The following is a 223129-nucleotide window of genomic DNA, read 5'->3' as shown; positions in this document are numbered from 1 at the left end:
GCCCGCCCGCGCCCATTTCGAAGACGTGGACCTGGCCCTCGCCATCAGGCGAGGCATAGTCGCGGACCTTGCGCATGTTCATCACCCCGGCCAGCACCGCCTCGGTGTTGGTGATGTCGGGAACACTGATAACGATCGGCCCCAGTCCGCGGATCTGATGCTCGGCCGGAACCGGGCTTTGCGCCCAGGGATGGCTGCCGCCCTTGCCGCCATCGCTGACGAGCCGCAGGCGCTGGCCTTCGGGGTCCTCGAAATCCAGTGACTTGTAGCCGCCGATATCGGCAATCTCTCCTGTCACGATGCCCTCGCTGGCAAGGTGCTGCTTCCACCAGCCAAGGCTCTCCTGGCTGCCGACCCTGAGGCTGGTCCGCGCGATGCTGTGTGTGCCGCGCCGTTCGCGGCCGATCGGCCAGTCGAAGAAGGTGAGGTCGGTACCCGGCGTTGCCTCGCCGTCGGCATAAAAGAGGTGGTAGGCCGAGGTATCGTCCTGGTTCACTGTCTTCTTGACCAGCCGCAGCCCCAGCACCTTCGTGTAGAAGTGAAGATTGCCGGGCGCATTGGCGGTGATGGCGGTCAGGTGGTGAATTCCTATCAGTTGCAAGCTCATGGTGGTCTCCCTGTTTTTGGGGAAGAATTTTCTCCTTTCATATCAGAACTCCGGTCACTTCGCTGAAGGCCGCCTATCCCGACAGTCCGTCGCCAAGCTATGAACAATACTGCCTCGATTAGCCCTGCCTTAGTGAACAATCCGCGCTCGCGTGACCCGTCACGACAAGAACGGAACAGTCGCCACACGACCTGCCATCCTCCTGACAGACTGCTGTCAGGAGGGGTGTGCGATAGTGTCTCCGGTTAGAGAGAGGAGATTGGTCATGAACGGTTTTACCATTCTGCGCGGCATGCAGCATTATGTCGGCAAGATCCGCACGATGCGCAACGAGATCCGGACCCAGCGGTTCATGAACGCGCTGCCCGCAGACATTCGCAAGGATATCGGCTGGCCGGACATGTATGCCGAGCGTCGCCATCACGGCAATTGAGACGAAATTTTCAACGCAGCGGTTGGATGCTCACGCGTCAGCACCCAGATATCAAGTCCGGCGCGCGAGGGATGGAGCGAGCTCATGCCCGATCAGAAGACAATCGGCTTTCTGCTCATCGAAGGTTTTGCCGACTGGGAATATGGGCTGCTGGCGGCCTCGGCGGTCGAATGGTTCGGCGCTCGCGCCGTGTCGCTGACGCCCGACGGCAAGCCGGTGACCGGAATCAGCGGTTTTAAGCTGATGCCAGACCGCTCGGCCAGCATCAATGAGAATACCGATCTCGATGCCGTGGCGGTCATCGGTTCCGACCACTGGGCGGACAAGGCGCCGCCGGATGCTGCCGAACTGCTGATGGCTGTCGCATCGCGCGGCGGTATCGTTGGTGGCATCTGTGCGGGAACGCTGGCGCTGGCCCGAGCCGGCATGTTCGAGAACGCGAGGCATACCAGCAATGGCCGTGACTGGATTAGCCGTCACGAGTCCGGCTATGCCGGCGATGGCAATTATCAGGATGTGCCACATGCCGTGGCCGACGGCAAAATCGTGTCCGCGCCAGGTTCGGCGCCCGGCACTTTCGCCCTTGCCTTCCTGCAGACGCTCTACCCGGAAAAAGGCAGCGAACTCGCGCAGATGCGGACGCTGTTCGCCAAGGAGTATGCTGAAGCCTCCTGACAGCATGCTGTCAGGAGGTGCGTGCGATGGTGGGACAATGCGCATGGCCGGCCAAGGACGATCGATGAAACACTGGAACGACAGGCTGAACGCGCCTGGCATCAACGGCGTGAAGCCAACGCCGCGCACGGTAGGGGACGTTATCGAAGGCCAGCCCATGCTGGTGCCGACCGCGCGCCAGGTCGACGATTTCATCCGCTCCATCCCCGAAGGCGTCGATATGGACGTTCGCGCGCTGCGCACGGCCCTTGCCATCGAGCATGGCGCCGAAGTGACATGCCCGGTCACCATGGGCTATCATCCGCGTACGGTCGCCGAGGCTGCCAAGGAGGATCTCGAGCGCGGCATGACGCTCAGCGACGTCGCTCCCTTCTGGCGCGTTCTCGATGCGAAGACGCCGACAACGAGGAAACTGTCCTTCGGCGCGGAATTCGTCGCCGCGCAGCGCAAGCGCGAAGGGCTGAAGCCGTAATGCATGTCATGTGGAAGTGGATCCGGTCAGGGAGCCACGGCATGCATGGGAAAAACACTGGGGAAGCAAACGATGCGCCGCGCCGACAGGCTCTTTCAAATCGTGCAGCATCTGCGTGGCGGCCGCCTGGTCACCGCCCAGAAGCTCGGCACATGGCTCGAGGTTTCCGAGCGAACGATTTACCGCGACATAGCCGACCTGCAGTCGACCGGGGTGCCGATCGACGGCGAGGCTGGCGTTGGCTACATGATGAGGGAGGGTTTCGACCTTCCGCCGCTGATGTTCACGCGTGACGAGATCGTGGCGCTGGTGGCCGGCGCCCGCATGGTGCGCGCCTTTGGCGGCGCAGCCATGGCGCGGGCCGCCGACGAGGCACTGGTCAAGATCGGTGCCGTGCTGCCCGATGCCGAGAAGGACCGCATCGCCCGCACCGAGATCCACACGCCGATGTGGGTGGTCAGCGATGCCGCCCGCGAGGCGATCGACCTGATCGAGCGCGCGGTCGAAAAGCGCCAGGTGCTGACCATCGACTACTCGGACGAAGCCGGCCGCGGCACCGCGCGCGATATCAGGCCGCTAGGCCTGTGGTTCTGGGGCAAGGTGTGGACACTGGTCGCCTGGTGCGAGATGCGCGATGATTTCCGCGCCTTCCGCATCGACCGCATTGCCTCCGTGGTCATCGCCGGCCGAATCTTCAAGCCGGAGCGCGGCAAGCAGCTTGCCGATTTCTACCGGGCGGTGGAGCGCAGCGAGGACTACGGCATGGCGCCCGACCGCGCGGCGCGAAGCTGAGACTTGCCGGCCGCACAAAATAGCCCGCTCGAAGCGGGCTATTTTGTTCCGTTCGCGAAAAGCCTATTCCTCGTCGTCCGTATTGGTGTCCTTCGACTTCAGCGCCGACAGCTTGGCGAAGACGGCGTTTGCATCGAGCTCCGCGTCCTCGTCCTTCGGCTTCTCCGGTGCAGGCACCAACCGCTCGGTCAATGCCGCCGGCAGCAGCGTGTCGCCGACCGGCTGCGCCTGCTCGCGGCCGCGCGAGGCGCGGTTGACTTCCATGTCGAGGTCGATCTGCGAGGCGAGACCCAGCGTCACCGGGTCCATCGGCTGCAGATTGGCCGAATTCCAGTGCTTGCGTTCGCGGATCTGCTCGATCGTTGACTTGGTGGTGCCGACGAGGCGCGAAATCTGCGCGTCCTTCAGCTCTGGATGATTGCGCACCAGCCACAGGATGGCGTTCGGCCGGTCCTGACGTTTCGACAGCGGCGTATAGCGCGGACCCTTGCGCTTGGATTCGGGTACCCGCACCTTGGGGTCGGAAAGCTTCAGGCGCTGGTTCGGATCCTTCTCGGCGCGCGCGATCTCGTCGCGGGTCAGCTGGCCGGTCATGATCGGATCCATGCCCTTGATGCCTTGCGCCGATTCTCCGTCGGCGATCGCCTTGACCTCAAGCGGATGCAGCCCGCAGAACTGCGCGATCTGCTCAAAGGAAAGCGCGGTGTTGTCGACCAGCCAGACGGCGGTCGCCTTGGGCATAAGCAGCGTATTGGCCATGTGCAAATCCTTCTCGTTCGCCCGCGTTCCCGCGCGGGCGGTGGTTTAGAGCCACCAAAATGGGAAATTCGCGGCCTGTATAACTGCTCTCAGGTCGTTTCGCAACGTTTTTGGAAGAGCTGGGAACGACGTGGCCAACCAAGGCACGCGGTGACGGCTAACGTTTGCCACGGCGGTCCAAACCCTGCCGCCGCATTTGCCGCGGATCGCCATGGCATATCACGCCGAAGCCGAGATGAATCCAATCCCCCCAAAAGACAAAACCCGCCGGACAGGGTCCAGCGGGTTTGGAACCGGCGACGACAAGCGTCTGCGGCGGCTCTGCATTGCGACCCTGCCTTGCGGCGGGTCGCGCTTGCGATCAGATCGCCTGACGGGCGATCCGCTCGATGTCGCCGCGGTTGATGCCGAGGTCGCTGAGCTGACGTGCGTTGAGGCGGTTCAGTTCGCGAACGGTCTCGTTGTACATGCGCCAGTTACGGAAAGCACGGATCGGGTTCATGGTAGTCCTCCTGAATTGGGTTCGTTTCGGTGATGCTCAAATAGTGATCATCGAGCGGGACTTGAACAGCCGATTTTGCATAGCAATGATGCAAATGCTGCATTGCACCATTAAGCTTCTGTTCATCTTGTAGGCAGGGGCCAAGGGCGCTGGCCAGACCGTGTCGAGATCCGGTCGGGCCGAGCCGAAAATGCTGGCGTCCTAGCCGACGTCGAGCACGATCTTGCCGATATGCTCCCCCTCCTCCATCCGCTCATGCGCGCGCCATGCGTCGGTAAGCGGGTAGATCATGTCCATCACCGGTGCCACCTTGCGCGTGCCCAGCAGAGGCCACACCTGTGCCTCCAGCGCCGCCGCGATCGCCGCCTTGAATTCGACTGTGCGCGGCCTGAGCGTCGAGCCCGTATGGGTCAGCCGCTTGACCATGACCTTGGAAAAATCGGCACTGGCGACAGCACCTGCCTGAACCGCGATCTGCACGATCCGGCCCTCAACAGCGGCAGCCTCGTAGTTTCGCTGGACATAGTCGCCGCCGACCATGTCGAGGATGACGTTGGCGCCTCGGCCTTCGGTCGCCTCCTTGACCGCGGTGACGAAATCCTGCTCGCGGTAATTGATCGCACGGTCGGCACTGATCTTCAGGCAGGCGTCGCATTTCTCCTGGGATCCGGCGGTGGTGATCACATAAGCGCCGAAGGCCGAGGCGAGCTGGATCGCCGTGGTGCCGATGCCGGACGAGCCGCCATGGACGAGCAGCGTCTCACCCTTCTTCAGGCCGCCGCGTTCGAACACATTGTGCCAGACGGTGAAATAGTTTTCCGGCACCGCCGCCGCTTCCGTGTGGGTGAAGCCCGCCGGCAGTGGCAGAACGCTGCCTGCATGAACCCTGACATATTCGGCATAGCCGCCGCCGGGCGTGAGCGCGCAGACCCTGTCCCCGATGCGCCAGCGCGATATCTGGTCGCCAAGAGCGGCCACTTCTCCCGACACCTCGAGGCCCGGCAGGTCCGATGCACCGGGCGGAGGCGGGTAGGCCCCCTTGCGCTGCTGCACGTCCGGCCGGTTGACGCCGGCGGCATGCACCTTGATCAGGATTTCGCCGGGGCCGGGCTGCGGTACGTCGCGCGTTTCCGGTTTCAGCACCCTTGGGCCACCCGGCTCCGAGATAGCGATCGCCGTCATTCGTGCCGGAATTTTCTGTCCGCTCGCCATGAAGTTTTCCGTCTTTCCTCGCCGCACTCTTACCGGCTGTTTGCATCGACGCCCTTGCCCTATGTATGCTCATTGCCAAATCAGGCAAATGGCCAATCTGGTCTGGCGGAGGAGGAGCAGCCATGGCGATCTTCGACGACGAACCCAAGAAGAAGGCACGTCCGCACGAGATCGGGCAAGACCTGTCGCTGCTTTCCGTCGGTGAACTGTCAGAGCGCATCGGTATCCTGCGCGACGAGATCGCCCGGCTGGAGGCCGAACTCAAGACCAAGGACACCACCAAATCGGCTGCCGAGGCGCTGTTCCGCCGCGGATAAATCGCTGGGGCAATCGCCCGCCGCCGAAAAGCCCGAATGCGACTGTCTTCAAACCCGCGTCCCCGCCCAGTCCCCCAGTCGGATCAAAAAATGCTCGCAGCCTACAGACCGATCCTTTCCCTGCTTCGCGGCACCGCCTTTCTTCTGGCGGCATCGGGATTGCACGGGCTGCTGCTGCCCTTGCGCGGCCAGGTGGAAGGGTTCTCGACCGCTTCGCTCGGCCTGATGGGGACGGCTTGGGCCGGCGGCTTCGTCACCGGCTGTTTCTTTGCGCCGCGCATCGTGCGCCGCGCCGGACATGTGCGCGCCTTCGGCGCCTTTGCCGCGTCCGGCGCGATCGTGGCACTGCTCACCGGCCTGATCATCGACGAGTATGTCTGGATCCTGCTGCGTGCCTTTACCGGCTTCACCATGGCCGGCGCCTTCATGGTCATCGAGAGCTGGCTCAACGAAAAGGCCACCAACGAGAACCGCGGCACCGTCTTCGGCCTTTACATGATGGTCACCTATGCCTCGATCATGGGCGGCCAGATGATCGTCGCCGGCGGCGACGTGAAATCGGCGTCGTTGTTCATGATCACCGGCATCCTGTTTTGCCTGTCACTGATCCCGACCGCGGTTTCGACCGCCTCGCATCCCAAGCCGCTGCAGGACGTCAAGCTCGACGTCAACGGACTCTACGCCAACTCGCCGGTGTCGGCGATCGCTTGCCTTTTGATCGGCATCGCCAACGGCGCCTGGGGCACGCTCGGCGCCGTCTACGGCGCCCGCATCGGAATCTCCACCGCCGAGATCGCCTTGATGATGAGCCTGGTGGTCGTCGCCGGCGCCGCCATGCAACTTCCGGCCGGGCGCCTCTCCGACAAGACCGACCGGCGTTTCGTGCTGGCCGGTGCCGCCTTCGGCGCGGCGCTGTTTGCGCTGCTCATCTTCCTGTTCGAGCCGCGCTCGGCGGTCTTCGTCCTCGTCTTCACCGCCGCCTACGGCGCTTTCGCCTACACGCTCTATTCGATCGCCGTGGCGCATGCCAACGACCACGCCAGTGCCGAGGATTTCGTCAAGGTCTCGGGCGGCCTGCTGCTGCTCTATGGCTTCGGCACCATGATCGGCCCCTTGCTGGCGGCAGCGCTGATGGGCTGGATGCGCCCGGAGGGCCTGTTCCTGGCGACAGCCTTCGCGCATCTGTCGCTGGCCGGCTACACGCTGCTGCGCATCAGCCGCCGCGCGCCGGTGCCGATCGGAGATCGCGATGCCTTCAAGACGCAGCCGGCCGACCGTTCGGTGACCCCCGAAGCATTGCGGCTCGATCCGAGAAGAAAAGCAGAAGCAAACAGTTGAGATTTGAAAAACTTTGCCTCACAAATGAGGCATGATGTTTTCCGACGCCTTCATGGCGATCGCCGATCCCAATCGGCGCCATCTTCTGGAAGAACTTCGACGCGGTCCGAAGACCGTCAACGAATTGGCGGCCGGGCTGCCAGTCTCCCGCCCGGCGGTATCACAGCATCTGAAAGTGTTGCTCGACGCCGGACTGGTCAATGCCAAGGCTGAAGGGACGCGGCGTGTCTATACGGTGAGCAATGCCGGCTTCCTCAGACTCAACATCTGGCTCGATCAATTCTGGGAAGCCTGATCCTCTTCGGTCAGCAGCCACAACGATCAGGTTTCCATCCGCAAAAACTTGCCGAGAAGATCGAGCAACACCCCGGTCCCATGCTCGCGTGTGCCGGACGTGTCATGGCCATCCAGGAAAGCGCCCTGCTCGGTCAGCACCAGGCGCGTGCTCTTGTCTTCGGCAAAAAGTTCGATCGTGGCCAGCGACACCGAAATTCTGATATCGCCAAACAGCATGTCGTAGCTGTAGACGATGCGCTGGTCGGGCACGATATCCCAGTAAGTGGCGGTGTAGACGTGGATCGGCCCATCCTTCGGCCCTCCGGCATTGATCTCCTTGCCGCCGACGCGAAAGTCCAGTTCGTATCGGCTGGGCATCGGGTTGCCCGGATCGGTGAACCAGTGCCGCTTGGCGTCCGGATTGCTGAGCGCGAAAAAGACCTTCGATGGCGCCGCCGGATAGAGGCGCTCGATAACGAAGGTGGAGTGGACGACGGAACGTTCGGTCATGGCTTGGGTCCTCGCTGGTCAACTCGATTGGTTCGGCGGAATGAAGACACCGTTGCGATAGGCAGCACCGAAATAGACCTCGACACTACGCAGCCGGCCGCCGCGAAACACGTGTAGCTCGGTGTTGCGGAAGGATTTTCCGTCCACCGTTTCGCAGCCATACAGAACGAAGGCGGCAGCCCCGTCTTCGCAAATCCGCTCGATCGTCATCGACCGGAACAGCTTGCCATTCGGCCAGCAGCGCTCGAAATAGGTCGTGCGATCGATGGCGTCGTCATAGGGGCTGGTGAAGGTGAAATCGTCGGCAAGGGTCGCCTCCATGACGGCGCGGTCGCCGGCCTGAAAGGCCGCGAAATAGCCGCGGACCAGATCGGATTTTCTCTTTGACATGGCATGCTCCTCTTCAGTTCTCCGCAAGAAAATCGCCGAGCCGATCCAGCCGGCGTTCCCATGAGAGGCGCCGCTCATTGATCCAGTGTTCGGCCGCGCGCAGCGCCTTCGGCTCGATCTGACAGGTGCGCACCCGTCCGACCTTTTGCGTGCGCACGAGGCCGCTCGCCTCCAGGAGATTGAGGTGCTGGACGACCGCCGACAGCGACATCGCCAGCGGCTCGGCCAACTGGCTCACCGACGCCGGGCCGCGTGATAGCCGGTCGACCATCTGCCGCCGCGCCGGATCGGCGAGCGCCTGGAACATCAGGTCGAGTTGGGCGGGATCGTGCAGCATCGCGATCAGCCGTTGTTGTAGGGAAAGAACTTGAAGTAAGGCTGCGCCTCCTCGATCACCCTGGTGAAGGCGGCGCGCTGCAGCAGGCGGTCGTGATAGCGCTTCACGGCGGGATAGCTGTCGCCGAACGGCTCGACCTTGTTGGCATAGAAGAGCGCCGGAGACGCCGCGCAATCGGCCATGGTGAAGATATCGCCCACAGCCCATTCCCTCGACAGCATCTCTCGTTCGATGATGGCGTAGGAATTGCGCAGCTGGCCCCGTGCCTGCTCGACACCGAATGGATCGGTCTTGTCCTGGGGCCGCAACCTGTCGCCGACGATCTTCTGCATCGGCTCCTGCACATAGAAATCATAGAAGCGGTCGGCCTGGCGGACCGCCAGCGCCAAATCGATGTCGGCTGGAATGAGTTCGGCCGGTCCCGGATAGTGCGCGGCCAGATATTCCACGACGATGGTCGATTCCAGCACCGTCCGGTCACGCGCGTCGTCGCGCAGCGCCGGCATCTTGCCGGTCGTCGAAACCTTCAGAAAGGCCGCGCGCGATTGCTCATCGCCTAGGTCGACGATGACGGGCGCAAAAGGCGTGGCGTTCTCGTAGAGCGCGATCAGCGGCTTCCAGCAAAAGGAGGCCAGCGGATGGAAATGCAGCGTCAGGGACATTCTTGTGCTCATCTGTTCTGTGGAAACACTGAAGCATTTACTTAACTATTGCGGCAGACCTCGCTCGTCAAGGCTCGCCCACGAAGTCTCAGCTGGATCGGACATGCTCGACAATGGCGGCTTCTATATCAGGCCAGTCATCCGGATGCAGTTCGTGACCGCCGCCTTCGACACGAAGGAGTTTCGCGCCGGTAACTGCTTGGGCCAAGGCCTCGCCATGCTCGACCGGAAAAATCGGATCCGACGTGCCGTGGATGACCAGAAGCGGCACCGCCAGTTCGTGCAGGCGACCCTTCCATTGGTCATTGCCCTTGAGCATGAAATGATTGGTGGCGCTGAGCAAGCCGCCGGACCTGGTATAATCCCGCTCGATGAACGCCCTCATCCCGGCCTCGTCGAACCGATGCGCGGTGCTGGCGATCGCGCGTGCATCGCTGACCATGAAGTCGATGACCTGGCGGCGGTCCGCCCAGTCGACTTTGGCCCCATCGGCCGAATGCTCCATATAGGCATCGGTCGTTTGCGGCAGATGCGACGTGTCGGTCCCCACGGGCGAACTGCTGATCACGGTCAGCGAAGCGACGCGCAAAGGGTGCCGGAGCGCGACGAACTGCGCGATCATGCCGCCCATCGACATGCCCGCGACATGCGCCTTGCCGATGCCGTAACTGTCGAGAACGGCTATCGCGTCGTCAGCCATGTCGTCGAAAGTGTAGGGCGGCTGTCCCACCAGATATTTGGTCGACCGGCCGGTATCGCGATTGTCGTAGCGGATCACGTAAAGGCCGGCGTCCGCGAGCTTCCGGCAAAACGCCTCCGGCCACCACAGCATCGAGGCCATCGCGCCCATGATCAGCAGCAGCGTCGGATCCGCCGGATCGCCAAACGCTTCCGATATGATCTCGGGACGGTCTTTGCTCGTCATTTCATGGCCTCCTCATCTGCTTGCATTTTGCAATTGGTTGCACGATAATAAAACCGATACGATAATGCAACCGGTTTTGCGGAGAAAATGGAATGACCCTCGATCGCCGGTCCGGCTGCCCGATCAACCTTTCGCTCGAGGTGTTCGGCGACCGCTGGAGCCTGATCATCCTGCGCGACATGATTTTCGGCGGCAGGCGCCATTTTCGCGAGCTGCTCAACGGCTCGATGGAGGGTATCGCCTCCAACATCCTCGCCGACCGTTTGAAGCGGCTGATGGAGCTCGGCATGCTGACCAAGGCGGACGACCCCAGTCATAAGCAGAAGGCGATCTACAGCCTGACCGAGATGGCCATCACGCTGGTGCCCATCCTGGCCCATCTCGGCGCCTGGGGCCGCGTCTGGCTGCCGACAAGCGAGGAACTCTCGATCCGCGCCGAACTCCTGGAAAAGGGCGGACCTCCAATGTGGGAGAAATTCATGGACGAATTGCGCCATGAGCATCTCGGCACCCCCCTCGACACAGCGCCCGGCTCCTCTGTCCGCGCGACGCTGCAGGCCGCCTATGAAGCGGTGGTTGCTGAAAAGCCCCGCAACGCCAGCCCGGCCGTCTGACCAACTATTTTCCCCGTTGAAAGGCCGGCTCTGCTACAAAGGACGGAAATCACACTTCACGGGATTGGATACGCTCTTGGTTGAGAACTCTAGGGACACTGCCCGCGCGCGTGCCGATCTGCGCTTCAAGAAGCAGGAAGAGGCGGCGACGGTCCGGCAGAAAGCCATGGCCGAATACGTCGCCGAGAGCGATGCCCGCAAGGCCAAGACCGACAAGCTGCGGGCGCTGCGGCTGGCCAAGGAAGCCGAAGATCTAGCCAACGCGCCTGCCGCACCTGCCAAGAAGCCGGCCCGCGCCAAGAAAAAATAGCCCCCGTCTCTCCGCCAATGCCTCGCCCTGGATCGAGCGGTCGTAACGCATCCGACAGGCACGCCTTCATCCCGCTGCTTCGCGGGAAGCAATTTCAACCGAAAGCGGGATTGCCTGGTCCGGCTGGCCGGCGATGATTGGGCTGTTCAACAGGAGATTGCCATGACCGCGCTGTCGCTCGAAAAAGCCGTAGAGATCATCAATGCCGCCTTCGCCAGGGGCGCCGATCTCAAGCTCAAGCCGCTCGGCGTCTCGGTGCTCGACGCCGGCGGGCACCTGGTCGCCTTCCAGCGCCAGGACGGCGCCTCGTTCCTGCGCCCGCAAATGTCGGCCGGCAAGGCTTATGGCGCGCTGGCGATCGGCATGGGCTCGCGCAGGGTCGAGGCCTTCGCCAAGGAGCGCCCGCATCTGGTTGCCGGCATTTCCGACGTGTCGGGTGGACGCGTGCTGCCGGTCGTTGGCGGCGTGCTGATCCGCGACAAGGCAGGCAGTGTCATCGGCGCTGTCGGCATTTCCGGCGACACGTCTGACAATGACGAGGCGGCCGCGATTGCCGGCATCGAAGCCGCCGGCTTCGCCGCCGATCCGGGCTGAGGTTCCGGTCTAATTCAAATTGATGTCGCGGCTGGCCGACCGCATCGACACCGCGAACCCGGCCAGCACGTCGAACAGCGCGATGATCATCAGCGTGAAGAAGATGGAGTGCGCGGCACCCTTCACCAGCAGGAACTCGACCAGGAACGCAACGAAGACAAGCGTCGACAACAGATGGTCCATGATCGAGGCGGTGGTGGTGCGCGCCGACTTCACCATTTCAAGGAACAGAAAAATCAGCCCGATCAGCACGATCAGGTCGCCGAGCGTCATCGAGAACACCCCGCCCGACATCATGCGGAACGAGAACATCTCGCTCGCCCACGGATCGTCGCCGCCGCCGAATATACCGAGCAGGCCGAGATTGTAGAGCACGAAAGGCACGATCAAAAGCGGGACGGCACCGAACATCTGGCGTCTCCATATGGGGGCACCTTCTGTAGAATGCTCCACAGGCACGGCGTCAAGATTTTTCGTGCGCGGCCGCAAACACGGTCGAATACCGGATGCAACAACCATGTCAGCCGGTTGCCCGGCCGACATGAAAATCGAGAGACGAAAGCTCAGCGCTTGAAGTAGCCGGCGCGCACGGCAAGGCCAAACGCAAAAAAGACCGGCCAGAAGCCGGTCTTTTGTAACTCGGTTGCTTGGGAAAAGCTGGTCTCAGCTTTCCTTGGGCGTCAGCACCTGGCGACCGCGATACATGCCGGTCTTCAGGTCGATGTGGTGCGGGCGGCGCATTTCGCCGGAGTTCTTGTCCTCGACATAGGTCGGGGCCTTGAGGGCGTCGGCCGAGCGGCGCATGCCGCGCTTGGACGGAGAGGTTTTGCGTTTCGGAACGGCCATGGATATGCTCCACTACATGGTCAAAAGCCCCGCCCGCCCTCGTGAAAGGGCCATGTCGGGGCCTAAATCTGAGAAAGTCGGGTGCCTATACACGCCTGACACCGTTTTGGCCAGCACCGCAGTGAATCTTTTTTATACCGGCTAGTCCAGGCAACCGACATAGCCGCCGGAGCGGCCGGCGCGCCGCTCGATCAGATTGGCGAGCCTTCTCAAGCCCGGCCCTGGTTTTGCCGGATTGCGGGCGATCGGATTGGGCAGCGTGACGGCGAGAAGGGCCGCCTGCCGTCTGGACAGCTGCTTTGCCGAAATGCCGAAATGGTGCCGCGCCGCAGCCTCGATGCCGTAGATGCCGGGCCCCCACTCGGCGATGTTGAGATAGATCTCCATAATGCGCCGCTTCGACATCACCGCGTCGAAATAGACGGCCAGCGGCAGTTCGACGACCTTGCGCACCGAGCCCAGCGGCCGCGACCACAGGAAGAGGTTCTTCACCGTCTGCATGGTGATGGTCGAGGCGCCGCGCGTCGCCTCGCCGGCCAGCGCATCATCGACGACCCCCCTGAGCTCGCCGAGATCGACGCCGCGATGAAAGCAGAACTGCCCGTCCTCCGACATGATAACCGAATGGGCGAGCACCGGCGCGACATCATCGATCGACACCCAGCGCCGGTCGTAGCCGGAAAAGGTCGCAAGGTCCTTCAGCATCAGCGTCGACACTGGGTGCACGAAGGACGGTAGGTAGAGAAAGGTCAGCACCACCGGGATGAGCGCCAGCACGGCGGCCACGACGATGCCGCGCCGGACCCAGCGCCTGAGACTGCTGCGGCTCACGCCTCGCGATCTCGTCGCCATGTCCAGCTTTTCGGTCTCATGATCGACGATCGGTTCCGCCAAGCCGCCCAACCCATGCCAGAGAACTCGCTTTGAAACTGGCTCCCGTGAGTCATGTGAGGGTGTTTTCGAGAACCGGAGCGGAGCGTACATTCGAGTACGTGAACACCGGAAGCGCGGAAAACGCCTTCAGATGACCGCAGGAGATGAGTTTCCAAACGGGCTCTTACCGCCCCGGCATAATGGCGCTTGCCTTCTTGCGCAACGTCTGAGTGTCGGCTACCGGTCCCGGCCATGACGAATGACGACGAAATGGCGTTCGAAATGGCGCTCATCAGGCGCGCGGCCGCCGTCGAGGTGATGCTGCGTCGCTTGCTCGACGATCGCCCGCTTTCGGGTGAGATCGCTCGGCCCGATCGTCTGATGGCGGCGATGCGCCATGGCGTGTTGAACGGCGGCAAGCGCCTGCGCCCCTTCCTGGTCATGGAAAGTGCCGCCCTGTTTTCCGCCGATGGCGAAGCGGCGTTGCGCGTCGCGGCGGCGCTCGAATGCGTGCATTGCTATTCGCTGATCCACGATGACCTGCCGGCGATGGACAACGATGACCTGCGCCGCGGCCAGCCGACCGTGCACAAGGCCTTTGACGAAGCCACCGCCATCCTGGCGGGCGACGCCTTGCTGACTCTGGCCTTCGACATCATCGCCGGCGAAGCGACGGCGCTGCCGGCCGAACGGCGCGCAGCCCTGGTGCTGGCGCTCGCCCGCGCCGCCGGGGCCGGTGGGATGGTCGGCGGCCAGAAGCTAGACCTCGAAGCCGAGCAAGTGCGACCGGACGAGGCCGGCATCATAACACTGCAGGCGATGAAGACTGGCGCGCTGATCCGCTTCGCCTGCGAGGCGGGTGCGATCCTGGCCGGCGCACAGTCGGATGACCTGGAAAGGCTTGCCGAGTTCGGTTCGGCGATCGGCTTGGCCTTCCAGCTCGCCGACGACCTGCTGGATCTGACGGCCGACGCCGAGCAGATGGGCAAGGCGACCGGCAAGGATGCCGCCGCGGGCAAGGGTACGCTGGTGGCCCTGCACGGCGCGGATTGGGCACGCAAGCAGCTCGACGGCCTCGTCGGCCAGGCGCACGCGCTGCTCGAGCCCTATGGCGAAAAGGCTGCCCTGCTGAAGGCCGCAGCGATCTTCGTCGCAACCCGTAACAGCTGACGGCAGGCTCATGTAGGTTGCGCGGTGCACCTGCGGTCCACCAACGAAATCTTAATGTAAATGAAGCGTAATCCCAATCCTTAGAATGATGCGTATGTGTTGGGGTTGCGCATGCCGGAATATTCTTCCTTTATCCGGTCCGTCCGGATACGTTATCTTTCAGGATTGTTGGTTTTCGCGCTGGCTTCAGCCGCCATCATGGTTGCGCTCAATCGCGTCAATTCCTTGCGCCATGAAATCGATGCGCTGAGCAGCAATCTCGTCATTTTCACCCGCGATCTGCGCAACGCCACCAGCTTCGCCGAGACAACCAGTTCCGCCTGGCGGATCGAGACGCGCGATTCGCTGACGGCTTCGGCGCGCGACCATTCCGAGCGGCTGACCGGCGAGATCGAGACACTGACCGCCCAGCTCGCCGCGATCCGCCCGCGCCTGTCGGCCAAGACCGTCAGCGAGCTCGCGGCCGCTTCGGTCAATGGCGACCTGTTCTGGTCGCCGCGTGACATGGTTCGCAACTTCAACCTGATGTCGGTGGCGCAAAAGACTGATGAATGGAGCACTCGCGAGATCCGCAACCAGAACGACCTGTTCGTTCAGCCCATGCTGGTGCGTGTCCGCACCGCGATGGACGACGAACGCCATCAGGCGGATGCCTCCAGCGACCGGCTGCTTTTGTGGGCAAGCGGCCTGTTGTTTGCCGTCCTTGGCATCGTCGCTTTCTGGATCTTCCGCCCGATGGAACAGGCGATCCGTCGCGCCTTTGCCCAGTCGGCCGAATCCTTGTTCAAGGCAGAGGCCGCCGACCGCGCCAAGTCGGAATTCCTGGCCAATATGAGCCACGAGATCCGCACACCGATGAACGGCGTGCTCGGCATGGCCGAATTGCTGGCCAAGACCGAGCTCAACCCGCGCCAGAAGACGTTCACCGACGTTATCGTCAAGTCGGGCAACGCGCTGCTCACCATCATCAACGACATCCTCGACTTCTCGAAGATCAATGCCGGGCAGTTGACGCTCGACCCCGCCCCCTTCCGCCTCTCGGAAGCGGTGGAGGACGTGGCGACACTTGTCTCGGCGCGCGTCGCCGAGAAGAACCTGGAACTTATCGTGCGCGTCGACCCCAGGCTGCCGGCCTATGTCGTCGGCGACGCCGGCCGCTTCCGGCAGATCGTCACCAACCTGGTCGGCAATGCGGTGAAATTCACCGAGAAGGGCCATGTGCTGATCGATGTCGGCGGCGAAACCGTCAACGACGTCGTCCAGCTCAAGTTGCGCGTCGAGGACACCGGCATCGGCATCCCGGCCGAGAAATTGCAGAACGTGTTCGAGAAGTTCGCTCAGGTCGATGGCTCCTCGACCCGCCGTCACGAAGGTACCGGCCTTGGGCTCGCCATCGCCGCCCGCCTCGTCGACCTGATGGCCGGCAAGATCGGCGTCGAGAGCGAGATCGGCCGCGGCTCCGTCTTCTGGTTCGCCGTGCCGCTGCCGGTCCACCGTGCCGAGGCGCGCGACGCCATCGTGCCGGTCGACGTCACCGGCGCGCGTGTGCTGGTCATCGACGACAATCCGGTCAACCGCGAGATCCTGCTCGAACAGCTCAGAAGCTGGAGCTTCGACTGCGCCGCCGCCGAAAGCGGCGCGGTTGGCCTCGCCTTCCTCGATCGCGCCTGCCAGCTCGGCGCCAGCGTCGACTGCATCATCCTCGATTATCAAATGCCCGGCATGAACGGCGCCGATGTCGCCCGGGCCATCGCCGCCGACAGCCGGCTGTCCACCATCCCGGTCGTTATCCTGACCTCGGTCGACCAGGTCGATTTCGGCAAGATGATCATCGACTTCGGTATATCGGCGCATCTGACCAAGCCGGCGCGCTCGGCGGTTCTGCTCGGCACCGTCATCTCGGTCATCCAGAAGGCGCGCTCGCAGGTCGGCAAGGCGCACTTCATTCGCGAACCGATCCAACCGATGCCTCAGCCGGCTCCGCCGGCCTTCACGGTTATCCGCGGCCCCGCCATGCCGATCGCGGCAGTGCCGGAATCGAATGCCGCGCCGAACAGCCCGATCGACATCCTCATCGCCGAGGACAATGACGTGAACCAGATGGTGTTCGGCCAGATCCTCAATGGGCTGGGCTTGAGCTACCGCATCGCAGGCAATGGCCGCACCGCGGTCGAGATGTACCGGTCGCTGCATCCGAGGTTGGTTCTGATGGACGTCTCGATGCCGGAAATGAACGGCTACGAGGCGACACGCGCCATTCGGGCGATCGAGGCGTCGTCGGGTGGCCACATCCCGATCATCGGCGTCACCGCGCATGCGCTGAAGGGCGACCGCGACAAGTGCATCGAGGCCGGCATGGACGACTATCTGCCCAAGCCCGTTTCGCCCGATCGCCTCGGTGCCAAGATCGGCACCTGGCTCAGCGAAACGGTGGTGGCCAAGACGGCCTGAACTCCGTCCGGCGTCAGACGGTTGCGTCCAGATGGTAGCGGCGCATCCAGTCGAGGCTTGTCGCGTCGGCGAGCTTCGCGACACCCGGTTTCACATCCCCGGTGTTCGGCGACTGTACGCCCAAGGCCTGACAGATGGAAATCAGCGTTGCCGCCGGGCTGCTTGAAAGCCGCTCGTAGCCAATCCGCAGCGGCGTTATGTCTTGCTCGGCGAACCATGTGTTCCACGCTGAGTCATAGGCTTCGAGCTCGGCGACTTCGTCCCTGATACGCTGGAAGTCGTACCGCGGTTCTCCTGGCGATCCGACCCTTTCGATCTCCGTTCCATCGGGAGCGACGTGCCAAAGGCCGGTCTGCTCCGCCTTGACCAGGGAGACAGCCTGCGCAAGCTTGTTCTCACGCGACAGATGCACGTAGAGAACGCGACCGAAAGCCCTTTCGAAACGCGCTTTGCCCGACGCAAGCCCCGGAAAAATCCGGTCGAGGATCGCTGAAAGCTCGTCCAGGTTTTCCCGCATCAGGCGCAGACCGAAGATTTCCGTACCACCCTTGCCGGCATCGATCGCCGCATTGAGATAGGCAAGCTGGAATTCAAGCTCGCCCATCGTGTCGCGAGGCGGCAGGTTCCATTCTTCGGCCCACTCCGACACATCCTGCCGCCGATAGAATGAGTGTGGATCGCCGGTCGTTCCAGTGGCCGCCAGCAATTTGCACAGCAAGGTGCTGCCGGTTCTGGGCGTGCCGCAGATAATGTACGCGTCGAACATCGCTGTCCCAGTAGCTGTCGAAGGGGGGCCAGCCCACCGGCCCGGCGCCGCTATAGCTGAAATCGTTGCTGGATACGATGGGCACACTCCAACGGCGTGTGCCCCGTGCAGCCCAACCCTCCTCGGCTACCGGTTGCGCACCACCACGCAGGCGCCACCGATGCTTTGCAGTTTCTGGCAGATGACATTGGCGGCGGCGCGGTCGTCGATGCCGATCCGGACCGCGTAGATGCCGCGCCGGCCGATCGGCGTACGCACTCGGCTGACCACCGGATCATGCCCGGCAAGCAGGGCCGGAAAACGGCCCCGCACCCTGAGCCATTGGCTGATCGCGGCGCTGCGGCGGAAATTGCCCGCCACCTGGATGCCCCATGGCTTGATGTTGATCGAGGCCATCGCGACGGTTCTGGACATGATCACCGGCAGCTTGCGGCAGGCGACCGCGAAACCCAGCTTGGCATCGAGTGGCTCGACTTTGCCGGCATAGGCCCGGTCGGTGAACTTGTCGACCGGCTCGCCCATCACGTCGAAGACATAGCTTTCCGTCTCCATCGGCAGGAAGCCACCGGAATTCAGCCAGCGCGACACCCGGCTCTCGCCGGCATTGTAGGCAGCGGCCGCCAGACCGAGATTGCCATAGCCGGCCTTCATTTCGGCGAGATATCTGGCCGACGCCGGAATTGCCTGGTTGATGTCGAAGGAATTTTCCAGCCCCCGCATCTTGGCTGTGCCCGGCATGAACTGGGCAATACCTTCGGCGCCGACAGGACTCACGGCGTTGGGATCGAACCGGCTTTCCTTCCAGATCAGGCGGGCGAAGAAATCCCGGGGCAGGCCGTTCTGGTCGGCATGCGCCTGGATCAGGTTACAGACCTTGTCGATCAGCCGCTGCTTGGCCGATTGCGGTGGATCCGCCCGGGCAAGCGTCGACCAGGCCATACCACACAGGAGTATCAGCGCCACCCACAGGAAACGCCGCATCTGGCTTACTCTGCCGCGGCCTTGCCGCCCCGACCGAAGCGCTGGTCAATATAGTCGGCGACCATTTTCTCGAAATCCGCCGCGATCGACGGCCCGCGCAGCGTCGCCGCCTTCTTGCCGTCGACGAAGACCGGCGCGGTCGGCGTTTCTCCGGTGCCGGGCAGCGAAATGCCGATATCGGCATGCTTGGATTCACCGGGACCGTTGACGATGCAGCCCATCACCGCGACCTTGAGGTTCTCGACGCCCGGGTATTTCTCCCGCCACACCGGCATGTTCTTGCGCAGGTCCGCCTGGATGTTCTGCGCCAGTTCCTGGAACACGGTGGAGGTGGTGCGGCCGCAGCCCGGGCAAGCCGCGACGATCGGCACGAACTGCCGGAAACCCATGGTCTGCAGCAGTTCCTGCGACACCTGCACCTCGCGGGTGCGATCGCCATTGGGCTCCGGCGTCAGCGAGATGCGGATGGTATCGCCAATGCCTTGCTGCAAGAGGATGCCCATGGCCGCGGAAGACGCGACGATGCCTTTGGAGCCCATGCCGGCCTCGGTGAGGCCGAGATGCAGCGCATGGTTGGAACGGGTCGCAAGCTCGGTGTAGACGGCGATCAGGTCCTGCACGCCGCTGACCTTGGCCGACAGGATGATTTTTTCGCGGCCAAGACCAATTTCCTCGGCCATCTCGGCCGACAGGATCGCCGACTGCACGATTGCCTCGCGCGTCACTTCCTGCGCCGTCAGCGGGAAACCCTTGTCCTGGTTGTCGTCCATCAGCCGCGTCAGAAGCTCCTGGTCAAGCGAGCCCCAGTTGACGCCGATGCGCACCGGTTTGTCATGTTTGATCGCCATCTCGACGATCGCCGCGAACTGCCGGTCCTTCTTATCCTTGAAGCCGACATTGCCGGGATTGATGCGGTACTTGGCCAGCGCCTCGGCGCAAGCCGGATGATCGGCCAGGAGCTTATGTCCGATATAGTGGAAATCGCCGACCAGCGGCACGTTGATCCCAAGCCGCTGCAGCCGCTCATGAATGCGCGGCACGGCGGCGGCACTTTCATCGCGGTCGACGGTGATGCGCACGATCTCGGAGCCGGCGCGGTGCAGCGCCGCGACCTGCGCGACTGTCTGGTCGATATCGGCCGTGTCGGTGTTGGTCATCGACTGAACGACCACCGGCGCGCCGCCGCCGACGACCACGCCGCCGACATCGACGCCGACCGAGGTGCGGCGGGGGAAGGGAGAAGAAAAATATCCGGTCATGCCGGCAGCCTTTTGTCTCTGGAGCGCTATGCGTCTCTCTGAAGCGCGTGCGTCCACCTGGACGCACAAGCCGGGGCCGATGCGTTGAAGTCCGGCATGAGGTGGAGGAGCAAAGATGGCTTGTCAATGGCGACAGGTCGCCACTGGCAGCAATTGGTCCCGGCCGGGACCTGAAACAGCACACGAGCTGGCAGCGGCCAAGCGGGCAAGATGGGTCCGAAGGATATTAGTTTCCGCTTATGGTGCAGCGCTGAAAATCGCAATCACTGCACCGGCGGCTGGCGCCGCCGGCAAGGAAGACCGCCAGTGGTGAGCGGCTATGTCAGGTGAGGATCAATGCGTGGTTGGTTGCGCCCTCAGTTTCTCAATCGCATCCTTGAGTGCCAGCTTGCGTCGCTTGAGATTCCCGATTTCGAGGTCATCAACCGACGGGTGATTCATCGCGTCATCGATTTCGCGTTCGATGTCGCCGTGTTTCCGCTGCAACTCATCAAGATGGGATGCAAGAGACATGATTGGTTCTCCCTTTCATGGTTTCCTCGATTGCAGCCGCCAAGGCACGTCCACCGCAGGTCGTATCTGTGACGGCACAATGACAGTGTGCCACCATCGAGCAGCGATGTCGAATGCTGCGTGGTAGCATTCCACGACAACGTGAAATGTGATATGGGCTGCGCGCCGGTGGCAGAAATTGCCGCCCCCGCCCAACCAGGCCCAGTTTTGGGCGCCGCAGACGTGCAGACGGTAGAGAATGTCCGATCAGGAACAGGCCGATACTCGCCTCGAATTTTCCCGGCTGAAGCAGGAACACGCCGATTTCGATGCCGCGATCAACGCGATGATCGCCATGAATTGCGACCCGCTGCAGATCCAGCGCATGAAAAAGAAGAAGCTGTTCCTCAAGGACCGGCTGATGAAGCTGGAAGACAGGATCATTCCAGACATCATCGCCTGAGACGGAATCGCGCCGCCGGCACTTTCCGCCTATGCGCCGATCGAGAGCCCGGCGGCGCGGCCGCGCAGCAGGCCGATGAGATCGGCGGTCCGCTCCTCCGACGTATCGATCGGAACCACCAGGCACATCGTCGCCTCGACCTTGCCTGGCGCTGAAAAGACCGGCACGGCAAGGCATTTCGTGTAAGCGTCGACCAGGCCCGAGGTGACGCAGTAGCCGGTCACCCCTGCCTTTGCGATGTCCGCGATGAAATCGTCGAGCCGCAGCTTGCGCCCGTCAGGCAGCACGAGATCGTCATCAGACACCATGGCTTCGATCGCGGCTCTATCCAGCCCCGCAAGCAATAGCCGTCCAGACGCGGTCCAGGGCAGCGGTATCTGCAGGCCGGTGGCCGAACTGATGCGGAACGGCCTGCTACCAGGGCTGGAATGGACGATCGTGTAGCGGCCGCTCTGCAGCATGCACAATTCCGAGGTCTCGCCCGTCTCGCGCGACAGATGGTCGACCTCCTGTCGCCCGCGCCGCAACAGGTCGTTGCCGCGCACATAGTCCATCCCGTAGAGGTAGAGCTTCTTGCCGAAATAGACGCGATTGCCGTCGCCGGCCATTTCCAGAAGGCCGGCGTCGACCAGCGACCGCACCAGCGTGTAGGTGGTCGAACGCGGCGCATTGACGCCCTTGGCGAGATCGCCAATCCCGATCGCACGCTGCGTCATGTGAAGGAACTCCAGGATCTCCAGGACCCGGTTGAGGCCCTTTTCACGGGACCCCGGCGCCTTCTCGTCGGCCGAAGCAGCCAAAACACTACCATCTTGCATTGTCGATTCCCGGTGCTAGTATCTGTCTTGTACAGGATACATGCGTCTCTTGTAAGAGACAATCTTTGACAATCACTGCCGCGTGTATGGGCTGTGCATAGGGGAACACAACACGAAAGGAGGTCGCCGTGAACGACACATCCGGAAGACGTGATTTTCTGAAATTGGGAATGGCGGGACTTGCCACGGCCGGCGTGCTGGCAGCCGTCGATGCGCAGAAGGCCGCCGCACAGGCCGCATCCGACAGCCTGCTGCGCACCGTGCTCGACAGAGGCAAGCTGATTGTCGGGACCGGCAGCACCAACGCGCCCTGGCATTTCGAGAACGATGCCGGCGAACTGGTCGGCATGGATATCACCATGGGCCGCATTCTCGCCAAGGGCCTTTTCGACGACCCGACCAAGGTCGAGTTCGTCATGCAGGATCCGGCCCAGCGCATTCCCAACGTGACCACCAACAAGGTCGACATCACCATTCAGTTCATGACCATGACGGCGCAGCGCTCGCAACTGATCAATTTCTCCCGGCCCTACTATGTCGAAGGCGTTGCCTTGCTGACCCTGCCGACCGCCGAGAACAAGACCTTCGACAAGCTGCTGGCCGGTGGTTCGGCGACACGCATTTCCATCCTGCAGAATGTCGACGCCGAAAGTTCCGTCCACTACGCTCTGCCGCAGGCCCAGGTGTTGCAGATCGACACCCAGGCGAACGTGCTGCAGGCGTTGGAGTCCAAGCGCGCCGACGCCGCCGCGGTCGACCTGTCCACCGTGCGCTGGCTCGCCTCGCGCAATCCCGACAAGTATTTCGATGCCGGCAAGAGCTGGTATTCGATGCTTTACGGCGCCGCGCTCCGGCAAGGCGATTTGGACTGGCTGACCTTCGTCAACCAGACTTTCACCATCGCCATGTTCGGCCATGAATCGGCACTCTATGACGCCGCCTTCAAGGACTATTTCGGCCAGGAGCCGCCGGCGCGTCACCCCGGCTTCCCCGTCATCTGATCCCGGATTACGGAAGGGTGGCGTTGTCGCCCTTCCGTAATCGACTCTACGTCCTTCACACAGAGGCGGATGCATGGGCTATGCCCTTAATTTCAACCTGATCTGGCGGCATTTCGACAAGCTCTGGGGCGGCCTGCTGCTCAGCCTCGAGCTTGCCGTGATCTCGATCGCCATCGGCGTTGTCATCGGGCTGGTGCTCGCGGTCTGGTACGTCTCGGCCGGACGCGTCGTGCGGGCGGTGATCGCCGCCTATGTCGAATTCATCCGCAATGTGCCGCTGATCCTGCTGGTCTATCTCGTTTTCTATGGCCTGCCCACCGTGGTCGACCTGGCCTACAGCGCACCAACCTCGTTTGTATTGACCCTGTCGGTCTATAGCGGCGCCTATCTGGTCGAGGTGTTTCGCTCCGGGCTCGAGGCTGTCCCGCGCGGCCAGCTCGACGCCGGCAAGGCGATCGGCCTGACCCCGTGGCAGAGGCTGTTGCACGTGCGCCTGCCTACCATGCTGCGCATCACGCTGCCGGCGCTCTCCAACACCTTCATCTCGCTGTTCAAGGACACCTCGATCGCCTCGGTCATCTCGGTGCCCGAACTCACCTTCGGCGCCCAGTGGATCAACTTCAACACCTTCCGCATCGTCGAGGTCTACCTAGTCACGACGGCGATGTATCTGGTAACCGGCTATGCGCTGCTTTTCGGGCTGCGGGTCGTCGAGCGCCGGTTCAGGGCGGCGCGCTGACATGCTGAGCCAGATCCTCTACGCACTGCCCTTCCTTGCCCAGGGCTTCGCCGTGACCTTGTGGGTGTCGCTGCTGGTCGTGGTGCTGTCGCTCATCGCCGGCGTCCTGCTGGGCGTCGGCCTGGTCTATGGTCCCGCCCCTTTGCGCTGGGCGGTGCGCATCTTCTCGGATACCATTCGCGGTATTCCGATCCTGGTGCTGATGTTCTTCGTCTATTACGGCCTGCCTGCAATCGGGCTGCATCTGCCATCGTTCTGGGCCGCGGTGTCCGCGCTCACCCTGTTCAAGACGGCGCAGGTCATCGAGTATCTCAGGGGCGCGGTCGGCTCGATCCCGAAGGGACAGTCCGAAGCCGCGATGGCGATCGGGCTGACCTTTCGCCAGAGGCTCACCTACGTCATCTTTCCGCAGGCCTTCAGGCGCTTCCTGCCGCCCTGGATCAATGGCGTCACCGACGCGGTCAAGGGCAGCGCGCTGGTGTCGCTGCTCGGCATCACCGATTTGATGCAGGCTATCAACCAGGTCATCGGCCGCACCTATGAAGCGATGCCGCTCTATATACTGGGCGCGCTCCTCTATTTCGCGGTCAACTACGCACTCTCGCTCGCCAGCCGGCGGCTCGAGCGGCGTTTCTCCTTCATCCGGGAATAGCAACGATGTCCGAAGCCCCAAACGCCAGTCCCGCGCTGCTCGACGTGCGCGATGTCTCCAAGGCCTTCGGCGCCGTCGAGGTGCTGCGCTCCGTCAGCCTTCAGGTGAAGCGTGGCGAAGTGGTGACTGTCATCGGCCCTTCCGGCAGCGGCAAGACCACGCTGCTGCGCTGCGTCAACTTCCTGGAGAGCTACGACAGCGGCTCGATCCGCATCGACGGCAAGGAGGTCGGTTTTCGCGAAGCCGGAACGCGTCAGCGCCGTAGCGAACGCGATCTTGCCGCCATGCGCGCCGAGACCGGCATGGTGTTCCAGAGCTTCAACCTCTTCCCTCACCTGACGGCGGCCGGCAACATCATGCTGGGTCTGACCAAGGTGAGGGGAAAGAACGAAGCCGAGGCGCGATCGATTGCCGAACACTGGCTCGGGCGCGTCGGCCTTGGCCACAAGGCCGACAGCCTGCCGGCCGAACTCTCCGGCGGCCAGCAGCAGCGCGTCGGCATAGCCCGCGCCGTGGCCATGGAACCGAAGATCCTGCTGCTCGACGAGATCACCTCCGCGCTCGATCCCGAACTCGTCGGCGAGGTGCTGGCCGTGGTGCGCAGCCTCGCCGAGGATGGCATGACCATGCTGATGGTAACCCACGAAATGGCCTTTGCCCGCGACGCTTCTAGCCGCATCGTCTTCATGGCCGATGGCGGCGTCAGCGCCGTCGGGCCGCCGAAGGAGATCCTCGCGGCGGAGACCAGCAACGAACGCCTCCGCACTTTCCTGGCGCGCTTCCGAGCCTCGCATTTCTAAACTCAGGCGGCCAAAGCCGCCCAAGGAGCCTTCATCCATGACGCCTTATATCAGGCTCGCCGAACTCGGCCTGACGCTGCCCGAGCCGCCGACGCCGATCGCCAACTTCGTCACCCATGCCGAGAGCGGGCGGCTGATCTTCCTCTCCGGCCAGGGGCCCCTGCGCGCCGACGGCACGCTCTGCACCGGCAAGGTGGGCGAGGACGTGACGGTCGAGCAGGCCTATCAGCATGCCCGGCTGACCGGGCTCAACCTGCTTGCCGTCATGCATGCCGCCGCCGGCGATCTCGGCCGTATCGTACGCGTCGTCAAGCTGCTCGGCTTCGTCAACGCGACGCCGACCTTCAGCGACCACCCGAAAGTGGTCAATGGCTGCTCGGACCTGTTCGCCGATGTCTTCGACAAGATCGGCGGCCATGCCCGCTCGGCGATCGGCGTCGGCTCGCTGCCTGGAAACATCACCGTCGAAATCGAAGCGGTCGTCGAGATCGCCGCCTGACCTGCCACCCACGGGATTAGCTCACATGAAAACCTCTTCCGACACCGGCTCCAACACCACCATCCGCGAACGGCTGGGATTGCGGCCGATCATCAACGTCTCGGGCACCATGACCGCGCTCGGCGCCTCGATCATCGTCCCGGAAGCGATCTCCGCCATGGCTGAAATGGCCTCGCAATGGGTGGAAATGGACGATCTGCAGCGCGCCGCGAGCACGGTCGTCGCACGCCTCACCGGCGGCGAGGCCGGCTTCATCACCGCCTGCTGCGCCAGCGGCATCACCATGGCGATCGCCGGTGCGATGACCGGAACCAGCCTGCTCGCCATCGAGCGCCTGCCCGACGACACTGGCGACCTCAAGTCGGAGGTCGTCATCCAGCTCGGCCACATCGTCAATTACGGCGCCCCGATCGACCAGTCGGTCCGCGTCGCCGGCGCCAGGGTGGTGCCCGCCGGCACGGTCAGCGTGACCCAGGACTATCATGTAAGCGAGGCGATCAACGAGCGCACGGCCGCAAGCCTCTACGTCGTGGCCCACCACACGGTGCAATACGGCATGCTGTCGCTGGAGGAATTCTGCGATATCTGCCACGCCAAGGGCGTGCCGGTGATCGTCGACGCCGCGTCCGAGTATGATCTGCGCGGTTTTCTGGCGCGCGGCGCCGATGTCGTCATCTACAGCGGCCATAAATTCCTGAGCGGGCCGACCAGCGGCATCGTCACCGGCCGCAAGGATCTGGTGCGGGCCGCCTATCTGCAGAACCGCGGCGTCGCGCGCGCCATGAAGGTCGGCAAGGAAAGCATCGCCGGCACCATGGCGGCGCTCGAAGCCTGGGAGAAGCGCGACCATGCCGGAATCCGCCGGCGCGAGGAAGCAGCGCTGAACCTGTGGAAGGACGCGCTGCGGGGACTGCCCGGCATCGTCGCCATCATCATTCCCGACCCCACCGCCAATCCACTCGACCGGCTGCAGATATTCGTCTCCCCAGAGAGCCGCTTCACCGCCGCCGGTCTTGCCTCGGCCCTTGCCGCCGGCTCGCCGCCGATCATCGTGCGCAACCACGAGGTCGAGCGCGGCCATTTTTTCCTCGACCCCTGCAACCTTCACCCCGGCGAGGCGGAGATCGTCGCCGAACGTCTGCGCGCCGTGCTGACGGCGAAGGAGCGCCCGGCCGACGCGATGAAGGTCGCCCGCAAGGATTCGTCAGGCGTCTTGCGCTGGCCGGATTGATCGCTAACCGAGCATGCCGACGGCATCGGCTGATCACGCGACTGTGAACAGCCGGATTTTGCCCAGGCGGGAATAAATCGTCTCTTCAACAAGTCTCCTCGACATACGCCACGGCTGGCGTTGAGGAGACTGGCATGCCCCATCATCGCGAGCACAGCGAACACGGCTGCGGCGTCAGCCGCCGTCATGCGCTGCCGAGCATGATCGTCATCAGTCCCTTCTCCATGGCGCCCCTCCTTTTCATAGCGCCCCTCCTTTCATAGCGCTTGACACTGGTGACGCAGATGAATTCACTTTCAGCAAGGCAGACGACTTTGCCTGTTTCCGGGGGCTTTGCTCCTGCAAGCCAGGCAAAATCGCTGTCGCATCTTGAGGCGGCACGGCCTGTCCGCTCCGGAGGGGATCATGGTGCTGCTTTGAGCGACAAGGCCCTGGCAGAGCGTTTCAACGACGTGGTGCTGCCGCATCTCGGCGATGCGCTGGCGCTTGCCCGCTGGCTGACCGGCAATGCCGCCGACGCTGAGGATGTCGTTCAGGACGCCTGCATCAAGGCGCATGCCGGCATATCAGGCTACGCCGGCGGCAATGCCCGTGCCTGGCTGCTGACCATCGTGCGCAACACCTCCTACACCTGGATGGCGCGCAACCGGCCGCGCGGCATGATGGCCGTCGGCGACCTCGGCGATCTCGACGACATGGCGGCCGCCCATGGCACCAGCCTGCCGGACGAGGACGGTCCGGAAGCGAGCCTGATCGCCAGGGCCGACACGGCGGCACTGGAGGCTGCGATCGCTGCCCTGCCGCAGCCGTTTCGCGAAACGCTGGTGCTGCGCGACATTAACGGCCTCAGCTATCGCGAGATAGCGGCCATGCTCGACGTGCCGATGGGTACGGTGATGTCCAGGCTGGCCCGCGCCCGCGGCCTGCTGGCGTCCGAACTGGGGAGAGCGCCATGACCGGCCATGACGATGGACTGCCCAATGATCCCGAAGGTGTCAGACTGATGATCCACGCCCTTGTTGATGGCGAGCTTGATGCGGCGGCGGCCCTTGCGGTGGAGCGTCGCATCGCCGCCGATCCCCGGCTTGCCGCCGAACATGCCCGCATCCTTGCCTTGCGAGGCGCGGTCAGCCGCCTGCCGCGCCCCGACGTGAGCGACGCCTTTCGGGCCCGCATCGCGGCGATCGGCATGGCCAGCACCGAGCAGCCGGCGACAGCCGAGGCAGCAGAGCCGCAGCGCGGCACGCCGTCGGCGCTGCCGGGCTTGATTGCCGGCGCTGGCGTCGGCCAGCGGCGTGAAGCCGGGACGCGTCCTTCGCTGGCGCGGAGATCGCCGAGGGCAAGCCGCTTCGGGTTCGACTGGCGCGCCATGGCGGCATCGATCATGATCAGCGCGGTGCTGGCCAGCGGCGCGACGCAATGGGTAATGTTCAACGGCGCCGAAGACGGCTTGGCCGCAGCCGTCGCCAGCGGCCATCGCCGCAGCCTGCTCGCCGCGAGCCCGATCGACATCGTCTCCTCCGACCGCCATACGGTCAAACCGTGGCTCGACGCCCGCATCGGCGTCTCGCCGCCGGCGCCGGACCTTGCCCAGGAGGGCTTTGCCCTCATCGGCGGCCGGGTCGAGGTGATATCAGGCCGGCCGGTACCGGCACTGGTCTACCGCCACCGCGAGCACCTGATCACGTTGGTCGCCGAACCGCAGCAGGGCGGCAAGACCACCCAGCCGGACGATCTTTCCTCCGGCGGCTTTTCGATGGTGCACTGGAGCGACGGCGCCTTCTCCTATTGGGCGATCTCCGACATGGAGCGCCCCGAGCTCGACGACTTCGTTGCTCGCTTCCGCAAGGCGGCGGTATGAGCCGGAATGTGGCCGTCGGCATCTCTCCGATGGCCTGAAATCCTTGCGGCCCCGCACGAATTCCGCTAAGGCGCGCCTTTGTCGCCGGGGAGCAGAAGCTTGGACGATCAACGCGCCGACGTCGCCATCATCATGGGCAGCCAATCCGACTGGGCGACGATGCGTCAGGCAGCGGAGACGCTGGAGGCGCTTGGTGTGCCCCACAAACGGCTGATCATTTCGGCGCACCGCACGCCCGACCGGCTCTATGAGTTCGCCAAGGGCGCCAAGGCCGCCGGCTACAAGGTCATCATCGCCGGCGCCGGCGGCGCCGCGCATCTGCCCGGCATGACGGCGGCGATGACACCACTGCCGGTGTTCGGCGTGCCGGTGGAATCGAAGGCGCTGTCGGGCCAGGATTCGCTGCTGTCGATCGTCCAGATGCCGGCCGGCATTCCTGTGGGAACGCTGGCCATCGGCAAGGCTGGTGCGGCCAACGCCGCCCTGCTGGCCGCCGCCGTGCTGGCGCTCAACGACGACAAGCTTGCCCAGCGCCTCGATGCGTGGCGCGCCTCGCAGACCGCCAAGGTCGCGGCCGAACCGACGGACACGCCGTGAGCCTGCCCGCCGGATCGACCATCGGCATCATTGGCGGCGGCCAGCTTGGCCGCATGCTGGCAATGGCCGCCGCCCGGCTCGGCTACCGCACCATCGTGCTGGAGCCTCAACCGGATTGCCCGGCGGCACAGGTCGCCAACCGGCAGATTACGGCCGCCTATGACGATCCGGCAGCGCTTGCCGAACTGGCGGCGGCAAGCGCCGTCGTCACCTACGAGTTCGAGAACGTGCCGGTGGCCGCCGCAACCGCGCTTGCCGCCAAAGTGCCGGTCTATCCGCCGCCGCGCGCGCTTGACGTTGCACAGGACCGGGTGAGCGAAAAGACATTCCTCAACGGCATCGGCATCGCCACCGCCGCTTTCCATCAAGTCGGCACCGACGACGAGCTGGCGGCGGCGCTGAAGGCCTTCGGCGGCAGCGGCATCCTCAAGACGCGGCGCATGGGCTACGATGGCAAGGGCCAGCGCGTCTTCCGTAACATGGAAGCCGGCGGTTTCGCCGGCACCTGCGAGGCGATGGGCAATGTGCCGCTGATCCTGGAAAGCTTCGTGCAGTTCGAGCGCGAGATTTCCGTCATCGCCGCGCGAGGGCTGGACGGCACTGTCGCCGCCTACGATCCAGCCTGGAATGTGCACCGCGACGGTATTCTGCACACATCGACCTTGCCGGCCGGCGTTGCGCCGGCGACCGCGCGGGCCGCGAAAGACGCGGCGACGAAAATCCTGTCGGCGCTCGACTATGTCGGCGTCATCGGTGTCGAGTTCTTCGTACTGGCCGACGGCTCCCTGCTGGCCAACGAGATCGCGCCCCGCGTCCACAATTCCGGCCATTGGACCGAAGCCGCCTGCATCGTTTCGCAGTTCGAGCAACATATCCGCGCCATTGCCGGCCTGCCATTGGGAAGCTCGAACCGTCATTCCGATTGCGTGATGGAGAACCTGATCGGCGACGACGTGCTGCGTGTTCCCGCCTTGCTCGCCGAGCCCGACCTGATGCTGCACCTCTACGGCAAGGCCGAGGCCCGGCCCGGTCGCAAGATGGGTCATTTCACCCGCATCAGCCGCCGCGGCTGATACCAGACACGCCTATTGCACCTCGTCGCTGTCCGCGTCGGGGCTGGCGCAACTTGCGTCGCCTTCCTCGCAATTGGCGGAGGCGGCGAGCTGCTTGATGCGATCATTGGTCAGCCTGGTCAGGCATTGCGAGACCTCCATCGCATGGATGGACCCGCCCTGGCTGGCGGCGGTGTTATGCGCGCATTCGGCATCCCGGAAGCTGATCCAGGCGCGTTGTGCCACCTGAAGCAATCTCTTGCCGTCGGCATCATCGGAGCCAATCAGCGCCTGATAGGCCGCATTGAGCCTGGCGTCGGCCGCCTGATAGTCCTCGCCGGCACAGATATTCATCATCTGCTGGCTGTCGTCGGAGCGGTCGCATTCTTGCCCTCGGGCAGCCGAGCTCGCCGCCAGGATGACGAGGCAGGAGGAGAGGAATATTCGGCGCATGGTCGTTCCCAAATCGCTTGCGATGGACGACATCATCCCAGCCGGCTCATGGCCGCGCAATGCCACGGGGCCGACATGGCGGATATTTGATGATATCGGGACGCGGAGCGCGCTTGCGGTTGACTTACGGTTGACATGGGCAAGTCTCCTCGTTTATGAGCCACCCACCGTTCAAAAGGCGCGTCTTCTAGCGCGCCTTAAAAATTCGACCCCGAACCGGGTCCAGACCGACAGGCAAGACCATGAAGATCAAGAATTCGCTCAAGGCGTTGAAGGCGCGTCACCGCGACAACCAGCTGGTTCGCCGCAAGGGCCGCGTTTACATCATCAACAAGACCGCCCCGCGCTACAAGGCGCGCCAGGGTTGAGTTTTCGGCCGGAGGCTTTTTCGTCTCCGCCCACTGATGCTTGTCGGCCAGCCGACCTTCCCACGCTAAAATCACTTTGATGTTCCGCCGCCCGGGATTAAACTCGGGCGATGCGGATTCTTTTTGTATTCTTGACGACTTTGCTGGTTTCCGGCGTCATCCCCCTGCCGGCCCAAGCCGGTGATCGGCCGATCGCGGTGGCGGCCGCGGATGGTCAGCCGGCGCCCGCCGATGCCCAGCCAGCGGCTCCGGACACTCCGGCCACGCCGATGACGAAACAGGCCCGGCTCGACAAGTTGTTCTCCGACCTGAAGCGCGAGCGCAACGAAAAGGCCGCCGAGCGCATCGCCGGCAGCATCTGGAACGAATGGTTCCAGTCCGGCAGCGCCTCGATCGACCTGATGATGCAGTGGTCGCAAAAAGCGATGAATGATCAGAAATTCGACGTCGCGCTCGATTTCCTGGACCAGGTGGTGACCTTGCAGCCTAGCTACGCCGAAGGCTGGAACCGTCGCGCCACCGTGCATTTCATGATGAAGAACTACGGCAAGTCGATGGCCGACATCGACCGCACGCTGCAGCTCGAGCCACGCCATTTTGGCGCGCTGTCGGGCCTGGCCCAGATCATGGCCGAGACCGGCCACAAGCAATCGGCGCTCGAGGCCTGGCAGAAGGTGCTGGCCATCTACCCGATGATGCGCAGCGCCCAGAACCAGGTCGCGACCCTGTCGGAAGAGCTTGCCGGCGAAGGCATTTGATAGATCAGGAAATAGCCATTAGGCGCTGGCGCTGGAGCCAGCCCTACTGCCCTACCCCACAACTTATCCCCCTCCATCCCCGTATATCCCAGCATGAACCTGATCTATGCCGCGCTCGCCTTCCTGATGGCGCTTGTCCTTGCCCTGGTCGGCGTCACCCGCGCCGGCTCGTGGCTGATCGAGCGCCGCGGTCCTTCGGTCGGGGCGTTCGCCGACATCGACGGTGCCCGCATCCACTACGTCCACCTCCCCGCCCCAGCCAGTGCGGATCTGCCGCCGATCGTCTTCATCCATGGCGCCAGCGCCAATTTGAAAGACCAGATGCTGCCACTCAGGCCGCTGCTTGAAGGCCGCGCCGAAATGCTGTTCTTCGACCGGCCTGGTTTTGGCTGGTCCGGCCGCGGTCCAGGCAACAATGAGGACCCATCGGCGCAAGCCGCAACCATCGCCGCCCTGATGGACCGTCTCGGCATCAAGAAGGCAATCATCGTCGGCCATTCCTTCGGCGGCGTGGTGACGGCGGCTTTCGGCCGCGAGCATGCGGACAAGACGCTCGGGCTGGTCTTCCTGGCGCCGGCGACCCATCCCTGGCCGGGCGGCGCGACGTCCTGGTACTACGACCTGACCACCATTCCGGTGATCGGCCGGCTGTTTTCCGAGACGCTGACCTATCCTGCCGGGACGCTGTGGATGGCGGACGCCACGACCTGCGTCTTCTCACCCAACAAGGTGCCCGACAATTATCTCGCCGCAACTTCGATCCCGCTGGTGCTGCGGCCGTCGGCCTTTCGCGCCAACGCCACCAACGTTGCCGGCCTCTATCGCTATGCGCTCGCCGCCGCACCGCACTACAAAGAGATCACGGCCCCGACCGTGGTCATCTCCGGCGACCGCGACAAGGTCGTCTATGCCCGGATCCACTCCGTCGGCCTGGTGCGCGACATCCCGGGTGCCGAGCTCGTCTGGGTGCATAATCTCGGTCATAAGCCGGACTGGATCGCTTCCGACCTCGTCGTCGGCGCCATCGAGAAAGTCGGCGGCAAGGATATCGATCTGGAAGCAATCGCCAGGACGGTGGAGGCACGGATTGCCGGCGACACGTATGGCACGGGCAAATGCGCCGACATCAAAGAACCTGAAGCGGAGCTCGCGCCGACCTGATGCGTGCCATCCGAAAACGGCCACCGCAGCCCGCCATTGGGATCAGAGCGGCATGTACGTCCTGAAACACGGCATAAAGAGAAATCCGGAAAAGCGATGGGCGCTGCCGGATCGCATCTTCTTCGGTCACGGCGCATGCGCCATTCTCGCCGGCACCTTCCTCAAGCATCCGCCTTTGGAGGGATTTTACGGCGAACGGATCATTCCTGACGAAGGCTTTTCAGGAAACCATATCTATGTGACGAACGGCCTGATCGCTTTCGACTATCATGGCTATTGCGCCCGAGAGCGGTTGCTCGAACACCATGAAAGAAGCTGGGCTTCGCGCAACGCCGGATGGCGTTGCACGATTGCGAAAGTGGATTTCGATCTGCTCGATAAGACCGAACTCAACCGGCGAAAGATGCTCGGCCCGGATCAGTATCTGCATGACCCCATTCCTCGCGCGCGACGGTTCCTCCAGCGAAAAAACCACGCGGAAGCCGCGGTAAGAGCGCTCAGGACTGCAACGACGCTGGGGGCCGACTACCGGCCGGCTGTTTCCGATCCGACATAGGCGATGCGCAGCATGTTGGTCGATCCCGGAGTCCGCAGCGGCACGCCTGCGGTGATGATGACCCGGTCGCCCGGCTTGCCGAAGTCTTCTTCCAGCGCGATGCGGCAGGCGCGGTTGACCATGTCGTCGAGATCGGTGGCATCGGGCGAGACGACGCAATGCGTGCCCCACAAAAGCGACAGCCGTCGCGCCGTGTTGAGGATCGGCGACAGCGCGATGATCGGCACCTGCGGACGCTCGCGCGCGGCGCGCAGGCCGGTGGTGCCCGATGCCGTGTAGGTGATGATCGCCGACAGTTTCAGCGTCTCGGCGATCTCGCGGGCGGCCAGCGAAATGGCATCGGCGCCGGTCGCTTCCGGCTCCGAACGCTGTGCGTTGATGATGCCGGCATAGGTCGGATCGGTTTCGACCTTGGCGGCGATGCGGTTCATCATCGCCACCGCCTCGACCGGATAGGCGCCCGCTGCCGATTCCGCCGACAGCATGATCGCGTCGGCGCCTTCGAAGACGGCAATCGAAACGTCGGACACTTCGGCGCGGGTCGGCACAGGGGCGGTGATCATCGATTCCAGCATCTGCGTGGCGACCACCACCGGCTTGCCGGCACGGCGCGCGGCGCGCGTGATCTGCTTCTGGATGCCGGGCACCGCCTCCAACGGCATTTCGACGCCGAGATCGCCGCGGGCGACCATCAGGGCGTCGGACAATTCGATGATCTCGGCCAGCCGGGCCACGGCCTGCGGCTTTTCGATCTTGGCCATGATCAGCGCCCGGCCGCGGGCGATCTTGCGCGCCTCGGCCAGATCTTCCGGCCGCTGCACGAAGGATAGCGCGACCCAGTCGACGCCCGTGGCGAGCACCGCGTCGAGATCCTTGCGATCCTTCTCGGTCAGCGCGCCGACCGGCAGGTCGGTATCGGGCAGGCTGACGCCCTTCTTGTCGGAAATGGTAGTGCCGGCAATGACGGTGCAGACGATCGACTTGCCGTCGCTCTTTACCGCCTTCAGTTCGAGCTTGCCGTCGTCGATCAGGAGGCGATGGCCAGCCTCGACCGAGCTCAGGATTTCAGGATGCGGCAGGTAGACCCTTGTCGAGGTGCCGGGCTCGGGATTGTCGTCGAGGGTGAATGTCTGGCCCAGCGTCAAGACTTCCTTGCCATTGGCGAACTTGCCGACGCGCAGCTTCGGGCCCTGCAGGTCGGCCAGGATGCCGATCGGCCTGCCAACTCTTTCCTCGACCGCGCGGATGCGGGCGACCAGCGTGCGCATCAGCTCATGATCGGTATGGCTCATATTGATGCGGAACACATCGGCGCCGGCTTCGAACAGCTTTTTCAGCATCTCCTCGGAGGAAGATGCCGGACCGATTGTGGCTAGGATCTTGACCTTGCGGCTACGTCTCATTGACTGTTCGTTCCCGGGGCGGCTGGAGCGCCTCCCGTTGCGGGCTCGTCGGTGAGCTGGACCATCCAGCTTGCCTGCTCGCCCGTGTCATATTCCTGGAATCCGGCGCGCTGAAAGCCCCTGGCGACGCAGTCGCTTACGCCGGCAATCTTGAACTCTTTTTCAGCCACGCACATGTTGATCGGGCCGTCCCAGCGTCCACCGCGCTCGGCGTCTTCTGCATAAAGATAGTAAAACCTTGATGACAGCGGTCCTTCGATCAACGTCTTGCAACTCGATCCCTCGATGTGCCACCATCCCTCGGTGATCCAGCCGGCCTTGGCCCGATAGCCGATACCGACGCCGACCAGGTTCTGCGTGGCGTTGCAGACGCGAAAGTCGGCGCGCGCCGGTGAAGCTGTGACCATCGCTGACAGTCCCACGGCGAGCGTCAGGAGCGGCATGGCTAAGGCAAAGCGCGCGCGCTGCCCGCCGTCGGAACCCATCCTAAAACCCCTCAAGAACCACATCAGCATCTCTCTGCGCCCCTTTTCGGAAAAGTCCGGGCGCATGTCAACGCGCCGTTTTGACCAATTCCAATCGATTTAGGAAGGCTCCCGGCGCACGACCGTCGCCCCGTGCCAGATTTCCCGGGAAACCTTGGCTAAACAACGGCATTGCGCACAGGTCGTCTTCGTGGAATGACGATAGCATCCTCCCCGAAGGCCAGCGAACGACCATTTTCCGCCAATGACCCGATCCACAGTTTTCGCGCCCTTCGACATTGTCGAGGGCGACCGCAAGCGAGGCATCGTGCTTCTGGCCGATCACGCCCGCCGCGACCTGCCGGAAGAATACGGCAGCCTGGGGCTGCCGGCGGCCGAATTCGACCGCCATATCGCCTATGACATTGGCGTCGAAGCGGTGACGCGCGAACTGGCGGCCCTGCTCGATGCGCCGGCGGTGCTCGCCAATTTCTCGCGGCTGCTGATCGATCCCAACCGAGGCGATGACGATCCAACACTCATTCGCCAGCTTTACGACGGCACCATCATTCCCGGAAATTATCCCCTGGCGCAGGAGGAACGCGAAAGGCGGCTCGATCGCTTCTACCGCCCTTATCACGACGCGGTCGGCGCCATGATTGCGTCGGTCGCGCAGGCTTCCGGGCAAGCGCCTTTCATCTTCTCGGTGCATTCCTTCACCCCCGCCATGCAGGGCAAGCAACGTCCGTGGCATGTCGGTATCCTGTGGGACAAGGACGACCGGGTGGCGCGACCGCTGATCGATATGCTGGCTGAGGACAAACAACTCGTGGTTGGCGACAACGAACCGTATGATGGCGCGTTGCGCGGCGACACCATGTTCAGGCACGCCATCGTCAATGGCTATGCCCACGCGCTGATCGAAATCCGCCAGGATCTGATAGCGGACCAGAAGGGCATTGTCGCCTGGGCCGGGCGGCTCGCACCGATCGTTGACGCGATCGACCGCCGTCCCGATATACATGCGGTAAAGATGTTCGGCTCGCGCACCGGGCCGCTATGACGGAGGTTTCGATGACCGAACTCAGCAACGAACAGAAGCGCGACTTCGAGGCCGCCGCCTTTCGGCGACTGGTCGAGCATTTGCGTGAACGGGGCGACGTGCAGAACATCGATCTGATGAACCTCGCCGGCTTCTGCCGCAACTGCCTGTCGAACTGGTACCGCGAAGCAGCCAATGCCGAAGGCGTCGAGCTCGGCAAAGAGCAATCGCGCGAGATCGTCTACGGCATGCCCTATGCGCAATGGCAGGCGCTCAACCAGATAGAGGCTTCGGACGCCAAGAAGGCGGAATTCGAAGCACGGCGCCCCAAGGATCACTGAGCCCGTTTAGCCCAAATGCTTTCCCACAACAGCGCTTGACTGAAAATTGAATCGATCTAATTTGCCGCGCAAAGCCATTTTCTGACCGGATTCGTGCCATGAACGCTTCGAACGCCATGCAGACTGCCATTCGCGGGCGATGGGCCGTGGCGGCCATTTTCCTCGCCAATGGTTTCCTGACCGGCAGCTGGGCGCCGCAGATTCCTGTCTTCCTGACCCGGCTGGACATCTCGAAATTCACGCTCGGCCTGCTGATCCTTTTGTTCGGCGCCGGCGCGGTCACCGCCATGACATGGTGCGGCCACCTGATCTCCAAACACGGCTCGCGCACCGTGCTGCGCTGGTTCGGCCTGTGCGGCAGCCTCGGCCTGCTGGTCGTGGCGCTGGCACCCGACGTGCCGCTGGCGGCCATCGCCATGTTCATATTCGGCGGCTCCATCGGCGGCATGGATGTCGCCATGAATGCGAATGCGGTGGTGGTGGAACGGCGGCTGGGGCGCGCCATCATGTCCTCCTCGCACGGCTTCTGGAGCCTCGGCGGTTTCGCCGGCGGCGCCCTTGGGGGCTTCGCCATCCAGACTTATGGCCACCTCGCCCATGCCGCGGTGGTGACCGCGCTTGCCTTCGCGGCAATCGCGGCGGCGGTGCCCCACATCGTGGCCGAAAACAAACCGCAGGCGGTCGAGCATCATAAATTCGCTCTGCCGGCAAACCCATTGGTCTACCTCATCGGCCTGATGGCCCTGTTGACGATGATTTCAGAGGGCGCGGTGCTCGATTGGGCGGCGCTGTATCTACGGCAGGAACTCGGCGCCGACCTCGCCGTCGCCGGTCTTGCCTATGCCGCCTTCTCCGGCGTCATGGCGATCATGCGCTTTTTCGGCGATGGCGTCCGCAACCGCTTCGGCGCGGTGATGACACTGCGCGGCTCGGCCATCGTCGCGGCCGCCGGCATGCTGATCGCCGGCCTGTCACCTTCGCCTTGGCTCGCCATATCAGCCTTTGCGCTTTGCGGCTTCGGCATCGCCAACATGGTGCCGATCATCTTTTCCGCCGGCGGCAACCAGGAGGGCATGTCCTCGGGCACCGGCATGAGCGTCGTCACCACCATGGGCTATTCCGGCATTCTGGTGGCGCCGTCGGCGATCGGCTTCGTCGCCGAGCATTCCAGCTTCGGCCCGATCTTCATCGCCATGTCGGCTCTGCTGATCGTCGTCTTGCTGATGGCCGGTTTGGCTCACCGCGCCGAATTCGCTCCGGATGCCGCGCCTGCCGAATAACGTTTCAATTCCTCATGGAGAAAATCAGCCACGCGGCGGATGCGCACGCTGGTGCGCACGTCGCGATGCATGGCCAGCCATACCGGCAGGGCAGGCAAGGGCAGGCCGGGCAACACCTTTTCCACCAGCGGATCGCGGTCTGCCAGCGGCTCCTGGCCAAGACCAATGCCGTTTCCCGCCCGCACCGCTTCCCAAAGCACGATCTGATTGTCGGCCCTGAAACGAAAGCTGTTTCGGGTGACCGGGATGCCATGCTGGGAAAAGGCTCGGATCATCTCGTCGCTGCGATCGAAGCCGATCAGGGCGTGATTGACGAGGTCGGCCGACCCCAGCGGGCGCCCGCGCCTGTCGAGATAGGATACGGCCGCGCAGGCGCAGAGTGCGATATCGCAGACCTTGCGCGCCACCAGTTCGTTCTGCGCCGGCTTGACCATGCGGATGGCGATGTCGGCATCCCGGCGTAGCAGGTTCTCGACCTGGTTCGAGGCAACGATCTCGACCACGATGCCGGGCTCCTCGATGCCGAGCCGCGCCATCATGTCGGGCAGCACATAGGCCGCTACCACCTCACTGGCCGCGATGCGCACCGTGCCTTCGATCGCCTCGACCGAACCCAGTGCGAGCCGTGAAAAGGCGCTTGCCTGCTCGCTCACCGTCTTGCCGCGCTCGAACAGCGTGGCTCCCGCTTCGGTCAGCGCATAGCCGCTTCGACCGCGCCGGAAAAGTGTGACTCCGAGCGCCTGTTCCAACTCCCCGATGTGACGGCCAAGCGTCGGCTGGCTCGCCGACAGCTTTCGCGCCGCGGCCGACAGGCTGCCGGTTTCCGCCACGGTGACAAAGCTCTTGATCAGGTTCCAGTCAATCTCATCCATTCAATAATGAATATCAAAACTGCATTTGTAGTCAATTTCAATTCATCGATGAAGCAATCATATTCACCCTGCAAACACCGATACGGACTGCAACAACCAACCAGGAGTAATGCAATGACCAAGATCGCACTCGCAACCGCCGCCCTCCTCATCGCCGCCAACACGGCTTTTGCCGGCAGCGACAAGTTTGGCTCGGACAATGCCAGCCAGACCGTCGCCACCACCGACAATGTGACCACCACGTCGATCAGCAAATCCGAGGCGACCAATCAGAAGCCTGTCGTCCAGGGCAGCAACCGCGACCTCTTCGGCAGCCGCTGAACGGTGGTCCTCGAAAATCCAGAAGCGGCGGGCTCGTCCCGTCGCTTCTAGGCAAACCCCGCACTTGAAAACAAATAAGGAGACGAAGAATGACCAAAATCGCAATTCTCGGCGCCAATGGCCGGCTCGGTCGCGTGGTTGCCAAGGCCTTCATCGACGCCGGCTTCGACGTCCGCGCCGTCACCCGTACCGGCATGGTGCCGGCCGAGCTTGAGGGCGCCACGGCGGTTGCCGGCGATGCGCTGGACCGTCAATCGCTGATCCAGGCCACCGAAGGCGTCGACATCACCTTCAACGGCCTCAACCCGATCTACACCGACTGGGGCAAATGCCTGCCAATGGCCGAAAATGTCATGGCCGCCTGCCATGCCAACGGTGCGCAGCATCTCTTCCCCGGCACGGTCTACAATTACGGCTCGCCCATGCCGGCGGTGATCACGGAAGACACGCCGTTCCACCCGACGACCGAGAAGGGCCGCATCCGCTGTGCCATGGAGGATCTGTTCCGCCGTGAGGCCGAGGCCGGACGGGTGCGCACCATTGTTCTGCGGGCCGGCGATTTCTTCGGCGGCACCGGCAGCGGCTCGTGGTTCGACCTGGTCGTCGCCGCCAAGATCAACAAGGGCATCTACACCGCGCCCGGTCCGGCCGACCTCGTGCATGAATGGGCCTATTTGCCGGATTTCGCCGTCGGTTTCGTCGCGCTGGCCCGCAATCTCGACAAGCTCGGCTTCTATGAGGCGCTGAACTTTCCGGGCCATGCCGTCACCGATCTCGAGATCAAGGTGGCCGCCGAGAACGCCGTCGGCCATCAACTCAAGATGACTTCCATGCCTTGGTGGGTGCTGCGCGCCGGCAGCCCGTTCGTGGCGATGTGGCGCGAGATCGTCTCGATGTCATACCTGCGCTTCGAGCCGCACCGGCTGATCTCGACGCGGCTGGCAGGCATCATCGGCGAAATCCCGCATACGCCGCTCGATCAGGCGGTGAACAAAGCCTTGCAGGATATCGGCATCGCCGTCGCGCCCGCCCGTCGCCAGGCCGCCTGATCGAGCTTGCTGGCAGGTGAGAACAGCTGCGCCCAGTAAGGGTCCGGCGGCGGATCGTTGCCGGTCAGATCCTGCCCAGCACAAGCAGGATCAGCACCACGACCAGTATGACGCCGACAATGCCCGATGGTCCGTAGCCCCAGGAGCGCGAATGCGGCCATGCCGGCACAGCGCCGATCAGGATCAGGATCAGGATGATAACGAGAAGTGTGCTGATCGTCATTTTGAGCCCTCGCCGTCTGGTTGCATTCGAGGGAACAATGCAAAAGGCCGCCCGGTTGTTCCCGGACGGCCTTTGTTGCTTGGCCTGCGAAATGCTCTATTCCGCCGCCTTCGGAAAGCTGACTGCCGGCTCGGCGCCGACATCTGCCAGAGGCCCTTGGGACGATATCTCGCCCTGGCCGCGCCGGAAGAGACGGCTGATTAAGCCGCGTCGCGCGCCGGGCTTGACCTTGGCGCGGGTGAACACCATCAGCATCGACGGCGTCACAACCAGCGTGAGAATGGTGGCGAAGGACAGGCCGAAGACGATCGCGGAGGACAGCGAAATCCACCATTGCGTCGACGGCGCATTGATCGTCGTCTCGTGATGGAAGATTTCGAGCCCAAGGCCGAAGGCGATCGGCAGCACGCCGAGAATCGCCGACACCGCCGTCAGCACAACCGGTCGCGCACGCTCGCGGCAGGTCTGCAGCACCGCGTCCATCTTGTCCCAGCCCTCCTCACGCAACCGGTCGTAGGTGTCGATCAACACGATGTTGTTGTTCACCACCACGCCGGCCAGCGCGATGACGCCAATGCCCGACATGACGATGCCGAACGTCTCGCCCGTGATCAGCAGTCCAAGGAACACGCCGATTGTCGCCATGACCACGCAGGACAGCACCAGCCATACGCTGGTGAACTTGTTGAACTGCGCCAGCAGCACCAAGAAGATCAGGAAGATCGCCGCGCCGAAGGCCTTGCTGAGGAAGGCGCTGGCTTCCGCGCTGTCCTCGTTCGATCCGGCGAGCTTCCAGCGTATTCCGCTGCCCAGATTCATATCGGTGACGGCCTGAGTGACCTGCTGCTGGACTGCCGCGACCTGTTGGCCGGCGGCAACATTGGCCTGCACCACCACGGTTCGGGCACCGTCGATGCGGTTGAGGATGCCGACCGTCGGCTCGGGTTTGCGCACGACGAAGTTTGAGATCGGCACCGACCCTTGCGAGGTCTGCACCCTGAGCTCGTCCAGCGTCGACAGCGTGCGCCGGTCTTCCGGAAGACGCAGGCGGATGTCGACGGCGTCATCGGCACCAGCAGGCCGGTATTCGGAGAGCTTCAGTCCGTTCGTCACCAGCTGCACCACGGTGCCGACCGAAGTCGGGCTGATGCCGTATTGCGCGGCCTTGGCGCGGTCGACCTCGAGAGCCCAGTCGACGCCGGGCGGCGGCAGGCCATCGGAAATATCGATGACGCCCGGCACCTTGGCGATACGCGCCGCGACGGCGCGCGCCTTGTCGTCGAGGCCGGCTGGATCGACGGCCGATAGCCTGATCTGGATCGGTTTGCCGGTCGGCGGACCGGCTTCCGGCACGCGCACCTCCACGTCGACCCCGGGAATGCCGGCCATCACGCCGCGCAGATCGCTTAGGATCTGGTTGGCGGACTTGCGTTCGCGCCAGTCGATGAATTCGTACTGGATGACGCCGACGACGTCCTCGGGCACGTCCTGGCCGCCGCCCTGCGTCTTGCCGACGCGGGTGTAGACCGACTTCACGCCAGGCCACCCGAGCAACCGGCTCTCGGCGATCTTGGTCGCCGTATCCATTTCGGCCAGCGAAAGGTTGCCGCGGGCATGCACGTAAAGCAGGCCGTAGTCAGGTTCGACGCTCGGGAAAAACTCGACGCCGGCACCGTACTTTGAATAGCCAACGAAAATACCGGTCAGCAAGACGACGGTGAGCACCATCACGGTGATGGGAAAGCGCACCGCCTGCTTGACGACAGCCATGTACCAGCCGTCGCGATTGCCATCCTCGTGATGCTGCGGCGCCTTGGCGAATATAGCGCCCAGCGTCGGCGCGAAGACCAGCGCATAGAGCATCGAGGCCGACAGCGTGACGATCAGCGTGATCGGCATGTACTTCATGAAATCGCCGATGATGCCGGGCCAGAACAACAGCGGCGAGAAGGCGGCGATACGCGTCATCGTCGCGGCGATGACCGGGCCGGCCATGCGCTTGGCGGCAAGCGCGAAGGCTTCCTGCTTCGGCATGCCTTCGCTCATCCTTCGTTCGGCGAACTCGGTGACGATGATGGCGTCGTCGACCAGCATGCCGACCGCCAGGATGAGGCTGAACAGCACGATCATGTTGATCGTGTAGCCCATCATGGCAAGCAGCAGGATACCGATTAGGAAGGACGACGGAATGGCCAGGCCAATCAGCAGCGAGGCACGGCCGGACAGCGCGTAGAGGATGACGATGAACACCAGGATGACGGCGATCATCACATGGTTCTGCAAGTCCCCCAGCAGCTGGTTGACGAAGACCGACTTGTCCTGCGTGTAGGTGACGTGCATGCCCTCGGGCATGGTCTTGACGAAGGCATCCGACACCTCCCTGACCTTGGTCAGCGTATCGATCAGATTGGCGCCGATGCGCTTTTTGACTTCGATGGCGATGGCCGGCTTGCCGTTGAGGCGCGTGATTGTCGTCGCGTCGGCGAAGGTCGAGCGTATCGTCGCGATGTCCTTGGCCTGCACCACGGCATTGGGCCCGGCGACCACGGGAAGTGCCGCCACATCCTCGGGTGTCTCGATCAGCGACGGCACCTTGACGGCATATTTGCCTTCCGAGCCCTCGATGTTGCCGGCGGCGACCAGGCTGTTGGAAGCACCGACCGCGCCGATCAGCTGGTCGAGCTGCAGGCCATAGGACGACAGCTTCATCGGATCGATGACGACCTCGACCAGATCGTCGCGCGAGCCCTGCAACGAGCCTTCGAGCACGCCGGGCACTTCCTCGATGCGATCACGCAGTTCGCGCGCCGCGGCAGCCAGCACGCGTTCGGGCAATTCGCCGGACAGCGTGACGACGAGCACCGGAAATTCGGAAATGTTGACCTCCGTGACGACAGGCTCCTCGGCCGCCTGCGGCAGGTCGGCCTTGCCGTCCTGCACCTTGGAGCGTGTGTCCTGCAGTGCCGTCGCCAGGTTCGTCTGCGGCTGGAACTCGACCAGAACGTAGCCGCCGCCCTGGAAGGCGGCCGAGCGCATCTCCTTGAGGCCCTTCAGGCTTTTCAACTTGCTTTCCATCGGCCGCAGCAGAAGACGCTCGGAATCCTCCGGCGAAATGCCTTGATAGATCAGGCTGACATACATCATCGGAATCGGAACGTCGGGTTCCGCTTCCTTCGGTGTCGATTGATAGGCGACCCAGCCTGCAATCAGCAGGAAGACCAGGACCGAGATGGTCAGGCGGGCATTGTTGATTGCGAGTCTGACGATATCCATGACTTATGCCTGCTGTTGCTTTCGGGAGTGGCGAACGGACATGCTGTCGCCGGACAAGGCCCGGCGCCGGCGCCCATGCGCTACTGCGTCCCGGCGGTGGCTTCGCCGATCAGTTTTTTGATGGTCGCCTGATCGGCCTCGACCGGATGGACCTCGTCGCCTTCCTTCACCAGTTCCTGGCCGGCAACGATGATGCGCGCATCGGCCGGGATGCCGCCAAGCACGAGACCGGTCGGCGTATCGTCGACCAGATCGATCGGGAAGAACGCCACCTTGTTGTCCTTTCCGACGGCGCGGATGCCGAGGTCGCCCTTGTCGCCGAGCGTCACCACCGAGCGCGGCAAAAGCACCGCGTCGGTCGGCAGCGCGCTGAGCCGGATTTCGGCCGTCATGCCGGCCGGCACCGAGCCATCGGCATTGGGGATGGCAATCTCGACTCGGAAGGTGCGGGTCGCCGACGAGGCGTCGCGGCTGATATAGCGCACGGTGCCTTCGACGGTCTGGCCGCTGACCAGCCGAACGCTGGCCTTGTCGCCGATCTTGAGATAGCCGAGGTCGCGCTCGCTGATTTCGCCGCGCGCGATCACCGGATCGAGCTTGAGGATCGTCGCCACCTCGCCGCCCTGCATGACGGAGCTGCCGAGTTCCACCGGCATCCGGTCGATGACGCCGTCGAACGGCGCCTTCACTTCGTTGCGGTCGAGCTCGGCCTGTGCGGTGTCCAGCTGCGATTGCGCCTGGGTCAGGTTGGAGCGGGCGGTGTCGAGCTGCAGCTTCGGCAAATTGCCTGTCTTGGCCAGACGCTCGGCGGCGTCGAGTTCGGCCTTGCGCTGCGCCACAAGCTGCTTGGCGTTGTCGACCATCGAGATCTTTTCCTCGGCGGCGAGCATCAGCACCAGGTCGCCGGTCTTGACGTGGTCGCCCTGCTTGACCGGCAGCTTGTCGATGACGCCGGCGACGCGGGTTGCCAGCACCGCGCGCTTGTCGGCTTCGGTCAGCCCGGAAATGCGGATGGCGCGCGCATAGGTCTTTCGCGGCGGCGTCACCACAGCGACGGTACGCAACGGGGCCTTCGGTTCGGCTTCCGCCGTCTTCGGCTTGCTCGCGTCCGGCGTCTTGCCCTGCTCGACTTCGGCTGCCTTGGCCTTGTTCGCCGCTACGCTGCCGACCGACGAGAACTCGCCTGTCCCCATCCACGCCGCGAAACCGATGAGCACAACAATGGCTGCAAGCTTGTGAAACCTGATTTTAGGCATCGTCATTTTTCCACTGCGGGTTCGGCCAGCACCGCGTCTGATGACGCGGGCGCGTCGCCGATATGGGTGCGCGCTTGACCATGTTCAAATTGCCGTGATCGGCGAGCGCGCTTCTACATCAAAGTTGCATCGCAATATAGTCCCAAAGTTGCAGCAGCATTGCGTAGCCGAACAAGGTGTGGCCGCCATGAAACGGTACTTCGTCACTTGCCAGGCTACTTGGTGAAGCCGGCCGCCGGCTCACAATCCGGCTCTGAAACATCGTCCACCGGAGACCAGCGCGGCTCGCCACAGGCCCGTCCGGCCGTCTCCGAAATATAGCCGCGATCCGCATTGCGTCGCCGATCGAAGTGCAGGCACAAACCGACGATCCGCGTCAGTGTGATCGGCGAGAGGCAATGGTCGAGACACCATAACACTCGACTAAAGGGCTGGAATTGTTCGAAAAAAGGCACGGCAACCTTTCAGGTCAGGTTTGCCGCCGCCAAGGCCCGAGGTCGAACCTGATGCTGAAAAACTCAACGCGCCCGCATTCTTACGCCTTGGACCATCGCGTCGCGATACGCGCGACATAGGGCTCGGCACGAGACAGGTGCGGGAACACCGGGTGTGTTTCGTCCCATTCGCAATTCGGGTCGAGCATTGCGCCCGATCCCTTCGGACGTCTTCCGCCCGGCGTCATCTGACCGTTGGTGGCAACAGGCGTCAGCATGATGACGGCTCTTCCGCACGCCAAGGTTGCTGTCACGCCAGCAGCGCTGGACTACGCGCTGCTGCGGAGACCCCGCCATGCCGCCGGCGGGCTCAGGCCCGACGGCGCTCTGCCTCCGGATTCTTGCGAACGGCGAGAAACTCCTTCACGCGACGGCCCGGTGCTGGACCGCGGACCGGCTTGAAACCGTCGTCGAGTTCGCCCGAGAGATCGAGCGTGGCATGCTTGCCGACGGCAGCGTAATTCTCTTCAAGCCAGTCGCTGGCGGCGGTGCGGCCGAGGTCGCGCAGATAGGTCAGGAAGGCCCATTCGGCATTGACCTTCGAGGATGCCGACAGGCCCTTGAACGCCTCGTCGGCATCGATGCGGTGCATGCGGATGTCCCGGTATTCGCCATGCGGCAGACGCCCGGCGGCGATCAGTTCCTTGACGAAGGCGATCGAGCGGAATTCGCGCAGCAGCCCGGCATTGAAGGTGATCTCGTCGATGCGGTTCTGGATCTCGTTGGCGCTTCTCGGTGTTCCCTCGCGCACCACCGGGTTGATCTGCACCAGAAGCACGTCCTCGGTCGCCGCCGTCTTGAAGAATGGATAGAGCGCCGGATTGCCGCCATAGCCACCATCCCAATAGGGCACGCCCTTGATCTCGACAGCACGGAACAATTGCGGCAGGCAGGCCGAGGCCATCACTGTGTCGAGATCGATCTCGCCATCGGAAAACACTCGCAACTGCCCTGTCTCGACATTGGTGGCGGAGATGAACAGTTCCATCGGCTTGCAGGCATGGACATTCCCGAAATCGATCTCCCGCGCGACGACGTCGCGCAGCGGATTGAGGCCGAGCGGGTTGGCGACATAGGGCGAGAATACCCGCGACATGGTGTCGAAGAAGACATAGCCCGGCGTGTTCTCGATCGACCAATTGCCCCAGGCGACATCCCACGGCATGCGTTGCACCGGGCTGAACCGTCCCTTCGCCGCCACCGCGCGCCAGAAATCGTCCAGCTTCTTGCGCGCGCCCTCGACCCCGCCTCTGACAAAACCGTCAGCCAGCGCCACCGCGTTCATCGCGCCGGCACTGGTACCGGACACCGCCGATATCTCCAGCCTGCCATCCTCCAGCAGCCGGTCGAGCACGCCCCAGGAAAAGGCGCCATGCGAGCCGCCACCCTGGAGAGCGATGTTGATCTTCTTCTTTTCCTCCGCCTTGCCGTTCTTCGTCATGGCGTTCCTGTCATCCTGATACGCCAGCCCGCCCCCCACGTCATTCGAAGGAAGCAGCTATCGCCAGCTTATGTTGCAGTGCAGCATATAAGGATGGGCCAAGGCAAGAACACGAACACGCTCGCGTGATCACATGAAATTTCGGTCATGCGAAAGCCAATCGCTGCATGCGGAGAGACCGCGGCTTTCGAAACAGACATGAAGCCAGGCAAATGGGAGCTAGGCGACGAGGTCCGGCACAGGCCCGATATAGCGTGACTGCGGACGGATCAGCCGTCCGGTGGTCTGCTGCTCGCGCGCGTGCGCGACCCACCCGGCGACGCGTCCGGCTGCGAAGACATTGCTGAACGCCTCGGGCGGAAACCCTGCCGCTTCCAGCACCAGTGCGGTGTAGAATTCGACATTGGTCTGCAGCGAACGCTGCGGCTTGGCGACCCGGAGCACGTCGAGCGCGGTTTGCTCGACCGTCTCGGCGAAAGCCAGCCGCCTGCCGGTGTCGCCCTCACCGCCAAGCTTGCGCACCACCGCTTTCAGGACATCGGCACGCGGATCGCGCACGCGGTAGATGCGGTGACCGAAGCCCATGATGCGTTCGCCATGCGCGATCTCGTCGCGCAGCCAGGTGGCCGCATCGCCATGCGCGGCGATGGCGTCGAGCATCTCGATGACCGGGCCGGGCGCGCCGCCATGCAGCGGCCCCTTGAGCGCTCCAAGCCCGGCTAGCACCGACGATGTCAGGCCCGCCAGGGTCGAAGCGACGACGCGGGTGGCGAAGGTCGAGGCATTGAGGCCATGATCGCAAACGGTCACCAGATACGTGTCGAGCGCGTTTGCCAATGCCGGCGACGGGACCGATCCCCTGAGCATCCGCAACATGTCGGTGGCATGATCCGCCTTGCCGTCGGGTGCGATCGGCTGCTCGCCGCGCCGCAGGCGCAGCAAGGCCGGTGTCAGCACCGCCGGCGCAGCGATCAGCCGCAAGGCGTCCGCCAGCGTTTCGCCATCCGGCAGCAAGGCCATGCCGGCGCGCATGGCGCTGTAGATTTCGAGCGGCGCCAGCAGGCGCAGCGAAGGCGCGAGCCGGTCGAAGACCTCGGTGCGTGCCCCGCCTAACCTTGCCGCCAGTTCGGCGTCACCGGGCAGATCGTCGAAGAAGCCGTCCAGCAGCAGGCGGACGACCCGGGCGTAACTCCATCGTCCAGCCAAGTCCCCAAGCGAATGGCCTCGGATCGTCAGGCGGCCGCCCAGGCCATCCACGTCGGACAGCACGGTTTCGGCCGCCACCACCTCATCGAGCCCGTTCGCCATGGCCTTGTCTCCTTGAAGCTTTTCCTGGTGGGAGATAAGGATGGGCGCCATAAGCATCAATCTTGATCAATAGAATCAATATCCGAGCTCGATATGTCCGAATGGTTGTCGCGGGAAGAGGCGCTGGAAAGGCTCCGGGTGAGGCCGCAGACGCTCTATGCCTATGTCAGCCGCGGCCGCATCGGCATGCGCCCGGATCGGGCCGATCCGCGCCGCAGCCAGTACCGCGCCGACGACATCGCGGCGCTGGCAACGCGAAGGGCGCGCGGGCGCAGCCCCTCGGCCATTGCCGAAAGCGCGATCGCCTGGGGCGAGCCGTCGCTCGTCACCGCGATCTCGACCGTCTGGCACGGCAACCTCATCTATCGGGGCCGGGATGCCGTTGCGCTGTCCGACCATGCCACGCTGGAAGAAACCGCTGGACTGCTCTGGGCTCTGTCCGGCCCGGTCCATTTCGAAGCATCGCCACCAGATGCGCCGCGCCCGACCGGCCGCGCCCAGGCGTTCGTGCAACTCGCTTTGCTTGCCGGCCTGGCGCGGTCTTCGCTTGGACGAAATGCTGCCTCGCTGTGCACTGATGCCGCACGCGCGATCGGTGTGCTGGCCAGCGCCCTCGGTGCCGAGGCGGGGCCGGAACCGGTGCACCAGCGATTGGCGCGGGGCTGGTCGGTGGACGATGAAGGCGCGGATGCGATCCGGCGTGCGCTTGTGCTGCTTGCCGATCACGAACTCAACGCGTCGACCTTCGCGGCCCGCGTCGCCGCCTCGACCGGAGCCTCGCCCGCCGCTTGTCTGCTGGCCGGCCTGACGACACTGTCAGGTCCCCGCCACGGCGGCGCCGGCGAAGCCGTGATGCAACTCGCCGAAGACGCGGGACGGCATGGTGCCGATGCCGCGATCCGGCACTGGCTTGGCCACGACCGGCCACTGCCGGGATTCGGCCACCAGCTCTATCCCGAGGGCGATCCCCGGGCCACGGCGCTTCTGGCGGCCTTCGACAACACCGATGAAACATTGCGGTCGCTGGAAACCGCCGCCATGGCGGCGACCGGCGCCCAACCGAATATCGATTTTGCCCTGGCCGTGCTGGCGCGCAGCCTTGGCTTGCCGCGCGATGCACCGTTCCACCTCTTCGCGCTTGGACGCAGCGTCGGCTGGGCGGCACATCTGGTCGAACAGATCGTGACCGGCAGCATCATCCGGCCGCGCGGCCGCTATGAGGGATTGCTGCCGTAAATCGCGTGAGCGCTATGCGCTCACGACATCGTATCGAGCTTGCGCTGCATGGCCGCGATCTGGTCCTTCAACTGCTGCAGATCGTCGGACTTCTCCGGCGCTTCCTTCCTGGCCGGCTCGGCGGGGGCCGCTGCCGGTGCCGAGCCGGCGGGCGGAAAAGGCGTGAACAGCCGCATCGCGTTCTGGAACATTTCCATGTTTCGGCGCGTCTGTTCTTCCAGCGCCTTGATCGGCGTCGCCATCTTCATCACGTCCAGTGGCGACTTGCCGATGGCGCCCTTCATCTGCTCGCGGAACCGCTCTTGTTCCTTGGAGAAGGCGATCATCGATTGCTCGAGGAAACTCGGCACGATCATCTGCATCTGGTCGCCGTAGAAGGCGATCAGCTGGCGCAGGAACGGGATCGGCAGCATGTTCTGCCCGTCCTTGTTCTCCAGCTCGAAGATGATCTGGGTCAGCACCGGATGCGTGATGTCGTCGCCGGTCTTGGCGTCCTGGACGGTGAACTCCTCGCCCTTCTTGACCATCTCGGCCAGATCCTCGAGCGTCACATACGTACTCGTCCCCGTATTATAGAGGCGGCGATTGGCGTATTTCTTGATAATGATAGGGTCGTCTTTTGCGGCCATCTGCATCCTCCCCGGATCCCGGCACGCCTGAGTAAGCAGCCGGTAACGATTGCGCCCTTTTTGAGGATATGCGCAAAAGCCCTACAATTCCAAGCAGTTTGTGCACTGCGGGATCATATAATGCTGCATAGCAGGCAAAATATGCTGCGCGGCAGCGACCGGACCGCCGACACCACGATGCGCGGCCCGCTTGCGGCGCATCGGCGCCATGCCGATTTCCGGTTTGACTTGGGGGTGGGAAAGGGCAAAAAAGTCCTCAACGGCACAACAACACCCTTGAAGTCTGGAGAAGAAAATGTCCGCTTCCATTGTCATTGCCAGCGCGGCGCGCACGGCTGTAGGCTCCTTCAACGGCGCCTTCGCCGCCACGCCCGCGCATGAGCTCGGCGCCGTCGTCGTGCAGGAACTTTTGGCGCGTGCCGGGGTCGAACCGGCCGAGATCGACGAGGTCATCCTCGGCCAGGTGCTGACCGCAGCGCAAGGCCAGAACCCGGCCCGCCAGGCCTCGATCCTTGCCGGACTGCCCAAGGAGACCACCGCCTGGGGCCTCAACCAGGTTTGCGGTTCGGGCCTGCGCGCCATCGCGCTCGGCATGCAGCAGATCGCCACCGGCGACGCCAAGGTGATCATTGCCGGCGGCCAGGAATCGATGTCGCTGTCGCCGCACGCCGAGCACCTGCGCGCCGGCGTCAAGATGGGCGACTACAAGATGATCGACACCATGATCAAGGACGGGCTGTGGGACGCCTTCAATGGCTACCACATGGGCAACACCGCCGAGAACGTCGCCCGCCAGTTCCAGATCACCCGCGACGACCAGGACCAGTTCGCACTGGCCTCGCAGAACAAGGCCGAGGCCGCGCAGAAGGCGGGCAAGTTCAAGGACGAGATCGTCGCCTTCACCATCAAGGGCAAGAAGGGCGACACGGTTGTCGATCAGGACGAATACATCCGCCACGGCGCCACGATCGATGCCATGACCAAGCTGAAGCCGGCCTTCGACAAGGATGGCACGGTGACCGCCGCCAATGCCTCCGGCATCAATGACGGTGCCGCCGGCGCGCTGCTGATGAGCGAAGCGGAAGCCGCAAGGCGTGGCATCACCCCGCTGGCGCGCATCGCCTCCTGGGCGACCGCCGGCGTCGATCCGGCGATCATGGGCACCGGACCCATTCCCGCTTCACGCAAGGCCTTGGAACGGGCCGGCTGGTCGGCAGGGGATCTCGACCTTGTCGAGGCCAATGAGGCGTTCGCCGCACAGGCCTGCGCCGTCAACAAGGACATGGGCTGGGATCCCTCGATCGTCAACGTCAATGGCGGCGCCATCGCCATCGGCCACCCGATCGGCGCCTCGGGCGCCCGCATCTTCAACACGCTGGTCTTCGAAATGCGCCGACGCGGCGCCAAGAAGGGGCTGGCCACCCTATGCATCGGCGGCGGCATGGGCGTCGCCATGTGCGTGGAGGCCTTCTGATAGGACGGGCGGCGCAAGCCGCCCGTTTCACATGTGGTTCCTGTCGTAAATCCAGTGCCTGCCAAGCCCGACAACAGGGCGATTTCAAAAAGGGGAAATGCATGACCAAGGTTGCAATCGTCACGGGTGGATCGCGTGGCATCGGCGCGGCGATCTCGATCGCTTTGAAGAACGCCGGCTATTCGGTTGCCGCGAACTACGCCGGCAACGACGAGGCGGCGGCGAAGTTCAAGGCGCAGACCGGCATTCCGGTCTACAAATGGTCGGTCGCCGACTATGACGCTTGCGCGGCCGGTATCAAACAAGTCGAGGCCGACCTCGGCCCTGTCTCGGTGCTGGTCAACAATGCCGGCATCACCCGCGACGCCATGTTCCACAAGATCACCCGCGAGCAGTGGAAAGAGGTGATCGATACCAATCTGTCCGGTGTCTTCAATATGACCCATCCGCTGTGGGGAGGCATGCGCGACCGCAAGTTCGGCCGCATCATCACCATCTCCTCGATCAACGGCCAGAAGGGCCAGGCCGGTCAGGTCAATTACTCCGCCGCCAAGGCCGGCGACATCGGCTTCTCGAAGGCGCTCGCCCAGGAAGGCGCCCGCGCGGGCATCACCGTCAACGTCATCTGCCCTGGCTACATCGCCACCGAGATGGTCAAGGCAATCGACGAAAAGGTGCTCAACGAGCGCATCATCCCGCAAATCCCGGTCGGCCGCCTTGGCGAACCGGAAGAGATCGCGCGCTGCGTGGTCTTCCTCGCTTCGCAAGATGCCGGCTTCATCACCGGCTCGACCCTCACCGCCAATGGCGGCCAGTACTTCGTCTGAGACGTCTGCTCGCGCAGTCCAACGCTGCGGATCCATGCGTGCCCTGCGATAAGCGGACCGGAAAATCGGTCCGCTTCCAAATGGCGCCTGACTCTTGGAAGACGCCGCTGTGACGCAATGCCCCAATCCGGCACGCAAAGGTTAATGCCGGTAGGCGCGTCTGCGCGAACCCTGTGATTAAGCCTGTGGATTCTCGGTGGATAAGCTGTTCACAAGACAAGATATTGAGGGAACAAAAAGAGAAAATATGGCCGGCGCTGCTTTGTCGCCGATTCGTTCCGGCTTTGAGCCCAATGTTAAGATTAATGGCCGCGATAAGCTGCTATTCTTTAACGTCGAGTTTAGAAAGATTAACAGTTTCATAAGTTTAACAGGGCGCACACCGAATCGCCCTCATCGTTCCCGGCGAGAGTTAACGGCAGGACCCGCCTAGCATAAAACGGGCCAGTTCGGTGATTCAGCATGTGGTGAAACTCGTGGTCACGAAATCCATATCTAGCCGTGAACAAAAGCTGAATCTGACGGAGTCGCCGATTCGTCGCTGATTCGTTCCAGACTCGTTCCAACTGTTAAGCAGGGGCTGATTTGCGGAGTGAGGCGGGCGTCTCCGGAACCCTGCCGGAACATTCTGCTTTCGCTTCGCGCCCGAAATCCCTATGTGTCGGCTGTCATACGCGCCGTCCTGGCACGCTCCCGACCACGAGAGGCCAGAAAGCCTAATTTCCGAGCCGATGAACATCCAGCCGAAACACACCGAGCCGCTGATCCTGTCGGGCCGCGACGTGACCGCCGTGCTTGGGCCGACCAATACTGGCAAGACCCATCTCGCCATCGAGCGGATGGTGGCGCACGAAACCGGTGTCATCGGCCTGCCGCTGAGGCTGCTGGCCCGCGAGGTCTACACGCGCGTCTGCGAAAAGGTCGGTGCCAACAAAGTGGCGCTGATCACCGGCGAGGAGAAGATCCAGCCGCCGGGCGCCAGATATTCGGTCTGCACCGTCGAAGCCATGCCGCGTGAAACCGACGCCGCCTTTGTTGCCATCGACGAGGTGCAACTGGCCGGCGACCTCGAACGCGGCCATATCTTCACCGATCGCATCCTGCATCTGCGCGGCCGTCAGGAGACGCTGCTGCTTGGTGCCGCCACCATGCACGGTATCCTGCAGCGCTTGCTGAAGGGCGTCTCGGTAGTGACGCGGCCGCGGCTGTCGCATCTGGCCTATGCCGGCTCCAAGAAACTGACCCGCCTGCCACGGCGCACCGCGATCGTCGCCTTCTCCGCCGACGAGGTCTATGCCATCGCCGAACTCATCCGCCGCCAGCAGGGTGGTGCGGCCGTCGTGCTCGGGGCGCTGTCGCCCCGCACCCGCAATGCTCAGGTGGCGCTGTTCCAGTCGGGCGATGTCGACTATCTCATTGCCACCGATGCGATCGGCATGGGCCTCAACCTCGACCTCGACCATGTCGCCTTCGCCCAGAACCGCAAGTTCGACGGCTACCAGTACCGCAATCTGACGGCGGCCGAACTCGGCCAGATCGCCGGCCGCGCCGGCCGGCATCTGCGCGACGGGACGTTCGGCGTCACCGGCCAGGTCGATCCGCTGGACGAGGACCTCGTCCAGAAGATCGAGGGCCATGACTTCGACCCGGTGAAGGTGCTGCAGTGGCGCACCGCCCAATTCGATTTCGCCAGCCTCGATGCGCTGAAGCGCTCGATCGAGACCAACGCCCCGGTCGAGGGCCTGACACGCGCGCTGCCGGCCGTCGATGCGCAAGCGCTCGAACATCTCTCCCGCGACGAAGACATCCGCGCGCTCGCCACCAACGCCAAGCGCGTGGCGCTGCTGTGGGAAGCCTGCGCCCTGCCCGACTATCGCAAGATCGCGCCTGCCCAGCATGCCGACCTCATCGCCTCGATCTACATGGATCTCGCCCGGCAGGGCCATGTCGACGAGAACTACATGGCCGAACAGGTGCGCCGCGCCGACACCACCGAGGGCGACATCGACACGCTGTCGCACCGCATCGCCCAGATCCGCACCTGGACATTCGTGTCGAACCGGCCCGGCTGGCTGGCCGATCAGGCACACTGGCAGGAAAAGACGCGCGAAATCGAAGACAGATTGTCGGATGCGCTGCATGAGCGGTTGACGAAACGCTTCGTAGACCGCAGGACTTCCGTCCTCATGCGGCGCCTTAGAGAAAATACCATGCCTGAAGCCGAAATCAGTCCTACCGGAACCGTCCTTGTCGAAGGCCATCATGTCGGCGAGTTGCAAGGGTTCCGCTTCACCGCCGACCAGACCGCCGGCGGCGAAGACGCCAAGGCCGTGCGCACTGCCGCGCAAAAAGCGCTTGCCGCCGAGTTCGAGGCACGCGCGGAGCGCTTCGGCGCCTGCGCCAATGGCGATCTCGCGCTCGGTTCGGACGGCACGCTGCGCTGGATCGGCGCGCCGATAGGCACGCTGGTCTCGGGCGAAGACGCGCTGAAGCCGCGCCTGGTGTTGCTGGCTGACGAACAGCTGACGGGTCCGGCGCGCGACAAGGTCGCGGCGCGAGCCGAACGCTTCGTCAATTTCCAGATCGAGTCGTTGTTGAAGCCGCTGGTCGATCTGAAAAATGCCGAGCAGATTTCCGGCATCGGCCGTGGCATCGCTTTCCAGCTGGTCGAGAATTTCGGCCTCATCAACCGTCGTGACATCGCCGAAGAGATGAAATCCTTGGACCAGGAAGGCCGCGCGGCGCTGCGCCGGCTTGGCGTCCGCTTCGGCGCCTACCACGTGTTCGTGCCGGCGCTGATCAAGCCGGCACCCGCCGGGCTGGTGACGCTGCTGTGGGCGTTGAAGAACGACGGCAAGGACAAGCCAGGCTTCGGCGACGTCGTCCACGCGCTGGCGTCGGGCCGCACCTCTGTTGTCATCGACCCGGCCTTCGACAAGGCCTTCTACAAGCTCGCTGGCTACCGCAATCTCGGCCGCCGCGCCGTGCGCATCGACATTCTGGAGCGGCTGGCCGACCTGATCCGCCCGGCGACCAACTGGAAGCCCGGCCTTGGCCAGCGTCCGGACGGCGCCTATGACGGCCAGTCCTTCATGGTGACGCCGCCGATGATGTCGATCCTTGGCGCCACCGCCGACGACATGGAAGAGATCCTCAAGGGGCTTGGCTATCGCGCCGAGCCGAAGCCGGCCGCGGAAGTCAAGGCACGGCTGGAAGCGCAGGACAATGCCGCGCGGGAAGCCGCCGCGGCCAGGCAGGCAGCCGAAGAAGCAGCCCGCGCGGAACAAGCCAAGGCGGCGGAAGAGTCGGCCGCCGAGGGAGCCGAACTGGTGCCGGATGCGGCAACCGACGTGGAGACGGAGGTTCCAGCCGAAGTCGCCGCCGACGCGCCGGTGGAAGCTGTCGCGCAAGAGCAGGCGGAAGCCACCGCTGAAGTTGCGGAGGAACCTGTAGCCGAAGCCGCTGTTGAAGCCGCCGAGCCGGCGCCAGTTGAGCAGCGGGCCGAACCTGAAACTGCCGAGCCCACCGAGGAAACCGCAGCGGCGGAGCCCGCCGTCGAAGCCTCCGCGTCGACGGAAGCCGCCGAACCGGCTGCAGTGGCGGAAGCCGCCGGCGAACCCGTGCCGGAAGCCGAAGCGCCAAAGCCGATCCTGCTGTGGCGCCAAGGTCGCTTCGACCAGCGTCCGCGTCATCGCGACGGCCGCAACAACCGGCCGCAAAACGGACAGGCGCGCGGCCGAAGCAACGCGCCGGCCGGCGGCGAACAGGCAGCAGCCGCGCCCGCGGACCGTCCCGCGCACGAAGGGCGCCGCGACGGCGCCGGAAAGCCGCGCTTCGACCGCTCGAAGTTCAAGCCCAAGCCGCAAGCTGAGGGCGCTGAGCGCCGCGACGGCCGCCCGCAGGGCGAGCGTCCCGAGCGCCGAGAAGGCCGGCCAGACTGGAAGGGCGGCAGGCCGGAAGGCAAGGGTGCCGATCGCGGCGGAAAGCCCGCTTTCCAGCCCAAGCCCCGCGAGGAGCGCCCGGTGCGTTTCGATCCGGACTCGCCCTTCGCCAAGCTCGCCGCCTTGCGCGACCAATTGAAGAAGTAAACTCGCTTCGATGGTTGCTGAAGGCCGTCAGCGCATCGACAAATGGCTGTTCTTCTCGCGCGCGGTGAAATCGCGCTCGCTGGCGGCCAAATTGGTGGTCGCCGGCCGCGTGCGCATCAATCGCGACAAAGCAGCGCAGGCCTCCGATCTGGTCAAGCCAGGCGACGTGCTGACCATCACGCTCGACCGGCGTATTTTCGTCTGGAAGGTGCTCGGCGCTGGCGCGCGGCGCGGCCCGTCCGAGGAAGCCCGCACTCTTTATCAAGACATGTCGCCTCCGCCCGCACCGAAGGGCGACGCCCCGCCCGATGCTATCCCGGCGCTGCGCCAGGCAGGCAGCGGCCGACCCACCAAAAAAGAGCGTCGCCAGACCGACCGATTGCGCGACGAAGATTGAGCCTGCCGATCAATGCGGATGTGCTCTTCCGCGGCAACGGCAACCAAAACAGATTTTGCACCGGCAAACCAACGTCGGTAAGGGATGTGGGACCGTCCTGGCACCGCCGATCTGAAATTCAATTTCCCAAACTCTGGCGCCGCCGGGAATGGCTACCCTTGCAAGCAGCCCATAAAGGCGTTACCTCACGGAAAAAGCCAACAAAAACGGGACGTCCCGGAGCCGACCGATGACCTATGTCGTGACCGACAACTGCATCAAATGCAAATATATGGACTGCATCGAGGTCTGTCCGGTCGACTGTTTCTACGAAGGCGAGAACATGCTCGTCATCCATCCCGACGAGTGCATCGACTGCGGCGTCTGCGAGCCGGAATGCCCGGCCGACGCGATCAAGCCCGACACCGAGTCCGGCCTCGACAAATGGCTGCAGATCAACACCGAATATGCCGATAAATGGCCCAACATCACCGCCAAGAAGGAGCCGCCGGCCGACGCCAAGAGCTTCGACGGCGAGGCCGGCAAATTCGAGAAATACTTCTCCGCCGAGCCCGGCGAAGGCGATTGACAACACCGCTGTAAAGGCTTGTATGACGCAGCGTAACAGGCACGCCGGATTAACCGCCTTGACAGGCGGCGATTGGTTGTGGCCTTCGCTTACGCAGCAAAACCTTGATTCTTCCGACTTTTTGTGTTACATCAGCGAAACATGCCGGTGACACAACGTCGATTTATGGCGCAGACGCCCCAAATCACTGAAAGGTGAAAATCCCATTCCGGACCAGAGCGATCTGGGCCAGGCGGTCGCAATTCTTGCGGTTTGCCGGTCCCGGCTTTTCCGGTGGGTCATCTGTTGTGCGGCTAATGATCGGTGACCCCGATCACGTGAGTTCAGCCGGCACCGCCGCCGGCCCACAACAAGGAGTTCAGGGCGTAATGGCAACGATCACCCCGCAGAAGAAGTCCACAGCTGCACGTCACGGTTTCAAGACCGGCGAGTTTATCGTCTATCCGGCGCATGGCGTCGGCCAGATCGTCTCGATCGACGAGCAGGAAGTGGCCGGCCACAAGCTGGAACTGTTCGTCATCGACTTCCAGAAGGACAAGATGCGCCTGAAAGTGCCGGTCGCCAAGGCGACCTCTATCGGCATGCGCAAGCTGTCGGAAGAGGATTATGTCGAGCGCGCGCTGAAGGTCGTGCAGGGCCGCGCCCGCGTCAAGCGCACCATGTGGTCGCGCCGCGCCCAGGAATATGATGCCAAGATCAATTCGGGCGACCTGATCTCGATCTCGGAAGTCGTGCGCGACCTCTATCGCGCCGACAACCAGCCGGAGCAGTCCTATTCCGAACGCCAGCTCTACGAGGCGGCACTCGACCGCATGGCCCGCGAGATCGCGGCCGTCAACCGCATGTCGGAAACCGAAGCCGTGCGCCTGATCGAGGTCAACCTCAACAAAGGCCCCAAGCGTGGCGCCAAGGCCGACAATGAGGAAGCCGAGCAGGAAGAAGCTGCCTGAGCTTTTTCGCATTCAAGTTGACGAAAACCCGGCCTCGCGCCGGGTTTTTGTTTTTGGGGAAGGCCGCGATTGTCGCGCCTATGCGCCTCCCTCTTCCTCCGCCGCCTCCTGCTTCAGCGTGGCGATAAACCGCTTGGTGCGTTCGCGCTCCGGATTGCCGAACAGCTTGGCGGATGCCCCCTGCTCGACGATGACGCCGGCGTCGAGGAACACCGCCTCCTGGGCGATCTTGGAGGCCAGGCGCAAATCATGCGTCGCCATCACCATGGTCGTTCCCTCGCTGGCGAGCTGACCCAGCACATCGACCACCTCCTGCGCCAGCTCCGGGTCGAGCGCCGAAGTCGGTTCGTCGCACAGCAGCACCTTCGGCGACGGCGCCAGCGCACGGGCGATCGCCACGCGCTGCTGCTGGCCGCCCGACAGCGTCGCCGGCCAGGCATCGGCCTTATGCACCATGCCGACCTTCTCCAGCAGCGCGAGTGCCCGCTCATGTGCCTTCTGCGGCGACCATTTGAGCACCGTAACCAAGCCTTCCATGACATTTTCGATGGCGGTGCGATGCGGAAACAACTGGAAATTCTGGAACACCATGCCGGTCTGCAGGCGCAGACGCCTTATGTCCGCCGCCGGCACCTTCCCGCCCGGGCGGAACTCAAGCGTCTCGTCGCCGATCCGCACCGTGCCCGAAGTTGGGATCTCCAGCAGGTTGATGCAGCGCAGCAGCGTGCTTTTCCCCCCGCCGGAAGGGCCGACAAGCGCGGTGACGCTGCCTTCGGCGATGGCGACAGTCACCCCCTTCAGCACGAGATTGTCGCCGAAACGCTTTTCGATGTTGGTGAGGCTGATCATGAGCGTGCCTCCAGGAAGCCGCCATAGCGGTTGAGCCGCTCCTCCAGTCGCGTCTGCAAGGCCGACAGTACCGAACTCATCGCCAGATAGAGGATCGCCGCCTCGACATAGAGGATGAGCGGCTCATAGGTGGTGGCGACGATGCGTTGCGCCGCCTGGAACATTTCCGGCACGGTGATGGCGGCGGCCAGCGACGTGTCCTTGACCAGCGAGATGAAGGTGTTGGAGAGCGGCGGCACCGCCACCCGTCCGGCTTGCGGCAGAATGGTGCGCCGCATCGCCTGGCTCCAGGTCATCCCGATCGAATAGGCGGCCTCCCACTGGCCCTTGGGCACCGAGCCGATGGCCGCCCGGATGATTTCCGACGTGTAGGCCCCGATGTTGAGCGTGAAGCCGATCAGCGCCGCGGTGAAGGCGTCAAGCAGGATGCCGACCGACGGCAGGCCGTAGAAGATCAGGAAGAGCTGCACCAGGAGCGGCGTGCCGCGGAATATCCAGACATAGAAGCGCACGAGCGCCACCAGAGGCTTCGGGCCGAACAGCCTGCCGAGCGCCGCGCCCAGCCCTACCGTCAGGCCGAGCACGAAGGACAGCAACGTCAGCGGCACGGTAAAGATCAACGCTGCCCACAGCAGCGAGGGCAGCGAGTCCAGCATCAGTTGCAGCCAGTGCGGCACGAAAGATCCTCCGGAATGGACGGGGAACGTCATCGAAGCGCGAATGCGCCAGCCATATCACGACAAAAGCGGCGAGCCGTCAAAAACGACTCGCCGCTGGATACGTCACAGGGCGACAGCCGGCCCCGCCTGGTGAATTACTTCGAGACGTCCTGGCCGAAATAGGTGTTGGCGATCTTCTGGTAGGTGCCGTCCGCCTTGATGTCGGCCAGCGCCTTGTTGATGGCCGCGACCAGCTCCGGATCGCCCTTGCGCACGATGACGCCGGAGTAATCGGCATTCTCTTCCTGGGCGGCGATCTTCACATTGGCGTCGGGCTTGTGCTTCTTGAAGTCGAGGAACGACAGGCTGTCATTGATGGTAGCGTCCGCACGGCCGGTCAAAAGCAGCTGGATCGACTGGTCGAAGCCGTCGGTGCCGACCAGTTCGGCGCCATTGGACTCGGCCAGCTTGCCGAAATTGGATGTCAGCGACTGCGCCGACTTCTTGCCCTTGAGGTCGGCGAAGGTCTTGATGTCGGTGTTGTCGCCGCGCACGATCAGCACTGCCTTGGAGGCGATATAGGGATCGGAAAAGTCGTACTTGGCCTTGCGGGCGTCGGTGATGCCGACTTCGTTGATGACGGCATCATAACGGTTGACGTCGAGGCCGGCGATCAGCCCGTCCCACTTGCCTTCGAGGAACTCAGCCTTGACGCCGAGCTTATCGGCGATCGCCTTGGCGATCTCGACATCGAAGCCAACCAGCGCGCCGGAAGCGTCATGGTAGGTGAAGGGAGCGTAGGTGCCCTCCGTACCGACCTTGATGATTCCGGCCTGCTTGATCTGGTCGAGATTGGCGCCGGCGTGGCCCGATGCGACGGCCAGGGCCTGCAACGTTCCGGCGATGATGAGTGACTTGAGCCATTTCATTTTTCTGTGATCCCGTCCTTGGCCGGTAACCCGGCATGTTGTGAGGGCTGGAAAATGACAGATGCAGGTCGAAAAAATAAGGAATGAAATTTCAAAGAGAGCGTCTTCTAGAAATCAAATTCTCCGGAAGGAATTCATTCGCAGGCTCGGAAGTTGCAGGCAGCTGCGCGGACGCTAGCGCTCGCCCTGCCCGCACCGGCGGAACCTTTCTCGCGCATGACAGTTTTGGCTGTTGTAGGGCACGCCGCCGTCATTTCAAGCCGGTGTCTGCCATTTGCCTCGCCGAGCCACGGAGCGCCTTATGATGGAAGACACGGCAGGACGGATCATGGTCCGCGCGGCAATGAAGGCACCCTATCTCGAGCGCGAGGAGGAGCATCGGCTGGCATTGCTCTGGAAGGAAGACAACGACCAGAACGCGCTGCACAGCATCACCGTCGCCCACATGCGGTTGGTCATTTCCATGGCCTCGAAATTCCGCCATTACGGACTGCCGCTCGGCGATCTGGTTCAAGAGGGCCATGTCGGACTGCTCGAGGCCGCCGCCCGTTTCGAACCGGAGCGCGAGGTGCGGTTCTCGACCTACGCGACGTGGTGGATCCGCGCCTCGATGCAGGACTACATCCTGCGCAACTGGTCGATTGTGCGTGGTGGCACCAGTTCGGCGCAAAAGGCCCTGTTCTTCAATCTCAGACGCTTGCGTGCGCGTCTCGCGAACGGCGCCGAGCCGCTCTCCAACACAAATCTCTACCGCGAGGTTTCGGTTGCGCTTGGTGTATCCGAGGCTGATGTGGCGATGATGGATTCACGGCTGTCGGCTCCGGATTCTTCGCTGAACGTGCCGCTGGCCGACGATGCGGGCGGCACCGAGCGGATGGATTTCCTGGTCTCGGACGATCCCTTGCCGGACGAAATTGTCGGCGACAAGATCGATGTCGCGCGCCGCTCGCTCTGGCTGAAGGAAGCGCTTCACGCGCTCAACGCGCGTGAACTCAGGATCATCGAGGAACGCCGGCTGAATGACGAGGGGGCCACGCTCGAGGCGCTCGGCGAGACGCTCGGCATCTCAAAGGAACGTGTCCGCCAGATCGAGGCGCGCGCCATGGAAAAGCTCAAGGTCGCGCTGGTGAAGCAGAATCCGGAATTCATGGCGACCGCCGCCTGATCTCCCGCTCGGGCTTTTATTTGTCGGTGACGATCTTGACCTTGTCGCCGGCCGAAACCGCGGCCCCCGGCGACAGCGCATTGAGCACGCGGAACAGGTCGAGCTTGCGGTCGACGCCAACCATCTGCGCGGCAAGCGATCCCATGGTCTGTCCCGGCTGCACGGTGAGCACACGAATATGCAGTGGCTTCAGTGCCGCCTTCTCGGCGGGGCTGAGGATACGGAAGGAGCCGCTGACCGAGCGCGCCACCGTTTCAAGCGAGGTGCTGGCCGAGGGGGCCGCGGTCAGCAATCGGTAAACCTGGCCGCCGGCGCGGATCACAGCGATATCGAACTGCCAGCCTTCGGCGCCTGCATGGGCGGTCGCCGCCTCATTGCCGTTGATGGTTTCCTGCTTGACGGTGCTGTCGTCGAGCCCGGCCACCCAGCCGCTTCTGATATAGTCGGTCAGGGCGCGGTTCTTGTCGATCGAAACGCCGTCGAAGCGGATCGCTATGTCGCCGGGACCGGTCGCCGTCACCGCCGCCGCCGAATTGTCGATGATGAAACCGTCCGGCACCGTGAACGACACGCCCAAGCCTGGATGCAGGAAGGTTTCGCCGCGCACATAGCCTTCTTCCGGCGTGTCGCCGTAAAGCAGGCCGTCTATGCCGGCGAGGAAGGAATCGCGGTCGCGTGTACCGAAGCCTGGCGCACCGAACTGGCGGGCGTGCCGCTGTGCCAAATCGATGCGTTGCGGCGTGTTGGGGTGCGTCGCCAGGAAGTCAAGGCTGGCGTCGGTGGCGCCGCTGATCGAGCGGAAATCGGTATAGGCCGACATCGATTGCAGGAAGCGGCCGGCGGCATAGGGATCGTAGCCGGCTTCGCCGATCGACTTGATGCCGATGGCGTCAGCCTCAAGCTCCTGGTTGCGCGAGAACTGCGCCAGCCTGAGCTTGCCGCGGATAAGTGCAGCCTTGGCGGTCGGGCTGTCGCCAAGCACATCGGAAACGACCTTGGTCGCCAGACCTTCCTCGGCCTCCAGCTGCTGGCGCTGCAACCCATGATTGGCGGTGACGTGGCCCATCTCATGCGCGATGACGGCGGCGAGCTCGGACGAATCATTGGCCAGCGCCAAGAGGCCGCGCGTTATGTAGAGATAGCCGCCCGGCAGCGCGAAGGCGTTGACGTTGGGCGAATTGAGGATGGTGATGCGATAGGTCTGGGTTGGGTTCGCCGACACCACGGTCAGATTGCCGACCACCTTGGCGACCATGCGTTCGAGCTTGGGATCGGAATATTCGCCGCCATAGGTCGCCAGGATGCGCGGATGCTGCGCCTTGGCGAGTTCCGCGAGCTTGTTGTTAGCGGCGACATTGTCGACCGTGATCGGCTTGTCGGATGGCTGGAAGCCTGATTCCTGGACTTCCGGAGGCGTGAACATCTGGCAGCTTGCCAGCGCCACGGCAAAGCCGGCCAGCGCCAGAAAGCGCGCCAGCGGGTTCATTCGTAGCCTGTCAACGCCGATCGCCAGAACGGCTTCCTTTCAGGTCCCTGCACATGACCACATGCGCAAAACAAACTGCTACAGTATCCGTCACGCGCCCCTCGGAGCATGCGGCGGAAGCTGTAGGCAAATCACGGCCTGTGCCGGACCGGTATCGAGCGGACCTAGCCACACTACTCCAGTCATGGCAAGCAAGCGCCACATCGCATCGGGCCGGTTTGAGCGTAAATTATGTCCGCTTCCGGGCAATATCTCGTGATAAGGAATCCCCGGCCCCGGCTCCGATATAGCGCCGGAATGCCTCCGGACCAGCCCCGGCAAAGAAATCATCCGCCGTGCCGATAGCGGCGACCGCGCCGTTCTCGAGAAACACCACCCTCTGACCCATGCGGCGGGCATCTTGCGGCTGATGCGTGACGAACAGCACCGTCATGCCACGCTCGGCATGCAGGCCGGCAACCAGGTCGAGCATATCGTCTCGCAAGGCGGGCCCAAGCGAAGCGAAGGGCTCGTCGAGCAGCAGCACCGGGCGGTCACGCACCAGCACGCGAGCCAGGGCGACGCGCTGGCGCTCGCCGCCGGAAAGTTCGCGCGGCAGCCGCTTCTCCTTGCCGGCAAGGCCGGTGCGCGCAAGCGCATCGGCGATCGCAGCGCGATCGGCTTCGGCCAGCCGCAACGATGGCGAACGGCCGAGCCCGACATTCTGCTCGACGGAAAGATGCGCGAAAAGGTTGTTTTCCTGAAAAACCATCGACACTGGCCGCGTCGCCGGTGGCGCGGTGCTGACATCGGCCCCGCCGATCAGCACGCGACCGGATCGCGGCGGCTCGAACCCGGCCACCAGATTGAGCAGCGTCGACTTTCCGGAGCCGCTCGGTCCCATGATCGCGGTGATTTGCCCCGCCGTGAACTCGGCATCGAAGGTGAACAACGTCTCGCCATAGCTGAACGAAACCTTGTCCAGCCGCACCGAAACCCCTTTGCCGCCAGCCGCCCCGTCAGACATTGCGGGCCGTCTCCTTTCCCAGCCGGTCCGCTGCCAGCACCAGTGCCAGGCAGACAAGGCCGAGCAGCAGCGCCAAGCCGGCGGCGTCCTCGGTTCGGTAGCTGCCCATGCGCGCCAGGAGAAGGTAGGGCAAGGTCTGCACGGAATCACTGCCGAACAGGGCGATGACGCCGAGATCGCCGAGCGACAGTGCCATGGCGAAGGCAAAAGCGGTGGCCAGCGGGCGCCGCAACGTCGGCCAGTCGACCAGCCACAGTCTTGACCAGCCGGAAATTCCGAGCTGCGCGCAAAGCCGCTCGTGACGCTCGCTTGCCGCATCATAGGCGGGACGGATGGCGCGCAGCGCGAAAGGCATCGCCATGACAGCGTTGACGGTGACGACCATGAGCGGCGCGATGGCAAAGATATCGCCGACATGGCGCAGCAACAGGAACCAGCCGGCGCCGACGACGATCGGCGGCACGACCAGGACAAACCCGGCGCCGGTATCGGTGGCATGTTCGAGCAGTGTCCTTGCCCCGAAGCGGCGGTTCGACGCCAGCGCCCTGCGCGCCATGGTCAATGCCAGCGAAAGCATCACCGAAAGCAAGGCCGAAAGGAAAGCGAGCACAGCACTGGTCAGCGTCGCCTGACGGACAGTGGCCTCGCCGGCAAGCCGGCCGAGGTCGGCGCCAAGTCCGGCCGCCACGGTCGCCACCATCGGCCCGGCAACGAAGAGCAAGGCCAACACGATGAGCGTGGCATTCAGCCAGGCTTCGGTCCTGTTGACGGAGAGATAGCGGCGCGGCGCGACCGGCAGGTTGATGTCGGCGACGACGTCGGCTCCGAGTCGGGTCAACGCCAGCACCACGATGAAGGTCAAGGCGATCTGCAGCATTGTCAGCGCGACAGCCCTCGCGGGATCGAAATCGAAGCGCAATGCCTGATAGATGCCGACTTCGAGCGTCGTCGCGGCCGGCCCGCCGCCGAGCGTCAGCACGATGGTGAAGGATGTGATGCACAGCATGAAGACAAGTCCGGCGACACCGGGCAGCGCGGCACGCAGCGTCGGCCACTCGATCAGCCGGAATGCCGGCGCCGCCCCCATGCCGAGCTGGCTCGCCAGCCGCCACTGGTCGGAGGGAATGGTCTGCAGCGCCTCGAGGAACAGGCGGGTGGCCAGCGGCAGGTTGAAGAAGACATGGGCGACGAGAATGCCGGACAGGCCATAGATGCCCGGCCAACCCTGGCCGCCGACGGCGCTGAGAAAGCCGGAGAAATAGCCGGCGCGGCCATAGAGCGCCAGGATGCCGAGCGACGCGACGATCGCCGGCAGCGCCAGCGGCACGGCGAAGAGCTGCAGGATGAAGGCACGGCCGAAAAACCGTGGATGCCGCGACAGCGCCCGCGCCACGAACAGGGCCGGCCCGACCGAGAGCAGCGTCGACAGGGCCGCCTGCCAGAGCGTGAAGCGCACGACCCGGAACAGGTAGGGATCGAACGCAGCCCAAGCGCCGGAAAAATCGCGAGCGCCTTCGACAAGCAGCCCCGCAAACGCGCCGCCGATCAAAATGGCGATGGCAGCGAGCCCTATCACGCCGGCTGTGATGCGGGGATCAGAGCGGGTTTGCACGCCGCACCGTCAACGATTGGGTGAAGCTTGTGGAGCGTCGCCGTAGAGCGTTCATCTCACGAGATTAGCCCACAAAACCTACTTGCTCATCACCGCCAGCCATTCATCGACCCAGGCCTTGCGGTTGGCCGCCACCTCCTCCGGGCTGAACAGCAAGGTCTTGGTCGGCTTGACCAGTTTGTCGAAGGCGGGGTTGAGCGGCTTGTTGGTCTTGCCGGCCGGGAACATCCAGTTGGTCTCGGGGATCGCGTCCTGGAATTTCGGCCCGGTCATGAAGGCCATGAACTTTTCCGCCAGCGGATTCTTGGCGCCGGCCGTGGTGATGCCCGCGACCTCGATCTGCAGGTATTCACCTTCCTCGAACGACGCCGCCTGATAGCGCTCGGTGTTCTCGGCGACCATGTGGTAGGCCGGCGAGGTGGTGTAGGACAGCACCATCGGCGCCTCGCCCTTGGTGAACAGGCCATAGGCCTCGCTCCAGCCCGGCGTCACGGTCAGCACCTTGGTCTTGAGCTTGGCCCAGGCCTCCGGCGCCTTGTCGCCATAGACCGACTTCACCCACAACAGCAGGCCAAGACCGGGCGTCGATGTGCGCGGGTCCTGGATGACGATCTTGTCGTCGGCGCTGCCCTCGACCAAATCCTTCAAGCTCTTGGGCGGGCTCTTCAGCTTTTCAGTGTCGTAGACGACGGCGAAGTAGCCGTAATCGAACGGGACAAAAGTGTCATCGGTCCAGCCGCCCGGCACCTTGACGTCCGTTATTGCGCCATGTGGCGCGAACAGGCCCGAGGCCTTGGCATCGGCGGTGAGATTGGTGTCGAGACCGAGCACGATGTCGGCCTTGGTCGAAGCGCCTTCCAGCTTGACGCGGTTGAGCAGCGCCACGCCATCGGCGACCGAGACGAACTCGAGATCGCAGCCGCATTCTGCCTCGAATTCCTTCTTCACCACGGGACCTGGACCCCAGTCGGCGGTGAAGCTCTCATAGGTGTAGACGGTCAGCTTGTCCTTGGCCAAGGCCGGCCCGGACAGGGTCACTGCCGTGGCGGCGACCAGAGAATATAAAAACGCGCGCATCGGCGCCTCCTTCGTTTGCGTTGAAAGGAATTGAGGCGTCGGAGTGTCCGAAACGTCTAATCCCTCCGCCGGTACAAACCGGATCAGGTTCAGCGGGTTGGCGAGACTGCCTCTCAGCCGGCCCGCGAAATTCGCGTCCGGCACCCCGTTAGAGCGTTTCGACACATAGGCCGGGCCGATCACCCGCGCAAGTGGGACTTTGCCGCCTTCCGTTTCCCGTGCCGGGCTGGTAAGGCGACGGGATATGAGCACATTCACCATCCTGCTTGGCGGCGACCTCATCCGCACGCCTCGGCTCGACCGCCAGGTCGAAGGCTCGCGCGTCATCGCCGCCGACGCCGGCATCGGCCATGCGCGGATGCTGGGCCTCGTGCCGGAACTGTGGGTGGGTGATTTCGACTCGGTCCCGGCTGATCTGCCCGCCGACCTCGCCGCCGTGCCGCGGCAAACCTTCCCGGCGGAAAAGGACAGGACCGACGGAGAACTGGCGATCGCGGCCGCACTGGAGCGCGGGGCGACCCGCCTTGTGCTGGCGGGCGCCTTCGGCGGCAAGCGCGCCGATCACGCCTTCCTGCATCTGGCGCTTGGCCTGCGGCTGGCCGAGGCCGGAATGGATGTGCTTCTGACCAGCGGCGCCCAGGAAGGTGTTCCCTTGCCGCCCGGCAGGGCCGGCTTCGATTATGCCGACGGCACGCTGTTCTCGATTCTCGGCTTCTCCGAACTCTCCGGCCTGACCGTCGCCGGCGCCAAATGGCCGCTCGACAAGGTCGAGGTGGCATTCGGTTCGTCACTGACCATTTCCAACGAGGTCAAGTTCGGCAAGACCGGGGGCCGCCTCGACATAGCGCTCGGCCATGGCCGCGCGCTGCTGCTCGCCCATCCCTATCCATTGCCCGAAAGCTGACATGGCCCCGCCTCTTCTCAATCTCGACGGGATAAGACTGACCTTCGGCGGCGCGCCGCTGCTCGACGGCGCCGCCTTGACCGCTTCGGCCGGCGACAAGATCGCGCTGGTCGGCCGCAACGGGTCCGGCAAGTCGACGCTGCTCAAGATCGCCGCCGGCCTGATCGAACCACAGGACGGCGAGGTGTTCCGCCAGCCTTCGGCGACGGTGCGTTATCTGCCGCAAATGCCCGACATGGACGGCTTTGCAACCGTGCGCGCCTATGTCGAGGCCGGGCTCGGGCCCGCCGACGATCCCTACCGCGCCAGCTATCTGATGGAGCATCTCGGTCTGTCGGGCGAAGAACGGCCTGGCGACCTGTCCGGCGGAGAGGCCAGGCGCGCCGCGCTTGCCCGCGTCATGGCGCCGGAGCCTGACATCCTGCTTCTTGATGAGCCGACTAACCATCTTGATTTATCTGTCATCGAATGGCTGGAAGAAGAGCTCGTCCGGACCTCCTCGGCACTCATCGTCATCTCGCATGACCGCCGCTTCCTCGAGCGCGTGTCGCGCGCCACAGTCTGGCTCGATCGCGGCCAGACGCGCAGGCTGGACAAGGGCTTTGGCCATTTCGAGGAATGGCGCGACCTGGTGCTGGAAGAGGAAGAGCGCGAGCAGCACAAGCTCGGCCGCCAACTCGTGCGCGAGGAGCACTGGCTGCGCTACGGGGTGACGGCGCGGCGCAAGCGCAATATGCGACGTCTGGGCGAATTGCAGACCATGCGTCAGCGTTTTCGCGGCCATCGCGGCGCCGAAGGCACCGCGATAATGGCGGCAAGCGACGCCGCCGAATCCGGCAAGCTGGTGATCGAGGCCAAGAACATCGAGAAGAGCTTTGGCGACCTCACCGTCGTCAAGGGGTTCTCGACCCGCATCCAGCGCGGCGACCGCGTCGGCCTTGTCGGGCCGAACGGCGCCGGCAAGACGACACTTCTGAAGATGCTGACCGGCGAATTGGCGCCGGACGCGGGTTCGATACGGCTTGGCACCAATCTGGAGATCGCCACGCTCGACCAGAAGCGCGAGGCGGTCGACCCGCAAGAGACGCTGGCGCAATATCTGACCGACGGGCGCGGCGAGAACCTCGTCATCAATGGCGAGCAGCGCCATGTCGTGTCCTATATGAAGGATTTCCTGTTCAAGCCGGAACAGGCCCGCACACCGGTGCGCGAGCTGTCCGGCGGCGAACGGGCGCGGCTGATCCTGGCGCGCGTGCTGGCACGGCCAGCAAACCTCCTGGTTCTCGATGAGCCGACCAATGATCTCGACATGGAGACGCTGGAACTGCTGCAGGAACTGGTCGCCGGTTTTGCCGGCACCGTCATCCTGGTCAGCCACGACCGCGATTTCCTCGACCGCACAGTCACCAGCATCATCGCGCCGGACGGCGGCGGCCGCTGGGTCGAATATGCCGGCGGCTATTCCGACATGCTGGCGCAGCGCGGCGGCACCAGGCTTGACGACCGCAAGGCGCGCGCCAAGGCGGAAGCCGGCGATGCGCCGGCACCGGGCAAGAGCGATCCGGCGGCGCCAAAAGGGCCGGCGAAGAAATTGTCGTTCAAGCAGAAGTTCGCGCTGGAGTCCCTACCCAAGAAGATCGAGGCAGTGACCGCGTCGATCTCGCGGCTGGAGAACAACATCGCCGACCCGGCCTATTACGAACGCGACCCGGCCTCGTTCCAGAAGACGATCGCCGCCCTCGACAAGGAGCGTGCGACGTTGGCCACGCTCGAGGAAGAATGGCTGGAACTGGAGATGCTGCGCGAGGAGATGGAAGGGTGAAGAGCGGTCGCCCTTGGGCGGATCGATCGACAACGATTTGTCGATTGAAGCGACGGAGCGCCTGAGCCATAGCGGGGCGGTCCGTCTGCTGCGCCTGAGCATTGCCTCCACATCGCAATGCGCATACATTATGCGCATGTTGCGGAGGCCATTATGCGTAAGATTGCCTTGAATGCGATCCGTCAGCCAGCAAATCTGTCGATCGACTCGAACCTCATGCGGGAAGCCAAGGGGCTTGACGTGAATGTCTCGCGCGCTGCGGAAGCCGGCATCGCGGAGGCGGTGGCAGCTGAAAAGGCGCGGCTGTGGAAGCTTGAGAACCGTACCACGATGGATGCGTGGAACGACTACATCGACAAGAACGGTATCCCATTGGAAGAGTATCGGCAGTTCTGATGCCCCGCTATGATGTCTTCGCCGGTCGCGTTGAAGACAACTATTTGCTCGACGTCCAATCCGACCTGCTCGACAATTTCAAGACGCGGGTTGTCGTTCCGCTTCTGCCGGTCGCAACGGTGCCGCCGCCAATGCGAAAGCTTCATCCGATCTTCGAGATCAATGGACGGAAGCTGGTCATGGCGACACACCTGATCGCCACCGTTCCCGCAAGCGAATTGGTTGAAAGTCGGCTGAACCTGGCGAAGCATCACGATGACATCGTTGCCGCGCTCGACATGCTGTTGCAAGGATTCTGAACGGAGGCGACCGTCACGCCGCCCGTCTCAACCCGCCGTCTCAGCCCGCCGTCTTGGCCTGCCAGGCCTTGATCGCCTCGTCGAACACCTTCTCGCCGGGAATGCCCTTTTCCATGGTCAGCAGTGCCCGCCGTCCGGTCTTGTAGACGACCGGCACGTCGATCCAGTCCTGGCCGCGCAACAGGGTCATGTTGGCGTCTTCGTCGGCCTTGGTGTCGTTGAGCGCGACGAGGAAGAAGCCGTCGGCGATCTTGGCCGGGATGCCGATCAGCGGGCTGCCGGCGTCCTGTTCCGAACTCTTCATGGCAACGCGCAATATATTGTCGACGCCGCCGCCCTCGAACCCGTCTGGGGTCAGGAAGATCATCTCGATGATATGGCTGGCCGGCAGGGTCTGGTCGGTGTTGCGACGGATGGTCATGCGCAACTGGATGTCCTTGCCGGGAATGGTCGCCTCGGCACGGATCGCCGGCTCGGGCGGCAGGTCGCCGCCGGGCGATTCCTGCACCAGCGACCAGACGATGCTGCCGGGCTCGGCTGAACCCTGCGCGGTGCTGGTGCGCTCCTCATAGAAGATCGCCTTCTGGCCGACCGGAACCGAGGTTGGCGCCACGGCCGGAGCCGGTGCCGCCGGCGGCGTTGCGGCTGCCGGTGCGGGCGGCGGCGTGGCGGCGGCATCGGCCGGGGCCGCGGGCACGGTTCCGTTGGTGGGCGGTGTCGCGGGCGGGGTGCCCGCCGCGGGCGTGGTCGCGGCTGGCGCGCCTGCCGCGGGCGTACCGGCAGCAGGCGTATTGGCAGCCGGCGTATTGGCAGCCGGCGCGGGAACCGCCGGCGCTGCCGTAGCCGGCGCATTCGTTGCCGTTGGCGGTGTCGTCAGCGCGGCGACGGATTCGCCCTCGCCTACGCCGCTTTGCCCACCGGCTGGGCCGGGGTCGGTTTCGCCGCCTTCAGGCGTCAGCCGCTGCGTGAATTTCGTGCCTTCCGCGCCGGTCGCGAGCGCCGGCGGCGTGGCCGTGGTATCGGTCGCCGGCTTGGCCGGCGTCGTTTTCACCGGTTCGGTCTTGGCAACAACCTTGCTGCTCTCCAGGCCCAGCATCTTGCCGAAGGCATCCTTGTTCAGCCAGATGCCGTAGCCGCCGCCGGCAACGACCAGCAGTGCGACGACGGCGGCGATCAGCCCGCCATAGCTGCGCTTGCGTTCGGCCGGGCGCAAACGCTCGAAAGTGTCGGTGGCGGCAGGCGCTTCGTCATCGGCAAAGACGTCGTCCTGGTCGTCGTCCCGATCCGCGTCCATCCCCGGCAAGGTCTTCTCGGAAAAGTCCGGAGCGGGCTGCACCGGCGCCGGCCTTTGCCAGCCTGGCTCGACCTTGGCGGCTGGAGCGGGCCGGTAGGGTTCGGGGTTCGCCGCCGGCTGTGCCGGCTTGTACGGCTCCGGCCTGACCGTGGCCGGGGCGGGCCGATACGGAGACGGAGCAGGAATTGCGGCAGCCTCCGCCTTGGCCGGCTGCTTGACGTGGTTCGACTGGTTCTTATTGCGGTCGATGGAGGAAAAGATGTGTTCCAGTTCCGCGAGCGGATCCGGCTCGGGCACACTCTTGACATAGTCCCGCTCGACGCCGGCAATGGCGTCGTCCAGCGCGCGTTTCTGTTTGTCTATGGCCTCGGAAGCCAGCGGCGGCGAATATTCCGCCAGCTTCTTGGCCAGCATGGCGCGCACGCTGTTATAGATGCGCGTACGCTTCTCGGGCGTCTCGTCGCCGTGCTTCTCGAACGCGTTTTTCAGAACAGCAACGAAATCTGCCATGCTTCAGTCGACCTGTATTTTTTGCCTCCGCGCCGGCCCCCGCAAATCAGCCGCGATGCCCGGAAAGGCTTCAGAAACTAGTCTTGAAACGGATCAGTCACAAGTATCGTGTCGTCCCGTTCCGGGCTGGTGGAGAGGAGCGCGACCGGCGCGCCGATCAACTCCTCTATGTATCGGACATATTTGACGGCCTGGGCCGGAAGGTCGTTCCAGCTGCGTGCGCCGGCGGTGGTGCCTTTCCAACCCTCCAACGTCTCGTAGATGGGTTCCACGCGAGCCTGGGCGCCCTGGCTTGCCGGCAGATAGTCGATCGTCTCGCCGTCCAGCCTGTAGCCGGTGCAGACCTTGATCTCATCCAACCCGTCGAGCACGTCGAGCTTGGTCAGCGCGATGCCTTTGATGCCGTTGACGGCAACCGCCTGGCGCACCAGCACCGCATCGAACCACCCGCAGCGGCGCTTGCGCCCGGTGACGACACCGAATTCATGGCCGCGCGTGCCGAGGAATTCGCCGATCTCGTTCTTCTGCTCGGTCGGGAACGGACCTTCGCCGACACGCGTCGTGTAGGCCTTTGTGATGCCGAGAACATAGCCGATGGCGCCCGGGCCGACGCCGGAGCCGGCGGCGGCCTGGCCGGCGACCGTGTTGGACGAGGTGACGAACGGATAGGTGCCGTGGTCGATGTCGAGCAGCGTGCCTTGCGCGCCCTCGAACAGGATGCGCTCGCCGGCGCGGCGCTTGTCGTCGAGCACCTTCCAGACGCGGTCCATGTAGGGCAGGATGTCGTTCGCGACCGAGGTCAATTCCTGCATGATCGCATCATGCGTGACTTCGTCATGGCCGAGCCCGCGACGCAGCGCATTGTGGTGCGTCAGCAGCCTGTCGACCTTCAGGGGCAAAGTTTCCAAATCCGCCAGATCCATCACCCGCACCGCGCGCCGGCCCACCTTGTCCTCGTAGGCGGGGCCGATCCCGCGTCGGGTCGTGCCAATCTTTGTTCCGGAATTCGAAGCGGCATCCTCGCGAAACCCGTCCAGCTCCCGGTGTACGGACAGGATAAGCGCCGTGTTTTCGGCTATTTTCAGGCGATCCGGCGTCACGTCCACGCCCTGGCCTTTCAGTTTCTGCACCTCGGCGACGAAAGCATGCGGATCGAAGACCACGCCATTGCCGATGATGGACAGCTTGCCTTCCCGCACGACGCCCGAAGGCAGCAGCGACAGCTTGTAGACCTTGCCGTCGACGACCAGCGTGTGGCCGGCATTGTGGCCGCCCTGGAAACGCACCACGACATCGGCGCGCTCCGACAGCCAGTCGACGATCTTGCCCTTGCCTTCGTCGCCCCACTGCGAGCCGACGACCACCACATTGGCCATGTTTCTTTTCCCTTGAGACGCCGCCGCGCGGCTTGGATATGGTTCGAAACGACAGGCCTCTATAGCGTCAAGACCTCGCGAGTGCGACCTTTCTTTGCCGCCGAAAATGCCCTGAGGCACAACAATTTTCGGCTTTGACATCATTTACTTGGGCTGACCGGGGCAATAGGCCGGCAAACACCGCGGCCCATCCCGCGGCCGGAAGCCCGCGATGCATCGAAACGCCTACATGTTCCTGCTGCTCACCACCTTGCTGTGGGGCGGCAATTCGGTGGCCGGCAAGCTGGCGGTCGGCCACGTCTCGCCGATGACGCTGGTCTTCCTGCGCTGGATGCTGGCCGTGGCGATCCTGCTGCCGATCGGCTGGCGCACGATCCAGGAGGATTGGCCCGTCGTGCGCCGGCGCTGGCTCGTGCTGGCAGCGCTTGGCGCCAGCGGCTTCACCCTGTTCAACACCATCTTCTACACCGCCCTCAACTACACCACGGCGATCAATGTCTCGATCGAACAGGCGGCGATGCCGATCCTGATCATGACAGCCAATTTCGTTTTCTTCCGCCTGCGCGTGAACTGGGCGCAGATCGCCGGCGTGGTGCTGACCGTCTTCGGCGTCATCCTGACCGCCTGCCATGGCGATCCGCGCCGGCTGCTGACGCTGGAGCTCAATTTCGGCGACGCCATCATGCTCGTCGCGGTCGTTCTCTACAGCAGCTATTCGGTCGGGTTAAGGCTGAAACCGGCGATGCACTGGCAAAGCCTGATGCTGGCCATGTCGTTCGCCGCGCTCATCACCTCACTGCCCTTCTTCCTGTGGGAAGCCGCCGCCAGCAAGGTGATCGTGCCCGACGCCTGCGGCTGGGCGGTCATCGTCTATACGGCGATCGGCGCTTCGGTCATCTCGCAGATAACCTATATCAGGGGCAACGAACTGATCGGCGCCAACCGCGCCGGCTTGTTCATCAATCTGGTGCCGATCTTCGGCACGCTGCTTTCGGTGCTGATCGTCGGCGAGACCTTCCAGCTCTATCAGGCGCTGGCGCTGGTCCTCGTTCTGGGCGGCATCGGGCTCGCCGAGTACAGCGGGCGCAAGATGGCGTCCGGCTTCTGAGGTCGCCCCCGGATTACTTCACCAATTCCTTGCGCACCGCCGCGATATCGTCCGACGAGACCGCCGGAGCGGAATTGCCCCAGCTGCCGCGCACATAGGTCAGCACGTCGGCGATTTCCTGGTCCTTCAGCCGCCATGCCAATGAGGGCATCGAAGGCGTCGTCGGCGCGCCGGCCGTGTGCACGGCCTGGCTTCCGGCGAGAACGATGCGGGCCAGGGTCTCGGGATTGCCCTGCGCGACGATCGAGTTGCCGACAAGCGCCGGGAAAAGCGCTCCGGCCCCGGCGCCATCGCCGCCATGGCAGGCCGAACAATTGTCATGATAGATCGCCGCGCCCGCCACCATCCGCGCCTCGTCGGGCTTGGTCGCCTGCGCATTGCCGGTGTCCGGCCCCAGGCTCTTGAGATAGACGGCCACGGCCTTGAGGTCGGGATCCGTCATTTTGGAAGTCGAGTTCTCGATCGCCTCGGCCATCGGACCGGATGCGATCGAATGCGCGTTGACGCCGGTCTTGAGGTAGGCGACCACATCCTCTTGCGACCATTGGCCCAGGCCGGATTGAGCATTGTTGGTGATGTCGGGGGCGAACCAGCCTTGCAGCGAGGCGCCTTGCAGGAAGCCGCTGTCTTGGTCCGCTCCAAGGAACGATTTGGGCGTGTGGCAGGTGCCGCAGTGCCCGGCGCCCTGGACGATATAGGCGCCGCGGTTCCATTCCGCCGATTTGGAGGGGTCGGCCTGGAAGCTTGCCTCGCTGAAGTTGAGGAGGTTCCAGCCCCACATCGCCAGCCGGATGTTCAGCGGGAACGGCAGCTGGTTGGCTTCGACCTTGTTCGAGACCGGGTCGACCGTGGTCATGTAGGCCCACAGGTCGGAAATGTCCTGCTCGTTCATCCTGGTATAGGCGGGGTAAGGCATGGCGGGATAGAGCCGCACGCCATTGTGGCCGACGCCGGTCTTCATCATGTTGCGGAAATCGCCCTCGGACCAATTGCCGATGCCCGTCTCGTCGTCGGGTGTGATGTTGGGCGGCACCAGTGCGCCGAAAGGCGTTTCGAGCGGCAGGCCGCCGGCCAGCGGCTTGCCGCCCGGCCTGGTATGACAGCCCGCGCAATCGCCGAGCACGGCCTGATATTGGCCACGGATGATCTGGTCGGCCTGGTCGGCGGCGAGCGCCGGCGTGATCGCCAGCACGGCGGCGCCAGCGGCGGCGGCGGCGAGCGTCCTCACGCCTGCACCAAGGGGGTGCCGGGATTGCGCAAATAGTGATTGCGGATGCCGTCAGCGGCGCGGTAGGCGAGCGCGCCGACCGTTCCCGTCGGATTCTTGCCGGCATTCTGCGGAAAGGCCGAGGCGCCGATGACGAAGACGTTGGGTACATCCCAGCTTTGCAGGAAGCTGTTGACCGCACTCTTCCTAGGGTCCGTTCCCATGATGGCGCCGCCCGTATTATGGGTACTTTGATAAGGGACGCTGTCCCAGCCCTTCTTGCGGCGGCCGACATTGTACTGCTTGCCCCCAAGCGTCTTGGCGATCTCCTCCATCCGGTCGCAGAGATAATTCGACATCCGGATATCATTGTCGGGAAAATCAAAGGTCATGCGCATGAGCGGCCGGCCGAAGCGGTCCTTGTAGGTCGGATCGAGGTCGAGGTAGTTGGTGCGCGTCGCATAGCTGCTGCCCTGCGAGGAGAAGCCAAGCGTGCTTTTGTAGCCCGCGACGGTCGCCTTCTTCCAGGCGCTACCCCATTTCGGCGTGCCGGGCAGCGTCGGCCTCGTCCCGATCGGACGTCCATTGGTGGGAATGCAGTTGATGCCCGCGCCGCCGACGAAATCGAGGCCGCCATGGTCGAAAGCGTCGCCATTATAGTCGTCGATCGTCTGTCCGAGCGCGCCCGCGGCAATGAACGGATTGAAGTTCTTATCGTCGAAGAACACCTGCACGCCGGCATTGGTCTGGTAGCAATAATTGCGCCCGACGGTGCCCTCGCCGGTAGCGGGATCGTAGATCTTGCCGATGCCCGACAGCATCATCAGCCGGGCATTGTGCAGGCCGTAGGCGCACAGAAGCACGAGATCGGCCGGCTGGAAGAATTCCTGCCCCGACGTATCGACGTAAGTGACACCTCGCGCGGACTTGCCGCCGGCGGCGAGATCGACATGCAGCACCTCGCTGTCGGTGCGCACCTCGAAATTGGCCTTCTTCATCAGCACGGGAAGGATGGTGGTCTGGGCGCTGGATTTGGAATAGTTGGCGCAGCCGAACCGCTCGCAGAATCCGCAGTAGGTGCACTGCCCCATGGTGATGCCGAGCGGATTGACATAGGGCCGCGACATGTTGGCGGACGGTGTCGGGAACGGGTGCAGTCCCATGGACCTGCCGGCATTGGCGAACAGGGTCGGCGCGTAGGTCATCTCCATTGGCGGATTTGGGTAATCCCGGGACCTCGGATCCTCGAACGGGTTGCCGCCTTCCTGTATCTGCCCCTGGATATTGCCGGCCTTGCCCGAGATTCCCGCCAGATATTCGAACTGGTCGTAATACGGCTCCATCTCGGCGCCGGTCACGCCCCAGTCCTCGACCTGGAGATCGGCGATCCGCGCCGCGCCATACTTCTTGGTCAGGTTGGTCTTGATCTGGAAGTCGGAGTCCCAGAACCGCCAGGTGTGGCCGTTCCAATGGACGCCTGCGCCGCCGACGCCGTTGCCGGGCAGGAACGAGCCGAAATCGCGCATCGGCAGCGCCGTCTGCGAAGGGTCGTTGCGCATCGTCATGGTTTCGACGGCTGGCTGCAGGAACAGGTCGCGCCGCACGCTGTAGCGCAACTCGTCCTGCGCATAGCCGATGTTGAAATCGGTCGCCGTGTCGCGCCAGGGACCACGCTCGATGGCCAGCACGTCCAGGCCTTGATCGGTCAGTTCATGCGCAAGGATGGACCCCGTCCAGCCGAGGCCGACGATCACGACGTCCTTGCGGGGCAGTATCGTCGTCATGGTCAGCTCCTTTTCACGAGCCATTCCGGGCTGCCCTCGATCGAGACGGGCGGCCGCGGATAGGGCTGATTATGCTTGCTGACGTGATCCCGGTAGTCATAGCGCGCGCCGGGGAAACCAAGCATGCGCCACGACACCATGTCCTTGTTGCCTCCATAGACCGGATCGGCAAAGAACCCTTCCATCGTGTTCTGCAGCAGAAGTCCGAAGAAGCCGGCAGCCTTGACTCCATTGGGCAAGTCGACCTTTCCAGCTTCCATCGCGGCCAGGAACGTATCCTGATCGGCCGGCTGGAGTTCGGCGAATGTCTTGCCATCGCGCTGCTTCAGGAAAGCGTCGATGGCGGCGAGGCCGGAGCGGTAGCGCTGGCCGGGGTTTGCCTCGCCCTGGTAGCCCTGCGTGGGCAATCCCGGCAGAAACGGTCCTTTTGTGTAGAGCCGGCTCGACGTTCCGAACGCGCCCGTCAACTGACGGTCTATATAGACGGCGCAGCCGGCCTCCTTGCCGCCCATCGACAGATCGTCGGCGGGGATGATGCGGTCGACGATAGCCTCGACCAGCGCGGCCTCCTGCGGCGTGAAGAACTGCCAGCCGCCGGACACCACCTGCATCGGAGGATCGGAAGACAGCGGCGCCCAGGGCAGCGAGCCGGACAAGGATCGGGCAAAACCTGCCGATGTTGCCGTCACTGTAAACATCGCAGCCGAAGACAGAAAAAGACGCCGGCTCAGTCGGACAGTATTGCGATGATCCATCGAAGGCACCTCGACAGCAACAGAGGCGCGCCGGATATTGCGCGCAAAATCATGACCAACTCAGTTAAGTTTAGATCATATCCGTCAATTGACCGCAGCGTGCGAAAAGAAACCGGGATCGTCAAGCAGATCACAAAATCGTTAGATTGGGCCAGACCTTATGCTTATCTACATCCGCTAATGTACTGACGGCTAAAAAGGATATCTTGCAGCAGCTTGACGCAAGGATGCGGCGCCCGCAACGCCGCAAACCGTCGGGCGGCGCCAGCGGTCGTGGAAACGCCCCGCATGCATGCCGGCAAACGGGGCGTCTGATGTACGGCTTGTCACCTCAGAGGGTGTGGAGAGCTAGATCCCGCCCACATCGAACCGCAGCCGCTTTGCCGAATCGATCGACTTGTGGTCGCGCACCTGCTCCAGCACTTTCTCCGGGAACGGGGCGTCGAGATAGAGCAGTGCGATAGCGTCACCGCCCGGCCGGTTGCGGCCGAGCTGGAAGTTGGCGATGTTGACGTCGTTCTCGCCGCAGACAGTGCCGAGCAGGCCGATAATGCCGGGCGCATCGGCATTGGTCGTATACAGCATGTGTTGGCCGACCTCGGCGTCGAGATTGATGCCCTTGATCTGAATGAAGCGCGGCTTGCCGTCCGAAAAGCAGGTACCGGCGATCGAGCGCGTCATGTGCTCGGTCTTGACGGTCAGCTTGATGTAACCGTCGAAGACGCCAGATTTGTCGCGCTTGACTTCGGCGACGATGATGCCGCGCTCCTTCACCATGATCGGCGCCGACACCATGTTGACGTCGGCGACCTGCGGCCGGATCAGTCCGGCCAGGGCGGCACTGATCAGCGCCCGCGTGTTCATCGTCGCGGTCGAGCCGTCGAACAGGATCTCGACCTCGCTGATCGGATCCTCGGTGACCTGGCCGACAAAGGCGCCCAGCACTTCGGCGAGCTTGACGAAAGGCTTCAGCCGCGGCGCCTCTTCCGCCGTGATCGAGGGCATGTTGATGGCGTTGGAGACCGCGCCCTTGATCAGGTAGTCGGCCATCTGCTCGGCGACCTGCAGCGCGACATTCTCCTGCGCTTCCGCCGTCGAGGCGCCAAGGTGTGGTGTCGCCACCACGTTCTCCATGCCGAACAGCGCATTCTGCTCCGCCGGTTCGACCTCGAACACATCGATGCCGGCGCCTGCCACCTTGCCGCTCTTCAGCGCCGCGACCAGGTCGGCCTCGACCACCAGCCCGCCACGCGCGCAGTTGATGATACGCACGCCATTCTTCATCTTGGCGATCGCCGCCGCATCGATGATGTTGCGGGTCTTATCGGTCAACGGCGTGTGCAGCGTGATGAAGTCGGCGCGGGCGAAGAGTTCGTCCAGTTCCACCTTGTCGACGCCGAGCTCCTCGGCGCGCTTGTCCGACAGGAACGGATCAAAGGCGACGACGTGCATCTTCAGCCCGACGCCGCGTGTGGCGACGATCGAACCGATATTGCCGCAGCCGATGACGCCCAGCGTCTTGCCGGTGATCTCGACGCCCATGAAGCGGTTCTTCTCCCATTTGCCGGCATGGGTCGAAGCGTTGGCTTCCGGGATCTGGCGGGCGAGCGCGAAGATCATCGCCACGGCGTGTTCGGCCGTCGTGATCGAATTGCCGAAGGGCGTGTTCATCACGATGATACCCTTGCGGCTTGCCGCCGGGATATCGACATTGTCGACGCCGATGCCGGCGCGGCCGACGACCTTGAGATTGGTGGCCGCGTTGATCAGCTTCTCGGTGACCTTGGTCGCCGAACGGATGGCGAGGCCGTCATACTTGCCGATCACTTCGAGCAGCTTTTCCTTGTCCTTGCCGAGGTCGGGCAGATAGTCGACCTCGACGCCGCGATCCTTGAAGATCTGCACGGCGGTGGGAGAGAGTTTGTCAGAGACGAGAACGCGGGGCGCCATGGCGGCCTCCTTGAAAATGAAATTGATCCGGGAACGGACGGCCCTCGGGGCCGCCACGGAAACTCTCAGGCGGCCGCTTTGAGCGACGCCTTCTGGCTGGCAAAGGCCCAGTCGAGCCAAGGCAGCAGCGCTTCGAGATCGGAGGTCTCGACGGTTGCGCCGCACCAGATGCGCAATCCCGGCGGGGCATCGCGATAAGAACCGATGTCGTAGGCGACGCCTTCCTTGTCGAGCGTCGAGACCAGACCCTTGGCAAACGCCGCCTGTCCATCAGCGTCGAGCGCCGCGATATTGGGGTCGGTGAAGGACAGACAGACCGACGTGTTCGAGCGTGTCGCCGGGGCCACCGCAAGATGGCCGAGCCAGGATGATCTTTCCACGAACCGGTCGAGCACGGCGGCATTGGCATCCGCCCTGGCAATCAGCGCATCGAGGCCGCCGACCGACTTAGCCCAGTTCAACGCGTCGAGATAATCCTCGACGCAAAGCATCGACGGCGTGTTGATGGTTTCGCCCTTGAAAATGCCCTCGATCAGCTTGCCGCCCGAGGTCAGGCGGAAGATTTTCGGCAGCGGCCATGAAGGCTTGTAGCTCTCCAGCCGCGCTACGGCACGCGGCGACAGGATCAGCATGCCATGCGCACCCTCGCCGCCCAGCACCTTCTGCCAGGAGAAGGTCACGACATCGAGCTTCTCGAAGTCGAGCCTTTGCGCGAAGGCCGCTGAAGTAGCGTCGCAAATGGTCAGGCCCTTGCGATCGGCGGGAATGAAGTCACCGTCCGGCACGCGCACGCCCGAGGTCGTGCCGTTCCAAGTGAAGACCACGTCGCGATCGAAATCGATCTTGGTCAGATCAGGCAGCGCGCCATAACCGGCCTCGATCTTTCTGATATCGGCGAGTTTCAGCTGCTTGACCACGTCGGTGACCCAGCCGGAGCCGAAGCTTTCCCAGGCGACCATGTCGACGCCGCGTTCGCCGAGAAGAGACCACAGCGCCATCTCGACGGCACCTGTGTCGGAAGCCGGCACGATGCCGATGCGGTAATCGGCAGGAACCTGGAGGATTTCGCGGGTCAGCGCGATCGCCTGTTCGAGCTTGGTCTTGCCGATCTTGGCGCGGTGGGAACGGCCGAGCGCGGCAGCTTCCAGCGCCTCGACCGACCAGCCGGGACGTTTTGCGCAGGGACCAGAGGAAAAATTGGGATTTGCCGGACGGAGTCCGGGCTTCGTAAGCGTCGTCATCGTGGTCTATCCTTCCAGATAGTGGCCCCTCGTTGGGGAGGGGTGGCCCACGGACGGCGATATGCGTTCAGGCTTCGGGCGTCAAGAGGAAAGTTTTTGTCGCTGCCGGGATACCGGATGCATGTCGCCGAAAAGTGCGCGGCGGTTTTGGGGCTACGACATGCATCAAACAGGAGGCTCCGCGATCAGGATCGCGTGACTTCAAACGCAAACGGCGGACCACAGGGATCCGCCGTCAAGAGCTGGTGTGCCCAAGTCTACCAGAGATCGTAGCGCAGCCCGAGCTTGATCTGGTGATTGCTGATCCCTTTCTCGACCGGAAAGGAAGTCAGGCTCGCGGCGGTCGCGTATTCGACGCTAGGCGCGGAAAAATACTGATAGCCGAGATCGACGGAAACATTCTTGGACACTTGATACGCAAGACCGGCATTCAGCGTATAGGCGAGGGAATACTGCGTCTTGCTGTCATCAAGCGTGAAATCGTTGGCGGGGGTGGCCTCGTCGGCATAGCTGGCGGAGAGGCTGCGTTTGCTCACGACGACGCCGACACCCGCACCGACATACGGTGTGATTCCAACATAGGTGCCAAGGTCAACATAGCCATTGAGTATGCCTGAGAACGCATAGTTCTTCAGGTTTCCCGATCCCACGATCGACGTTCCAGCCGGTGCGGTAGCAGTATCGTCATAGCCGAAGCTTGCCTTGTTACCCGGCAAATAGCCGAAGTTGAGATCGGCGCGGAGGTAATCGTTGAAATGATATCCGAAGCCGACGCTCGCAAAAATTGCATCTTCGCTCTCGCTAAAGTTTTCGTTGTTGATCGCCGACGGGAAGGTGAAATCCCCATTCTTGAAGCTCTTCTGCGCCAGATAGGAAACATCGCCGCGCAGGTACCAGCCGGAGCCGACCTCGACCGGCACATAATCCGGCGCCTGGTCGACATAGATCGGCGGATCGTAGTCGGCGGCGATTGCAGGCGTCAGCGGCAACAGCAGTGCGGCAAGCGCCAGCGCCATACGCGATATTGATATCATGGTCCCCGGCTCCCGAATTCGGCGCCGTCAAACAAGCAACGGCGGCCAACGTTTCATGAGCCATTGTTAACCATAGTGGTTAAGTGCCGGTTAAGGCTAACAGAGGGTTAGCGAATTGATTTCGAACGGGCTGACCTCGGCTCATCTCAAACGAAAACCGCCCGGCTGATGCCGGGCGGTCGACGAATTCCTGGAAACTTCGAAGCGATTACTTGGTGTAGATCGGCTCGGGCTCCGGCTGATAGGCCACCACCGGCGCGGCGCAACCGTTGTTGCCGCCGAACTGGTAACGCAGACCGCCGCGCACCTCGTGGGTGTTGAAGCCGTGATCGAAGCCCGGCCCGGCGCCCGGCGTGGCGCCGGCTGGACCATACTCGAACATGCGACCGCCTTGAATATGGGAGAAACGGTAACCAGCATCGAGGATGACTTTGTCGGTCAAGCAGTAGGAGGCGCCGGCCATTACCGCGTACGCGAAGCGCCAGCTGGATGTTCCGGGGTTGGACTCGGTTGCGCCCGGGGTCGGGTCGTAGACAGTATCCCATTTGACGCGCGCTCCGCCGATACCGGCGCCGACATAGGGCGTGATGCCGTGCCAGGTGCCGATATCGACATAGGCATTTGCCAGAAGCAGCAAGGCGCTCATCTTCGACGACTCGACCGAGACCGTGGTGAGATCCGAGGTGCCGCCGTTGAAGTTCGACTTGAACCAGTAGTCGGCGGTCAGGTCGGTGCGGAAGTGTTCATTGATCTTGTAGCCGACGCCGCCGCCAAGCGAGAAGCCGCCCTTGAGCTTGCCATAGTCGAAGGACTTGCTCCCGGCGACCCCGACAGGAGGCCCGCACGGGCAAGGCGCGGCGCCGTAGGTGATGTAGTCGATGTCACCGACCTTCGACTTGTGATAGTCGAGGTCGCCACGGATATACCAGCCGCCGACATCGACCGGTTGCTCATAAACCGGCGGCGGCGCTTCTTCGACCTGCGGCTCGGGCAGGTCAGCTGCGAACACCGGCCAGGCCAAGCCCGCGAACAGCAGCGCGAACAGGGCCTTTCTTGCTGTATTGAACATGCTTGTCACCCCTAGAAACCTCGGAACGGCGATCGCGTCCGAATAAGATTGGCTTTCAGGCGTGGATAATGAATTGCAAAAGTTAAAAGGCGTTTAACCCTGTCGATTAACCACGAATCTCCAGAATCCCGGAGATCTGGCAAGGATTTCGACAGAAAGAGACCGATCCTTTGCCAACAAAAAAGCCCGCCGGAGGGGCGGGCTTCGATGCAATGAAGGCGGCGGCGTGACGCCTTCGAGGCTGGCGGGGATCAGGCGGCGCTGCTGCGGGTTTCCGAGATGACCCCGACGATGTCGTTGACGACGGCCTCGACCAGTTGCGGATCGTCGCCCTCGGCCATCACACGGATCAGCGGCTCGGTGCCGGATGGACGGATGACCAGCCGCCCGGCCTTGCCGAGACGATGGCGGGCGTCCTCGATCGCGGCCTTGACCGGGGCTTCCTCCAACGGTTTTCCGCCGGCGATGCGAACGTTCTTCAGCAGTTGCGGCACCGGCTCGAACTTCTTCGACAGTTCGCTGACCGGGCGGCCTTGCCGCTTGATGCAGGCCAGCACCTGCAGTGCCGAGACCAGCCCGTCGCCGGTGGTCGAGAAGTCGGACAGCACGATGTGGCCCGACTGCTCACCACCGACATTGAGCCCATGCGCGCGCATATGCTCCACGACATAGCGGTCACCGACCTTGGTGCGATGCAATTGCAGCTTCATGTCGCCGAGAAAGCGCTCGAGGCCGAGATTGGACATGACCGTCGAAACGACGCCACCGCCAGCCAGCCGCCCGCTCTGGTGCCAGGACTCGGCAATCAGCGCCATGATCTGGTCGCCGTCGACGATGGCGCCGTTCTCGTCGACGATGACGACCCGGTCCGCATCGCCATCAAGCGCGATGCCGATGTCGGCGCGCACTTCGTGCACCTTTTTCTGCAGATCGGCGGGATGGGTCGAGCCGCATTCCTTGTTGATGTTGAAGCCATTGGGTTCGACATTGATGGCCACGACTTCGGCGCCCAGTTCCCACAGCGCCTCGGGCGCCACCTTGTAGGCCGCGCCATTGGCACAGTCGACGACGATCCGCAGACCCGAAAGCGACATCGAGCGCGGCAAGGTGCGCTTGGCGAATTCGATGTAACGGTCATGCACGCCGTCGACGCGCTTGGCGCGGCCAAGCCCGTCGGAATCGGCGAGCGCCAGTTCGATATCCTTGTCGAGCATGCTCTCGATGCGCTCTTCGATCTCGTCGGACAGCTTGTAGCCGTCTGGGCCGAACAGCTTGATGCCGTTGTCGTAGTAGGGATTGTGAGAGGCCGAGATCATGACGCCAATGTCGGCGCGCAGCGAGCGCACCAGCATGGCAACCGCCGGGGTCGGGATCGGGCCGAGCAGAAACACGTCCATGCCGGCGGCGCAAAGGCCGGCCACCATCGCGTTTTCGATCATATAGCCGGACAGCCTGGTGTCCTTGCCGAGCACGACACGATGGCGATGGCTGCCGCGCTGGAACGAAAGGCCGGCGGCCATGCCGACCCGCATGGCGATTTCCGCGGTCATCGGAAACTTGTTGGCGCGCCCGCGAATGCCGTCCGTGCCGAAGTAATTCCCTGCCATGCCAGTCAGTTTCCTTGGTTGTCCTTAGCCGACACGTCATGCCACAATTGGCCGTCGCGCCTCGATCACATTGTGTGATTATATGTTACCAATCCTTAGAAAATCATTGTTGTGCGTTGCACACAACATGGCCGCAGCCTAGCACGGAGACGCTGTGGCGTCACATATACCAGTTTTGCCAGCCATTCGGCGCGGATACATCCCGAGAATTCTTGCCTCGGCGGCAGTCAGGCCGAATGATTTCATCACCTTGTCGTTAGAAAGCGATTTCGGCGATATATAAGCCGCCTGGCATCTGGCGCAACCGACCGTTGAGCGTTATTGATTCGCTGGGACGTATAATGGGCTGCAGCCACGGAGAAACGCTATGCTCATCCACCGAATTGCTACTCTGACCGGCCTTGCGGTCGCGACGTTGTTCCTGGCCGCGCCAGCCAACGCGCTGACGATGGCCGAGTGCAGCACGAAGTACAACGCCGCCAAGGACGCTGGGACACTTGCCGGGGCGACCTGGAACCAGTTCCGCAAGGCACAGTGCGGCACTGACGCCGCCGCCACCACCGACACCAAGGCGGCCACGACCAAGGCTGCTGAAACCAAGCCGGCCGAAGCCAAGCCGGCCAAGACCACCAAGGCCGCCGCAGCGGCCAGCGACAGCACGGCCAAGGGCCTGACCGCCAAGGAATGCAGCACCAAGTACCAGGCGGCCAAGGCCGCCGGCACATTGAACGGCATGAAGTGGAACGACTTCCGCAAGGCCGAATGCGCCGCTGGCGCATCCGCCGCCGCCGACACCGTCAAGCCGGCGACCACCAAGGCTGCGACCACGACGGCCGCAGCTTCCGGCAAGGGCCTGAGCATGGCCGAATGCAGCACCAAGTACCAGGCTGCCAAGACGGCGAACACGCTGAAGGGCATGAAGTGGAACGACTTCCGCAAGGCCGAATGCGGCGCCAGTGCCTCGGATGACGACAGCGTGCCCGCTCCAAGCGAGGCGAGCTACACCAAGGAACCCGCAAAGCCGACGACGGTTGCCCCCAAGGGCGTCACCTTCCCGTCCGCGATCTCGGCGAAATATGCCAGCGAGACCCCCGGAAAAGGCCGCATGCATACCTGCCTTGACCAGTACTATGTCCTCAAGGACGCCAACGCACTCGGCGGTCTGAAGTGGATCCAGAAGGGCGGCGGCTTCTACAGCCTCTGCAATGCCAAGCTGAAGGGCTGAGCCGCGCATAGCATCCCCCCGGGATCGATGGGGCATGACGGTGAATTGAATTAGATGAAATCTGGCAAGGCCAGGCAAAGGCCCGCGATGCATCTGCTTCGCGGGCCTTTTGTTGCGCACGAAGACGCCAGGGTCTTGCTCGCGTCTGCATATCGCGGAAGCTGCCTGCATCATCAATTCGCTTACACTCTCGCCGCGAGGCTGATTGGTAACTCATGAAAATTCTGATTGAACATATAAGGAACAAACAGTATACAAAAGACGTCTGAACTTGTCATCAACCAGGAGGATCTTATGCCCAGTTTAAAATTGGCGGTATTGGCTGTGACGGCATTGGTTGCTTGCGGCGTCGCCCCTGCAAGCGCATTGACGATGAAGGAATGTGGCGAGACCTATCGGACAGCCAAGGAGAGCGGCACTCTGAATGGCATGGACTGGGCCGCTTTCCGCAAGGAGAAATGCGCGACGTCGGCTGCGGAGAGTGTCAGCGCGGATAAGGTCGAAACCGCACCGCAGCCGAAAAAGGAAACCAGCGCGGCACTTGCCCCCACCGTAGCGCCAGCGGGCGTAACATTCCCGACCACCCTCGCCGCCGAGTTCGAGACCGAAAAGCCCGCGAAGGCACGGATGAAGACCTGCCTGCAGGGTTACCATGGCAACAAGGAGGCAGGTACGTTGAACGGCCTTCGCTGGATCCAGAAGGGCGGTGGTTATTACAGCCTGTGCAATGCGCGGCTGAAAGCTGAATCATAAAAAGCGATAACGGCGGAAAGCGGTTCACCGTTTTTCCCGCAGACGTGGCCGTTATCCTCAGGCTGTCCCGAGGATCTGCTGTCGGGCGACATCTGGACCTCGGGCTAGCCCGAGGTTGACGTTCCAAATGTACGTCCGGCCAGCCTCCTGATGCGATGTCGCCCAAAGGTGGTTTGGGGGCGACGACATACTTAGAAGCAAAGACTTAAAGCGCGTCGGGGATAGCGTCAAAGAACAGAGCGGTTCTGCGTTCCGTGAAACGGTGAACCGCTCTGGTCTAGCTTGACGGCTGTGGCTCCATGCCGCCTTCGGGCTCGGGACCCTTCTTGCGGCGGCCGCCGGACTTCGGCACGGCCGAGCCACGGCTCGGCGGCGTGTCGTCGCCGAGGTCGCGCGAGGGCTTGTTGCCCGCGATCAGCTGCTTGATCTCCTCGCCCGACAGCGTCTCGTATTCGAGCAGGCCCTGCGCCAGCGCGATCCATTCCTTCTTCTTCTTGGTCAGCACCGACTTCGCCGTCGAATAGGCCTCGTCGATCAGGCGGCGCACTTCGCCGTCGATGATCTGCGCGGTCTCTTCCGAGATGTTCTGCGTGCGCGCCACCGAATGGCCGAGGAACACTTCCTCCTGGTTGTCGCCATAGGCGACATGGCCGAGCTTGTCGGAGAAGCCCCAGCGCGTGACCATGGCGCGCGCCAGCTTGGTCGCCTGCTCGATGTCGGAGGAAGCACCGGACGTGATGTTCTCCTTGCCGAACTTGAACTCCTCGGCAACGCGGCCGCCCATCATGATGGCGAGGCGCGAGACCATGTATTTGTAGCTCATGGAATAGCGGTCGCCTTCCGGCAACTGCATGACCATGCCGAGCGCGCGGCCGCGCGGGATGATGGTCGCCTTGTGCAGCGGATCAGCCGACGGCACGTTGAGCGCCAGGATGGCGTGTCCGGCCTCGTGATAGGCGGTCAGTTCCTTCTCGGCCTGGGTCATGGCCGACGAGCGGCGCTCGGCGCCCATCATGATCTTGTCCTTGGCGTCCTCGAACTCGGCCATGGTGACGAGGCGCTTGTTGCGCCGCGCCGCCATCAGCGCGGATTCGTTGACCAGGTTCATCAGGTCGGCGCCGGAGAAGCCGGGCGTACCACGGGCGACGACCTTGAGGTCGACATTGGGCGCCAGCGGCACGTTGCGCACATGCACCTTGAGGATCTTCTCGCGGCCGACGATGTCTGGGTTCGGCACCACCACCTGGCGGTCGAAACGGCCTGGACGCAGCAACGCCGGATCGAGCACGTCGGGCCGGTTGGTGGCGGCGATCAGGATGATGCTTTCGTTGGACTCGAAGCCGTCCATCTCGACGAGCAGCTGGTTCAGCGTCTGCTCGCGCTCGTCATTGCCACCGCCGAGGCCGGCACCGCGATGGCGGCCGACGGCGTCGATTTCGTCGATGAAGATGATGCAGGGCGCATTCTTCTTGGCCTGGTCGAACATGTCGCGGACACGGGATGCGCCGACGCCGACGAACATCTCGACGAAATCCGAACCCGAAATGGTAAAGAACGGCACGTTGGCTTCACCGGCGACCGAACGGGCAAGCAGCGTCTTGCCGGTGCCGGGAGGGCCGACCAGCAGCACGCCGCGCGGAATCTTGCCGCCGAGGCGCTGGAACTTCTGCGGATCGCGCAGGAATTCGACGATCTCTTCGAGGTCTTCCTTGGCCTCGTCGACGCCGGCGACGTCCTGGAAGGTGACGCGGCCATGCGCCTCGGTAAGCAGCTTGGCCTTCGACTTGCCGAAGCCCATGGCGCGCCCGGAGCCGGACTGCATCTGGCGCATGAAGAATATCCACACGCCGAGGATCAGGATCATCGGCAGCCACGAGATCAGATAGCCGAACAGCGAATTGGAGCCGTCGGTCTCGGGCCGCGCATTGATGGTGACGTTCTTGTCCTGCAGCCGCGAGACCAGCTGGGGATCGCCGGGCGAATAGGTCTGGAAGCCGCTGGAATTGTCGGTGTAGTTGCCGGTGATGCGGGCGCCCGCGATGGTCACCGTCTTGACCCGGCCGGCCGCGACATCCTGCAGGAACTGCGAATAAGGCACATCGCTCGAAGCCCCGCGCGTCTGCGGCGTCTGGAACAGATTGAAGAGGGCGATGAGCAGGACCGCTATGATCGCCCAGAGCGCGAGGTTGCGATAGTTCGGATTCATCAATTGTCCCGTTGGCGTCCGCGAGCGGACAGCATCATGAGAGGAAACTTGGGCCTAACATAGGGAGAGCGTACCCCCTTGCCAAGCAGAACAGCATGTCTGGGTTAAGCTTTCGCCCAGCATCAACCGGCACTAGGGCCACGCAATGGCAGGGCGGGAAGCGGCGCCGCGCCGATCAACCCGGCGACGGCGCGCGCCGGGGCCAGGTCGAAGGACGGCAGGAAGCGGGCAAAGGGAGCAACGACCGGCGAGGCCGCGAACCCTTGAGATGCCGGCCAATCAGGCTCCGGACCCACCTTCTCGGCGGCTTGCAGCCAGCCTGGTTCCGTCGCCAATGCCGCACGCAGCAGGCTTGGCGGGGTTTCGTCCCGGCCTACAGCCAGCCGCTTCGCCGCCATTGCCCCGAATGGCGCGATCAACAATGCGCCGCCGGCGTCGTTCAATGTGATTTGGCGGCGCCCATCCCAGATGGCGCCGTCGATCGTTGCCGCCGCCGCCGGCAAATCGCGCATCTCCCGACGCAGGAAGATGCCGGCGCGCCGGAAGTCGACCACTGTCCGCGACAATGTGGCGCAAAGAAATCCGGCTTTCAGCCGGGCGAACAACGCCTCGCCGCGGGCCTGGTCCGGCAGGAAGGCAATCCCGCCTGACGTCGCCAGGAGAACGCGCAGTGCGTATATCGCCGCCCGATCGGCGCCGGCGCCGAGCAGGGCCGGATCGAGCCGGATGAGGCCCGCCGCCGGCTGGCTGGCAAAGCGCTCGATCAGACGGGCGGCCTCACCGCCAAGCCGCGTCCGGTCGCCGGCCTGCCGCGCGGCCAACGCCAGCGCGTCGTTCACGCGCTGCGCGCCGGCCTCCCCGGCAAGGGCTGCGCGCATGCGCGGCCGCTCGAAGGCTTCATCGGCATTGGTCGGGTCCTCGGCCCAGCCGACCTGTTGGCGCCCCAGGAAATCGCGCAGCGCATGGCGCCGCACGCCGAGAAGCGGTCGCACGATCCAGTCGCGCCAGTCATGCAGGGTGGCGGGCGCCATGCCGGCGAGGCCCCGCCCCTCGTCGCGGATCGCATCGTTGCGATCGCGCCGCATCAGCACCGTCTCGGCCTGGTCGTCCGCTGTATGTCCGGTCACGATCAGGCCGATGCCTTCCGCCCGGGCGGCGCTGGCCAGCAGCTGGTAGCGCGCCTCGCGCGCCGCCGCCGGCAGGCCGGTCGACGGCTTGGCGCCGGACCAGGCCAGAATGCGGTGCGCCATGCCGCGATCCGCGCAAAGCTTCGCCACGGTCCGCGCCTCATCGGCCGAACCTTGCCGCAAGCCGTGGTCGATTGTGACCGCGAGCAGCTTCGCGGACGGTGCGGTTTTGTCGAGATGCTGTTTGAGAAGGAGAAGGAGCGCAGTCGAGTCGCTGCCCCCGGATACGGCCGCTACGGCGCCGTTGGAAAAATCGATATGCGAAAAGAGTCCGGTCGAAAGATCAGGCCCGGTATCGAGCATCAATCCATGTCGCCAAAAAGCGGTCCCGGTTTTGGGACTGCGAGACCCCCAGAAAAAATCAGCACGCAGCCAGGGCCTTCTCCTGCTTGACGCGTTCCTTGAGTGTGCTGGAAATATCGGGATAGCGCTTGCCGACCTCGCTGAAGGTGGCGCAGGCAACATCGTGCTGCTTGAGACCGACCAGCGACACGCCCAGCTTCAACAGCATGTCGGGCGCCTTCTTGGCTTTGGGATAATCCTTGCTGGCGGCGAGGAACACTTCCGCCGCATCGCGGTATTTCTGCTGGCCAAGCAGCGATTCCCCCAGCCAGTAATGCGCGTCCGCCGCCTTCGCGTCCTTGGGGAAGCGCGAGATATGATCGCGGAAACCCTGTTCGGCGGTGCCGTAGTCACCCGACAGGATGAACTGGTAGGAGTTGCGATAGAGCTCTTCGGGATTGTTGGTCGCGGGCAGCGCCGCGACCACCGTGCCGCCGGACTTGCCGGCTTTGGCCGGCGCGCTGGCGGCTGGTGCCGTGTCCTGTGCCGGCGCGGTTGCCTGCGTGCTGCCGCCGGCATCGATCACATTGCCGTTCTTGTCGACAGTGATGGACCCAAAGGTCTTTTCGGGCGCTCCCTTGCCGGGGATCACCTTGCCGGGGTCACCGTCGGGTGACTCGACGATGACGTCCTCGACCGTCTTGCCGCCTGTGGATTGATCGCCGCCGGGCGCGGCCCCGGCATCGGCCGGCGCCTGGGTTGCCGGGGCCGAGGCCACGTCGGTGTTGGTCCCGGTGGTGGCATCTGATTTCTTCTGCGCCGGCGGTTGTCCACCTTGCGAGCCGCCTTCAAGCTGCTGGAAGCGGAACTCGTTGTCTTCCTGCTGTTTGCGGATCTGCTCCTGCATCTGCAGGATCTGGAAATTGAGTTCCTCGACCTTGCCGGTCAGTTGCCGCATTTGGTCCTCGAGCCCGGTCACGCCGGCGCCGCTCGACTGAGCGAGTTGGACCTGATCTTGCTTTTTCTTCTCGCCGAAAAGGCTGGGCAACTCGAGTGTCGGCAGATGGAAGGAAAAGCCGGTCTCGGCTGATTGCCCTGTACCGCTCGCCGAAGCGGTTACGCCTGATAGGAGCAGCAGCGCCAGCGTGCCGCTCAGAACCGATCTCAAATGCATGTGTCTCTCGCCGTCCAATCGTTAGCTTGTTCGCGCCTTCCAATCGATGTGAGACCAGCCAAGCGCCCTCGGCTCATAGCAGGGCGCGAGACTTCGGCCAAATTTTGTTTCGGGTGTCAGGATATGAAAAAGGCGGCCCGAGGACCGCCTTTCGCAAAGATGTGTTGTATTTTTGCCATCTGTGCCGTGCGCGCCTTTCGGCGCGCGACGCCTCAGGAACCAGCGCCGCTGAGCGTGGTGACGGCGCGGCGGTTCTGCGACCAACAGGAGATGTCGTCGCATACGGCGACCGGACGTTCCTTGCCGTAGGAAATCGTCTTGAGACGGCTCGCCGAAACGCCCTTGGAAACCAGGAAGTCGCGCGTGGCGGCGGCACGGCGGGCACCGAGCGCCAGATTGTATTCGCGCGTGCCGCGTTCGTCGGCATGGCCTTCGACGACGATGGCATACTGCTTGTACTGGTTCAGCCACTGTGCCTGGCGCGACAGCGTCGTCTGTGCGTCGGCACGGATCGAGGTCGAGTCCGTATCGAAGAAGATACGGTCGCCGATGTTGACGGTGAAGTCCTGTGCCGAGCCGGGTGTTGCGGCACCCGCGCCATTGAGGCCAAGGTCAGCGGCGCTGTTCGGCGTCTTCTTCGAAGCGCAACCGGTGATGGCGAGCATCGCCACCAGCGCGATCATGGCCGGGTTTCTGGTCAGTGCTGCGATACGGCCCATGCCGCCTCTCCTTCGTATTCGAGTGATCATGTTTCGAGTGATTTCGTTGATCACCCAGTAACCACGTTTGGGTTAACCGGCATTCAAGAAACACGGTTAAAATTTGGTTTAGGCTGCCCGTCCGCAGCTGTTTTGTCATAGGCCACAGTTGGCGCGGACCCTAGGCGGAAATGCGGCCAAAACGCGACGAAGGCATGGAAAAGGGGAATGTAAGGGGGAATTGAAGAGTTGGAGAACTGAAGAATTGAAGAAGGATGTTCACCCTAGCTTCACTCTGAGGTTCACCAGCATTCCGTACACCTGGCCATACGATTGTAGCCACTCGTCCCGTTGCGCCTGCGAGATGTATTCGAGATCGAACGCGTATGAAATCCACGTCTCCACTTCACTGCACGATCCTATGGCCATCGAAATGAACCGGGCAAATTCAGCTTTGGAGTGGGTCTGTTTGGCAAATCCCTCGGCCAGATTGGCGCAAATCCCTTTGCTGGAACGCCGCAACTGATCGGCCAGCGCGTATTGCTCTATCTTGGGAAAAGCGAGGGTGGCCTTGTGAACCGCCAGAGAGACCACGCAAGCGCGCTTGTAGACCTCTAGATCCTTTGCTCGCTTAACGTAGCCCTCTGCTTTCACCATCTCTTCAATTCTTCAGTTCGCCAATTCCCGTTCTATTCCAGCAGCGGCGACCAGGCCGGATCCGAAGCAAAGTTCGTCGTCGGGATCGGCTGCTCGTTGCGGCCGGTGAGATCGACGGAAACCAGTTTCGGGCCGCCATTGGCGTCGCGGAAGAACATCAGCACGCGGCCGTTCGGCGCCCAGGTCGGGCCTTCCTGCTGGAAGCCGGACGACAGTATGCGCTCGCCCGAGCCGTCGGTCTTCATGACGCCGATCTGGAATTCGCCGCCGCTCTGCTTGGTGAAGGCGATGAGGTCGCCGCGCGGCGACCACACCGGCGTCGAATAGACGCCGTCGCCGAACGAGATGCGGGTCTGGCCCGATCCGTCGGCGCCCATGACGTAGATCTGCGCGCGACCGCCACGGTCGGAGGTGAACACCACCTTGCTGCCGTCGGGCGAGTAGGAAGGCGAGGTGTCGATGGCGGTCGAGTTGGTCAGCCGCGTCGTCGAACGGCTGCGCAGGTCCATGGCGAAGATGTTGGAATTGCCGTCGTCGCGCAGCAGGCTCATGATCACCTTCTGGCCGTCGGGCGAGAAGCGCGGTGCAAAGGTCATGCCTGGAAAATTGCCGACCAGCTCACGCTGCCCGGTCTCGATCTGCAGGAGATAGACCCTGGGCTGGCCGCTCTCATAGGACATGTAGGTGATTTCCTGCCGGTTCGGCGAGAAGCGCGGCGTCAGCACGATCGACCTGCCGTCCGAAAGGTAGCGGACGTTGGCGCCGTCCTGGTCCATGATGGCGAGGCGCTTCTTGCGCGCGTTCTTGGCGCCGGACTCGTCGATGAACACGACACGCGTGTCGAAATAGCCCTTCTCGCCGGTCAGCCGTTCATAGATGGCGTCGGCGATGATGTGGGCGACGCGGCGCTGATTGGCGTCGTTGGCGAAGAACTGCTCGCCGGCCATCTGCTGCCCCGCGAATGTGTCCCACAGCCGGTACTGGGCGCGGATGCGGCCGTCTGCTTCCTTGCTGACGCTGCCGGTGACCAGAGCCTGCGCATTGATCACCTTCCAGTCGTCGAAGCGGGGGGTTGCGTCCGGATTGGCGATCTTCTCGATGAAGGCGCTCTTGTCGATCGGCGCGAACAGGCCGGAGCGCTTCAAGTCGGCGGTGACGATCTGGGAAATCTGCGCGCCAAGTGCGTCGCCGCCCTGGAAATCGGTGATGGCGATCGGCAACGGCTCGACATTGCCCTTGTTGACGTTGAGTTCGACCAGCGCCCAGGCAGGCATCGGAACGATGGCCGTCATGCCCAGCGCCATGGCTGCAATCGTCAGGAGCGGCTTGAGGATTGATTTCATGTCTTCTCGCTTCTCATACTGATCTTCGGATATCAGGGCCTAGAGGCCGAGCATCTCCCTTGGGTCGAATGTGACCCGGATGTCGTTCCAGATGTCCTGCTTGCCGGCGGGAACTTGCAGGCCGGCCATGTCGCATTTCTGAACCGCGCGCACCGCGCTCTCGTCGAACTGCCTGTTGCCGCTCGACGTTTCAACGGAAGGACGGCCGTCGAGCTTGCCGGAGTTGTTCAGGTTGAAACGGACGACGACGACGAAATTCTCCGAACCTTCAAGCCCGGCCGGCAAGGTCCAGCAACCGCCGAGCTGGCTTTCCAGGGCGCCCTGCTCCGACTTCGACAGCTTCTGGCCCTGATCCTTGTCGCCGCCGAGCGACGCTTGCTGCGTCGAGCGCTTGGCGCCGCCGCCGGACGGCTTCTGCTTGTCGAGCAGCGCCGAAATCTCGTTGGCGTTGAACTGCTTGTCGTCCGACTTTGGCTTGGACGAGGCTTCCTTGACCGGCTTGTCGGCATCCTTGCGTTCAGGCGCCTTGGCGCTTTCGGCCTGTGCCGGCTGCGGCTTCGGCCGGGCCTCCGGCGCGGGCGCCGAATTCGGCAACTGCGTCTCCTCGGTGGGCGGGTCCTTGGCTATGGCCTCGGCGACGGCGTCGGGCTTGACCTCGGGCGTCGGATCGATGGCGGCGGTCTTGTCCTGCGGCGGCGGTGTCGGCGCGGGCTTTGCCGGAGTGGGCTTCGGCTCGGTCTGCTTGACCGGCTCAGGCTTGACCTCTTCCTTGGGCGTCGGCGCTGGCGCCACTTCCGTCGCCGGAATGGGCTTGGGCTTTTCCTGCGGCTTCGGCACGTCCTCGGTCTTCGGGATTTCCTTCGGGGTCGGCGCGGGCGCCGGAGCCGAGGTCGTGTCGACGGGTTTCGGCTTGGCTTCAGGCGTTATCGGCTTGTCGGTGTCGACGCTGTTTTCGCCGACCTTCTGTGCATTCGGCACGATATCGGGACGCTGCGTCGGCAACGGCGCCGGCTTTTCATGCATCACGGCCTTCTTGTCGCCCTGCAGGGTCTGCGCAATGGCTTCCATCGGCACGATATCGACCGCGACGGACTCGACATCGGCGGACGGAAGCGCGGCCGGCGCCGACAGCGTGAACAGGCCGAAGGCCAGCACCGCCGTGTGCAAGATCACCGATGTGGTGAGGCCGGTCCTCATCGTGCGTCTATTGATCCTGTTCCTGCATTGAAACCAGGCCGATGTTCTTGTAGCCAGCGGCCGAAATGCGGGCCATCACCTTCATCGCCGTGCCGTAGTCGGTCGACTTGTCGCCCCGGATGAAGATGCGCTCTTCATAGCCGGTCTTCGAGATCGCCTGCAGCTTGGCCACCAGCTCCTCGATCGGAATCTCGGTTTCCTGCAGGAAGATCTTGCCGGTCGCATCGATCGACACGGTGATCGGCTGGGTGTCGGCATTCATCGCCTTGGCCTGCGTGTCGGGCAGGTCGATCGGCACGCCGACCGTCAGCATCGGTGCGGCGACCATGAAGATGATCAGCAGCACCAGCATCACGTCGACCATCGGCGTGACGTTGATCTCCGACATCAATGCATGGTGACGGCCGCGCCGTCGATGACCCCTGCCGCCACGTCCACCACCTGCGCCTACAGACATTCCCATGATCGTCCCTCAGGCCTTCGGCGCGACTTTTTCATCGATTTGGCGCGAGAGTATGGCGGAGAACTCGTCGGAGAACCCCTCCATCCGCACGGCGATCTTGCTCGCATCTGATGACAGCTTGTTATAGGCGATGACCGCCGGAATGGCGGCGAGCAGGCCGATGGCCGTCGCCAGCAGCGCCTCGGCGATGCCGGGCGCGACCACCGCGAGACTGGTGTTCTTTGAGCCGGCGATGGCCTGGAACGAGGTCATGATGCCGATGACGGTGCCGAACAGGCCGATGAAAGGTGCCGCCGAGCCGGTGGTGGCGAGAAAGCCGAGGCGGCCCTCCAGCTTTTCCATCTCACGGGTCAGCGCCAGGTCCATGGCCTTGTCGATGCGGGTCTGCAGGCCGAGCGGCGACTTGGCGCCTTTCTCGAAACTCTTCTTCCATTCGCGCATGGCGGCGACGAAGATGGCGCCCATGCCTGTCGTCTTGCGGTCGGCAAGGGTGCGATAGAGCTCCTCCAGCGACTGCCCGGACCAGAAAACCTGCTCGAAGCGGTTCAGCGCCAGGCGCATGCGGCCATAGGCAACCAGCTTGTCGACGATGATCGCCCAGGTCCACACCGAGGCGCAGAGCAGCCCGATCATGACCAGCTTGACCACCCAGCTGGCCTGCATGAACAAGGCCCAAATCGACAATTGCGCGCCCGGTTCGGCGAGTGCGATATTTTCCATCGTTACGTCCTTAAGATTTTCCGGGCGAAGCTGGCGGCTGGCCCATGGCATCCCTTGTGGTCGGTTCGCAAGAAGCTACCGGACACCCCAAACCGTGCCGTTAGCGGCCTTTTCGGGGCAAATATTGGTGAAAGGAAGGCGCTGGATAACGCCAATCTTCACCAATCTCTTCATGAACCGTTATGGTTAAGGATGGGTTAGTCTAGAAGGCGCGGCGCATTGCCGCGCCCCAGCGGCGGCGCTGGCGAAGTCGGCACGCGATCCGTCCAATCAGTCCTGGGGAACGACCTTGGGCATGAACGCCGCCACCCATTCCCTGGGAAAACGCCTCGGCCGGCCGTTCTCGCCGATGATCGCCGCCTCGACCTTGGCCTCCACCAGCACCTCTTCGCCGCGCTTGAGCTGCTGCGCCATGAAGATACGCGCGCCGGAAATGGTCTCGGTGCGGGTGTCGACGGTCAGGATGTCATCGATACGGGCGGGGATGCGGAAGTCGATCTCCATGCGGCGCACCACCCACACGATCTTCTCGCCGTGCTTGCCGTCGGCGAGTTCGGTGTGATGCACGCCGGTGAGCCTGAGATAGTCGGAGCGGCCGCGCTCGAGGAATTCCAGATAGCGCGCGTGATAGACGACACCCGAGAAATCGGTATCGGCATAATAGACCCGCGCCATCAGCCGGTGGCCGAACGCGGTCAGCGCACCGGAAAGCCCTGCCAGCAATGCCGCGGATTCACCATGATCGCCCATTGCGCTTCCCTTTTGGATGCCGACGCGGCAGGTATTTTTGGCGCATGAACCCGATGGCACTGTTAACGACGATGATCAAGACCTTGATGGCGGTCGTGCTGGCGCTGGCCGCTTCTACACTGTCGGGTGAGGCGGCGACCTTCACGATGAAGCGCGGTCTCAATCTCGACCAGTGGGTCACCTGGCCCGGCGAGGACCAGTGGGGTGATGCCAAGGCCATCCTGCCCTACCCGGAATGGCGCAAATTCCTCAACGAGGACGACCTCAAGGCGCTGAAGGATGCCGGCTTCGATTTCCTGCGCATGCCGGTCGATCCGTGGCCTTTTCTCTCGGACAAGACAACGGACCTTCGTGACCAACTCTATGCCAGCGTGCTGGACTCGGCGCGCATGATCAATCGCGCCGGACTGAAGGTCATCGTCGACATGCACCTGATCCCGGCCGGCGGCGGCCGCAAGATCGGCATGGGCGAAGTGATGGACGACCCCGCGACCTTCGACCGCTATGTCGAGGTGGTTCGCGGCATGGCGCGCACGCTGGCCGCCGAAGATCCCGAGAAGGTCGCTTTCGAACCGATGAACGAGCCGATCGTCGATTGCGACAGCGACGGCACCAGCCTGTGGCCCGACCGCCAGCGCAAGCTGTTCGCGGCGGCGCGCGCCTCGGCGACGAAACTGACGCTGATCCTGACCGGAGCTTGCTATTCCGCTGCTTCGTCTCTGGAAAAGATCGACCCGAAGACGATCCCCGACGACAACGTCATCTGGACCTTCCACTCCTACGACCCGTTCCTGCTCACCCATCAGGGCGCGACCTGGGCCGGCGACTTCATTCCCTATGTGACCGGCCTGCCCTATCCTTTGACCGCGGTGCCGAAGGCGCAGCTTGATGTGACGCTGGACACCATCCGCGCCCGGATCAAGGCCGAGGCGCCGTGGACACGGCAGAATGGCCTGCTTGCCTACCTCGACGAGCAGGTCGCCAGCATGGACAGCGCCGACAAGCTGCTTGGCCTGATGGATGCGCCGTTCAAGGCTGTCGAGGCTTGGGCGAAGGCCAACGGCATCAAGCCGGAAGACATCACGCTGGGCGAGTTCGGCATGATCCGCCAGGAGTATGGCAATGCCTACGTGATGCCGGCCGAATATCGGGCCGCCTATGTCAGGGACATGATCGCTCGGGCCGAAGCGCATGGCTTCTCATGGTCGGTGTGGAGCTATGGCGGGGCTTTCGGCATCGTCGACGCATTCAATGGCGACAAGGCCGAGCCTGACGTGCTGGACGCAATCCGAAGCCTGCCATGACCCGAAGCCTGCCATGACGCGCCGGTCAGCCGAGGTCTATCTGCAGGATTTCCGGGCGCATTCCGAAACGGATCGGCAAATTGCTGAAGCCAAGCCCGCCCGAGACGATGAGGTTGCGGTCGTTCTCGACGACATGGCCATAGGCGTAGCGATTGCCGAACTGGGATGGCACGATCGGCGAATAGCCGAACAGCCGCACCTGCCCGCCATGGGTGTGTCCCGATAGCGTCAGCGACACACGCCACGGCACTTTTGGAAAAATGTCCGGTTCGTGCGCCAGCAGGATGACGGGCGCGGCGTCGCTGATTTTGGCCAGCGTGCCGTCGAGATCGTCCAATCCCCTGGGAGGCTCGTGCTTCTTTTTCGGCAACAGCGCCAACTGATCGGCGAGGCCCGCGATCCAGACGCCATGTCCGTCCTTTTCCAGACGCACGGCGTCGTTCTCCAGCACCGGGATGCCGGCTTTCTCCAGAGCCTTGCGCGCGATCGTCGGGCCGACTTCGGCACGCTGCGCAAAGCCGTCGGCCCACCAGTCGTGATTGCCGAGGATCGACACCACGCCGAGCGGCGCCTTGAGGCCCGACAGGGCGCCAGCCCATTCCGGCGGCGTCACCCTTTGCGACACCAGGCGCATGCCGGCTATGTAGTCGCCGAGCAGCACGATCAGGTCCGGCTGCAAGGCATTCGCCTCTTCGGCAAGCGAAGCGATCCGCTCCGGCGTCATCCATGGCCGGCAGGCATGGATGTCGGCGAGCGCGACGACGCGCAGCTTCAATCCGGCCGGCCAATGCGGTGGCGTCAGCGCATAGCGCTTCACATGCGTCAGCAGCATCGGCTCGATACCGACGGCGTAGGCGCTGAAGGAGGCGACCGACAGGAACGACCCGCCGATAAAGCGCAGGAACCCGCGTCTGGTTATCATCAAGTGGCTCCGGCACCTCATTTCGGCATGCGCTGCTACATGTCGCCCAAAAGCGATCTCGGTTTTGGTTGGACGACATGCATGGATGCAGCGAACTCGATAAAATCCAGCAATACGCCGGTAAGCCGGCGAAGATGAGGAGAATTTGCGCAGGCCCGTTCACTGATGCTTGATCGCTAGTCCGCGAAAGCCGCGCCTGATCGCTTGCGTGGCTATTCTTCCTGGAACAGATTGATCTGCTGTTGCGCCAAATCCTTCGGCGCATCGAGGCCGAGATGGCGCCAGGCATTGGCGGTCAGCATGCGTCCGCGTGGTGTGCGCTGGATGAACCCCTGCTGGATCAGATAGGGCTCGATGATGTCCTCGATGGCATCGCGCGGCTCGGACAGGCCGGCGGCGATGGTCTCGATGCCGACCGGACCGCCGCCGAAATTACGGGCGATCATGCTGAGATAGCGGCGGTCGAGGGCGTCGAGGCCAAGCGCGTCGACTTCGAGCCGGGTCAAGGCCTCGTCGGCGATCAGGCGGTCGACATGGCCGTCGCCGGCCACCGAGGCGAAATCGCGCACGCGCCGCAGCAGCCGTCCGGCAATGCGTGGCGTGCCGCGCGCGCGCCGCGCGATTTCCAGCGCACCGTCGTCGCCGAGTGGCATCTGCAGGATGCGCGCGCCGCGCCGCACGATCTGCTCCAACTCCTCGACGGTGTAGAAGTTGAGCCGCACCGGGATGCCGAAGCGGTCGCGCAGCGGATTGGTGAGCAGGCCGAGCCGCGTGGTGGCGGCGACCAGCGTGAAGTGCGCTAGGTCGATCTTCACCGAACGCGCCGCCGGACCCTCGCCGATGATCAGGTCGAGCTGGAAATCCTCCATCGCCGGATAAAGGATTTCCTCCACCGCCGGGTTGAGCCTGTGGATCTCGTCGATGAACAGCACGTCGCCTTCTTCGAGATTGGTAAGCAATGCCGCGAGATCGCCGGCCTTGGCGATGACCGGCCCGGAGGTCGAGCGGAAATTGACACCGAGTTCGCGCGCCATGATCTGCGCCAGCGTCGTCTTGCCCAGCCCCGGCGGTCCGACGAACAGCACATGGTCGAGCGCTTCCTTGCGGCCCTTGGCGGCCTCTATGAAGACCTTGAGATTGGCCCGCACCGCCGCTTGGCCGACGAAATCGTCAAGCGTTTGCGGCCGCAGGGTCTGCTCGGCATCCTCGCCGCGCTTTTCCGGTGCAATGAGGCGGGGGGAAAGGCTCATGGGACCTTCCTTGCACAGGGCAGCGCCCCGGACAAGCGATGGCTCACCGTGCCAGTTCCTTCAACCCAAAACGGATCAGTTTGGACGCATCAGCGCCCTCGCCCGCCGTCTTCAGCGCTGCTGACACGGCGTTGGCGGCGGTGTCGCGGGAATAGCCGAGATTGACCAGCGCCGAGACGGCGTCGGTGATCGGCGCCGGCGCTACGCCTTCGCCGAGTTCCTGCTTGAGCCCAATGGTGCCGGTGGCGGTGCCCGCATAGGCCGGCGCCTTGGCCTTCAATTCGGTGACGATGCGCTCGGCCACCTTCTTGCCGACGCCGGGCGCGCGGGAAACCATGGCGATGTCGCGCAGTGCAATGGCATTGGCAAGGTCAGCCGGCGCCAGCGTCGACAGGATGGCCAGCGCCACCTTGGCGCCGACACCCGGCACATTGTTCATCAGCAGCCGAAACCATTCGCGCTCGAGCTGCGACTGGAAACCATAGAGCCGGATCATGTCCTCTCGCACATAGGTCTCGATGAACAGCACCACCGCTTCGCCAGGCGAAGGCAGCGCGGCAAGCGTGCGGGTCGAGCAGTACGCGACGTAGCCGACGCCGTGGATATCGACGAGACAATGGTCTTCGTCGACCTCGTCGAGCGTACCCTTGAGCTTGCCTATCATGCCAGATCTTTCATGGGAGATAAGCCCCTCATGGGTGCGTTTCCGGAGAGATGATATCGAGATCGGGGAAATAACTGCGATAGCGCGCGGCGTCGCGGGTCAAAAGACGATGTCCGGCAACAGCCGCATGAGCACCAATAAAGAAATCAGGCAAGGTGCGTTCCCGAACGCCACCGGCCCGGCGATAGCGGGAATGCGTGACGCCCGCAAGGAATGCCGCGTCCCAAGGTACAAGTTCGCGATCCATTTCGAGCATGTCGACGGCTCTTCGAAGCGCCGTCTCCGTCGGGATCAGCGGCGCGAGCTCAGACCAGACGATTGTATTGACGACCAATGCGCCGTCGCTACGGCATGAAACGATTGCAGACGCTGACCATTCCGTCAGCGGCCCGGTTGGCCCCCAAACGTCGATGAGGACATTGGTGTCAATCAACGTCGAGATCTTCACGCGGGCCTCTCAACCACTCCATGTAAGCGTCGGCGGTCATGCCTCCCAGATCCAGTGTGCCCGCCATGCCGTGGAGAATATTCCTGAACCTGCGCGCGACTTCTTCATCGGACAGGTTTTCATTGACGGCAACGAGCCGAGCCCCTTCCTCGGTGGCCACGAACTCAACCTCGGAGCCCGGTCCGATGCCCAGATGGTCCCTTATCGGCTTGGGGATTGTGACTTGGCCCTTGGTGGTCACGCGCATGGTAATACCTCTAGGGTATTACTACGCGCGCAGCGTGAACAAGTCAAGAACATTGCTATTCGGCAAGCGCCATCCGGTAAGCGGCACTTTGCCGGTGATGCGCGTGACAAATCGCGATGGCCAGCGCGTCGGCGGCATGTTCGGTGTCGAAGATCGCTTTCGGCAACAGCACCTTCACCATCATGTGGATCTGCTTCTTGTCGCCATGACCGACGCCGATCACCGCTTTCTTCACCGCGTTCGGCGCATATTCGGCGACGACGAGGCCGGCGCGCGCCGGCACCAGCATGGCGATGCCGCGCGCCTGGCCGAGCTTCAGCGTCGCCACGGCATCCTTGTTGACGAAGGTCTGTTCGACCGCGGCTTCATGCGGCATGGCCCGGTGCAGGATGTCGGCGAGCCCGTCATGCAGCTGGCAGAGCCGCGTCGCCAGCGCCGCCTTGTCCTCCGAGCGGACGGTGCCCGCAGCAACAAAGCGCAAGGAATTGCCGAGGCTCTCGACGATGCCCCAGCCGGTGCGCCTGAGCCCCGGATCGATCCCGATGATGCGAATCGCGTCCCCCATGCCGTGAGTGTACCTCCGGCGGACAGCGATGCCAGCGAAAAGTGAACAAACCGGAAACGTTCAGCCAACCGGGAGGCCTCGACGTTTCTCAGTTGCGGGCGAAAGCCGTGTTGAGCAGGCTGATCTGGTCCGACACCGGATTGGGCCGGCGGGCCACGGGCTGCATGTCGACCACGGCGCCTGCGCCATAGATCTCTTCGTCCATGCGGCGCACCAATGCCTGCAGGCGCAACGACCGGTTGACGAGATCGAGGAAATCGGTCGGCAGTTCGGCCCAGCCGGCCGCCTCGTCATGGGCGGAAGCGGTGTCGAGACGCACCTTGGATTTTTCCGAAGCGACCTGATCGCGCGTCATCTCGCCGGAATTCGCCGCACGCTGCAAAAGCAGCCACGAGGCAACTTGCATCAGCCTGGTGGTCAGCCGCATCGATTCGGCCGCGTAGAGCGTGGCCGCCAGCCGCGACAGTTTCTTGGCCTCTGCCCGGCCCTTGCCGTCGAGATACTCCGCCGCCTGTTCGACCAGGCCCATGCCTTCCTGGTAAAGCGGTTTGAAGGAGTGCGAAAACACCCGGCGTTCCGCCAGCTTGACGGTTTTCGCAATGCCCTTCGAAGGCTCGTTCATTGATACGCCCCTGCACTTGCGACCGGCCGATTCGGCTCTCTGCCGATACACCCGTGACCCTATAAAACTGAAGCTTGAAAATGCGCTTCGTCCGGGGTGAAGGCAAGCACATGTTTAACAGAAGGTTAACGGCGTTCGGCCGTGCGGAATGCCGCCTGGGTGCGGACAAAAAAAGAGCCGCGGATAAGGCGGCTCTCAGGAGTTTAACAGGGAGGCGTCAAACAAAGTGGCTCCAACCACTCGGTAAGAATCCAGATCACTGGATGGACATAGTAAACGCCTGTAAAGCTTAATGAACCCTTAACGGCTCTGATGTTTTTTTACCCAACACCGTGCTCCTGTGCCGTAACAACACAGCCGCACCGGCTGGGTTTCAGCCTTCACTCAGGCTTTTTTTCCACACCACCGGCAAGGCGATGAAGGCAAACAGCAGCATGCCTGCGTAGAAGCCGATCGAAGATATCCCCAGCAACGGCTCGATCCCCGGATTTCCGGCAAGCAGTATATAAAGGCCGATCATCAGCCCGATGCCGCTGATTGCCGTCAGCCAGAAATGGACAAGGGCCAGCGTCTTTTGCCCGGCAGCCGGAAACAGGTGGTAAAAGAACGCGAAAACCGCCGACATCAGCCAACCGGCCACCATCGTGTGGGCGTGGGTCGGCATCTGGCCGTGGTCTTCGCTGATCGCCATGTGGATGCCGAGCGCCATGCCGCACAACGCGTAGATGATCGCCAGCGTGAAGAAATTCCGTGCTACCCCTTGCATATTAGTCCCCCGAATTGCCTTTTTCCCAAGCTGGGAATGGGTTGATCGTCAGGCGAGCGCTGTCGCCGCCGGACTTCCGGCGTCGGCACTAGCATCGGCAGTGTTTCCGGACGATGTCGCTCCCCGACGCTGCCGACGATAGCAGAAAACCGGGCGGTGGGTTCATCATATTAGTCTCTCCTTTCGTTAGCCGGCAGCCTGAAACACAGCCGGTTTTTCCACGACATCGTCCTGAAACAGCCGCGGCGCTAAACGCTGCGGCATCGAAGCGGCGGGCGGGCAATGGCGCGGCCTCGCCAGCAACCATTGGACATCGGGGAAAAAGCCATGGATTGGTATTCCATCATCAAATTGCTGCACATCCTTTCGGCGATGCTTTGGGTCGGCGGCGGCTTCACGCTGATGGTGCTGGCGACGCTGGCGGATCGCGCCGGCAACATCCAGGGAACGCTGCAGGCGATGCGCGCCACTGGCGAACTGGGCAACCGCTTCTTCGCTCCGATGTCGATGCTGACATTGGTCTTCGGATTGATCATGTGCTCGTTCTGGGTCGGCTTCTCCGATCTCTGGGTCCTGATCGGGCTTGCCGGCTACGCCACGACCTTCTGCATTGGCATGTTCGTCTTCAAGCCGACCGCCGACCGCATGGGCGCGATGATCGCCAGGGATGGCGTGACGCCTGCGGCACTTGGCTATGGACAGCGCATCCTGCGGGCGGCGCGCTTCGACTATGCGGTCATGCTCATCATCATCACCGACATGGTTCTGAAGCCTACCCTGCACGACGTCGGGATTCTCGCCGGCATGGTGGTGGTCCTTGCCGCCGGTGCCACAATGGCGCTCAGCCGGCCAAGACGCATGGTGCCCAGCGCCGCCTGACGCGGCTGGAGCGCTACATGATGCCGGCGATCCCGTCCCACAGAAGCTTCACTGCCACGACCGCCACGGTCGCATAGGTGAAGGGATAAAAAATTTCTGGCCGCATCCGCCGCACCAGCCAGGCACCGGCGATGGTCGACAGTGGCGCCAGCGGCATCAGCACGGCGGACGCCGTCAGATTGGCGGTGTCGAACTGGCCGAGCGCGAAATAGGGGATGAGTTTCAGCGCGTTGGTAGCGGCGAAGAAGATCGCTGCCGTGCCCGACAACACCTTGGGGTCGAGCCGGATCGGCAAGGCATAGACCTGGAAGGGCGGGCCGCCGACATGGGCGACGAAGCTGGTGAAGCCTGCGACCGTGCCCCATATGGCCGCGGCCACGCGATTAGGTGCGGCCGCATGGTCGGAACCATGACGAAATTGCAGGTAAAGCCAGCGCAGCACGAAGATGATGGCAACGGCGCCGACGATGAGCCGCACCGCTTCCTCGGTGACCAGTGCCGCCGTCAGCCAGCCAAGCCCGATGCCCACGATGGCGCCCGGCATCATGTCGACCAGCATCTTGCGGTCGTACACGCCCCACCATGTCCACACCGAGACGATGTCCATCAGGCACAGGATGGGCAGCAGGATGGCGGCCGCTTGAACCGGCGGCATGGTCAGCGCCATCAGCGGCACGCCGACGAAACCAACCGCGCCGCCGAAGCCGCCCTTGGACAGGCCGACCAGGATGACCGCCGGAATGGCGGCCGCGTAGAACCACGGATCGAGAAGCAGGCCTGACATGAGGAGGAACTGATCTGGAGGGAAAGCGCGTCGACGCCTGAATAGCCCACAATCTTGAGTCGAGCGACAGCAAAAGCAACCCGCGCGCCTCGCCATGCCCCTATTCTATCGGCACGCCGAAACCAGCAGGAACATCGGCCGCTCGAGTTCTTCCGCCAGGTCCGGTCTGGCCGCGATCTGCGCGTCCGTCGGACGGAATTCCTCGACATGCTCGATCGTGAAACCCGCGCGGATCAGGGCGTTGAGCGTGGTGCCGATGGTGCGGTGATGTTTCACCACCCCCTTGGTCAGCCAGTTGGTCTTGCGCGGCCCTTCCACCAGATATTGGTCGACAGGCCAGGTCCTTTTCCCCTCCCCATCGATCGACCAGCCCGGATTGGTCGGCGCCATGTAGATCGGATGCTCGGTCGAGAAGACGAAATGCCCGCCGGGCAACAGGGCTTCGTGCACGGCCCCGAACAGGCGCTCAATGTCTTCGACGTAATGCAAGGCGAGCGAACTGTAGGCGAGGTCGAAGCCGCCTTGCGGCAGGCTGAGCTGGTCGAGGTCGGCTCTCTCGTAGGTGATGCCGGTGTCCGGGCCGGCCGCTCTCGCACGGGCCAGCATCTTCTCCGACAGGTCCAGCCCAAGGACTTCCCTCGCTCCATTTTCATGTGCCCAGCGGCAGAACCAGCCAAAGCCGCAGCCGAGGTCGACGACCCTCAGGCCACCGACATCGGGCAGCATCGCGCGCAACGCCGGCCACTCGGCGGCACCATCCAGGCCTTCGACGGAGCGGCCAAGCTGGCTGTAGCCCGCAAAGAAATCGGGTTGATCATAAATGTTCTGCGCCATCTTTTTTGGCTCCTCGGACGGTCATCCGGCGGAAGACTGACAGATGGTGGACTGGCCGCGCCTTTCCACCACTGCCATGCCGTGTCAAGCCTACGAGGCCGCCGGCAACCCCAGTGGCGGCGGTCGCCGCCGGATCGGCTGTGCCTTGATAATGGCGGTGCTGGTCTCGGCCTTGTCGGCGATGCGATCGAGAATGCCGTCGAGGTCGCCGATCGAGCGCACGAACAGCCGGGCGACGAAGCAGTCGTCGCCGGTCACCTTGTCGCATTCGCCAAACGCCTCAATCTCCTCGATCAATTTCTGAACGATGTGCAGCTTGCCCGGCAGAGGCTTGATCCGCACGATCGCCTGCAGCGTATAGCCGAGCGCCAGCGGATCGATCTCGACGGTGAACGCCCGGATGACGCCGCGCTCCTCGAGGCGCCGCAGCCGCTCCGAAACGCTCGGCGACGATAGCCCGACCTGGGCCGCCAAATCCTTCAGCGAGGTTCGCGCATCCCTGACCAGGATTTCCAGCAGATTTCGGTCCAAATCATCCAGCATTTTCTATTTCTCGTTGATTTCGAGCGGATGCCTAATTTAATTAGGCACTATCATTATATTGCCTTTCCTAGGAGATGGATAGCCCAGACCTCACATGAGATTATGCCGCCTCAACGGGTTCAGAGGCTTATTATGAACGATACGGTACGAGGCACGGTCGAAATGTCGGCCGCAATGGCGATCCTGGGAACGATCGGCTGGTTCGTCATCATGTCCGGTCAGCCGATCATGGATGTCGTGTTCTGGCGCTGCGCGTTCGGCGCGCTGACGCTGCTCTTCATCTGCGCTTCGCTTGGATTACTGCGCAACAGGCTGTCGTTGCGCGTCATCGGCCTTGCCGCGCTTGGGGGTGCGGCGATCGTCATCAACTGGCTGCTCTTGTTCAGCGCCTTCTCGCGCGCGTCGATCTCGATCGCCACCGCCGTCTACAACACGCAGCCTTTCATGCTGGTCGGCTTCGGCGCGCTCTTGTTCGCCGAGCGGCTGACATTGACCAAGCTGACATGGCTGGCAATCGCCTTCGCCGGCATGCTGCTGATCGTCGCCGCTGCTCCCGATGCCGCTGATGTCGGCACGAACTATTTCGCCGGGATCCTGATGGCCCTGGCCGCCGCCTTTTTCTGGGCCGTCGCGGCAATCGTCACCAAGAAGCTCAAGGGCACGCCGCCGCATCTGATCGCGCTGATTCAGGTCTGCGTCGGCGTCGTCATGCTCGCGCCCTTCGCCAATCTCGCGCATCTCCCCGGCGATCCATGGAGCTGGGCCATGCTGGCAACGCTCGGCATCGTCCACACCGGCCTGATGTACATCCTTATGTACGGCGCCATCCAGAAGCTGCCGACGCATCTGCAGGGGTCGCTATCCTTCATTTATCCGGTCGTTGCCATCCTGGTCGATGTCACCGCCTTCGGCCACCGGCTGCACCTCAGTCAGGTCGCCGGCGCCGCCGCCATCCTGATCGCGGCCGCCAGCATGAACCTCGGCTGGACATTGTGGAAACCGAGACCGGCCGCCGCGAGCCCCGAGCCGATCAAGTAAGGCGACGCGCCGGCTGTCCGGCGGATCAAAAATCGCGATCCCGGCTGCCCGCCTGTTCAAAGCGGGCAGTTTGCTCTATGCCGCAATCCAACCATCTTCGCCCGGCATAGGCGAAACCCGGGATCGAAGAACCATGAATGACGCAACGCCCCCCAACCGCTGCCGCATCGTGCTGATCGCGCCGTCCGGCGTACCGGCGGATCGGATCACGGCCGCTTTCGACGGCGGCGATGTTGCCTCGCTGATCCTGCCCGAGAACGGCATGGACGAGGCCTCCTTCCAGGCCTTCGCCGAGCGTATCGTGCCGGTCGCGCAGGCCGCCGGAGTGGCCGTCATTATCGCTGGCGACACCCGCATCGCGGGCCGCGTCCAGGCCGACGGCATCCATGTCGAGGTCTCCAAGGCCGAACTCGCCGAGACGATCGAACATTTCCAGGCGAAAATGACGGTCGGCGCCGGCGGCGCCAAGACGCGTGACGACGCGCTCGAACTCGGCGAAGCCCGGCCCGACTACATTTTCTTCGGCCGGTTCGGCTACGACAACAAGCCCGAGCCGCATCCGCGCAACCTGTCATTGGGGCAATGGTGGGCGCAGATGATCCAGATCCCCTGCATCGTCGAGGCCGGTTCCGATCTTGCCTCTGTCGAAACCGTGGCCGCCACCGGCGCCGAATTCGTCGCGCTGTCGAGCGCCGTGTTCGCCGACGGCATCGATCCGAAGGCGGCGATCGCCCGGGCCAATGCGCTGCTCGACGAAACAGCGCCGCGCCTCGAGGACTGACGTGTTCCTGGCAAGGCTTTCCCTTCAGGCCATGCTCGCGGCGGTGATGATCCAGGCCGCCGCCGCCGAAACCATACCCTTGCCGCAGCCCAAGCCTGAAACCGGCGTGCACACCGACAAGCCGATCGAAAAGCAGCTGCCGCAGCCCGCCACTACATCCGAGCCCGCGCCGTTGCCATCGGCCGACAGCGTCAATCCCGACCGCTTTGGCGCCAAGCCGGCGGACGCTGCCTATGGTGCCTTCCAGCGTGGTCTTTACAAGACCGCCTATAATCTGGCGCTGGTCCGCGCGCAGAATGGCGATCCGGCGGCGCAGACGCTGGTGGCCGAGATCCTGTCGCGTGGGTTGGGCGTGCCGTTGAACGCGGCCGAAGCCGCGAAATGGTATGCGCTTGCCGCCGAGCAGGGTGTGCCGGAATCGCAGTTTCAATATGCGCTGATGCTGCTCGACGGCCGCTACGTCAAGAAGGACGCGAAGGAAGCCTATGCCCTGATGCAGGCCGCCGCCGAAGCCGGCAATCAGCTTGCGCAGTTCAATTTCGCGCAGATGCTGGTCCAGCAGGATCCCGGCAACGCCGGCCTGGCCAAGGCGGTTTCCTACTATGAGCGCGCCGCCGCGACCGGTCTTGCCGACGCGCAGTACGCCATGTCGCAGATCTATGCCAACGGCGTCGGCGGCAAGCCGCGCGACGATGCACAGGCACGGCGGCTGCTGGCGCAGGCCGCCCGTCAGAACTACGACACCGCGCAGATCGATCTCGCCGCCTGGATGATCGAGGGCCGCGGCGGCGCGCGCGACCTGAAATCGGCCTTCGGCTGGACGAAGCAGGCCGCCGAAGGCGGCAATGTCGCGGCCCAGAACCGGCTGGCAAAACTCTATATGCAAGGCATCGGCACCGATCCCGACCTCGTGCTCGCCGGCGCCTGGTACATCGTCGCCCGCCGCGCCGGCCTCATCGATCAGCAGATGGACGATTTCCTGCAAGGGCTGAGCGATGACCAGACCAAGCAGGCCCTGCAGAAGGCCAACCGCCTGCCCTGATGGCGGTAGGCGGAACCGGCCGGTGCCCGCCCCCGTTGCTCAGCCGCAACCCGCCCTCCCTTGCCTCTCCGGGCGATTTGTGGTCTTGGAGCCTAAAATCGCCTGTCACGGCGAACATCCCATCCCAATGGCCCGGCCGTTGGCAGCATCCCGGATCCCATCATCATGGCCAAGATCAATGGCAACGAAATCCGCCCCGGCTACGTCATCGAACACGATGGCGGCCTCTGGGTGGCGGTCAGGACCAACACCGTCAAGCCCGGCAAGGGCGGCGCCTACAACCAGGTTGAGCTGAAGAACCTCATCAACGGCACCAAGCTCAACGAGCGCTTCCGTTCGGCCGAGACGGTCGAGCAGATCCGGCTAGACCTGAAGGACTTTTCCTTCCTCTACGAGCAGGACGACGCGCTGGTGTTCATGGACACCCAAAGCTATGAGCAGCTCGAACTGAACAAGGATTTCGTCGGCGACCGTGCCGCGTTCCTGCAGGACGGCATGATGGTGACGGTTCAGCTCTACGAGGAGCGGCCGATCGGCATTTCGCTGCCCGATTACGTGACGCTGACCATCACCGAGGCGGATCCCGTGGTGAGGGGCCAGACGGCGGCATCCTCCTACAAGCCGGCGGTGCTGGAAAATGGCATTCGCGTGCTGGTGCCACCCTTCATCGGCGCCGGCGAACGCATCATCGTCGACACCAACGAAATCACTTACGTGCGCCGCGCCGACTGATGCATGCATGTCGCCCGTGGCCCCGGTTTGGGTCACCGGCATGCATCGAGACAGAATTTAAAGCGCCGCACCAGGAAGAAGCACTATGGCACGCTCAGCCCTCCTCAACGTCATGGTTCAGGCCGCAATGAAGGCCGGCCGCTCGCTGTCGCGCGACTTCGGCGAGGTCCAGAACCTGCAAGTCTCGATGAAGGGCCCCGGCGACTATGTCAGCCAGGCCGACCGCAAGGCCGAGGACATCGTTTTCGCCGAACTGTCGAAGGCACGTCCTGGCTACGGCTTCCTGATGGAAGAGCGCGGCGCCATCGCCGGCGATGACAGCCAGCACCGCTGGATCGTCGACCCGCTCGACGGCACCACCAATTTCCTGCACGGCATCCCGCTGTTCGCCGTCTCGATCGCGCTCGAGCGCCAGGGCCAGATCGTGGCTGGCGTGGTCTACAATCCCGCCATGGACGAGCTCTACACCACCGAGCGCGGCGGCGGCGCCTTCATGAATGATCGCCGCCTGCGCGTTGCCGGCCGTACCAAGCTTGTCGACACGGTGATCGGCTGCGGCGTGCCGCATCTCGGCCGGGGCCATCACGGCAATTTCCTGGTCGAACTGCGCAACGTCATGGCCGAGGTCTCCGGCGTCCGCCGCATGGGGTCCGCCTCGCTCGATCTTGCCTATGTCGCCGCCGGCCGCATGGACGGCTTCTGGGAAGTGGGCCTGTCGGCTTGGGACATGGCCGCCGGCCTGCTCTTGATCCGCGAAGCGGGCGGCTTCGCCTCCGACATGGATGGCGGACAGGACATGCTGGACACCGGCACGGTCGTCGCCGGCAACGAGATCATCCAGCGCGCATTGCTGAAGACGGTGAAAAAGCCGCTCCCGCCGCGCTGAAGCAATTCCGGGAAAAATGTTCGCGGTTTTGCATCTGGCATTGCGTCAAGGCAAAGCGCGCAGTCGTAAAACCGCAAACAAAGCTTGAAATACTGTCCGTCGGTTGCCCAGATATGGGGTGATGCAGGACGATAGATGACCAGTACCCCGCCACAGATCGAGATCCCCTTCATCGGACGCTGGCACTATTCGCGCGCCGAGATGATCGCCGACGGGATCGTCCATGCTGTCGGGATCGTGCTGGCGATCGCGGCCGGTTCGGCACTGCTGGCGCTCGCTGCCTTCCGGGTCGGGCCTGGCGAATATATCGCCGCCGCCTTCTATGTCGTGTCGCTGCTCACCGTGCTCTCGGTATCGCTGACCTACAATCTGTGGCCGGTGACCTCGCCCGCGAAATGGATCCTGCGGCGCTTCGATCATGCCGCTATCTATCTCTTGATCGCCGCCACCTACACACCCTTTCTCGCCCAGTTGGGAAACTCTGCGCTGGCGCGCTGGATGATCGTCCTGGTCTGGGCCGCGGCCGCAACGGGCATTGCCATCAAGGTGTTTTTCCCCGGCCGTTTCGACAGGCTGGCGATCGTCTTCTATCTTGCCATCGGCTGGAGCGGCATCGTTCTCGTCAAGCCGCTCGTCGAGACGCTGCCGACCACGTCGATCGTGCTCATCGTCGCCGGGGGCGTCGTCTATTCCTGCGGCGTGATTTTCTTCGCCTGGAAGGCGCTGCGCTTCCACAACGCACTGTGGCACGGCTTCGTCGTCACCGGCGCCGGCCTGCATTTGGCGGCCATGGTCGACTGCCTCGTCATCAACCGCCTCTGATGCGCCGGCTCCAAAGGCCGCCTGTGGCAATATTGCCAAGCACCATTCAATTTGGTCATAATTCCGTTTAGAGTTGCCAACTACGTGATCGGCGGCAGCGGCATCGGAAACGGGGCACGGATGGCTTTTCTCAGATCCTTCGGCATGGGCAGGCGCTCCGACGTGCTGATCTACGACCCGCATAAACTGTCCAGTCCGCAGGTCTTCCTGCTGACCATGGTCATCTTCCTGGCCATCGTCGCTTTCATCGCCGCCATCCTGACCCGCCAGGTCACCACCGCTTTCGTCACCAACCCCGGCCTTAACGGCCTGATCGTCGGCGTGCTCGTCGTCGGTATCCTGCTGGCCTTCACGCAGGTCGGGCGGCTGTTTCGCGAGGTCCGCTGGGTCAACTCTTTCCGAGCCGGCTCCGAAACCACCGAACCGGTGCTGCTGGCGCCGATGAAGGCGATGATCGGCCGTTCCTCGTCCATGGCCTTTTCGACCTCATCGATGCGCACAATGCTCGATTCCATCGCCACCCGCCTCGACGAAAGCCGCGACACCTCGCGCTACCTTGTGGGCCTTTTGGTGTTCCTCGGCCTGCTTGGCACTTTCTGGGGCCTGCTGAATACGATCGGCTCGATCCGCGAGACCATCGAATCGCTCGATCCCGGCACGGGTGACGCCGCCGCGGTGCTCGATTCGCTGAAACAGGGCCTGTCGGCGCCGCTGGCCGGCATGGGCACAGCCTTCTCATCCTCGCTGTTCGGCCTGTCCGGCTCGCTCGTGCTCGGCTTCCTCGACTTGCAGGCCGGCCGCGCCCAGACGCGCTTCTACACCGAGCTCGAGAACTGGCTATCCTCGGTTACGGATCTGTCGTCCGACATCGTCGTTTCCGACCCGGCCAAGGCCGACTCTTCCGACGAGATCCGCGTCCTGTCGGAGCGGCTGCGCAGCATGCAGGAGAATGGCGGCGGCTCCAACCCGCGCGTCGCCACCGCCATGGCCAATCTCGCCGACGGCATTTCCGGCTTGGTCAAGAACATGCGCTCCGAACAGCAGATCATGCGCGACTGGGTCGAAGCCCAGTCGGACGAACAAAAGGCGATGCGCAACACGCTGGAAAAGATCGCCGACGCGCTGAAGAAGCCCGGGGTGCACTAGCATGGCGCTTGCCAGGGGCCGGCGTACCGATCGCCGCATCGACTATTGGCCGGGCTTCGTCGACGCGCTTTCGACGCTGTTGCTCGCCATCATGTTCCTGCTCACCGTCTTCGTGTTGGCGCAGTTCCTGCTCGGGCGCGAAATCTCCGGCAAGGACACGGCGCTGTCGCGCCTCAATTCGCAGATCAACGAACTGACCCAGCTTCTGGCGCTGGAGCGCTCGACGGCGCAGGACAAGGACGATTCGCTGGCCAACCTGCAGGCGTCGCTGTCGGCGGCGGAGGCGGAGAAGAGCCGGCTCGAACAGTTGCTGGCGCAAGGTGCGGGTGCCGGCGACGCCGCCAACCAGCGAGCCGCGGCGCTGGGCGGCGAACTGGACAACCAGCGCCAGATCAGCCAGCAGGCGCTGAGCCAGGTCGAGATCCTCAACCAGCAGATCGCGGCATTGCGCAAGCAGATCGGCGCGCTCGAGGATGCCCTCAACGTCTCCGAAACGCGCGACCGCGATTCCAACACCAAGATCGCCGATCTCGGCCGTCGCCTGAACGTGGCGCTGGCGCAGCGTGTGCAGGAACTGAACCGCTACCGTTCCGATTTCTTCGGACGTCTGCGCGAAATCCTGGCCGATCGCGAGAACATCCGCATCGTCGGCGACCGCTTCGTGTTCCAGTCGGAGGTTCTGTTCCCGACCGGATCCGAAGTGATCAACGATGCCGGCAAGGTCGAGATGAAGAAGCTCGCCGACGCCATCATCGAACTGCAGAAAGAGATCCCGCCGGAGATCAACTGGGTGCTGCGCGTGGACGGCCACACCGACAACAAGCCGCTGTCCGGCACCGGCCGTTATCGCGACAATTGGGAACTGTCGACGGCGCGCTCGACCTCGGTGGTCAAGTTCCTGATCGAGAATGGCGTGCCGGCCAACCGGCTCGTCGCCGCCGGCTTCGGGGAATTCCAGCCGCTCGATCCCGCCGACACGGAAGAGGCGCGCAACAAGAACCGCCGCATTGAACTGAAGCTCACCGAACGTTGATCCATGATCACGCGAACTCACGCGAAATTGTTCGCCGGCTCAACTCTAGGGCGCAGGAATCGGCCGGCAAGGCCTGAAAAGATTATCTTTTTTTAATTACACTTCGCGCCGAAGCGCTCCTAGCTTGCTGCGCAGGGCCGAGAACCGCCGGCGATGCCTCCCATCGCGACGCGACGGGACTGGACGACCCAAAATGGTCGGGAGGCGAGGCGGCGCGGCCGCTCTCCCTTCCCAGCAGGAGGAAGCGCATCATGCGCCCATCAGCATCTCTCAAGACTGCAACGCTTGCCGCAATTCTCATTGCCGTCCCGCTTGCCGGCGCCTATGCCGCTGGCCACCACAAGGGCGCTCTCGATGCGACCGCCCCCACCGACATGGCAGGCCCCCGTGTCGAGGCGCTCGTTCAGCAGGTCCAGGGTGTTCATCAGGGCATCGTCGACGCCAGGCAAGCCAACCACATCACTCCGGCCGTCGCGGAGCGCCTGGAAATGCGCACCGCCCGTATCAGTCAGGTCGCCGAGAGGATAGCCGCGTCGGATCACGGCAGGATCCCGGCCGCGCAATACCATGACCTGCTGCGCCGGCTCGACAATGTGGATCAACGCCTGATGATCGACACCGGCAGCGGTTTCCTGATGGGTGATGGCGCCGACGGCGGAAACTATCCGAACGGCTGAGGCTATTCCGGCCTGGAAACCTCCTCGGGGAAGGGACCCATTGACGCCTTCGGGACCCCAATCCCGCTGGCGTCCTTTTTTCCTTACCAGCCCATCCTGCCTACCAACCGAGCCAGGCCGCGACCAGGGCGACCACCGCCGGCATGGTCTGGATGTACAGGATCTTGCGGCCGACCGTCGCCGCGCCATAGAGACCGGCAATGGCCACGCACAACAGGAAGAAGACCTTGACCTGGAAACCGGCGGCGCCGAGGTAAAGCCCCCAGATCAGGCCGGCGGCGAGAAAGCCGTTATAGAGACCCTGATTGGCGGCGAGCACTTTGGAGGCGCCGGCGAATTCCGGGGTCAGGCGGAATGTCTTGTGCCCGCGCGGCGTGTCCCAAAGCACCATCTCGAGATAGACGATGTAGACATGGATCAAGGCCACCAGCCCGACCAGGATGTTGCCGATCATTCTGCTCCCCCTTCATCCATCGCCGGCAGCATTTCATGCCCAACCTCGCTTGCGCAAGCTGCATCTGCCGGATGGTATCCGAGGGTTGCCAATGCTTTTGCGTTGGTGTCTTTTCGCCCCGTCCCCAACCACGGAAGCCGCCATGTCCTTTCACAAACTCGACGATCTCGGCCGCAAGCTCGAAGCGCTTGAGCACGCGCTGGCCATCCTCGGCGCCGATGAGGCGACCCACATGGCCGTCGGCGGTGGCGAGAAGCGCGCCGAGGCGATGGCGGCCCTTGCCGGCATGTATCACACCAGGGCGACCGCGCCGGAAATATCGGACTGGATCGCCGCGGCCGAAGGCGAGGAATTGGACGATGAGCAGCGGGCGGCTCTCGCCGAGCTGCGGCGGCAATACACCAACCTGACCTGCCTGCCGGTCGAATTCGTCGAGCGCCAGACGACGGCGCGCATGCGCTGCGAGCAATTGTGGCGCGCCCTGCGCGCCAAGAACGATTGGGCGGGTTTTCAGCCGGCGCTTGAAGGCGTGGTGGCGCTGGTGCGCGACGAGGCCGCCCTGCGCTCCGACGTGCTCGGCCTTGCCCCCTATGACGCGCTGATGGAACAATACGATCCCGGCAATCGCACGGCCGACATCACGCCCGTCTTCGCCGACCTCAAGGCCTTCCTCAAGGGCTTCGTGCCGGAGGCGCTGGCGATCCAGGAAGCGCGGCTGCGCAAGCATCCGCTGAAGCCGCTTTCGGGTACCTATGCCATCGACCGGCAGCGCGAACTCGGCCTTGCCATGATGGCGGCGGTCGGCTTCGACCTGACGCACGGCTCACTGTCGGTATCGCACCATCCGTTCTGCGGCGGCGTGCCCAGCGACGTGCGCATCACCACGCGCTACAAGACCTCGGATTTCCTGTCGGCGCTGATGGGCGTGCTGCACGAGACCGGTCATGCGCTCTACGAACAGAACTTACCCAAGGCGTGGGCGCACTGGCCGCTCGGCAAGGCCCGCGGCATGGCCGTGCATGAGAGCCAGAGCCTGTTCGTCGAAAAGCAGATCGGGCGCAATCCTGCCTTCTGGCGCTGGGCGCTGCCGGTGGTGGAGAAGCATCTCGGCGAAGCCTGGTCGCTCGACGATATCCTGCCGCATGTGCATCGTGTCGAACGCGGCCTAATCCGCGTCGACGCCGACGAGGTGACCTATCCCTTGCATGTCATCCTGCGCTACGAACTGGAGCAGGAGCTTGTTTCGGGCAGCCTCGAAGTGGCTGACCTGCCCGAAGCCTGGGATGCCAGGATGCGCGACTATCTTGGTCTCTCGACCATCGACAACCCCGCCGACGGGCCGATGCAGGACGTCCATTGGCCGGGTGCCGCCTTCGGTTATTTCCCGTCCTATACGCTGGGCGCGATGATGGCGGCGCAGCAATGGGCCGCGCTGACGCGCGAGCATCCTTCAGCCGACGAAGATCTTGCAAAGGGGAATTTCGAGGCGATCAACGGTTGGCGCCGCGAGAAAATCTGGTCGCAGGGGTCGCGCTGGTCGACGCCGGACCTGCTTGAGCGCACCACCGGCGAAAAGCTCAACGCCAAGCATTTCGTCAACCATTTGAGGCAGCGCTACGGGGGCTGAGATGCCGCCTGGGACGACAATTTTCGTTACGCCGAGGCGAACTGAACCTGCTACTCCGCCGCGCCCCTGAAGGCGCTGGCGCCGGTCTCGAACTGCAGCTTGGCGAGCCTGGCATAGATGCCACCCTTGGCGACCAGGCTCTGATGCGTGCCTTCCTCGACGATGCGGCCGCCATCCATGACCAGGATCCTGTTGGCCTTCAGCACCGTCGCCAGCCGGTGGGCGATGACGATGGTGGTGCGCCCCCGCATCAGCCGCTCGAGCGCGGTCTGCACCAGCGTCTCGCTTTCGGCGTCGAGGGCCGAGGTGGCCTCGTCGAGCAGCAGGATCGGCGCGTCGCGCAGGATGGCACGTGCAATCGCCACACGCTGGCGCTGGCCGCCGGACAGCGTCACGCCACGCTCGCCGACCTGGCTGTCATAGCCGTTCTCGAGCCTGAGGATAAACTCGTCGGCCAGTGCGTCCTTGGCCGCGGCCTCGATCTCGGCCTCGCTGGCGCCTGGCCGGCCGAAGCCGATATTGTCGCGCGCGCTCGCCGCGAAGATGGTGACGTCCTGCGGCACGATGGCGATGCGCTGCCTGACCACGACGGGATCGGCCTCGCGCACATCGACGCCGTCGATCAGGATCTTGCCGGTTTCCGGATCGTAGAAGCGCAGGATCAGCGAGAACACCGTGCTCTTGCCGGCACCCGAGGGACCGACGATGGCCACCGTCTCACCGGGCATGACTTGAAAACTCAGGTCGTGGACGGCGGCACGATCGGGCCTCGCCGGATAGGAGAAGGACACATTCTCGAAGACGATCGCGCCCTTGGCAACCGCCGGCAGCGGCTTCGGATCGGCCGGCGCCTGGATTGCCGGCGTCTCGGCCAGGATCTCGGTCAGCCGTTCGGCGGCGCCGGCGGCTTGCGCGAGTTCGCCCCAGACTTCCGACAGCGCGCCGAGCGCGCCGGCGGCGAACACCGAATAAAGGAGGAATTGGCCAAGCGTGCCAGGCGATATCGTGCCGTCGAGCACGTCGCGCGAGCCGAACCACAGCACCGCCACGACCGAGGAGAAAATGGTGAAGATGGCAAAAAAGGTGAGGAAGGAGCGCGCGAAGATCGAAGCGCGCGCTGCCTCGAAGGCCGCTTCCACCGCGCCCGAGAATCGTCCGGTGACCAGTCTCTCATTGGTGAAGGCCTGCAGCGTGCGCACCGCGCCGATCTGCTCGCTGGCATAGGCCGTCGCGTCGGCAAGCGTGTCCTGGGCCTGCCTTGACTTGCGCCGCACCGAGCGGCCGAAGGCGACCAGCGGCAGCACGATCACGGGGATCGCCCCGATGACCAGGCCGGAGAGTTTCGGGCTGGTGACGACCATCATGCCCACCGCGCCGAGGCCGAGGATGACGTTGCGCAGCGCCACCGAAGCCGTGGCGCCTACCGCCGACTTGACCTGCGTGGTGTCGGCGGCCAGCCGTGACACGATTTCCCCCGACTGGGCGGTGTCGAAGAAGGCAGGCGACAGCGTCGTCACATGGGCAAAGACATCGCGCCTGATGTCGGCGACGACGCGCTCGCCGAGCGTGATGACGAAATAGTAACGGCCGGCCGACGCCGCGGCCAGCACGGCGGCCATCGCCACGAGGGCGCCGAAATATTCGGCGATGAAGGTGGTGCTGGCCGACGAGAAACCGTGGTCGATCATGCGCCGGACGGCCAGCGGCAGTGCCAATGTCGTTGCCGCCGCGATGGCCAGTGAGATAAGGGCGCCGACGACCAGCGTGCGATATCCGGCGATATACGGAAACAGGCGCCTGAGCGGCTTGAGCGAGCGTCGGCGCTCGTCTGCGCTGCTTGATTGCGCCATCTCGGTGTTTCCTCTAGCCACTTCAGCTTATATGCGCCTCAATATGCGCTTGCCGCGGCCTTGTGATTCAATTCCGGCTGATGTATAGGCACGCCGACCGTTTTAGAAGCCGTGACTCCTCAATAGCTGCGGCTTCGAGTTTTAAAAAGAGGCGCATCGACGCAGGCTTATGCCCGTCCGCCGCGCCGGCAAGCCAGGAACAGAGCCATGAAGAGCGCAATCCATCCCGACTACCACACCATCAAGGTCGTCATGACCGACGGCACCGAATACACGACCCGTTCGACCTGGGGCAAGGAAGGCGATACGATGAACCTCGATATCGACCCGACCACGCACCCGGCCTGGACCGGCGGCCAGCAGACCCTGCTCGACCGCGGCGGCCGCCTGTCGAAATTCAAGAAGCGCTTCGAAGGTTTCGGCCTCTAAGGCGAAGAGCTTTTCGCGGATCAAAAAGCCCGCCCTTGTGGCGGGTTTTTTGTTGCTTGGCCGAAGGCTGGGTCTTCGGCCCTATTCGGCCAGCAATTCCCTGAGTGCCATGCGCTTGTAGGCCGCGACCAGCCTGTCACCCTCCTGCCTGTCTACCGAGATCGCCAGCCGCATGGCCGCCTCGCCCATCTGCCAGACCAAGAATGCCGTCGTGTCGAGCGCCACCGGATCGGCATCGGGCCGAAGGCGTTTGAGTACCGCGATCAGAAATTCCGCGTTCGCGCGGCTGTCGGCGAGTTCGAGCTGGCGCAGCGCCTTGTCGGCCTGCGTGCCCGACCAGATGTCGCGCATCACCGGCTCGGCCAGGAACAGCTCGTAGTAAATATCGACCAGCTCCGAGAAAGCCTGCCGCAGGCCTTTGGCGTCGCTGACATCCCTGAGTGCCGCCGAGATACAAGCCTGGCTTTCCGCTGTGTAGCGTTCGGCCAGCGCCCAGACGATCGCCCTCTTGTCCGGAAAGAACTGGTAGAGCGAGCCGATCGACACCCCAGCCCGCTCCGCCACCTCGCCCATGCGCATGGCGTCGCTGCCTTGTTCGGCAATCAGCGCCGAGGCGGCGGCCAGCATGCGCTCGACCCGCTCGCGGCTGCGCTGCTGGCTTGGCGCTCGGCGCGGCGAACCGATCCGCTCATTGGTTTGCGTGCCTTCCATGACCGTCTCCAACAAACGCGCCCGGCAAAATCGCCGGGAACGACTTGACTTACAAAATACGAGGGTTTATCACGTTTTGCAAATGTGAGGCATGCTCATATTTTTAGAGAGCAAACCGCCGCAACCGGCGTCTGGAGCAACTGAGATGATCAAGCTTCTTCCAACCCTCACCTTCATTGCCGCGATCGGCGCGGGCGTCGTCGGTGGCGTATTCTTCGCCTTTTCCAACTTCGTCATGGCGGCCCTTGCCCGGCTGCCCGTCCCGGCGGGCATCGCCGCGATGAATTCGATCAACGTCACGGTGATCACCCCGGCCTTCATGACAGCGCTGTTCGGCACCGGCCTCATCTGCCTCGTCCTCATTGTCGCCGCTCTCTTGGGCTGGAGCCAGTCGGGCACCTACTGGTTGCTTGCCGGCGCGGTGATCTATCTGGTCGGCAACCCTATCGTGACCATGGTCTTCAACGTGCCGCTCAACGATGCGCTCGCCGCCGTCGATCCGGCCAGCAGCAACGGCGCCGCCGTGTGGGCAAACCAGATGAGCCAATGGGTGATGTGGAACCACGTCCGTACCATTACCGCCATCGTGGCGATGGCGTGCTTTATCTTCGCATTGCTCTGAAGAGGTCTAACGAGACGCAGAAAAACTCCGCTCAGGCGGGGTCTTTCTGCGTGTCACCCTTGTGGCCTTTGCGGTCGGCGTGACCGAGATCCCGATCCGGATCGATCACGTCGCGGACCAGTTGCTTGAGTTTGGCCGCGTCCGGAAAGCCGCCGTCGCGCTTGCGATCCCAGACCAGCACTTCATTGCAGGAGATGGTGAAGATGCCGCCGGTGCCCGGCACCAGCCTCACCTCGCCGAGATCGGTGCCGAAGGTGGAGAGCAGCTCCTGCGCCATCCAGCCGGCACGCAGCAGCCACTGGCACTGCGTGCAATAGGTGATGCGGACGGCCGGCAACTCAGCTTTGCTCATGTCGGACGACCTTCGCTCACGCCGCGCTGAGCTTGGCCATCGTCTCGTCGTCGACTTCGAAGTTGGCGTACACGCTTTGCACGTCGTCATCGTCCTCGAGCGTGGCAACCAGCTTCATCAGCGACTGCGCCCGCTCTTCGTCGACCGGGACATTGTTCTGCGGCTTCCAGATCGCCTTGACCGATTCGGCCTCGCCGAGCGAGGTTTCAAGCGCCTTGGACACCTCGCCGAGAGTCTCGAAGGCGCAATAGATCGTGTGGCCTTCCTCGTCCGATTCGACATCGTCGGCGCCGGCTTCGATCGCCGCATCCATGATCTTGTCGGCGCTGCCGGCCGAGGCCGGATAGTAGATTTCGCCGGCGCGGTCCCACATGAACGACACCGATCCGGTTTCGCCGAGCGCGCCGCCGGCCTTGGTGAAGGCGGCGCGCACATTGGACGCCGAACGGTTGCGGTTGTCGGTCAGCGCCTCGACGATCACGGCGACGCCACCAGGCCCATACCCTTCGTAGCGCACCGCTTCGTAGTTTTCGGCGTCGCCCATCGAGGCCTTGTTGATGGCGCGCTGGATGTTGTCCTTGGGCATCGACACCGCCTTGGCGTTCTGGATCGCCAGGCGCAGGCGCGGGTTCATCGATGGGTCCGGCGTTCCGCTCTTGGCGGCGACGGTGATTTCGCGCGCCAGCTTGGAAAACATTTTCGACCGCACCGCGTCCTGACGGCCCTTGCGGTGCATGATGTTCTTGAACTGTGAATGGCCAGCCATGGCACCCCTGTCGTGTTCGGCTAGAGCGTCTTGCCGCGAGATGCGTCATCTCGCCTTTGCAAAAGGCTCGAATTCAATTTCAGAGCGTCCCGATGCGTCCGGGTGAACGTACGGCGCCCTGTGTCGGAATGGCCGGCTTATAGATAAATCGGCTCAATTCGTCCAGCCGCGCCGCGTTGCCGGGCACTCGGCATGCGGCGGCCCGGCAAGCAGGCTTTGCCCGGCCTTTGTCCTACCCTTCCAGATCGGACTTCAGCCGGTCGATGATGCTGAGCGCATGGCCGGCATACTGGCTGATCCAGCGGTCGTGTATCTGCTTGATCGGCAACGCATTGAGATGGTTCCAGCGCTCGCGTCCGTCGCGGCGCGCGACGATCAGGTCCGCCTCCTCCAGCACCTTGAGATGCAGCATGACCGTGCAGCGGTCGATATCGGGAAAGGCTTCGCACAGCATGCCGGTGGTCTTTGGCTCGTCTTTCAACCGATCCAGCATTTCGCGCCGGCGCGGATGCGCCAGCGCCTTGAAAACATTGTCGTCCTGCGATCGGCTTGACATGTTATATTTCTATAACATAACGTTGGCTCGTTCAAGCAAGGAGCTGTGGATATGTCTCTTGGATTCAGCGTTTCAGGGCGCATCGGCAAACCGGTCGCCGAAGTCTTCGACGCGGTCGTCAACCCAAAGAAGCTGAGCGGCTATTTCACCACCATCGGCGGTGCCAGCGCGCCATTGGTGGCCGGTTCGGGTGTCGTTTGGTGGGGCAAGGTGCCGGTCGAGGTCGACGAAGTGGTCAAGGACAGCCGCATCGTGCTGCGCTGGGATGCCACCGACGCCGACGGCAAGCCCGCCTACAAAACCCGCATCGAGATGAATTTCGAGCCGCTCGACGATGGCGGCACCTTCGTCACCATCGCCGAGAGCGGCTGGCAGGAAGGCGCGGTCGGCCTGAAGAAGTCCTACCTGAATTGCGAGGGCTGGTCGCAGATGCTGGCCTGCATGAAGGCCTATGTCGAATACGGCATCAATCTGCGCGACGGCTATTACCGCAGCGAGATGAAGGGCGAACCCGCCAGCGAAAACAACATTTGAAAAACGGAGCCCAGTCATGACCGCGAAGATCACCGGCGGCATCAACATCGCCATGAGGGTGCCATCGCACCAGTACGAAGCGACGATCGCCTTCTACCGCGATGTCGTCGGCCTCAAGCCGTTCACAGCCAAGGCGCCGGCCATCGGTTTCGAGTTCGGTCCCAACAGGCTTTGGATCGACGAGGCGCCGACGATGAGCCAGGCCGAGATCTGGCTGGAGCTTTTCACGCGGGATTTTCCGGACGCCGCGGATCATCTGGCCAAGGCGGGAATTGTGCGTTGCGATGCCGTCGAGCCCTTGGACGGGGGTTTCCGAGGTGGTTGGATCACCAACCCGGCCAACATCATCCATATGGTGCGCGAACCCGACGCCTGGTGAGGGCGTATTCGAAAGGAGATCGCCATGGAAATCCGTGAGACACCGACAGCCGAAGCCGCCATGCTGATCCGGCGGCCGGTCGCTGAGGTTTTCGAAGCCGTCGTCGATCCGGCGATCACGACCAAATTCTGGTTCACCCATGGCAGCGGCCGGCTTGATGGCGGCAAACCGGTTCAGTGGGAGTGGCGCATGTATGGGGTCTCGACGGCAGTCGAGGTCAGCGAGATCGTCAGGGACAAGAAGATCGTCATGACGTGGAGCGATCCGCCGACCACGGTGGTCTGGACCTTCACCGAAATGCCTGGCGAAGCGACATTCCTCGAGGTCCACAATTTCGGCTTTGCCGGCAATGGCGACGAGCAGGTGAAACAAGCGGTCGGCTCAACCGACGGCTTTGCGCTTGTGCTCGCCGGCGCCAAGGCCTGGCTGGAACAGGGCCTGACGCTCGGCTTGATGGGTGACCGCCATCCGAAGGGTGTTCCGGGGCACTAGGCTCGCCCCGGCCGACCAGTATCAGTGGCCGTCGCCGGTTTTCGCTTTCTTGCGCCGCCGCGCCAGCATGTTGAGGCCCTCGACCAGCGCCGAAAAACCCATCGCCGCATAGATGTAGCCCTTGGGCACATGATAGCCCATGCCGTCGGCGATCAGCGTCATGCCGATCATCAGCAGGAAGCCCAGCGCCAGCATGACGATGCTGGGGTTCTTGGCGATGAAGTCCGCCAGCGGTCCGGCCGCCAGCATCATCACGGTCACGGCCGCGATGACCGCGATATACATGATGGCGATCTCGTCGGTCATGCCGACGGCGGTGATGATGGAATCGATGGAGAAGACGAGGTCGAGCAGCAGGATCTGGAAGATCGCGCCGGCAAGCGAGATCTTGAGCGTTTCGCCTAGCATCGTGTCCTGATGGTCGTCGGGATCGACCGTGTGGTGGATCTCCTTGGTCGCCTTCCACACCAGGAACAGACCGCCGGCGATCAGGATCAGGTCGCGCCAGGAGAAGCCGTGGCCGAACGCCGTGAAGACCGGCGTCGTCAGTTGAACGATGATGGAAATGGTGGCGAGCAGCACCAGGCGCATGACCAGCGCCGCTGAGATCCCAAGACGCCGCGCGCGAGCTCTCTGCTCCACGGGCAGCTTGTTGGTGAGGATCGAGATGAAGATCAGGTTGTCGATGCCGAGCACGATCTCGAGCACCACCAGCGTCAGCAGCGCGACCCAGGCGGTCGGGTCCGAAACGAATTGAAAATGCGGCGCCAGGAATTCGATAAGCTGCATGGAGGTCGTCCCCTACGATCTAGAGCAGTGTCGCCGGCAATTAGGTACTGCGACCCCCTATATCAATGTCACGCCCAGAAGGACGGAGCCGTTTCTTCCAGCCTTGGCCCGCGACGAAACGGCGCGATCTTCTCGGTCAGCCCCGTGCGGTCGGAAATATCGACGCCGACGCCGCACAACGTCGCCGGTCCCGTCGCTGCCTCGAAACGCCCTTTCGGCACTTTCGACAGGAACCGGTTGAGCGGTTCTTCCTTGTCCATGCCGAGCGAGGAATCATAGTCACCGCACATGCCGGCATCCGACAGGTACCCGGTGCCGCCATTGAGGATCTGGTGGTCGGCGGTGGGCTGGTGCGTGTGAGTGCCGACGACGAGACTGGCGCGGCCATCGACAAAATGCGCGAAGCACATTTTTTCCGAGGTTGCCTCGGCGTGGAAGTCGATCACCACCGCATCCGCCTGCTCGCCGAGCGGACAGGCGGCAAGCTCGCGTTCGCCGGCCTGGAACGGGTCGTCGAGTTCCGGGTGCATGAACACCCGGCCCATAATGTTGGCGACCAGCACGCGCGCGCCGTTTTTGGCGATGTAGACACCGGAGCCGCGCCCGGGCGTGCCTTTGGGGAAATTGGAAGGCCGCAGGAACCGCTGCTCGCGCGGCGCGAAGGCCAGAGCGTCGCGCTGGTCCCAAACATGGTTGCCGGTGGTCACGACATCGCAGCCCGCCGCGATCGTCTCACGCAAGATCTCTTCGGTGATGCCGAAGCCGCCGGCCGCGTTCTCGCCGTTGACGATGACGAAATCGAGCTTGAAGTCGGAGATCAGGCCAGGCAGTTGTTCCCATACCGCGGTGCGGCCCGTCTTGCCGACCATGTCCCCGAGGAAAAGAAGTCGCATCTATGCCTGATCCCGAAAAGTTGCATGACTTTTCGGCAAAGATCATGCGTTTCAAAGAACTATCTACAATTTTGGCGCAAAGCGGCGCAACCCGCTCTCGGTGAGTATTTCCGGGATGACGACGTCATGGGGTTCGTCTGGAACTTGCGAAACTTCTTGGCAGTCGAAGGCGATGCCGATCAGCCGGGGCGCGAGCCCCTTGTCGACGAGCTTCGCGATCGCCCGGTCGTAATAGCCAGCGCCATATCCGATGCGGTGACCGCGCACGTCGAAGGCGGCGAGCGGCACCAGCACGACCGAAGGATCGAGAACTTCGGCCTCGGCATGCGGCCCGACCGTGCCAAAGCCCATGTCGACCATCGGCGCGCCGCGAACCAGTTCGCGAAAGACGATGGTGGTCTTGTCGAGAATGGCAGGCAGACAAAGCCGTGCGCCCTTCTCTCGCAAGGCGAACATCAGCGGCCTGACATCGACCTCCGAGCGCATCGGCCAGAAGCCGGAGACGATCTGACCGGGCCCGATCTCCAGATGGTCGCGCGCCGTCTCCGCCATTTCGAGCGCAGCCTCCACCCGCCAGAATGCATCGAGGCCGTCGCGGCGGGCGAGTGCCTCGAGGCGCAGCTTTTTTTTCAGGTCTTTGGGAGAGGTCATGCGGCCAAGGTAGAAAAGGTCAGAGCTGTGCGGGGTCTCAAGTGCGACGTTTTCCACCGCATCATCCACCAAGATGCGTGGACGCCTTGCGACAAGTGACGATCCACACAACCGGTGGAGAGAGCGATCCCGGGAACCTACAAAGTAGGTGGGCGCCGTGTGAGAAAACCCACGGGTCTTCCCAGGGACAGCTCCCTAAGGATCGTTAAGGCCCCGGGGAAAATGTTCTCCTGCCGGGAAGCACAGACCGTCCTGCCCAATATAGGCCGCCGGTGTCTCAAGCGCCAGTGACGCAGGCAGTCTCGGCGGCTTTATTCGCCATCCGCACCGCACCCTTGCACAGCCGCGGCGGCGTCCTTACGGTCGCGACGACCAACCAAGGAGCAAAAATGCGTTTCGAAGGCACGGCGGCCTATGTCGCCGACAAGGATCTGATGGTTGCGGTCAACGCGGCGATCGCGCTGGAGCGGCCCTTGCTGGTCAAGGGCGAGCCCGGCACCGGCAAGACGGAACTTGCCCGCCAGGTGGCGGCGGCACTCGGCCTCGAGCTGATCGAGTGGCACGTCAAATCGACGACGCGGGCGCAGCAAGGTCTCTACGAATACGATGCGGTGTCGCGGCTGCGCGACAGCCAGCTCGGCGATGTCAGGTTCAACGACATCAAGAACTACATCAAGCGAGGCAAGCTTTGGGAGGCATTCGCGGCCGACAAGAAGGTCGTGCTTCTGATCGACGAGATCGACAAGGCCGACATCGAATTCCCCAACGACCTGCTGCAGGAACTCGATCGGATGGAGTTCTTCGTCTACGAGACCGGCGAGACCATCCGTGCCGCCGTTCGCCCGATCGTCATCATCACCTCCAACAACGAGAAGGAGTTGCCGGACGCTTTCCTGCGCCGCTGCTTCTTCCACTACATCCGCTTCCCCGACGTCGACACGCTGCACAGAATCGTCGACGTGCACTATCCCGGCATCAAGCAGAACCTGGTGCGCGCGGCCCTCACCCAGTTCTATGAAATTCGCGACGTGCCAGGCTTGAAGAAGAAGCCATCGACCTCCGAGGCGCTCGACTGGATCCGCCTGCTGGTCGCCGACGACATCGCGCCGGAGGATTTGCGCGCCGACCCGAAGAACGCATTGCCCAGACTGCATGGCGCCCTGTTGAAGAACGAGCAGGACGTGCATCTGTTCGAGCGGCTGGCATTCATGGCGAGAAGACAGCAATAGGGCAGCGCTTTCCCGGCTGTGGACCGTTGCCGCGGGCCAAAGAGAAGGTCAGCTTCGGCCAGAACCCTTCGGAGGAGATAAAAATGTCTGAGATCGTTGTCCGCCCGCTCGCGCAATCCGACCACGCCGACTGGCACCGCCTGTGGACCGATTATCTGACCTTCTACGAAACCAAGCTGCCGGAAGAGGTCTATGCCATCACCTGGAAGCGGTTATTCACCGAAGGCGAGTTCGAGCCGAAGGGTTTTATCGCCACATCGGACGGCAAGGCCGTCGGTCTCACCCATTATCTCTACCACCGCTCCGGCTGGTCCGAGAAAAACAACTGCTACCTGCAGGATCTGTTCGCCGACCCGGATGTGCGCGGAAAGGGCATCGGCGCGGCCCTCATCGAGGCGGTGAAGCAGGAGGCCGGCAAAATCGGCGTGAAGAACGTCTACTGGATGACGCACGAAACCAATGGCACCGCCCGCAAGCTCTACGACCATGTCGCGCGCAGGACGGGCTTTATCGAGTATGATTTGCTGTAACCGGCCATGTTCATCCCCTTCTTCCTCGAGCTGAAGGCAGCGCGCGTTCCCGTCTCGCTCAGGGAATATCTCTCTCTGCTGGAGGGGCTGGACGCCGGGCTGGTCGATTACGACGTCGAGGGTTTTTATTATCTCGCCCGTGCCGCTTTGGTGAAGGACGAGCGCCATATCGACCGCTTCGACCAGGTCTTCGCGCATGTCTTCAAGGGCGTCGAGGCACTGGGCGGGCCGGATGCGGTCCACGTCGCCAATATTCCCGAGGAATGGCTGCGCCGGCTCGCCGAAAAGCACCTGACCGAGGAAGAGAAAAAACTGGTCGAGGCGCTGGGCGGTTTCGACAGGCTGATGGAGACGCTGAAGCAGCGGCTCGAGGAACAAAAGGGCCGCCACCAGGGCGGTTCGAAATGGATCGGCACCGGCGGCACCTCTCCCTTCGGCGCCTATGGCTACAACCCCGAAGGCGTGCGCATCGGCCAGAACGAAAGCCGCAACCGTCGCGCGGTGAAAGTCTGGGACAAGCGCGAGTTCCGGAATTTCGACGATGCCGTCGAACTCGGCACCCGCAACATCAAGATCGCGCTGAAGCGCCTGCGCCGCTGGGTGCGCGACGGCGCAGAGGAAGAATTCGATCTGCCCGGCACCATCCACGCCACCGCCGAGCACGGCTATCTCGACGTCCAGACACGGCCCGAGCGTCGCAACGCGGTGAAGCTCCTGATGTTCTTCGATGTCGGCGGCTCGATGGACGATCATATCAAAAGCGTCGAGGAGCTATTTTCGGCCGCCCGCGCCGAATTCCGACAGCTCGAATATTTCTATTTCCACAACTGCCTCTACGAAGGCGTGTGGAAGGACAATCGCCGCCGCCATGCCGAGACGATTTCGACCTTCGACCTCATTCATAAATATGGCGCCGACTATAAGGTCATCGTCGTCGGCGACGCCTCGATGAGCCCATACGAGATCGCTCACCCAGGCGGCTCGGTGGAACACTGGAACCCCGAGGCAGGAGCCGTCTGGCTCGGCCGGCTGCTGCGGCAATGGCCAAACGCGGTTTGGCTTAACCCCGAGAGCGAAAAGAACTGGGGCTTTACTCATTCGATCGCGATAATCCGTGACATCTTCGGCGGCCGCATGTTCCCGTTGACACTGGCCGGACTGGAGGGCGCCACGAGGCAATTGTCGCGCAAACATTGAGATGTCCGGAGCGCTCGGGACTGGGCAGGTCTGTAACAAACCCCTATCTTGTTGCGAATATCCGGTTGCAACCAAGAACGAGCCGCCAAGGCTGAGGAGATCAAATGGACACCCACACTTACCCCGTCACCCGCACCGACGCCGAATGGCGCGCCCGGCTGACGCCGGAGCAATACGCCGTCATGCGCAACCATGGCACCGAGCGGCCGGGAAGCTGTGCCCTGCTGTACGAGAAGCGCGCCGGTACTTTTTCCTGCGTCGGCTGCGACCAGCCGCTGTTCCAATCCACGCTGAAATTCGAGAGCGGCACCGGCTGGCCGAGCTTCAACGATCCCGTGCCGGGCTCGGTCGAGAACACCGTCGATCGCAGCTACGGCATGGTCCGCACCGAATGCCATTGTGCCCGTTGCGGCAGCCATCTCGGCCATGTCTTCGAGGACGGCCCGCCGCCGACCGGCCTGCGCTACTGCATCAATGGCGTGGCGCTGAAATTCGAGCCGGCCGGCTGAACAACGCGTCGTGAATGCTTGCCAAGGGCGGCTCCGGCCGCCTTTTTCGTGCGGGCAGCTTCGTCAGACGACGATCGTGGCGATCAGCCAGAGCGCTGATCCCAGCATGAAGAGGGAAGCCCTGGCACCGCCGGCCTTCTCAGCCGTGCGCCAGACCGCCAAAGCCAGGAAGATGCTGTAGGGCACCGGTGCGAAATGCACCGCAAGGACAAGGCCGAGCGGCATCTTCAGCCCAAGCAAGATCAGCGCCCCGGCGGACGACGCAATATTGATCGCGGTTCCGACAAGCATCATGTCGCGCCAGAACAGCCGGTCGATCGGCACCTCGCCAAGCCAACGCGAGCGGAAGAAATCCGCGATCACTTACCCCTGCCTCAGCACTTCGGTCACGGCGCACTCGACCCGCGAGCATTCCGTCACCAGCCAGTCGGTCATGGCAGGCCAGTTGTCCTCGGCAAAGCAGTTGACGCGCCACATCGAATTGATGCCAAGGCCTTCGCAGCTTTGTTCCGGCCTGAGCTTCAGCCTGTCTTCGATCGCTGGTCGGAACGGCTTCAGCCGCGACCAGCTTTGCGTGGCGCCGAACTTCTCGTTGCGGCCGAAGAAGACACCGACATGGTTCTGCGCCGGCGCGACATACATGGAAAGTACCAGAGCGAAATCGGGCAGTCCGCGCTGCCAGAACCAGGGTCCGCGTCGCGCCAGCCGGGCTCTTTCCTCCGGATGCCGTTCGGCAAACAGCGACCAGAAGCCGCGATGGCGGAATTCCGAGGCGCGGCGGCCGCCGAAGTCGAATTCGCTCATGGTTCGAACCGTATCTCCGGCAACCGCGTCGGGCACCGGCCGGTTAGTCTTACACCATGCCGAGGGCGGCCATGTATAGATCGAGGATGGCGTCCTCCTCCTGGCGCTCGGCCTGGTCCTTCTTGCGCAGACGGATGATGGTGCGGATTGCCTTGGTGTCGAAGCCGGTGCCCTTGGCTTCGGCGAAGACTTCCTTGATGTCGTCGGAGATCGTCTTCTTTTCTTCCTCGAGCCGCTCGATGCGCTCGATCAAGGCACGCAGCTGGCCGGCGGCAACAGTCTGGCTGGTCTCGGTGATATCGTCGGCCATGTTTTCTCCAAATCGGTTCCGCGCCGCGACTCGGGGAACGTGCCGCGACGAATTTCAGCGGTTCGATGCCCGACCGGAGCCGGCGGGTCAAGCCGTTATCGAACAGCTCGCCAAGGCCTGCCGTCATGAGCCGACAGCCTGCCCGTTCCTTGCGAGCTCTCAGTTGAAGGCGATCAGGAGATCCTTCGCATCGATCTGGTCGCCGGCCTTCACCAGCACCTCGGCGACCGTCCCGTCGCGCTCGGCGTGCAGCGCCGTCTCCATCTTCATCGCTTCGATGGAGAGCAGCACGTCGCCGGCCTTGACCGCTTGGCCGGCGGCGACCGAAAGTGCGGAGACCACACCCGGCATCGGCGCCCCGACATGCGCCTCGTTGCCGGGCTCCGCCTTGCGACGCGCCTTGGCCGCCGACGCGCCATGTGCGCGATCGGGCACCTTCACGCGCCGCGGCTGGCCGTTGAGCTCGAAGAACACCGTGACCATGCCCTTGTCGTCGACATCGCCGAACGCCTGGCAGCGCACGACCAAGGTCTTGCCCCTTTCGATATCGACGAAAATCTCGTCTTCCGATTTCATGCCGTAGAAATAGGTCGGCGTCGGCAGAACGCTGACCGGGCCGTAGGTCTCCTGCGCGGCGACGAAGTCGGAAAACACCTTCGGATACATCAGCCACGAGGCGAACTCGTATTCCGACAGCTTGCGCTCGAGCTTGTCCTCGATCTCCTTGCGGCTCTTCTCGAGGTCGGCCGGCTTGAGCAATGAGCCGGGCCGCGCCGTGATCGGCTTGTCGCCCTTGAGTGCCTTCTTCTGCAACGCCTGCGGCCAGCCGCCAGGGGATTGGCCAAGATCGCCGCGCAGCATCGAAACCACCGAGTCCGGGAAGGCGATGTCGCGGGCCGGGTTCTCGACATCGGCAACGGTCAGATCCTGGCTCACCATCATCAGCGCCATGTCGCCCACGACCTTGGAGGACGGCGTCACCTTGACGATGTCGCCGAACATCAGGTTGACATCGTGATAGGTCTGCGCCACCTCGTGCCAGCGTGTCTCCAGCCCCAGCGAACGCGCCTGTTCCTTCAAATTGGTGAACTGCCCCCCCGGCATTTCGTGCAGATAGACCTCGGAAGCCGGGCCTTTCAGGTCGCTCTCGAAAGCAGCGTACTGATTGCGAACGGCTTCCCAGTAGAACGAGATCTTTCGGATCCATTGCGGGTCGAGGCCTGGATCGCGCTCGGTGCCTTTCAGCGCTTCGACGATTGAACCCAGGCACGGCTGCGAGGTGTTGCCGGAGAAGGCGTCCATCGCCGCGTCGATGGCGTCGACACCGCTTTCCACGGCCGCCAGCACGGTTGCCGCCGACAGACCCGATGTGTCGTGGGTGTGAAAATGGATCGGCAGGTCGGTCGCCTCGCGCAGCGCCTTGAACAGCACGCGGGCAGCACTCGGCTTCAACAGGCCGGCCATGTCCTTGACGGCGATGATATGGGCGCCGGCGGCCTGCAATTCCCTGGCGAGCCCGACATAGTATTTCAGGTCGTACTTGGCCCTCGCCGGATCGAGGATGTCGCCGGTATAGCACATCGCCGCTTCGATCAGCTTGCCCTCGGCGCCGACCGCGTCCATGGCGACGCGCATGTTCTCGACCCAGTTCAGGCAGTCGAAGACGCGGAACAGGTCGACGCCGCCCGACGCCGCCTGCTTGACGAAATGCTGCACGACATTGTCGGGATAATTGGTATAGCCGACGCCGTTGGCGCCGCGCAGCAGCATCTGCAGCAACAGGTTGGGGGCGGCTTCCCGCACCAGCGACAGCCGCTCCCATGGATCCTCGGTGAGGAAGCGCATGGCGACGTCGAAAGTGGCCCCACCCCAGCATTCGAGCGACAGCAACTGCGGCAAGGCGCGCGCATAGGTGCCGGCGATGCCGGCAATGTCATGCGTGCGCACACGGGTGGCGAGCAGCGACTGGTGGCCGTCACGCATCGTCGTGTCGGTGACCAGCACCTCCTTTTGCTCGCGCATCCAGGCGGCGAACTTTTCCGGCCCGAGCACGTCGAGCTTCTGCTTGCTGCCGCTCGGCACATTGCCGTTGAGATAGGGCACCACGGGCGGAGCCGCGTCGGCCTTTGGCGTCGGTCGGCCGCGCGTCTCGGGATGGCCGTTGACGCTGACGTCGGCCAGGTAGTTGAGCAGCTTGGTGGCGCGGTCCTGGCGCTTGACCTGCTGGAACAGCTCCGGCGTCGTGTCGATGAACCTGGTCGTATAGGAATTGTCGGCGAAGCTCGGGTGATTGATGATCGCTTCGAGGAAGGTGAGGTTGGTGGCGACGCCGCGGATGCGGAACTCGCGCAGAGCGCGGTTCATGCGGGCGATCGTCTCGGCCGGCGTCGGCGCCCAGGCCGTGACCTTCTCCAGCAGCGGATCGTAGAAGCGGGTGATGACCGCGCCGGAATAGGCCGTGCCGCCATCGAGGCGGATGCCGAAGCCGGTGGCGCCGCGATAGGCGGTGATGCGGCCGTAGTCCGGAATGAAATTGTGTTCGGGATCTTCCGTGGTGATGCGGCACTGCAAGGCATGGCCGTTCAGCCGGATGTCCGTCTGCGCCGGCACACCCGATTCCGGCGTGCCGATGGCGAAACCGTCGAGGATGTGGATCTGCGCCTTCACGATGTCGATGCCGGTCACCATTTCGGTGACGGTGTGCTCGACCTGGATGCGCGGATTGACCTCGATGAAGTAGAACTTGCCGGTATCGGCGTCCTGCAGGAATTCGACCGTGCCGGCGCCTATATAGCTGGTCTCGCGCGCGATCTTCAGCGCGTGGCCGCAAAGCTCCTGGCGCAGTTCCTCGCTGAGATAGGGCGCCGGCGCGCGCTCGACGACCTTCTGGTTGCGGCGCTGGATCGAGCAGTCGCGCTCGAACAGGTGGACTGCATTGCCGTGCGTGTCGCCAAGCACCTGCACCTCGACATGGCGGGCGCGCTCGATCAGCTTTTCGAGATAGACCTCGTCCTTGCCGAAGGCGGCCTTCGCCTCGCGCTTGCCTTCCATGACCTCGCGGGCGAGGTCGGCCTCGGAGCGGATGGCGCGCATGCCGCGGCCACCGCCACCCCACGAGGCTTTCAGCATGACCGGATAACCGACCGTCTTGGCGAGTTCCTTGACCGCCTCCATGTCGTCCGGCAACGGATCGGTCGCCGGCACCACGGGCACGCCGACCTCGATGGCTAGATTGCGCGCGGCAACCTTGTTGCCCAGCCGGCGCATCGTGTCGGGTTTCGGGCCGATGAAGGTGATGCCTGCTTGAGCGCAGGCCTCGGCGAATTCGGGGCTTTCCGACAGCAGCCCGTAGCCGGGGTGGATGGCATCGGCGCCTGAAAGTCTGGCGACGCGGATCACCTCCTCGATCGACAGATAGCTCTCGATCGGACCCATGTCCTTGCCGAGATGCGGGCCGCGCCCGACCTGGTAGCTCTCATCGGCCTTGAAGCGGTGCAGCGAGTATTTGTCTTCCTCGGCCCAGATCGCCACGGTTTTGAGGCCCAGCTCGTTGGCCGCGCGAAAGACGCGGATGGCGATTTCTGACCGGTTGGCGACGAGGATCTTCGTGATGGCCAAGGACTGGGCTCCAGCAGCGGAAGGAACGGGAAATCGGGGCAATGATTAGCGCGAAAATGCTGCAGTGCAAACAAAATCGACGCTGATTTAAACCGATTTAGATCGATTGTCCGGCCAACACTCGCATGCATCGGTTCGAACGGACGGAACAATGGCGACAATTTCGATCCTGGATGCGATCTTCCTGGCTAAGGGGGCTCACCGTGACGTGACCCGGCTGCCGCCGCGCATCAAAAGAAAATGCCCGGCGCGAGGCGCCGGGCATCGTTGGTTTCGGATCCGAATGAATTACGACTTCGGGAACCAGGAATACTTCCCGTCGTCCTTCTTCTTCCATTCGTACATGATGTAGCCTGGCAGCTTCGGATCGCCCTTGGCGTCATAGGCGAGATCGCCCAGAACGGTCGGGAACGGGCCGCTTTCATGCATCGCCTTGGCGACGGCCTGCGGATCGTTCGTCTTGGCGGCAGCGGCCGCCTCGGCGACCACCTGCACGGCGGCATAGGCGTAGAGCGTGTAGGCTTCCGGCTCGAAACCCTGCGCGCGGAACTTCTCGACGAGTTCCTTATTGGCTGGGATCAGGCGCGGGTCGGGGCCGAACGTGTTGAGGGTGCCGGCGACAGCGTCGCCCGCGATGGCGGCGAGTTCGTCCGTCACGATGCCGTCACCCGACATCATCGGGGCCTTGAGGCCCTGGTCCGCCGATTGACGGATGATCAGACCGGCTTCGGTATGCAGGCCACCCCAGTAGATCAGGGTGACGCCGGCTTCCTTCATCTTGGCGATCAGCGCCGAGAAGTCCTTGTCGCCGACATTGACGCCTTCATACATCACTTCCTTGATGCCGGCGGCGTTCATCGCCTTCTTGGTTTCGTCCGCGAGGCCCTGGCCATAAGGGGTCTTGTCATGGATCACGGCGACTTTGGCATCCTTGAAGTTCGCGGCGATATAGGCGCCAGCGATGCTGCCCTGCTGGTCGTCGCGTCCGCAGGTACGGAACACATTCCACAAGCCGCGCTCGGTAAACTTCGGGTTGGTTGCGGCCGGCGTGATTTCGACGATGTTGTTTTCGGCGTACACTTCGGAGGCCGGGATCGACACGCCCGAGTTGAAGTGGCCGATCACGAACTTGACGCCGTCGCCGACGAACTTGTTGGCGACCGAGATGCCCTGCTTCGGATCGGAGACATCGTCGCCGACTTCGAGCTTGATCTGCTCGCCATTGATGCCGCCCTTGGCATTGATCTCGGCGACCGCCGCTTCGGCGCCCTTCTGCAGCTGTGCGCCGAAGGCCGCGTTCGGACCGGTGATCGGCCCGGCGACGGCGAACATTACATCAGCCCACGCGTTGCCGCCGAACGCGACGAGCGCGGTCAGGGCCACGGCGGACAAAAGTGACTTTTTCATTTAAACGCTCCCATTAACGGAGTGGGCGTGGATGAAGCTTTCATGCGATGCCCACCCTTATCGCAGAAAGCATAGTTTGCCGATTTTCAGGCACTTGTCACGCCGATTCATCCCTGACGCGGCGTTAATGATGAACGTCAACCTTTCGGTTTCCAGCTCAAGATTGAAGCTCTTTCGTAGAGCCAGTTATACTGTGTGACCATCTGGTTGGTTCGTGTGTATTGATAGCCGACGAAGCCCAGTATCATCAGCACGATGGTGTCAACGATATAGTAATGCAGCGAGAACATCGTGCCGTCGAACAGCGCGTGATGGATGAAGCGGATTCCAATGCCGAGCCCGAGCAGATAGGCAAACAGCTGGATGAAGCTGCGCCATGTCTGGGCACTGGCCTTGCCGGTCATCCATGCCGCCCATCCGCCGAGCAGGCAGGTGACGAAGAAGAACTGCCAGATCGACGGTTCCTCGTAGAGAATGCCTTGCATGGGAAGTCTCCTGAACTCAGTGATGTCCGCCTTCGAGATAGGCGGCGCGCACTTCCGGATTGGCGAGCAGCTCCTTGCCGGTGCCGCTCATCGTCACATTGCCGTTGACCATGACATAACCGCGCGTGGCGAGCTTGAGCGCGCCGAACGCGTTCTGCTCGACTAGGAATACGGTCAGCCCTTGGGTGCGGTTCAACTCACGAATGGCATCGAAGATCTGCTTGACGATCAGCGGCGCCAGGCCCAGCGACGGCTCGTCGAGCAGAAGCAGTTTCGGCCGCGCCATCAATGCGCGTCCGATCGACAGCATCTGCTGTTCGCCGCCCGACAGCGTACCGCCACGCTGGGCGATGCGCTCCTTCAGCCTGGGGAACAGCGTGAACACCTTCTCGACGTCCTCGCCATAATATTTGAGGTTGTCGAGGCTGGCGCCCATCTGCAGGTTTTCCATCACCGTCATGCGCGGAAAGATGCGCCGGCCCTCCGGTGACTGAGCAATGCGCATGCGCGCGATTTCGTGTGTCGGCAACTGGGTGATATCGGTCCCGTTGAAAGTGATGGTGCCCGTGCGGGCGCGTGGAGCCCCGAAGATGGTCATCATCAGCGTCGACTTGCCGGCGCCGTTGGCGCCGATCAGCGCCACGATCTCACCTTGCTTGACGCTGACATTGACGCCGTTCAGCGCACGGATATTGCCGTAATAAGTCTCCACGCCCTTGATATCGAGCAGCGTTGTCGTGGCCATCACTTGCCCCCTCCACGCTTGCCCTGCACGGGCTTGGCTGTGCTCGCCTTGGCTTTGCCGGACACATGACTGGTCGCCACCTTGCCTGCATCGACGCGGCGCGAGAATTCCGTATCCTTGCCTTGGCCGAGCAGCTTGGCCTGCTTGACCCACTCCTCGCGCGCGATGCGTCCGTCAAAGGCCAGATAGGCCTCGACCGCCTCGACGTCAGCCTTCTTCCAGGCGCCGATCTGGTCGAAGTGGAAGATGCCGTGTTCGTTGAGCTTCTTCTCGTTGACCGTGCCGATGCCCTTGATGCGGGTCAGATTGTCGGCCTTGCCGCCACGGGGGGCAGCGAGGCGGTTCGAAACGCCTTCGGCCTTCGCGGCGGGCGCCTTGGCGGCCGTTTTCCTTGGTGCCGCTTTCTTCGCGGCGGGCTTGGCCGGCGTCGGTGTCGGGGCAACAGGCCTGCTTGCCACGCTGGCGGCGCGGGCATCGACCTGCGCCGCCTTCGAGGCGCCTTTCGACACGGTTACGCGTTCGCCTTGGCTATGGCCGACGGTGTCGCTCACCGGCCCGGCCAGATACGACGACGATGTCCCCGGGCCATGCGCGGAATCGGGGCCGATGTCGAGCTGTTCGATGACGTCCTCGTCGCCGACTTCGGTAAGTACGGTCTCGACCTCCTCGTCGTCGACGCCAAGATAGGCAGCGATGACGCGCGGGTCGGTGCGCACCGACTGCGGATTGCCGTCGGAGATCTTGCGGCCATATTCCAGCACCACGACATGGTCGGAGATCTGCATGACCACCGACATGTCGTGCTCGATCAGGAGGATCGAGGTGCCTGTCGTGTGCTTGATCCCCATCAGCAGTTCGTTGAGAGCCGCCGATTCCTTCGGGTTGAGACCGGCCGCCGGTTCGTCGAGGCACAGAAGCTCGGGACCGGTGCACATGGCGCGCGCGATCTCGAGCCGCCGCTGTGCGCCATAGGGCAAGTCGCCGGCCGGATCGTCGGCGCGATCGACGAGATCGGCCTTTTCCAGCCAGTGCTTGGCAAGCTCCACCGATTCGGCCGAGGCCTTGCGGTAGCCGCTGAAGCCGAACAGGCCCAGGATCGTATACCCGGAGGCCTTCATCAGCTTGTTGTGCTGAGCGACGAGCAGGTTCTCCAGCAGCGTCATGCCCGAGAACAGGCGGATGTTCTGGAAGGTGCGCGCCACCTTGGCGCGCGCCGGGATCTCATGGTTGGGCAGCCGTTCCAGCAGGTAGCTGGAGCCATCGGCCCGGTTGAGCGTGATCATGCCTTCCGACGGCTTGTAGAAGCCGGTGATGCAATTGAACACGGTGGTCTTGCCGGCGCCGTTGGGGCCGATCAGCGCGGTGATTTCGCCGCGCCTGGCAGTGAAGGACAGGTCGCCGATGGCGACCAGGCCGCCGAACTTCATCGACAGATGATCGACCTGCAGGATGGCGTCGTTCACTTGTGCGTTCGCATTCATCAGCCGTGACCCTCCTTGGTGAAGGAGCTTGAGACAGCCCTTCGCTCCTTGAGGAAGGCTGTCGGTTCACGACTGCCGACAAAGCCCCGTGGCTTCCACAGCATGACGATGACCATGGCCATGCCGAACAGAAGCATGCGGTAGAGTTCGGGGGTGAAATCTTGCCCGAAGACCTGTTTGAGGAAGTCGAGCTCGCGCAGCGCCTCGGTGCCGCCGATCATCACCATCGCGGCGACGGCGATGCCGACCAGCGACCCCATGCCGCCAAGGACGACGATGGCCAGGATGATGGCCGATTCCAGGAAGACGAAGGATTCCGGGCTGACGAAGCCTTGCCGCGCGGCGAAGAATGCCCCGGCAAAACCGCCGAACATGGCACCGGTGGCAAAGGCCGTCAGCTTGGTCGTGGTGGTGTTGATGCCGAGCGAGCGGCAGGCGATCTCGTCCTCGCGCAGCGCTTCCCAGGCACGCCCGACGGGCATGCGCCTCAGCCTGATGGTGACGAAGGCGGTGAGCATGCAAAGCGCCAGGATCAGGTAATAGAGGAAGATCTTGTAGTAGGCGCTCGAGGTCGCGAGGTGCAGGACCTTGGCGATGTAGTTGGGGTCCGAGACGTTGAAGGTCATCAAGCCGAAAAAGGTGACTTTCGGGATGCCGGAGATACCGGCCGAACCGTTGGTCACATCGCGCCAGTTGATCAGCACCAGGCGGATGATCTCCCCGAAGGCAAGGGTAACGATCGCCAGGTAATCGCCGCGCAGGCGCAGCACCGGAAAGCCGAGCAGCACGCCCCAGAACGCGGCCATGGCGCCGGCCGCCGGAAGCAGGATCCAGAACGACAGGCCGTAGGTTGTGCCAAGCAGCGCATAGGCGTAGGCCCCGACGGCGTAGAAGGCGACGTAGCCCAGATCGAGCAGGCCGGCGAGGCCGACGACGATGTTCAGCCCCCAGGCCAGCATCACGTAGATCAGGATCTGGATGCCGAAATTGTCGACCCATTTCAGCGAGCCCTGCAATCCGGTGGCGACCGACCACGACATCAGCGACAGCACGACGATGACAAGGATCGGATAGAGCACCAGCGCGGCAATGCCGAGCTTGGTGAAGTTGGCGTGGATGAAGCCGCGGTAATAGTAGATCACGCAGGCCAGCGCATAGATGATTGCGAGCGCGCGCAGGAACTGCAGATAGCCGGCCGCCTCTGCTCCCACCCATCCGGCAAGCGAGCCGTTGAACACGAACAGCAGCACCACCGCGATGATCGCCACGACAAACACCGGCAACCGGAAGAAGCGCGACGCCGCGCTTGCCGGCAACAGGCCGGTAGCGACATCGGCGATCTTCTGGTTGGCCATGAAGGGCTGACCATAGGCGACATAAAGGAAACGGCCGATAGCCGTGGCGATCACCACGGCGGCCAAGAGCCCCCAGCGCTTCACCAAGACCAGTTCATTGGAGATGTTCTGGTCTGTCTTGAGGCCGATGAACAGCACGAAAAGGCCAAGCGAGATGGCGCCGGCATAGAAGCCCTCGCGCAGCGCGCGCTGCATGGGGCTGGCGACGGTGTCGCGCTCTGGAGATACGGTCACGGCCATGGTCTCAGACCTTTTCGACTTCTGGCCGGCCCAATATGCCGGAAGGCAGGAAGATCAGCACGATTGCCAGGATCGAGAACGCGGCGACGTCCTTGTAGTCGATCGAGAAATAGGCCGACCACATGCTCTCGATGAAGCCGATCAGGAGGCCGCCCAGCACCGCACCTGGCAATGAGCCGATGCCGCCAAGAACCGCCGCCGTGAATGCTTTGACCCCGGGGGTAAAGCCGTCCGAGAAGGCGATGACGCCGTAGTACATCAGGAACAGCGTGCCGGCGACAGCGGCAAGAGCGGCGCCCATGATGAACGTGATCGAGATGGTGCGGTCGACGTCGATGCCCAGCAGTGCGGCCATCTTGCGGTCCTGCTCGCAGGCGCGTTGCGCCCGGCCAAGCGAGGTCTTGTTGACCAGGTACCAGAACAGCGCCAACAGCAAAGCCGTGACGATGACGATGATGATCTGCTTCAGCGAAACGCTGACGCCGTTGATGTTGTAGACTTGGCTGACCATCGGCGGGATCGGCTTGTTGCGCGGGCCTTGCGTCACCTGGACGAAGTTCGACAGCGCGATCGACATGCCGATGGCGGTGATCAGCGGCGCCAGCCGGAACGAACCGCGCAGCGGCCGGTAGGCCACTTTCTCGATCGTCCAATTGTAGAGGCTGGTGAGCAGCATCGCCACGATCATCATGACCAGCAGCGCGATGACCACGGGCACCGAATAAAACAGCGCGCCGAGGATGAGGAAGACGATCAGCGCCGTGAAAGCGCCCACCATGAAGATGTCGCCATGGGCGAAATTGATCATGCCGATGATGCCGTAGACCATCGTGTAGCCGATCGCGATCAGCCCATAGATCGATCCCAGCGTCAGCCCATTGATAAGCTGCTGGACAAAGTACTGCATGTGTACATGGCTCCCCTGGAATGTCGCCCATGCAGACGCATTCCTTTTCGTATTTCCCCTAGTCGTAAAGTTTCGAGCCCGGATTGCAACGTGATTTTTTGACCGCTCCGCGTGTTTGCAAGTCACGTCTTCCCGATCGCCCGCTTTTCGCACCCAGCCCCTGGACTATCGCGGACCCTATCATTGGCATAACGCAATGTCTTTGACGATTGAGCCGCATCATGCGCTCCGTTTCGAAGAAATCACCGTCAAAATTAGGTGATGAGAGGAATCGTTGCATTCCTGACACGGTTCGTTTTTCGTCACACTCCTTTCCGCAGGGTCAGGATTCTCCTACTTGACCACGAAACCATGTGCGAACGGATCGCGGTCGTCGATGAAGATCGTGTTCAGTCCAGTCATGCGGGCCCAGCCGCCGATCGAAGGGATGATGGCCGGCTTGCCGGCGACGGTGACGTCCTTTTCAACCTTGCCCTTGAACAGCGAGCCGATGATCGATTCATGGACGAACGCATCCCCCGCCTTGAGCTTGCCCTTGGCATGGAGTTGCGCCATGCGTGCCGAGGTGCCGGTGCCGCAGGGCGAGCGATCGATCGCCTTGTCGCCGTAGAAGACGGCATTGCGGGCATCGGCCCCCTCGACCGTCGGCTTGCCGGTCCACAGCATGTGCGACAACCCGGTGATCCCGGGATTCTCCGGATGCACGAAGGAATACTTCTCGTTGAGCCGCTGCCGCACCACCGGGCTCCAGGCGATGAGGTCGCCGGCGGAATAGTCGGCCATATCGCGATAGTTCGCCTGCGGCTCCACGATGGCGTAGAAATTGCCGCCATAGGCGACATCGACGGTGATCTCGCCGAGCCCCGGACATTCTACCGCCAGTCCTTCGGCATAAAGGAAGGACGGCACGTTGGTGATGCGCACCTCCTCGACATACTCGCCGACCTGCTTGTACTCGGCGATGACCAGCCCGGCCGGCGTGTCGAGCCGCAGCACACCCGGCGTCTTCGGCTTGATCAGCCCGTGTTCGATCGCCATAGTCACCGTACCGATAGTGCCGTGGCCGCACATCGGCAGGCAGCCGGACGTCTCGATGAACAGGATGGCGATGTCGCAATCCTCGCGCGTCGGCGGGTAGAGGATCGAGCCTGACATCACGTCATGGCCGCGCGGTTCGAACATCAGGCCTGTGCGGATCCAGTCGTATTCGGCCAGGAAATGCGCCCGTCGCTCCATCATCGTCGAGCCCTGCAGCAGCGGCCCGCCGCCGGCGACCAGCCGCACCGGGTTGCCGCAGGTGTGGCCGTCGATGCAGAAGAAGGATTTCTTGGCCATGTCGCTCCTCGAGATCAAAACCGTTGTGGACTGAAGGGGGCCAGATCAACGGACGAAGTCTGCCCCAGAACGAATTCCCTGATCAACCGCCCGGTTGCCGCGGCCTGCGTCAGGCCGAGATGGCCGTGGCCGAAGGCGTAGATCACCGACTGGCTTCGCGCCGCCTTGCCGACGATGGGCACCGAATCCGGCAGCGAGGGCCGGAACCCCATCCATTCGCGCCCGCCCGAGGGATCGAGCCCCGGCAGGAATTCCCGCGCTTTCCGCAAGAGCGCTTTCGACCTGTTGAAATTGGGCGGCCGCTCGATGCCGCCGAGTTCCACGGCACCGCCGACACGCAGGCCGGTTTCGAGCGGGGTGATGACGAAGCCATGGCCGGAAAAGATCAACTGTCGCCTCACGTCGAAGGCGCTCGTCGGCAGCGTCGTGTTGTAGCCGCGTTCGGTCTCCAGCGGAATGCGATCGCCGAGTTGCCGCGCCAGCAGATGCGACCAGGCGCCCGCGGCAATGACTATGTGACTGGCTTGCCTCGTCGTGCCGTCGGCCAACGTCAGTGTCGCACCATCCTGATCCGCCGCGACGCGGTCGATGCGGGCCATCTCGAAGCGGGCGCCCTTGGACTGCGCGTACGCCCACACCGCCTTGCCGAGCAGTTTTGGATCGGCGACGGTCTTCCATCCAGGCACGAAAGTGCCCTTGACGAAGCGCGGTGACAGCCCCGGCTGCAGGTCCGCTAGGTTCTCGCCCTCGACATGGCGGAAGCCGATGCCGAAGCGCTCGCGCGCCGCCCAGCCCGACAGCGAGGCGCGGAACTCGGCCTCGCCTTCGTAGAGTTCGAGCGAACCGTCCTCGCGCAGCATCGGCCGGGTGCCGGAACGATCGAGCAGATCCATCCATTCGGCCTCGGCAAGCTTCATCATGCCGGCCTGCGCCGTCAGGCTCGCCTCATATTTTCCAGGCGCGCCGGCGCGCCAGAACCGGATCAGCCAGGGTAGCAGCTTCGGCAGATAGGCGGGCGGAATGCTGAGCGGGCCGAGTGGATCAGCGAGCCATTTTGGCAGCTGCCGGATCATGCCCTTGTGCGCCAGCGGCAGCACGTCGGAGAAGGCAAAGGCGGCCGCGTTGCCGGAGCTCGTCTCCTCGCAGATGCCCGTGCGGTCGAAGAGCGTGACGTCCAGTCCCGCCTCGGCAAGGAAGGCAGCCGCGCAAATGCCGATGATGCCGCCACCGACGATGGCGATGTCTCTCCCTTCTCCCCGTTCACGGGGAGAAGGTGCCCGCAGGGCGGATGAGGAGCGCCGCCCCTTATCTGTCGATTTGGACTTTCCTTGCACCTGGGCGCTGCCTCTCATCTGGCTGTCGCCACCCTCTTTAGAACTGCGGCAGTGTCGGCCGCGCCGCCAGCGCATCCTTGATGATCTTCTCGACAGCCTTGCGGCGTTCGCCCGACAGCGGCATGCGCGGCATGCGCACGCGGTCATTGGTGTTGATTGCGAACACTTCGGCAAGCTTGATGTTCTGCACCAGATAGGTCGAGACATCGAGGTCGAGCAGCGGCCGGAACCAGCGGTAGATGGCGAGCGCCTCTTCGCGGCGCCCCTGCTTCATCAGCTGGTAGATGGCGACGGTCTCGCGCGGGAAAGCGGTGACCAGACCGGCCACCCAGCCGATGGCACCCACGGACAGCGCCTCGAAGGCCAGATTGTCAACGCCGGTGAACAGGTCGTAGCGGCTGCCCAGGCGGTTGATGATCTCGGTCGAGCGACGGATGTCGTCGGAGGATTCCTTGATGGCGACGAAGCGCTTGTCCGACGCCAGCTCCTCCATCTGGTCGACGCTGACATCGACGCGGTAGGCGAGCCGGTTGGAATAGATCATGACCGGCAAGTCGCCGGCTTCCGCCACCGCGCGCAGCGCCGCCACCGTCTCTTCCGCGTTGGTGTGGTAGATCGGGCTCGGCACCACCATCAGGCCATCGGCGCCTTCGTTGGCGGCGCGCTTGGCGATACTGGCGGCCTCGCGGGTGCCGGCCTCGTTGACCGTCAGCAGCACCGGCTTCTTGCCAGCGATCTTCTGCGCGGTCTTCAGCACCTCGATCTTCTCGTCAGGCGACAGCATCGGTCCCTCGCCCAGCGAGCCGCAGACGATGATGCCATCGCAGCCGGCATCCATTTGCAGGCCGAAGCAGCGCTCCATCTCGGCGTGATCGAGCCGGTCGTCGGCGGTGAATTTGGTCGTGACGGCGGGGAAAACTCCGGTCCACATAGCTATCTCTCCATCTGATATATCAGCCGTATATCTGTTAGGAAAGCTGCTGTCAATGCGGAATCTGTTATGATATATTCTAGATATATCAGGAGAGAGCCTTTGATATCCATGGAAGCAAGCATCGTGTCGGAGCCCGCGGCGACCAAGGCCTATCGCGTCCTCGAAAACATGATCGTCACGCTCGAACTGGCCCCGGCGAGTTTTGTCACCGAGGGGTCCCTGATCGAGCGGCTGGCGCTCGGCCGCACGCCGGTGCGCGAGGCGATCCAGCGGCTGGCCTGGGAGGGATTGCTAGACGTCAGGCCCCGCGCCGGCATCGCGATCGCGCCACTGCACCCCGGCGACTGGCTGCGTGTGCTCGACGCAAGGCGCGGCGTCGAGGTGGTGCTCGCCCGTTCGGCCGCACGCTTCGTCACCCGCGAGGCCGCCGACCTGTTCCACGAGGCGGCGCTCGCCATGCAGAAAGCAGTGATATCAGGCAATGTGCTCGCCTTCATCCAGGCCGACAAGGCGCTCGACGAGGCGCTGGCGCTGGCCGCCGACAACCCGTTCGCCGCCCGGCTGGCCGCCCCCCTGCAGACCCACAGCCGCCGCTTCTGGTTCCGCTACAAGGCCGACACCGGGCTGGCGGAATCCGCCGAGCACCATGTTGCATTGATCCGCTCGATCCTGGACGGCGATGAGGAAGGCGCCGCCAAGGACGCCAAGAAACTGATGGCACTGCTGCGCGGCCATGCCGAGGTCGCCGCCACGCGCTAGTTGCAAGAGCGCGAAGGCAAATCGCTCAGGCGCCCGGCAAGGCCGCCTTGAGTGTCGGGCTGTCCCAGCCTTCGCCAACCGACAGGATACAACTCTGGCCTTTCGTGTCGGAAGCCAGGACCGTCCAGCTGCCTTGTTCCGAAACGAAGACCTCGAGGACCACATTGGGGTTGATCAGGCCGCGCCCGGCTTCGCTTTCGTGGAAGTTCTCGCCGAGCGCCTTCACGATATCGGCGCGTGGCGCGCATTGCCCAGCTGCATTTGCCTGAGCAGCGCACGAGCACATCGCCATCGCCGCAACGAACATTGTCGCCGTAAGACGTCGTGTCATTTGACACCTCCTTGCGCCGGACGATGCAATGCCACCGGCCCGCCGTCGGCGCCCTGGTTGTCTGCCGCGCCTCCTCCACGGCAGGATTGCAGCCCTAAGTCGCGCAATCCCCCACCGGTTCCATCACATTAGCGTTTGCAAAAACAAAAGGCCTAAGTCCGGGGACTTAGGCCTCAGTTCAATCGATCTTCTCATCCGCCTGCAGCGAGGAAGACCAGATAAAAAGCGTCCGGTCAATTCATCGTCGGGATAACGAACTCGGCGCCGTCCTTGATGCCGGACGGCCAGCGCGAGGTAACCGTCTTGGTCTTGGTGTAGAAGCGGAACGCGTCCGGGCCATGCTGGTTGAGGTCGCCGAAGGAAGACGCCTTCCAGCCGCCGAAAGTGTAATAGGCGATCGGCACCGGGATCGGTACGTTGACGCCGACCATGCCGACTTGGACACGACTGGCGAAGTCGCGCGCGGCGTCGCCATCGCGGGTGAAGATGGCGACGCCATTGCCCATCTCATGATCGTTGGCGAGCTTGATGGCGTTCTCATAGGTCGGCGCGCGCACCACCGAGAGCACCGGCCCAAAGATCTCTTCCTTGTAGATGCGCATATCGGCCGTGACATTGTCGAAAAGGCAACCGCCCATATAGTAGCCGTCCTCATAGCCCTGCATCTTGAAGCCGCGGCCGTCGACGACAAGCTTGGCGCCTTCCTTGACACCGGTGTCGACGTAGCCTTTGACGCGCTCCAGCGCCTGGGCGGTAACCAGCGGGCCGAAATCCGCTGCCGAATCCGTCGAGGGACCGACCTTCAGGCTTTCGACGCGCGGGATCAACTTTTCCATCAGCCGGTTGGCGGTGTCGTTGCCGACAGGAACGGCCACCGAGATAGCCATGCAGCGCTCGCCGGCCGAGCCGTAGCCGGCGCCGATCAGTGCGTCGACGGTCTGGTCCATGTCGGCGTCGGGCATGATGATCATGTGGTTCTTGGCGCCGCCGAAGCACTGCACGCGCTTGCCGGCCGCCGTGCCGCGCGAATAGATGTAGTGCGCGATCGGCGTCGAGCCGACAAAACCGATGGCCTTGATGTCGGGATCGTCGAGGATGGCGTCGACGACATCCTTGTCGCCGTTGACGACATTGAGGATGCCGGCCGGCAGACCGGCCTCGATGAACAGTTCGGCAATGCGCATCGGCACGCCCGGATCACGCTCCGAAGGCTTCAGGATGAAGGCGTTGCCGCAGGCGATCGCCGGCGCGATCTTCCACAGCGGGATCATCGCCGGGAAATTGAACGGCGTGATGCCGGCGACGACGCCGAGCGGCTGGCGCATCGAATAGACATCGATGCCGGGGCCGGCGCCGTCGGTGAACTCGCCCTTCATCATGTGCGGAGCGCCGATGCAGACCTCGACCACTTCCAGGCCGCGCTGGATGTCGCCCTTGGCGTCGGCGATGGTCTTGCCATGTTCGCGCGCAAGGATCTCGGCCAGTTCGTCATAGTCGCGGGCGACCAGCTCGAGGAACTTCATCAGCACGCGCACGCGGCGCTGCGGATTGGTCGCGGCCCATTTGGGCTGTGCGGCCTTGGCGTTCTCGACCGCGGCGCGCAATTCCGCCTGCGAGGCCAGTGCCACCGTGCCGCGCACAGTGCCGTCCATCGGCTGCATGACGTCCTGCTTGCGGCCGCTGGTGCCGGCGACACGCTTGCCGCCGATGAAATGACCGTAGTCGATCATGATTTCTCTCCCTGGGTTGTGAAGTCGCATTGTCTGCCTTTGGCCGGCCGATGGCAACGCGAGGGAGAACGCAACCGTTGTGCGTAGAATAGATATCGATTGACGCGTGAGCATCAATTCTCGCAAAATACTCGCCCGAGATCGCCATCAGGGGAACGCCATGAACTGGGATGACGTCCGCATCTTTCTCGCCGTGGCGCGGGCCGGCCAGATCCTTGGCGCCGCCAGGCGGCTGGAGTTGAACCACGCCACCGTCTCGCGCCGCATCGCGGCCCTTGAAGACGCGTTACGCACGAAACTCTTCCGCCGGCTGACCACCGGCAGCGAACTGACCCCGGCCGGCGAGCGCTTCCTGGACATCGCCGAGCGTATGGAAGGCGACATGATCGCCGCCCGCTCGACCATATCGGGCGAAGGCGACGATGTTTCCGGAACCGTGCGCATCGGCGCGCCCGACGGCTTCGGCGTCGCTTTCCTGGCCAAGCGGCTGGGCGAACTCACCGCCCAGCACCGCGAACTCACCATCCAGCTCGTTCCGGTGCCGCGCTCCTTCTCCCTGTCGCGACGCGAGGCCGACATTGCCATAACCGTCGAGCGGCCGACCGAAGGCCGGCTGGTGGCGGGAAAACTGGTCGACTACTCGCTCAGGTTGTTTGCCTCCCGCGGCTATGTAGACGCGCATGGCCTGCCCAAAACCGCCGCCGAGCTTGGCCAGCACACCCTCATCGGCTATGTGCCTGACCTGATCGTCAGCCCGTCGCTCGACTACGCCGCCGAATTCAGCGCCGATTGGCGGACCAGCTTTGCCATCTCCTCCGCACTCGGCCAGGCCGAAGCGGTGCGCTCGGGCGCCGGCATCGGCACCCTGCACACCTTCGTCGCCCGCTCGATGCCGGAGTTGGTGGCTGTCGATGTGGTCGCGCCCATCCGCCGCGCCTACTGGCTGGTCTATCACGAATCGGTGAGGCCGCTGCGCCGCGTCCAGATCGTCGCCGGCTTCATCACCAAGGCGGTGGAACGGGAGCGGGGGCTGTTTACCTGATTTGCCCCCAAATGCCTGCAGGTTTCGCGCCCTTCAGGCAGGGTGCCGACATCACAATAACGCGGGGCCTGGATCACGCACGGCGCCTTTTCCTTGCCACAAAACCGACCAGTGTGGCATCAGGCGTGCGGTCGCCGGCCATGGGACAGCTCGGGTGGGGAAATCTTTCAGAAAGCTGGCGCGGATAGACATGCGAGCCGTTCTTGCCATCCTGCCGCTGCTGTTCGTCTCCGCATGCGCCAACCCATGGACAAAAGTTCCGGAAGCCGAATTGCCGAAACCGATCCGCTACGCCATGGCGCGTCCCTCGCCTTTCGTCATCGGCAATTACTGCGGTCCCGGCACCCGCACCGGCGATCTGTCGGCCCGGCCTGTCGATCGCCTCGACGCCGTTTGCCGAACCCATGATGCCTGCTACATCGCCCGCCGCAACCATTGCGACTGCGACGGCGCCCTTGTCGCCTCGGCGAGGGCGATCCGCGATGACATGACGGCGCCCCGCAAGATGCGCGGCGAGGCGGACCTGCTAATCGCCACCTTCGCCACCCCTGTCTGCAAGGTTTTCCCGCAAGGTTTCATGCCGCCCCGCGACCCGGCGCAGTTGAGCGTCATGAAGGCCGGGGCGATGGGGTGAACATCCGCACGGCCATCGTCGCCCTGTTCGGGCTGGCCGCCCTTGCCGGCTGCGGTGCGGGCCGCAATGCCTGCGAACTATCGGCCGGGCAGGAGGCTTGCGCACGGCCCTCGCTGTCGGCTGGCACGCCCGGGTCGCGGGTCGCGGCTGAGCAGTTCTTCGGCAATGACGGCGGCAGCGACTATGAAAGACGGTTCCTGGCACTGCTCGCCCACCACCAGCTCGGCGCCATGGACCGCGCCAACGGCACGGGCCCCTTCGGGCGCAACCGCCTCGATGTCCAGAACCGCGATTTCCAGGCGACCTATTCGACGCTCCAGCACCTGGCCGGACCAGTCGCCAACGCTCATCTGCGACCGACCGGTGGGGGCAGCGGCGACGGTTATTTCGACGGCCGCTGGCGGGTGTCGCGGCAGACGCTCTATATCGATGCGGCAGCGCGGCCCTCGGCCCCCAGGATTTTCGATTTCTCCGGCTTGCAGGCACGCAGCACCGAAATCGTCGTACGCCAGGCGGGCAAACAGCCGGCCGACATCGAAGGCAGTTGCGACGGCGCATTGGCGCTCCGCGCTGGCGGAGCCTCACGCACCATCGCCGCCGGCGCGGCATTCGGCTTTCACCTCTCCGGCGGGGACGACACGGTCAGCCTGTTCCCGGGCGACGGCCTGAACCGGTGCACGGCGAGGATCCGCTCCAGCCTTGCGCCCACCGGTACACCGCTCACCATCCGGCGTGAAGAAACCGCGGATCCGGCGCTTGCCAGCTTGGACAGCCGCTACCAGCGCTGCCCAGTCCCCGGCGATGCAGGCCTCGATGCGCTCGAGCGCGCCTTCTATGCCAGCCGCTGGCTGTCGCAGACCTGCGCCATGCCGATCGGCGAGCCCAGGCTGCTGCGCAAGTCGCGCGACGGCTTCAACGCCAAGGTCGAGGCGCTGATGGGCGCGCCGCTGTCCAATGCGGCAATAGACAAGGGCGATCCGGAACTGCCGCTCGATTTCTCGAAGGCGCCAAGGCTGAAGCTGATCTATCTGTCCTCGCTGGAATTCAAGGCCGACTTTTCCGGGCGCGTCATCGAACGGCTGATCCGCCATCATGCAGCGCTTGGCACCAAGGTGCGCATCATGGTCACCGACGTGCTGGAGCGCGAAAAGGACGACGCCATGCTGCACCGGCTGGCCGCCGAATTCCCCAATGTGGAGCTGCAGGAATATCGCTGGCGGGTGGACCACGGCGCGCCGATCGACGAGCAGATTTCACAACTGCACAAGGTCCATCATGTCAAGATGCTGGCCACGCTGGCGCAGGACCCCGCGCGCTCGCGCGTCATCATCGGCGGCCGCAACATCCATGACGGTTTCCTGTTCCACCAGCCGATCGATCTGTCGCGCTATCCGGACCTCGAGCAATACGGCAAGACCGACGGGTTTTCGCTGAATTACTACTCGAACTGGAGCGACTTCGACATCGAGTTCGCCGACCGGGCGACGGTCGAGACGCTCGCCGCGCAGCTGTCGACGATATGGCTGCGCGACGCCGACACCAACCTGGCGCGCCCCTTCTCCATCCCGGTCCGCGGAGATGGCCCCCGGGGCAATGCCCGGCATTTCATCTCGATGCCCTATGAGGATGACCATGCGCTGGAGGCCTATTTCGTCGAACTGGTCGATGCCGCCCGGCACCATATCCAGATCGTCAACCCCTACCTCAATCTGACGCCGAGCCTCGCCAAGGCTTTTGACCGGGCGCTCGCCCGCGGCGTCAGGATCGATATCGTCGGCCGCATCGACCTCAAGGGCGATATCGGGGGCAGGTTTCTCACCGCGCTCAACAAGCTGTTCGTCGAGAAATATGGCGACCGTATCGATATCCGCGAGTTCAAGGCGCCTGACGTGGTGCTGCATTCCAAAATCATGATGATCGATGAAAGGCTGGTTGCCATCTCCTCGGTCAACCTCAACAACCGCAGCTTCTTCCACGATTCGGAGAACGGCATGATGGTGCTCGACCCCGCCTTCTACGCCAGGATGAAGCCGGTCTATGACGACTATCTCGCCCACTCGAACCCGGTCGCCACCAATGTGACGATCCCGTGGGCCTACCGGCTGCTGTTCGACGAGGCGTGGGTCAGGCAGGCGTTCTGATATCGCCCCCGGTACCGGGGCAACGATATAAGCAAAGAAAAAAGCGCGAGACGCGCGGCTGCTATTTCAGGTAACGCTCCTGCGCCAAGGCACGCACGTCGATGTCGGGCACCCGGTTGGAGATGATGTCGGCCAGAACCTTGGCCGAGCCGCAGGCCATGGTCCAGCCGAGCGTGCCATGGCCGGTGTTGAGATAGAGGTTGGACAGCTCCGTGCGGCCGATCAGCGGCGGTCCGTCCGGCGTCATCGGCCGCAGCCCGCACCAGAACGTCGCCTCACGCATCGCGCCGGCGCCGGGAAACAGGTCGCCGACCGAGTGTTCGAGCGTGCGCCGACGCGATTCATGCAGCCTGAGGTCGAAGCCGGAAATCTCGGCCGTGCCGCCGACGCGGATGCGATCGCCGAGCCGGGTGATCGCGACCTTGTAGGTTTCGTCCATCACCGTCGACACCGGTGCGGCGGCGGCGTCCTTGATCGGCACCGTGATCGAATAGCCCTTGACCGGATAGACCGGGATCGGTCGCTTCATCCGGCGCATGAAACCAGCCGAATAGCTGCCCAGCGCCATCACATAGGCGTCGGCGGTCAGCCAGCCCTTGCTGGTGCTCATATTGTTGACGCGGTTGCGGCTGCGGATGACGCGCCATATCGTCGTGTCGTATTCGAACTTCACGCCGCGCGCCACGCAGAGCTCGGCCAGCCTGTCGGTGAACATCTTGCAGTCGCCGGTCTCGTCGCCCGGCAGTCTCAGGCCGCCGACAAATTTTTCACGCACCCCGGCCAGCGCTGGTTCCGCCGTGATGCAGCCGTCGGGATCAAGGACCTCATAGGGCACGCCATATTTCTTCAGCACCTCGACATCGCCTGATGTGCCGTCGAGCTGCTTTTGCGTGCGAAACAGCTGCAGCGTGCCCTGCGTCCGCTCGTCATAGGCGATGCCGGTCGCCTCGCGCAGCGCCTTCAGCGTGTCGCGGCTGTATTCCGCCAGCGGCACCATGCGCGATTTGTTGATCGCGTAGCGCTCGGCGGTGCAGTTGCGCAGCATCTTGACCAGCCACGTCCACATGTGCGGATCGAAGGCCGGCCGCACCACCAGCGGACCATGCTTCATCAAGAGCCACTTGATCGCCTTGAGCGGGATGCCGGGGCCGGCCCAGGGCGAGGCATAGCCGGGCGAAATCTCGCCGGCATTGGCAAAGCTGGTTTCCAGCCCCGGCCCTTTCTGGCGGTCGATCACCGTCACCTCGTGGCCGGCCTCGGCGAGATAATAGGCCGTGGTCACCCCGATCACGCCACTGCCCAGCACCATGATTTTCATCATTCACTCCTTGCCGCGCCGAGCGTCCTCAGGACGCCCGTGGACGCGGCCGTATTTTTCGATTTGCGCATGATCCCGAGCGAAAATCGATGTCGATCTTCGAGACCACGCGCTGTTGCCCATTCACGCCGCCGAGGGACCGGGGTCGTCGTCTTCTGTCTGCCGCATTCCGGCCGTCTCGCCAAGAGGCCTCCAATCGGCTGCGGCACTGTAGACGAGCCTGAGCCCGTGCGGTCGCTGCGCGTCAGCCTGGTGTTTCTGCCTGACCGTGCGCCGGGCAGCCTCCGGCTGGTAGAGCACGGCCCGGATCAGGATCCACTCCCGCCGGCCGTCGGCGTGTTCGACCATTGCAGTCTGGCCTTGCGCCATGCCAAGCATGCAGAGCCCGCGCCTCGTTGCGACCGACAGGCTGGAGCCGACCGGCCCGCGCACCTCGTGCTGCACCAGGGTTCGCGTCTCCGCGGGACCGGTATCGACGCCGAACACCACCCTGCTGTTCAGCGTGACGATGTCGGGGCCGACCGAATCGATCGGCACGACATCGGCGCATGAAAGCTTGTGTTCGAGCATGCGCACGATCGGATCCGCGAATGCCCGCCGGCGCTCCAGCATGACTTCGAGAACGGCAAAGTCCTTCGTCGTCAGGCAGCAATCCGTGCTCGTCATCACCGCCTCCGCCTTCAAGCTCGTTGCGGGCCGGAAGCCGGCGTATCGACGGCTTCGACGGTCACGGATAGTTCCCGACCACCACGACCGTTCCAGCAAACCGCCTGCCCAACGCTCGCGCCGATGAGCGCGGTTCCCATCGGCGTCAGCACCGAGATCCGATTCTTGGCTATGTCGGCCTCGCCCGGGTAGACCAGCATGATGCGCTGGATGTCCCCGCTTTCGCCACGCACCATAACCGTCGAACCCATTCGCACCACACCGGCCGGCATCGCCGCCGCGTTCGTGACGACGGCCCGGTCCATTTCCGAAAGCAGCTCCTCGGCCGTCTCGGGCGCGCGATCGAGCAACGCCCTCGCCAGGCCGGTCAGCCTGTCATGGTCGGCTTCGCTGATCAGAATATGGCTGTTTGGACGCAGTTCTTTTGCATGTTGCATGGCAAACCTCATGGATCGGCGCATCGAACGGATGCGCGCCTGCCGCCGCACTGGCGGCGGCGTGATGAAAGGCCGGCAGCCGCGAAGGGCTGTTCGGCTTGATGGCGATTGTGGATGTATGGATGCCCCGGTACGGACGGACGCCGGAAGGCGGCCGCGCCGGGGCTACGATCCCGCGATCGGGCAGACCCTGAACAAGGTTGTGCTATAAGCGAGGTTGCTCATGCGCCGAACCTTGCCGACAGGCGTCCGCTTGTCAAGCGCGGCCAAACCGCTCAGCCGCCGACATAGCGCCGGTGAAACCGCGTTCCGAAGCTGGCCAGGATTTCGTAGCCGATCGTGCCGGCATGGCCGGCGGCGTCGTCGACGCTTTGCGAAGGGCCGAGCAGTTCGACGAGATCCCCTTCGCGAAGCTTGCCGGGCGGCAGGGCCGAGATGTCGAGAATGATCGAATCCATCGACACGCGTCCCAGGAAGGGCAGGCGCGCGCCCTCGAACCAGGCGGCCGACGCGGACCTGCGCAGCCAGCCATCCGCGTAGCCGAACGAGATCGTCGCCAGGCTGAGCGGCCCTTCCGCATGGTAGATGTGACCATAGCCGATCCCGGCGCCCTTTTCGACGCTGCGCGTCTGCGCCACCTTGGCCTGCAGCCGCACCACGGGCAGCATCGGGTTGGGTTCGGCAGGCGTCGGATTGATGCCGTAGAGCGCGGCGCCAGGGCGGGCGAGATCATAATGGTAGGAGGGTCCCAGAAAAATGCCGGAGGAATTGGCGAGCGAGGCGGGTGCCCCGGGCAGCATGGCACGCAATCGCTCGAAGGCCCGCCGCTGCTGTTCGTTGGCGGGATGTTGCGGCTCGTCGGCGCAGGCCAGGTGGCTCATTACATACCTGATGGCGATGCCATCGAACGCGGCGGTGTCGCCGGCCATGGCCTCGACTTCGGGCGGCGCCATGCCAAGTCGCGACATGCCGCTGTCGACCTGGATCGCGGCCGGAAGTTTTTGGCCAACGCGATGGGCCGCCGCGCGCCAGGCTCTCAACTGTGCGCCACTGTTGATGACCGCGCCGAGACCAGACGCGACCGCTTCCCCCTCGGAGCCTGGCGGCAGACCGTTCAGCACATAGATCTCGGGTCCGGCCCCGATCGCCTTGCGCAAGGCGACTCCTTCGGCCAGCAGAGCGACGAAGAAGATGTCGCAGCTTTCTTTCATCAGCGCCGATGCCACTTGGCTCGCACCCAGACCGTAGCCGTCGGCCTTGACCACGCCCGCGCAGCGCACGCCGCCCAGCCGCGCCTTCAGTCGCCGGTAATTTTCACGGATCGCGCCAAGATCGATGGTGAGGATAGCCCCGGCAGCAGCCTCGCTCGGGGCGTCGGCTTCCTCGGGCAGTGATCTTTTGGGGGCGTCGTACATGGCGGCCCTTCTTGTGACGGACAGACATCAAATCAATAAGGCGGTCGAACCGGCGCGGCAACCGTGGGCGTTTGAACCGCGGCCGGAGCCCGTCCAGCTATGGCACAAGGTGACGGAACGCCCCCACCACCTCTTCATAGACCTTGCGCTTGAACGGCACGATCAGGTCGGGCAGGTCTTGCATCGGCTGCCATGACCATTTGTCGAATTCGGCTGTGTGGCCGCCCGGCGGCGGATTGATCTGGATCTCGGTGGCATCGCCATGGAAGCGGAAGGCGTACCATTTCTGCGTCTGGCCGCGATACCGCCCCTTGAAGGCGATACCGACCAGATGGTCCGGCAGGTCATAGTTGATCCAGTCCGGCGCTTCTGCCAACAGCGAGACGCTGCGCATGCCGGTCTCCTCGTAGAGCTCGCGCTCGGCGGCCTGCAACGGCTCCTCGCCCTTGTCGATGCCGCCTTGCGGCATCTGCCAGAGCTGCGTCGTGCCGGCGAACTCGCTGTCGGGTTCGGCAATGCGATGCCCGACCCAGACCAGCCCCTCGCCATTGAGGATCATCAGGCCGACACAGGGTCGGTAGGGCAGCGTTTCGCGGTCGACTTTTTTTGTCTGCGGCATCACTCAGTCTCTCCAGTCGCCTTTCCGAAGGCCTTGGCTAACCCTTTTGCGGATCGACGGCCACCGCTGAAATCGGCACGATCTCGATGCCGCGCTTCTTGGCCTCGGCCACCCATGACGACACCGTGTCGACCGTCAGGTCGAAAGCCGAGCCGATGCCGACGGCCGTGCCTTTGGCACGCGCGGTCGCTTCGAGACTGTCGAGCTTCTTCAGGATGGCGCCGCGATCCTGCACCGCGTCGATCGCCGTGTCGCCGGCGACAAAAGGCACGCCGTCCCTCAGCGCCATGTCCGGCGCCAGGCTGCGCGCCGACGAGCCGTCGTCGATATAGGCGAGGCCCCTTTTGCCAAGTTCGGCCATGAACGGCTCCATCGCTGCGGAGTCGGCGGAAAACCGCGCGCCCATATAGTTCATGACACCGGTATAGTTCGTCGTCCGCGACAGCGCCCAGTGCAGGTTCTTCAGGTTTTCTTCCGCGCTCGCCGCCACCGTCAGCGTGTTGCGGCCGGGGTTGACCTTGGGATAGTCGAACGGCTCGAGCGGCACCTGCATGACGACCTCGTGGCCGCTCTGCCTTGCGGCCTGCATCCAGCGGCCGATGCTGTTGCCCTGTGGCGCGAAGGCCAGCGTCACTTCCGCCGGCAGCTTGGCGATCGCCGCCTGGGTGCCAGTCTGTGAAACCGCGAGCCCGCCGATGATGATCGCCACACGCGCGCCACGCGTGCCGGACCATGGCCGCGCATAGACGTCGAACGGTCGCCTTCCGTCGGCGGAGCGCATCGGCAAGGGCCCGGTTTCACTGGTTTCGATCAGCGCCTTGTCGGGAATATGCGCGATCTTGAGGTTCTGGCCGACGGTCGATGGATCGCGAATGACGATTGCCGCCTTTGGCGGGCCATCGCCTTCTTCGGTCTGCACATGAATGATCTGCGGACCGCCCGTCTTGGCCGGCATCTCCACCTTTGGCGTCGCCGCCGGGGCCAATGCGGGAGGCGACGCGGCGGGCTCGGCCGCCGCGGTCACTTTCGGCGTCGAGACGGCGACTTCCTGCGGCTTTCGAAACGGCTTTTCCCTGAACGCGATCGCGGCCGAGAGGCCGACCACGGCAAGCACGATCGCGCTCGCCGCGATCACACCGACGCTGATCTTGCCGGCGCCGCGAGGCGCCCGGACGGCCTGTCCAAGCGGGCGTTCGATGTCCTTGCCGATATCAGCCAAGCCCTATCCCCGATGCACGGTTCCGAAGGCGACCTCCTTCGGCAACACATGCACGAATTCATCAATCCTGGCGCCTGGGCGCCATATCTGGAGGCCTGGTCCTGCCCCCCGAATCAAACTGCCGGAACCTTTCGGTCCCGGCAGCATCGCATTGCTTCGTTCAACCGGCCAGACCGGTTGCCTTACTGGTTGAGCACGGCCTTTTCCGGATTGGGCGGGAAGGCCGGATCGGTCTTCTGGCCGCGCAGCAGCTGCTCGGCATAGATGAGCTGCAGGTCGTCCTTCGGATCCGGTGGCACATAGGCCGCGGAGCCCGAGCCGGTCTTGCTCTCGTCGGCGCCCTTGATATGGCCCTTGAGATCGGATTCGCCGCGCGTCAGGTCCCTGCCCTGCAGTTCGGGCGGCAGGGGCTGGTCGACCTTGATGTCGGGCGTGATGCCCTTGCCCTGGATCGATTTCCCCGATGGCGTGTAATAGAGCGCCGTCGTCAGCCTGAGCGCGCCATTCTCGCCGAGCGGGATGATGGTCTGGACCGAGCCCTTGCCGAAGGACTGCGTGCCGACCACCGTGACGCGGCGCAGGTCCTGCAGCGCGCCGGCGACGATTTCCGAAGCGCTGGCCGAGCCGCCATTGACGAGCACGATCATCGGCTTGCCGTTGATGTCGTCGGTCTGCTTGGGCTTGGCGTCGAAGCGGGTGACGTCCTTTGGATCGCGTCCGCGCGTCGAGACGATCTCGCCGCGCTTGAGGAAGGCGTCCGACACGCTCACCGCCTGGTCGAGCAGGCCGCCCGGATTGAGGCGCAGGTCGAGCACATAGCCCTTCAGCTTGTCGTCCGGCACCTGCTTCTTGATGGTCTCGATAGCGTTCTCGAGGTCGTCATAGGTCTTTTCGGTAAAGGAGGTGATCTTCATGTAGCCGATATCGTTCTCGACACGGAACTTGACCGCCTTGACCTTGATGATGTCGCGCACCACCGTCAGCTCGATCGGCTTGTCGGCGCCCTGGCGCAGGATGGTCAGCTTGATCGGCGTGTTGACCAGGCCGCGCATCTTGTCGACCGCGTCGTTGAGCGTCAGGCCGCGAACCTCCTCGCCGTCGATCTTGGCGATATAGTCGCCGGCCAGCACGCCAGCCTTGGCGGCCGGCGTATCGTCGATCGGCGTGATCACCTTGACCAGGTCGTTCTCCATGGTGACCTCGATGCCGAGGCCGCCGAACTCGCCCTTGGTCTGCACGCGCATGTCCTGCGCCTGTTCGGCGTTCATGTAGGAGGAGTGCGGGTCGAGCGAGGAAAGCATGCCGTTAATGGCGTTCTCGACCAGCGACTTGTCGTCGGGCGGGGTCACATACTGCGCCCGCACCCGCTCGAAGATGTCGCCGAAGATCGCCAGTTGCTTGTAGGTCTCCGATCCCGCAGCGTTCGCCGCCGAGCCGGGTGCGCCATAGACAAGGCTCATGGCGGACGCGCCCATCAACGCACCGGCAAACAGAAGCGACAGTTTCCGCATCATTTCACGTCCTTCCAGAAAAACGGTCCGCCCACCATGGGGCCGGATCGACGGGTTTTCCATCCTTGCGGAACTCGACATAGAGCTCCGGCGTGGCATTTCCATTCTTCGAAACCGAGGTGCTTGCCACCCGGGCTTCTCCCATCGCGCCGACCGGCTCTCCTGCAAGCACCGACTGGCCAGTCGCGACGCTGATTCTGCTCATCCCAGCCAAGACGACATGATAGCCGTCGCCGGCATTGAGGATCAAGAGTTGACCGTAGGAGCGAAACGGCCCCGCATAAAGCACATTCCCATCCGCCGGCGCGGTAACGATGGCTCCCGATTGTGTCGCAACCATGTCCCCAAGCATCAAGGCGCCGTTACCGTCGTCGGCGCCGAACCTGAGTTTGATGCGGCCGGTGACCGGCAGGGCGACCTGTCCTTGCAGTGCCGAGAAAGGCGCCGCGGCGGTCAACCTGTTGCCTTCGGGAACCGGCAGCGATGCTGTCTGGTCGCCACCGGGGTCGGTGCCGCCGGCCTGGCCGGCGGCGGCTGCCTTTGCGGCATCCGCCGCCTTGCGGTTCTTGTCTGCCTGCGCTTCGAGCGAGGCGATCAGATCCTTCAGGCTGCTGGCTCTGGCCGCCAATTGCTCGGAACGCTGCTGTTCGGCCGCCATCTGCGCCTTGGTGTCGGTCTCGAGCTTCTGCTTGGCTTCGAGCAGCATGCCGAGCCGCTTCTTCTCCGCCGTCTGATCGCCGACCGCCGCCGTCAGCCGCGCCCGTTCGGCCTCGATCGAAGCCGTCACCCGGGTCTGCTCCTTGAGATCGGCCAGCAGGCTGTCGGTCTGCTGGCGCAATTCAGGCACCACGGCGCCGAGCAGGATGGCGCTGCGCACCGACGACAGCGCATCTTCCGGCTTGACCAGGATCGCCGGCGGCGGGTTGAGCCCCATGCGCTGCAGGGCGCCCAGCACTTCGGCCAGCACATCGCGCCGCGCCGCCAGCGAAGTACGGATCTTCTGTTGCTGGCCCTTCAGCCCTTCCAGCTTGGCGCCGATGTCCTCGATGTCCTGGCCGAGCTTCTGCTCGGTCATCGCCGACTGGATGAGTGCCGCGGTGATCGAGGCGTGGTCCTTCTTGACCGCGGCGATGTCGGCGGCGAGCTTGGCCAGCCGTTCGGACGACAGCGTTATTTCCTTCGAAACCTGCTCGTATTCGGCACGGCTCTGGTCCGGATCGGGCGCCATGTCGAGCGTGTTTTCGGCCCGCACCGCATGCAGCGACAGAACCGCCGCCGCCGCGGCGATACCGCAGCGCACGCGCCAGGAGCCCCCCGTCGATGGGCCCGTCGTCGATTTCCAGCCTTCAGACATTCGCGATCGATTCTATCCGCGCCTTCGTTAACGAATCATCAACCATGTTAGCGCCTGTCGCCCAAAGGGTTCGCAATAACGCAATGCAACGGAAAAACAGGCCCACGTCGAATCTTGCGCGGCAGGTGGGGCCAAATTCGGTGCGATCCGGCGGCTTTCAGGACCTGTGGTAGGGATGACCCGACAGGATCGTCGCCACCCTGTAGAGTTGTTCACCCAGCATCACCCGCACCAGCTGATGCGGCCAGGTGAGCGCCCCGAACGACATCACCAGCTCGGCCTGGCCGCGCAGCGACGGATCGTGGCCGTCGGCGCCACCAATGGCGAGGACCAGCGCCTTGCGTCCGCCGTCGCGCAACTGTCCCAGACGGCCGGCGAAATCCTGTGAAGACAGGCTCTTGCCTCGCTCGTCGAGCAGGATGAGGGCCGTGCCTGGCTGCAGCTGTGCCTGCAGCCGCGAACCCTCGTCGCGCTGGCGCTCGGCGGCGCTCTGCGCGCGGCCCTCGACGATCTCGGTGATTCCGGCGAATTCGAGCCCCACGCCGGGTCCGCTCTTGGCGAACCGCTCGAAATAGCGGTCGGCCAACTCCCGCTCGGGGCCGGCTTTCATTCGGCCCACGGCATGAACTGAAATCTTCATCCTCCCTCTATAAGCCCCGCGAAGGGCTTAGTGGAGGGTCTCTTCCTCGAGATCCGGCGCCTGCCACATCTTTTCGAGATTGTAGAATTCGCGGACTTCGGGGCGGAAGACATGGACGATGATATCGCCAGAATCGATCAGGACCCAGTCGGCGCCTGACAGTCCCTCGACGCGCGCGGTGCCGAGACCGGCATCCTTGAGCGCCTTGAGAAGATGGTCGGCGACAGCCGCGACATGACGGTGCGATCGGCCCGACGCAACGACCATGTAGTCGCCGAGGCTCGATTTCCCCTGAATGTCGATTGAGACAATGTTTTCGGCCTTGGAGTCTTCCAGACTGGCAAGGACTGTCTTGATGGCACGGGACACGGCGTCGTCTACGCTGATCCTGGCCGGCGAAGGCACTATGTCGGCCTTCTTCCGCAGTGCTGTTCTCAGTGTATTTCCTTTCGCAGCAAGAACAACCAAATCACCCCTTGAAGCAGGTGACACCACTTAGATAGGCAGAGTTCCGTTGCAGTTTCAAGACGGAGCCCCGATGGACGCGAACTCGCCGAGTGGAATGTTGTTCCACGGGTGACGCAAAAACATCGGAACCCAGGCTTTCCACAGCGGTTACCGGCTGACCGACCAACCGGAATCCCGCCATGCCGATCGACCCGCAAAACACCCTTCTCACCGTCCAGACCGGCCTCGCGCAGCTGAGTACGCTGATCGTCTCCTATTCCTTTTCCGCCATCGGCGCCGTCATCCTCCTGGTGGTCGGCTACATCGTTGCCAACCTTGCCGAGCGCACGATCTCGGCTGGCCTCGGCCATATCCATGGTTTCGACGCGACGCTGCGGCATTTCTTTTCAAAGATCGGGCGCTACGCCATTCTGATCCTCGTCGTCATCATGGTGCTCGGCCAGTTCGGCGTGCAGACTGCATCGATCATCGCCGCGATCGGCGCCATCGGCCTCGCCATCGGTCTCGCCCTGCAAGGCACGCTGCAGAACATCGCCGCAGGCATCATGCTGCTCGCGTTGCGGCCATTCCGCATTGGCGAATCCGTTGAGGTCGGTTCCATTGCCGGTTCGGTCGAGGAAATCGGCCTTTTCGCCACCAAGCTCAGGACCGCCGACGGCATCTACATATTGGCACCGAATTCGACGCTTTGGAATCAGCCGGTGCGCAATTTCACCCGCAACGGCGTGCGCCGCACCGACATCACGCTCAGCATCGGCTCCTGGAACGACATAGACGGCGCCCAGAAGACATTGCTTGCCATTGCCGGTGCCGAGAAGCGCATCCGCCGCGAACCGGCGCCGATCGCCTTCGTGGCCGGGCTCGGCGATACGACCGTTTCGCTCACCTTGCGCTACTGGACCGCGGCGGCGGACCATTTCGCCACCCAGATCGACATGACGAAACGCGCCAAGCAGGTCTTCGACAGCGAAGGCATCTCGATCCCGCAGCCGCCTCCGGAAGCATCGCCACCCGAGGCCCGCAAGCAGTAATCAGTCGCCCCTGTGGCGGACCACTTCGTCCGGCGCGAAGGCGAGTTCGACCGGCAAGGGTGCTTGCGCCGACATCGGCGCGAAACTGCCCGTGGCGGCCGCCGGGACGCGGCCCGCCGCGATCACCCGCCACAGCACGAAAAGGCAGAATACCGAGGCGATGACGATGCCGACATAGATGAAGGTTGCCGTGCCGAAGACGGCGGAAAGCGCCGTGACGATGCCCGGCACGATGAAGCCGGCGAGCGACCAGGCAAACAGCATCGAGCTCGACAGCGCCAGCAGTTCATCCTTCCTGGCGCGGTCGGCGGCATGCGCGCTGGAGAGCGCGTAGATCGATTCCGCCGCCCCGTCCCAGATCAGGTAGATCACCACCAGCGCCATCAGCGCACCGCCGTCGAAGGCGATGGCGAGCACGCTGGCAACGACCGCCAGCGCCGCGGCGCCGGCAAGCACGTAGCGCCGATCAGTACGGTCGGAGAGCCAGCCGAGCGGTATCTGCAGGATCAGCGTGCCGACCGGCATTGCCGACAGCAGCAGCGCGACATCGGCCTGGCTGTAGCCCTTGGCCGTCGCGTGGATGGGCGCGAAGCCGGAAATGATCATCGACAGGCCGCCGACCGCCAGCATGCCCGCGACGCCGACCGGCGAAATCCGCCAGGCTTGGCGCAGAGCCACCGAAGCCGCCTGCGGCGCCGGCGGCTGGGCAAGGCGTGTCATGCCGACAGGCAGGATCGACAGAGCGGTAAAGGCGATGCCGATCAGCGACGCGGCGGCCGTGTGGATGTCGATCACGGCAAGCGTCGCATAGCCGACCCCAAGACCGGCAATGTAGGCGACATAGAACACGGCCATCACCCGGCCCCGTACCGCGTTCGGCAGCGCGTCGTTGAGCCAGCTTTGCGCGACGATGAACAGGCCGCATATGGCAAAGCCGTAAAGCGCGCGCGCCACGATCCACAGCAGCGGGTGCGGTCCGGCGCCGATGGCGGCATTGGACAGCGCGATCAGCGCCGACAGCACCATGAAGGCGCGGGCGTGGCCGACCCGGCGCACCAGCGGACCGGTCAGGATACAGCCGGCGAGGCCGCCGGCCGACAGGCCGGTGACGATCAGCCCTGCCCAGACCGGATCGAACCCTTCGACGCCGAGCCGGACGGGGATATAGGCGAACATCAGCCCGTTGCCGATGGCAATCAGCGCCATCGACACGATGACACTGGCAATCGCGATCAGCGGCGCAGGCGTGCTGCCCTGGTCGGGATCGATCGTGGGATGGGTTTTCTTGTGAATCGCCATGGCTGATCAGCATCGCCCATGGATCAGGCGAACGCCGCTGTAAAAACGACATGGCCGGATGGACGAGACGCTCAACCCTTCGCCATTTTCCGGATCGCGCTCGACGACAGCGAGGAACGCGGACCGTGGATGAAGGTCCAGGCCGGCGCCTTCATCCGCGCAAGCCTTGGCGCGTCGCCTTCGTCGATGCGAGCATAATCGAAGGTCTTGGCGACAACCGACGACAGAAAGGACAGCGTCGCGCCCGGGCGGTCGATGACCGCTATCGGAAAGGTCATGACGATCTCGCGCCAGCGCTGCCAGCGATGGAAGTCCCGCAGGGAATCGGCGCCCATGATCCAGACGAAGTCGACGCCGGGATTGCGCGCCTTGACCAGCGCCAGCGTGTCGGCGGTGTAGCGCACATTGTGTGCCGCCTCGAAGGCGCTGACCTTGATCTTCGGGTTCTTGGCGATCTTCTCGGAAAGCACGATGCGCTCGCCCAGGGGCGCCAGCTCGCGCGTGCTCTTCAGCGGATTGCCTGGGGTCACCATCCACCAAAGCTGGTCCAGCGCCAGACGCCGCAAAGCGATTTCGGCGACCAATGCGTGGCCGGCATGCGGCGGGTTGAACGAACCGCCGAACAGTCCGACGGCCAGCCCCTTCTCGGCATGCGGCATCTTCAGATAGCTGGAGGGTATCGCCGGTTCGGAAGAGGCCAGCATCGCTTCAGGCTCTGGCGACGAAGAGCTTCAAGGCCTCACCTGGCCCGACCCGCGCACGCGATATTTGAAGGAGGTCAACTGCTCGACGCCGACCGGTCCGCGTGCGTGCATCTTGCCGGTGGCGATGCCGATTTCGGCACCCATGCCGAACTCGCCGCCATCGGCGAACTGCGTCGAGGCGTTGTGCAGCAGGATCGCCGAATCGATCTCGTTGAAGAACCGTTCGACCGCCTTCGCGTTCTCGGCGACGATCGCCTCGGTGTGGTGCGAGGAGAAAGTCTCGATATGCTCGATTGCGCCATCGACGCCGTCAACCAGCTTCACCGCGATGACGGCGTCCAGATATTCGGTCACCCAGTCGGCATCGGTCGCTGGCTTGGCGTCGAAGAACATTTTCATCACTTCTTGATCGGCATGGATCTCGCAGCCGGCGGCGCGCAGCGCGTCGAGGATCGGCACCAGATGGGTGGCGGCGACCGCACGGTCGACCAGCAGCGTTTCGGCGGCACCGCAGACGCCGGTGCGCCGCATCTTGGCGTTGACGGCGATCCGCACCGCCATGTCGAGCTCGGCGGAGCGGTCGATATAAAGATGGCAGATGCCTTCGAGATGGGCGAAGACCGGCACCCGCGCCTCGCTCTGCACCCGCCCGACCAGGCTTTTGCCGCCGCGCGGGATGATGACGTCCAGATTGCCGCCAAGCCCCTTGAGCATCTCGCCGACCGCGGCGCGGTCGGTGGTCGGCACCAGCTGGATGGCATCCCCGGGCAGACCGGCCGCCTTCAGTCCCTCGACCAGGCAGGCATGGATCGCCGAGGAGGAATTGAGCGAATCCGAGCCGCCGCGCAAGATGACCGGATTGCCGGCCTTGAGGCAGAGAGCGCCGGCATCCGCCGTCACGTTCGGTCGGCTTTCATAGATGACGCCGACGACACCGAGCGGCGTACGCACGCGCTCTATGTGCAGACCGTTCGGCCGCTCCCACGCGGCGATGACATCACCGACTGGATCGGGCAGGGCAGCGATTTCGCGAATACCGTCCGCCATGGCGCGGATGCGTGCCGGATCGAGCTTCAGCCGATCCATGAAAGAGCCGGAAAGCCCGGATTCGTGGCCATTCGAAACATCGATGGCGTTGGCGTCGAGAATGTCCCGCTCACGGGAAATGATCGCGTCGGCCATGGCGACAAGCGCGCCGTTTTTGGCGGCGGCGGTGGCGATGGCCAGCGGTCGGGCGGCAGCGCGGGCGCGTCGCCCGATATCGGCCATCAGCGCCACGGTGTCGTCCCCGGATTTTTCATGCAGCTTCAGCATGGCTCATCCTCCGCTTGTGTCGCTTCCGGCGTGACTTACGACGAGATCGTCGCGGTGGATCATCGCCGAGCGCGCCTCGTAACCGAGCACGGTCTCGATCTCGGCCGTCTTCAGGCCTGCGATCCTTACGGCATCGGCGGCATCGTAGGCAACCAGCCCGCGCGCGATCTCGCGGCCCTCGGGCGACAGGATCGCCACCGTGTCGCCGCGGGAGAAGTTGCCGCTGACCAGCTTGACGCCGGCCGGCAGCAGCGACTTGCCCGAAATGAGCGCGCCGATGGCGCCCGCATCGACGGTCAGCCGCCCGGCCGGTTCGAGCTGGCCGGCGATCCAGGTCTTGTAGCCTTTCACCGGATTGGCGCTGGGCTTGAAGAATGTCGCGCGCTCGCCACGCTCGATCGCCATCAGCGGCGACAGCCTTGTGCCGGAGGTGATGATCATCGCCGTGCCCGCAGCATTGGCGATCTTGCCCGCGTCGAGTTTGGTACGCATGCCGCCGCGCGACAGCTCGGACGCGGCGGCTCCCGCCATCGCTTCGATGTCTGGTGTGATGCGGTCGACCACCGGAATGAACTTTGCACCGGGGTCCGACGCTGGCGGCGCGGTGTAGAGCCCGTCAATGTCGGAGAGCAGCACCAGAAGGTCCGCGCCCATCATCGTGGCGACGCGGGCCGCCAGCCGGTCATTGTCGCCATAGCGGATTTCGGAGGTCGCCACCGTGTCGTTCTCGTTGATGACCGGCACCGCCTTCATCTTGAGCAGCGTCGATATGGTGGCCCGCGCGTTGAGATAACGCCGGCGCTCCTCGGTGTCGCCGAGCGTCAAAAGGATCTGGCCCGATTTCAAGGCACCCTTGCCGAGCGCGTCCGACCATGCGCCGGCGAGCGCGATCTGCCCTACGGCGGCGGCGGCCTGGCTCTCCTCGAGCTTCAGGGCGCGCTTTCCAAGGCCAAGGATGGTGCGGCCGAGCGCGATGGCGCCCGACGACACGACGAGGATTTCGGCTCCTCCCTGGGCAAGCACCGCGATGTCGTCGGCGAGCGAGGCCAGCCAGTCGCGCTTCAGGCCGCTCGCGCGATCGACGAGCAATGCCGAGCCGATCTTGACGGTGATGCGCCGGTATTTCCTGAGCGGCTGCATGACCTTACTTTTCCCAGCGCGACTCGACCGGCGCGACGATCCGCGCACGCGCCTCCGCGATGACAGCCATCAACGCCCGCTGCACCGCCTCGACGCCCTCGCCGGTGACCGCCGACAGCAGCATCGGCGCGCGGCCGGCGGCACGCTTCAGCGAGGCGACCTTCTTCTTGCGCGCGTCTGCGTCGAGCGTATCGACCTGGCTCAGGGCCAGGATCTCGGCCTTGTCGGTCAAGCCGTGGCCATAGGCCTCGAGCTCGGCCCGCACGGTCTTGTAGGCCTTGCCCGGATTCTCCTCCTGCGCGGAGACCAGGTGCAGCAGCACGCGCGTGCGCTCGACATGGCCGAGGAAGCGGTCGCCGATGCCGACGCCCTCATGCGCGCCTTCGATCAGACCTGGAATGTCGGCGATGACGAATTCGCGCGCATCGATGCGGGCGACGCCGAGACCCGGATGCAGCGTCGTGAACGGATAGTCGGCGATCTTCGGCTTGGCCGCGGTGACGGCGGCAAGGAATGTCGACTTGCCGGCATTCGGCAGCCCGACCAGCCCGGCGTCGGCGATCAGCTTCAGCCTGAGCCAGATATTGAGTTCTTCGCCGGGAAGGCCGGGATTGGCGCGGCGCGGCGCCTGGTTGGTCGAGGTCTTGAAATGCTGGTTGCCGAAGCCGCCATTGCCGCCCTTGGCAAGGAGGAAGCGCTGGCCGACGACGGTCAGGTCGCAGATCAGCGTCTCATTGTCCTCTTCGAAGACCTGCGTTCCGGCCGGCACTTTCAGCGTCACATCGGCGCCCTTGGCGCCGGTCATGTTGCGGCCCATGCCGTGGACGCCGGTCTTGGCCTTGAAATGCTGCTGGTAGCGATAGTCGATCAGTGTGTTCAGCCCGTCGACCGCTTCCAGCCAGACATCGCCGCCGCGGCCGCCATCGCCGCCATCCGGGCCACCGAACTCGATGAACTTCTCGCGCCGGAACGACACCGAACCGGCGCCCCCGTCACCCGAGCGGACATAGACCTTGGCTTGATCGAGAAATTTCATGGGACTGCAGTTTCTTTTATTGGCCTTGCGGCATTGCTCTAAACCTTGGGCCTTGCTCTAAACCAAGGCGCGGCGAAGGGCGAGGCCGTTTTGTGACGATGGCCGCGCGGGGTTGGCCGGAGAGACGTCGGAATGAAGCTTGTAACCTACAACATCCAGTACGGCATCGGTCTCGATGGACGCTACGATCTCGGGCGCATCGCCGACGCGGTGCGCGGCGCCGACGTAATCGCGCTGCAGGAGGTCACCCGCAACAATCCCCGGAACGGCAGCCGCGACATGGTGGCCGAGATCGGCGAGGCGCTGCCCGATTATTTCGCCGTCTATGGCAGCAATTTCGAGGCCAATATCGGCTCGCGCATCGAGGACGGCCGCGCCATCACCACGACCTTCCAGCTCGGCAACATGGTCTTGTCGAAAACGCCCATTCATCTGTCGCGCAACCTGTTGTTGCCGCGCAGCCGCAGCTTCGAGATGATGAACTTCCAGCGCGGCGCGCTGGAAGCCCTGATCGAGACGCCGCTTGGTTTCATCCGCTTCTATTCCATCCATCTCGATCACCGCAGCCCGGTCGAACGCGCCAGTCAGATCCAGTTCCTGCGCCAGCGCCTGTTGAACTATGCGCTCGAAGGCGGCGCGCTGTCCGGCGTCGCCGAGATCGGCCTGCCGGAACTGCCGCATCCGGAAGCCTTTGTCGGCATGGGCGATTTCAACATGCTGGCCGGTTCGCCCGAATATGTCGAACTTGCCGGCCGGCCGGACCATGAATTCGGCATGCCGCTGACCGCCGACTTCGCCGTCGATGCCGCCCTGCGCCTCGATGTCGCCGGCGACGATCTCGTCTCCTGGGTCGACCCCAAGGACCCCACCAACGCCAGCCGCCACAAGCGCATCGACTACGTCTTCACCAGCGCGTCGCTTGCCCGGTCGCTGAAGCGCCTGTGGGTCGACAGACAGTCAGTCGGTTCCGACCACCGGCCGGTTTGGGTCGAACTGGGCTAAGCCCAAGTCCGGTCCCCAGCTGATTTGTCCTGTTTCGCCCCACGCGCCAAGGTTTGCCGATATTCAGGTCAGGCCGGCCTCACCTGAATATCGACGCACCTAGAAGTGGATCCAATTGCGCAGGCTCGTCCAGGTTTTCCTGTCGAGCCGATAACGCTCGACCGGCACCTGGCCGGCGACGATCGAATTCAGCATGCCCTGGCCGGCATATTGGAAGCCGCATTTGTGTATGACGCGGCGTGAAGCCGGATTGATGACCCTGGTCGAGGCCTGCAGCACCTGGATCGACGTCTTCTGGAAGGCGAGGTCGACCAGCGCGTGCGCGGCTTCCGTGGCGTAGCCCTTCTTCCAGTGGGGCTCGCCGATCCAGTAGCCGAGCTCAAGGCCGCGATCGGTGGTGTTCAGCCCGGCGCAGCCGACGAAAGTGTCGGTGCCCGCCAGCGTCAGCGCATAGGCGATGCCGGCGCGCCGCGCCTTGGTCATGGCGAGGAAAGCACGTCCCTCGGCCTCCCCATAGGGGTGCGGCATGCGCGCCAGCATCTCGGCAACGTGACGGTTGTCGGCAAGCTCGACCAGTTGCGCGATATCCCGCTCATCGGGAGCGCGCATCACCAGCCGCTCGGTGACCAGCACCGGGCAGTCTATCGCATAACTTTCGTCTTCACTGTCTTCCGCTTCGGCAACCATTTCAAAGTCCTCCAGGCACAAGAAAAAGGGGAGATGGAAACCCATCTCCCCTGATCCTTTTCCTGGTTTTGCCAGACACCGGTCCCGAGATGGGCGCCGGTGTTCTAGTGCGGAACCGGCTACTCCGCGGCTTTGGTAATCGGGTTGACCGATACGTAGGTTCGGCCGTTGGCTTTTTTGTTGAACGTCACGGCGCCGGTTTCGAGCGCGAAAAGGGTGTGGTCCGTGCCCATGCCGACATTGACGCCGGGATGCCAGGTGGTGCCGCGTTGACGAATGATGATGTTGCCCGGGATGACGGCTTCGCCGCCGAACTTCTTCACGCCCAGACGCTTGGAATGCGAGTCGCGACCGTTGCGCGACGAGCCGCCAGCTTTCTTGTGTGCCATCTAACTAACTCCGATGCGCCCATGGGCGCTTGAATGGTCTTATGAACGCGTTCGCGTTCCGTTTCAAGTCCGATCCGGCGACGTTTCGCGCCGGTTCGCCTTACTTCTTGGCCAGTTCCTTGGCCTGCTCGCGCCAGTCCTTGATCTGGTCGGCGCTGAACGGCATGTTCTCGTCGATCTTGACAACGTCCTTCTCGGTCAGCTTGGCGAGCTGCGCGAAGGTGATGATGCCCTGCTCGGCGAGATCCTTGGCGGCGACCGGGCCGATGCCCTTGATCACGGTCAGGTCGTCCGGCTCGCCCTTCGGCGCCTTGAACAGCGGCGCGGCGACGGCCTCGGCCCTCGCGTCTTCCTTGGGGGCGGCGTCCTTCTTGGCCTTGGCTTCCTTCGGCGCGGCCTCGGGAGCGACCTCAGCCTTGGCTTCCGCCTTGACGGCCGCCTTCTTGGCGGGCTTGGCGCCACCCAGCAGGATCTCGGAGATCCGCACGGTGGTCAAAAGCTGGCGATGGCCGATCTTGCGGCGCGAATTCTGGCGGCGACGCTTCTTGAAAGCGATGACCGTGCGGTTCTTGCCCTGCTCGACGACTTCGGCGGTCACCAGGGCGCCATCGACGAACGGCGCGCCGAACGTGACATTCTCGCCCTCGCCATGAGCGAGCACGTGGCCGATCTCGACGATGTCGCCGACATTGGCTTCGACTTTTTCGATCTTCAGGAGATCGTTGGCGGCAACGCGATACTGCTTACCGCCCGTTTTAATGACTGCGAACATTTTTTGCCTTTCGCTGTTCGGTCGGCCTTAATGAACCGCTCTGGCGGTTCGGCCGTCTTTTTGTCAGTCTGCGGGTTCAAAAAACAAGCGGCGTGGAAGAACCCTCCACGCCGATTGCGCGCTGTCCCTAACCGAAGGTTGCGTAGGAGTCAAGGCAAACGGGCCGGGTTCCCTGCCATGCGGGCCAGACTCCTGCCGAGGACGGAGCGTGGCACTCCGACCGAGGCCCGGACAGGAAGCTGAATTTCCGGTGGATTTGGCCTTGTAACCTGCCCGTTCAGCCGTTATCTAGTGCGCCGCGCCGGCAACGGCCGACCATGACCGCGGAGAGGTGGCAGAGTGGTCGAATGCACCGCACTCGAAATGCGGCATGGGTGCAAGCCCATCGGGGGTTCGAATCCCTCCCTCTCCGCCATTCCCCCAAATAGAAAATGCCGGCGGCATCGGCTACCGCCAATTCGCGGGTTCGTCCCCATCCTCGGCGATAATGATCGCCGACAGGCGCTGACATGCGTGCGGCGGGACGCGACCGGCTGTCGCGGGTCGGAAAATAAGAAGCGATGCCGAGGAACCAAAGCATGTCCCTCAAGTTCGATATCCGTTTCCAGGGGAGATCGAGTTCAGCATGCAAGGTCGAGGGCCAATCAAGGCAGCACTTCGAGCACAGGCCGATGAGGTACGCATCCGCATCGGCATCCTCCAGCAGGAGTTGACCACCAACCGCAAAAGCATGGGAGGCACATTGCGGTTGGGGTACGAGATAAAGTCGAGGAAAGTCCTTCTGGCGCGTCTGGAAAGGGTATTGGCGCAGTACTCGCCGGGCTGCCTGCGTGAGGACGTCCCGACGCTGCGGCACTCCGAGACAGGCCCGAGATCGCAAGGCTCCCATTGCAGCCTCTGACGCTGCAGCCGTTCGAGACAACGCCCAACCCAGACGGATGGTCAGGGCCTGACGGCGCTTTCTGCAGACAACTGTGCCGCACGGCAGCCTTCGCCGACGCGCTCGCGGGAACCTGCGTTACCGTGGAAAGTTCCTGCTGATGGCAAATCACCCCATTACCGGCGCGCTCACCTCGATCGGCACGTGGACCTCTCGTCCGGCAGCATTCCTGGTCCTGCTGGCCTATGCGATCTTCTGGATCGTTTTCGACCGGCAAAGCTTGAACTGGCATGGCGCGGCTACGCTCCTCACCTGGGCCATGACGCTCTTCATTCAGCGGGCTGAACATCGCGATACCCAGGCCATTCATGCCAAGTTGGACGAAATGCTGAGATCAAACAGTTCGGCTTCGACCATCACCCGCATCGACGATGAAGAGCCCGAGGACATCGAGAAACATCGCGATCGCAAGCAGCAGGGCGACTAACATGCGCGCTGCCGGTCTCGTGGCGTTCCTGAGGGGCGCGAAGCCAACGCGGTTGGATCGAAAATTCAGCCCGCTGCTCAAGGGATTAAGCTATGTGGCCGTTGCGGTTGTCGCCGGTCTGGCCACGTTGGCGGCCATAAACCTGACCCCTGAACCGCGGGTTTTGCGGACGATTGTCCCGCATCGCTTCGACGCATCGGATCCGCAGTTCGCGAGGTCGATGAGCAGCTACTCGCTGGGACAGATGTCAAACGCGAACGCGGTGCAGACCCTTGTGAACGGCGACGAGATTTTTCCTTCGATGCTCCAGGCGATCGGCGCGGCCCGGTCCACCATCGATTTTGAGACCTATATCTATTGGTCTGGGGCCGTTGGATATGAATTCGCACAAGCCTTGGCGGCCAAGGCGCGGCAAGGTGTCGAGGTCCGGGTGCTCGTCGACTGGGTCGGCAGTCTGCCTTTCGATGAAAACTTGATCCATATCATGACAGGAGCCGGCGTGAGGTTCCAGCGCTACCGGCCGATCCATTGGTATACGTTGGACCGCGTGAACAACCGGACCCATCGCAAACTGCTCATCGTCGACGGACGGGTGGCCTTTACGGGCGGCGTCGGCATCGCCGACAAATGGCGGGGAGACGCCCGCAATCCGGATGAATGGCGCGATACGCACTATCGGATCGAAGGGACCGCCGTGCCTGCTTTCCAGGCAGCCTTTGCCGAAAATTGGTTGGAGACGACCGGTGAGACATTGCAGGGTCGGAAGTTCAACCCTCCGCCCGAACCGGCGGGGTCGCTCGGCGCCCAGCTGATACTTTCTTCGCAGCCAAATGGCTCGGAGAACATGGAATTGATGATGCTGGCCGCGATAGCCGCCGCGAGGGATCACCTGCGAATCGGAATGGCCTATTTCGTCCCCGACGACATCGCCCTCCAGCAGATCCTGGACGCCAGGAAGCGAGGCGTGTCTGTCGATGTGATCGTTCCGAATGCGCTCACCGACGTGCCTTTGGTTCGGAAGGGCTCGCGCTATTTCTGGGGCGACTTGCTTAGGGCTGGAGTGCGTATCTACGAGTTTCAACCCACCATGTATCATCCCAAGCTGCTGATCGTTGACGACATCTGGACGAGCTTTGGTTCCACCAATCTGGACGAACGCTCCTTGCGGCTGAACGATGAAGCCAGTCTGAACGTCTACGGCAGGGATTTCGCGAACACGCAGATCGACCTGTTCAACCAAGACCTTGGGAGATCCCGGCAAGTTACCCTGGCCGAATGGGAAGCGCGTCCCCTGCGGGAAAAAATTTCGGACTGGCTGGCCAGCAGGCTGCGCTCCCAACTTTGATGACCTGGCTTTTACTGCTCATTCGACCAGCCTGATCAGCCCTACCGCTCGCCATCAAGCTTTCAATCAGGCTGTTGCGCGGCGATCGCGGCCAGGAAAACCGCGCCGAACTCCTTGAGCTTGGCCCCTCCCACGCCATTCACTTCGGCAAAGGCGTCGAGGTCGCGCGGGCGGCGGTCGGCCATGTCGATGAGCGTGCGGTCGGAAAACACCACATAGGCCGGGACCTGTCGCTCCTTGGCGAGCCGTAGCCGCAGCGACTTGAGCGCCGCCAGCAGCGAAGCATCGACGCCCTCGGCTCCGGCGGCGGCGCCTTCCCCGGAACGCTTCCTGCCGCGCGCCAGAGGGTCCCGCGTCTCGACGCGATACTGGAATGCAATCTCGCCACGGCCGAGCGCGCGGCCGCTTTCGGAGATGGCGAGACCGCCATGGCCCTCGGGATCCGGCATCAGGAACCCGCCGGCCACCAGTTGCCGGACCAGCGACAGCCACACTGTCTTTCTGTGCGCGGCGCCGGTGCCGAAACTGCTGAGTGTTTGATGAGCTCTCGCCAGCACCTTCTCGGTCTCGTGGCCAAGCAGGATATCGATGACATGGGCCGCGCCGAAGCGCTCGCCGCTCTCTGTGACCGCCGCCAGGATCTTCCGCGCTTCGGCACTGCCATCGGCGCGCGGCGCCTGGTCGAGGCAGTTGTCGCAATTGCCGCAGGCCTGGGCCTCTTCGCCGAAATAGCCGAGCAGCACCTGGCGGCGGCATTGCGCCGTCTCGCAATAGCCGATCAGCGTGTCGAGCCGGCGGTGCGACCGCCTCTTGTGCTCTGACAAGGCATCCTCGTCGTCGATGAACAGCCGGCGCATGCGGATGTCGCCAAGGCCGTAAAGCATATGCGCCTCGGCCTCGCGTCCGTCGCGGCCGGCACGGCCGATTTCCTGATAATAGGCTTCCAGGCTGCCCGGCATATCGGTGTGGAAGACAAAGGCGACATCAGGCTTGTCGATGCCCATGCCGAACGCGATGGTTGCCACCATGACGACGCCGGACAAGGTCATGAAGGCGTTCTGATTGGCTTCACGCGCCTCCTTGCTCATGCCGGCGTGGTAGGCGAGCGCGGTGACACCGTTGCGCTTCAGAAAGGCCGCCATCTCTTCCGTTTTCTTGCGCGACAAGCAATAGATGATGCCGCTCTTGCCCGCATGGCGCTCGATGAAGCCGAGCAGCTGGCGCTTGCTGTCCTGCTTGGGCGCGATGGCCAGCTTGATGTTGGGCCGGTCGAAACCGAGCACCAGCGTTTCGACCTGCTCGGCGAACAGGCGGGCGGCGATGTCGGTACGCGTGCTCTCATCGGCAGTCGCCGTCACCGCGATGATCGGCACATTGGCAAAGATGCCTCGCAACCGGGACAGATCCTCATATTCGGGCCGGAACGCCGGACCCCATTGCGAGATGCAATGCGCCTCGTCGATGGCGATCAGGCTGACGTGGAGCCTGGAAAGGGCGTCCAGCATGCGCTCGGTCATCAGCCGCTCCGGCGCCAGATAGAGCAGCCGCGTCTGGCCAGATGCCACACGGCGCCACGCCGCGACATTGGCCTCGCGGTCGAGCGAGGAATTGATCGTATCGGCCGCCACGCCGGCAAGCCGCAGCGCCGCGACCTGGTCCTGCATCAGAGCTACCAGCGGCGAGACGACGAGGGTGAGCCCGCCCAGAACCAGCGCTGGAACCTGATAGCAGAGCGATTTGCCCGCGCCCGTCGGCATGACGGCCAGCACATGGCGCCCGCCAAGCAGTGTATCCATCACGTCGGCCTGGCCGGGGCGAAAATCGTCGAAGCCGAACACCTCCTTCAGGACGCGCCGCTTGGGATCCCCGGCCCTGATACCCGCCGCCTGCGCCGGCATCAGACAGCCGCCTGGCGGCAAGCGATGTTTCGCGTACGGGAGAGATCGGGCAAGATGGTCAAGGGCGACTCCTTGTGAGGCCTTGGAGTAGCCCACCGCTCATCCCATCACAACAGCCCCTTCAATGCCCTCGGCAACACCGCCGGCACCGCCTTCCCCTGCGGCACACGCACCCCTGATGGATTCCGCCGCGTTGCGATGTAAGCTTGCCCTCGCCGATACGCCACGGAGGGCGCGATGCTGCAGGTGAGACAGGATTTGCTGGGCGAGCGGTTCCGGCTGCAGCGCGCCGCCTTCAAGGCACAACCCTTTCCCGACCTTGGCGCCCGCAAGGACCGGCTGAGGCGCCTGCTGGCGCTGACCGAGCGGCACGAGACTGAAATCTGCGCTGCGATCGATGCCGACTTCGGCGGCCGCTCGGCGCATGAGACCCGCCTGGCCGAACTGTTCGTCGTGCGCGCCGGCATTCGCCATGCGCTCGCCCATGTCGGCGGCTGGATGCGGGAGCGCCGCGTTGCCACCACCTTGCCGTTTCTGCCAGGCCGGAACCGCCTCGTGCCGCAGCCGCTCGGGGTCGTCGGTATCGTGTCTCCCTGGAATTATCCTTTTCAGCTCGCCGTCGCGCCGGTTACGGCCGCGCTTGCCGCCGGCAACCGCGTGCTGGTCAAGCCTTCCGAACTGACGCCTGCTTTTTCCGGGCTGCTGACCAGGCTGGCTGGCGAACATTTCGCCCCGGATGAACTCAGCGTCATCGCCGGCGATGCCGATACGGGGAAAGCCTTCGTCTCGATGCCGTTCGATCATCTGCTGTTCACCGGTTCGACGGCGGTCGGACGCCAGGTTGCGATCGCCGCCGCCGCCAACCTGACCCCGGTCACGCTCGAACTCGGCGGGAAGTCGCCGGCGATCCTCGACCCCTCCTGCGATCTTGACACCGCGGTCGCCAGCGTCGCCTATGGCAAGCTGTTGAATGCCGGGCAGACCTGCATCGCGCCGGACTATTTGCTGGTGCCGAAGGGACAAGCAGGTACGGTCGCCGCGAAGCTCGCGATCGCCATGGCGCGGCTCTACCCCTCGTTGCGCGACAACCCCGACTATACCGCCATCATCAGCGATCGGCATTACCAGCGTCTGCGCGCCATGATCGTGGAAGCCCGCGACGCGGGTGCCGATGTCACCGAAATCAACCCGGCCGGCGAAGACCTCGGCAATGCGGGCCGGAAGCTTTTGCCAACCCTGGTCAGCAACGCCGGCCCGGACCTAAGGCTGATGCGCGAGGAGATTTTCGGCCCGATGCTGCCGATCGTCGAATACGCCACGCTCGACGACGCGATCGCTTATGTGAACAGCGCCGAACGGCCGCTGGCGCTCTACTGGTTCGGCAACGACGGCGGCAACCGCCAGCGCATCCTGCGCGAGACGGTCGCCGGCGGAGTCACCATCAACGACTGCATGCTGCATCTGGTGCAGGAGAACCAGCCCTTCGGCGGTGTCGGCGCCAGCGGCATGGGCGCCTATCACGGCGAATGGGGTTTCCGCACCTTCAGCAAGGAGAAACCGGTCTTCCTGCAGTCGCGCTTGAGCGCGGGGAGCCTTCTGCGGCCACCCTATGGCAAGACGTTCGAACGGCTTTTCGGCCTGCTCAGGCGCATCACCTGACGCGCATTAAGTCTATCTTCACCATGATGCGGCAGCTTTCGCACCCTGCGGTGATGTTTTGAGTACCGCGGCGCCATTGGCGCCCAGGCAACAACCCGCGCTTCCCTGGAGGCGCGGGTTTTTCGTTGGCCGAGCAATCGTCGGTCAGGCGAGGAAATCGGCGCGGTGCGGCGTAAAACTGTCGACCAGCCGCCCCGCCTCGAGCGCCTTGACGCCGTGCACCAGGCCGGACGGCACGATGAAGCTGCCGCCGGTCTCGACGATTTCGGTCCGGCCGTCGATGGTCACCTCAAAACGGCCTTCGGCTACATAGCTCGCCTGCACATGCGGATGCGAATGCAGGGCGCCGACACCACCCCTATCGAAACCGAATTCGACCATCATCAGTTCGTCGGTGGTGAGGAGAACCCGCCGGCGATTGCCGTCCGGGGTCGGCGTCCAGGCACCCTGGCCGGCATGCGCGAAAATCTTCGGCTCGGTCATCGTCTTCTCCTCATCGCGCCAGCCATCCCCCATCCACCGGCACCACCGCGCCATGCATGTAGTTCGAGGCCGGCGCCAGCAGGAAGACGGCGGCATCGCCAATGTCTCCGGGCTCGCCCCAGCGGCCGGCGGGAATGCGCCCGAGGATGGCCGCGCTGCGGTCGGGATCGGCGCGCAGCGCCTGCGTGTTGTTGGTGTCGATATAGCCCGGCGCTATGCCATTGACGTTGATGCCCTTCGCCCCCCACTCGCAGGCGAGCAGCCTGGTGATGCCGAGCACGCCATGCTTGGACGCCGTGTAGGACGCGACGCGGATGCCGCCCTGGAAACTCAGCACCGAGGCGATGTTGACGATCTTGCCCTGGCGTCCACCGGCAAGGAGGCGCCGCGCAAAGGACTGACACAGCAGGAAGACGGACTTCAAATTGACGTCGATCACGTCGTCCCAGTCGGCTTCGCCGAGATCGATGGCATCCGCGCGCCGGATGATGCCGGCATTGTTGACCAGCCCGTCGATCGGACCGTTTTGATCCCAGACGCGGTCCAGCATCGGTCCGACTGCTGCCGTGTCGGCAAGATCGATGCTCACCGCCTCGAATTGGCCGCCCACAGCGCCTACCTTGCTCGCGGTATCGTCCATCGATGAGCGGCCGACGCCGATCACGGCGCCACCGGCGCGCGCGATCGAGATGGCAATGCCTTGGCCGATGCCGGTGTTGGCGCCGGTCACCAGGATGCGCTTGCCGGCCAGGCTGAAGGCGGAGAGGTCGCTCACCGCAGCATGTCCATCGCCACCGGATCGACATCGGTGTAGTCGACATTGTCGCCGGCCATCGCCCAGATGAAGGCATAGTTGGACGTGCCGGCGCCAGAGTGGATCGACCAGCCCGGCGACAGCACCGCCTCCTCGTTGCGCATGACGATGTGGCGTGTCTCGTCCGGCTCGCCCATGAAGTGGAAGACGCGGGCCGCCTCGGGCAGGTCGAAATAGAGATAGGCCTCCATGCGCCGGTCATGCACATGGCACGGCATGGTGTTCCAGATCGAGCCCGGCGCCAGCTGGGTCATGCCGACGACGAGCTGGCAGGTTTTTGTTCCCCCGGCATGGATGAACTGGAAGATCGAGCGCTCGTTGCAGGCCTCCTTGCTGCCGAGATCGAGGCGCTTGGCGTCATCGAGGCGGATCAGCCGGCTGGGATGAGGCTGATGCGCCGGGGCGCTGAGCAGATAGAACTTGGCGGGGTCGTTCCTATCAGCAGAAGCGAAGGAAACCGTGTCGGTGCCCATGCCGAGATAGAGCATGTCGCGCGCCCGCAGGTCGAAGGACTGGCCGCCGGCTTCGATCGTGCCGGCGCCGCCGATGTTGACGGCGATCAATTCGCGCCGGTCGAGAAACCCCTTGGTGCCGGTCGGCTTGATCGCTTCCAGTGGCAATGCCGTTGCCGCAGGCACGGCGCCGCCGACGATCATGCGGTCGTAGTGCGTGTAGGTCAGGCTGATGCGCCCGGGCTGGAAGAGATCCTCGATATGGAAATTATGGCGCAGCTCATCCGTTCCCATGGCGGCGGCGGCCGCCGGGTCGATGGCGAAGCGCGATGTGTAGTCGGTGTGGTTCTGGCTCATTTCTGTCCTGGCTTTCGGTGGATCATTCGCCCGCGGCCGCCTTGACCGAGCTGGCGTAGTAGGCCTGCCGCGCCTGCAGCCGCTCGCGGTAACGCTGCTGGCTGGCGCCGAGATGGGTGCGCATCGCCTCGCGCGCGGCTTCGGCATCGCCCGCCGTGATCGCGTTCAGGATCACCAGATGCTCGCGCTGCAGCCCGCGCTGGTAGCTGTCGGACTGCGCCAGTTCGGTCGACCAGGGCGAGGTCACGTCGCACGGAATGGCGCGCCGGCCGAGCACGTCGAGCATCTCGACATAGAAGGGGTTGTTGGTGGCGCTGGCGATGGCGCGATGGAAGGCGAGGTCGGCCGGACCGGTCGGCTGGCTGCCGAGCAGCAGCCGCTCGAACTCGAAGAAGGCTTCCTGGATCGCCGCCTCCTGCGCGGCGTTGCGACGGATGGCAGCGAGCCCAGCCGATTCGATCTCGATCGCCAGCCGCACCTCGAGCACGTTGAGCGCGACCGAATCCTTGGCTCCCATGTCGGCGGCGAGCGCCCCGAACATGGTCGAAATATGCTCTGTGACGAACACCCCGGCGCCCTGCCGCGGCTCGACCAGACCGTCGGCGGCAAGCTTGGCCAGCGCCTCGCGGATGACGGTTCGGCTGACGCCGAAGGTTTCGGTCAGCTGGCCCTCGGTCGGCAGCTTGTGGCCGGGCGGGATCTCGCCCGCCTGCAACTGCTTGCGGATCGCCCCCACGACGGTTTCCGACAGCTTGGGTTTTCTCTCGACCCTGAGGTCGTTTGCGGTATCGGACACCTCGGTGACCTCCTAGTGCAATTCCACGAAAAGTGCGTAGCGGCTTTCCGCGTGGAATTGCGTAAACACAAAGAGTTAGAGCGGTTCAACGATTCCAACGATCGCCGAACCGCTCTAATGGAACAGGCTCGGCAGCCACAATGAGATTTCCGGCACGTAGGTGACAAGCATCAGCACGGCGAAGGCGGCGCCGTAGAATGGCCAGATCGAGCGCATCGCGGTCCAGATCGGAATGCGCCCGATGGCGCAGCTGACGAACAGAACAGCGCCGACCGGTGGCGTGCAAAGCCCGATGCCGAGATTGAGGATGAGGATCACGCCAAAATGCACGGGATCGACCCCGTAGGCCATGACCACAGGCAGGAAGATCGGCGTCGTGATGATGATGAGCGGCGACATGTCCATGAAGGTGCCGAGAATGAGCAGGACGACGTTGATCAGCAGCAGGATCACCAGCTTGTTGTCGGACACCGACTGCAGAAAGGCGACCAGTGCCGCCGGCACCCTGAGATAGGCGAGCAACCAGCCGAAGGCCGCCGCGCAGCCGATGATCATCAGCACCATGGCCGTGGTGCGCACCGACGCCGTCGTCGCCGCGACGAAGTCGCCCCAGCTCATCGAGCGGTAGATGATCAGCGTCACCAGGAAGGCGTAGACGATGGCGATGCAGGAACTCTCGGTCGCGGTGAAGACACCGGACCTGACGCCACCGAAGATGATGGCGATCAGGATGAGCCCGGGAATGGCCGCGACAAGCAGCTGCAGGGCCCGGCCGAAGCCGGCGAAGGGCTCCGTCGGATATCCCCGGCGGCTGGCGACCCAATAGGCCGTTGTCATCAGCGACAGCGCCAGCAGCAGACCCGGCAGCACGCCAGCCGTGAACAGGTCGGCGATCGAGATACGGCCGCCGGCGGAGATCGAATAGATGATCATGTTGTGGGACGGTGGAATGAGAAGTGCGATGATGGCCCCGACCGAGGTGATGTTGACGGCATAGTCGACGCCGTAGCCGCGCGCCTTCATCTGCGGGATCATCAGGCCGCCGACCGCCGACGCATCCGCCACCGCCGAGCCGGAGATGCCACCGAACATGGTCGACGCCGCGATGTTGACCTGCCCCAGGCCGCCGCGCAAATGACCGACCAGGGAGCCTGCCAGCGCGACCAGCCGCGCGGCGATACCACCGCGCACCATCAGGTCGCCGGCGAAGATGAAGAACGGGATGGCCATCAGCGAAAACACGGCGACGCCGGAATTCAGCCGCTGGAACACGACGACCGGCGGCAGGCCAAGCGTGAGGATCGTGGCAAAGCTGGCGACGCCGAGGCAGAAGGCGATCGGCGTGCCGATGACCAGCAGGAACACGAAGGTGCCGAAGAGGACGATCAGGGCCATGGTTCAGGGCTCCTCGCCGGTTGCATGAATGTCGGCGTCGACGGGCAGGCCGGCAAAGCGCCCGGCCAGCCGTTCCAGCGAAAACAGGCAGACCAGCGCCCCACCCAGGATGACCGGCAGGAAGCTGACGCCGCCCGGCAGGGCAAGTGACGGCATGACCGTGTTCCAGGTCAGCCTGGCCAATTGCACGCCATAGACGATCATGCCGGCGCCGAAGGCCAGCACGACAAGGTCGGAAATGCTGCGCAGTACCGCCTTGGCCGAAACAGGCAGGACATAGAGCAGCACGTCGAAGCCGAGATGGGTGCGTTCGCGCACGCCGACGGCGGCGCCGAGAAAAATGAACCAGCCCATCAGCAGAACCGAGAAGGATTCCGTCCAGCTCGGCGAACGGTTCAGCACATAACGCGAGAAGACCTGCCAGAAGATGATGATCGTCATCAGCGTCAGGCCGGCGCCGCTGATCCAAAGCGCCAGCCTGGCAAGCCCTGACAGGACCCGCTCCGCACCCAGCCAGAATCCTCCCATGGCCGACACGTCCGAAGGCAGCGCGGGGGCCTCCGCGCTGCTCGATCCATTGCCCCTGCCGTTCATTTCTCGGCCTGTATGCGGGCGGCCAGGTCCTTCAATTCGGGCGTCGACAAGTACTTGTCGTAGACGGGCTTCATCGCGTCGATCAGCGGCTGTTTGTCGATCTCGCTGACCTTGACGCCCGCGGCCTCGACGATGCCGCGCGACTTCTTCTCCTGCGCGTCCCACAGTTCGCGCATCTTGACGACGCTGTCCTTGGCTGCCTGGCGCACGATCGCCTGGTCTTCCGGCGAGAGCTTGTCCCAGCTTGCCTTCGACATGACCAGCACTTCCGGCACGATCTGGTGTTCGTCCATCGTGTAATGCTTGGCCACTTCGTAGTGCTTGGCGGATTCGAAGCTCGGCCAGTTGTTTTCGGCGCCGTCGATGACGCCGGTCTGCAGCGCCGAATAGACTTCGCCATAGGCCATCGGCGTGGCGTTGGCGCCAAGCGCGTTGACCATGTCGACGAACACATCGGACTGGATGACGCGGAACTTCATGCCTTTCATGTCCGCCATCGAGGTAATGTCCTTCTTGGTGTTGTAGAAGGACCGAGCACCGGAATCGTAGAAGGCGAGGCCGACGAGATCATGCGCCTCGAACGCCTTCAGGATCTGGTCGCCGACAGCGCCGTCCATGACGTGGCGCATGTGCTCGACGGAGCGGAACATGTAGGGCAGCGACGGCACGGCGGTCTCCGGCACGATGCCGTTGAACGGTCCCATCGAGACACGGTCGAGGTCGATGACGCCGGCCTGGGTCTGCTCGATCGTGTCCTTCTCCTCGCCGAGCTGCGCCGAGTGATAGACCTCGATCGAATAGCGGCCGGCGGTGCGCTGCTTGATCAGGTCGCCCATGTACTTGACCGCCTCGACGGTCGGGTAGCCGTCCGGATGGGTATCCGAGGATCGCAGCACGGTTTCGGCGTTGGCAGCGCCGATCAGCAGCGAACCGATGGCGAATGTCGCCGCCGCCGTCAATTTCGAAAAATGCAACATGACTTCCTCCCTTTGAAAATCGAAACGCCCGGCTCAGAGCCGGTACGCATTCTTGGCAAGCGTGTAGGCAAGCTCCTTCGCGAGTTCATGCGCCTCGTCCTCACGCAGCCTGTGCTCGGCGACGAGACGCGCCAGGAACGCACAGTCGACCCGCCGCGCCACGTCGTGGCGGGCCGGTATCGACGGAAAGGCGCGCGTGTCGTCGTTGAAGCCGACCGTGTTGTAGAAGCCGGCGGTCTCGGTGGTCATCTCGCGGAACCGGCGCATGCCTTCCGGGCTGTCGTGGAACCACCAGGCCGGCCCGAGCTTCAGCGCCGGATAGACGCCGGCCAGCGGCGCCAGTTCGCGCGCGTAGCTGGTTTCGTCCAGCGTGAACAGGATGACGGTCAGGTCGCGCTCCAGCCCGACGCAGTCCAGTAATGGCTTCAATGCGGTCACATAGTCGGTCCGGGTCGGGATATCGAAACCCTTGTCCCTGCCGAATTTCTGGAAAGCAGAAGCCGAGTGATTGCGCATGGAGCCGGGATGGATCTGCATGACCAGTCCGTCGTCCCGGCTCATCTTGGCCATCTCGGTCAGCATCTGCGCGCGAAACAATTTTCGCTCGCGCTCATCCTGCGAGCCGGCGCGGACCCGGTTGAACAGCTCCTGCGCCGCCGCGTTGGAAAGATTGGCGGTCTCCGCCGTCGGATGCCCGTGATCCGACGAAGTCGCGCCGAAGCTCTTGAAGAAGGCGCGCCGCTGGCGATGTGCGTCGAGATAACCGGCCCAGGTCCCGGTGTTGCAGCCGGTGATCTCGCCGAGCCGATCGAGATTGGCCGAAAAGCCTTCGAATTCGGGATCGACGACGGCGTCTGGCCGATAGGCGGTGACGACACGGCCCTCCCAGCCGCTGTCGCGGATCATTTGGTGCCATTTGAGATCGTCGAGCGCGCCTTCGGTCGTCGCGATGACCTCGATGTTGAAGCGCTCGAACAGCGCGCGAGGGCGGAAGTTCTCCCACTGCAGCAGCGTTGCGATCGTATCGTAATGGCGGTCGGCGGTCGCGGCGCTCAACGGCTCTTCGATGCCGAACAGATGCGCAAGGACATGGTCGAACCACAATCGGGTCGGCGTGCCACGAAAGAGGTAATAGTGTTCGGCGAACAACCGCCAGATCGCCCTGCCGTCGGTCTCGACGGGCTCACCATCGAGGGTCGGCACGCCGAGAGCCTCCAGCCGCACGCCCTGGCTGAACAGCATGCGAAAAATATAGTGGTCCGGCACGATGAGCAGTTGCGCGGGATCGGGGAACGGCTCGTTCAGCGCATACCAGCGCGGGTCGGTATGGCCGTGCGGGCTGATGATGGGCAGGTCCTTGATGCCGGCATAGAGGGCGCGGGCGATCGACAGCGGACGCGCCTCGGCTGAAAACAGCAAATCCGCATTGGTCAGTGCCACGGCCATCCTCCGGCTCCATGGGTAGGATCGGTCAGAAATAATGTCAACATACAAAACTCGGATTGTTGTATGATGACTCCTAGGCAAAGCTGAGCATTGTCGGCGGACGCCGTCAGTGTTACCCCGCAAATCGTTCCACGAGATGAGTGCCGAACCGATGACAGACCACCGCCTTTCCAACCGCACGGCGCAGGCATTGCCGGCCAAGGTCGCCGCGCCTCGATATGATCGTGGCGCAATCACGCCGGGCATCGTGCATCTGGGCGTCGGCGCCTTTCACCGCGCCCACCAGGCCGCTTATATCGATGAATGCCTGGCGGCCGGAGAAACGGACTGGGGCATATCAGGCGTGTCGCTGCGCAGCGCGGAAACGCGCGACGCGCTGGCGCCGCAGGACGGGCTCTACACCTTGGCTGTGCGCGGCAGCGGCGGCGAGAAGCTGCATGTCATCGGCTCGATCGGCTCGCTGCTGGTGGCGCCGGAAGACCCGGAAGCGGTGCTGGCGGTGCTGGCCGATCCGCGTACCCGCATCGTGACGCTGACGATCACCGAGAAAGCCTATTTGCGGGCGGCCGGCGGCGGATTGGACGCAGCGCATGCCGACATCGTCCACGACCTGGCCAATCCGCGAACACCGAAGACGGCGCATGGTTTTCTGACCGAAGCGCTCGCCCGGAGGCGGGGCGCTGGCACCCCGCCCTTTACCGTGCTTTGTTGCGATAACCTGCCGGCCAACGGCGCCACCTTGCACCGGCTGCTGATCGAATTCGCCACGCTGCGCGATGCAAGTGCCAGTTCGGCGGGCAATGCCGGAATGGCCGACCACATCGCCAGTCACGTCGCATTTCCCTCAAGCATGGTCGACCGCATTGTGCCAGCCACGATCGACGCCGACAGGGCACGGATAGCGGGCGAACTTGGTATTGAGGACGCCTGGCCCGTGATGACGGAACCCTTCCGCCAGTGGGTGATCGAGGACGATTTCCCCATGGGCCGTCCCACCTGGGAAAAATTCGGCGTCACCATGGTTGGGGATGTCGCTCCCTTCGAGGACATGAAGCTGAGGCTGCTCAACGGCGCGCATTCGGGCATCGCCTATCTCGGCCTGCTCTGCGGCCACGCGACGGTCGACAGTGCCTTCGCCGATCCGGCGATCCGGCGGTTCGTCGACGCGCTATGGCAAGAGGCCATAACAACATTGCCGGACGATGCCGGCCTCGACCCATCAGCCTATACCGCCGAGCTTGCCGAGCGTTTTTCGAACACGGCACTTGCCCACCGCACGGCGCAGATCGCCAATGACGGCAGCCAGAAACTGCCGCAGCGCATTATCGCCTCGGCTGTCGAGTGCCTCGAAGCCGGCACCGAGCTGGTCCATCTCACGCTGGTGGTGGCTGCCTGGATCGCCGCCTGCGCGGCGCGCGGAAAGACGTTGCCGGAAGGCCATTTCACCGATCCGCTCGATGCGCCGATGACCGCGCTTTTGGACCAGCAGCTGCCGGCGAACGAAACCGCGACAGCGGTGTTTGACATGGCCGGCTTCGCCCGGGATCACGCCGAGCGCCAGACGCTGATCGAACTCGTGGCCGTCCATCTCGTCCACCTGCGACGAGACGGCCCGACTTTGGCCTTCGCTGCGCTCGGCATAGAAGCCGAAGGACAGTAAGGCGCGAGCGGTACAGAACCTGATGTCGGCGGCGCAGCGCCCCCTCAGTCCTGCCGATGTCGCGCAACTCCGGCACCGCCGCCACACCCACTCTCACGCCATAATGTCCCGACAAACAAAAAAGCGGGGCAAGGCCCCGCTTTCAATCCGTTGTTCCGCGACGCGTTTCAGGCCGGCAGGATCGCGCCTTCCAGCGTGGTGAGCTGGCTAAGGAATTGTTCGGCCTTGCTGCGCGACTGGTCGTCCTTGGCGTCCGCGGCATCTTCCCTGGCTTCTTGGATGCGGCGGGCGAGATCGGCGCGGTCGACATCCTTCACCGAGACAGCCGACTCCGCCAGCAGCGTGCAGCCGGCCGGCACGATGTCGGCGAAGCCGCCGAACACGACATAGCGTTCTTCGCTGCCCGAGGCGCTCTTCACCGTGACGACACCCGGCTTGATCGTGGTCATGACCGGCGCGTGATGAGCCATGACGGTCATCTCGCCTTCGGCGCCTGGAATGACGACGGATTCGACCTCGGCGGAAACCAGCAGGCGTTCCGGGGAAACCAGTTCGAACTTGAAAGCTTCAGCCATGTCAATTTAGTGAGTAGGAATAGTGAGTAGGGAGTAGGGCGAGAGAACAACTATCCGACTCGCCCAGCTGCTATTCACTACTGACTACTGACTACTCCCTATTCGCTTGATTTACGCCGCTTCTGCCGCGAGGCGCTGTGCCTTCTCGACCGCTTCCTCGATGCCGCCGACCATGTAGAAGGCGGCTTCCGGCAGGTGATCGTAATCGCCGTTGCAAAGGCCCTTGAAGCCCTTGATGGTGTCGGCGAGGTCGACCAGCTTGCCCGGCGCACCGGTGAACACTTCGGCGACGAAGAACGGCTGCGACAGGAAGCGCTCGATCTTGCGGGCCCGGGCCACCGTCTGCTTGTCCTCTTCCGAGAGCTCGTCCATGCCCAGGATGGCGATGATGTCCTGCAGCGACTTGTAGCGCTGGAGGATCGACTGCACCTGGCGGGCGACGCCATAATGCTCGTCGCCGACGACCAGCGGGTCGAGCATGCGCGAGGTCGAGTCCAGCGGATCGACGGCCGGATAGATGCCCTTCTCGGCGATCGAACGGTTGAGGGTCGTCGTCGCGTCAAGGTGAGCGAACGAGGTCGCCGGCGCCGGATCGGTCAAGTCGTCGGCCGGCACGTAGATCGCCTGCACCGAGGTGATCGAGCCCTTGGTGGTGGTGGTGATGCGTTCCTGCAGCGCGCCCATGTCGGTGGCGAGCGTCGGCTGGTAGCCCACGGCCGACGGGATGCGGCCGAGCAGAGCCGACACTTCGGAACCCGCCTGCGTGAAGCGGAAGATGTTGTCGACGAAGAACAGCACGTCCTGGCCCTGGTCGCGGAAATATTCGGCGACCGTCAGGCCGGTCAGGCCGACACGGGCGCGCGCGCCCGGCGGCTCGTTCATCTGGCCGTACACCAGCGCTGCCTTGGAGCCTTCACCGCCGCCCTTCTTGTTGACGCCGGATTCGATGAACTCGTGATAGAGATCGTTGCCTTCGCGGGTGCGCTCGCCGACGCCGGCGAACACCGAATAGCCGCCATGTGCCTTGGCGATGTTGTTGATCAGTTCCTGGATCAGCACGGTCTTGCCGACGCCGGCGCCGCCGAACAGGCCGATCTTGCCGCCCTTGGCGTAAGGCGCCAAGAGGTCGAGCACCTTGATGCCGGTGATCAGGATCTGGGCTTCCGTCGACTGCTCGACATAGGTCGGAGCCGGCTGATGGATCGAGCGCATTTCGATTGCGTCGACCGGGCCTTCTTCGTCGACCGGCTCGCCGATGACGTTGATGATGCGGCCGAGCATGCCCGGGCCGACCGGCACGGTGATCGGAGCGCCGGTGTCGCGCACTTCCTGGCCGCGCACCAGGCCTTCGGTGGAGTCCATCGCGATGCAGCGCACGGTGTTTTCACCCAGATGCTGGGCCACTTCGAGCACCAGGCGGTTGCCGACATTGGTCGTCTCGAGCGCGTTCAGGATCGCCGGCAGGTGATCGCCGAACTGCACGTCGACAACGGCGCCGATGACCTGGCGAACCTTGCCGACAACGCCGGTGGCTTTCGTGGCCACGGCCTGCGTCTTGGCGGCCACGGCCTTGGCCGGCGCCGCTGCTGCCTTGGCCGGAGCAGCCTTTGCCGCCGCTGCCGGAGCCCTGGCCGCTTTCACTGGGGCTGCTGCCTTGGGGGCTGCCGCCTTCGGAGTTGCCTTCTGGGGGGTCGCTGCTTTCGCCATCGTCTTTACCCTTTTCGTCCTTTGTTTCTCACGCGGTCCGGTTCGCGGGACAGTCACCCGCGGACCGCGCCTAGAGCGCCTCGGCGCCCGAAATGATTTCGATCAGTTCCTTGGTGATCTGCGCCTGCCGCTGGCGGTTGTAGGTGATCGACAGCTTGTTGATCATCTCGCCGGCGTTGCGCGTCGCATTGTCCATGGCGCTCATCTTGGCGCCCATTTCGCCGGCGGCGTTTTCGAGCAGCGCCCGGAAAACCTGCACGGAGATGTTGCGCGGGATGAGGTCGGAGAGGATTTCGCCCGGCTCCGGCTCATATTCATAGACGGCGCTGCCGCCATCCACCGCCGCGGCTGGAGCCGAAGCGGCGCTGGCCGGGATGATCTGCTGCGCGGTCGGGATCTGGCTGATCACCGACCTGAACTGCGAATAGAACAGCGTGCAGATGTCGAAGGCGCCCTCGTTGAAGAGATGGATGACCTTCTTGGCGATCGCGTCGGCATTGACGAAGCCGAGCGTCTTGACCTCGCGCAGATCGACACGGTCGATGATCATCGATGCATAGTCGCGGCGCAGGATGTCGAAGCCCTTCTTGCCGACGCAGATGATCTTGACCTGCTTGCCGTCGGCCAGAAGCCGGCGGATGTGATCGCGGGCAAGACGGGCGATCTGCGAATTGAAGCCGCCGCACAGGCCGCGCTCGGCGGTGCAGACCACGAGCAGATGCACGGCGTCCTTGCCGGTGCCCGTCATCAGCGCCGGGGCATCGCCGCCACCGCCGATCGCCTGGGTGATGTTGGCCAGCACGGAACCCATGCGCTCCGAATAGGGGCGCGCCGCTTCCGCTGCCTCTTGCGCACGGCGCAGCTTCGCCGCGGCGACCATCTGCATCGCCTTGGTGATCTTCTGCGTCGCCTTGACCGAGGCGATACGGTTACGAAGGTCTTTTAATGAAGGCATGCTTCAAACCTGATCCCGTCTTGTCTCATCCGGACTGGCGCTTCGCTTAGGCGAAGGTCTTGGCGAAGGCGTCGATCTTGGCCTTGAGCTTGGCGCGCAGATCGTCCGAAAGCGCCTTTTCCTTGCGGATGGCATCGAGAACGTCCTTGCCCGCCGCACGCATGTGGCTGAGCAGGCCGTGCTCGAACTTGCCGACCTGGTTGACCGGCAGCTTGTCGAGATAGCCGTTGACGCCGGCAAAGATCACCGCGACCTGCTCTTCCGTCTTCAGCGGCGAGAACTGCGGCTGCTTCAAGAGTTCGGTCAGGCGCGATCCGCGGTTGAGCAGGCGCTGCGTGGCGGCGTCTAGATCCGAGCCGAACTGCGCGAAGGCCGCCATTTCGCGGTACTGCGCGAGCTCGCCCTTGATCGAGCCGGCGACCTGCTTCATCGCCTTGATCTGCGCGGCCGAGCCGACGCGGCTGACCGACAGGCCGACGTTGACGGCCGGACGGATGCCCTGGAAGAACAGGTTGGTTTCGAGGAATATCTGGCCGTCGGTGATCGAGATCACGTTGGTCGGGATATAGGCCGACACGTCGTTGGCCTGCGTCTCGATGATCGGCAGGGCGGTCAGCGATCCGCCACCCAGATCGTCGTTGAGCTTGGCGGCGCGCTCGAGCAGGCGCGAGTGCAGGTAGAAGACGTCGCCGGGATAGGCTTCGCGGCCCGGCGGGCGGCGCAGCAACAGCGACATCTGGCGATAGGCGACAGCCTGCTTCGACAGATCGTCATAGCTGATCAGCGCATGCATGCCGTTGTCGCGGAAATATTCGCCCATGGTGCAGCCGGCGAACGGCGCCAGGAACTGCATCGGCGCCGGGTCGGAAGCTGTGGCGGCGATGATGATCGAATATTCGAGCGCGCCGCGCTCTTCCAGAACCTTGACGAACTGCGCGACCGTCGAACGCTTCTGGCCGACGGCGACATAGACGCAGTAGAGCTTTTCCTTTTCCGGGCCGTTGTCGTGCACCGACTTCTGGTTGAGCATCGTGTCGAGGATGATGGCGGTCTTGCCGGTCTGGCGGTCACCGATGACCAGCTCGCGCTGGCCGCGGCCGACCGGGATCAGCGCGTCGATGGCCTTGAGACCGGTCGACATCGGCTCGTTGACCGATTTGCGCGGAATGATGCCCGGCGCCTTCACGTCGACACGCTTGCGTTCGGTCGCCTTGATCGGGCCCTTGCCGTCGATCGGGTTGCCGAGCGCGTCGACGACGCGGCCGAGCAGGCCGGGGCCGACGGGAACGTCGACGATGGCGCCGGTGCGCTTGACGATGTCGCCTTCCTTGATGTCGCGGTCGGCACCGAAGATGACGACGCCGACATTGTCGGCTTCGAGGTTGAGCGCCATGCCGCGGATGCCGCCGGGGAACTCGACCATTTCGCCGGCCTGCACATTGTCGAGGCCATAGACGCGGGCGATACCGTCACCGACGGACAGCACCTGTCCGACTTCGGAGACCTCGGCCTCCTTGCCGAAATTCTTGATCTGGTCTTTCAGAATTGCGGAAATTTCCGCGGCGCGGATGTCCATCAGCCGACCTCTTTCAGTGCAAGCTTGAGCGAATTGAGTTTGGTTTTGAGCGACGTATCGATCTGGCGCGAGCCCATCTTGACCACCAGCCCGCCGAGCAGCGACGGATCGATGGTGACGGAGATGGCCACGTCCTTGCCGGCAACGCCCTTCAGCGCCGCCTTGAGTTCGGTCTGCTGGGCCGCGGTCAGCTCATGAGCCGACGTCACCTCGGCGGCAGCCTCGCCACGGTGTTCAGCGGCGATCTGGCGGAACGCCTTGATCATGCCGGGCACCGCGAACAGGCGGCGGTTCTTGGCGACGACGCGCAGGAAATTGCCGGTCAGGCCGGTGATGCCGGCCTTGTCGGCGATCGCCCCGATGGCCTTGGCCTGGTCCTCGCTGGAGAATACCGGGCTGTTGATCAGCCGGGCCAGGTCGGCACTGCCCGCGAGCATGGCCTCGAAACTGGTGAGGTCGGCCTCGACCTTGGCCACGGAATTTGCCTGCGATGCCAGTTCGAACAGCGAACCGGCATAGCGTTCTGCGACACCTGAGATTGGCGATGACGATTGAGCCACGGACCGTCTTTTCTCTTGTCTGACAGGCCGCAGATTGTTGGCGCGAGCAAAAACTCTGGCTAAATCTTTGACCTTACTGCATTTTTCCAAGCACGGAGGCGCGGCTTCCGCTATCCCCGGCCGAAAGTCGATTGCCGTCTAGCACAGGCATTTTAAGACCGCAATGCGTCGTTCCGCATGGTTTTCAGGCACTATTGTCGCATCCGGCGAAAGATCAGCGTCCTGCGCACCTGAATACCCCAGGATTCAGGGCACAAAGCCGAAGGCAAAGGCGAGCGGCAAGGCCGCGAGCGCCAATTCCACCACAATGGAAACCCAATTGAAAGGTGTATTGGCGCCATCCGACATCATCGACAGCAGCCGGCCGAATGCGGTGAACAGCCAGGAAAACCCGAGCGCCATGTAGACCAGGGGCTGCGCGAGCAGGATGCAGCACAGGCCGACTCCGAGATAGAAGCCCGACATGCGGCCGCGCCCCTCGGCGATCGCCGCCGCCTTCTCGGGTTTCGCCTGCAGGCGCAGGATACGGAACGCCAGCCCCGGCGCCAGGAAAAACAGAAGGCCGAGCAGCACGGTGAAGGCCGCGCTCGACCAGGCCAGCCATTCGCCCTGGCTCGTCGGCCATGGAAGCGCAAAATCCATCGTGTCCCCTCGAAATGCCTGTTTTGAAAGTCGCTGACATTCTAGCGAAGGAAAGAGCCGGCGCCAGATGGCTTCAGCCACTTTAGGAGACGCGCATCAAGCGAGTGCGAATTCCACCGCCGCCCCGGCATGGATGCGCGTCGTGTCGAAAACCGGGATGTCGAAATCATCCTGGCCGATGAGCATGGTGATCTCGGTGCAGCCCATGATCAGGCTGTCGGCGGCTTCGTCGCGGCGCAAGCGGTTTGCCTCGGCGACATAGGCCGCCTTCGAGGCTTCGGTGACGATGCCCTGACAGAGTTCCTCGTAGATGACACGATGCACCATGTCGCGCCCGGCCGAATCCGGCACCACTGGCGACAGGCCATATTTGTCGGCAAGCCGGCCCTTGTAGAAGTCCTGCTCCATGGTGAACCGCGTTGCCAGCAGCGCCGGCCGCCGCAGGCCGGCCTGCCTGACCGTGGCCGCGGTGGCGTCGGCGATATGGATCAGCGGGATCGACACAGCCGCCTGCACCTGGTCGGCCAGTCTGTGCATGGTGTTGGTGCACAGAAGCAGGCCCTCCGCACCGCCGGCCTCAAGTTTGTGTGCGGCATCGATCAGCAGCGCACCGGCACCGTCCCAGTCGCCATCATGCTGCCGTTCGGCGATCTCGGCGAAATCGAACGACCAGAGCAGCAGCCTCGCCGAATGCAGACCGCCCAGCCGCTCGCGCACGATCTCGTTGAGCAGGCGGTAGTAGATGGCGGTCGATTCCCAGCTCATGCCGCCGAGCAGGCCGAGGGTTTTCATGAGATCTTCCGTTTCTCTCGTCGAGGCAGCTGTAGCTGAATTTGTGTTCCTACAAAAAGCTCTGCGGGTCGATGTCCACCTGCACCCGAACCGAGCCGCGCTGTTTCGGCCCGTTGGCCAGCATGGTGCGGATGAAGCTCTGCATGTCGGCGCGCCGTTCGCCCTGGATCAGCAGGCGGAAGCGGTGGCGACCGCCGAGCAACGATAATGGCGCTTCCGCCGGCCCGAGCACGAACAGATCCGGCGCCTCCGGTGCGGAGCGGCGCAGGCCGCGTGCATGGCCTTCCGCTTCCGCCCGCGTCACCGCGCTGACGATGACGCCTGCCAGCCGGCCGAAGGGCGGCAAGGCAGCGCGTTCGCGCTCTGAAATCTCGCGCTGGTAGAAAGACTCGGCATCGCCGGAGACGATCGCCCGCATCACCGGATGGTCGGGCTGGAAGGTCTGCAGCAGGCCAAGGCTCTTCTTGCCGGTGCGGCCGGCACGGCCGGTCACCTGGCTGAGCAGCTGGAAGGTGCGCTCGGCGGCGCGCGGATCGCCATTGGCAAGGCCCAGATCGGCATCGACGACGCCGACCAGCGTCATGTTCGGGAAATTATGACCCTTGGCGACCAGTTGCGTGCCGATGACGATATCGGCCTCGCCGTTGGCTATAGCCTCCAGTTCCAGCCGCAACCGTCGTACACCCCCCATTATATCCGACGACAGCACGATGGTACGCGCGTCCGGGAAATGCGTGACGACCTCTTCGGCGATGCGCTCGACCCCCGGCCCGCAAGCGACCAGGTGGTCGAGCGTGCCGCATTCGGGGCAGGCTTCCGGACGGCGCTCATTGTGACCGCAATGATGACACACCAACTGGCCGCGAAAGCGGTGCTCGACCAGCCAGGCCGAGCACACCGAGCAACCGAAGCGATGGCCGCAGACCCGGCACAGCGTCAGCGGCGCATAGCCGCGCCGGTTGAGGAACAGCAGCGACTGTTCCTGCTTCTCCAGCGTCTTGCGCATATGGTCGATCAGCACCGGCGACAGGAAGCCGCCACGGGCCGGCGGCGCGCGGCGCATGTCGATCGACTTGAGATCGGGAAGTGCCGCCTCAGCGAAGCGGGCGGAAAGAACAGCCCTGGCGTAGCGGCCCTGGCTTGCGTTGACCCGGCTTTCGACCGACGGCGTCGCCGACGCCAGCACCACCGGAAAGCCGCCAATATGCCCGCGCACGACAGCCATGTCGCGCGCATTGTAGAAGACGCGGTCTTCCTGCTTGTAGGCCGGGTCGTGCTCCTCGTCGACGACGATCAGGCCAAGTTCCTTGAACGGCAGGAACAGCGCCGAGCGTGCGCCGGCGACGACACGCACGCCCCCTTCCGCCACTTGCCGCCAGACTTTTTCGCGCATCCTGGGCGGCAGATCGGAATGCCATTCCCCCGGCTTGGCACCGAAGCGCTGCTGGAAGCGTTCGAGGAAAGCATGGGTCAGCGCGATTTCGGGCAGCAGGATCAGCACCTGTTTTCCCTGATCGAGCGCGGCCGCCACCGCCTCGAAATAGACCTCCGTCTTGCCGGACCCGGTGACGCCGTCAAGCAGCGCGACATTGAACGCACCGGCCGCGACATTGGCGCGCAGCATCGACGCGGCGTCGTTCTGGTCCGGCATCAGATCCGGCACGGCATAGCTTGGGTCGGGTGCGGCCACCACCGGGCGTGGCGGGATCATCACCGTTTCGAACACGCCTTGCGCTTTCAGCCCCTCGATCACCGTCGACGACACGCCGGCGGCATGCGCCAGCCCCGAGCGCGTCCAGGCCAGCCCGCCTTCGGCTGTCTCCAGCACCCGCGTCCTCGCATCCGTCATCCGATCGGGCATGACGAGCGTCCGCTGCAGCCCTTCGATCCAGGGTTCGGGATCGAAGGCTTCCGGCGCACGCAACAGCATGCGCGCCACCATGCCCGGCGCCGACAGCGTGTATTGCGCCACCCAGTCGACGAAGCGGCGCATGGCGCGATCGATCGGCGGACAGTCGAAAACCTGTTCGATCGGGCGCAATTTCCTCGCATCGACCTGCTCGACCACGCCGTCCCAGACGATGCCCGCGACCTGGCGCGGCCCGAGCGGCACGCGCACGATCGAACCCGGCACCACCCGCATGCCGGCCGGCACGGCATAGGTGTAGGGGCGTTCGGCCGGCATCGGCACCAGCACCGGTGCGGCTGCGACAAAGGGCGAATCTTCGATCATGAGGCGTGACCTTGCCCCGACTTTGCTCTAGATCAAAGGGCAACGCTGAACGTGCCTTCGCAGGCGCCACGAAATCGTCAGGAGACCGCCATGAAATTTTTTGCCGACACAGCCGATATCAAGGAAATCCGTGAACTGATCGATCTGGGGTTGCTCGACGGCGTCACCACCAACCCGTCGCTGATCCTGAAATCGGGCGGCAAAATCGCCGAGGTCACCAAGCAGATCTGCGACATCGTCGAAGGCCCGGTTTCCGCGGAAGTCGTGGCGACCGAATACAAGCAGATGATGGCCGAGGCCGAGGTGCTGGCCAAGATCGCACCGAATGTCGCCATCAAGGTGCCGTTGACGCTGGACGGATTGAAGGCCTGCAAGACGATCCGCACCGAGATGAACCGCATGGTCAACGTCACGCTGTGCTTCTCGGCCAACCAGGCGCTGCTCGCCGCCAAGGCAGGCGCCTCCTTCATCTCGCCCTTCGTCGGCCGCATCGACGATACCGGCTCTGACGGCATGGAAGTGATCCAGGAGATCCGTCAGATCTACGACAATTACGATTTCCAGACCGAGATCCTGACCGCTTCCGTGCGCACAGTGAACCACGTGAAGCAGGCGGCGCTCATCGGCGCCGATATCGTCACCGCGCCACCCGCGACCCTGAAGGCGCTGGTCAATCACCCGCTGACCGACAAGGGCCTTGCCGCCTTCCTCGCCGACTGGGCAAAGACCGGCCAGAAAATCGGCTGAGCGAGCTTATGCCCGATACGAAAAAGGCCGGGCAACCGGCCTTTTTATGCGTTGCGGATCAAGGGGCCGATCGATCCGTGCCGTCATCCCCAGGTATGGTTGCCGGCGGGCGCCTGCCCGCCATGATCTCGCGCTTGCCGACATGGTTCGGTGCGCCGACCAGACCCTCCTTCTCCATCCGCTCGACCAGTGAAGCGGCGCGGTTGTAGCCGATGCCAAGGCGGCGCTGGATGTAGGACGTCGAACATTTCTTGTCGCGCAACACCACCTTGACCGCCTCGTCATAGCTGGAATCGCCGTCCTCGGCGGCAACGGCTCCCTTGTCGAAGACCGCTCCCTGGTCGTCTTCCTCTTCCTCTTCATCCTCGTCGGCCGTTACGGTCTCCAGATATTCGGGGCGGCCCTGCGCCTTCAAATGCGCCACGACATGCTCGACCTCGGCGTCGGACACAAAGGGGCCGTGCACGCGGGCGATGCGCCCGCCGCCCATCATGTGCAGCATGTCGCCCTGGCCGAGCAGCTGCTCGGCACCCTGCTCGCCCAAAATGGTGCGGCTGTCGATCTTGGAGGTGACCTGGAAGGAGATGCGGGTCGGGAAGTTGGCCTTGATCGTGCCGGTGATGACGTCGACGGAAGGCCGCTGCGTTGCCATGATCAGGTGGATCCCGGCGGCGCGCGCCATCTGCGCCAGGCGCTGGATGGCGCCTTCGATCTCCTTGCCGGCGACCATCATCAGGTCGGCCATCTCGTCGACGATGACGACGATGTAGGGCATCGGCGCGAGGTCGATCTCCTGCTGTTCGAACAGCGGCTCGCCGGTCCCCTTCTCGAAGCCGGCCTGCACGGTCATGACGACCGTCTCGCCCTTGTCGCGGGCAGTGGCGGCACGCTCATTGTAGCCGTCGATGTTGCGCACGCCGAGCCGCGCCATCTTGCGATAGCGGTCTTCCATCTCGCGCACCGCCCATTTGAGCGCGGTAACCGCCTTCTTGGGATCGGTGACGACGGGCGTCAGAAGGTGCGGGATACCGTCATAGACTGATAGTTCGAGCATCTTCGGGTCGACCATGATCAGCCGGCATTCTTCCGGTTTCAGCCGGTAGAGCAGCGACAGGATCATGGTGTTGATGGCGACCGACTTGCCGGACCCGGTGGTGCCGGCGACGAGCAGATGCGGCATTTTCGCCAGCTCGGCGATGACAGGTTCGCCGCCGATCGTCTTGCCAAGGCAAAGCGCCAGCTTGCAGCTGGTCTTGCGGAAGCCCTGCGATTCGATCAGTTCACGGAAATAGACGGTCTCGCGTGTCTCGTTCGGCAACTCGATGCCGATGACATTGCGGCCGGGCACCACGGCGACGCGCGCCGAGACCGCCGACATGGAGCGAGCGATATCGTCGGCGAGACCAATCACGCGGGAGGATTTGACGCCGGGCGCCGGTTCGAACTCGTAAAGGGTAACGACCGGGCCGGGGCGAACATGGATGATCTCGCCGCGCACGCCGAAATCCTCCAGCACGCTTTCCAGGAGATCGGCATTCTGCTCGAGCCGCTCCTGCGACATGTAGAAGCCCTGCCCTTCCGGCGGCTGTTGCAGCAGCTCCTCCGAGGGAAGCGCGTAGCCTTCGCCCGTCACCGGCTGCACAACCTTTCCGGCCATGGGCAGCGACGGCGAACGCACGGCGGGAACGGTTTCCTCCACGCGTTGCAAAAGTGGCGCCGGGGCGGCGCTGGCTGCGGCAGGCGCCGTCGCGGCCGTTGTCCGACCCAGCCGGGCGGCTCTGCCCGCCGGGACGGCCGGCTCGACCACCACCTTGTTGGAGTTGGCCGGAAAGACGTCCGGCAGGGCAGGTGGAACCTGGCCAGGAAGGCATTCGATGACACGGAACAAGGCGGTGACATCGGCCACCGCCGGTCCTGAGACATCGGCCCGGGCGGCGGCAACCGGCGGAGCCGGCACCGGTGCACGCGGGACCGGGCTGACTTGGCGGGCGGGCGTCACGTCGACCAGAAGCGGCGCCAAGCCCTCGAAGAAGGCGTGATCCGAAAGATAGGGCCGCCGCGCTTTTTCAGCGGGGGCTGCTTTGACCGGCGCGCCATTCCCGCCAACGGGCGCCGGGCGCGTGGCCGCCCGTGCCGTTGCTGGCACCTTTAGAGCCGCCGGGGCAACGCCTTTCGCCGTCTCGCCGCTACGCGCCGGCTGAGCGGGCCCGGCCGGTGCCGGTCCGCGATGCATGACGGTGCCAGGACCGACCTGCTGCGTCGGGAGCGCCTGCCGTGCGTCCTGCCCGGCAACGTCGTCCTGCGGTTGGCGGTGCTTTGGCTCATAGTCCGGCGTGCGTGTAAAACGCACATTGGGCGCAAGGAAAAAATACTCCTGCCACGCCGGGCTTTCGGTGTCGCCACCCTGCGGGAAAGAAGCGCCGGACTGGCGGACATCGACCTTGCCGCGCGGGCCGCCGGAACGCTCTCCTTGGGGGTCATCGGGCGCAGCTGTGTGCAACGAATTGATCCGAGAAAAACGCCTGGCTTCCATGCTCAAGACTCACTGTGAAACGACTGCCGAGCAATAGGGAGCGAGTGGTTAACAGTTGCTTCCCGTCAGCGTCGCTGGAGCGATCGAGACGCATCTTTCGCGGCGAAGCGCTGGCCTGGAAAGCGGAGCGAACCTTGGTCACGTGAAAAACCCGCGGACAGCATTCACATGGCGCCAAAAGCCCGGCTGCCGGCGCATTTCCATCGCCGGACACAGGATCAGGATATCGAGAGAATGAGAGAGGGCGTTCGGCCCTCTTTTGAGACGGCGAACGCGCTAGCTGGCCGCCTTGCCGTGCCGGGCCAGATCCTGGGCGATCGACAGCTGCAGGGCTTCAGCCAGTTCGCGCGCGGCGCGGTTCTCGGCGTCGATCTGCGCCCGGTAGGAGGCAAACTCCTGACGCGGCCTGTCGAAGGACGAGGTGATCGCCCGCTTGCCGACGGCGATCACCGCGCCGGTTTTCACATCGGTCAGCGTGTAGCCCGCGGTCAACGTCACCGAACCGGCGGTCGGCTCGTCCTGATCGGTTCCATTCTGTACCAGCGCCGAGGATTCAACGCCTTCGCTCACGCCGAGGTCGAGGGAATAAAGCGGCGAGGCGGGCTCGCCTGCGCCGCGCCCGAACCCGAAGATCAGATTGTTACGCACCTGCTGGGCATAGCGCGTCCGGACCGGCTTGACGGCGATCGATGCCATCTCGGCATTGGCGGTCGAGCCCGTCGACAACGGCGCGCTCGAATAGAGCGGCCGCACCTGACAGGCCGAAATGAGCGCCAGCGAACCGACGAGGCCGGCAAGCGCGATGCGGCGCAGCAGACGGCCCAGCTCTGTCTTTTCCCGATCAGGCAACGACATTGACGATCCTCTGCGGCACGATGATCACCTTGCGCGGAGCCTTACCTTCAAGTGCTTTCTGCACGAAGTCGAGAGCCAAGACCGCTTTTTCGACCGCACCTTGGTCCGCGTCGCGGGCAATTGTCAAATCCCCCCGCTTCTTGCCGTTGACCTGCACCGGATAGGTGACTTCGTTGTCGACGACCAGTGCCGGATCGAAGACCGGCCACGGCCGTTCGGCCACCAGATCGACGCCGCCCAGCGTCTCCCAGCACTCTTCGGCCAGGTGCGGCATCACGGGCGCGATCAGATGCACCATGATCTCGACCGCCTCGCGGCAGGCGCTTTTCAGCGCCGGAACGGCCTTGCCTTCCGCCACTTCGTTGAGCGGGGCTGTCAGCGCGTTGGCAAGTTCATAGATGCGAGCAATGGCGCGGTTGAAGGCGAGCTTCTCGATGTCTTCGCCGACCGCCTTCAGGATCTTGTGCGCGGCCTTGGAAACCGCCCCGGCCTCGCCGTCATTGGCCGCCTCGGGCGCAACCCCTGCCAGCGTCTCGGCCGCCGTCGACACCAACCGCCAGATGCGCTGCATGAAGCGATGCGCGCCGGCGGCACCGTCGTCGGTCCACTCGACATCGCGCTCGGGCGGCGAATCCGACAGCATGAACCAGCGCGCCGTGTCGGCGCCGTAGCCATCGGTGATGTCTTCCGGACTCACCGTGTTCTTCTTCGACTTCGACATCTTCTCGAGCGGGCCGATGGTGACCGCCTCCCCGGTGGCGACGTCGATGGCGCGGCGCTTGCCTTCGACGTCTTCCAGACGAACCTCGGTCGGCGCCAGCCAGCGCCCATTCGACGCCGAGCCGACACGGTAGGTTTCGTGAACCACCATGCCTTGCGTGAACAGGCCCTTGAACGGCTCGGCCAGGGCAACATGGCCGGTCTCGCGCATGGCGCGGGTGAAGAAACGCGAATAGAGCAAATGCAGGATCGCATGCTCGATGCCGCCAATATATTGGTCGACCGCCAGCCACTCGTTCGCTGCCTTGGGATCGGTCGGTTCATGCGCCCAGGGCGCGGTGAAGCGGGCGAAATACCAGGACGAATCCACGAACGTGTCCATCGTGTCGGTTTCGCGCCGCGCGTCCTTGCCGCATTGCGGGCACTTCACATGCCGCCAGGTCGGGTGACGGTCGAGCGGATTGCCTGGCCGGTCGAAATCGACATCGTCGGGCAGCTTGACCGGCAGATCGGCCTTCGGCACCGGCACCACGCCGCAATCCTCGCAATGGATCATCGGGATCGGGCAGCCCCAGTAGCGCTGGCGCGAAATGCCCCAGTCGCGCAGGCGGAAATTCACCTTGCGCTCGGCCATTGGCCGGTTGCCGATGGTCTTTTGCTCCAGCAGCCTGGCGACTTCATCGAAAGCGCTGTCCGGCGTCATGCCGTCGAGGAACCGCGAATTGATCATCGCGCCATCGTCGACATAGGCCTCGTCGACGATCTGGAACGTCTTGGCATCGGCGCCATCAGGCATCACCACCGGCACCACCGGCAGGCTGTATTTGTTGGCGAAGTCGAGGTCGCGCTGGTCATGCGCCGGACAGCCGAAGATGGCGCCGGTGCCGTACTCCATCAGCACGAAATTGGCGACGTAGACAGGCAGCGTCCAGCTATCGTCGAAGGGATGGACGACGCGGATGCCGGTGTCGAAGCCCTTCTTCTCGGCCGTCTCGAGCGCCGCCACCGAAGTGCCCATATGGCGCACTTCGTCGATGAACTTCGCCAGGGCCGGATTGGTCTCCGCGGCCTTCTTGGCCAGCGGATGATCGGCGGCGATTGCCATGAACGAGGCGCCGAAAATGGTATCCGGCCTTGTCGTGTAGACTTCCAGCTCATGCTCGCCGGAGATTTCCGAGGCCAGCGGCCAGCGGATCAGCAGGCCCTCCGAACGGCCGATCCAGTTCTGCTGCATCAGCTTCACTTTTTCGGGCCACTCGTCGAGACCGTCCAATGAATCCAGCAAATCCTGGGCAAAGTCGGTGATCTTGAAGAACCATTGCGTCAGCTCGCGCTGTTCAACCAGCGCACCGGAGCGCCAGCCGCGCCCGTCGATGACCTGCTCGTTGGCGAGCACCGTCATGTCCTCCGGATCCCAGTTGACCTTGGAGGATTTGCGCGTCACCAGCCCCTTCTCGACGAAGTCGAGGAACAGCATCTGCTGGCGGTGGTAGTAATCGACGTCGCAGGTGGCGAATTCGCGCGCCCAGTCCAGCGACAGGCCCATCACCTTGAGCTGCTCGCGCATGGCGGCGATGTTCTGGTAGGTCCATTCCTTGGGATGCACCTTGTTCTGCATCGCGGCGTTCTCAGCCGGCATGCCGAAGGCATCCCAGCCCATCGGATGCAGCACGTTGAAACCCTTGGCGCGCTTGTAGCGGGCCACCACGTCGCCCATCGTGTAATTGCGGGTATGGCCGATATGGATGCGCCCCGACGGATAGGGGAACATTTCCAGCACGTAGTATTTCGGACGCGGATCGTCATTGTGCGCTTCGAAAAGCTTCTTCTCGGCCCAGGCCTTCTGCCATTTGGGTTCTGACGCGCGCGGGTTGTATCGTTCGGTTGCCATGGGACGTTTTTCACTTAAAAGCATGCGGACTGCGGGCAAGAGCCCGGCAGTTCATGAAATGTGGTCCGGGTGTTCACCATGGTTTGGCAAACCCGTCAACCATATGGGCATCGCGGCTGACAAAAACGCGGGTCAAAACAGCGGGATTTGCATATGGGCGACACCGTTCAGCAGTTTTTCGCGGTCAAGGCGAAGATCGCCGCCGCCGAGCGGGAGGCCGGCCGTAAAGCCGGCGCGGTGACGCTGGTGGCAGTCTCCAAGACCTTCGACGCCGCCGACATAGGCCCGGTCATCGAGGCCGGCCAGCGCGTCTTCGGCGAAAACCGCGTGCAGGAAGCGCAAGGCAAATGGCCTGACCTGAAGGAAGCTTTCCCCGACATCGAACTGCACCTGATCGGTCCGCTGCAGTCGAACAAGGCGAGGGAAGCGGTGGCTCTGTTCGAGGTCATCGAGACGGTCGACCGCGACAAGATCGCCGCGGAGCTCGCCAAGGAAATTGGCCGGCAAGGCCGTGCGCCAAAACTCTATATCCAGGTGAACACCGGTTCCGAACCGCAGAAAGCCGGCATCGAACCGCGCGAGGCGGTCGCCTTCGTCAGACGCTGCCGGGAAGTTCACGGCCTCGGCATCGAGGGCCTGATGTGCATCCCGCCGGCGGACGAGAACCCCGGCCCCTACTTCGCCTTGTTGGAGAAACTCGGCAAGGAAGCCGGGGTCGCCAGACTGTCGATGGGCATGTCCGGCGACTACGAGACCGCGATCGCCTTTGGCGCCACCAGCGTCAGGGTCGGTTCGGCGATTTTTGGAAGCCGGTAGTCCGAATTTCCAGCTTGCCGCGTCATGAGTCGTATCGCTGGGCCTGATCCACAAGCACCATTATACCAGTGCTTGAAACGAAACGTGCCGTTCCTATTTGCGTTGATGTCACCGCACATCCTCCTGGAGTCTCACGATGCGTTACAATCAGCTTGGAAACACGGGGCTATTCGTCTCCGAACTTTGCCTCGGCACCATGACCTTCGGCGCCGCCGGCCAGAACGCCCAATGGGGCCTGATCGCCAGCCTCGACCAGAAGGGCGTCAACGAAATCGTCGGCCGCTCGATCGCCGCCGGCGTCAACTTCTTCGACACGGCCGACGTCTATTCCGTCGGTGAGTCCGAACGCCTGCTTGGTCAGTCGCTTAGGGATCTCGGTGTTGCCCGGTCAAACGTGGTCATCGCCACCAAGGTCCACGGCGCCATGGGTGAGGGACCAAACCAGCGCGGCTCCTCGCGCGGCCATATCATGGATTCGGTCGACGCCAGCTTGGAGCGGCTGCAGCTCGACCATATCGATCTCTACCAGTTGCACGGCACCGATGCGGTGACGCCGATCGACGAGACGCTGCGGGCACTTGATGATCTCGTCTCCAGCGGCAAGGTCCGCTATGTCGGTGTCTCCAACTGGCAGGCTTGGCGCATCGCCAAGGCGCTCGGCATCGCCGACCGCAAGGGCTTTGCCCGCTTCGAGACCGTCCAGTCCTATTATTCGATCGCCGGACGCGACCTCGAACGCGAGATCGTGCCGCTGATCAACGAGGAGAAGCTCGGCCTGATGGTGTGGTCGCCGATGGCTGGCGGGCTGCTGTCCGGCAAATATGGGCCCGGCGCGCCGGGTAATGGCGAGGGCCGCCGCGCGTCCTTCAACTTCCCGCCGGTCAACGAGGACCGCGCCTGGGCGGCGGTCGCCGTCATGCGGGAGGTCGCCGAGAAGCATGATGTCGGCGTCGCGACCGTGGCGCTCGGCTATGTCCTGGCAAAGCCTTTCGTGATGAGCGTGATCATCGGCGCCAGCCGCATGGACCAGCTCGAGCAGAACCTTGCCGCCACCAGCCTCAAGCTCGATGCCGACGATCTCGCCAGGCTTGACGAAGTGAGCGCACTACCCGCCGAATATCCCGGCTGGATGGTCGAACGCCAGGGCGCCGGCCGTCGTCCGGGGCCTTTCGTGCCGAAGGCATAGCGCGTACCGCTGGCAAGTCGGTCCTTCAACGCCGCGCGTCTCATCGACGCGCGGCGTTGATTACAGCCGAACGGTCTCGGCAAGAAAGTCGAGAAAGGCCCGCACACGTGCCGGCAGGTGTTTGCCCTGGCCGACATAGACGGCATGCGTCGGCTCTTCGTCGCCGGGGTTGAAATCTTCCAGCAGCGGCACCAGCCTGCCGGCGGCGATGTCGGGCTCGACATGCCAGCGCGCCAGTCGGGCAATGCCGGCCCCGGCGACGGTCGTTTGGCGCATCGCCTCGCCATCGGTCAATGCCAGGTTTCCGACAACCGGGGTGATCACCGGCGCGCCTGCCGTATCGATAAAAGGCCAGCCGTCGATATGCCGCGCGAAACTGAAGGCGAGCATGTTGTGACGCCCGAGATCGGACAGCGTGCGCGGCGTGCCATGTGCTTCGAGATATGAAGGTGCCGCGACCACCACCATTCGGCTTTGACCGAGCTTGCGCGCCACCAGCCTCGATTCGCGCAGCGGCCCGGCGCGGATCGCGACATCGGCCCGCTCTTCCAGCAGGTCGATCACGCTGTCGGTCAGCACAGCCTCGACGAAAATTTCGGGATAGCGCTCCAGAAAGCGCGGCAGCAGTTCCATCAGCCGGTGTTGGCCGAACGGCACGTAGCTGTTAACTCTCAGCCTGCCGCGCGGCGCGGCTCCTGCCGCCGCTTCACGCTCGGCCTTATCCATGTCGGCGAGCACGCGCACGCCGCTGTCGTAGAACGCCGTCCCTTCCGGCGTGAGCTGGAGCTTGCGCGTCGAGCGGCTGACAAGCCGCGCCCCAAGCCGGGTTTCGAGCCGTGCTATCAGCTTGCTCACCGCCGATGGCGTCATCCGCAGCCGCCGCGCCGCGGCCGAAAAACTACCCGCCTCGACGACGCGCACGAAGACTTCGATCTCGCCGGAACGGTTGATGTCGGGCCTGGCCATCTGTGAATCTATTTCACAAGAAGTATGCCTTGGGCAAGTCTGGTTCACAACATCGCGGATCATGATCTTCAGGGCCGGGGCGCGGACTGAGCGTCCTTCGCCGACAGATGGGACCATCGCCATGCCTCTTGCTCTTTATGCCCTCGCCGCCGGTGCGTTTGGCATCGGTGTTACCGAATTCGTCATCATGGGCCTGCTTATCGATGTCAGCAAAGACCTCGGCGTGTCGATCTCCGCCGCCGGCCAATTGATCTCTGCCTATGCGCTCGGTGTCGTCATCGGTGCACCCTTGTTGACCATTGCCACGGGCAACTGGCCGCGCAAAACCGTGCTGCTGGCGCTGATGGCGATCTTCACGATTGGCAACCTCGCCTGTGCGCTGGCGCCCGATTACTGGACGCTGATGGGTGCCCGCATCATCACCGCCTTCGCCCACGGCACCTTCTTTGGCGTCGGCTCGGTCGTCGCCACTGGTCTGGTCGCGCCCAACAGGAAGGCTTCGGCGATCGCGCTGATGTTCACCGGCCTGACCATCGCCAACATCCTAGGCGTGCCCTTCGGCACCTGGCTCGGCCAGGCCTTTGGCTGGCGTGCGACCTTCTGGGCGGTGACCGCCGTCGGCCTCGCGGCCTTCGCCGTCATCCTGGCCCTGGTGCCGCGCGGCCAGGCAGCGCCCGAGAAGAGCGATCTGCGCGCCGATCTCGCCGTGCTGCGCCGCACGCCTGTCCTGCTCGGCCTCGCCACCACGGTGCTTGGCTATGCCGGCGTCTTCGCCGTCTTCACCTACATCGCTCCGTTGCTCACCGAGATCAGTGGCTTCAGCGAAGCCGCCGTATCGCCGATCCTGCTCGTCTTTGGCGGCGGCCTCATCGCCGGCAATCTCGCCGGCGGCAAGGTCGCCGATCGCTGGCTGGTGCCGGCGGTGCTCGGCAGCCTTGTGGTGCTGGCGCTGGTGCTTGCCACGATGAGCTTCGCCATCCACAGCCAGGTCATGGCCGTGATCTATGTCGGCCTGCTCGGCGCCGCCGCCTTCGCCACAGTGGCGCCGCTGCAGATGTGGGTGCTGGAAAAGGCGCAAGGCGCCGGCCAGAGCCTGGCCTCATCGTTCAACATCGCCGCCTTCAATCTCGGCAATGCGGCCGGCGCCTGGCTCGGCGGCGCGGTCATCTCCCATGGCCTTGGACTGGGTTCGCTCACCTGGGTCGCCGCCCTGCTGCCGCTCGCGGCGCTCACCGTGGCTGGACTGGCGCTGCACCTTGATGGTGGCACCACATCAGGTGCGCCTGTCTCCGTCCGGTCGTGACGCCAGCCGACACCCGAATCCTCTCGACCTCTTCACAAACCACCAGGAGCAAGAAAATGGACTATCGACGTCTCGGCGCATCGGGCCTGAAAGTCCCGGCGCTTTCATTCGGCGCGGGCACCTTCGGCGGCTCCGGCCCGCTGTTCGGCGCCTGGGGCAACAGCGACGCGCAGGAAGCGCGGCGGCTGATCGACATCTGTCTCGAGGCCGGCGTCAACCTGTTCGACACGGCGGACGTCTATTCGAACGGCGCCTCGGAGGAGGTGCTCGGCGAAGCGATCAAGGGCCGTCGCGATGCGGTACTAATCTCGACCAAGACAGCGCTGCCGATGGGCGACGGGCCGGGCGACTACGGCTCCTCGCGCTCGCGGTTGATCAAGTCGGTCGACGCCGCGCTGAAGCGCCTCGGCACCGACTATATCGACCTGCTGCAACTGCACGCCTTCGATGCCGGCACGCCGATTGAGGAAGTGCTGTCGACGCTGGATGACCTCGTTCGCTCCGGCAAGCTGCGCTATGTCGGCGCCTCCAACTTCTCCGGCTGGCAGGTGATGAAGTCGCTCGGCTTGGCGGAGAAGCACGGCTATCCCCGCTACGCCGCGCATCAGGTCTACTATTCGCTGCTCGGCCGCGACTACGAATGGGAGCTGATGCCGCTCGGCCTCGACCAAGGCGTCGGCGCGCTGGTGTGGAGCCCGCTCGGCTGGGGCCGCCTGACCGGCAAGATCCGCCGTGGCCAGCCTCTGCCGGAAAAGAGCAGGCTGCACGAGACGGCTGATTTCGGGCCGCCGGTCGGGGACGAGCATCTCTATCGGGTCATGGATGAGCTCGACGCGGTGGCGCAGGAAACCGGCAAGACGGTTCCGCAGATCGCCATCAACTGGCTGCTGCGGCGCCCGACCGTTTCCTCCGTTATCATCGGTGCCCGCAATGAGCAGCAGCTGCGCCAGAACCTCGGCGCCGTCGGCTGGACGCTGACGCCGGAGCAGGTGAAGAAACTCGATGCCGCAAGCGAAGTCACCGCGCCCTACCCGTACTTCCCCTATCGCCGCCAGGAGGGCTTCGCCCGGCTAAACCCGCCGGCGGTTTGAGCCGCGCTGGCGTTGAAGCTGCCAATCTCCCCCCTTGCGGGGGAGATCAGCTGTATCACCGCTCAATGCAGCACGAACTCCCCATCCACCTTGCGCCATTCATTCGGCGCGATCAGCTTCTGGTGCGTGTAGACCACCGAATGCAGTGGCCCGTCGAGCTTGGCTTTCCAGAATTCGATGAACCGGATCAGCACCGGAAACCTCGGAGCGATGTCGTAGTCCTGCCAGACGAAGCTCTGCAGGAGATGCGGGTGGTCGGGGAAATGATAAAGAATCTTGGCCGTGGTCAGGCCGTAGCCTTTGAGCATCAGGTCCATTTCAAGATGGTCGTGCATTATGGTCCCCTTGGGCGGTCCCCTGGTTGATTCTCCTTTCCTCCCAGCTGCCAATTGTGCGCGCCGGTACTTAACTGTCTATTGATTTTGTTGGTCTCAAAGGGAACTTCTCGGGTAAAAACATGCGGTTAGCAGCGAACCACGTCGAGTGCTGACAGTTCCGGAAAGCGCCCCTGCGGCATCCCGCCGCGCGAATCCAACGTCTAATGTTGCCGTCGCGACGGAACTGGTAATAATGCCGCCGAATTCGCGGCTGCGTCGCCGCGATCCCGCGGGCGTTTCAAGCCGGCGGACTGTTCGGGAGGAAAGCCAAGAAATGTCCGAGGTTCATGTCCATCGCGTCCAGCCGGCGTGGAAGAAGAACGCCCTGATCGACAATGACACCTACCTCAAATGGTATGCCGACAGCGTGAAGAACCCGGACAAGTTCTGGGGCAAGCACGGCAAGCGCATCGATTGGTTCAAGCCCTTCTCCAAGGTCAAGAACACCTCCTTCGACGGCAAGGTCTCGATCAAGTGGTTCGAGGATGGCCAGACCAATGTCTCGTACAATTGCATCGACCGCCACCTCAAGAAGCGCGGCGACCAGACCGCCATCATCTGGGAAGGCGACAACCCCTACGACGACAAGAAAATCACCTACAACGAACTCTACGGGCACGTCTGCCGGCTCGCCAATGTGATGAAGAAGCACGGCGTCAAGAAAGGCGACCGCGTCACCATCTACATGCCGATGATCCCGGAGGCGGCTTATGCGATGCTGGCCTGCACGCGTATCGGCGCTATCCATTCGGTCGTCTTCGGCGGCTTTTCGCCGGACGCCTTGGCCGGTCGCATCGTCGATTGCGAATCGACCTTCGTCATCACCGCCGATGAGGGTCTGCGCGGCGGCAAGCCCATCCCGCTCAAGGAAAACACGGACAAGGCGATCGACATCGCCGCCAAGCACCATGTCAAGGTCAAGACCGTTGTGGTCGTGCGCCGCACCGGCGGCAAGATCGGCTGGGCGCCGGGACGCGATGTCTGGTATCACGACGAAGTCGCGACGGTTAAGTCTGATTGCAAGCCGGAGAAGATGAAGGCGGAGGATCCGCTGTTCATCCTCTACACGTCGGGCTCGACCGGCAAGCCGAAAGGCGTGCTGCACACCACCGCCGGCTACCTCGTCTATGTGTCGATGACGCACCAATATGTCTTCGACTATCATGACGGCGACATCTACTGGTGCACCGCCGATGTCGGCTGGGTAACCGGCCACAGCTACATCGTCTACGGGCCGCTCGCCAACGGCGCCACCACGCTGATGTTCGAGGGCGTGCCGAACTACCCCTCTCAGTCGCGCTTCTGGGAAGTCATCGACAAGCACAAGGTCAACATCTTCTACACCGCGCCGACGGCGCTGCGCGCGCTAATGGGTGCCGGCGACGCGCATGTGAAGAAGACCTCTCGCAAGTCGCTGCGCGTGCTGGGCTCGGTCGGCGAGCCGATCAACCCGGAAGCCTGGGAGTGGTATTTCAACGTCGTCGGCGACGGCAGGGTCCCGATCGTCGATACATGGTGGCAGACCGAGACTGGCGGCATCCTGATCACGCCGCTGCCGGGCGCCACCGACCTCAAGGCGGGTTCGGCGACACGGCCCTTCTTCGGCATCAAGCCGCAGCTGGTCGATAGCGAGGGCAAGGTGGTGGACGGTGCGGCCGACGGCAACCTCTGCATCACCGATTCCTGGCCCGGCCAGATGCGCACCGTCTATGGCGATCACGACCGTTTCGTGCAGACCTATTTCTCCGCCTACAAAGGAAAATACTTCACCGGTGACGGCTGCCGCCGCGACGCCGATGGCTACTACTGGATCACCGGCCGCGTCGACGACGTCATCAACGTCTCCGGCCACCGCATGGGCACGGCCGAGGTCGAATCGGCCCTGGTCAGCCATGACAAGGTTTCCGAGGCCGCCGTCGTCGGCTATCCCCATGATATCAAGGGCCAAGGCATCTATTGCTACGTCACCCTGATGGCCGGCGGGCAGCCGAGCGAGGATCTGCGCAAGGAGCTTGTCGCCCATGTCCGCAAGGAGATTGGCGCCATCGCCACGCCGGACAAGATCCAGTTCGCGCCCGGCCTGCCCAAGACACGTTCGGGCAAGATCATGCGCCGCATCCTGCGCAAGATCGCCGAGGATGACTTTTCCGCACTCGGCGATACCTCGACGCTTGCCGATCCGGCCGTGGTCGACGACCTCGTTGCCAACAGGCAGAACAAGAAGGGCTGATGCGGGAAGACGCGGCATTGGGCACCGTCACCCAGTTGTGGCGCTATCCGGCAAGTTCGCTCGCCGGCGAGCGCCGGGACACCATCCTGGTTGGACCGGTTGGCGTCGAGGGCGACCGCCTGTTCGGCCTCGTCGATGCCTCGGACAATGAGATCGCCCGGCCGGATCGCGACGTGAAATGGCACAAGGTGCCGCGCATCCGCACCCGGCTGAGCCGCGACAGCGAACTGGAAATCGCCGTCCCCGATGGCGACTGGCTCGCCGCCCCCGGCGCCGAATGCGACCGCGTCGTGTCGGCCTATCTCGGCTTCCGCGCCTCGATCCGGCCGTTCCGCGGGGAGAACGCGGCCGGCTATGCCGGGCCGCTGACCGCGGAGCGCTACCGCAAGGCGCCGATCCATCTCCTGACCACCGCCTCGCTGGCACGGCTGGAGGCGCTCCATCCGGAGGGGGTCGCCGATCCGCGCCGCTTCCGTCCCAACATCGTCGTCGACATGGCCTCGGTCGACGGCTCGTTTCCTGAAACCGAATGGATCGGCAAGAAGCTCGCCATCGGCGACCTCGTCCTGACCATCTCGGAGCCGTGCCGCCGCTGCGGCTTCACCATCATCGCCCAGGATGGTTTCGACCATGACCCCGCCATCCTGCGCAATCTGGTCCGCCACAACGCCCACAACCTCGGCGTCTACTGCACCGTCGACCGGCCCGGTCGTGTCGAGACCGGCGCGCCGATGCGGTTCGTCTGACCTTCCGGCCCAAGCCTATCGATAAAGATCCGCCCGCGTCGGTGGCAGGCCGCTCGGGCCTCGCGCGCGTTTGGTGGCGACAGTCTGGAATATCTGCGCCGAGGCGCGTTCGAAGGTGATGGAGCAGCCGCTCAGGTAAAGCAGCCACAGCCGCGCCTTGGCTTCGCCGACCTCGGCGATCGCCTCGTCGAACCGCGCCTGCAGACGCTCGGCCCACAGCCTGCAGGTGCGGGCATAGTGCTCGCGCAAATTCTCGACATCATAGACGAGGAAGCCGTGTGCTTCGAGATTGCTTGATGTCATGCCGATCGTGTCGAGTTCGCCACCCGGGAAAATGTATTTGATCAGCGCCTTGTATTCCGGCCCCTTGCGCAGGGTCTTCTTGACGTCGCCCTTGCTGCGCCTGGTGATGGCGTGATGCAGATAGATGCCGCCCGGTTTCAGCAGCCGGTGGACAGCGGAGAAATAAGCGGCATGGTTTGCCAGGCCCAGATGCTCGAACATGCCGATGGACGATATCTTGTCGAAGGTGCCGGTGAGCTCCGCATAGGACTTTATCTCGATGGTGATTTTGTCCTCCAGACCCTCGGCGCGAATGCGCTCGCGCGCTAGTGAGGTCTGGGCTTGCGACAGTGAGACGCCGTGTCCGACGACACCATAGTTTTTCGCGGCGTGGATCAGCATCGCGCCCCAGCCGCAGCCGATGTCGAGCAATCTTTCGCCGGGCTTCAGCCGAAGCTTGCGGCAGATATGGTCGAGCTTGTCGACCTGCGCTTCGTCGATGCCGTTTGCGAAATCCTGGAAATACCCGCAGCTATAGACCATGCGCTCGTCGAGAAAGAGCCCGTAAAAGGCATTCGAGATGTCATAGTGATGCTGGATCGCCTCCTTGCTGGAGCCGCTGACGAACGGGTTGCGCCCCGCGAGATCGACCCGCGACGCCATCTGCTTTCTCGAAAACAGCACCGCCGGCAAGTCACGCAGAAGCGCCCGTTTGGGCAACGCCTTCAGCTTCGACCGCAGCTTGCCCGTCGAAGGCAGGGCATAGAAATCGAACAGCGATCCGTCCTCGATGTCGACGGCCTTGGATATCCACATCTCGATAAGGGTCGACAGGGACGGTCGGCGAACGATCTGCCAGACAATGTCGTGGTCGTTGATGACCAGCACGGGGCCGGTGGCGGGGCCGATCCGCTCGCCGGTCCACAGCCTGACCGCGAAGCCGGGCTTGACCGCCTCGACTACCGTTCGAACGATGCGCGCAGCTCTTTCGGTGGCGTCCATGCTCTCCCCGCGGTCGATGATGCGATGTTGTCCTTTTGGGCCGCGGATCGCAAGCACGTCACGCTTTTTCCACCCGGCATCTTGTCATTTGCTGCAACGCACCCCATCATGAGTGTGTGTTCAACAAATCGAAAGGAGGTGATCCGATGTCGAGTGATTTCGTTTTCCAGAACGTGGGCTCAGCGGATTGCACTTTCGGGAAGCAGTCTTCCCGTTAAGGCGCGAGATGCGCGGTCGGTGACGTAAGCGTCACCACCATTGAGCCGCGCCATGGACGGAAACACGGAAGGCCGCCGGCTTCGAAAGAAGCGGCGGCCTTTTCCTTTTTACGGTCTATTGGGTCAGTACGACCTTTTCGGTGTTGCGGATGATTTCCTGAAAGGCATTATCCAATTCCAGCCCGGTGGACACCTCGAAATAATGTCTCTCGGCGGCGGAGGCGTCTTTTGAAGAACAATCCTTTAGCACCGCCTTTGCCTGATCCCTCTCGGTTGCCGACATATCCTTATCGTTGAGGTCGAAGCCGATGGTGAAAATCTCGATGTCGTCATTTTTCATATTGTCGCACAGCGTTTCAGCATTGCCGCGCGCAAGATTGCCCTGGCTGTTGTATCTCCCAGCAACACCCGCGAAGGCGGTATTGAACTGGCCATCGGTCATCAGGATCGCAACCTTGGCGACCTTCTTCGCATCGGCGTTCGAAGCGCCGTTGCCGAGACCGGCATTCTCGATCGCAGCGCGCCATTGCGGCGACAGCATGTAATAGGTCCACTGAATGGCGATCGCGCCGGCCGTATAACCATCGGCCTGGAAGTCGTCGATCGAATCAAGCAATGCCTCCGAATCCGCGGTCAGCGGGATCACTTGCGCGTCAGGACACTTGTTCATTCCCTGGTCGCTGAGATGATCGTCCCGATTTACCAGGGCATAATATTTCTTGCCGTTCCTGTCTGTGCGAACCGTGTCTGGGCCATCGGCGCTCAAGTCGGCATCGCCGTTCTTATTCTTGCGCTCGGTAGCGCAATTATCCGGGTGTGGCATGGCCGCCCCAACAATGGAGACGTAGTCGCTGAAGGACGGCAGCAGATTTTTGCCCGTCTTGGCAAAGAGAAGCGAACTGCCGGCGACGGGTGGTAGTTCAGAACTCCCTTGCTTCTCGGCATAGACGTTTTCGGCCAGTTTTCCGGCGTTCACGCCAGATGCGTAGGGCACAATCGCGACACGGACGCGGGGGTTCTTCGGGTCTTGGTTCTCGAGCATCGTCTTGACGGCGTTCGTCGCAGCGACTTTCAGATCGCCGATCTTGTTGACGTTGCCCCGCTTGGCCATCGATCCCGTTATGTCGAGCATCATGGCCACCTCTATCTGCTTGTCGGAATAGAGCGCTTTGGTGGAAGCGCCGACGCGCTGCATGTCACCGGTGCTGAACAACGGGAAATAGAGGCCGACATCGACGTGGGCATCCGCCTGGACCGTGTTGGCGGTCCTGTCGACGATCAGCTTGTCGAGCACGATCTGGCCAGCGTGCAGAATGCCCCCCGTGCCGTTGGCGTCGAGAAAGGCCTGCACGGATTTGTTTGCGTCGGCCTCCTTGATGGCGCCGGTGGTCAGGTCACGTGCCGTCGATGTCACTGCCGCGTCGATCACGCCCTGCAGGCTCGATCTGGCGTTGTAGAGCTGCGTGATATTGACCGAGAAGCCTGCGGCCAGCGCCAAGACCGAGGCAGCAAAGCCGAACAGGACCGCGAAATTTCCACTGCGGTCTCTGGCGAAGCCGCCGACCGCGTGAACAAGACCCCCGTAATTCCGCATCCAACAGCCTCCACTTGCCTCGGCCTCGTCGCCGCATCGGGGGCAATGCAGGATTCCAGCCGGAACGGGAGGCGACCCGATCCGCGATCGGGAATTCACCAGCAGAACATTGCTTTTATTGGATTTTCACGGGGTAAGAAGGTGAACGGTCGGTAAACGTCAGCGTGTATCCGCGCGCACCTTTACCGGACGCTTACCATGCCCAGACCGAAGTGCTGGTCCGGTGTCTGGCGACGTCTTGTTGCGGCACAGCATCTCTGTGCCGAAGCGGGCCAACTGTCCCAGGATTGCGGAGCATGTCGAGGCACAAACCCGGCCAGGTGTGTTGAGATTCAGGTCAGGCCAAGCCATTTGCAGCCCGGCCTCACCTGAATATCAACGCAGCTAGGCCAGCATCCGCGCGCTGACCGTCCTGTCGATGCCGTGATAGGGTGGATTGAACAGCCTGCCTTCCTGTTCGTAGGTCCATACCTTGAACAAGCTCAGCCGGTGCGGGCCGAAACTGTGCAGCAAGGGAACGTCGGTGGCGTCGCGGCCGCGCGCAATGACGACGCGACCGGTCCTCGGCCGGTTGTGGCGCGGGTCGAACGTATACCACTTGCCGTCCAGGAAGGCTTCCATCCAGGCCGAGAAATCCATCGGCGCGGGATCCGCCGGCACGCCGATATCGCCGAGGTAGCCGTTCACGTAGCGCGCCGGAATGTTCATGCAGCGGCAGAGCGTGATCGCCAGATGGGCAAAGTCTCGGCACACCCCGACACGTTCCTCGTGCGCTTGCGCGGCGGTGCGGGTCGAACGGGCATAGCCGTAGCCGAAGGACAGGCGGTTATGGACATAGTCGACGATCGCCTGCACCCGCGCCCAGCCGGAAGGAAGATGGCCGAAGAGCTGCCAGGCAAGGTTACTCAGATGATCCGTCTCGCAATAGCGGCTGCCCAGGAGATAGAACAGCACCTCGTCAGGCAGCTCGGCGACGGGCATTTCCCGGGCCAGCGTATTGACCTCATCCGTCTCGCCGCTGTCCTCCACGACCGCGTCATAAAGGATGCGAAAGCCGCCGGCCGGCGCCGTGAAGCGGCGGCAGGCATTGCCGTGCAGGTCATGATAGAGTCTGGTCGGCACCGAAGGCGAGGTTAGGACACGCGTCTGCCGCTTGATGTCGGCCTGCCTGTCCTTGTGAATCTCGAGCAGCGAAATCACCGGAGTGGCCTCGGCGCATTCGATGGCAATCTCATAGCCGAGGCGTATCAGCATGGGCATCGTCCCTTGGTTCGCGGGGTGGGAATTGTACGTTTGAAACGTTGCAAGGTGACGGTGGTTCCCTGGATCGCGTCCCAAATGCGCTCCCGCGCCTTTCCCCAAAATGCGCTCGCGCGCCTTTCCATGTCAGCGCCTTGGCGTTACGGTTGCGTCCTCCCTCGACCCCTCCCCCACACTTCAAGGAAAATCATGTTTGCTGGCAGAAAATTCGCCGCCTTCCTCTTCGATATGGACGGCACGCTCATCAATTCCATCGCCTCGGCGGAGCGGGTCTGGGGCGATTGGGCGCGGCGCCACGGCCTCGATGTCGCGGCCTTCCTGCCGACGATCCACGGCGTACGGGCGATCGAGACCATCACCGCCCTGGCGCTTCCGGGCGTCGACCCGGGACACGAAGCGGATCTGCTGCTGAAGGCCGAGGCCGACGATCTCGACGGCATCGTCCAGATCGCCGGCGCCGTGGCATTCCTCAATTCCCTGCCGCCGGAGCGCTGGGCGATCGTAACCTCGGCGCCACGCTCGTTGGCGCTTGCACGCATGAAGGTCGCCGGCATTCCCGTCCCCGCGGTCCTCGTCGCGGCGGAGGACGTTTCCCGCGGCAAGCCGGCGCCAGATTGCTTCCAGCTCGGCGCAAGACGCCTTGGCTTCGACGCGCGCGATTGCCTGGTGTTCGAGGACGCCCCGGCCGGCATCGCGGCGGCGGAGGCGGCGGGCGCTTCGGTCATGGTGATCAACGCCACGCACCAGCACCCCCTGGCAACACAGCACGCCACGATATCAGGTTATGACGCAATCGGCATCACCGTCGACGAGCGAGGCTGGGTTGCGCTCGAGCCGCAGCGCAACGCTGCTTGAGAGCAGTCGCTAGAAATCACTGGTCAGGCCTTTGACCTCCCAGTCACCATAGCGGCCGGGCTCCTTGCCGCCACGGCCGCCGATCTCCCGCGGAAGTGCTGCTTCCTTGCGGCGGTAGTCCTGCCGCCTTGCCTCGGCTTCCTGCAGCGCGCGGCGGGCGGCGGGCGTCAGCTCCTGTGGCGGCGTGCCATCGTCCGTGCCGGGCGGCGTTTTACTGGTTTCGTCGTTCATGCGATATTTCCAGTGGATTGAAACGGGAACGGGCGTTTCCCATCATATAGCGATGACCTCACGAGGATCGACCCTTTTTCACCACCATCCGGACAGGAGCAGACGATGAATACCATTCGCACCGCCATGCTTCTCGCCGCCATGACGGCGCTGTTCATGGGCGTCGGCTTTTTGATCGGCGGTTCGGGCGGCATGATGATCGCGTTGGTCATTGCCGCCGGCACCAATTTGTTCAGCTACTGGAACGCCGACAAGATGGTGCTGTCGATGAACCGCGCCGTCGAGGTCGACGAGAAAAACGCGCCGGAATATTACGCCATCGTCCAGGCGCTGGCCAAGCAGGCCGGCCTGCCGATGCCCAGGACCTATCTGATCGACAATCCGCAACCGAATGCCTTTGCCACCGGCCGCAATCCGCAGAACGCGGCGGTCGCCGCCTCCACCGGCCTGCTGCAGCGGCTGACCCATGAGGAGGTCGCCGCCGTGATGGCGCATGAGCTCGCCCACGTCCAGCACCGCGACACGCTGACCATGACCATCGTCGCCACCTTTGCCGGCGCCATCTCGATGCTCGGCAATTTCGCCTTTTTCCTCGGCGGCAGCCGCGAAAACAACAATCCGTTCGGCTTTGCCGGCGTGCTGGCGGCGATGATCGTGGCGCCCTTCGCCGCCATGATCGTGCAGATGGCGGTCAGCCGTACCCGCGAGTACGAGGCCGACCGGCGCGGCGCCGAAATCTGTGGACACCCGCTGTGGCTGGCCTCCGCGCTTGACAAGATCGCCCGCGGGGCCGAACGCATTCCCAATCCCGATGCCGAGCGCAATCCGGCGATGGCGCATCTCTTCATCATCAACCCCCTGCATGGCGAGCGCATGGACAGTCTGTTCTCCACCCATCCGAGCACCGACAACCGCATCGCCGCGCTGCAGGCGATGGCACAGCGGATGGGCGAAGGCGCTCCGCCAGCCACGCAGCGCCAAGCGCCAATGTCAACGCAGGCTGACGAGCCGGAGATGACCGGACCGTGGGGCAAGCCAACCGCGCCAGAACCGGCGACTGGGCCAGCCAGCCCAAAATCCAATCCGTGGGGTCGCAATCCGACCGGGCCCAAGGGCCGGTGGTCGTGAGCGCGGGCAGGGCACCTCGACGCACGGTTTCAGGCGATCAGGATCACAATGCCGGCGGCGAATTCGTTGCCGGCCTCGCCGCGCGCAAGGCGGCGGCGCGGCTGCTGGCCGCCGTCATCGACGCCCGCACGCCGCTCGACGGCCTGACCGATCACGAGAACGGCCATCCGCAATACAAGGCGCTCGATCTGCGCGACCGTGGCCTGGTACGCGCCATACTGGTCACCGCGCTGCGCTACCGCATGACCATAGCGGGGCTCCTGGCGCGGCGCCTGGAAAAGCCGCTGCCGCCCAACGCGACCGCCTTGTCGCATATCCTGCATGTGGCGGCGGCGCAGATCCTGTTCCTCGACATTCCCGACAGCGCCGCCGTCGACCTCGCGGTGACCCACGCCAAGTCCGATCCTCGCACGCAGCGCTTTTCCGGCCTGGTCAACGGTGTGCTGCGCACGCTCGCGCGGGCCAAGGAATCCGAGCTTCCGGCCGCGCTTGCCGCCACCGACGAAGCGCCGAAATGGTTTTCCGACCAGCTGAAGGCCGCCTATGGCGCCGAAAAGGCCCGGCAGATCCTGGCTGCCCACCGCCACGAGGCGCCGGTTGATTTCTCGGTCAAGGCCGATCCCGAACTCTGGGCCGAAAAGCTTGGCGGCATTGTCCTGCCGACGGGCACGGTTCGGGTGGAGAAGCTTGCCGGCGCCGTCACCGAATTGCCGGGCTTCGCGGGGGGTGCATGGTGGGTCCAGGACGCGGCGGCCAGCTTGCCGGCAAGACTGTTCGGCGATGTCAGCGGATTGCGCGTCGCCGATCTCTGCGCCGCGCCCGGCGGCAAGACCGCGCAGCTCATTCTCGCCGGTGCCAAGGTCACCGCCGTCGACACTTCGAAGAACCGGCTGGCGCGGTTGACGCAGAACCTTGCGCGCCTCGGCCTCTCCGCCGAAATCGTCCAGGCCGATCTGCTCAAATACGAGCCGGCGGAGTTGTTCGACGCCGTGCTTCTCGACGCGCCATGTTCCTCGACCGGTACCGTTCGGCGACATCCCGACGTGCCGTGGACCAAGACGGCGGCGGACGTCGAAAAACTCGCCGACCTGCAACGCAGGCTGCTCGCCCGCGCCGTGATGCTGGTCAGGCCCGGCGGCCGGATCGTCTTTTCCAATTGTTCGCTCGATCCGCGGGAAGGCGAGGAACTCTACCGCGCCTTCCTGGTCGACAATCCGGGGGTGACCACCGATCCGATCCGGCCGGGTGAATTTGCCTGTCTCGACCCGTTCCTCACATCCGATGGCGCGCTGCGCACCACGCCCGCCGACATGGTGCTGGGCGCACCCGCGATTTCCGGCCTCGACGGCTTCTACGCAGCCCGCATGCGGCGTGCCGGCTAAAGCAATCCCAGGAAAAGCGTGTAACGGTTTTCCGTCCGGAATTGCGTCAAAACAAACAGTTAGAGCGGGCGGCGATCCCATCGAGCGCTGAACGCTCTAAAGCATGTCATCAAGGCTCCAATGACTGCCCCAGCGGGCATCGATTTCGTCGTCGACATTCTGGTAGCGGATATCCGTCGACAGCCGGATCAGCCCATCGAGGCTCTGGTTGGTCGTCGAGGCATGGATCATGTAGGGCGAGTGAAGGACGATGTCGCCCGCTTCGAAATCCGCCATCAGCCAGCGCGTGTCGAACCGCTCCGCCATGTCGGGCAGGTCCTTCGACACCCAGCCGCCCTCACTCATGTTGCGATTATAGGCACTGATGCGCTCCTGCGGACTGAGAGCGGAATTGTCCTTGTTGAACTGTCTCTCCAGGGCGGCGCCGACGGCGTGTGATCCCTCCAGGTAGACCAGGCCGCCCATGTCGATCGTCGTGTCGCCGATCGGTATCCAGGTCGTCACCACCCGGTCGGTGCCGCCGCGCAGGTAAACGAGATCGTAATGCGCCGGCGTCGCGGTGGCCGTTCCAGGCAAGGTGAAGCGCATGATCTTGCGCTTATGCAGATAGGATAGGCCGCCCACGAAAGCATCCATCAAGCGCGACAGGCGCGGCTGCGCGCAAAAGCCTTCATAACCGGTTGACCGGACCACCGACATCAGCCGGCGCTCGGCGAGCTGACGGTCGATGGCACGATCCGAAGCGATGCCGAGCGAGGGATCCGTCCCGGGTTCCAAAAGCCCGCTCTCGGCAAGATGGGAAAGCACCCAGCCACGAAAATCGATCACTTCCCTGCGGGGCAAAAGGCCCTTCAGCCAGACATAGCCTTGGGTCGCATAAAGATGCCGGATGGCTTCAATGCCGACGGACGGGTCGGTCGCGGAAAGGTATCCGAGCCTGTTCGGCATTGTCGACAGCAGCTTGCCGTCAGCAGTGAGGGCAACCGGCGGGGTGTCCGGAAATGCCTGCTCATCCGTTGATACCGACATTTCAATCACCTGGATCGTTTCGACCTTGGCCGGAGAGTACCTTATCATTCGGAGCGCTCCTATGGATAGGAAACCGACCTCCATTTGCTCATGCCGTTTCAGCCGCGCATCCTGTTGGCCAGGCAATTGCTGGCGGCGACCGATTCGATCGAACGGTCGCGACGAGGGTCGGTATCGGCGATGCCCTCCGCGTCCCGCGGCCCTTTCTGGACCACGAAAACTGCTGGCCCAGCGCGTTTGGCCGCCGCCGCAAGAAGACATAAGTCGCAGGAAAACCGGCTGTATGGCCCGGAAAAGACGTGACTTTTTTTAGGGCGACCCGGCCACGGCCCCGTTGCGCGCCTTACCGAGGCGAAATCCGCCTTCGCATAAGTTCTTGAATCATATAAGCTTGTGCTTGGGATAGAGGACGACCAGGAGGGGTTTTGGCACTTGCTGCCGGCAACACGACGCGTCTGTGGACGCTGGTCGCGAAGGAGTTCTGGCGCAAGACGCGCCGGCGCCTGCGCGCCGGGCCGATCTATCGCTGGCGCTATTCGGGCCGCACGCCCGAACGTGTCCTGATCGCACCGCCGGACCTGCGCCTCGCCGATCCGCAGATCGCGCTCGAGATCTACTACGGCCGTTATCCCCTGTCCGGCCACCTGGTCGAGACCGGCGGCAAATCCCCTTTCCAGATCAATGTCCCCAATCACGGTTGGCAGAAAACGCTGCATGGCTTCCGCTGGCTGCGCCATATGCGCGCCGCCGGCACCGAGCTTGCCGCCGCCAACGCCCGTGCCCTGGTTTCGGACTGGATCGCCATGCATGGCAATCATATTTCGGGCGTTGCCTGGGAGCCAGGCACGACCGCCAAACGCATCATTGCCTGGCTGCAGCACTCCTCCATCGTGCTGCAGGGTGCCGAGTTCCCCTTCTACCGCGCTTTCCTGAAATCGCTGGCCATGCAGATCCGCTATCTCAGGTCGATGGCGCGCGAAATGCCCGACGGCAAGGACCGGCTGCGCGCCCGCATCGCGCTGGCCTTCGCGGCGCTGTCCCTGCCGGCGCCGGCTTCGGCGCTGCGCGGCGCCACCCGCAACCTCGCGGGGGAACTCAATCGCCAGATCCTTGCCGACGGCGGTCACATCTCGCGCAATCCAATGGCGGTGCTGGAAATCCTCGCCGACCTCCTGCCGCTGCGCCAGACCTATGCCAACCAGGCCGAAGCGCCGCCGCAGGCGCTGATCGGTGCCATCGACCGCATGCTGCCGGCATTGCGTTTCTTCCGCCACCAGGACGGCAGCCTCGCCCGGTTCAACGGCATGGGCGCCACCATCCATGACCGCATCGCCACCATCCTGCGCCATGACGACACCGCCGGCGCACCGCTGCTGCATGCGCCGCATTCGGGCTATGAGCGGCTGGCGATGGGCGGCACCACCGTCATAGCCGATACCGGCCTGCCGCCACCGGTCGACGTGTCCAATGCAGCGCATGCCGGCTGCCTTGCCTTTGAACTGTCGTCGGGCCGCCAGCACTACATCGTCAATGCCGGCATCGACACCTACGGCGCCGCCGAGTTCCGGCCGCTGGCCCGCGCCACCGCCGCGCATTCGACGGCCACCATCAACGACACGTCTTCGGCGCGTTTCACCCACGCGCTGCGGGTAAACGACCAGTTGGGTTCACCGCTGATCGGCGGCCCGCAGCAAGTGCAGTGCAAGCGCATCGACCAGAAGGGCGTCCACGGCTTCATCGCCCGTCATGACGGCTATCTCCAGCGTTTCGGCTTCCTGCATGAGCGCGAGTTGAAACTCTCCTCGGACGGCAATGTGCTGGCGGGCCGGGACCGGTTCCAGCGGCCGGGCAGCACAGCGATCCGCAACAATGGCCGCGATTTCATCACCGTGCGCTTTCACATCCACCCCGACATCAATCTGCTGCAGGACGAGCAGGAGCGGCTGGTCCTGACCGGCGATCAGGCCGATACCTGGGTGTTCACCTCCAGCGAAGTGGTGCCCGAAGTTGAGGAATCGATCTATTTTGCCGGTCTTGGCGGTCCGCGCCGCAGCCGCCAGATCGTGCTCGCCTTCAAGGCGTCCGAAATTGCCGACGTCCACTGGCAGCTGACCCGCACAAAGATCGCCGGTTATTCCGAAAACAATTGAGCTTGCGGCGGCAATGGCATGCCGCGAAAAGCCAACGCTTGATTTCCGAGCCTCATGTGCTACGGCGCGGGCACGCTCCTCCAGACAAGAAAGGCCGCCAGCCATGGCCGTTCCTGCCAAGAACATTCCCGCCCCGGACCTCGTTCCGGTCCGCCGTGCGCTGCTCTCCGTCTTCGACAAGACGGGCTTGATCGACTTTGCCAGGGCATTGGCCGCGGCCGGCGTCGAGCTGGTCTCCACCGGCGGCACGGCAAAAGCGATCGCCGAGGCCGGCATGGCGGTGCGCGACGTCTCCGAGCTCACCGGCTTCCCCGAGATCATGGATGGCCGCGTCAAGACGCTGCACCCGTCCGTGCATGGCGCGCTGCTTGGCGTGCGCGACGACCCCGAGCACGCATTGGCGATGCGCAAATACGGCATCGAGCCGATCGATCTCGTCGTCTCCAATCTTTACCCGTTCGAGGAAGTCCGCCGCTCCGGCGCCGACTACGCGGCGATCGTCGAGAACATCGACATTGGCGGCCCGGCGATGATCCGCGCCTCGGCCAAGAACCACGCCTATGTCGCCATCGTCACCGATCCCGGCGACTACGCCGCGGTGCTCAACGCGCTGGAGATGAACATCGGCTCTCTGTCGTTGGATTTCCGCAAGAAGCTGGCGGCGAAGGCCTTCGCCCGCACCGCTACCTACGATGCGGCGATCTCGGGCTGGTTCGCCGAGGCGCTGGAGATCGAGCATCCAACCTGGCGCGCTTTCGGCGGCAGGCTGGCCGAGGTGATGCGC

General features: G+C 63.7%; 227 protein-coding genes, 1 tRNA gene, 1 other RNA gene and 1 riboswitch (2 of these 230 cut by a window edge). Of the genes, 92 read left to right on the top strand and 137 right to left on the bottom strand.

Features of this window, described 5'->3' with window-relative positions; genetic code table 11:
* Positions 1-607, bottom strand: partial view of a ring-cleaving dioxygenase gene (locus tag FJ950_RS10225; protein ID WP_140616697.1) — the 5' portion only. The gene continues 347 nt to the left of window position 1, outside the view; the window shows 607 of its 954 coding nt (coding positions 1-607); the start codon lies at positions 605-607; its stop codon lies off the left edge, out of view.
* Positions 608-872: 265 nt separating this feature from the next.
* Between FJ950_RS10225 and FJ950_RS10220 the strand changes: the two genes are divergently transcribed.
* The 4 genes from FJ950_RS10220 to FJ950_RS10205 all read left to right on the top strand — a co-directional run bounded on the left by FJ950_RS10220 (position 873) and on the right by FJ950_RS10205 (position 2979).
* Complete coding sequence (locus tag FJ950_RS10220; RefSeq protein ID WP_015315361.1) at positions 873-1040, top strand: hypothetical protein; 168 nt, start codon at positions 873-875, stop codon at positions 1038-1040.
* A gap of 84 nt (positions 1041-1124) precedes the next feature.
* Entirely contained in the window at positions 1125-1715 is a 591-nt protein-coding gene (locus tag FJ950_RS10215) for a DJ-1/PfpI family protein (protein WP_140616696.1), read from the top strand.
* A 64-nt stretch (positions 1716-1779) separates the two neighbouring features.
* The gene (locus tag FJ950_RS10210) at positions 1780-2187 is read left to right on the top strand and encodes a hypothetical protein (RefSeq protein ID WP_015315359.1); all 408 of its coding nucleotides are present in this window, start codon (positions 1780-1782) and stop codon (positions 2185-2187) included.
* Between the two features lie 72 nt (positions 2188-2259).
* A complete protein-coding gene (locus FJ950_RS10205) occupies positions 2260-2979 on the top strand; it encodes a YafY family protein (protein WP_013529238.1) in 720 nt (239 codons plus the stop codon).
* Between the two features lie 63 nt (positions 2980-3042).
* Here the strand turns inward: FJ950_RS10205 and FJ950_RS10200 are convergent, their stop codons facing one another.
* The 3 genes from FJ950_RS10200 to FJ950_RS10190 form a co-directional block, all read right to left on the bottom strand.
* A complete protein-coding gene (locus FJ950_RS10200) occupies positions 3043-3738 on the bottom strand; it encodes a DUF1013 domain-containing protein (protein ID WP_140616695.1) in 696 nt (231 codons plus the stop codon).
* Positions 3739-4099: 361 nt separating this feature from the next.
* Positions 4100-4240 (bottom strand): DUF1127 domain-containing protein, encoded by a 141-nt coding sequence (locus FJ950_RS10195; protein ID WP_013892619.1) that lies wholly within the window; start codon positions 4238-4240, stop codon positions 4100-4102.
* A gap of 201 nt (positions 4241-4441) precedes the next feature.
* Positions 4442-5452, bottom strand: coding sequence for an NAD(P)H-quinone oxidoreductase (locus FJ950_RS10190; RefSeq protein WP_140616694.1), 1011 nt, complete (start codon positions 5450-5452; stop codon positions 4442-4444).
* 122 nt (positions 5453-5574) lie between these two features.
* Here FJ950_RS10190 and FJ950_RS10185 point away from each other — a divergent pair, with 122 nt between their 5' ends.
* The 3 genes from FJ950_RS10185 (at position 5575) to FJ950_RS10175 (ending at position 7402) form a co-directional block, all read left to right on the top strand.
* Entirely contained in the window at positions 5575-5769 is a 195-nt protein-coding gene (locus FJ950_RS10185; protein WP_015315356.1) for a DUF1192 domain-containing protein, read from the top strand.
* 90 nt (positions 5770-5859) lie between these two features.
* Positions 5860-7107 (top strand): MFS transporter, encoded by a 1248-nt coding sequence (locus FJ950_RS10180; RefSeq protein ID WP_140616693.1) that lies wholly within the window; start codon positions 5860-5862, stop codon positions 7105-7107.
* A 31-nt stretch (positions 7108-7138) separates the two neighbouring features.
* Positions 7139-7402, top strand: a complete 264-nt coding sequence (locus tag FJ950_RS10175) for a metalloregulator ArsR/SmtB family transcription factor (RefSeq protein WP_010911936.1) — start codon at positions 7139-7141, stop codon at positions 7400-7402.
* Positions 7403-7428: 26 nt separating this feature from the next.
* Here the strand turns inward: FJ950_RS10175 and FJ950_RS10170 are convergent, their stop codons facing one another.
* The 5 genes from FJ950_RS10170 to FJ950_RS10150 all read right to left on the bottom strand — a co-directional run bounded on the left by FJ950_RS10170 (position 7429) and on the right by FJ950_RS10150 (position 10207).
* Entirely contained in the window at positions 7429-7893 is a 465-nt protein-coding gene (locus FJ950_RS10170; protein WP_140616692.1) for an SRPBCC family protein, read from the bottom strand.
* An 18-nt stretch (positions 7894-7911) separates the two neighbouring features.
* Complete coding sequence (locus tag FJ950_RS10165; RefSeq protein ID WP_015315352.1) at positions 7912-8283, bottom strand: nuclear transport factor 2 family protein; 372 nt, start codon at positions 8281-8283, stop codon at positions 7912-7914.
* A gap of 13 nt (positions 8284-8296) precedes the next feature.
* Complete coding sequence (locus FJ950_RS10160) at positions 8297-8620, bottom strand: metalloregulator ArsR/SmtB family transcription factor (RefSeq protein WP_015315351.1); 324 nt, start codon at positions 8618-8620, stop codon at positions 8297-8299.
* Between the two features lie 5 nt (positions 8621-8625).
* On the bottom strand, positions 8626-9282 hold the full coding sequence (locus FJ950_RS10155; protein WP_140616691.1) for a glutathione S-transferase family protein: 657 nt from the start codon (positions 9280-9282) through the stop codon (positions 8626-8628).
* Positions 9283-9370: 88 nt separating this feature from the next.
* Entirely contained in the window at positions 9371-10207 is an 837-nt protein-coding gene (locus FJ950_RS10150; RefSeq protein ID WP_140616690.1) for an alpha/beta hydrolase, read from the bottom strand.
* A gap of 92 nt (positions 10208-10299) precedes the next feature.
* Here FJ950_RS10150 and FJ950_RS10145 point away from each other — a divergent pair, with 92 nt between their 5' ends.
* The 3 genes from FJ950_RS10145 (at position 10300) to FJ950_RS10135 (ending at position 11725) form a co-directional block, all read left to right on the top strand.
* Positions 10300-10821 carry a helix-turn-helix domain-containing protein gene (locus tag FJ950_RS10145; RefSeq protein ID WP_140616689.1) on the top strand — a complete coding sequence of 174 codons (522 nt, stop codon included), beginning with the start codon at positions 10300-10302 and terminating at the stop codon, positions 10819-10821.
* A 76-nt stretch (positions 10822-10897) separates the two neighbouring features.
* Entirely contained in the window at positions 10898-11131 is a 234-nt protein-coding gene (locus tag FJ950_RS10140; protein WP_023773965.1) for a hypothetical protein, read from the top strand.
* Between the two features lie 162 nt (positions 11132-11293).
* Positions 11294-11725 (top strand): heme-binding protein, encoded by a 432-nt coding sequence (locus FJ950_RS10135; RefSeq protein ID WP_015315346.1) that lies wholly within the window; start codon positions 11294-11296, stop codon positions 11723-11725.
* 9 nt (positions 11726-11734) lie between these two features.
* Here FJ950_RS10135 and FJ950_RS10130 read toward each other — a convergent pair whose 3' ends face one another.
* The 3 genes from FJ950_RS10130 to FJ950_RS10120 all read right to left on the bottom strand — a co-directional run bounded on the left by FJ950_RS10130 (position 11735) and on the right by FJ950_RS10120 (position 13474).
* Positions 11735-12136, bottom strand: a complete 402-nt coding sequence (locus FJ950_RS10130) for a hypothetical protein (protein ID WP_023773963.1) — start codon at positions 12134-12136, stop codon at positions 11735-11737.
* 252 nt (positions 12137-12388) lie between these two features.
* Positions 12389-12571: a 50S ribosomal protein L32 gene (rpmF, locus tag FJ950_RS10125; RefSeq protein ID WP_008834724.1), complete on the bottom strand. Its 183-nt coding sequence runs from the start codon at positions 12569-12571 to the stop codon at positions 12389-12391.
* 141 nt (positions 12572-12712) lie between these two features.
* Complete coding sequence (locus FJ950_RS10120) at positions 12713-13474, bottom strand: transglycosylase domain-containing protein (protein ID WP_140616688.1); 762 nt, start codon at positions 13472-13474, stop codon at positions 12713-12715.
* A 222-nt stretch (positions 13475-13696) separates the two neighbouring features.
* Here FJ950_RS10120 and FJ950_RS10115 point away from each other — a divergent pair, with 222 nt between their 5' ends.
* Positions 13697-14614: a polyprenyl synthetase family protein gene (locus tag FJ950_RS10115; protein WP_140616687.1), complete on the top strand. Its 918-nt coding sequence runs from the start codon at positions 13697-13699 to the stop codon at positions 14612-14614.
* A 111-nt stretch (positions 14615-14725) separates the two neighbouring features.
* The gene (locus tag FJ950_RS10110; protein ID WP_140616686.1) at positions 14726-17065 is read left to right on the top strand and encodes a response regulator; all 2340 of its coding nucleotides are present in this window, start codon (positions 14726-14728) and stop codon (positions 17063-17065) included.
* A 13-nt stretch (positions 17066-17078) separates the two neighbouring features.
* Here FJ950_RS10110 and FJ950_RS10105 read toward each other — a convergent pair whose 3' ends face one another.
* The 4 genes from FJ950_RS10105 to FJ950_RS10090 form a co-directional block, all read right to left on the bottom strand.
* Positions 17079-17831, bottom strand: coding sequence for a Stf0 family sulfotransferase (locus FJ950_RS10105; RefSeq protein ID WP_140616685.1), 753 nt, complete (start codon positions 17829-17831; stop codon positions 17079-17081).
* Between the two features lie 126 nt (positions 17832-17957).
* Positions 17958-18812, bottom strand: a complete 855-nt coding sequence (locus FJ950_RS10100; RefSeq protein ID WP_140616684.1) for a lytic transglycosylase domain-containing protein — start codon at positions 18810-18812, stop codon at positions 17958-17960.
* Between the two features lie 5 nt (positions 18813-18817).
* The gene (gene ispG / locus FJ950_RS10095) at positions 18818-20071 is read right to left on the bottom strand and encodes a flavodoxin-dependent (E)-4-hydroxy-3-methylbut-2-enyl-diphosphate synthase (protein WP_140616683.1); all 1254 of its coding nucleotides are present in this window, start codon (positions 20069-20071) and stop codon (positions 18818-18820) included.
* A 333-nt stretch (positions 20072-20404) separates the two neighbouring features.
* Complete coding sequence (locus tag FJ950_RS10090; protein ID WP_015315338.1) at positions 20405-20584, bottom strand: YdcH family protein; 180 nt, start codon at positions 20582-20584, stop codon at positions 20405-20407.
* A 238-nt stretch (positions 20585-20822) separates the two neighbouring features.
* On the opposite strand from FJ950_RS10090, the gene FJ950_RS10085 reads away from it, so the two are divergent.
* Complete coding sequence (locus FJ950_RS10085) at positions 20823-21026, top strand: YdcH family protein (RefSeq protein ID WP_015315337.1); 204 nt, start codon at positions 20823-20825, stop codon at positions 21024-21026.
* A gap of 29 nt (positions 21027-21055) precedes the next feature.
* Here the strand turns inward: FJ950_RS10085 and FJ950_RS10080 are convergent, their stop codons facing one another.
* Positions 21056-21844, bottom strand: a complete 789-nt coding sequence (locus FJ950_RS10080) for an IclR family transcriptional regulator (protein WP_140616682.1) — start codon at positions 21842-21844, stop codon at positions 21056-21058.
* Between the two features lie 170 nt (positions 21845-22014).
* Here FJ950_RS10080 and FJ950_RS10075 point away from each other — a divergent pair, with 170 nt between their 5' ends.
* The 10 genes from FJ950_RS10075 to FJ950_RS10030 all read left to right on the top strand — a co-directional run bounded on the left by FJ950_RS10075 (position 22015) and on the right by FJ950_RS10030 (position 30297).
* Complete coding sequence (locus FJ950_RS10075; RefSeq protein ID WP_174361987.1) at positions 22015-22845, top strand: transporter substrate-binding domain-containing protein; 831 nt, start codon at positions 22015-22017, stop codon at positions 22843-22845.
* Between the two features lie 73 nt (positions 22846-22918).
* The gene (locus FJ950_RS10070; RefSeq protein ID WP_140616681.1) at positions 22919-23584 is read left to right on the top strand and encodes an amino acid ABC transporter permease; all 666 of its coding nucleotides are present in this window, start codon (positions 22919-22921) and stop codon (positions 23582-23584) included.
* A 1-nt stretch (position 23585) separates the two neighbouring features.
* Positions 23586-24236 carry an amino acid ABC transporter permease gene (locus FJ950_RS10065; protein ID WP_140616680.1) on the top strand — a complete coding sequence of 217 codons (651 nt, stop codon included), beginning with the start codon at positions 23586-23588 and terminating at the stop codon, positions 24234-24236.
* Between the two features lie 5 nt (positions 24237-24241).
* Entirely contained in the window at positions 24242-25036 is a 795-nt protein-coding gene (locus tag FJ950_RS10060; protein WP_140616679.1) for an amino acid ABC transporter ATP-binding protein, read from the top strand.
* Positions 25037-25073: 37 nt separating this feature from the next.
* Positions 25074-25535 (top strand): RidA family protein, encoded by a 462-nt coding sequence (locus FJ950_RS10055; RefSeq protein ID WP_015315331.1) that lies wholly within the window; start codon positions 25074-25076, stop codon positions 25533-25535.
* A gap of 25 nt (positions 25536-25560) precedes the next feature.
* The gene (locus tag FJ950_RS10050; RefSeq protein WP_140616678.1) at positions 25561-26766 is read left to right on the top strand and encodes an aminotransferase class V-fold PLP-dependent enzyme; all 1206 of its coding nucleotides are present in this window, start codon (positions 25561-25563) and stop codon (positions 26764-26766) included.
* 416 nt (positions 26767-27182) lie between these two features.
* Positions 27183-27722: a sigma-70 family RNA polymerase sigma factor gene (locus FJ950_RS10045; RefSeq protein WP_140616677.1), complete on the top strand. Its 540-nt coding sequence runs from the start codon at positions 27183-27185 to the stop codon at positions 27720-27722.
* On the top strand, positions 27719-28627 hold the full coding sequence (locus FJ950_RS10040; protein ID WP_140616676.1) for an anti-sigma factor: 909 nt from the start codon (positions 27719-27721) through the stop codon (positions 28625-28627). The genes FJ950_RS10045 and FJ950_RS10040 overlap by 4 nt, the downstream gene beginning before the upstream one ends.
* 99 nt (positions 28628-28726) lie before the next feature.
* The gene (gene purE / locus FJ950_RS10035; RefSeq protein ID WP_023773946.1) at positions 28727-29224 is read left to right on the top strand and encodes a 5-(carboxyamino)imidazole ribonucleotide mutase; all 498 of its coding nucleotides are present in this window, start codon (positions 28727-28729) and stop codon (positions 29222-29224) included.
* Positions 29221-30297, top strand: coding sequence for a 5-(carboxyamino)imidazole ribonucleotide synthase (locus tag FJ950_RS10030; RefSeq protein ID WP_140616675.1), 1077 nt, complete (start codon positions 29221-29223; stop codon positions 30295-30297). The genes purE and FJ950_RS10030 overlap by 4 nt, the downstream gene beginning before the upstream one ends.
* Before the next feature lie 12 nt (positions 30298-30309).
* Here the strand turns inward: FJ950_RS10030 and FJ950_RS10025 are convergent, their stop codons facing one another.
* Positions 30310-30729: a lysozyme inhibitor LprI family protein gene (locus tag FJ950_RS10025; protein WP_015315324.1), complete on the bottom strand. Its 420-nt coding sequence runs from the start codon at positions 30727-30729 to the stop codon at positions 30310-30312.
* Positions 30730-30971: 242 nt separating this feature from the next.
* Here FJ950_RS10025 and ykgO point away from each other — a divergent pair, with 242 nt between their 5' ends.
* The 4 genes from ykgO (at position 30972) to FJ950_RS10005 (ending at position 33572) form a co-directional block, all read left to right on the top strand.
* Complete coding sequence (gene ykgO, locus FJ950_RS10020) at positions 30972-31097, top strand: type B 50S ribosomal protein L36 (protein WP_006327841.1); 126 nt, start codon at positions 30972-30974, stop codon at positions 31095-31097.
* Positions 31098-31207: 110 nt separating this feature from the next.
* Positions 31208-31855, top strand: a complete 648-nt coding sequence (locus tag FJ950_RS10015; protein WP_140616674.1) for a hypothetical protein — start codon at positions 31208-31210, stop codon at positions 31853-31855.
* Between the two features lie 93 nt (positions 31856-31948).
* Positions 31949-33016: an alpha/beta hydrolase gene (locus FJ950_RS10010; protein WP_140616673.1), complete on the top strand. Its 1068-nt coding sequence runs from the start codon at positions 31949-31951 to the stop codon at positions 33014-33016.
* A gap of 52 nt (positions 33017-33068) precedes the next feature.
* Positions 33069-33572 (top strand): hypothetical protein, encoded by a 504-nt coding sequence (locus tag FJ950_RS10005; protein WP_140616892.1) that lies wholly within the window; start codon positions 33069-33071, stop codon positions 33570-33572.
* Here the strand turns inward: FJ950_RS10005 and pyk are convergent.
* A complete protein-coding gene (gene pyk, locus FJ950_RS10000; RefSeq protein WP_140616672.1) occupies positions 33542-34975 on the bottom strand; it encodes a pyruvate kinase in 1434 nt (477 codons plus the stop codon). The genes FJ950_RS10005 and pyk overlap by 31 nt on opposite strands.
* A complete protein-coding gene (locus tag FJ950_RS09995) occupies positions 34972-35418 on the bottom strand; it encodes a DUF1036 domain-containing protein (protein ID WP_174361986.1) in 447 nt (148 codons plus the stop codon). Before FJ950_RS09995 ends, pyk begins: the two co-directional genes overlap by 4 nt.
* Before the next feature lie 286 nt (positions 35419-35704).
* Between FJ950_RS09995 and FJ950_RS09990 the strand changes: the two genes are divergently transcribed.
* From FJ950_RS09990 to FJ950_RS09980, 3 genes are all read left to right on the top strand, one after another.
* Positions 35705-36502 (top strand): N-formylglutamate amidohydrolase, encoded by a 798-nt coding sequence (locus tag FJ950_RS09990; RefSeq protein WP_140616670.1) that lies wholly within the window; start codon positions 35705-35707, stop codon positions 36500-36502.
* An 11-nt stretch (positions 36503-36513) separates the two neighbouring features.
* Positions 36514-36822 carry a DUF1244 domain-containing protein gene (locus tag FJ950_RS09985; RefSeq protein WP_015315317.1) on the top strand — a complete coding sequence of 103 codons (309 nt, stop codon included), beginning with the start codon at positions 36514-36516 and terminating at the stop codon, positions 36820-36822.
* A gap of 98 nt (positions 36823-36920) precedes the next feature.
* A complete protein-coding gene (locus FJ950_RS09980; protein ID WP_140616669.1) occupies positions 36921-38102 on the top strand; it encodes an MFS transporter in 1182 nt (393 codons plus the stop codon).
* Here the strand turns inward: FJ950_RS09980 and FJ950_RS09975 are convergent.
* Entirely contained in the window at positions 38060-38974 is a 915-nt protein-coding gene (locus FJ950_RS09975) for a LysR family transcriptional regulator (protein WP_140616668.1), read from the bottom strand. The genes FJ950_RS09980 and FJ950_RS09975 overlap by 43 nt on opposite strands.
* 114 nt (positions 38975-39088) lie before the next feature.
* Here FJ950_RS09975 and FJ950_RS09970 point away from each other — a divergent pair, with 114 nt between their 5' ends.
* Together FJ950_RS09970 and FJ950_RS09965 are read left to right on the top strand one after the other, a co-directional pair.
* A complete protein-coding gene (locus FJ950_RS09970) occupies positions 39089-39295 on the top strand; it encodes a DUF680 domain-containing protein (protein ID WP_140616667.1) in 207 nt (68 codons plus the stop codon).
* A gap of 89 nt (positions 39296-39384) precedes the next feature.
* The gene (locus FJ950_RS09965) at positions 39385-40344 is read left to right on the top strand and encodes an SDR family oxidoreductase (RefSeq protein ID WP_140616666.1); all 960 of its coding nucleotides are present in this window, start codon (positions 39385-39387) and stop codon (positions 40342-40344) included.
* Between the two features lie 64 nt (positions 40345-40408).
* Here the strand turns inward: FJ950_RS09965 and FJ950_RS09960 are convergent, their stop codons facing one another.
* The 6 genes from FJ950_RS09960 to FJ950_RS09940 form a co-directional block, all read right to left on the bottom strand.
* Positions 40409-40567: a DUF3309 family protein gene (locus FJ950_RS09960; protein WP_015315312.1), complete on the bottom strand. Its 159-nt coding sequence runs from the start codon at positions 40565-40567 to the stop codon at positions 40409-40411.
* 96 nt (positions 40568-40663) lie between these two features.
* On the bottom strand, positions 40664-43840 hold the full coding sequence (locus FJ950_RS09955) for an efflux RND transporter permease subunit (protein WP_015315311.1): 3177 nt from the start codon (positions 43838-43840) through the stop codon (positions 40664-40666).
* A gap of 80 nt (positions 43841-43920) precedes the next feature.
* On the bottom strand, positions 43921-45096 hold the full coding sequence (locus FJ950_RS09950; protein WP_140616665.1) for an efflux RND transporter periplasmic adaptor subunit: 1176 nt from the start codon (positions 45094-45096) through the stop codon (positions 43921-43923).
* A 535-nt stretch (positions 45097-45631) separates the two neighbouring features.
* Entirely contained in the window at positions 45632-45808 is a 177-nt protein-coding gene (locus FJ950_RS29470) for a hypothetical protein (RefSeq protein ID WP_181171150.1), read from the bottom strand.
* A gap of 92 nt (positions 45809-45900) precedes the next feature.
* Complete coding sequence (locus tag FJ950_RS09945; protein WP_140616664.1) at positions 45901-47031, bottom strand: patatin-like phospholipase family protein; 1131 nt, start codon at positions 47029-47031, stop codon at positions 45901-45903.
* 219 nt (positions 47032-47250) lie between these two features.
* Entirely contained in the window at positions 47251-48339 is a 1089-nt protein-coding gene (locus FJ950_RS09940) for a citrate synthase/methylcitrate synthase (RefSeq protein ID WP_140616663.1), read from the bottom strand.
* Positions 48340-48432: 93 nt separating this feature from the next.
* Here FJ950_RS09940 and FJ950_RS09935 point away from each other — a divergent pair, with 93 nt between their 5' ends.
* Positions 48433-49575, top strand: a complete 1143-nt coding sequence (locus FJ950_RS09935; protein ID WP_140616662.1) for a citrate synthase — start codon at positions 48433-48435, stop codon at positions 49573-49575.
* A 20-nt stretch (positions 49576-49595) separates the two neighbouring features.
* Here the strand turns inward: FJ950_RS09935 and phaR are convergent, their stop codons facing one another.
* Positions 49596-50204, bottom strand: a complete 609-nt coding sequence (gene phaR / locus FJ950_RS09930; protein WP_015315307.1) for a polyhydroxyalkanoate synthesis repressor PhaR — start codon at positions 50202-50204, stop codon at positions 49596-49598.
* 81 nt (positions 50205-50285) lie between these two features.
* A complete protein-coding gene (locus FJ950_RS09925; protein ID WP_140616661.1) occupies positions 50286-50513 on the bottom strand; it encodes a hypothetical protein in 228 nt (75 codons plus the stop codon).
* On the opposite strand from FJ950_RS09925, the gene FJ950_RS09920 reads away from it, so the two are divergent.
* From FJ950_RS09920 to FJ950_RS09895, 7 genes are all read left to right on the top strand, one after another.
* A complete protein-coding gene (locus tag FJ950_RS09920; protein WP_015315306.1) occupies positions 50500-51678 on the top strand; it encodes an acetyl-CoA C-acetyltransferase in 1179 nt (392 codons plus the stop codon). The genes FJ950_RS09925 and FJ950_RS09920 overlap by 14 nt on opposite strands.
* A 101-nt stretch (positions 51679-51779) precedes the next feature.
* Positions 51780-52505, top strand: a complete 726-nt coding sequence (phbB, locus tag FJ950_RS09915; protein ID WP_140616660.1) for an acetoacetyl-CoA reductase — start codon at positions 51780-51782, stop codon at positions 52503-52505.
* A gap of 196 nt (positions 52506-52701) precedes the next feature.
* A complete protein-coding gene (locus FJ950_RS29465; RefSeq protein ID WP_181171148.1) occupies positions 52702-52938 on the top strand; it encodes a hypothetical protein in 237 nt (78 codons plus the stop codon).
* A 298-nt stretch (positions 52939-53236) separates the two neighbouring features.
* Positions 53237-56593, top strand: a complete 3357-nt coding sequence (locus tag FJ950_RS09910; RefSeq protein ID WP_140616659.1) for a helicase-related protein — start codon at positions 53237-53239, stop codon at positions 56591-56593.
* A 10-nt stretch (positions 56594-56603) separates the two neighbouring features.
* Entirely contained in the window at positions 56604-56990 is a 387-nt protein-coding gene (locus tag FJ950_RS09905) for an RNA-binding S4 domain-containing protein (RefSeq protein ID WP_140616658.1), read from the top strand.
* A 229-nt stretch (positions 56991-57219) separates the two neighbouring features.
* Positions 57220-57558 carry a ferredoxin FdxA gene (gene fdxA, locus FJ950_RS09900; protein ID WP_015315302.1) on the top strand — a complete coding sequence of 113 codons (339 nt, stop codon included), beginning with the start codon at positions 57220-57222 and terminating at the stop codon, positions 57556-57558.
* A gap of 368 nt (positions 57559-57926) precedes the next feature.
* Complete coding sequence (locus tag FJ950_RS09895; RefSeq protein ID WP_015315301.1) at positions 57927-58508, top strand: CarD family transcriptional regulator; 582 nt, start codon at positions 57927-57929, stop codon at positions 58506-58508.
* A 78-nt stretch (positions 58509-58586) separates the two neighbouring features.
* Here FJ950_RS09895 and FJ950_RS09890 read toward each other — a convergent pair whose 3' ends face one another.
* The 3 genes from FJ950_RS09890 to FJ950_RS09880 all read right to left on the bottom strand — a co-directional run bounded on the left by FJ950_RS09890 (position 58587) and on the right by FJ950_RS09880 (position 60945).
* The gene (locus tag FJ950_RS09890) at positions 58587-59357 is read right to left on the bottom strand and encodes an amino acid ABC transporter ATP-binding protein (protein WP_015315300.1); all 771 of its coding nucleotides are present in this window, start codon (positions 59355-59357) and stop codon (positions 58587-58589) included.
* Positions 59354-60034: an amino acid ABC transporter permease gene (locus FJ950_RS09885; protein WP_027141826.1), complete on the bottom strand. Its 681-nt coding sequence runs from the start codon at positions 60032-60034 to the stop codon at positions 59354-59356. Before FJ950_RS09885 ends, FJ950_RS09890 begins: the two co-directional genes overlap by 4 nt.
* Before the next feature lie 137 nt (positions 60035-60171).
* Positions 60172-60945: an amino acid ABC transporter substrate-binding protein gene (locus tag FJ950_RS09880; protein ID WP_140616657.1), complete on the bottom strand. Its 774-nt coding sequence runs from the start codon at positions 60943-60945 to the stop codon at positions 60172-60174.
* Between the two features lie 301 nt (positions 60946-61246).
* On the opposite strand from FJ950_RS09880, the gene FJ950_RS09875 reads away from it, so the two are divergent.
* On the top strand, positions 61247-62110 hold the full coding sequence (locus tag FJ950_RS09875; RefSeq protein ID WP_015315297.1) for an RNA polymerase factor sigma-32: 864 nt from the start codon (positions 61247-61249) through the stop codon (positions 62108-62110).
* Between the two features lie 16 nt (positions 62111-62126).
* Here FJ950_RS09875 and FJ950_RS09870 read toward each other — a convergent pair whose 3' ends face one another.
* From FJ950_RS09870 to thiB, 4 genes are all read right to left on the bottom strand, one after another.
* Positions 62127-63596, bottom strand: a complete 1470-nt coding sequence (locus FJ950_RS09870) for a M48 family metalloprotease (protein WP_023784820.1) — start codon at positions 63594-63596, stop codon at positions 62127-62129.
* Positions 63597-63825: 229 nt separating this feature from the next.
* The gene (gene thiQ, locus FJ950_RS09865; RefSeq protein ID WP_140616656.1) at positions 63826-64602 is read right to left on the bottom strand and encodes a thiamine ABC transporter ATP-binding protein; all 777 of its coding nucleotides are present in this window, start codon (positions 64600-64602) and stop codon (positions 63826-63828) included.
* On the bottom strand, positions 64595-66214 hold the full coding sequence (gene thiP / locus FJ950_RS09860) for a thiamine/thiamine pyrophosphate ABC transporter permease (protein WP_140616655.1): 1620 nt from the start codon (positions 66212-66214) through the stop codon (positions 64595-64597). Before thiP ends, thiQ begins: the two co-directional genes overlap by 8 nt.
* Before the next feature lie 78 nt (positions 66215-66292).
* Entirely contained in the window at positions 66293-67291 is a 999-nt protein-coding gene (thiB, locus tag FJ950_RS09855) for a thiamine ABC transporter substrate binding subunit (protein WP_140616654.1), read from the bottom strand.
* Between the two features lie 43 nt (positions 67292-67334).
* Positions 67335-67449: riboswitch (TPP riboswitch) on the bottom strand.
* 86 nt (positions 67450-67535) lie between these two features.
* Between thiB and FJ950_RS09850 the strand changes: the two genes are divergently transcribed.
* The 4 genes from FJ950_RS09850 to FJ950_RS09835 all read left to right on the top strand — a co-directional run bounded on the left by FJ950_RS09850 (position 67536) and on the right by FJ950_RS09835 (position 70712).
* On the top strand, positions 67536-68195 hold the full coding sequence (locus FJ950_RS09850; RefSeq protein WP_140616653.1) for a thiamine diphosphokinase: 660 nt from the start codon (positions 67536-67538) through the stop codon (positions 68193-68195).
* A gap of 1 nt (position 68196) precedes the next feature.
* A complete protein-coding gene (locus FJ950_RS09845; protein WP_140616652.1) occupies positions 68197-70017 on the top strand; it encodes an ABC-F family ATP-binding cassette domain-containing protein in 1821 nt (606 codons plus the stop codon).
* A gap of 153 nt (positions 70018-70170) precedes the next feature.
* Positions 70171-70413 (top strand): type II toxin-antitoxin system CcdA family antitoxin, encoded by a 243-nt coding sequence (locus FJ950_RS09840; protein ID WP_140616651.1) that lies wholly within the window; start codon positions 70171-70173, stop codon positions 70411-70413.
* A complete protein-coding gene (locus tag FJ950_RS09835; protein ID WP_140616650.1) occupies positions 70413-70712 on the top strand; it encodes a CcdB family protein in 300 nt (99 codons plus the stop codon). Before FJ950_RS09840 ends, FJ950_RS09835 begins: the two co-directional genes overlap by 1 nt.
* 40 nt (positions 70713-70752) lie before the next feature.
* Here FJ950_RS09835 and FJ950_RS09830 read toward each other — a convergent pair whose 3' ends face one another.
* Positions 70753-72516: a hypothetical protein gene (locus FJ950_RS09830; RefSeq protein ID WP_140616649.1), complete on the bottom strand. Its 1764-nt coding sequence runs from the start codon at positions 72514-72516 to the stop codon at positions 70753-70755.
* A 77-nt stretch (positions 72517-72593) separates the two neighbouring features.
* Complete coding sequence (locus tag FJ950_RS09825) at positions 72594-73892, bottom strand: adenylosuccinate synthase (RefSeq protein WP_015315287.1); 1299 nt, start codon at positions 73890-73892, stop codon at positions 72594-72596.
* A 211-nt stretch (positions 73893-74103) separates the two neighbouring features.
* Between FJ950_RS09825 and FJ950_RS09820 the strand changes: the two genes are divergently transcribed.
* Entirely contained in the window at positions 74104-75000 is an 897-nt protein-coding gene (locus FJ950_RS09820; protein WP_140616648.1) for a DMT family transporter, read from the top strand.
* Positions 75001-75013: 13 nt separating this feature from the next.
* Here FJ950_RS09820 and FJ950_RS09815 read toward each other — a convergent pair whose 3' ends face one another.
* The 8 genes from FJ950_RS09815 to glmM form a co-directional block, all read right to left on the bottom strand.
* Positions 75014-76228, bottom strand: coding sequence for a cytochrome c (locus tag FJ950_RS09815; RefSeq protein ID WP_140616647.1), 1215 nt, complete (start codon positions 76226-76228; stop codon positions 75014-75016).
* On the bottom strand, positions 76225-77991 hold the full coding sequence (locus tag FJ950_RS09810; protein ID WP_140616646.1) for a GMC family oxidoreductase: 1767 nt from the start codon (positions 77989-77991) through the stop codon (positions 76225-76227). The genes FJ950_RS09815 and FJ950_RS09810 overlap by 4 nt, the downstream gene beginning before the upstream one ends.
* A gap of 2 nt (positions 77992-77993) precedes the next feature.
* Positions 77994-78689, bottom strand: coding sequence for a gluconate 2-dehydrogenase subunit 3 family protein (locus tag FJ950_RS09805; protein WP_246681299.1), 696 nt, complete (start codon positions 78687-78689; stop codon positions 77994-77996).
* Positions 78690-79094: 405 nt separating this feature from the next.
* Positions 79095-80696, bottom strand: coding sequence for a phosphoglycerate dehydrogenase (gene serA / locus FJ950_RS09800; RefSeq protein ID WP_140616645.1), 1602 nt, complete (start codon positions 80694-80696; stop codon positions 79095-79097).
* Between the two features lie 65 nt (positions 80697-80761).
* Complete coding sequence (locus tag FJ950_RS09795; protein ID WP_140616644.1) at positions 80762-81937, bottom strand: phosphoserine transaminase; 1176 nt, start codon at positions 81935-81937, stop codon at positions 80762-80764.
* A gap of 257 nt (positions 81938-82194) precedes the next feature.
* Positions 82195-82971 (bottom strand): outer membrane beta-barrel protein, encoded by a 777-nt coding sequence (locus FJ950_RS09790; RefSeq protein WP_140616643.1) that lies wholly within the window; start codon positions 82969-82971, stop codon positions 82195-82197.
* Between the two features lie 208 nt (positions 82972-83179).
* Positions 83180-84040 (bottom strand): outer membrane protein, encoded by an 861-nt coding sequence (locus FJ950_RS09785; protein WP_015315279.1) that lies wholly within the window; start codon positions 84038-84040, stop codon positions 83180-83182.
* Between the two features lie 251 nt (positions 84041-84291).
* On the bottom strand, positions 84292-85647 hold the full coding sequence (gene glmM / locus FJ950_RS09780; RefSeq protein ID WP_015315278.1) for a phosphoglucosamine mutase: 1356 nt from the start codon (positions 85645-85647) through the stop codon (positions 84292-84294).
* 367 nt (positions 85648-86014) lie between these two features.
* Here glmM and FJ950_RS09775 point away from each other — a divergent pair, with 367 nt between their 5' ends.
* Positions 86015-86872, top strand: coding sequence for a hypothetical protein (locus tag FJ950_RS09775; RefSeq protein WP_015315277.1), 858 nt, complete (start codon positions 86015-86017; stop codon positions 86870-86872).
* A 294-nt stretch (positions 86873-87166) separates the two neighbouring features.
* Positions 87167-87625, top strand: coding sequence for a hypothetical protein (locus tag FJ950_RS09770; protein ID WP_015315276.1), 459 nt, complete (start codon positions 87167-87169; stop codon positions 87623-87625).
* A 277-nt stretch (positions 87626-87902) separates the two neighbouring features.
* On the opposite strand, the gene ftsH is transcribed toward FJ950_RS09770, so the two are convergent.
* From ftsH to ybgC, 10 genes are all read right to left on the bottom strand, one after another.
* Positions 87903-89831, bottom strand: coding sequence for an ATP-dependent zinc metalloprotease FtsH (ftsH, locus tag FJ950_RS09765; protein WP_015315275.1), 1929 nt, complete (start codon positions 89829-89831; stop codon positions 87903-87905).
* 122 nt (positions 89832-89953) lie between these two features.
* Positions 89954-91321 (bottom strand): tRNA lysidine(34) synthetase TilS, encoded by a 1368-nt coding sequence (gene tilS / locus FJ950_RS09760; RefSeq protein ID WP_140616642.1) that lies wholly within the window; start codon positions 91319-91321, stop codon positions 89954-89956.
* A gap of 58 nt (positions 91322-91379) precedes the next feature.
* Positions 91380-92474, bottom strand: coding sequence for a tol-pal system protein YbgF (ybgF, locus tag FJ950_RS09755; RefSeq protein WP_140616641.1), 1095 nt, complete (start codon positions 92472-92474; stop codon positions 91380-91382).
* Between the two features lie 212 nt (positions 92475-92686).
* Complete coding sequence (gene pal, locus FJ950_RS09750) at positions 92687-93193, bottom strand: peptidoglycan-associated lipoprotein Pal (RefSeq protein ID WP_015315272.1); 507 nt, start codon at positions 93191-93193, stop codon at positions 92687-92689.
* Between the two features lie 258 nt (positions 93194-93451).
* Positions 93452-93829, bottom strand: a complete 378-nt coding sequence (locus FJ950_RS09745) for a four helix bundle protein (RefSeq protein WP_140616640.1) — start codon at positions 93827-93829, stop codon at positions 93452-93454.
* Positions 93830-93861: 32 nt separating this feature from the next.
* Positions 93862-95133: a Tol-Pal system beta propeller repeat protein TolB gene (gene tolB / locus FJ950_RS09740; RefSeq protein ID WP_224531044.1), complete on the bottom strand. Its 1272-nt coding sequence runs from the start codon at positions 95131-95133 to the stop codon at positions 93862-93864.
* Between the two features lie 78 nt (positions 95134-95211).
* On the bottom strand, positions 95212-96369 hold the full coding sequence (locus tag FJ950_RS09735) for a TonB family protein (RefSeq protein WP_015315269.1): 1158 nt from the start codon (positions 96367-96369) through the stop codon (positions 95212-95214).
* A gap of 7 nt (positions 96370-96376) precedes the next feature.
* A complete protein-coding gene (gene tolR, locus FJ950_RS09730; RefSeq protein ID WP_140616639.1) occupies positions 96377-96832 on the bottom strand; it encodes a protein TolR in 456 nt (151 codons plus the stop codon).
* Between the two features lie 9 nt (positions 96833-96841).
* The gene (gene tolQ / locus FJ950_RS09725; protein WP_015315267.1) at positions 96842-97552 is read right to left on the bottom strand and encodes a protein TolQ; all 711 of its coding nucleotides are present in this window, start codon (positions 97550-97552) and stop codon (positions 96842-96844) included.
* A gap of 270 nt (positions 97553-97822) precedes the next feature.
* Complete coding sequence (gene ybgC, locus FJ950_RS09720; protein ID WP_015315266.1) at positions 97823-98302, bottom strand: tol-pal system-associated acyl-CoA thioesterase; 480 nt, start codon at positions 98300-98302, stop codon at positions 97823-97825.
* A gap of 53 nt (positions 98303-98355) precedes the next feature.
* Here ybgC and FJ950_RS09715 point away from each other — a divergent pair, with 53 nt between their 5' ends.
* Positions 98356-99606, top strand: coding sequence for a cellulase family glycosylhydrolase (locus FJ950_RS09715; protein ID WP_140616638.1), 1251 nt, complete (start codon positions 98356-98358; stop codon positions 99604-99606).
* Between the two features lie 25 nt (positions 99607-99631).
* Here the strand turns inward: FJ950_RS09715 and FJ950_RS09710 are convergent, their stop codons facing one another.
* From FJ950_RS09710 to FJ950_RS09675, 8 genes are all read right to left on the bottom strand, one after another.
* The gene (locus FJ950_RS09710; RefSeq protein ID WP_140616637.1) at positions 99632-100528 is read right to left on the bottom strand and encodes a metallophosphoesterase; all 897 of its coding nucleotides are present in this window, start codon (positions 100526-100528) and stop codon (positions 99632-99634) included.
* A 212-nt stretch (positions 100529-100740) separates the two neighbouring features.
* Complete coding sequence (gene ruvB, locus FJ950_RS09705; protein ID WP_015315263.1) at positions 100741-101778, bottom strand: Holliday junction branch migration DNA helicase RuvB; 1038 nt, start codon at positions 101776-101778, stop codon at positions 100741-100743.
* Between the two features lie 43 nt (positions 101779-101821).
* On the bottom strand, positions 101822-102442 hold the full coding sequence (gene ruvA, locus FJ950_RS09700; RefSeq protein WP_015315262.1) for a Holliday junction branch migration protein RuvA: 621 nt from the start codon (positions 102440-102442) through the stop codon (positions 101822-101824).
* 28 nt (positions 102443-102470) lie between these two features.
* Positions 102471-102890, bottom strand: a complete 420-nt coding sequence (locus tag FJ950_RS09695) for a type II toxin-antitoxin system VapC family toxin (RefSeq protein WP_140616636.1) — start codon at positions 102888-102890, stop codon at positions 102471-102473.
* Positions 102868-103137, bottom strand: a complete 270-nt coding sequence (locus tag FJ950_RS09690) for an AbrB/MazE/SpoVT family DNA-binding domain-containing protein (protein WP_015315260.1) — start codon at positions 103135-103137, stop codon at positions 102868-102870. The genes FJ950_RS09695 and FJ950_RS09690 overlap by 23 nt, the downstream gene beginning before the upstream one ends.
* Positions 103138-103192: 55 nt before the next feature.
* The gene (gene ruvC / locus FJ950_RS09685; protein ID WP_140616635.1) at positions 103193-103702 is read right to left on the bottom strand and encodes a crossover junction endodeoxyribonuclease RuvC; all 510 of its coding nucleotides are present in this window, start codon (positions 103700-103702) and stop codon (positions 103193-103195) included.
* Positions 103703-103790: 88 nt separating this feature from the next.
* Complete coding sequence (locus FJ950_RS09680) at positions 103791-104324, bottom strand: DUF1465 family protein (protein WP_015315258.1); 534 nt, start codon at positions 104322-104324, stop codon at positions 103791-103793.
* 373 nt (positions 104325-104697) lie between these two features.
* Positions 104698-105090: a hypothetical protein gene (locus tag FJ950_RS09675; RefSeq protein WP_015315257.1), complete on the bottom strand. Its 393-nt coding sequence runs from the start codon at positions 105088-105090 to the stop codon at positions 104698-104700.
* Between the two features lie 327 nt (positions 105091-105417).
* Here FJ950_RS09675 and FJ950_RS09670 point away from each other — a divergent pair, with 327 nt between their 5' ends.
* Complete coding sequence (locus FJ950_RS09670) at positions 105418-105969, top strand: DUF2269 family protein (protein ID WP_140616634.1); 552 nt, start codon at positions 105418-105420, stop codon at positions 105967-105969.
* A gap of 13 nt (positions 105970-105982) precedes the next feature.
* Here the strand turns inward: FJ950_RS09670 and FJ950_RS09665 are convergent, their stop codons facing one another.
* The 3 genes from FJ950_RS09665 to FJ950_RS09655 all read right to left on the bottom strand — a co-directional run bounded on the left by FJ950_RS09665 (position 105983) and on the right by FJ950_RS09655 (position 108130).
* The gene (locus FJ950_RS09665; protein ID WP_015315255.1) at positions 105983-106753 is read right to left on the bottom strand and encodes a sulfite exporter TauE/SafE family protein; all 771 of its coding nucleotides are present in this window, start codon (positions 106751-106753) and stop codon (positions 105983-105985) included.
* 105 nt (positions 106754-106858) lie between these two features.
* Positions 106859-107587 (bottom strand): class I SAM-dependent methyltransferase, encoded by a 729-nt coding sequence (locus FJ950_RS09660; RefSeq protein ID WP_140616633.1) that lies wholly within the window; start codon positions 107585-107587, stop codon positions 106859-106861.
* A 90-nt stretch (positions 107588-107677) separates the two neighbouring features.
* Entirely contained in the window at positions 107678-108130 is a 453-nt protein-coding gene (locus tag FJ950_RS09655) for an Lrp/AsnC family transcriptional regulator (protein ID WP_015315253.1), read from the bottom strand.
* Between the two features lie 132 nt (positions 108131-108262).
* Between FJ950_RS09655 and FJ950_RS09650 the strand changes: the two genes are divergently transcribed.
* The 9 genes from FJ950_RS09650 to FJ950_RS09610 all read left to right on the top strand — a co-directional run bounded on the left by FJ950_RS09650 (position 108263) and on the right by FJ950_RS09610 (position 116287).
* Positions 108263-109168: a DMT family transporter gene (locus FJ950_RS09650; RefSeq protein WP_140616632.1), complete on the top strand. Its 906-nt coding sequence runs from the start codon at positions 108263-108265 to the stop codon at positions 109166-109168.
* Positions 109169-109301: 133 nt separating this feature from the next.
* Entirely contained in the window at positions 109302-109949 is a 648-nt protein-coding gene (locus tag FJ950_RS09645) for a thiamine phosphate synthase (RefSeq protein WP_140616631.1), read from the top strand.
* A gap of 1 nt (position 109950) precedes the next feature.
* Positions 109951-110991: a tetratricopeptide repeat protein gene (locus tag FJ950_RS09640; RefSeq protein WP_181166303.1), complete on the top strand. Its 1041-nt coding sequence runs from the start codon at positions 109951-109953 to the stop codon at positions 110989-110991.
* Between the two features lie 165 nt (positions 110992-111156).
* Entirely contained in the window at positions 111157-111723 is a 567-nt protein-coding gene (gene efp / locus FJ950_RS09635; RefSeq protein WP_015315249.1) for an elongation factor P, read from the top strand.
* Positions 111724-111808: 85 nt separating this feature from the next.
* Entirely contained in the window at positions 111809-112609 is an 801-nt protein-coding gene (locus tag FJ950_RS09630; protein WP_140616630.1) for an inositol monophosphatase family protein, read from the top strand.
* 135 nt (positions 112610-112744) lie between these two features.
* Positions 112745-113431, top strand: coding sequence for a hemolysin III family protein (locus FJ950_RS09625; RefSeq protein WP_140616629.1), 687 nt, complete (start codon positions 112745-112747; stop codon positions 113429-113431).
* Between the two features lie 120 nt (positions 113432-113551).
* Positions 113552-114577, top strand: coding sequence for a MotA/TolQ/ExbB proton channel family protein (locus FJ950_RS09620; RefSeq protein ID WP_041163650.1), 1026 nt, complete (start codon positions 113552-113554; stop codon positions 114575-114577).
* 1 nt (position 114578) lies between these two features.
* The gene (locus tag FJ950_RS09615; RefSeq protein ID WP_023771699.1) at positions 114579-115610 is read left to right on the top strand and encodes a peptidoglycan -binding protein; all 1032 of its coding nucleotides are present in this window, start codon (positions 114579-114581) and stop codon (positions 115608-115610) included.
* 251 nt (positions 115611-115861) lie between these two features.
* Entirely contained in the window at positions 115862-116287 is a 426-nt protein-coding gene (locus FJ950_RS09610) for a hypothetical protein (protein WP_140616628.1), read from the top strand.
* A gap of 100 nt (positions 116288-116387) precedes the next feature.
* Here the strand turns inward: FJ950_RS09610 and FJ950_RS09605 are convergent, their stop codons facing one another.
* Entirely contained in the window at positions 116388-116741 is a 354-nt protein-coding gene (locus FJ950_RS09605; protein ID WP_140616627.1) for a DUF1304 domain-containing protein, read from the bottom strand.
* 142 nt (positions 116742-116883) lie between these two features.
* Between FJ950_RS09605 and FJ950_RS09600 the strand changes: the two genes are divergently transcribed.
* Positions 116884-118368, top strand: coding sequence for a carboxypeptidase M32 (locus tag FJ950_RS09600; RefSeq protein ID WP_140616626.1), 1485 nt, complete (start codon positions 116884-116886; stop codon positions 118366-118368).
* A gap of 50 nt (positions 118369-118418) precedes the next feature.
* On the opposite strand, the gene FJ950_RS09595 is transcribed toward FJ950_RS09600, so the two are convergent.
* Entirely contained in the window at positions 118419-120218 is a 1800-nt protein-coding gene (locus tag FJ950_RS09595; RefSeq protein ID WP_140616625.1) for an ABC transporter transmembrane domain-containing protein, read from the bottom strand.
* A gap of 207 nt (positions 120219-120425) precedes the next feature.
* On the opposite strand from FJ950_RS09595, the gene rpmE reads away from it, so the two are divergent.
* Positions 120426-120647, top strand: a complete 222-nt coding sequence (gene rpmE / locus FJ950_RS09590; protein ID WP_010912060.1) for a 50S ribosomal protein L31 — start codon at positions 120426-120428, stop codon at positions 120645-120647.
* Between the two features lie 81 nt (positions 120648-120728).
* Here rpmE and FJ950_RS09585 read toward each other — a convergent pair whose 3' ends face one another.
* Positions 120729-121358, bottom strand: a complete 630-nt coding sequence (locus tag FJ950_RS09585; protein ID WP_140616624.1) for a TetR/AcrR family transcriptional regulator — start codon at positions 121356-121358, stop codon at positions 120729-120731.
* Positions 121359-121503: 145 nt separating this feature from the next.
* Here FJ950_RS09585 and FJ950_RS09580 point away from each other — a divergent pair, with 145 nt between their 5' ends.
* Positions 121504-121980 carry a DUF1772 domain-containing protein gene (locus FJ950_RS09580; RefSeq protein WP_140616623.1) on the top strand — a complete coding sequence of 159 codons (477 nt, stop codon included), beginning with the start codon at positions 121504-121506 and terminating at the stop codon, positions 121978-121980.
* Between the two features lie 31 nt (positions 121981-122011).
* Here the strand turns inward: FJ950_RS09580 and FJ950_RS09575 are convergent, their stop codons facing one another.
* The 3 genes from FJ950_RS09575 to FJ950_RS09565 form a co-directional block, all read right to left on the bottom strand.
* Complete coding sequence (locus FJ950_RS09575; RefSeq protein ID WP_140616622.1) at positions 122012-122332, bottom strand: SelT/SelW/SelH family protein; 321 nt, start codon at positions 122330-122332, stop codon at positions 122012-122014.
* Positions 122333-122348: 16 nt separating this feature from the next.
* Positions 122349-123098, bottom strand: coding sequence for a YebC/PmpR family DNA-binding transcriptional regulator (locus FJ950_RS09570; RefSeq protein ID WP_023771706.1), 750 nt, complete (start codon positions 123096-123098; stop codon positions 122349-122351).
* Positions 123099-123330: 232 nt separating this feature from the next.
* On the bottom strand, positions 123331-123654 hold the full coding sequence (locus FJ950_RS09565; RefSeq protein WP_140616621.1) for a helix-turn-helix domain-containing protein: 324 nt from the start codon (positions 123652-123654) through the stop codon (positions 123331-123333).
* Between the two features lie 51 nt (positions 123655-123705).
* On the opposite strand from FJ950_RS09565, the gene FJ950_RS09560 reads away from it, so the two are divergent.
* From FJ950_RS09560 to FJ950_RS09550, 3 genes are read left to right on the top strand one after another with little or no spacing between them, the layout of a single operon-like run.
* Positions 123706-124188, top strand: a complete 483-nt coding sequence (locus tag FJ950_RS09560) for an SRPBCC domain-containing protein (protein ID WP_140616620.1) — start codon at positions 123706-123708, stop codon at positions 124186-124188.
* Positions 124189-124204: 16 nt separating this feature from the next.
* Positions 124205-124567 carry a VOC family protein gene (locus tag FJ950_RS09555; protein ID WP_140616619.1) on the top strand — a complete coding sequence of 121 codons (363 nt, stop codon included), beginning with the start codon at positions 124205-124207 and terminating at the stop codon, positions 124565-124567.
* Positions 124568-124591: 24 nt separating this feature from the next.
* A complete protein-coding gene (locus FJ950_RS09550) occupies positions 124592-125059 on the top strand; it encodes an SRPBCC family protein (RefSeq protein ID WP_140616618.1) in 468 nt (155 codons plus the stop codon).
* 21 nt (positions 125060-125080) lie between these two features.
* Here FJ950_RS09550 and FJ950_RS09545 read toward each other — a convergent pair whose 3' ends face one another.
* The 4 genes from FJ950_RS09545 to ssrS all read right to left on the bottom strand — a co-directional run bounded on the left by FJ950_RS09545 (position 125081) and on the right by ssrS (position 127644).
* Positions 125081-125848 carry a TerC family protein gene (locus FJ950_RS09545; RefSeq protein ID WP_015315232.1) on the bottom strand — a complete coding sequence of 256 codons (768 nt, stop codon included), beginning with the start codon at positions 125846-125848 and terminating at the stop codon, positions 125081-125083.
* A gap of 68 nt (positions 125849-125916) precedes the next feature.
* Positions 125917-126741: a YmdB family metallophosphoesterase gene (locus FJ950_RS09540; RefSeq protein WP_015315231.1), complete on the bottom strand. Its 825-nt coding sequence runs from the start codon at positions 126739-126741 to the stop codon at positions 125917-125919.
* Positions 126742-126804: 63 nt separating this feature from the next.
* Complete coding sequence (locus tag FJ950_RS09535; protein ID WP_140616889.1) at positions 126805-127392, bottom strand: 5-formyltetrahydrofolate cyclo-ligase; 588 nt, start codon at positions 127390-127392, stop codon at positions 126805-126807.
* A gap of 96 nt (positions 127393-127488) precedes the next feature.
* Positions 127489-127644: non-coding RNA, 6S RNA (gene ssrS, locus FJ950_RS09530), on the bottom strand.
* Between the two features lie 137 nt (positions 127645-127781).
* Between ssrS and FJ950_RS09525 the strand changes: the two genes are divergently transcribed.
* The 4 genes from FJ950_RS09525 to msrB all read left to right on the top strand — a co-directional run bounded on the left by FJ950_RS09525 (position 127782) and on the right by msrB (position 130857).
* Positions 127782-128621, top strand: a complete 840-nt coding sequence (locus tag FJ950_RS09525; protein WP_140616617.1) for a MoxR family ATPase — start codon at positions 127782-127784, stop codon at positions 128619-128621.
* 83 nt (positions 128622-128704) lie between these two features.
* Complete coding sequence (locus FJ950_RS09520; protein WP_140616616.1) at positions 128705-129151, top strand: GNAT family N-acetyltransferase; 447 nt, start codon at positions 128705-128707, stop codon at positions 129149-129151.
* A 6-nt stretch (positions 129152-129157) separates the two neighbouring features.
* Complete coding sequence (locus FJ950_RS09515; RefSeq protein ID WP_140616615.1) at positions 129158-130348, top strand: VWA domain-containing protein; 1191 nt, start codon at positions 129158-129160, stop codon at positions 130346-130348.
* A 104-nt stretch (positions 130349-130452) separates the two neighbouring features.
* Entirely contained in the window at positions 130453-130857 is a 405-nt protein-coding gene (gene msrB / locus FJ950_RS09510) for a peptide-methionine (R)-S-oxide reductase MsrB (protein WP_015315226.1), read from the top strand.
* Positions 130858-130920: 63 nt separating this feature from the next.
* Here the strand turns inward: msrB and FJ950_RS09505 are convergent, their stop codons facing one another.
* The 13 genes from FJ950_RS09505 to FJ950_RS09445 form a co-directional block, all read right to left on the bottom strand.
* The gene (locus FJ950_RS09505; RefSeq protein WP_140616614.1) at positions 130921-131220 is read right to left on the bottom strand and encodes a hypothetical protein; all 300 of its coding nucleotides are present in this window, start codon (positions 131218-131220) and stop codon (positions 130921-130923) included.
* Complete coding sequence (locus tag FJ950_RS09500; RefSeq protein ID WP_140616613.1) at positions 131221-131661, bottom strand: hypothetical protein; 441 nt, start codon at positions 131659-131661, stop codon at positions 131221-131223.
* Positions 131662-131710: 49 nt separating this feature from the next.
* Entirely contained in the window at positions 131711-131971 is a 261-nt protein-coding gene (locus FJ950_RS09495) for a DUF2312 domain-containing protein (RefSeq protein ID WP_015315223.1), read from the bottom strand.
* A 159-nt stretch (positions 131972-132130) separates the two neighbouring features.
* Positions 132131-135589, bottom strand: a complete 3459-nt coding sequence (pyc, locus tag FJ950_RS09490) for a pyruvate carboxylase (protein WP_140616612.1) — start codon at positions 135587-135589, stop codon at positions 132131-132133.
* A gap of 288 nt (positions 135590-135877) precedes the next feature.
* The gene (locus FJ950_RS09485; RefSeq protein WP_015315221.1) at positions 135878-136996 is read right to left on the bottom strand and encodes a branched-chain amino acid ABC transporter substrate-binding protein; all 1119 of its coding nucleotides are present in this window, start codon (positions 136994-136996) and stop codon (positions 135878-135880) included.
* 137 nt (positions 136997-137133) lie between these two features.
* Entirely contained in the window at positions 137134-137481 is a 348-nt protein-coding gene (locus tag FJ950_RS09480) for a DUF6867 family protein (protein WP_013892487.1), read from the bottom strand.
* Positions 137482-137497: 16 nt separating this feature from the next.
* The gene (locus tag FJ950_RS09475; protein ID WP_015315220.1) at positions 137498-138226 is read right to left on the bottom strand and encodes an ABC transporter ATP-binding protein; all 729 of its coding nucleotides are present in this window, start codon (positions 138224-138226) and stop codon (positions 137498-137500) included.
* The gene (locus tag FJ950_RS09470) at positions 138226-139707 is read right to left on the bottom strand and encodes an ATP-binding cassette domain-containing protein (protein WP_140616611.1); all 1482 of its coding nucleotides are present in this window, start codon (positions 139705-139707) and stop codon (positions 138226-138228) included. Before FJ950_RS09470 ends, FJ950_RS09475 begins: the two co-directional genes overlap by 1 nt.
* On the bottom strand, positions 139707-141302 hold the full coding sequence (gene livM, locus FJ950_RS09465; protein ID WP_140616610.1) for a high-affinity branched-chain amino acid ABC transporter permease LivM: 1596 nt from the start codon (positions 141300-141302) through the stop codon (positions 139707-139709). Before livM ends, FJ950_RS09470 begins: the two co-directional genes overlap by 1 nt.
* A 4-nt stretch (positions 141303-141306) precedes the next feature.
* Positions 141307-142209 carry a branched-chain amino acid ABC transporter permease gene (locus FJ950_RS09460; protein WP_015315217.1) on the bottom strand — a complete coding sequence of 301 codons (903 nt, stop codon included), beginning with the start codon at positions 142207-142209 and terminating at the stop codon, positions 141307-141309.
* 333 nt (positions 142210-142542) lie between these two features.
* Positions 142543-143544 (bottom strand): 4-hydroxyproline epimerase, encoded by a 1002-nt coding sequence (locus tag FJ950_RS09455; RefSeq protein ID WP_015315216.1) that lies wholly within the window; start codon positions 143542-143544, stop codon positions 142543-142545.
* Between the two features lie 14 nt (positions 143545-143558).
* Complete coding sequence (locus FJ950_RS09450; RefSeq protein WP_181171145.1) at positions 143559-144896, bottom strand: FAD-dependent oxidoreductase; 1338 nt, start codon at positions 144894-144896, stop codon at positions 143559-143561.
* A gap of 19 nt (positions 144897-144915) precedes the next feature.
* On the bottom strand, positions 144916-145809 hold the full coding sequence (locus tag FJ950_RS09445) for a dihydrodipicolinate synthase family protein (protein ID WP_140616609.1): 894 nt from the start codon (positions 145807-145809) through the stop codon (positions 144916-144918).
* A gap of 111 nt (positions 145810-145920) precedes the next feature.
* Here FJ950_RS09445 and FJ950_RS09440 point away from each other — a divergent pair, with 111 nt between their 5' ends.
* A complete protein-coding gene (locus FJ950_RS09440; RefSeq protein WP_041163299.1) occupies positions 145921-146571 on the top strand; it encodes a GntR family transcriptional regulator in 651 nt (216 codons plus the stop codon).
* Between the two features lie 25 nt (positions 146572-146596).
* Here the strand turns inward: FJ950_RS09440 and FJ950_RS09435 are convergent, their stop codons facing one another.
* Both FJ950_RS09435 and FJ950_RS09430 read right to left on the bottom strand, forming a co-directional pair.
* The gene (locus tag FJ950_RS09435; RefSeq protein WP_015315212.1) at positions 146597-146902 is read right to left on the bottom strand and encodes a hypothetical protein; all 306 of its coding nucleotides are present in this window, start codon (positions 146900-146902) and stop codon (positions 146597-146599) included.
* A 233-nt stretch (positions 146903-147135) separates the two neighbouring features.
* The gene (locus FJ950_RS09430; RefSeq protein WP_027141740.1) at positions 147136-148632 is read right to left on the bottom strand and encodes a CoA-acylating methylmalonate-semialdehyde dehydrogenase; all 1497 of its coding nucleotides are present in this window, start codon (positions 148630-148632) and stop codon (positions 147136-147138) included.
* 160 nt (positions 148633-148792) lie between these two features.
* Between FJ950_RS09430 and FJ950_RS09425 the strand changes: the two genes are divergently transcribed.
* The 3 genes from FJ950_RS09425 to FJ950_RS09415 all read left to right on the top strand — a co-directional run bounded on the left by FJ950_RS09425 (position 148793) and on the right by FJ950_RS09415 (position 152449).
* Positions 148793-149674 (top strand): LysR family transcriptional regulator, encoded by an 882-nt coding sequence (locus tag FJ950_RS09425; protein WP_140616608.1) that lies wholly within the window; start codon positions 148793-148795, stop codon positions 149672-149674.
* 190 nt (positions 149675-149864) lie between these two features.
* Entirely contained in the window at positions 149865-150308 is a 444-nt protein-coding gene (locus FJ950_RS09420; RefSeq protein ID WP_140616607.1) for a hypothetical protein, read from the top strand.
* Positions 150305-152449, top strand: coding sequence for a phosphatidylserine/phosphatidylglycerophosphate/cardiolipin synthase family protein (locus tag FJ950_RS09415; RefSeq protein WP_140616606.1), 2145 nt, complete (start codon positions 150305-150307; stop codon positions 152447-152449). Before FJ950_RS09420 ends, FJ950_RS09415 begins: the two co-directional genes overlap by 4 nt.
* 61 nt (positions 152450-152510) lie before the next feature.
* Here the strand turns inward: FJ950_RS09415 and FJ950_RS09410 are convergent, their stop codons facing one another.
* From FJ950_RS09410 to rsfS, 10 genes are all read right to left on the bottom strand, one after another.
* On the bottom strand, positions 152511-153767 hold the full coding sequence (locus FJ950_RS09410) for a D-amino acid dehydrogenase (protein WP_140616605.1): 1257 nt from the start codon (positions 153765-153767) through the stop codon (positions 152511-152513).
* A gap of 123 nt (positions 153768-153890) precedes the next feature.
* The gene (locus tag FJ950_RS09405; RefSeq protein WP_140616604.1) at positions 153891-154433 is read right to left on the bottom strand and encodes a nucleoside-diphosphate kinase; all 543 of its coding nucleotides are present in this window, start codon (positions 154431-154433) and stop codon (positions 153891-153893) included.
* Between the two features lie 14 nt (positions 154434-154447).
* On the bottom strand, positions 154448-154870 hold the full coding sequence (gene rnk / locus FJ950_RS09400; protein ID WP_140616603.1) for a nucleoside diphosphate kinase regulator: 423 nt from the start codon (positions 154868-154870) through the stop codon (positions 154448-154450).
* A 275-nt stretch (positions 154871-155145) separates the two neighbouring features.
* Complete coding sequence (gene alr, locus FJ950_RS09395) at positions 155146-156285, bottom strand: alanine racemase (RefSeq protein ID WP_140616602.1); 1140 nt, start codon at positions 156283-156285, stop codon at positions 155146-155148.
* 97 nt (positions 156286-156382) lie between these two features.
* Positions 156383-156904 (bottom strand): RNA pyrophosphohydrolase, encoded by a 522-nt coding sequence (locus FJ950_RS09390; protein ID WP_140616601.1) that lies wholly within the window; start codon positions 156902-156904, stop codon positions 156383-156385.
* Positions 156905-156941: 37 nt separating this feature from the next.
* Positions 156942-158123 carry a divergent polysaccharide deacetylase family protein gene (locus FJ950_RS09385; RefSeq protein WP_140616600.1) on the bottom strand — a complete coding sequence of 394 codons (1182 nt, stop codon included), beginning with the start codon at positions 158121-158123 and terminating at the stop codon, positions 156942-156944.
* Positions 158124-158305: 182 nt separating this feature from the next.
* Entirely contained in the window at positions 158306-159637 is a 1332-nt protein-coding gene (locus FJ950_RS09380) for a S41 family peptidase (protein ID WP_015315201.1), read from the bottom strand.
* Between the two features lies 1 nt (position 159638).
* Complete coding sequence (locus FJ950_RS09375; protein WP_140616599.1) at positions 159639-160988, bottom strand: murein hydrolase activator EnvC; 1350 nt, start codon at positions 160986-160988, stop codon at positions 159639-159641.
* 157 nt (positions 160989-161145) lie between these two features.
* Positions 161146-161628 (bottom strand): 23S rRNA (pseudouridine(1915)-N(3))-methyltransferase RlmH, encoded by a 483-nt coding sequence (gene rlmH / locus FJ950_RS09370; protein WP_140616598.1) that lies wholly within the window; start codon positions 161626-161628, stop codon positions 161146-161148.
* A 27-nt stretch (positions 161629-161655) separates the two neighbouring features.
* Positions 161656-162033: a ribosome silencing factor gene (rsfS, locus tag FJ950_RS09365; RefSeq protein WP_015315198.1), complete on the bottom strand. Its 378-nt coding sequence runs from the start codon at positions 162031-162033 to the stop codon at positions 161656-161658.
* 242 nt (positions 162034-162275) lie between these two features.
* Here rsfS and FJ950_RS09360 point away from each other — a divergent pair, with 242 nt between their 5' ends.
* Positions 162276-163127 (top strand): mechanosensitive ion channel domain-containing protein, encoded by an 852-nt coding sequence (locus tag FJ950_RS09360; protein WP_140616597.1) that lies wholly within the window; start codon positions 162276-162278, stop codon positions 163125-163127.
* Here FJ950_RS09360 and FJ950_RS09355 read toward each other — a convergent pair whose 3' ends face one another.
* The 5 genes from FJ950_RS09355 to obgE form a co-directional block, all read right to left on the bottom strand.
* Positions 163128-164426 (bottom strand): MFS transporter, encoded by a 1299-nt coding sequence (locus FJ950_RS09355; RefSeq protein ID WP_140616596.1) that lies wholly within the window; start codon positions 164424-164426, stop codon positions 163128-163130. It abuts the gene before it with no gap.
* Between the two features lie 71 nt (positions 164427-164497).
* Complete coding sequence (locus tag FJ950_RS09350; protein WP_246681298.1) at positions 164498-165130, bottom strand: nicotinate-nucleotide adenylyltransferase; 633 nt, start codon at positions 165128-165130, stop codon at positions 164498-164500.
* A gap of 27 nt (positions 165131-165157) precedes the next feature.
* Positions 165158-166444: a glutamate-5-semialdehyde dehydrogenase gene (locus FJ950_RS09345; protein WP_140616595.1), complete on the bottom strand. Its 1287-nt coding sequence runs from the start codon at positions 166442-166444 to the stop codon at positions 165158-165160.
* Positions 166445-166447: 3 nt separating this feature from the next.
* Positions 166448-167584 (bottom strand): glutamate 5-kinase, encoded by a 1137-nt coding sequence (proB, locus tag FJ950_RS09340; RefSeq protein ID WP_015315193.1) that lies wholly within the window; start codon positions 167582-167584, stop codon positions 166448-166450.
* 4 nt (positions 167585-167588) lie between these two features.
* The gene (gene obgE, locus FJ950_RS09335; protein ID WP_140616594.1) at positions 167589-168620 is read right to left on the bottom strand and encodes a GTPase ObgE; all 1032 of its coding nucleotides are present in this window, start codon (positions 168618-168620) and stop codon (positions 167589-167591) included.
* 132 nt (positions 168621-168752) lie between these two features.
* Here obgE and FJ950_RS09330 point away from each other — a divergent pair, with 132 nt between their 5' ends.
* Positions 168753-169622 carry an endonuclease/exonuclease/phosphatase family protein gene (locus FJ950_RS09330; protein ID WP_140616593.1) on the top strand — a complete coding sequence of 290 codons (870 nt, stop codon included), beginning with the start codon at positions 168753-168755 and terminating at the stop codon, positions 169620-169622.
* Positions 169623-169721: 99 nt separating this feature from the next.
* Here FJ950_RS09330 and FJ950_RS09325 read toward each other — a convergent pair whose 3' ends face one another.
* The 3 genes from FJ950_RS09325 to FJ950_RS09315 form a co-directional block, all read right to left on the bottom strand.
* Entirely contained in the window at positions 169722-170309 is a 588-nt protein-coding gene (locus FJ950_RS09325) for a GNAT family protein (RefSeq protein WP_023771744.1), read from the bottom strand.
* A 119-nt stretch (positions 170310-170428) separates the two neighbouring features.
* A complete protein-coding gene (gene rpmA / locus FJ950_RS09320) occupies positions 170429-170698 on the bottom strand; it encodes a 50S ribosomal protein L27 (protein WP_015315190.1) in 270 nt (89 codons plus the stop codon).
* A gap of 100 nt (positions 170699-170798) precedes the next feature.
* On the bottom strand, positions 170799-171470 hold the full coding sequence (locus FJ950_RS09315) for a 50S ribosomal protein L21 (RefSeq protein WP_140616591.1): 672 nt from the start codon (positions 171468-171470) through the stop codon (positions 170799-170801).
* 325 nt (positions 171471-171795) lie between these two features.
* Between FJ950_RS09315 and FJ950_RS09310 the strand changes: the two genes are divergently transcribed.
* The 3 genes from FJ950_RS09310 to FJ950_RS09300 all read left to right on the top strand — a co-directional run bounded on the left by FJ950_RS09310 (position 171796) and on the right by FJ950_RS09300 (position 174182).
* Positions 171796-171885 (top strand) — tRNA-Ser (locus FJ950_RS09310).
* Positions 171886-172444: 559 nt separating this feature from the next.
* The gene (locus tag FJ950_RS09305) at positions 172445-172837 is read left to right on the top strand and encodes a low affinity iron permease family protein (RefSeq protein WP_318011701.1); all 393 of its coding nucleotides are present in this window, start codon (positions 172445-172447) and stop codon (positions 172835-172837) included.
* Position 172838: 1 nt separating this feature from the next.
* Complete coding sequence (locus FJ950_RS09300) at positions 172839-174182, top strand: phospholipase D-like domain-containing protein (RefSeq protein WP_210242352.1); 1344 nt, start codon at positions 172839-172841, stop codon at positions 174180-174182.
* A gap of 62 nt (positions 174183-174244) precedes the next feature.
* Here FJ950_RS09300 and recQ read toward each other — a convergent pair whose 3' ends face one another.
* The gene (gene recQ / locus FJ950_RS09295) at positions 174245-176080 is read right to left on the bottom strand and encodes a DNA helicase RecQ (protein WP_140616589.1); all 1836 of its coding nucleotides are present in this window, start codon (positions 176078-176080) and stop codon (positions 174245-174247) included.
* Positions 176081-176317: 237 nt separating this feature from the next.
* On the opposite strand from recQ, the gene FJ950_RS09290 reads away from it, so the two are divergent.
* On the top strand, positions 176318-177739 hold the full coding sequence (locus FJ950_RS09290) for a coniferyl aldehyde dehydrogenase (protein ID WP_140616588.1): 1422 nt from the start codon (positions 176318-176320) through the stop codon (positions 177737-177739).
* A gap of 144 nt (positions 177740-177883) precedes the next feature.
* Here FJ950_RS09290 and FJ950_RS09285 read toward each other — a convergent pair whose 3' ends face one another.
* The 8 genes from FJ950_RS09285 to uxaC all read right to left on the bottom strand — a co-directional run bounded on the left by FJ950_RS09285 (position 177884) and on the right by uxaC (position 185053).
* Positions 177884-178222 carry a cupin domain-containing protein gene (locus FJ950_RS09285; protein WP_140616587.1) on the bottom strand — a complete coding sequence of 113 codons (339 nt, stop codon included), beginning with the start codon at positions 178220-178222 and terminating at the stop codon, positions 177884-177886.
* Between the two features lie 10 nt (positions 178223-178232).
* The gene (kduD, locus tag FJ950_RS09280) at positions 178233-178997 is read right to left on the bottom strand and encodes a 2-dehydro-3-deoxy-D-gluconate 5-dehydrogenase KduD (RefSeq protein ID WP_140616586.1); all 765 of its coding nucleotides are present in this window, start codon (positions 178995-178997) and stop codon (positions 178233-178235) included.
* Complete coding sequence (gene kduI / locus FJ950_RS09275; RefSeq protein WP_140616585.1) at positions 178994-179845, bottom strand: 5-dehydro-4-deoxy-D-glucuronate isomerase; 852 nt, start codon at positions 179843-179845, stop codon at positions 178994-178996. The genes kduD and kduI overlap by 4 nt, the downstream gene beginning before the upstream one ends.
* A 22-nt stretch (positions 179846-179867) precedes the next feature.
* A complete protein-coding gene (locus FJ950_RS09270; protein ID WP_140616584.1) occupies positions 179868-180641 on the bottom strand; it encodes a FadR/GntR family transcriptional regulator in 774 nt (257 codons plus the stop codon).
* A 114-nt stretch (positions 180642-180755) separates the two neighbouring features.
* Positions 180756-182036, bottom strand: a complete 1281-nt coding sequence (locus FJ950_RS09265) for a TRAP transporter large permease (protein WP_140616583.1) — start codon at positions 182034-182036, stop codon at positions 180756-180758.
* Between the two features lie 3 nt (positions 182037-182039).
* Complete coding sequence (locus tag FJ950_RS09260; protein ID WP_140616582.1) at positions 182040-182564, bottom strand: TRAP transporter small permease; 525 nt, start codon at positions 182562-182564, stop codon at positions 182040-182042.
* 62 nt (positions 182565-182626) lie between these two features.
* On the bottom strand, positions 182627-183607 hold the full coding sequence (locus tag FJ950_RS09255; protein WP_140616581.1) for a TRAP transporter substrate-binding protein: 981 nt from the start codon (positions 183605-183607) through the stop codon (positions 182627-182629).
* 33 nt (positions 183608-183640) lie between these two features.
* On the bottom strand, positions 183641-185053 hold the full coding sequence (gene uxaC / locus FJ950_RS09250) for a glucuronate isomerase (protein ID WP_181171141.1): 1413 nt from the start codon (positions 185051-185053) through the stop codon (positions 183641-183643).
* 151 nt (positions 185054-185204) lie between these two features.
* Between uxaC and FJ950_RS09245 the strand changes: the two genes are divergently transcribed.
* The gene (locus FJ950_RS09245; RefSeq protein ID WP_181171139.1) at positions 185205-186713 is read left to right on the top strand and encodes a mannitol dehydrogenase family protein; all 1509 of its coding nucleotides are present in this window, start codon (positions 185205-185207) and stop codon (positions 186711-186713) included.
* A 167-nt stretch (positions 186714-186880) separates the two neighbouring features.
* Here FJ950_RS09245 and FJ950_RS09240 read toward each other — a convergent pair whose 3' ends face one another.
* The 8 genes from FJ950_RS09240 to FJ950_RS09205 all read right to left on the bottom strand — a co-directional run bounded on the left by FJ950_RS09240 (position 186881) and on the right by FJ950_RS09205 (position 195753).
* Positions 186881-187288, bottom strand: a complete 408-nt coding sequence (locus FJ950_RS09240; RefSeq protein ID WP_140616580.1) for a F0F1 ATP synthase subunit epsilon — start codon at positions 187286-187288, stop codon at positions 186881-186883.
* 111 nt (positions 187289-187399) lie between these two features.
* Complete coding sequence (gene atpD / locus FJ950_RS09235) at positions 187400-188995, bottom strand: F0F1 ATP synthase subunit beta (RefSeq protein ID WP_181171137.1); 1596 nt, start codon at positions 188993-188995, stop codon at positions 187400-187402.
* A gap of 70 nt (positions 188996-189065) precedes the next feature.
* Positions 189066-189950 (bottom strand): F0F1 ATP synthase subunit gamma, encoded by an 885-nt coding sequence (locus FJ950_RS09230; RefSeq protein ID WP_140616579.1) that lies wholly within the window; start codon positions 189948-189950, stop codon positions 189066-189068.
* A 46-nt stretch (positions 189951-189996) separates the two neighbouring features.
* Entirely contained in the window at positions 189997-191526 is a 1530-nt protein-coding gene (gene atpA / locus FJ950_RS09225) for a F0F1 ATP synthase subunit alpha (protein ID WP_140616578.1), read from the bottom strand.
* On the bottom strand, positions 191526-192086 hold the full coding sequence (locus FJ950_RS09220; RefSeq protein WP_140616577.1) for a F0F1 ATP synthase subunit delta: 561 nt from the start codon (positions 192084-192086) through the stop codon (positions 191526-191528). Before FJ950_RS09220 ends, atpA begins: the two co-directional genes overlap by 1 nt.
* 246 nt (positions 192087-192332) lie before the next feature.
* Complete coding sequence (locus FJ950_RS09215; protein ID WP_015315169.1) at positions 192333-192728, bottom strand: DUF4345 family protein; 396 nt, start codon at positions 192726-192728, stop codon at positions 192333-192335.
* Positions 192729-192824: 96 nt separating this feature from the next.
* A complete protein-coding gene (locus tag FJ950_RS09210; RefSeq protein WP_140616576.1) occupies positions 192825-193520 on the bottom strand; it encodes an aspartate/glutamate racemase family protein in 696 nt (231 codons plus the stop codon).
* A 49-nt stretch (positions 193521-193569) separates the two neighbouring features.
* Positions 193570-195753: a primosomal protein N' gene (locus tag FJ950_RS09205; RefSeq protein WP_140616575.1), complete on the bottom strand. Its 2184-nt coding sequence runs from the start codon at positions 195751-195753 to the stop codon at positions 193570-193572.
* Positions 195754-195843: 90 nt separating this feature from the next.
* Between FJ950_RS09205 and fsa the strand changes: the two genes are divergently transcribed.
* Entirely contained in the window at positions 195844-196500 is a 657-nt protein-coding gene (gene fsa, locus FJ950_RS09200; RefSeq protein WP_015315164.1) for a fructose-6-phosphate aldolase, read from the top strand.
* 58 nt (positions 196501-196558) lie between these two features.
* Here fsa and FJ950_RS09195 read toward each other — a convergent pair whose 3' ends face one another.
* The 3 genes from FJ950_RS09195 to leuS form a co-directional block, all read right to left on the bottom strand.
* The gene (locus FJ950_RS09195; protein ID WP_140616574.1) at positions 196559-199033 is read right to left on the bottom strand and encodes a DNA translocase FtsK; all 2475 of its coding nucleotides are present in this window, start codon (positions 199031-199033) and stop codon (positions 196559-196561) included.
* Positions 199034-199309: 276 nt separating this feature from the next.
* On the bottom strand, positions 199310-199888 hold the full coding sequence (locus tag FJ950_RS09190) for an LPS assembly lipoprotein LptE (RefSeq protein WP_015315162.1): 579 nt from the start codon (positions 199886-199888) through the stop codon (positions 199310-199312).
* Positions 199875-202499 carry a leucine--tRNA ligase gene (gene leuS, locus FJ950_RS09185; protein WP_140616573.1) on the bottom strand — a complete coding sequence of 875 codons (2625 nt, stop codon included), beginning with the start codon at positions 202497-202499 and terminating at the stop codon, positions 199875-199877. Before leuS ends, FJ950_RS09190 begins: the two co-directional genes overlap by 14 nt.
* Positions 202500-202652: 153 nt before the next feature.
* On the opposite strand from leuS, the gene FJ950_RS09180 reads away from it, so the two are divergent.
* A complete protein-coding gene (locus FJ950_RS09180) occupies positions 202653-203315 on the top strand; it encodes a YggS family pyridoxal phosphate-dependent enzyme (protein ID WP_140616572.1) in 663 nt (220 codons plus the stop codon).
* Between the two features lie 136 nt (positions 203316-203451).
* A complete protein-coding gene (locus FJ950_RS09175; RefSeq protein ID WP_015315159.1) occupies positions 203452-204501 on the top strand; it encodes an aldo/keto reductase in 1050 nt (349 codons plus the stop codon).
* A gap of 60 nt (positions 204502-204561) precedes the next feature.
* Here the strand turns inward: FJ950_RS09175 and FJ950_RS09170 are convergent, their stop codons facing one another.
* Positions 204562-205467 carry a LysR family transcriptional regulator gene (locus FJ950_RS09170; protein ID WP_140616571.1) on the bottom strand — a complete coding sequence of 302 codons (906 nt, stop codon included), beginning with the start codon at positions 205465-205467 and terminating at the stop codon, positions 204562-204564.
* Between the two features lie 121 nt (positions 205468-205588).
* Between FJ950_RS09170 and FJ950_RS09165 the strand changes: the two genes are divergently transcribed.
* A complete protein-coding gene (locus tag FJ950_RS09165; RefSeq protein WP_140616570.1) occupies positions 205589-206770 on the top strand; it encodes an MFS transporter in 1182 nt (393 codons plus the stop codon).
* Positions 206771-206826: 56 nt separating this feature from the next.
* On the top strand, positions 206827-207861 hold the full coding sequence (locus tag FJ950_RS09160) for an aldo/keto reductase (RefSeq protein ID WP_140616569.1): 1035 nt from the start codon (positions 206827-206829) through the stop codon (positions 207859-207861).
* Positions 207862-207923: 62 nt separating this feature from the next.
* On the opposite strand, the gene FJ950_RS09155 is transcribed toward FJ950_RS09160, so the two are convergent.
* Positions 207924-208196: an aspartate-semialdehyde dehydrogenase gene (locus FJ950_RS09155; RefSeq protein ID WP_140616568.1), complete on the bottom strand. Its 273-nt coding sequence runs from the start codon at positions 208194-208196 to the stop codon at positions 207924-207926.
* Between the two features lie 316 nt (positions 208197-208512).
* On the opposite strand from FJ950_RS09155, the gene acs reads away from it, so the two are divergent.
* Together acs and FJ950_RS09145 are read left to right on the top strand one after the other, a co-directional pair.
* On the top strand, positions 208513-210468 hold the full coding sequence (acs, locus tag FJ950_RS09150) for an acetate--CoA ligase (protein WP_015315154.1): 1956 nt from the start codon (positions 208513-208515) through the stop codon (positions 210466-210468).
* Positions 210468-211214, top strand: a complete 747-nt coding sequence (locus FJ950_RS09145; protein ID WP_140616567.1) for an MOSC domain-containing protein — start codon at positions 210468-210470, stop codon at positions 211212-211214. The genes acs and FJ950_RS09145 overlap by 1 nt, the downstream gene beginning before the upstream one ends.
* Positions 211215-211229: 15 nt before the next feature.
* Here FJ950_RS09145 and FJ950_RS09140 read toward each other — a convergent pair whose 3' ends face one another.
* The 3 genes from FJ950_RS09140 to FJ950_RS09130 all read right to left on the bottom strand — a co-directional run bounded on the left by FJ950_RS09140 (position 211230) and on the right by FJ950_RS09130 (position 215564).
* Positions 211230-212498, bottom strand: coding sequence for a cyclopropane-fatty-acyl-phospholipid synthase family protein (locus FJ950_RS09140; RefSeq protein ID WP_140616566.1), 1269 nt, complete (start codon positions 212496-212498; stop codon positions 211230-211232).
* 333 nt (positions 212499-212831) lie between these two features.
* Complete coding sequence (locus FJ950_RS09135; protein ID WP_140616565.1) at positions 212832-214310, bottom strand: TadE/TadG family type IV pilus assembly protein; 1479 nt, start codon at positions 214308-214310, stop codon at positions 212832-212834.
* A 384-nt stretch (positions 214311-214694) separates the two neighbouring features.
* Complete coding sequence (locus FJ950_RS09130; RefSeq protein WP_015315150.1) at positions 214695-215564, bottom strand: transglutaminase family protein; 870 nt, start codon at positions 215562-215564, stop codon at positions 214695-214697.
* 195 nt (positions 215565-215759) lie between these two features.
* Here FJ950_RS09130 and FJ950_RS09125 point away from each other — a divergent pair, with 195 nt between their 5' ends.
* Positions 215760-216425, top strand: coding sequence for an HAD-IA family hydrolase (locus FJ950_RS09125; protein WP_140616564.1), 666 nt, complete (start codon positions 215760-215762; stop codon positions 216423-216425).
* 9 nt (positions 216426-216434) lie between these two features.
* On the opposite strand, the gene FJ950_RS09120 is transcribed toward FJ950_RS09125, so the two are convergent.
* Positions 216435-216656, bottom strand: coding sequence for a DUF1674 domain-containing protein (locus FJ950_RS09120; protein ID WP_140616563.1), 222 nt, complete (start codon positions 216654-216656; stop codon positions 216435-216437).
* 105 nt (positions 216657-216761) lie between these two features.
* On the opposite strand from FJ950_RS09120, the gene htpX reads away from it, so the two are divergent.
* Together htpX and FJ950_RS09110 are read left to right on the top strand one after the other, a co-directional pair.
* Positions 216762-217784, top strand: coding sequence for a zinc metalloprotease HtpX (gene htpX / locus FJ950_RS09115; RefSeq protein WP_140616562.1), 1023 nt, complete (start codon positions 216762-216764; stop codon positions 217782-217784).
* Positions 217775-219166 (top strand): RsmB/NOP family class I SAM-dependent RNA methyltransferase, encoded by a 1392-nt coding sequence (locus FJ950_RS09110; protein ID WP_181171135.1) that lies wholly within the window; start codon positions 217775-217777, stop codon positions 219164-219166. The genes htpX and FJ950_RS09110 overlap by 10 nt, the downstream gene beginning before the upstream one ends.
* Before the next feature lie 96 nt (positions 219167-219262).
* On the opposite strand, the gene FJ950_RS09105 is transcribed toward FJ950_RS09110, so the two are convergent.
* The gene (locus FJ950_RS09105) at positions 219263-220195 is read right to left on the bottom strand and encodes a phytanoyl-CoA dioxygenase family protein (protein ID WP_140616884.1); all 933 of its coding nucleotides are present in this window, start codon (positions 220193-220195) and stop codon (positions 219263-219265) included.
* Between the two features lie 425 nt (positions 220196-220620).
* Between FJ950_RS09105 and FJ950_RS09100 the strand changes: the two genes are divergently transcribed.
* The gene (locus FJ950_RS09100; protein ID WP_140616560.1) at positions 220621-222345 is read left to right on the top strand and encodes a heparinase II/III family protein; all 1725 of its coding nucleotides are present in this window, start codon (positions 220621-220623) and stop codon (positions 222343-222345) included.
* 103 nt (positions 222346-222448) lie between these two features.
* Positions 222449-223129, top strand: partial view of a bifunctional phosphoribosylaminoimidazolecarboxamide formyltransferase/IMP cyclohydrolase gene (gene purH, locus FJ950_RS09095; RefSeq protein ID WP_140616559.1) — the 5' end (the start) only. The gene runs 936 nt beyond the window's last position; only the first 681 of its 1617 coding nucleotides appear in the window; it begins with the start codon at positions 222449-222451; its stop codon lies off the right edge, out of view.

It is taken from the genome of Mesorhizobium sp. B2-3-14 (genome assembly GCF_006442175.1).
In the GTDB taxonomy this organism is placed as follows: Bacteria; Pseudomonadota; Alphaproteobacteria; order Rhizobiales; family Rhizobiaceae; genus Mesorhizobium; species Mesorhizobium australicum.
Note: the sequence above shows the minus strand (reverse complement) of the source record. Positions and strands in the feature narration are given on the sequence as shown.

Excerpts from the sequence above, each read along its gene's own strand:
- thiB (WP_140616654.1), bottom strand. The coding sequence starts at position 67,291 with ATGCGCGCGTTTTTATATTCTCTGGTCGCCGCCACGGCAGTGACCCTG.
- FJ950_RS09470 (WP_140616611.1), bottom strand. The coding sequence starts at position 139,707 with ATGAATGCGAACGCACAAGTGAACGACGCCATCCTGCAGGTCGATCAT.
- FJ950_RS09880 (WP_140616657.1), bottom strand. The coding sequence starts at position 60,945 with ATGAAATGGCTCAAGTCACTCATCATCGCCGGAACGTTGCAGGCCCTG.
- FJ950_RS09165 (WP_140616570.1), top strand. The coding sequence starts at position 205,589 with ATGCCTCTTGCTCTTTATGCCCTCGCCGCCGGTGCGTTTGGCATCGGT.
- FJ950_RS09440 (WP_041163299.1), top strand. The coding sequence starts at position 145,921 with ATGGAAGCAAGCATCGTGTCGGAGCCCGCGGCGACCAAGGCCTATCGC.
- FJ950_RS09190 (WP_015315162.1), bottom strand. The coding sequence starts at position 199,888 with ATGTCGTTGCCTGATCGGGAAAAGACAGAGCTGGGCCGTCTGCTGCGC.
- FJ950_RS09525 (WP_140616617.1), top strand. The coding sequence starts at position 127,782 with ATGCGTTTCGAAGGCACGGCGGCCTATGTCGCCGACAAGGATCTGATG.
- FJ950_RS09820 (WP_140616648.1), top strand. The coding sequence starts at position 74,104 with ATGCATCGAAACGCCTACATGTTCCTGCTGCTCACCACCTTGCTGTGG.
- FJ950_RS09625 (WP_140616629.1), top strand. The coding sequence starts at position 112,745 with ATGACCAGTACCCCGCCACAGATCGAGATCCCCTTCATCGGACGCTGG.
- FJ950_RS10180 (WP_140616693.1), top strand. The coding sequence starts at position 5,860 with ATGCTCGCAGCCTACAGACCGATCCTTTCCCTGCTTCGCGGCACCGCC.
- FJ950_RS09770 (WP_015315276.1), top strand. The coding sequence starts at position 87,167 with ATGCCCAGTTTAAAATTGGCGGTATTGGCTGTGACGGCATTGGTTGCT.
- rpmE (WP_010912060.1), top strand. The coding sequence starts at position 120,426 with ATGAAGAGCGCAATCCATCCCGACTACCACACCATCAAGGTCGTCATG.
- FJ950_RS09955 (WP_015315311.1), bottom strand. The coding sequence starts at position 43,840 with ATGGATATCGTCAGACTCGCAATCAACAATGCCCGCCTGACCATCTCG.
- FJ950_RS09210 (WP_140616576.1), bottom strand. The coding sequence starts at position 193,520 with ATGAAAACCCTCGGCCTGCTCGGCGGCATGAGCTGGGAATCGACCGCC.
- FJ950_RS09175 (WP_015315159.1), top strand. The coding sequence starts at position 203,452 with ATGCGTTACAATCAGCTTGGAAACACGGGGCTATTCGTCTCCGAACTT.
- FJ950_RS09325 (WP_023771744.1), bottom strand. The coding sequence starts at position 170,309 with ATGGTTGCCGAAGCGGAAGACAGTGAAGACGAAAGTTATGCGATAGAC.
- FJ950_RS10215 (WP_140616696.1), top strand. The coding sequence starts at position 1,125 with ATGCCCGATCAGAAGACAATCGGCTTTCTGCTCATCGAAGGTTTTGCC.
- FJ950_RS09520 (WP_140616616.1), top strand. The coding sequence starts at position 128,705 with ATGTCTGAGATCGTTGTCCGCCCGCTCGCGCAATCCGACCACGCCGAC.
- FJ950_RS09585 (WP_140616624.1), bottom strand. The coding sequence starts at position 121,358 with ATGGAAGGCACGCAAACCAATGAGCGGATCGGTTCGCCGCGCCGAGCG.
- FJ950_RS09380 (WP_015315201.1), bottom strand. The coding sequence starts at position 159,637 with ATGATGCGGAAACTGTCGCTTCTGTTTGCCGGTGCGTTGATGGGCGCG.
- FJ950_RS09300 (WP_210242352.1), top strand. The coding sequence starts at position 172,839 with ATGCGCGCTGCCGGTCTCGTGGCGTTCCTGAGGGGCGCGAAGCCAACG.
- leuS (WP_140616573.1), bottom strand. The coding sequence starts at position 202,499 with ATGGCAACCGAACGATACAACCCGCGCGCGTCAGAACCCAAATGGCAG.
- efp (WP_015315249.1), top strand. The coding sequence starts at position 111,157 with ATGGCCAAGATCAATGGCAACGAAATCCGCCCCGGCTACGTCATCGAA.
- rnk (WP_140616603.1), bottom strand. The coding sequence starts at position 154,870 with ATGCAACATGCAAAAGAACTGCGTCCAAACAGCCATATTCTGATCAGC.
- FJ950_RS09710 (WP_140616637.1), bottom strand. The coding sequence starts at position 100,528 with ATGATAACCAGACGCGGGTTCCTGCGCTTTATCGGCGGGTCGTTCCTG.
- FJ950_RS09910 (WP_140616659.1), top strand. The coding sequence starts at position 53,237 with ATGAACATCCAGCCGAAACACACCGAGCCGCTGATCCTGTCGGGCCGC.
- FJ950_RS09360 (WP_140616597.1), top strand. The coding sequence starts at position 162,276 with ATGCCGATCGACCCGCAAAACACCCTTCTCACCGTCCAGACCGGCCTC.
- FJ950_RS09265 (WP_140616583.1), bottom strand. The coding sequence starts at position 182,036 with ATGGCCCTGATCGTCCTCTTCGGCACCTTCGTGTTCCTGCTGGTCATC.
- FJ950_RS09895 (WP_015315301.1), top strand. The coding sequence starts at position 57,927 with ATGGCAACGATCACCCCGCAGAAGAAGTCCACAGCTGCACGTCACGGT.
- FJ950_RS09670 (WP_140616634.1), top strand. The coding sequence starts at position 105,418 with ATGGATTGGTATTCCATCATCAAATTGCTGCACATCCTTTCGGCGATG.
- FJ950_RS09375 (WP_140616599.1), bottom strand. The coding sequence starts at position 160,988 with ATGTCTGAAGGCTGGAAATCGACGACGGGCCCATCGACGGGGGGCTCC.
- FJ950_RS09345 (WP_140616595.1), bottom strand. The coding sequence starts at position 166,444 with ATGCTGAAGCTGCATGAAAAATCCGGGGACGACACCGTGGCGCTGATG.
- FJ950_RS09575 (WP_140616622.1), bottom strand. The coding sequence starts at position 122,332 with ATGAGCAAAGCTGAGTTGCCGGCCGTCCGCATCACCTATTGCACGCAG.
- FJ950_RS09405 (WP_140616604.1), bottom strand. The coding sequence starts at position 154,433 with ATGACGAGCACGGATTGCTGCCTGACGACGAAGGACTTTGCCGTTCTC.
- FJ950_RS09715 (WP_140616638.1), top strand. The coding sequence starts at position 98,356 with ATGGCACTGTTAACGACGATGATCAAGACCTTGATGGCGGTCGTGCTG.
- FJ950_RS10100 (WP_140616684.1), bottom strand. The coding sequence starts at position 18,812 with ATGCGGCGTTTCCTGTGGGTGGCGCTGATACTCCTGTGTGGTATGGCC.
- FJ950_RS09140 (WP_140616566.1), bottom strand. The coding sequence starts at position 212,498 with ATGGACGCCACCGAAAGAGCTGCGCGCATCGTTCGAACGGTAGTCGAG.
- FJ950_RS09615 (WP_023771699.1), top strand. The coding sequence starts at position 114,579 with ATGGCGCTTGCCAGGGGCCGGCGTACCGATCGCCGCATCGACTATTGG.
- FJ950_RS10185 (WP_015315356.1), top strand. The coding sequence starts at position 5,575 with ATGGCGATCTTCGACGACGAACCCAAGAAGAAGGCACGTCCGCACGAG.
- ruvA (WP_015315262.1), bottom strand. The coding sequence starts at position 102,442 with ATGATAGGCAAGCTCAAGGGTACGCTCGACGAGGTCGACGAAGACCAT.
- FJ950_RS09445 (WP_140616609.1), bottom strand. The coding sequence starts at position 145,809 with ATGTGGACCGGAGTTTTCCCCGCCGTCACGACCAAATTCACCGCCGAC.
- FJ950_RS09515 (WP_140616615.1), top strand. The coding sequence starts at position 129,158 with ATGTTCATCCCCTTCTTCCTCGAGCTGAAGGCAGCGCGCGTTCCCGTC.
- FJ950_RS10075 (WP_174361987.1), top strand. The coding sequence starts at position 22,015 with ATGGCGGGACTTGCCACGGCCGGCGTGCTGGCAGCCGTCGATGCGCAG.
- ybgF (WP_140616641.1), bottom strand. The coding sequence starts at position 92,474 with ATGCATTTGAGATCGGTTCTGAGCGGCACGCTGGCGCTGCTGCTCCTA.
- tolB (WP_224531044.1), bottom strand. The coding sequence starts at position 95,133 with ATGGCGCTGGGCATGACGGCCATCGTTCCGATGCCTGCCTGGGCGCTG.
- FJ950_RS09680 (WP_015315258.1), bottom strand. The coding sequence starts at position 104,324 with ATGAACGAGCCTTCGAAGGGCATTGCGAAAACCGTCAAGCTGGCGGAA.
- FJ950_RS10190 (WP_140616694.1), bottom strand. The coding sequence starts at position 5,452 with ATGGCGAGCGGACAGAAAATTCCGGCACGAATGACGGCGATCGCTATC.
- FJ950_RS09810 (WP_140616646.1), bottom strand. The coding sequence starts at position 77,991 with ATGACGACGATACTGCCCCGCAAGGACGTCGTGATCGTCGGCCTCGGC.
- FJ950_RS09240 (WP_140616580.1), bottom strand. The coding sequence starts at position 187,288 with ATGGCTGAAGCTTTCAAGTTCGAACTGGTTTCCCCGGAACGCCTGCTG.
- FJ950_RS09985 (WP_015315317.1), top strand. The coding sequence starts at position 36,514 with ATGACCGAACTCAGCAACGAACAGAAGCGCGACTTCGAGGCCGCCGCC.
- FJ950_RS09315 (WP_140616591.1), bottom strand. The coding sequence starts at position 171,470 with ATGTTCGCAGTCATTAAAACGGGCGGTAAGCAGTATCGCGTTGCCGCC.
- FJ950_RS10220 (WP_015315361.1), top strand. The coding sequence starts at position 873 with ATGAACGGTTTTACCATTCTGCGCGGCATGCAGCATTATGTCGGCAAG.
- FJ950_RS10070 (WP_140616681.1), top strand. The coding sequence starts at position 22,919 with ATGGGCTATGCCCTTAATTTCAACCTGATCTGGCGGCATTTCGACAAG.
- FJ950_RS09450 (WP_181171145.1), bottom strand. The coding sequence starts at position 144,896 with ATGAGAGGCAGCGCCCAGGTGCAAGGAAAGTCCAAATCGACAGATAAG.
- FJ950_RS09170 (WP_140616571.1), bottom strand. The coding sequence starts at position 205,467 with ATGGCCAGGCCCGACATCAACCGTTCCGGCGAGATCGAAGTCTTCGTG.
- htpX (WP_140616562.1), top strand. The coding sequence starts at position 216,762 with ATGAATACCATTCGCACCGCCATGCTTCTCGCCGCCATGACGGCGCTG.
- FJ950_RS09350 (WP_246681298.1), bottom strand. The coding sequence starts at position 165,130 with ATGCTGGCCTCTTCCGAACCGGCGATACCCTCCAGCTATCTGAAGATG.
- FJ950_RS10195 (WP_013892619.1), bottom strand. The coding sequence starts at position 4,240 with ATGAACCCGATCCGTGCTTTCCGTAACTGGCGCATGTACAACGAGACC.
- FJ950_RS09660 (WP_140616633.1), bottom strand. The coding sequence starts at position 107,587 with ATGGCGCAGAACATTTATGATCAACCCGATTTCTTTGCGGGCTACAGC.
- FJ950_RS10170 (WP_140616692.1), bottom strand. The coding sequence starts at position 7,893 with ATGACCGAACGTTCCGTCGTCCACTCCACCTTCGTTATCGAGCGCCTC.
- recQ (WP_140616589.1), bottom strand. The coding sequence starts at position 176,080 with ATGCCGGCGCAGGCGGCGGGTATCAGGGCCGGGGATCCCAAGCGGCGC.
- FJ950_RS09970 (WP_140616667.1), top strand. The coding sequence starts at position 39,089 with ATGACCAAGATCGCACTCGCAACCGCCGCCCTCCTCATCGCCGCCAAC.
- FJ950_RS10080 (WP_140616682.1), bottom strand. The coding sequence starts at position 21,844 with ATGCAAGATGGTAGTGTTTTGGCTGCTTCGGCCGACGAGAAGGCGCCG.
- FJ950_RS09215 (WP_015315169.1), bottom strand. The coding sequence starts at position 192,728 with ATGGATTTTGCGCTTCCATGGCCGACGAGCCAGGGCGAATGGCTGGCC.
- FJ950_RS09285 (WP_140616587.1), bottom strand. The coding sequence starts at position 178,222 with ATGACCGAGCCGAAGATTTTCGCGCATGCCGGCCAGGGTGCCTGGACG.
- FJ950_RS09160 (WP_140616569.1), top strand. The coding sequence starts at position 206,827 with ATGGACTATCGACGTCTCGGCGCATCGGGCCTGAAAGTCCCGGCGCTT.
- phaR (WP_015315307.1), bottom strand. The coding sequence starts at position 50,204 with ATGGCCGCAAAAGACGACCCTATCATTATCAAGAAATACGCCAATCGC.
- livM (WP_140616610.1), bottom strand. The coding sequence starts at position 141,302 with ATGGCCGTGACCGTATCTCCAGAGCGCGACACCGTCGCCAGCCCCATG.
- FJ950_RS09675 (WP_015315257.1), bottom strand. The coding sequence starts at position 105,090 with ATGCAAGGGGTAGCACGGAATTTCTTCACGCTGGCGATCATCTACGCG.
- FJ950_RS10015 (WP_140616674.1), top strand. The coding sequence starts at position 31,208 with ATGCGGATTCTTTTTGTATTCTTGACGACTTTGCTGGTTTCCGGCGTC.
- rpmA (WP_015315190.1), bottom strand. The coding sequence starts at position 170,698 with ATGGCACACAAGAAAGCTGGCGGCTCGTCGCGCAACGGTCGCGACTCG.
- FJ950_RS09745 (WP_140616640.1), bottom strand. The coding sequence starts at position 93,829 with ATGGTGAAAGCAGAGGGCTACGTTAAGCGAGCAAAGGATCTAGAGGTC.
- FJ950_RS09555 (WP_140616619.1), top strand. The coding sequence starts at position 124,205 with ATGACCGCGAAGATCACCGGCGGCATCAACATCGCCATGAGGGTGCCA.
- FJ950_RS09995 (WP_174361986.1), bottom strand. The coding sequence starts at position 35,418 with ATGCCGCTCCTGACGCTCGCCGTGGGACTGTCAGCGATGGTCACAGCT.
- FJ950_RS10050 (WP_140616678.1), top strand. The coding sequence starts at position 25,561 with ATGAAAACCTCTTCCGACACCGGCTCCAACACCACCATCCGCGAACGG.
- ruvC (WP_140616635.1), bottom strand. The coding sequence starts at position 103,702 with ATGGGGGACGCGATTCGCATCATCGGGATCGATCCGGGGCTCAGGCGC.
- rlmH (WP_140616598.1), bottom strand. The coding sequence starts at position 161,628 with ATGAAGATTTCAGTTCATGCCGTGGGCCGAATGAAAGCCGGCCCCGAG.
- FJ950_RS09795 (WP_140616644.1), bottom strand. The coding sequence starts at position 81,937 with ATGACGACGCTTACGAAGCCCGGACTCCGTCCGGCAAATCCCAATTTT.
- FJ950_RS09905 (WP_140616658.1), top strand. The coding sequence starts at position 56,604 with ATGGTTGCTGAAGGCCGTCAGCGCATCGACAAATGGCTGTTCTTCTCG.
- FJ950_RS10105 (WP_140616685.1), bottom strand. The coding sequence starts at position 17,831 with ATGTTCGACGCGTACATTATCTGCGGCACGCCCAGAACCGGCAGCACC.
- FJ950_RS09580 (WP_140616623.1), top strand. The coding sequence starts at position 121,504 with ATGATCAAGCTTCTTCCAACCCTCACCTTCATTGCCGCGATCGGCGCG.
- FJ950_RS09945 (WP_140616664.1), bottom strand. The coding sequence starts at position 47,031 with ATGACGAAGAACGGCAAGGCGGAGGAAAAGAAGAAGATCAACATCGCT.
- FJ950_RS09390 (WP_140616601.1), bottom strand. The coding sequence starts at position 156,904 with ATGCCGCAGACAAAAAAAGTCGACCGCGAAACGCTGCCCTACCGACCC.
- FJ950_RS09790 (WP_140616643.1), bottom strand. The coding sequence starts at position 82,971 with ATGATATCAATATCGCGTATGGCGCTGGCGCTTGCCGCACTGCTGTTG.
- FJ950_RS09545 (WP_015315232.1), bottom strand. The coding sequence starts at position 125,848 with ATGCAGCTTATCGAATTCCTGGCGCCGCATTTTCAATTCGTTTCGGAC.
- pal (WP_015315272.1), bottom strand. The coding sequence starts at position 93,193 with ATGGGCCGTATCGCAGCACTGACCAGAAACCCGGCCATGATCGCGCTG.
- FJ950_RS09260 (WP_140616582.1), bottom strand. The coding sequence starts at position 182,564 with ATGGGAGGATTCTGGCTGGGTGCGGAGCGGGTCCTGTCAGGGCTTGCC.
- FJ950_RS09255 (WP_140616581.1), bottom strand. The coding sequence starts at position 183,607 with ATGTTGCATTTTTCGAAATTGACGGCGGCGGCGACATTCGCCATCGGT.
- FJ950_RS09940 (WP_140616663.1), bottom strand. The coding sequence starts at position 48,339 with ATGGCGAACGGGCTCGATGAGGTGGTGGCGGCCGAAACCGTGCTGTCC.
- FJ950_RS09535 (WP_140616889.1), bottom strand. The coding sequence starts at position 127,392 with ATGACCTCTCCCAAAGACCTGAAAAAAAAGCTGCGCCTCGAGGCACTC.
- FJ950_RS09560 (WP_140616620.1), top strand. The coding sequence starts at position 123,706 with ATGTCTCTTGGATTCAGCGTTTCAGGGCGCATCGGCAAACCGGTCGCC.
- FJ950_RS09845 (WP_140616652.1), top strand. The coding sequence starts at position 68,197 with ATGGCCCCGCCTCTTCTCAATCTCGACGGGATAAGACTGACCTTCGGC.
- FJ950_RS10130 (WP_023773963.1), bottom strand. The coding sequence starts at position 12,136 with ATGTTCGGTGCCGTCCCGCTTTTGATCGTGCCTTTCGTGCTCTACAAT.
- FJ950_RS09195 (WP_140616574.1), bottom strand. The coding sequence starts at position 199,033 with ATGGAAGCCAGGCGTTTTTCTCGGATCAATTCGTTGCACACAGCTGCG.
- FJ950_RS10205 (WP_013529238.1), top strand. The coding sequence starts at position 2,260 with ATGCGCCGCGCCGACAGGCTCTTTCAAATCGTGCAGCATCTGCGTGGC.
- FJ950_RS09455 (WP_015315216.1), bottom strand. The coding sequence starts at position 143,544 with ATGGCCAAGAAATCCTTCTTCTGCATCGACGGCCACACCTGCGGCAAC.
- FJ950_RS09120 (WP_140616563.1), bottom strand. The coding sequence starts at position 216,656 with ATGAACGACGAAACCAGTAAAACGCCGCCCGGCACGGACGATGGCACG.
- FJ950_RS10135 (WP_015315346.1), top strand. The coding sequence starts at position 11,294 with ATGACCGCGCTGTCGCTCGAAAAAGCCGTAGAGATCATCAATGCCGCC.
- FJ950_RS10110 (WP_140616686.1), top strand. The coding sequence starts at position 14,726 with ATGCCGGAATATTCTTCCTTTATCCGGTCCGTCCGGATACGTTATCTT.
- FJ950_RS09610 (WP_140616628.1), top strand. The coding sequence starts at position 115,862 with ATGCGCCCATCAGCATCTCTCAAGACTGCAACGCTTGCCGCAATTCTC.
- FJ950_RS09485 (WP_015315221.1), bottom strand. The coding sequence starts at position 136,996 with ATGAAAAAGTCACTTTTGTCCGCCGTGGCCCTGACCGCGCTCGTCGCG.
- FJ950_RS09500 (WP_140616613.1), bottom strand. The coding sequence starts at position 131,661 with ATGAGCGAATTCGACTTCGGCGGCCGCCGCGCCTCGGAATTCCGCCAT.
- FJ950_RS09805 (WP_246681299.1), bottom strand. The coding sequence starts at position 78,689 with ATGTTTACAGTGACGGCAACATCGGCAGGTTTTGCCCGATCCTTGTCC.
- FJ950_RS10065 (WP_140616680.1), top strand. The coding sequence starts at position 23,586 with ATGCTGAGCCAGATCCTCTACGCACTGCCCTTCCTTGCCCAGGGCTTC.
- FJ950_RS09180 (WP_140616572.1), top strand. The coding sequence starts at position 202,653 with ATGGGCGACACCGTTCAGCAGTTTTTCGCGGTCAAGGCGAAGATCGCC.
- FJ950_RS09245 (WP_181171139.1), top strand. The coding sequence starts at position 185,205 with ATGACAGACCACCGCCTTTCCAACCGCACGGCGCAGGCATTGCCGGCC.
- FJ950_RS09105 (WP_140616884.1), bottom strand. The coding sequence starts at position 220,195 with ATGTCGGTATCAACGGATGAGCAGGCATTTCCGGACACCCCGCCGGTT.
- alr (WP_140616602.1), bottom strand. The coding sequence starts at position 156,285 with ATGTACGACGCCCCCAAAAGATCACTGCCCGAGGAAGCCGACGCCCCG.
- FJ950_RS10115 (WP_140616687.1), top strand. The coding sequence starts at position 13,697 with ATGACGAATGACGACGAAATGGCGTTCGAAATGGCGCTCATCAGGCGC.
- atpA (WP_140616578.1), bottom strand. The coding sequence starts at position 191,526 with ATGGACATCCGCGCCGCGGAAATTTCCGCAATTCTGAAAGACCAGATC.
- FJ950_RS09420 (WP_140616607.1), top strand. The coding sequence starts at position 149,865 with ATGCGAGCCGTTCTTGCCATCCTGCCGCTGCTGTTCGTCTCCGCATGC.
- uxaC (WP_181171141.1), bottom strand. The coding sequence starts at position 185,053 with ATGGCCGTGGCACTGACCAATGCGGATTTGCTGTTTTCAGCCGAGGCG.
- FJ950_RS09330 (WP_140616593.1), top strand. The coding sequence starts at position 168,753 with ATGAAGCTTGTAACCTACAACATCCAGTACGGCATCGGTCTCGATGGA.
- tolR (WP_140616639.1), bottom strand. The coding sequence starts at position 96,832 with ATGGGAATGTCTGTAGGCGCAGGTGGTGGACGTGGCGGCAGGGGTCAT.
- FJ950_RS09850 (WP_140616653.1), top strand. The coding sequence starts at position 67,536 with ATGAGCACATTCACCATCCTGCTTGGCGGCGACCTCATCCGCACGCCT.
- FJ950_RS10175 (WP_010911936.1), top strand. The coding sequence starts at position 7,139 with ATGATGTTTTCCGACGCCTTCATGGCGATCGCCGATCCCAATCGGCGC.
- FJ950_RS10145 (WP_140616689.1), top strand. The coding sequence starts at position 10,300 with ATGACCCTCGATCGCCGGTCCGGCTGCCCGATCAACCTTTCGCTCGAG.
- FJ950_RS09430 (WP_027141740.1), bottom strand. The coding sequence starts at position 148,632 with ATGATCGACTACGGTCATTTCATCGGCGGCAAGCGTGTCGCCGGCACC.
- fsa (WP_015315164.1), top strand. The coding sequence starts at position 195,844 with ATGAAATTTTTTGCCGACACAGCCGATATCAAGGAAATCCGTGAACTG.
- FJ950_RS09595 (WP_140616625.1), bottom strand. The coding sequence starts at position 120,218 with ATGGCGCAATCAAGCAGCGCAGACGAGCGCCGACGCTCGCTCAAGCCG.
- FJ950_RS09495 (WP_015315223.1), bottom strand. The coding sequence starts at position 131,971 with ATGGCCGACGATATCACCGAGACCAGCCAGACTGTTGCCGCCGGCCAG.
- FJ950_RS09630 (WP_140616630.1), top strand. The coding sequence starts at position 111,809 with ATGGCACGCTCAGCCCTCCTCAACGTCATGGTTCAGGCCGCAATGAAG.
- FJ950_RS10010 (WP_140616673.1), top strand. The coding sequence starts at position 31,949 with ATGAACCTGATCTATGCCGCGCTCGCCTTCCTGATGGCGCTTGTCCTT.
- FJ950_RS09935 (WP_140616662.1), top strand. The coding sequence starts at position 48,433 with ATGTCCGAATGGTTGTCGCGGGAAGAGGCGCTGGAAAGGCTCCGGGTG.
- FJ950_RS09965 (WP_140616666.1), top strand. The coding sequence starts at position 39,385 with ATGACCAAAATCGCAATTCTCGGCGCCAATGGCCGGCTCGGTCGCGTG.
- FJ950_RS09775 (WP_015315277.1), top strand. The coding sequence starts at position 86,015 with ATGCTCATCCACCGAATTGCTACTCTGACCGGCCTTGCGGTCGCGACG.
- FJ950_RS09565 (WP_140616621.1), bottom strand. The coding sequence starts at position 123,654 with ATGTCAAGCCGATCGCAGGACGACAATGTTTTCAAGGCGCTGGCGCAT.
- FJ950_RS09425 (WP_140616608.1), top strand. The coding sequence starts at position 148,793 with ATGAACTGGGATGACGTCCGCATCTTTCTCGCCGTGGCGCGGGCCGGC.
- FJ950_RS09825 (WP_015315287.1), bottom strand. The coding sequence starts at position 73,892 with ATGGCCAATGTGGTGGTCGTCGGCTCGCAGTGGGGCGACGAAGGCAAG.
- FJ950_RS09690 (WP_015315260.1), bottom strand. The coding sequence starts at position 103,137 with ATGCGCGTGACCACCAAGGGCCAAGTCACAATCCCCAAGCCGATAAGG.
- ftsH (WP_015315275.1), bottom strand. The coding sequence starts at position 89,831 with ATGAATCCGAACTATCGCAACCTCGCGCTCTGGGCGATCATAGCGGTC.
- FJ950_RS09230 (WP_140616579.1), bottom strand. The coding sequence starts at position 189,950 with ATGCCTTCATTAAAAGACCTTCGTAACCGTATCGCCTCGGTCAAGGCG.
- FJ950_RS09435 (WP_015315212.1), bottom strand. The coding sequence starts at position 146,902 with ATGACACGACGTCTTACGGCGACAATGTTCGTTGCGGCGATGGCGATG.
- pyk (WP_140616672.1), bottom strand. The coding sequence starts at position 34,975 with ATGAGACGTAGCCGCAAGGTCAAGATCCTAGCCACAATCGGTCCGGCA.
- FJ950_RS09875 (WP_015315297.1), top strand. The coding sequence starts at position 61,247 with ATGATGGAAGACACGGCAGGACGGATCATGGTCCGCGCGGCAATGAAG.
- FJ950_RS09130 (WP_015315150.1), bottom strand. The coding sequence starts at position 215,564 with ATGCTGATACGCCTCGGCTATGAGATTGCCATCGAATGCGCCGAGGCC.
- thiQ (WP_140616656.1), bottom strand. The coding sequence starts at position 64,602 with ATGTCTGACGGGGCGGCTGGCGGCAAAGGGGTTTCGGTGCGGCTGGAC.
- FJ950_RS09605 (WP_140616627.1), bottom strand. The coding sequence starts at position 116,741 with ATGATCGGCAACATCCTGGTCGGGCTGGTGGCCTTGATCCATGTCTAC.
- tolQ (WP_015315267.1), bottom strand. The coding sequence starts at position 97,552 with ATGGAAAATATCGCACTCGCCGAACCGGGCGCGCAATTGTCGATTTGG.
- kduI (WP_140616585.1), bottom strand. The coding sequence starts at position 179,845 with ATGAGCCAGAACCACACCGACTACACATCGCGCTTCGCCATCGACCCG.
- FJ950_RS09665 (WP_015315255.1), bottom strand. The coding sequence starts at position 106,753 with ATGTCAGGCCTGCTTCTCGATCCGTGGTTCTACGCGGCCGCCATTCCG.
- FJ950_RS10060 (WP_140616679.1), top strand. The coding sequence starts at position 24,242 with ATGTCCGAAGCCCCAAACGCCAGTCCCGCGCTGCTCGACGTGCGCGAT.
- FJ950_RS10025 (WP_015315324.1), bottom strand. The coding sequence starts at position 30,729 with ATGCGCCGAATATTCCTCTCCTCCTGCCTCGTCATCCTGGCGGCGAGC.
- FJ950_RS09600 (WP_140616626.1), top strand. The coding sequence starts at position 116,884 with ATGTCCTTTCACAAACTCGACGATCTCGGCCGCAAGCTCGAAGCGCTT.
- FJ950_RS10210 (WP_015315359.1), top strand. The coding sequence starts at position 1,780 with ATGAAACACTGGAACGACAGGCTGAACGCGCCTGGCATCAACGGCGTG.
- ykgO (WP_006327841.1), top strand. The coding sequence starts at position 30,972 with ATGAAGATCAAGAATTCGCTCAAGGCGTTGAAGGCGCGTCACCGCGAC.
- FJ950_RS09410 (WP_140616605.1), bottom strand. The coding sequence starts at position 153,767 with ATGAAAATCATGGTGCTGGGCAGTGGCGTGATCGGGGTGACCACGGCC.
- obgE (WP_140616594.1), bottom strand. The coding sequence starts at position 168,620 with ATGAAATTTCTCGATCAAGCCAAGGTCTATGTCCGCTCGGGTGACGGG.
- FJ950_RS10200 (WP_140616695.1), bottom strand. The coding sequence starts at position 3,738 with ATGGCCAATACGCTGCTTATGCCCAAGGCGACCGCCGTCTGGCTGGTC.
- FJ950_RS09980 (WP_140616669.1), top strand. The coding sequence starts at position 36,921 with ATGAACGCTTCGAACGCCATGCAGACTGCCATTCGCGGGCGATGGGCC.
- FJ950_RS09145 (WP_140616567.1), top strand. The coding sequence starts at position 210,468 with ATGCGGGAAGACGCGGCATTGGGCACCGTCACCCAGTTGTGGCGCTAT.
- tilS (WP_140616642.1), bottom strand. The coding sequence starts at position 91,321 with ATGCTCGATACCGGGCCTGATCTTTCGACCGGACTCTTTTCGCATATC.
- atpD (WP_181171137.1), bottom strand. The coding sequence starts at position 188,995 with ATGGCGAAAGCAGCGACCCCCCAGAAGGCAACTCCGAAGGCGGCAGCC.
- FJ950_RS10090 (WP_015315338.1), bottom strand. The coding sequence starts at position 20,584 with ATGTCTCTTGCATCCCATCTTGATGAGTTGCAGCGGAAACACGGCGAC.
- FJ950_RS10040 (WP_140616676.1), top strand. The coding sequence starts at position 27,719 with ATGACCGGCCATGACGATGGACTGCCCAATGATCCCGAAGGTGTCAGA.
- proB (WP_015315193.1), bottom strand. The coding sequence starts at position 167,584 with ATGCAGCCGCTCAGGAAATACCGGCGCATCACCGTCAAGATCGGCTCG.
- FJ950_RS09960 (WP_015315312.1), bottom strand. The coding sequence starts at position 40,567 with ATGACGATCAGCACACTTCTCGTTATCATCCTGATCCTGATCCTGATC.
- FJ950_RS09920 (WP_015315306.1), top strand. The coding sequence starts at position 50,500 with ATGTCCGCTTCCATTGTCATTGCCAGCGCGGCGCGCACGGCTGTAGGC.
- rpmF (WP_008834724.1), bottom strand. The coding sequence starts at position 12,571 with ATGGCCGTTCCGAAACGCAAAACCTCTCCGTCCAAGCGCGGCATGCGC.
- FJ950_RS09475 (WP_015315220.1), bottom strand. The coding sequence starts at position 138,226 with ATGGCCACGACAACGCTGCTCGATATCAAGGGCGTGGAGACTTATTAC.
- FJ950_RS10155 (WP_140616691.1), bottom strand. The coding sequence starts at position 9,282 with ATGTCCCTGACGCTGCATTTCCATCCGCTGGCCTCCTTTTGCTGGAAG.
- FJ950_RS09975 (WP_140616668.1), bottom strand. The coding sequence starts at position 38,974 with ATGGATGAGATTGACTGGAACCTGATCAAGAGCTTTGTCACCGTGGCG.
- FJ950_RS09870 (WP_023784820.1), bottom strand. The coding sequence starts at position 63,596 with ATGAACCCGCTGGCGCGCTTTCTGGCGCTGGCCGGCTTTGCCGTGGCG.
- FJ950_RS09540 (WP_015315231.1), bottom strand. The coding sequence starts at position 126,741 with ATGCGACTTCTTTTCCTCGGGGACATGGTCGGCAAGACGGGCCGCACC.
- FJ950_RS09655 (WP_015315253.1), bottom strand. The coding sequence starts at position 108,130 with ATGCTGGATGATTTGGACCGAAATCTGCTGGAAATCCTGGTCAGGGAT.
- ruvB (WP_015315263.1), bottom strand. The coding sequence starts at position 101,778 with ATGAGCCTTTCCCCCCGCCTCATTGCACCGGAAAAGCGCGGCGAGGAT.
- FJ950_RS09460 (WP_015315217.1), bottom strand. The coding sequence starts at position 142,209 with ATGCAGTACTTTGTCCAGCAGCTTATCAATGGGCTGACGCTGGGATCG.
- FJ950_RS09650 (WP_140616632.1), top strand. The coding sequence starts at position 108,263 with ATGAACGATACGGTACGAGGCACGGTCGAAATGTCGGCCGCAATGGCG.
- FJ950_RS10005 (WP_140616892.1), top strand. The coding sequence starts at position 33,069 with ATGTACGTCCTGAAACACGGCATAAAGAGAAATCCGGAAAAGCGATGG.
- FJ950_RS09620 (WP_041163650.1), top strand. The coding sequence starts at position 113,552 with ATGGCTTTTCTCAGATCCTTCGGCATGGGCAGGCGCTCCGACGTGCTG.
- FJ950_RS09290 (WP_140616588.1), top strand. The coding sequence starts at position 176,318 with ATGCTGCAGGTGAGACAGGATTTGCTGGGCGAGCGGTTCCGGCTGCAG.
- FJ950_RS09550 (WP_140616618.1), top strand. The coding sequence starts at position 124,592 with ATGGAAATCCGTGAGACACCGACAGCCGAAGCCGCCATGCTGATCCGG.
- FJ950_RS09205 (WP_140616575.1), bottom strand. The coding sequence starts at position 195,753 with ATGATCGAAGATTCGCCCTTTGTCGCAGCCGCACCGGTGCTGGTGCCG.
- FJ950_RS09645 (WP_140616631.1), top strand. The coding sequence starts at position 109,302 with ATGAATGACGCAACGCCCCCCAACCGCTGCCGCATCGTGCTGATCGCG.
- FJ950_RS09125 (WP_140616564.1), top strand. The coding sequence starts at position 215,760 with ATGTTTGCTGGCAGAAAATTCGCCGCCTTCCTCTTCGATATGGACGGC.
- FJ950_RS09570 (WP_023771706.1), bottom strand. The coding sequence starts at position 123,098 with ATGGCTGGCCATTCACAGTTCAAGAACATCATGCACCGCAAGGGCCGT.
- FJ950_RS09155 (WP_140616568.1), bottom strand. The coding sequence starts at position 208,196 with ATGCACGACCATCTTGAAATGGACCTGATGCTCAAAGGCTACGGCCTG.
- serA (WP_140616645.1), bottom strand. The coding sequence starts at position 80,696 with ATGGCGCCCCGCGTTCTCGTCTCTGACAAACTCTCTCCCACCGCCGTG.
- FJ950_RS09735 (WP_015315269.1), bottom strand. The coding sequence starts at position 96,369 with ATGAGGACCGGCCTCACCACATCGGTGATCTTGCACACGGCGGTGCTG.
- FJ950_RS10085 (WP_015315337.1), top strand. The coding sequence starts at position 20,823 with ATGTCCGATCAGGAACAGGCCGATACTCGCCTCGAATTTTCCCGGCTG.
- FJ950_RS09925 (WP_140616661.1), bottom strand. The coding sequence starts at position 50,513 with ATGGAAGCGGACATTTTCTTCTCCAGACTTCAAGGGTGTTGTTGTGCC.
- msrB (WP_015315226.1), top strand. The coding sequence starts at position 130,453 with ATGGACACCCACACTTACCCCGTCACCCGCACCGACGCCGAATGGCGC.
- ybgC (WP_015315266.1), bottom strand. The coding sequence starts at position 98,302 with ATGGGCGATCATGGTGAATCCGCGGCATTGCTGGCAGGGCTTTCCGGT.
- FJ950_RS09890 (WP_015315300.1), bottom strand. The coding sequence starts at position 59,357 with ATGATCAGCCTCACCAACATCGAAAAGCGTTTCGGCGACAATCTCGTG.
- FJ950_RS10150 (WP_140616690.1), bottom strand. The coding sequence starts at position 10,207 with ATGACGAGCAAAGACCGTCCCGAGATCATATCGGAAGCGTTTGGCGAT.
- FJ950_RS09950 (WP_140616665.1), bottom strand. The coding sequence starts at position 45,096 with ATGCCTAAAATCAGGTTTCACAAGCTTGCAGCCATTGTTGTGCTCATC.
- FJ950_RS09135 (WP_140616565.1), bottom strand. The coding sequence starts at position 214,310 with ATGCGGAATTACGGGGGTCTTGTTCACGCGGTCGGCGGCTTCGCCAGA.
- FJ950_RS09835 (WP_140616650.1), top strand. The coding sequence starts at position 70,413 with ATGCCCCGCTATGATGTCTTCGCCGGTCGCGTTGAAGACAACTATTTG.
- glmM (WP_015315278.1), bottom strand. The coding sequence starts at position 85,647 with ATGGCAGGGAATTACTTCGGCACGGACGGCATTCGCGGGCGCGCCAAC.
- FJ950_RS29470 (WP_181171150.1), bottom strand. The coding sequence starts at position 45,808 with ATGCTGACGCCTGTTGCCACCAACGGTCAGATGACGCCGGGCGGAAGA.
- acs (WP_015315154.1), top strand. The coding sequence starts at position 208,513 with ATGTCCGAGGTTCATGTCCATCGCGTCCAGCCGGCGTGGAAGAAGAAC.
- FJ950_RS10055 (WP_015315331.1), top strand. The coding sequence starts at position 25,074 with ATGACGCCTTATATCAGGCTCGCCGAACTCGGCCTGACGCTGCCCGAG.
- FJ950_RS09840 (WP_140616651.1), top strand. The coding sequence starts at position 70,171 with ATGCGTAAGATTGCCTTGAATGCGATCCGTCAGCCAGCAAATCTGTCG.
- FJ950_RS09785 (WP_015315279.1), bottom strand. The coding sequence starts at position 84,040 with ATGTTCAATACAGCAAGAAAGGCCCTGTTCGCGCTGCTGTTCGCGGGC.
- FJ950_RS10160 (WP_015315351.1), bottom strand. The coding sequence starts at position 8,620 with ATGCTGCACGATCCCGCCCAACTCGACCTGATGTTCCAGGCGCTCGCC.
- fdxA (WP_015315302.1), top strand. The coding sequence starts at position 57,220 with ATGACCTATGTCGTGACCGACAACTGCATCAAATGCAAATATATGGAC.
- FJ950_RS09830 (WP_140616649.1), bottom strand. The coding sequence starts at position 72,516 with ATGGCAGATTTCGTTGCTGTTCTGAAAAACGCGTTCGAGAAGCACGGC.
- FJ950_RS10165 (WP_015315352.1), bottom strand. The coding sequence starts at position 8,283 with ATGTCAAAGAGAAAATCCGATCTGGTCCGCGGCTATTTCGCGGCCTTT.
- FJ950_RS09990 (WP_140616670.1), top strand. The coding sequence starts at position 35,705 with ATGACCCGATCCACAGTTTTCGCGCCCTTCGACATTGTCGAGGGCGAC.
- FJ950_RS09480 (WP_013892487.1), bottom strand. The coding sequence starts at position 137,481 with ATGCAAGGCATTCTCTACGAGGAACCGTCGATCTGGCAGTTCTTCTTC.
- phbB (WP_140616660.1), top strand. The coding sequence starts at position 51,780 with ATGACCAAGGTTGCAATCGTCACGGGTGGATCGCGTGGCATCGGCGCG.
- FJ950_RS09355 (WP_140616596.1), bottom strand. The coding sequence starts at position 164,426 with ATGGCGATTCACAAGAAAACCCATCCCACGATCGATCCCGACCAGGGC.
- ispG (WP_140616683.1), bottom strand. The coding sequence starts at position 20,071 with ATGACCGGATATTTTTCTTCTCCCTTCCCCCGCCGCACCTCGGTCGGC.